Genomic DNA, 230,686 nt, shown 5'->3' with positions numbered 1-230,686 from the left:
GTCGGCAAAAGCCTTTAATGTTCGACAGTGGGCGTCGATCGCAACGATATTTGGATAAGCACTGAGATCTACCTTGAAGCGTTCGGCAGAAGAGACCTGCGGAATCAGATAGCAATCTGCAAAAGTAGGGCTGTCGCCATAGCAGAATTTACCGCGTGTTTTGTCTTGTGCCAAGCGTTTTTCGAGAGCGTCAAAACCTTCACTCATCCAGCGATGGCACCAAGCCATGACTTGATCCTCATCTACTGACAGCTCATTACGCAGATACTGCAAAATACGTCGGTTATTTAGCGGATGGATATCACAGCCAATCATAGCGCTCAAAGCCCGTACTTGCATGCGACCTGCTGCGTCTTTGGGCAACAGAGGATGCTCAGGATAGACCTCTTCTAACCACTCCAAAATAGCAGGACTTTGATACAACCATAAATCATTTATTTGTACGACGGGTACCAAGCCTTGAGGATTAATAGATTGAAAGACGGCTTCTAATTGTTCATCTTTTGCTAAATTAACCGCAATGTAATCGTAATCTAACTGCTTTAAATTCATTGCGATACGTGTACGGTAAGAGGTACTACTGCGAAAGTAGCCATAAAGTGTCATCATAGTGCATTCCTTTTATTATGCTGTGTTGTGAGTAAGATAAAGGGTTATAATTACTGAGCTTATTAATGTCTTAAAGAGTAAAAGATACCTATTATGACATTAAGTCTTTATTTCAATTTTCTAATATTGTATTGATAACGCATTCAGTTAATCATTCACAGAGTAAACCATGCCAGCAGCTGAAAACCTGATAGAAAATATTCCTACGATGAATAAAAACCAAGGCGGCGTACAATCGCTTGAGATTGGGCTGTCGATATTAGACGTGCTCATCGATTGTAACGAGCCAATGATGCTAAAAGATATTGCACAAGCCATGCAAATGCATCCAGCAAAGTGCCACCGTTATTTGGTCAGTCTTATTCGTAAACACTATGCTCGCCAGCTCAGTGATGGACGTTATGGACTTGGTGATAGAGTTCATGCAATGGGTGCGCTAGGAGCAGTAGGTCATAATGGGTTTAATCAAAATAATATATTGGATCGTCTGACGTATATTGCTAATGAGATTAAAGACACGCTGAATTGCGGTGTACAAATCGCTAAATGGTTTAGCGAAGGTCCTATTATCATTCAATCTGTTGAACCAGATAGCGCTATTAGTATTATTACTCGTATCGGATCGCGTATGCCCTTGACCACGTCGGCGACAGGTCATTTGTTCGCAAGCTATCAGCCAGATACCATTATCAAACCCTTGGTCATCGCAGAATGGCAGGCGAAGCAAGAGCAAGCAATAACAGAGAAATGGCAGCACTTTAACCAGTTGCGAGCGAAAGTTCGAACCCAAGGCTATGCGACTGTTACTGGTGATATGTTAATGGGGATTAATGCGATTACTATTCCCGTTATCATACCGCAGCTATCAACCACTGCGAATCTATATGACAAAGACAAACTATCTGTTGAAAGTTTGTCTTTGGAGTATGCCATTACTATCATTGGTACCACAGAGCAGTTGCCCATGAGTGAGCAGCATAATGTGGTCGAGCAAATATTAGCAATTGCACAGCGTTATCAAATAGTGTAGCTCGTAAAATAGCTAAAAATTATCTTAGCCATTTTATAAAGAATAATCTAAACGCTAAAAAATATTACTCACCAGCAGGCGCGACTTCTCGTGCTTCAGCCAGCTCCTCTGCATGTAGAAACTGGGTATGAGCGGGTGCGCGTTTGGTACGTGACCATTCGTCCAGCATCTCATACTTCATCTCTTCAGTAATCATTGAAACTTTTTCTTCTGAGGTAATATCATCGTAAGTAAGCTCCATACGATGTCCATTTGGATCAAAGAAATAGATAGAATGGAAGATACCATGATTCGTCACACCAACCACGTCGATGCCGTTTTCTTCCAAATGCTTTTTAGCTGCCATTAAGGCATCACGGTTTTTTACCTTCATCGCTAGATGTTGTACCCAGCTTGGCGTATTAGGGTCAAAGCCCATTTCAGGCTGATTAGGCACTTCAAAAAATGCCAATACATTGCCATTGCCCGCATCTAAAAACACATGCATATAAGGGTCAAAGGCTTTGGTCGAAGGTACATGATCCTCAGCGAATGCTAGGATGAAATCCATATTCAGATATTTTTTATACCATTCCACGGTTTCTTTAGCGTCTTTGCAGCGATAGGCCACATGATGGATTTTTTCAATTTTAAAACTCATATCAAACTCCTTTTGATAGGGCGTACAATTTGTATCAATCGGTTGGCTGTTAGTAATTATGAATATAAATCATTACTAACAGCGTAACTCTATCGTTTGCACGCCTTTTTATACATAAACGTTTACTATATACAGGTCGACAAATAAGTACTATTTGTCAAAATCGAAGGTAAGTGCAGGCAATACTTTGCCGCGTACTTCACCAAAGCCAACACGAATACCGTCTTTTTCGCTATAACCTTTCATGATGACCGTGTCACCATCTTCAATAAAGCTGCGTGTCTCACCGCCTTGGAGGGTGACAGGTTTGGTTGCATTCCACGCAATCTCTAACATCGAGCCATAAGAATCAGGCGTCGGTCCTGAGATAGTCCCTGAACCCATCATATCGCCCACTTCTACTTTACAGCCAGTAATAGTATGGTGAGTCAACTGCTGTGCCATTGACCAGTACATATATTTAAAATTGGTTTCGCAAACCACCGTTGCTTCTTCAGCATTTTCTGGCAATAGTTCTACTGATAAATGGATATCGTAACTATTATTGCTATCTTTTTCGTTCAGATAAGCAAGCGGCTTTGGTTCTTGCGTTGGGCATGGCATCTTGAACGGTGCTAAGGCTTCCATCGTCACAATCCAAGGAGACACTTCAGAGGCAAAAGTTTTGGCGTTAAATGGACCTAACGGCACGTATTCCCATTTTTGAATATCACGAGCTGACCAATCGTTGAGCAAAACCATACCGAAAATATGATCAATAGCATTATCTACGGCAATTGGTTGACCAATATTATTACCTTTGCCAACGACAAACGCCGTTTCAAGCTCAAAGTCCAGACGCTTACAAGGTGAGAAAATAGGGCGGTCATCGGCATTGGGTTTTAGCTGACCCGATGGACGTATCACATCTGTACCACTGACGATGACGGTGCTGGCGCGTCCGTTATAACCTACTGGCATCTCAGTCCAGTTAGGCAGTAAGGCATTACTTGGGTCACGGAACATAGTACCGACGTTGGTTGCGTGTTCTTTAGACGAATAGAAATCGGTAAAGCCGGGCACTTGAACCGGCAGATGCATGGTGACGTCTGATTGTTGAAATAGGGCTTTTTGCTGCAAATCTGTGTTGTCACGTAAAGTATCGCAATCACTAGAGAGTAGCGTTTGAATCGTTTTACGCGCTTTGCTCCAATTGTCTCGACCAGAATCAATAAAGGCATTTAACGTGTTTTGACCGAAATATGAACCACCGTCTAAACTCAATAACCCTTCGGCTTCAAGTACTGATAAGTCTAATACTTGCTCGCCGATAGCGATACCAGCGCGACGTTTGCCGTCGGTGCTGTCACTAAAAATGCCATAAGGCAGGTTATGAATAGAGAAGTCAGAATCGGTTGCGATATCGAGGAAAGATGAGAGGTTTTTGTCAATCGTTGACATGATCGGCTCCTTGCTAAAGCGAATATTAAATTACGTTATAATTAACTACTTACGTATAATGTAATTTATAGCGTAATCGATTGCAAGTTTTTTTATGTGCTCGTCCTATAAATTGATTGAGTTTTGACCGAGACTAAAAGCTATAGTCAGTGAAAAGTCATATCAACACATTAGGTACTGCTGGTATCAATTTTTCTTGCTTGCTGTGCCTATGCAGACAGAGGCTGTAAAAAATTTGTACCAGCAGTACCGTAGCGTTTTGACTATATTTGCCTTTTTTGCTAAAAATATCACCACTACGAAATCCAACGCATGAAAAAAGGCTAAGTAACGATACTTAGCCTTTGTTTATATTTTAATAAAAGCGATGAGGGAATTAATCTTTTAAAACGTCAACCATCGCATTGGCAACATAGTCGATATTGGTACTGTTTAAGCCGGCAACACACATACGTGAGTTCGATACCATATAGATACCATACTTGCTTTGTAGCTGAGCAACTTGTTCAGGCGTTAGACCTGTAAAGCTAAACATACCGTTTTGTGCGGTCAAGTAATCAAAGCTACGACCTGGGATTTTTTCTTCTAATACTGATTTGAGTTTGGTACGCATAGATTTGATACGGTCACGCATCGCATATACTTCGCCAACCCATTGCTCATGTAGCGCTTCGTCGTTCATAACGATATCAACCACACGACCACCATGTGATGGCGGGCTTGAGTAGATACGACGTACCGTAGAGTTCAGCTGACCAAAGACGCGATCAGTTTCATCTACCGTTGGGCAAACAACTGATAGACCACCGACACGCTCGCCATATAGCGATAAGTTTTTAGAGAATGAGTTGCTGACAAACAATGGCAGACCCATATCGACGGCTTTACGAATCGCGTAAGCATCGCTGTCCATATCTTCGCCAAAGCCTTGATAAGCGATGTCCATAAACGGAATCAGCTCGCGCGCTTGAATGACGTTTAGTACTTGATCCCATTGCTCACGAGTCAAATCAACGCCCGTTGGGTTATGACAGCAAGGATGAAGAAGCAGAACGTCATCTTTATTCAATGTCTCAAAAAACGCGATCATCTCATCAAATTTGATGCCACCAGTAGCAGTATCGTAGTACGGGTATTTACCGACTTCGACGTCAGACCCTTCAAAAATAGCAATGTGATTGCCCCATGTAGGGTCGCTCACGTAACACTTAGACTGCGGGAACCATTCGTGGATGAATTCTGCGCCGACTTTTAGTGCACCAGAACCACCGATGGTCGCGATAGTAGCCACTAAACCATCTTGTAAAATCTGAGCGTCTTTACCGAACAGCAATTCTTGACAGCCTTTGCGATGTCCTGGTAAACCTGCCATTGGTAAGTACGGACGCGGCGAGATAGGGTCAGCAATACGTTGTTCAGCGGTTTTTACACACTCAAGTACTGGCATTTTGCCATCTTCGTCATAATAGACACCGACACCCAAATTGACTTTATCTGGGTTGTTATCGGCTGCAAATTTGTCCATCAATCCTAAGATTGGGTCGCCGGCATAGTAATCGATACGTTCAAACATGTGTTTTCCTTACAAGGGATATAAGTACAAAGGTATAAGTTGAGGCGCTAAAAAGCATAAACCAGTTTGGGCATTAACTCAATGTTAGATTCCATTATCCTCACCAATTCATGCATTTTTTTGCCTAGTGATGCCATTTTCTTGAATCATGGTTTAAATTGCTTTGATAAAGGGTATAAAGTTGCCTGTTAAATATTTTGCAAATCATCAAAATGGCTCGCAAAGTAGCCCTGCAAAAAATGCTTAAAAGCGATACTCGCCGGCGATAAAGCTCGCGATGAACGTTGGTAAATAAAGAATCGGCGCATTTTGACAGGTTGCGTCAAAGGTCGCATCTGCAAACCATTAGCGCTAACCCAGTCTATCACCTCCGGCATATAAGGCAGACACAAGGTAATGCCAAAGCCTTGACGGGTCATCTCGAGCGCCGTCGACATAAAATTTACTTTATAGCGTGCTTGTTGTATGTGGTTTGCGATGCGCTCATCAAGCTCTGCGGTCACTTGCTCAATAAATGGACCTTGCAGGGTAATGAGCGGCGTATCAATCAAATCTTGCCAAATAATCTCAGATTTACGTGCCAGCGCATGACTATCAGGCATGACCACACAGAATGGCAGCTGATATAACAAATCGGCGCTGATGTCATCTTCAGCGTCCATAAATTCAAGCTCAGTGCCCACGCCCAAATCTACCTCAATGTTTTGAATGTGTTCTAAGACATTTTCTGCTGAGCAATCGAGCAAAGACACGCTAATCTCAGGATATTCTTTGGCAAACTGAGCGATAACCGCTGGCATAGAGGAGGCCGCAAACTGTGATACAGCGAGCCTGACCTGACCTTGCGCTAAGCTCGTTAAGCTACTGGCTTCATTCTCAAACAGCTGCATCTCATTTAAGATGCGCCGAGCTTGCGGCAATAGATGTCGTCCAACTGCGGATAAAGACAGCTGGCGTGTGGTGCGATCAAACAACACAATGCCAAGGCTAGATTCAAGCTCTTTTATCAATCCACTAACGGCAGATTGGGTCAAATGCATCTGGTCGCTGGCACGAGTAAAGCTGCCGTTGTCAGCGACTTTGATAAAAGCGGTAAGTTGGCGAATGCTGATATTCATAAGTAAACCTGATAAATAAATCAAAAAATACGATTAGTCTTATAAATCAAGCTAATCTAATATAAATGAATCGTCAATAGGAATGATTGATGAAACTTATTTTTTGCTAATTTTTAGCGCTTTATACCACCAATTGCAATTAAGGATGATGACAATGGCAGATTTATTTGACAACCCTATGGGTCTACAAGGCTTCGATTTTGTTGAGTTCGTCTCACAAGAGCCTGAGCTTGTCGAAGAGCTGTTTCGCAACCTTGGCTTTACTCATGTCGCCAATCACCGCTCAAAAGATGTTGCCTTGTTTCGCCAAGGAGACATCAATCTCATCTTAAACCGTGAGCCAAAAAGCCATGGTAGCTATTTTTTAGGTGAGCACGGTGCCGGTGCCTGTAGCATGGGTTTCCGTGTAAAAAATGCCCAGCAAGCTTATGATTTAGCGATCGAAAACGGTGCTGAGCCAGTCGATGTCAAAACAGGGGTGATGGAGTTACGTCTGCCAGCGATCAAAGGTATCGGCGGCTCGCTCATTTATCTTATCGACCGCTTTACCGCTGGTAACTCTATCTATGACATCGACTTTGAATATCTGCCTGATGTTGATAAGCATCCAAAAGGCTTTGGCTTCAAAGTCATCGATCATCTAACGCATAACGTCTACCGTGGGCGCATGGCTTACTGGGCTGACTTCTACGAGCGTATCTTTAACTTCCGTGAAATCCGCTACTTCGATATCAAAGGTGAATATACTGGCTTGACCAGTAAAGCGATGACTGCACCTGATGGCAAAATTCGTATCCCATTGAACGAAGAGTCAAAGCAGGGCGGCGGTCAGATCGAAGAGTACTTGATGCAATTTAATGGCGAAGGTATCCAGCATATCGCGCTATTGAGTGATGACTTATTGTCTAGCATCGACAAGCTAAGAGAGATGGGTATTCCACTCATGACGGCACCAAATGATACTTATTATAAGATGCTTGATGAGCGTCTACCAGGTCATGGCGAGAATATCTCTGAACTACAGATGCGCGGTATCTTGTTAGATGGTACAACTGAAGGCGATGTTCCGCGTCTGCTACTACAGATTTTCTCTGAAACCATCTTAGGCAGCCCAGTATTCTTTGAGTTTATCCAGCGTAAAGGTGATTACGAAGAAGGCTTCGGCGAAGGTAACTTTAAAGCATTGTTTGAATCTATCGAGCGCGACCAAGTACGCCGCGGCATGGTTGGTCAGATAGAGACAGAAGCGCCATAATTTTCAGAGATGTTTTAAAAGTGCCTTTAAAAAAGCACTTTTAAACAAGTATCAAAAGGGCAAGATGAAAGGGGTTTATCTTGTCCTTATTACCTTTGTTACTCTGCTATTAATAATAAACGTTAAAAGCGAGGCAGATAAAGTGAATAAAGCAAATGACTGATACCAAGGTATTGGACTCATTGCAATATTAAGGAAACTAGGCATGGAAAGCCGTCACCAGACAACTGCGTACATAAAGCCTCTCAGTAGCAATTCGTTAAGCACTGAAGCTTCTACTCATCATTTAACTCAGAAGAAGCAACCTTACGTATCGCGCCAGCCAGATAATCATGGTCATATTCATTATAGTGACGATGAAAACGCGATGTGGCAAGCACTGCTTGAACGTCAAGCCAAGCAAATACCCAATCGTGCCAGTTCAGCCTATCTTGAGGGTTTAGAGAAACTCAAGCTACCAGCAACGCATATTCCGCAACTACAAGATATTGATGAAGTATTGCAAGCCAGTACTGGTTGGCAAACCGCTGCTGTACCGGCGTTAATCAGCTTCGGTAAATTCTTCAAACTCTTAGCTGATAAACGCTTTCCGGTTGCGACCTTTATCCGCCGCTTTGATGATATGGACTATATAGAAGAGCCAGATATTTTCCACGAAATCGTCGGGCACTGTCCGCTGCTGACCCATCCTGCGTTTGCAACTTTTAATGAGACTTATGGCAAGCTTGGTCTCAATGCGACTAAGCAAGAGCGTCTTTATTTAGCGCGCTTGTATTGGTTCACCATCGAATTTGGTCTAATGGGCGCGACCAAAGAAACCCGCAAGATTTATGGTGGCGGCATTTTAAGCTCACCGTCTGAAACCATCTATGCCCTAAGCGATGAACCGGACTGTCGTGCGTTTGATTTGATTGACGCATTGCGCACGCCTTACCGTATTGATCAAATTCAGCCTATCTATTATGCAATTGACGATTTGGATACGTTATTTGATATCGTGAATAGCGACATTATGGGCGCTGTAAAAAAGGCGATGAGCTTAGGACTGTTTGAGCCAACATATGCTATCAAAACCGCTTAATAGATAGTGCATTTTTTATAAGTAATAAAAGAACCAACGTCAACACGGACGTACATTCATTAAAAAACTAATAGTTAATATAAAAGGATATTATCATGACGACATTATCACAAGCCAGCTGTGAAGCCTGCCGTATTGGCGCACCGACAGTCAGCGACAGCGAAGCAACAGAGTTATTACAACAAATTCCAGAGTGGACGTTGATTGAAATCGATGGCATCAAGCAATTACAGCGTCAATATAAATTTAAGAATTTCGTTTTAGCAATGGCATTTGCCAATGAGCTTGCTGAGATTTCTGAAGCAGAAGGGCATCATCCGGGCATATTGGTAGAGTGGGGCAAGGTGACGGTCACTTGGTGGTCGCACAGTATTAAAGGTTTGCATCGCAATGATTTTGTCATGGCAGCCAAGACCGACAGCTTACTCACCAAATAATCAGAGTAGCAATACTGCTAGCAACTGATTAAACTTGTCACCCTAAAATCAAACCCTGTTGCCAGACTCTACTGGCACTCTAAGGATGTGTGATGCCTCCAAAAATTCTAACCCAAATTTCACCGCAACTGGCATTTATGATTTCAGCCATTGTCATTGCTATCATGGGCGTTACCATGATTGGCTTTGGCTGGGTACCGCATTTATCATTAATCCTCGCTATCTGTGTCCTGCTAGGCATTGGTATATTTAAAGGATTAAGTTTTGATGACATGCAAGCGCAAATGGCATCCGGCGTTATGCGCGGTATTGGTGCGATCTATTTATTCTTCTTTATCGGTTTGATGGTCGCCGCTTTGATGATGTCTGGTGCCATCCCAACGCTGATGTATTTTGGTTTTGAGCTGATATCTCCGCAGTATTATTATATCTCCGCCTTTGTATTGACCTCTATTATCGGTATTGCTTTGGGCAGTAGTTTGACGACTGCTGCGACGCTTGGCGTGGCTTTCATTGGTATGAGTGATGCCTTTGATGCTAACGTTGCGATAGCGGCAGGCGCTGTGGTATCAGGGGCGTTTTTTGGTGATAAAATGTCGCCATTATCGGATACTTGTACCATTGCTTCAGCCGTTGTAGGCATCGATTTGTTCGAGCATATACGCAATATGATGTATACCACAGTGCCGGCATGGATATTGACTGTCATACTATTTTGGTTTTTCTCTGGACAGACGGCTGGCTCAGATTTAAGTCAAGTAACGGTGCTAAAAGGACAATTGATTGACAGTGGTTTGGTACATGGTTATGCGGTATTGCCATTTGTGGTCTTGATTGCGCTGGCGCTATTTCGAGTTAATGCCATTTACACCATTATTTGTACCATTGCTGTGGCAATTATTATTACTTATATGCATAGCACGCCAAACGTTGGGCAGTTGGGCGGTTATTTCTTTGCAGGTTATACACCCGCAGAGTCATTGGAGCTTGGTGAAGTGGGCGGTATGCTGTCGCGTGGCGGTGTGCAAAGTATGTTCTTTACTCAAGCCATCGTGATATTGGCGCTGAGTTTAGGCGGATTGCTGACGGCGTTGGGTATCTTGCCAGCATTGTTATCTGGTATTAAAGACAGTTTAACGACAGCAGGACGTGCTATTTTTGCTGCCGCCATGTCAGCACTCAGTATCAATGTCCTTATCGGTGAGCAGTATTTGAGTATTCTTTTATCGGGTACGGCATTTCGTCCGACGTTTGAGCGCTTGAACTTGCATCCAAAAAATCTATCACGCACCATTGAAGATGCTGGTACAGTTATCAATCCACTTGTACCATGGAGTGTGTGCGGTGTGTTTATCAGTCAAGCGTTAGGCGTGCCAGTGCTTGATTATCTACCTTATGCGTTCTTCTGCTATTTATCATTGCTATTGACGATATTGTTTGGCTTTACAGGGATAACGATTACGCGTAAAGATGGGTCTAGCGTCCGTAAGCATCAAAAAGTACAAGCAGTTAATTAAACAACGGCTACATAAACCCCTTTAAAGAATATTCATTCTTTAAAGGGGTTTTTTCGTAATAGGCTAATCATCTGCTCTAAAAAATCAGCGACGTGCTTATGTAAGTTTTCTCGATAAGCCCAATGATGCTTGACCTCATAACTTGCCTCATTGGGCAACAGTATTTTCATCATCCCCATCTCTTCATAACGCTTTGCCAAATCATTGGGCAAGTAGCCGACATGATGACCCGCTAAAATTAATTGCGCGGTTGCCTCCATATGATAAGTGGTGGCGCTTAAAGTTTTTGGGCGGACATGATTGATACTCAAATCAGTAATATAGCCTCGTTTTATCCATGGATAGTTTTGTTCCAAACCCTCAAAGGTTAAACCTTCTGCCTTATAAAATAGCTGATGCTCACGTCCACAGCAAACCACTTGCTTTTCGATAAATGCTGGCTGGAAAGTTAATAGGGGCGGGAAGCTGCCAAAATATCCCACGCCAATATCACTTTCATTACTTAAAAGCTTATCAAGCATACTCTCAGGGCTTTGCACATCGATAGAAAAATGTATCAATGGATTATTACGATAGCTCGCAGCCAAGCACTGACGTAACGCATCATAAAAAACCGTTGGCATCTGATCGATCAAACATAATCGAATATGACCGCCACGCACCGAATCCAGTTGCCGAATATAATGCAATTGATGCTGAAAGCTGGCCACTGCTTCATTAAAGCTTAAGCAAGCCTCGTAAACCGCTGCCCCATCTTCTGTCAGCTTAAAACCCGCGCGCCCACGATGACACAGTGTCATTCCCAAGCGATCTTCTAAATGGGTCAAATGACCGCTGATGACAGACAGCGTGACATTTAAGCGTGACTGCGCGGCGGTCACGCCTTGGCACTCCACGATGGCCATAAAGCTCCGCAGGGTTTTGATGTCAATTTTTATCAATTCATCTAGCATCGAAAGTCATGTCCCTGTATTCATTGTCTTAACCGATTTTTTTATAAAACTTCTATAAATAACGAATAAATCAAAGTTACTACGAAAAATCAGAAGTTTACTTCTAAATTTTACCATGGTCTCGCCTCTGATATTTAGGTATTGTCAGAGCCATAGAAAAAGTGACATAGACAAAAAGTAATATAGACAAATTGTCTGTTTTGACGAATCAATACAAGGATGTGAGTGATGAAATTCAATCAACCATTAAGTGGCAACGACATGCCAAGATTTGGCGGCTTTGCGTCTATGATGCGCCTGCCAACTCAGGCGGATGCTGAAGGACTGGATGTGGCGTTTGTGGGTGTGCCTTTAGATATTGGTGCGTCAAACCGTAGTGGTGCGCGATTGGGTCCACGACAAATTCGTGATGAATCACGCATGATTCGTCCCTATAATGTCGCCACTCGTGCTGCGCCTTTTGAGTCTTTACAAGTTGCTGATATCGGCGACGTGCCTATCAATACTTTCAACTTGCTAAAAAGTATTGATATCATCGAAAAATTCTATACCGATAAAATCGTCAGTCATGGCGCTATTCCTTTAACGTTAGGCGGTGATCATACGATTGCACTGCCTATTTTGCGTGCGCTCGCCAAAAAACATGGCCCTGTCGGTATGGTGCATATCGATGCGCATGCTGATATCAATGATGAGATGTTTGGCGAAAAAATTGCCCATGGTACGCCGTTCCGCCGCGCAGTTGAAGAGAACCTCATCGATGGTAATCGTGTGGTACAAATTGGTTTACGTGGTACGGGTTATAGTGCTGAAGAGTTTGATTGGTCAACCGAGCAAGGTTTTCGCGTAGTGCCTGCTGAGGAATGCTGGTACAAGTCGCTGACACCATTAATGGCAGAAGTGCGCGAAAAATTAGGCGATGGCCCAGTATATTTAAGTTTCGATATTGATGGGATTGATCCTGCGTTTGCACCGGGTACGGGAACCGCTGAAATCGGTGGTCTGACATCCACTCAAGGTATTGAAATCATTCGCGGTATGCGCGGCCTTGATGTAGTTGGTGGCGATTTGGTCGAAGTATCACCGCCGTATGACCCGTTTGGTAACACCTCGGTACTAGCCGCGAACCTGCTATTTGAGATGCTATGTATCCTACCGGGTGTGCGCTATGACGATAAGGTTAAAGCCATTTATTGAAAATAATTTATAAACCCAAACTGCTCTTTACAAGGAATTAAGGGCAGTTTGGGTTTAGCTTGGATTTGATACTGAACGACTTATTTAATTGCTATTGAATTTTTTAGGATGATTAACTCATGACGCATTCTCTACAAACGCCTTCTTCATTGCCAAATTCCGCGCCAACTGCCTCATCTCTAACTTGCGGTGAGCTACTCGTACAGTGGCTAGAATATTACGGGGTGGAGACGGTATTTGGTATTCCGGGCGTACATACGGTCGAGCTATATCGTGGCCTGCCCAATACCGATATCCGCCACGTGACACCGCGTCATGAGCAAGGCGCAGGCTTTATGGCCGATGGTTATTACCGCGCGTCTGGCAAAGTCGGGGTTTGTTTTATCATTACCGGTCCCGGCATGACCAACATCATGACGGCAATGGCGCAAGCATTGGCAGATTCTATACCGATGCTGGTGATATCTAGTGTCAATAAAGTGCAGCATACCGGTAGCGGTGAAGGGCACTTGCATGAGCTGCATGATCAGCAAGGTATGGTCAGTAAGGTTGCGCTTACGAGCAAAACTATTTGGCAGCCTGAGTCGCTACCCAAAGTCATCGCAGAAGCTTTTGCCTTATTCAATGGTGCACGTCCGGGGCCAGTGCATATCCAGCTACCAATCGATGTGATCACCGCTGATGCCAGTCATGTCGCCAAGCCGCCTGATTTAACGCCTTACTTGAATAGTCCGGCAACCAGCCAAACTGATGCGAATAGCTCAACGCTGCCTCGAGTAATGAGACCGCTACCTCATCCTGCGCAATTGGATTTGATTATTGAGCAGCTAAAAAGCGCAAAAAATCCAGTATTGCTCTATGGCGGTGGCTGCGTTGATGTTAATCATGACGCACAAAAATTGGCAGAACTTATCGATGCGCCCACCTTTTTGACCATTAATGCCAAAGGTTTACTGCCACCTGCTCATCCGTTGAGTTTGGGTAGCAATCAGTCATTGGCTGTTGGTCGCGCCGTCATTAGCGAGGCCGACTTAGTATTGGCGATTGGTACTGAGCTTGGCGAGACTGATTATGACGTCTTCTTTAACGGTGGCTTCCAAATCAATGGCACGTTGATTCGCATTGACTGCGATGCCCAGCAATTACAGCGTCCTTTTCGAGCAGATATTGCGCTATTGTCTGATGCGCAAATGGCTATCAGCGGTTTATGTACGCGCTTAGAAAATCAACCGCTGAATCATCAAGCCCTCGTGAGAGTAGCAAAAGTAAAGCAAGCATTAATAGAGGAAATGACACCAGACTTTGCTGGTCAAAATGCGCTGCTACAGCTGATTCGAGATGAAGTAAAAGACGTCATATTCGTTGGCGATTCAACCCAGCCTGTTTATAGTGGCAACCTTGGTTTTGAGGCTTTAGCCACGCGCCGATGGTTTAACTCATCGACTGGCTTTGGCACTTTGGGTTATGGTTTGCCTGCTGCGATTGGTGCCATGATTGGCTCAAAATCGCCGGTTGTGAGCCTGATTGGCGATGGTGGCATTCAGTTTACTATCGCAGAACTAATCTGCGCCGCCGAGCTTGAGCTGCCATTGATTGTGCTGTTATGGAACAACCAAGGTTATGGTGAGATTCGCCGCTATATGGAAGAGGGTGGCCTGCCACTGATTGGGGTCAATATTAAAACCCCGAACTTTGAGCCATTAGCAGCAGGATTTGGCGCAGGTTATCGCAGAATTACAGCCAAACAGCAACTGCTCGACGCATTGCAAAAAGACATTAAAGGCACACAACCCATCATTTATGAAATTGATGAAGCTGATGAATTTCTTCTTGAAATGGGTAAGACGTTTACCTGCTTTAGCTGAATATTGATTTGTACTAAAAAAAATTAATAAAATTAGATCCGACCAATTCGCTCAATCCGAGCATTGGTCAGACCACCAAAGGGAAAAATTGGTGATCGTCGCTTATCAAGGAGGAATCAGATGTCAAATGTTATTGATCAATCGCAGCAGCCCATATTGAGCAATCATGTTAGTGTGTCAGAGACCCCGCAAGGCGCACAGTGGCGCGCCGCAATGTGGAAGTTCTTGCTGTTTTCAGCATTGGGTATTGCCTTATTTATCATCCCGTTTCAATGGGACGGCAAGGTTACTATTTTATTGGGCGTACTGACCGATACCTTGCAAGCATTGATTGGAGGTTATGTTGTTTATGCAGTATTGGCAATTGTTACGACATCCTTTATTGGAGCGCTGGCAGTTAAGGTATTAAGACCCAATTTGCATGAAGGCTCTATGCGCGCAAAGTTGTTTGATGTTGATTGGTTTTGGCTTGCTGCGCGGTTTTTAGGGGCGCTATTTGTTTGGATGATTTACCTACAAATCGGTCCTGAGTTTATTATCAACCGCAATACCGGCGGCGTGATTTTTGAAGATCTGATTCCGATTTTGATTCCTTTGTTCTTCTTTGCCATTTTATCATTGCCGTTTTTGACCGATTTTGGTTTGATGGAATTTTTGGGTACCTTGTCGAGTAAGGTGTTTGTCAAACTGTTCCGGTTGCCGGGTCGCTCAGCCGTCGATGCTATGTCTTCTTGGTTTGGCGCCGCATCTATCGGTTTGCTTGTGACCATGCAAGAGTATGATAAAAGCTACTACAGTCAGCGCGAAGCAGCCATTATCGCGACGACTTTTTCAGTTACCTCCATTGCTTTTACCTATGTGGTTGCCAAAACCATCGGCGTCGACAATAACTTTGTATATTTTTATCTGACCATTGCTTTAACGGGCTTTATCGCCGCCATTATTATGCCACGCATACCGCCACTATCTTTAAAGCCTGACACTTATCACTCAGGTAAGAGCATGCTTGATGAAGAGATTCCGACTGAGTACACCACCTATCAATGGGCGCTCAACCGTGCCATCACGCGCGCGCACTCTATGCCAAGCCTAGGTAAAGTTTTTAAACACAGACTAAAGAACTTGTTTGATATCTATTTTGGCTTGATTCCAGTGGTTTTTGCTATCGGTACCATCGGTCTTGGCTTAGCTGAGTATACACCTGTGTTTAACTGGTTGTCGGCACCGCTAGTACCACTGCTTGAGTTGCTAAAAATTCCAGAAGCAGCAGAAGCTGCTCCAGCGATGATTATGGGCTTTGCCGATATGTATTTGCCTGCTTTGGTCGGTAAAAGTATTGAGAGTGAAATGACAAGGTTTATCGTCGGTGCTGCTTCTATCACCTAGATTATCTATATGTCTGAGGTAGGCGCGCTGATTCTAAAATCAAATATTAAGCTGAATGTGCTAGAGCTATTTATGATTTTTATTCTGCGCACGCTGATCAGTTTAGTGGTTATTACTACCGTGGCGCATCTGTTGTATTAAAAAATGTGCTTGTGCGTAATGCTATGCCAGCAGTCGGTTGTGCCTGATTAAAGGTAGCTATTGAAGCGGTAGACCGAGATGATGAGAAAGATACTGATGCATTATATGACCCAAATTTAGGAGAGGTGATTACTAAGACCAGACTGAGCACAAAAGCCCACGTAGATATGGCAGTGGATGTCGCTACTCAAGCCTATCAGTCTTACACCCGTTAATATCTGTGCGCTTATTGTCCCGTGGAATTTTGCAATGGTAACCATTCTTGGAAATTAGCCCCTGCATTGGCTGCAGGCTATACCGTACTGTTTAAACCAATAAAGAATGTCAAAACAATAAAACCGCTAAGATATTTCGATAGCGGTTTTATTGTCTATATTGTGAGCAGCTTAGTATTGAAAACTATGCGATATTAACCGAATACTTTCATGCGCTCTTCAACAGGCTTAAACGTTTTGTCGCCTGCAGGCTGTTCGATAGCACCAAATACCATTTGAGCGTTTAGCGTCCAGTCTTTGTCAATATTCCATGCTTCAGCAACTTTGTCATCGATAATAGGATTATAGTGTTGCAGATTTGCGCCAACGTCGATACTGGCCAAAGCCGTCCAAATAACATACTGATGCATCGCGTTGGTTTGATGTGCCCAAATGGGGAACTTATCCGCATATAACGGCGCGTTTTCTTGCATGCTTTTCACGACACTTTGATCTTCAAAGAACATGATTGTACCTGCACCCGCCTTAAAGCCCGCGATTTTGTCTTTTGTTGACTTAAACTTCTCTTCATCACCAACGATTGCATGTAGCGTTTCTTCAGTGATATTCCACAGTTTCTGATGCTCTTCACCAAACAATACGACAACACGCGTCGATTGTGAGTTAAACGACGACGGCGTATGCAAGATTGCATGCTCAACCAACTTAACGACTTCGTCATTCGATACGGGCAATTGATTGCTCAACGCATAGATAGAACGGCGTTTTTCGGCAAGTTGTTGTAAGGTATTTAGGTCTGACATAGTATTTCTCCACATGGTTAATATAAATTGATTCGAACTAATAAATGATCGGTACTATTAATGGTTATATTCAGTATCTGCACTTCCAATAATTATCCTTTAGTATAGATAAATTAAAATGCGTTGAAGCGTCCATTAGCTCATTGGTACTTCCATTAGCAATACTTTAGCATCATCGATGACGTCCATCGTAAAGTTCTTAGTATCCCAAACACCAAGGCCATCGCGGGTATCCAAAGTGTTACCGTTTACCACGGCTTTACCGCTAATGACAAAGACATAAACACCATTGTTAGGATCTTTTAGCTGATAGGTATGGGTAACACCTTTATCAAAATCGCCCATGCTAAACCAAGCATCTTGATGAATCCATACCCCTGCGTCGTCCGCATTGGGTGACAATACTTGATTGAACTCGTTTGGCTTTAGGATATCGTCCATACGGATTTGCTGATAACGAGGCTCAACGTTCATTTTATTTGGGATAACCCAAATCTGTAGGAACTTCACCTCTTCCTTGTCATCGCCATTCATTTCACTGTGCGTGATACCAGTACCTGCTGACATTACTTGGATTTCACCGGTTTCAATGATGCCATTATTACCGATGTTATCGCCGTGACCGAGCTTACCTGATAAAGGAATACTGATAATTTCCATATCGCGGTGTGAGTGCTTACCAAAGCCTTGACCACCAATGACGAAGTCATCATTGATGACGCGTAGCGCACCAAAACCCATACGTTCTGGATTATGATAGTTAGCAAAGCTAAAAGTGTGCTTGCTTTTTAGCCAGCCATGATTGGCATTGCCACGAGAGTCTGCTGCATGATAGATCGTTTTCATAATTTATCCTTAGATATTAATAGGTTAAATGTCTATAAATTTATTATTAATTAACTTATTTAAACAATGGGTCTATTATAATTGTTGTCCTATAATAGATAAACAACGTTAAATGCAATTAACTATTCTTTTTTTTAGCACAATTGGATGGCAGAGATAGCGCCACATATTCATAGTGGAACCATGGATTCTATAACAGGGTCAGTTGCATAAACGGTTGCTATAAGCCCAAAAATCCATTACGCAATATGTTGTAAAAAGTCTCTATCACGCGCCCTAACTGATAGATACAGCACGGGCAAAACAAATAAGCCTACTGCCCAAAAACTTAGCTGCATATATAATAACGCACCCACTAATGCACCTACTAAAAAGCTAGATACCAATACTGAGCTGTGTGCCAGTTTTTTGCGATTGTCGGCTGTGCGATTGACCAAGTAATCGGTCAGATTGATACCCAGTTGCGTAGTATTACCCGTCATCAATACTGTCGGACTCATATGCTTAATCACCGTTTTACTAGCGGTATTACGAATCGCCAGCGCAATTAAGCCTAATCCACCCGTTATCGCCACGGTTATATCACCAGCATCGACAAAAGGCTGATAGTACAAACCGGCAATCATAAAAGTGGTCAGAAAAAATGCTTCCGCTAAGAATAAATGGCTCAGCGTTAGCTGTTTATTTTTACTATGGTCAATAAATATCTTGGTCACCATGACCGTCAAAATAAATAACGGTAAGGCGGCAAGTTTAATCCATAGACCGGCTTCACCTTTCACCAAGCCACTGCCCGCCATCACCAAGTTACCCGTGACATGTGCGGTGAAGAAACCAAACAAGGTGATAAAACCAATGGTATCAATGGCACCGCCAACCACTGTCAATAACACAGGCGTTTGATGACGCTGCCAAAAACTTGGTAAGTTATCATTAGATGGGCTATGAGCGTTAGTTGTCATGATAAGGAGCTGTCATAAGTATAAGTGAGTATAAATACACGTTTAACCATTGTTTTCTTATTTTTAGTTATAGGCAATTATCTACGCGTGTTGCTGTGATCAATCGAATAAGCGCCTGCACCATGAACAAAAATCATCAAGAACCCACCTGCTATCGCGATGTTTTTCATAAACGGGTTCATTTGTGATTCATCAATCCAGAACTGATGAAAAAGCAGTGCTGATATGATGTTAAAACCCACGAACAATAACGCAATCAGGCGTGCTTTGAAACCAAGCAAAATAGCAATGCCACCAAATAACTCAAGGGCAATCACCAACGGTAATAGCATACCAGGTACGCCCATCGACTCCATGTAACCTTGAGTAGCAGCGTAGCCTGTGATTTTGGTAAAGCCTGAAAAGATAAAAATCATTGATAAAAATAGGCGACCAATTGGGGCGCTAAGCTCTTGTAATTTATCCATAGTAATTCTCCAAAATGCCACAATGTGGATCTAAATCGTTTGTATGTCGCTAAGTAATGATTATATTTTAATTGTTGACCACGTATAGATAAACCGTGATAATCGCAAATAACAGTTCTTATTTAGAGAACAGTCAAGGAGCATCTTATATGGGACAATTAGAAGACATGGCAATGTTTGTACGCATTGTTGAAGCCGGCAGCATCACAAAAGCCGCTGAGCAATTAAATATTGCCAAATCAGCCGTTAGCCGTCGTCTCAAGGATTTAGAGACGCGCTTGGGTAGTCAACTTATTAGCCGCACCACGCGCCAATCCAACTTAACCCAAGCCGGTGAGCAGTATTACCAAAAGGTGAACAATATACTGAGCGAAGTTGACGCCCTAAACGAAGAAACTAGTGGTGCGCCCACGCGTATCGAGGGCACCTTAAAAATGACCGCGCCATTGTCATTTGGCTTGATGCATCTAAATGATGTCATTGATGAATATGCCAATCAGCATCCCAATTTGAACTTTGAGCTCGATTTCTCTGACCGGCATACAGATTTGGTTGAAGAAGGATTTGAATTGGGGATTCGTATTAGAGAACTGCAGGACTCGAGCTATCAAGCCAAACGTCTGGCGCTGATTCGCTATACCTTATGTGCCAGCCCTGAATATTTGAGTAAAATGGGCACACCAACCACCCTAGAAGATTTTGCCAAGCATGAGTTTTTACAATACGGTTTAAACAAATCCAGCACGATAGAGCTCATAGATGAGCAAGGTAAAAAGTACCAAGTCGCTATCAACTCAAAGATAAAGGTCAATAATGGCGACTTTTTACGAGAAATGGCGGTAAAAGGTCATGGAATCGCTTTTTTGCCCAATTTTATTACTTACAAAACCTTAGCCAGTGGTGCACTTGTGCCCATCATGCAGCAGTATCAATTGCCGACTTTAAATGCTTATGCTGTTTATCCTAAAAACCGTTTCTTATCGCAGCGCTGCCGTTATCTAATCGATTTTATCGCTGAGCGTTTTGGCGATGATCCGTATTGGGATCGTTTTTAACTTTGTTTATGCGTTGGTGTTTGTTTTGGCTAAGTTTGTAATGCCTGTATAGATTCGCTTAGAGCACCTTAATAGGTGTTAAATACCAGCGCGCAATGCACCGATGACGATAGGCAAATACTGATTGACATTGGGTATAATAATGTCAATCACTGAGCCTTGTGTGAGACCAAGCCCTTGAATCCAAGCCGCAATAAGCTTTTAGGATAATTTTCTACCCAAATCTTTTCCAGCATAAACCTTCTTTAGTTTTTGACGATTAACTTTAACATAGCGTCCTGACTATGTCATTTTACTGCCAGCCTAATGTTGCACCATGCTCATCTTGGTGCGCAAATAAAGGGTGCGCGCGCGCTTCCTCTAGTGTAAGGACTGGCGTAACGCACACATCTGCCGATTCAAAAACCTGCTGCCAGTGAGCAAGACCATAGCTGGCAAAGGTATCAGCGACCAATTGCGCCGCTTCTTGGCTGTCTCTGGTATTAGGCATGACACCCATTTGCCAATGTTTAGTTTTGAGCTCAGGTAATTCTAATACGTCACATAACCCTTGCCAAAACTTTAGCTCTAAAGAGCCGACTGCCATATGACGATCATCTGCTGTTTTGTACAAACGATAGCAGGGTAGTAGACCACCTAAAAAATCATGCTCCGGCTTTGGGTTTTTACCAGAAAAGCTTGCAACCAACTTACCAGTTGCTTTTGGCATGACCAGATGCTGATACAAGCTGTGGGTCATACTGACCGCAACGTGACGACCTTTACCCGTGCGCTGTGCTGACAACACGGCAGCCAAAAGGGTAATGACTGCCGTATCACTGCCGCCTGCCAAATCTGCAAACTGGATATTAGGCATTGCTTGATCACCATCTGCGGTTTTGAGCTGATCAAGCACGCCGCTCATCGCCATAAAGTTGATGTCATGACCAGCTTTATTAGCCCAATCATGGGTAATGCTCTCGCCATCAACAACGCCATAACCCGTAATCGATACCATGACTAGCTTTGGATTAATAGCATGCAGGGTCTTAGCGTCCAGCCCCATACCTTCAAGCACTTCTGGGCGAAAACTATCAAGCATCACATCGGCATCTTTAAGATGCGTTTTGATTGTTTCAATACCTGCTGGATCACGAAAATCAACTTTTTGAGTCTCTTTACCATGGTTTAACGCGGTGAAAAGCTCGCCAAAGGCACGGGCAGGATCACCATTAAGCGGTTCAATCTTAATAACATCCGCGCCTAAATCTGCAAGTAGTCTAGTCGCAAAAGGCCCTGGGAGGTTGCGCGTCAAATCAACAACGCGCAGCCCCTCTAGGCAGTTTTTCATAGTATCAGCTTGATTAGCCATCTAGAAACTCCTCACCACTTGAAGCCATATCCACTAATATTTGAGCCGGTTCAAACCGTTTACCATATTTGCTAGCAAGCTCGCGGCTACGTTCAACAAATTTATCAACGCCTACTGAGTTAATAAACTGAAGCGTACCACCTTGGTTCGGTGCAAAGCCCCAACCGAAGATTGAACCTACGTTTGCATCAGCTACCGTACGTACGACGTTTTCCTCGAAACACTTCGCGGTCTCATTGGCTTGCACGTAAAGTAGGCGGTCTACCAAGTCTTGCTGAGTCGGCTGCTCATCTGTTATTGGGTACATTTCAGTGAGCTCAGGCCATAGATGCTTTTCACCATTTTCCGGATAGTCATAGAAACCTTTAGCAACCTTTTTACCTTCACGGCCAAGTTCTTTGACCATTTTTTCTACCACTGGCATGGCTGGATGCGGTGTAAAGGTTTTGCCTTGCGCTTCTAAGGCACGCTTGGTTTGCTGCATGACATGTAATGATAGGCTTAGTGACACCTCATCTTGCAGTGCGAGTGGCGGCATCGGCATACCTGACTTCATACCAGCCACTTCGATGCTGCGTGGGTGAATACCTTCACTTAACATGGCAATACCTTCTGAGACATAAGTACCAAAGACGCGAGAAGTGTAGAAGCCGCGACTGTCATTGACAACGATCGGTGTCTTACCGATTTGACCGACATAATCAAAACCTTTAGCCAAAGTGGCATCATCGGTTTCTTCGCCCACGATAATCTCAACCAATGGCATCTTATCTACTGGCGAGAAGAAATGTAGACCGATGAACTGGTTTGGACGCTTGCTGGCTTTGGCAAGTTCAGTGATAGGCAATGTAGACGTGTTAGAAGCATAAACTGCAGTTTCTGGAATAATGGCTTCAGCATTACGCGTGCATTCAGCTTTGATATCTACATCTTCGAATACCGCTTCGATAATTAAATCACAGCCTTCTAAATCGTCGTAAGACGTTGTGGTTTTAATAAGGTCTAACAGTGCTTGTTTTTTCTCTTCCGTTGAACGACCATGGCTGATCGCCTTGTCTAGCAACTTAGTAGAATAGTTTTTGCCTTTTTCAGCACCTTCGATAGACTTATCTAACAGTACCACTTCCATACCCGCTTTAGCTGAGACGTAAGCGATACCAGCACCCATCATGCCAGCACCAAGTATGCCGACTTTGCTTACTTTAGAACGCTCAAACCCTTCTGGGCGTGACTGACCTTTTTTAATACTATTTAACTGTGTCCAAAGCGTATTTATCATATTTTTGGACACGTCTGATAATACACAAGCGACAAAAAAGCGTGATTCGATTTTAAGACCGTTATCAATATCAGTTAGGCAGCCCTCAAACACACTAGATAAGATATGGGTAATAGCTGGATAGTTACCGTGTGATTTCTGATATGCCATCGCTGGCGCAATTGAAAATACTTGTACCACTTTAGGATGCTTGCTGTCACCACCCGGGATTTTAAAGCCTTTTTTGTCCCAAGGTTGCTGAGCTTTTGGATTGTCATTAATCCACGCTTTAGCCTTACTGATAAGCTCATCATTATCATGAGCCACGTCATCGATAAGACCAATGTCAATCGCTTGCTGCGGGCTAAGCGCTTTGCCTTGCGTCATCAGCTCAAGTGCTTTTTGAATACCAATCAAACGTGGCAGACGCTGAGTACCGCCACCACCAGGTAATAGACCAAGCTTGACTTCAGGTAAACCCAGCTTGGTTTTAGACGCGGTCTTTGGAGAGTCAATAGCGATGCGATAATGACAGGCTAACGCCAGCTCTAAACCACCACCTAGTGCCGTACCAGTAATGGCAGCAACCACTGGCTTACCTGACGTTTCAAGTTTACGCAGGCTAGCTTTTAAGTCCTCAACCAAGTCAAACGCTTGCTCAGCAGTTTCAATAGTGGCCAGTTGGTCAATATCTGCGCCAACTACAAAGGTTGATTTACCAGACGTTAAAATCAAACCTTTTGCTTCTTGGTCGTTGACAAAAGCATCAGTCAATGTGGCAAAGGCGTCATTAAAGCCATCACCGATGACATTCATTTTACGATCTACTTGATCGATAGTAACCGTAATAATACCGTTGTCTGATTCTGCTGAAAAACTGTTTAATTCATTAATGGCATTTACGCTGTTTGTGTTCATTCGATATCCTTATTTTCTATGCGTAGGTTTGTCCATATATAGGTAATATTTGAGGCTTAAACACGCTCAATAATGGTAGCAATACCCATACCACCGCCGACACACAGTGTGATCATTGCTGTTTTTAGATCGCGGCGCTCAAGCTCATCAAGCACCGTGGTCAGCAGCATCGCGCCTGTCGCACCCAGTGGGTGACCCATAGCGATAGCACCACCATTAACGTTGACAACATCAAGCGAGAGACCAAAGTCATCCGCAGTATTAAGAGGTACAGCAGCAAATGCTTCGTTGATTTCCCAAAGGTCAATATCAGCAGCAGTCATACCGGCTTTAGCCAGTGCTTTTTTGCAGGCAGGGGTAGGGCCAGTCAACATGATGGTTGGCTCTGAACCAATCACAGATGCCATCGTTATTTTAGCGCGTGGTTTTAGACCTGCTTTTTTGCCAGCAGCTTTACTACCCACAAGACACAATGCTGAACCATCAACGATACCCGATGAGTTCCCCGCATGATGAACATGATTGACGTTTTCAATCGTCGTATATTTATCAAGAATAACACCATCGAAGCCCATTTTACCTGGCATTATAAATGAAGGTTTTAAGCCAGCCAAAGTTTCTACTGACGTGTTTGGGCGAATGGTTTCATCCTGGTCTAATAGCAACAAACCGTTTAAATCTTTGACTGGAACCACTGATTTATCGTAGTAGCCTTTTTCCCAAGCAGCCGCTGCTCTTTTGTGTGATTCTGATGCAAACTCGTCAACGTCTTTACGACTAAAGCCTTTTAGCGTTGCAATGGTATCAGCGCCAACGCCTTGAGGTACGAACTGAACCGCATCGTTTACTCGTGGATCCATATACCAAGCGCCACCGTCCATACCCATTGGTACACGGCTCATTGACTCAACACCACCGGCAACGACTAAGTCCTCCATGCCAGACATGACTTTGGTTGCCGCAAGGTTAATGGATTCTAAACCAGACGCACAAAAGCGTGACAGCGTTAACCCTGCCACGCTCTCATGCCAATCGGCGTCGATAACGGCGATACGTGCGATATCAGAACCCTGCTCACCGACTGGTGTCACACAGCCTAAAATGACGTCGTCTACCAAACTGGTATCTAAATTATGGCGTTGTTGCATCTCTTTTAATAGCGTACGCACCAGCCAAATAGGTGACGCCTGATGGAGGGAGCCATCTTTTTTACCTTTGCCACGTGGAGTGCGGATGGCATCATAGATATAAGCGGTCTCAGTCATAATAAATCCCTTTAATATTTCATTGGATATTTGTTAGATAATGAAGTTTTGAGGAGAACGTACTCTCCTCAATTCAATACTTAAGAACATTTGGCTTAATAACATTCGTATATTGGCTGGCATGTATTTATTTGCATGTAGCGGTTTTCATAAAGCGGCTTGGTTTCACACAATGCTATTACATAAAGCGTGAAGCCAATTCCTTCATAATCTCATTAGTGCCGCCGTAGATTTTTTGGACGCGAGCATCAGCATACATACGAGCGATTGGATACTCTGTCATATAGCCGTAACCACCGAATAACTGTAAGCATTCATCCATGACATTGCACTGTTTTTCTGTCACCCAATACTTGATTAATGACGCTTGCGGTGCGGTTAAGGTGCCATTAATCATCGCTTCAACAGCAGAGTCACACAAAGCTTTTACGGCGAGGTAATCGGCCTGAACTTCAGCCAGCTTAAAGCGCGTGTTTTGGAACTTCCAAATTGACTTTCCAAAAGCTTCACGCTCTTTTACGTACTCAAGCGTCAACTCTAAAGCTAACTTGATAGCACCGCAACCACTTAGCGCAATAATCAGGCGCTCTTGCGGCAACTCTTGCATCATTTGGATAAAGCCAAGGCCTTCTATACCGCCCAATAGGTTTTTCTGTGGGACACGGACGTTACTGAAGAATAGCTCTGAGGTATCTTGAGCGGACATCCCAGTCTTTTTAAGATTGCGACCACGCTCGAAGCCTTCTAAACCATCCGTTTCGACGACAATCAGAGACACCCCCTGAGCGCCCTGCTCACGGTCAGTTTTGCAAGCTAAAACGATAAGGTTTGCGTGTTGCCCGTTAGTAATAAACGTTTTTGAACCATTGATAATGTAGTCATTACCATCTTTCACCGCGTAGGTTTTGATTGCCTGTAAGTCAGAGCCTGTCGTTGGTTCTGTCATTGCGATAGCGCCAACAGATTCGCCAGTAGCCAGTTTAGGTAGCCATGCTTTTTTCTGCTCTTCAGTACCGTGCTTTAAAATATATGGCGCTACAATACCTGAGTGAACCATACCACCAAAACCAGCTTGGTTAGCCTGTGCCTGAGCCAAAAGAATCGCGGCTTCATGACCAAAATCACCACCGCCACCGCCATATTCTTCAGGCATTGACGCACATAAAAATCCCATATCGCCAGCCTCGTGCCAAGCTTTACGGTCAATCATGCCGTTTTCACGCCACTGCTCATCTTTATCCTTCCAACTTTGAAACATCTTCAAAGCACTGTCATACACCATGCTATGTTCTTCGGTCATCCAGTTTGAGGCAAAAGCTTCAATACTCATGTTGTCCATCCTTGACATTGATTATATAGAAATTGAATAAAGGGTAATTTATATTACCCTTTAGTTCAGTATCAAAAATTCTTTAAAATAAAAACTTGTAGAAGATATACTAGATGACGAAAATGCTTTATTCAACACGTTTAAAATAAATGGTAATACATCTTACCTTATATAAAATTGGCTTATTGAGTAAAGTGATTGACTCTAGTCTAAGTAGATTATAAGGGAGTAAACAGTAATGACAATGAAGGCGGTCAAGCAAAAGGATGGTATTGAGACCTCTCAACATTTAGCGCCCTTATCAGATATGCGACCTGCCACCTTGGATAAGATTGAACAAGCGGTTCGTAAAGTGTTTGCAGGCTTCGACCCTAGTGAAGTAACGATGGCGCAAATCGCTAAGTCTGCCAACGTTTCATTGCAAACGCTTTATAAATATTTTGGAGACAAGCAAACCCTGTTTAATACCATTATGGATATCGTACTTGGTAGGTTGGCGACGCGGATCATGGACCATTTACAAGGGATTGATAGCGTAAAAGATCGATTGCGCAAGACACTCTGGGTATGTTTTGATTTTGTCGACAGCCATCCAGATGCAGTGATGGTGCTGTCCTCGATATCGGTATCCCGCATTCGCAGTATTGCCATTTATGAGAATAAAGAACTGATTGGTGCATTTTTGGATGTATTAGAAGATGGTCAAAAACGGGGTGTATTGAATGACAGTGTGCCGCTATATATTCTGTTTGATGTTTTTATGGGTTTTATCAGTCGTTTAGGCTTTATGCATATTATGCGGCAGAGCAATACGCCGATAAACGCAGAGTTTGACGCGCTATTTGTGATTTTATGGCGAGCTATCTCTAAGCCTGAGACAGAAAAAGTGTAATGGTTTATCGCCTAGACCATAATAGAACCTGACTTTCTAACAGCGTCTTCAATCTTAACTTTGATCGTTAGACAGTAATTCCATTTTGATTAAACAGTAAAAGGTGTAATTACTATCTAGTTTACTGTTATTAATCTCAGTTTGCTATAGGCCTGCTCGGACTACTACAGACACAAAAAAGCCCTTATGCTATTGAACATAAGGGCTAATCAGTCATTCTCGGACTTGCTTGTACTACTAATTGGTACCGGTGGTCGGACTCGAACCGACACGCTTTTAAAGGCAACGGATTTTGAATACGCAGGTAATCGCATAACGTAGTTTACGGCAGTGTACTGTAGAATACAGAATAATGATAACTATCATCATCTTAGCTGCCATTACTGAATATTAGTGTACCGTATGTTATGGTAGTTTACGGCAGAATAGATTACTATTTGATTACTTTTTAACTTTTGGTAGATAGTAATCAGATGGAAGATAAGCTCACAACAAGTAAAATTGATCGTTATCCTGTTGAGGATAGTGATTACTTTATATGGGACACTAAGTTTACAGGATTGGGCCTTAAAGTAAACAAGGGCGGCACCAAAGTATTTGTATTTCAAGCGCGTTTGGGCGGTGTGGGTAATGCTAAGCGACGTACTATTGGCAAGCATCCAATCACCACGCTTCAACGTGCTATCGATGTGGCACAAGAGTGGGCTCAGTTATTTGCATCTGGTATTGATCCAAAAGATAAACGTGACGATCAGATCAAGCAAAATGAAATGCGAGCACAAGATAAGTTTAAAGCGGGCATTACCTTTGGTGACGCTTTTACGGATTACTTTGAGCGCAAGAAAGGCGGATGGTCGAATCGATATATTCAGGACCATAAGGACGCAGCTAAGCCGCATTTATCTGATAAAGACTACAATCCTGGTTGCTACGACTATATCTGGGATAAGCCTTTAACTGAATTAACGCCAGAGCTGATCGAGCAATGGACCCACTACGAGAATGAAACGCGCGCGTCTCGTATGGCACAAGCGCACAGAATGTATAAAGCATTTGTAAACTGGTCCGGCGAGATTGGAGAATATAAAGGACTAATACCGGACAAGTCTGCAACAGCCAAGATTGTCTCATCGTCTATCAAAAAGGCGGGTAGGCATAAAGATACGCTGCAGCGTCAGCAGTTAAAACCGTGGTTTGACTTGGTGACGAGTGATGCTATTAGTGACTCTCATGCTGCAGCACTAATCTGCATGTTGATGAATGGCTCACGGCCGAATGAAATGCTGTCATTGAAATGGTCCGATGTGGATTTTAGGTGGAAGACTATTAAGATTACAGACAAGGTTGACCAGTGGGAACGGATAATACCGCTCACACCTTATACTGAAAAGATGATGCTATCTCTACCAAGGATCAATGACTATATATTTGGTAGTCAGCGAAACAAGGTCAGTTATATAAAAATCGGTGACACTTACCGGAATGCAGTGCTGGAATCAGGATTGCCATCACTGCCACCGAAAGCTATGCGTAAGTCATTCAGTAATCTAAGCGAGTGGGTAAGTGTGCCCTATGGCATCGTAAAGCAAATAATGGGTCATAGACCAAGCGCTACAGACGAAAAGCATTACAAGGATAGGGCGATTGATTTATTGAGATTCTGGCACATTAAGATTGAGCAATTTATTTTAGCGGAAGCAGGTGTTGATATTTCTGATGTATATCCAGACGTAAAAAAAGACGACATATATAAATATGTCGTCTCTTATGATAGGTCACAGGTCGATCAGTGATCGGATATCTTTCATACGCCAGCAGCATGTTTTATTTACTAGTTTTGGATGAATGGGTCCGTCACCTTGACTGGCCCAATTTCTGAGAGTTGAGACACTACGATCCAACATGCTAGCAGCGTAAATATGATTAACATGTGGGGTGCCAACGTGGATGGCCACATGTGCCAGTTTTTCACCATCATAACCAAGTACATTAAAGGCATAGTCTAGTAGCTTGCTGCCACGTAAGCCGCTAGACTTTAATGCACTGATATCAATTTCAGTTTCAATCGTTGCCATTAGTAGTCACCTCATAATCCACCAAAACATACTCATGGTCTTCAATACGCTTAGCTTCAACCTCAAAAAGTAGGGTATCGCCTTGCATCACATAAAGCATATTTTCGTTTTGATTAAAATTTTGATAAAGAGCAATGCCATTTTTAGTACCGCTGATACATTCCGCTTCGCCACCTTTTATCGTTTTAATTTCACCTAACTCACTCACAATCGCTCTCCTTATGCAGTAACGGGATTTCGTTCAAGAGCGTCAATTAAATAAACAAAACGCCAAATTTCACCATGCACGTCCATATATCCATCGTTGTCATAGTCAGTAATGACCGTTCGAGCAAAATCAGCAGACCTTTTTGCCTCATCTGGTGACTTATTGCTGAATCCGCATATTGCCCCATAACCATCATCAAGCCATTGCTGAACTTCAGGTTTCGGTACTGGATGTTGATCCATTAAAACCGCGTGATGCTCTTCATCTGTAGTTCCTGCAGACTTGCAACTAGTCACGATATACATCAGGCTTTTGTTGCCATTGAAAGTAAATATATTAGTAATGCCATCAATTGGTTTTGAGCTATAAAGACGCACTGGCACATCTTTAATCTTGTAATGTTTCCCGATAATTTTACCTATCTTGCCTAGGTTCTTTAGATAATTGCCATTTAGCAACACGTTCTTATCTTTTGCTTGTTTAATATCTTCAACGTAGCCCGTAACAGCGCGCTTAACATCTGGATATTTACCATCAATCAAGCCTTTAAATCTTCTAAAGTCCTCGTTTTTAGCGCAAACAATGTCACCAGTTGAGGCTTCCAAGTGAATGTGATACTTGGTCTTGATGGCGTCTTTTATTGATCTACGGTTAAGGATGTAAGAGAAGTCATCACCTTGGTAGTTTTCACACACAATCCAGCGCAATAGTTGATGTCCATCAGCAGAGTAGGCCAACACTTTATTGTCGCCACCGACGAAGTAAACGCCTTCTAAGTAATATCTGACATCTTCTTTAGCAGCGGCACATAGCATAGCTTTTAGGTAAGCTGTTTTTAATTCAATTAGGTCCATGATGCATTCCTTTTTTTACGTTCATTTACCACACGTCGGGCAGACAGTAGGCAATTCCAAATCAACTTCTAGCAGTTCAGCGGCTAGGGCTTCCATTTCTTCTTCTGTAGGTGTTTTCATAATATCTATCCTTGCGCCATTGCGAATAAGTCAGGTTGATTATTGAAATAAACTTTAGCCTTGTTTTTGACTCTCACTGACTTTGGCTTGATACACTTAGCAGGTTTTTTTTGCAGCTCTGGTGGTAACCAGAACATATCTGCTAACGCGTTTTTCAGATAACTAATATCAGTTTTAGCGAGTGCATCAATTACAGTATCAAGCTCCAACTGTGTGATCTTGCGATTGCAACTCAATTGCACTTTTGGCATCTGTGGATGATCGCTTGATACATGAAAGCCCAGCAATGCGACATGCTCACCCTTACCGATACTTTCAGTAATCACGCAACTAAAACCTAGTCCGGTGGTAATTGGCACACAAATCATTCGCTCATCAGGGTATTTCTTGTATCGTTTAATAGAGGCATGTTCTGCATAAGCGGCGCTTATTTTTATTTTTCGCATAATCAAATCCTTCTCGAATTAGGGTGTTTAGGACAGTGGGCATCGTCGCCTTGGTACGCCTGAACTCAGACACGTATTTTATGAGCCGTCACCTCACCAACTAGCTAATACCTACTGTCCTAAACGATTGACGTTATTTCTCAGTTAACCTTGTGCGCCAATATCTTCAGCAACAACATCAAGTGTGTCGCTAAGCATCTTGATATCACCGGCATCAAAGTCTTGCTTCTTATCAGCAATCAGGCCGCGCATACGCTCGACATCTTCAAGAGTCTCGGCAGCTTTGACGTGCTTCATGATGCTGTTGTATTCATCAGATAAGACAATGGATTGCTTTTGATCAGCAAGTGCTTGGCGTAGCTCATTAACATCTTCATCTCTGATGTTGATGGCGTCATTCTCGACCATTGCCTTAATCTCTTTGCCAATAGGACCAATTTGCTTAACATCAGTAATTTGCTCAATCGTTCCTAGCAATTCGCTGGTGTCGTAATATTCAATCACTGGTGCTTCAGCGGTTGGTTGCTGTTTAACACGATTAAGTAGGGCAGATGCACCGGCATTTTGAGCTTTAGGTGTGACATTACGAGGGGCTTCGTTATCACGGTCAGCCAACTCATCAGGTGTATAAACACCCATGATTACGTCAGGGAAGTGCAAGCGAGAAAAGCGTTTGGCAGCCAAGTAAGCAAGCTGTTGGCGCGGGTCAGCAGCCCATAGCGGTGAGTTTCGGACAGTACCAACTTGCGCCATGGTTAAGCTAAGTTCGGTCGGCTCATCATCACCAATCACTGTTGCACGACATATCACACCAACGTCATCAGACTTATCCTCTTTGGTCTTGACCTTCGACCAATCACCGAAGTATTCAAACTTCATGCGGTCACTGATAGGCGCACGATTATTGATAACTGCGATAACCAGTTGAGCTTCATAACCTAACGTACCACTGACTAGGTGAGTCTTTTGTGCTACTGCAAATGGATCCATGCCCCAGCGTAACGCTTGACCGATAACTGCAAAGCAATCACCTTCACTGCCTTGCAGATGTTTTGGGATAGTGCACTTACCACTAGCCATAACTTGCGCTAGGCGATAGCATTTATTAAACAGCGAGTCATCAAGCGTGATTTGCTGTGGTGAGTATTGCTGATCTTCCATTACTGCGATTTCTTGATTGTCCATGGTGTTATTCCTTATTTTTAGTGTCACTGGTTAAGTCGAGTTTTAGTTGCTGGATGTTGCTTTCGATTTTAGATTCCAATTTTTGGATTGCATGATCGTAAACATGATCAATAATCCAAGGTAATTTATGTTCTAAAGCTGCATCAACCAGGCCGCTTGAGTCTTGAGGGTTGTCAAAAAGGTAACTGCTATCTAGGCTGTTATCTATTTTGACGATGATATCTCTGATATCTGCAGTCTTAATTAGAGCCTGATCAGCTCTCATTTTTTCTATTATCTTTTCCTTAGTAGCAATCAGTTCAGCTATACCAACGATAGTAGTCTCATGAATTTTCATCACTTAAACCTCATGACACGGCTTTCACTTTGCTTGTTGTACTTCTCAGCAAGCTCTGGCATATCCTTTTTAAATTGACTGCTATTAAAGCGGTTACTGACTTGGACCTTGTAAGTAGCGACCACTTCACCATCGATTGCCAATGCTTCATTATCTTGAATCTGACAAATCAAGTCGGTCTGGGCGAGCTCAAGCGCAGTTTTAACTTCTTTTTCCTGCGCCTTAAGTGCTTCATAATGCTCAAACACTTTGGCAGCTTCACTATCCGGCTCGACATCAAGCGTCGTATCAGGATTGTGGCGTGGGTACTTATCCTTAGCGTTCTGCAGCGTGGTAGCGTCAGGCTCAACACCTGCTAATACGTTATTGGTCCAGAAGCTTTCTGCAGCTTCAAACAAGTAATCAATGAAGTCCTGGTGACGTTCAATCTTGTATTGGCGGTACTTGTTACCACCAATCAGTACAGCCATGTGACAGACTTGCGTATCAGTCACACCCATATACCACTGAGCTTGGCACTGATACTGGTCCGGCACTTCGTCGCTTTCTTCTGAACCCCAATTTTTGCCAACGTATTCAGATGCGGTCTTAATCTCGACAATCTGATCAGTGGTCAGCTTGCCGTCTTTGAATCGCACGTTGCCTTTAATAGCTGGATTGATAATGGCACGGTCAATGTTAGCGATGGCCCAACGATGTTCAGGGTGACGCATGAGAAAGTTAACATTCTGAATCTTAAGACCACTGCGTTTAGAAAATTCGCGCGCTACCGTGTCCTCGAGTACGGTGCCCCAATAAGCAAACTCACTGGTCTCTTCATTCACCGGCTGCGTTTTAGACTGGTAGATATCGTAAGCAGTAGCGTAGGGCGATACACCTATAATGGCTGCTATGTCACTGCCACCGATGCCAGACTGACGTAATGTGAGCCAATCCTGGCGGCTTAGGTTGCTGGTCTTGATAGCGTTATCATCTTGCTGTTCAAATTTGATTGCGGTTCCCATGATTATTCTCTCCCTTCAATTTTTCTAAACTCAATTGGTATGCCGTATGGCTTCAACGTTTGACTGAGAGGAGGTTTCATATTCAAAGTCCCACCTTCATCAAACGCAATCTCAAAAGACCCATCGCTATCTAAGTGACAGACCGTTGCTATAGCTCCACGTTCGCGTCGATAACAGCTATGGCTTTTCGTTAACTGCAATTTATCGCCAAGGGCTACCGCAAAACTTGGGTCAAGCTTGTGAGCGTCTATTGACTCCACAAGCAATCCTTTAATAGACATAATCACTCCCTCCCGTATGCTGTTGCGATAAATTGGTTGGCATGTTTAGCCGTTTGGTATTCTTCAGAGGCGTAGTAAGCGTCGTCTTTGTATTGCTTATCAGTAGCGAGCGACACTTCTAATTTGTGTAATGCAATAGCGTTCTTATCGTTTTGTAGATCAACGTCTAACGCACAACCAGTTACTAGCATTGGCGCTAAGAGGGTAATGATTGCAGTCTTAAACATTGGCCACCTCCAACACAGACTTAAAATCGATTTGACGCTTATAGCGCTGAACAATCACACTTCGTGCTGCCATTTTGGTCGCGCCTTGAATGCGCTCGCTGATATAAGAGCCGTCTACAACGTAGAGTAATTCCCAAGTTTTCATATTAAGCACCTCCCCACATTGCGGCTTCGTTTCGCATGTCGTTTTCCCAGTCATTGCTCAGCCATGCTTGATACTTTGCTTTATCAATAACTGAATCAAGATAGGGTTTAGGTTCTTGCGCTGGTTGGCTCTGAGTACGTCGCCAGTAAGACTGATTAACCAACTCAACAAAGGCGCTCATAATCAGTTCATTGTGATGTGGCTCGTACTGGTAATTAACTTCATTGCCGTTTGCATCTAATGCCAAAACAGGCGAGGCGCTTTTTAAATTCTCTGACATGGTTGCTTCAACCTGAAAGTGAACTTGATTACCGTCTAGCTCTACAATCAAGTAACCGTCTTTTCTGCCTAAATCGAAATATTGCTTTTTCTCTTTTACCTGTGCCATAATCCGTTCACTCCTTGTTGAGTTAAAAGCCCTGTTTGTCTTTGGTCGGATTGCAGGGCTTTTTATTGTCAAAAATTTGGTATTGCTAGATAGTTTCGGCTAACTCGTTATTAGCTAATAAATTAATTATGAACCAATGGTTCTTATATGTCAACCTTAATATGAACCATTAAGAACTATAATAAGAACCAATAATACTTACAAGCACAAAAAAACCCGCTCAAAGGCGGGTTAGGGGTTCTTTATATACTGAATTTAGGTATTCGTAAACATTAGTTAGATAGTGATTGATAAAGGTAGGATGTGGTGCTATGGTCGAATTTCTATTATTTGATTATTAAGGTAGCAGCCTATGAAAACTTGGTCAGCACTTCTTATCTCTATATTCATGATGGCGCCAGTCGTACAGGCGAATGCTCAGAACTATCCTTGTTCTAAAAGCATGGGTGGCGTATCGCATTGCAAAGATGGTAAGTTCGTCTGTAATAATGGCAAGATTAGTCAGTCTAAGAAGGTTTGTACTGGTTAAGGAGGGTTTTAGCATTATGCTAGATAAAATATATTGGTTCATGTTGTATGGCTTCCGCGGTCTTATTCGCGCAGTGCCTTTCTTTTTATTATCGATGGTGCTAACTTTCATTAAAAGTAGATTGCACCTAATTACAGATGCAGGGTTATTGGCATCATTGCTTATTTATATATCAAAAGGTCTCACTATACTTGCATTAGTCTCATTAGCTGCTTCAGCTATTGTATGGCTAGTGACCTGGGCAGGCGACTATCGATCTGGTTATCTACCTAATTGGATTAGAAGAGAGTTGTACTAAGTTATTGGTATTTTAAGTTAGGCAGTAAAAAACCGCCTTGATTGGCGGTTTTTTTATCGTGCTTAATTCTAGCTATAATATGCGTAAACGTGGTTTAGCGATTGCCTTTTCGGTATCAAAAAATCCTTTTGGTAAGGAGCAAAGCTTCTCTAAATCTGTTTCACTATAAAAAGTTCTTTCAATAATATCTTCTTTATCAAAGCCTCCTTCATTAAGAAGTAGCTCGATAGTATTCTTCATTAATTTAGGATATTCCACTGGGGTTGTATCGTCATAAGGTTCGCTCTTTCGCCACTTACGGTAACTATAATTTTTAAACAATCTCACTTTATAATCATCTGAAATTATACCTAAATTATGATACTGCATAATTAATGCTGCAACTGACATACCCCAGCGTTTTTTCTCAAGCAATAGATTATCCAATGTTATGCTTCTAAAAGATAATGAGAGAGCACGTCTTGGGGCTAGGAAGTGCGTAGCAAATAAATGTGCTTGTCTCTCAACTTCTTTATAGCGATTGGTAGTTTTTAAACAGTCATCTTTAGTAAGATTCTTGTGTAGTATGATATGACCTAGCTCATGAGCGATATCAAATCGACCACGAAAGAAATTACTCTTATCTTCTGCTACCCAGATGAATGGACGATCAATCCATGTTGAAACACCATCCATACCATCATGGCCAATGCGCTCTTTAGCAACAATAATGCCATTAGATTCGATAGTTGCAATTAAATTCTTAATAGGCCTATCTCCGAGCTTCCATAGTAGGCGCAATTTATTTGCATACTGTTCAATATCATCATCACTTAAAGCCAGTGCTTGATTTCTAGTAGGTGATGGAATAACATTAACTTCTGGATAATCAACCCATTCTTCAAGTGAAAAGCTGATTTCTTTAAGCCAGTTCAGCCGTGTTTCTACAACCCCTCTCAGAGTTTTAGTAGCAGTAGCATTAGAACGAAATTGATATACTTTATTTTCTGTCTGTAAGGTTTTTAATGCAAACCACTTCACTGGTAAACGTAGTACCTCTGATATTTTAATAATTGTTTCTGCATCAGGATTGCTACTTCCAATCTCCCATTTACATATAGTGCTTTTAGATTTATCAATAATTTCACCTAATCCTTCTTGAGTCAAACCTCGTGCCTTTCTTGCCTCAATTAAGCGATCTGGATTAAATTGCTGTATCATGTTTGCCCCCGTTTTACTGCTTGTTGCATTACGTGTTCTTGACTATCTTGTCGAGCTCAAGTAGCGATTTTTTAAGTTTTGATGTTGGATTAAGCTCTGCATCTTTAGTATCAGATACTGTTTCGATATCACTTATAACGTCTTCCAGAGATACCGTTAAGTGAATGTCTTTCAAGTCACTGCTAGGAACAACGAATTTGATATACACCTTATCTAAAAAACAGATATCTACAATTACTAGAATTTTATTCGTTATATAATTACTATAGTTATCCGTAGTCGCTGTGGTAGTAGGTGTGAATAAATCATCTTGCTTGAAATTCAAATTTTCATTTTGATTCTGCTTAGCAAGCTCCCGCATGTATTTTGCTTTATTCCATTCTTGACGGGTTACTGAACGTCTTGGGAGTAGAGCAATCCCTTCTAACTCAATTAATGGGAAAAATGCACCCTTAGCTTCAGTCTCCACTAGGTTGTACTTAATATTAGTGTTATCGAATACATCGCAAGTAGCTTGCTGGATAGCAAAGTGTTCATTCTGACCTGCTGCAGGTCCTTTGATGTTAGGGTGAGATAGCTCTTGGAGCACATAGCGACTTACAGCATCGAGCTTTGCATATAAAGTATCGTGATAATCTAATATCATCTCTATAGGCATCTCATGATGAATGGATTTTATAAGTTGTTTTTTGACACGTTCTAAATCAATCATAAGACAAATCCCAATAAAGTTTCATTTATCGGAATAATATCTAAAAAAGTTTCTTATAGCAATAGGCTATATTGGTATTTTTGTTCTTATGGAATTTATTTCCTTATTTTTCAATGATTTATAAGGAATTTATATTTATTATGGCGTCGCAATAATTACTCCCAATACATGAGCGCTTATCTATCTATATATTTCATTATTCGGAATAATAGCTAAAAAAGTTTCTTTTATGAATATTGGTATTTATTGGAGTTATAAGAAGGATAGGTGATAGATAATAAAACCCACCGTGAGGTGGGTTTCAAGGTATAGCTTAGCTTTACAGTTATTCGCTAACTAGCGCTTTATAACCAAGATAATTAATCCCTACAAGAGTTAGAATTACTATCTGAACAATGGCAGAGAAAACAAAAGTATTGAAAAGTAATAATAATACTGCAGGCGCGATACTATTAATACCAATGTCAAAATAGTTATATATGTAATCTGTTGAGAATACAAATCTAATAATAGTCAGTAGAAGTGTGAGTAAAAGGGTAAATGCAGCCAAATAAGCGAAAAGCATGGTTAGAAATACTCTACGAGTAAGTAGCTGCTTATAAGGTTCACTTCTATTTCTCTCTTTCTTCCAAATAAAAGGAGGGTTTTCATGATTAATGTAATTATCTATAGCGTCTCGGTTAATAGCTGAAACCGCAGAAAGAGAAGCAATGAAAAACCCAGGTAGTATAGCTAATAAAGTAAAGAGATCATTAAACTTATCACTGAATAAGAAATTATCGCCATAACCATTAGTTGCTAATAAGGTACAGAAAATTCCCGCAAAGGTTCCTATCAATAAAGGTATATAATATAATGCTTTATGTTGTGCGTTCTTTGGGTATTTGATTTTTAGAAAGTCAAATACTTTTAAGGCTTGATTAAGCATATGACCTCCTGTCTTCAGCAAGCAAATTAAAAGCTCTCAATCATTTTAGCGTAAAATTGAGCAATAGGTGTAGGGTGTTCTTTCTTTATTTTCTCATGAGTATCAGGCTCTCTATCTACCCAATTCAGGTAAGCCTTTTTTGAAAAACCTGTAATAATATCGTTATAAAATTCGTGTTGTACCTCTGAAGATGATTGCGGGTCTTTGATAAGAAGATAAGTCGTTGGGTTCTCAAAATCATCAGCTTTTGCTCTAGCTACTCGTTTGATCCAGGCAAAAATATCATCTTTTTTGGCTTTTTGAAAAAAACTATCGTTTTTAGAAACCTTAATAGTTAATCTTAAGTCTTCTTCAGTTAAATGGTTTGCTACATCGAAATTATCCTGGTCAGTAGTACGCTCCCTTAAAATTAAGCCTCTTAAATAACCATTGTTGATAGCTGAAATAATACTATCATCAGTAACATGGCTTACTTCAACGTATGGCGTAGTAGCTATTTCTTTTTGTGTCATCGGGTCCTTATCTTTCCAAAACCCTTCATCACTTTTAATTAACTTTATAAGTTGAGTGATGAGTCTAATAATATAGTTTTTAGTAAACCCATTAACAACCTGTATGGAAACGTTAGCTTGAGATGGATCGATTTGATCAGGTTTAAACACAAGATGAAGCAATGTTCTCTGCCCATACTCATTTGGTATCTCTTGAGTCAACACACTATCAGATATGTTTGCTAATAACCTAGGATCAACTTCCGTATCATTGAAAGTGCATAGCATTTTATAGACATTATTTTTCTTATCATGATCAACTTTGACCCATCTTATCCACTTTTTACCTTCTTTGTATTGTAGGATGTGTTTGCCATGGTCTTTAAATTCATTAGTATTGGACTGTTGATAGTTTTCTAGCCATTGGCAAAAGTCATCAACTGTAATATTTCCAAAGAATTGCTGTCCCTGCTCTGATGCTCTTGCTCTTTTCTTATCAATTCTAAGGTTATAATAATTAAACTTAATATCTACTGCCATTATCAGGTCTCCATTATCTCAAATATAGGTTTCGTTTGATAGAATTTAAGAACTCTGCACGTCATCCAGTGTCGCAGGTTCTATGTGTTATATATTTCCCAATTAAATCTCTTTAACTACCGCACCACCAATCACAACCCAACGCCTCATACACCTTCAGGCTTATCCCATCTGCTCATCACACACCTTCAGCCCAATCTCTCTAGCTTCACTCAAATCCATCCCAGGTTTAATTCTGTAAGGCACATTTGGCGTTATACGTGACAGTTTAATAATATCGGCAGCAGCTTTATTAAGCGGTGTGCCAACATAAGACTCATCAGTAAATCCTACGGGATTAAAAAATACTCCACGACCAAGCTCTACATGGTCACTACAAGTAATTTCTCCGCTAGTCGTGAATGGGTAGGGCGTATCATGCTCAGCTCCCCAAAACGCTTCATGCACCACAACATAGCCATAGCCGTAGTTTTCATCTTGGACTGGTGTACATGCAGTTAACGATAAAACGGCTGCGCTAATTAGCCACCTGGACAAATTGATTCGCATAACTACATCCTTGTGTTAATCCCAATCCAGCGCCTCACAATACACACACCATCCCAATGGCAGCGTGTCGACTGGCTTGGCGAACTTTAAGAAGTGAAGGATCCAGTAGTATTCAAATGGTTTCATAGCGATCTCATCTATACCTAGTTACTTTACTGTCAACGATACCAACAAGCATACATTCGCCCATAGGCACTATCTTCTGGTCAGGCCAGTCTGGATTAAGTGGTTTTAAGTACATGTCTTCAGGGTTATCGCCCATTATCAATTGTTTAAACGTGGCTTGCTTATCGTCATTGCAGTGTATAACCACTAGATCCCCATCTTTCAAATCCCAAGGCGCTATCTCAGGCTCTACATAAATAATCTCATCGGGTTTAAATTCAGGCCACATGCTGCGTCCTTGAATAATCAATCCAAATGCGCGCTTAGAAAGGTGCTGTGGTCGTGGTATCCAATCGATCACATCATCTATCGTTACTGGCATCACATCAGAAAAACTACCCGCCGCCACCCAACTAATTACAGGTACGTAACCATCCATTCCGTAATCAACCGGAACTCTTAGTGTGCCTTCAGGGTCATTAGAGTTTGAGGTGTTCTCATCTATATTATTTCTCTCTATCGCTCTTATCTTTTGCATCAAATCGTCACGGTTTGGCTTTGTAGTCTTTTCGCCTTGCCCAGCAGCTAACCAGTTGAAGTTAACGCCAAGGAATTTAGCTAATGCCTCTATATTGTGGTGATCAGGAAGCGTTTCAGCTTTCAGCCACTTATTTATAGCTCTATCAGAAATTCCAAATTTAGCTTCTCTTTTAAGACGTTGAGCACTACCTCTTTGGGTATAACCCATCTCAGTCAAAGTATCGTTCAGCCTTTTTGCAAATGCTACTTTCGCGTCATCTGAACTATTCATCTTTTATTCCTTATGAACCGTTTGTTCAATTGTATTTCCTATTGAATGAAATGTCAGTACCTGTTAATATGAACCAATTGTTCTTAAAATAGGAATCACTGACATGCAAGAAACTCAATTAAAAGTATTTATTGATAAAAATTGTGGCGGCGTTAAAGCCGTCGCTGATAAAACGAATCTTACTAGTCGAGCTGTTTATAAGTGGGCAACAAAGGGTTCTTTGCCACGCACTGAGTTTTCAGATGAAACCAAATATGCAGAAGATTTATCTGACTTATCAGGATTCTCAGCGAGTGAGATTAAAGAAATGTTCAAGCCGCAACCACAACTAGAGGAAGCCTAATCATGACTACCAAATCTACAACGCAATTATCGCCTGAGCAAGCCGCATGGTCACGCAACATGCAAGCACAGATATTGCAGGCCATTGATACTACTGGGCAGCTCGTTGTAGCTGATTGCATCGGCGTTGATAGCAGCACTATTACAAAGATGAAGCAGCCACACGGCACTGCCAAGCACAGTGATATAGAAAGACTTTGCCATCTATTAGCAGCTACCGGCTTAAAAGTCGTTGATAAAGATATGAAGTGCTATGACCAAAATCATGTTAGCTGGCTTTACGGACTCGCAAAGCTTGGAATGAATCGGTCATTAGACGTTGATGATTTTTTACATGCAGATGCAGCATTGCAGATAGCTGAAGGTACTTACCAGCCAAGAGGTGCTTTATGAAATCAACAGACGATATATCGAACGATGTAGCAGACCGTCATGCTGAAATGATACAGAAGCACCGTAAATCAAACAGCGTGACAAATGGCGATCCAGTGATCAATTGGACAACAGCGGATTTCGCCTTAAAACAAAGTGCAGCACAGACCAGACAAAAAGGCCTAAAAGCTGTAAACCATAAAATGATTGATGATGAAGATAGTCGCAAAGAGCAAGTGAATGGTGTTTTTTGGCACCGAGCCAGACAAGTATTAACACTCATTGCGATAGCTATAGTCGCTTACACATTATTCCATTTTGCATGAGGTTGATATGTCAATCAGTGAATCAGCAATCAGAAGGTTTGATAAAGAGCATGGCATTAAGCAACTCACAGCCATGGATAATACAGGTCTTTACTGTCACAGCAATCATTACAGCAAAAAGACCAAGAAGAGCCTATTGGCGCAACAAGCAAAGGTCGTGAGAAAGGCAAAATCTAAGCAATAAAAAACCCTAATCAGCTGGAACTGATCAGGGTTTTAACAAACTAAACTAGTAATTGGAGTATAGCATATGAACGCTTTAATTCAAGAAAATCTAAAGACGATGAGTAGCCGCGAACTAGCCGAGTTGTGCAAAAAAGAGCATCGTCATGTATTGCGCGATATTGATGATTTGAACGCAACGTATGAAGTGATGGCACTGCCCAAAGTTGGGCAGTCAAATTATACCGCTGACAACGGCCAAAGCTATCGCCAATATCAGCTTAGTAAAGAACAGACGATTGATCTGATCACAGGATATCGTGCCGACATTCGTATTCGTATAAATCGTCGCTGGTCGGAGCTAGAAGAACAATTCAGCCAATCATCGCCGGTAGTAGCACTACCAGACTTTACTAATCCAGTCGAAGCAGCACGTGCTTTTGCTGATCAGTATGAAGCCAAGCAGATTGCACAAGAGCAGTTAGCGATTGCACAACCTAAAGCTGACGCATTAGATTTTATCAGCACGGCCGTTAATAGTCTTAATGCGCGTGATACGGCTAAAACACTTGGCATACAGCCGCAGAAATTTAATAAATGGTGCATTGCTCATAACTGGATGTATAGAGACAGCAAAGACAAGCTACAGATGTGCAGTAATCGACTACAACAGGGCTTTATGGAGCAGCGCAGCGTTACTTACTTTGATAGCAATAACAACGTTAAGGCGACTACACAGCCGCTATTCATAGCTAAGGGATTAACTCGCTTGGCTAGCATATTCTCAATAGTTCACGAGGTGGCGTAATGCACTTTTACCAACATCACATAGGCGACTTTAATAATGCCACACGTCATCTGTCTATCATTGAGCGCGCTATCTATCGTGACTTGCTTGATATGTATTACGAGCAAGAGAGCGCTATTGACGCCACAGATTTGAACAAACTCGAACGTCGGTTGCTTATCCGTTCAACGGATGAGAAACAAGCGCTTGAATTTGTACTAGATGAATTCTTTGAAAAGCAAGATGACTTCTATTTTAATAATAGATGTGAGTCTGAAATCAAACAATACCAAGACAAACTAGAAACTGCTATCAAAGCTGGTAAAGCAAGTGGTGAAGCTCGACGCAAAAAGGCAAATAAAAAACAGCGTAAAGACGTTGATGACAAAGGCTTAGAAGATGAAACGAACGACCGTTCAACGGACGTTGAGCAAACGTTGAACGAAAACATGCAAAACGTTGAACCAACCAATAACCATGAACCAAGAACCATAAACCAAGAACCAAAGATTAATAATAATAGCGCGAGTGATTTTTCGGTAATTGATTCGATTGCAGATTGGATTTATCCAGAGCTTACTGAAATTAACGCCATGCTCATGCTAGGTGCACCACCAGTACCAGCAATCAGTCAGACAGAATACGATTATCAATTGACTAAGTTCAAAAATTATTACGCTGAGGAGGAGCAAAAGGGTTCATACATCAGGACTGAGGGTAGACGCAAGGATGTGCTGACGGATTGGATCAAACGTGATTATATCCGTCAGCAGAAAATCAAAGCTCAGTCACAGCCAGCTAGATTTAGCATCGACAATGAGGATTGGAGCGGTACCACTGCTAGCAAATCAGCAAGCCATGATAGTGACTTACCACCTGTATTTCATCCAAGCCACAGCAAACCGGTAACTCAAGCTAAGCCAAACCCCAATACAGCGGTCATGGTTAACGGTTTATGGAAAGAGCCGTTACCAAATATGAGCGTTCAGCAAACCTACGATCATATCAAGCAACAGCAAATGCCTGGTGAAATGCAAGATGAGACTTACGACAGGTTGTTAAATCAGATGCAGGAGGCGGTATGAATAAAAATATACAAGCATTAGGCCGCATGAAGACAGGGAAGATGAACAACACTGAGAAAGCGTATGCCCAGTATTTAGAAATGCAGCGCCGTGAAGGTGAAATCTCTTACTACTCTTTTGATGGCATCAACCTACGGCTAGCAGACAACACATTTTACAAACCAGACTTCTTGGTGATGCGCTCAGATGGTCAGTTAGAAATACATGAAGTGAAAGGCCAGTGGACTGACGATGCTTTGGTGAAGATTAAAGTAGCTGCTGACAAGTTCCCGTTTAAGTTCATTGCAATCATGAAGCAGACAAAAAGAAATGGCGGCGGTTGGGATGTTCGAGAGTTTTAAAACGTATAAAAAAGTATATCGATAAATTAAATTGAGGGCTCAAAATGACCAACTTACTAGCTAAAAGATTCGGTACCAGTCCACGCTTAGAATTACTCAGCGGTGAATGGTTAAAGCAAGGCATGGGCGTTAAGACAGGTAAGTTTGATATTGGCGCTGGTGGTTTGCCTCCTGAAGTGAACTGGGAAGACAAAGCTGCTGCTATCACATTGATCAAGAGTAAGACAGGCAAAGCTTTAGCTTCGCTCTTAGTATGGGGCGATAACGAACGGTACGACTGGTCAGAGTCGTTTGATGATGTGGTTAACCACTTAGCAGCTAACATGATTAAATACTGCTTAGAGGACGATAGAGGAGCGCCTAAGAGCAAATACACACTTAATGAATTAGCATTCAAGATGGCACGCATGACGTTGCACTTCGAGCTATACAATTTATGGCCCTTATATTCAGTTGAGGGTCGCTTATTGTTTAGTGGTATTGATATGTCACCTAATAGTTATCGTCAAATATGGTCGAAATATCAAGAGAAGATGCTAGATGATATTGACTACTTGATGAGTTTTATCAACCAAGATGTGGCTAGTTATCGATATGAGTTAAGCAATGTTTAGATTTATCATTTTACTAAAAAAACTACCAATGGTAGTATAGTCATAATTATAGTTTATAAAAAAATAAATATATGACCGCATATCAAGCACAGTCTAAGCTTAATGAAGTCTATGACTTTCTAAGATCTTTTGAAGGGATGATCAATCCTGACAATATTAGATTGGGACGTTGGTTAAGAGATGCTCAGGCATTGCGTAAAAGCAGTCCAGCGGAAGGCTTTCTCATGGAAGCTTTAGTATATCGTGTGCAGGGTAAGCTTGATCAAGCTATTGAATATGCTGAAAAATCTTATCGATTGGATAAAGCGCTTGCATGCAATAATTATACTACTATTTTATCAGATGCTGGACATTTTAAAGAAGCTGTAGAGCTAGCTTTAATAACTTTGCAAAAAGATAATTTGAATACCTATGCATTAAATAGATTAATTATAGACGCTTCTATAACAATAGATAAAGATTCTTTATCGCAAGGTTTGGCATTATTTAAAGATCCTAATGGTAAGTTTAAAGATTTGTTAAATTTGGCTCATCGTAGATTAAAAAAGTGTGATGAAACAATATCGACCTTGGAAAAAGCAGGTATTACAATTGATAGCTATGCGGCAGTTTCATCTATAGCATCTAGAGCTTTGAACTCTTATTATCTAGGTAATAGTCGTTTTGAGATGGCTATTCAGCATAATGAAGCAGGTGTTTTTCTTATTATAAATGAGGAAATACCAAATATTGATATCAATGACTGTTTTATTATCCATGATAAATACATTAACGACTTAATTGATAGCGATTTGTCTTTTAAGGACTATAAGCGCATAGTTTATAGCTTTTTACCGCTTGAAAATAACGACTTGTTAGAAGGAAGTGTTTGTCAACAACAAGAGACTTTAATGTGAGTGTAACTATAGATGAATTAAAGCAAGCTATAACTAGCATGTTTCCTGATCCCAAAGCAATTAAAGAAGAGGCGATTCAAAGAGCCTGTATTAATCGCCATTACTATTTAATTTACTATACTATGTTAATAGTCATTAAAGATAACTTTCCACAATACGATATGAGTAGAGAAGGATCATTTAATAATACCGGATCCCATAATCGAGTTTTTTGTGTCTTCGAAGAGATAGCAGAACAGACAGGGAGTAAAGAAGCTGAAATGTTATCTATGCAGTTTTCTGATTTTTTAACTAAACGTCACAAAGCGGATTATAAGCTTAACGAGAGCTTCAGCAGTGGTGAGTATTCACAGTGTTTAAGGTATGCAGAGAGAATACCAGAGCTAGCGCAAGAACTAATTGAGGTTCACACACAGAAAGCAGTATAAAGCTTGACCCTCACTGACAGTTGATGCTATATTTCTCATACTGGCAATTGTAAGTGAAGCCAACTGATTTATGAGGTCTTGATGATCCAACGTATAGTTGAGCGCTATTGCTTAAAGCAAGCTGACATTATTAATAAGCTAAAAAAAGAAAATATCGATGCATGTTTAGCTGATAACAGCTACAAAGATAGTTTGGCTCACCACAGACGCAAGCAACGAATAGTGATAGCGACGACGAAATATAATACCGCTATCGACTTGTTTTTAAGAGACTCGAAATTTAAGAAAATAGAAGTAGAGTTATAGTTAAAAGCCTTATCTAACGATAGGGCTTTTTTGATATCCGCATATTGAAATATTGTTATGCATCAAAACTTAGGTTATGCTGATTTTGGCACAATATAATCCTAGGAATAAAAATAAATGACAAAAAGATTTGATCAGGCGGATGTTGAAAAGCTTTCCCTAGAATTTGCTAAAGAGATGATCGACTTTAGCGATGGTGGTAGTAATGCAAGTGTTGATGATCATTTGATCAGACGTGCTACAAACATGGCTATTGCTTGGTTTGAAGGAGCGGATTTACGTTCGAGAATGTTCCAGCAGCAATGCGCTAACTGGATTGATTTGGCTGAGGTAGAGCTTTCTGCTCTTAACTTAGTGCCATATGAAAAGTATTGGTTTATAGCGCGCGAGCATGGTTCTACCAATCCTCTTGAGTTAATTCATGGTAAATTCATAAAGCCAGTTCAAAGCGAAGTGGATGCTGGAAAATATAATAAATACTATGCCTCGTTTGCTGATATTCAAGATGACAAAGGCACTAATTATATAGCTCAGTATGTCATCCCTGCAGAAGACGGGGCGATATTTGATCAAGACTTTAAGCCACTAGCCCCCAAAGGTGTAGTGATTAAAAATAACAGCCTTTTTTCTACTATACATATAAAGCCGAAACACTAATGTTCGCGTAAGCGAGATTAGCAAATAAAATATTAACAAGTCATCTTGGTAACAAGGTGGCTTTTTTTATGCTCGCAATTACGCGGGCTTTTTTACGTCTACGATTTAGCAGGGATTGCTATGTGTGAGCTGACCAACCAACAAGCCTATGATTATTATCAAGAGGCGACCAAGCTAAGCGGTAAAAATTATTGGCTGAACTTCTTGCGAGATAGGGCGAATAGAGGTGTGGTCGGAGCCCAGGGCTTTGTAGATAAGATTGAGCTTTGTGAGATTAAATAAATGCTTATAGCTCAGATGGTAGCGCACTACACTGGGGGTGTAGTGGTAAGAGGACAGGACTCATAATTCTAAAGTCACAGGTTCAAATCCTGCCGTCTTCACTATAAAGGTTGGAGCGCTACCTTGACATGGTATAGGTCTATATTTTAACCAGTTTGCCTCCCTTGATTGGACGAGGCGTTTTTTATATCTGCGGTGAGCCTTTAACGAGGGAGCAAGCACCCAAGCCAGAGCGGGCAGAGTGAAGTAACTAAGACTGGCAGTGAGACACACTGTCGCTAATCGTAGAGGTTTGTATGTAGCAAAGCACAGGTTTTGACATGCGCCTAAATTAAAGCAACCACGTAATACCTGCCAGATTTAGTCACTGGTAGCACATGCCAATGAGACACCCGCTAGCAGATGACGACTGCGACATACTATGAGTTATCAATCGCCATCTTATTTGCATGTGATGAGGATGCTAGTTGATAACAATGCTTGGCTCACTTCGGTGAGCTTTTTTATGCACGCTGATAGGAGGTGAGCATGTTAGTAAGACCAGTACCGCCCAATGATATGCCATCGTTCCTAGCAGCACCAGAAATACATGAATGGCTGAAAGACACGATACTTAATCCTGATCATGAATGGTTTAATCATGACCATCAGCATCTATTTGATTATGAGTTTCATGAGATATCTTTTTTATGGGCCCAAGGCGAATACATCAAACAAGGCAAACAAATATTAGGGCAATGCGAAAAGGTCATGATGATGGCTGGCGGTTGGAAAAAAGCACGTCAAGAAATGTGGTTTGAAGATACGCTGGGCGCGGTACCGGATTATCTAATCACTTTAGATGCTAATTATTGCCGTGATTGCACAGACGCTGAGTTTTCCGCATTGGTTGAGCATGAGCTGTATCACATCGTACATAAGACGGATATGTTTGGGGATCCTGCATTTAGAGCAGACGGTAAGCCGGCACTTGAGATAACTAGCCACGACGTTGAGGAGTTCTTTGGAGTCGTCAGACGATACGGCGGCGATGAAGCGGTTAGACGAATGGCTGAGTTGCAAGATAGTGATCCGCAAATAAAATACTAATTAGGTATACCTAGGGATACGAAAGGACAGATATGGCGACTCTTAACAATGGGGTTAAGACCTTTATTGTACAAGGGCTTGCTACCTATATGACCCCCTCAGAAGTAGCAGAGGCTGTAAACCAAGAATTTGGCATTACTATTACACGTCAGCAAGTGGCGAAATACGATCCGCACAAAGCAGCAGGTGTAAATCTTGCTCAAAAATGGCAGGACCTATTCAAGCAATTCCGTGATGACTTTAACAACGATATTCAGGCAATACCGATTGCTAATAAAGCTTATCGGTTGAATATGCTTGACCGCATGGCGCGTGATGCTGAGAAGTCAAAGAATAGACCGTTAGCAGCAGCTTTGGCAGAACAGGCGGCTAAAGAGATGGGCGAGGTGTTTACCAATAAGCAAAAACTTGACCATCAGTCGAGTGACAAAAGCATGACGCCAACAGTCAATAACTTCAACGGTGACGCTCAAGCAGCAAGCCAAGCTTATCAGGATATTATGGGTGGTAAATAATGCCTATCCCTTTTGCATTCGATTTTAAAAATCCTGATTATGCACAGGTGTTTGAATGGCGCATTGAGCGACTACAGCGCATTAGACAAAACCCTGAATCACTACCTGCACTCAAGGCATTTTATAAAGACAATCCAGCGCAATTTATTATCGATTGGGGTGTGACTTATGATCCGCGAAACATTGAGCGTGGCTTACCGTCATACATACCGTTTTTGTTATTCCCTAAGCAAGAGGAATGGATTCATTGGCTGATGGACGGTTGGAAGTTGCAAAAACCGTCCATTACGGAGAAGACACGCGATATGGGTATGTCGTGGCTCATGATGGGCTTTTCATGCTCGCTAGGGCTGCATAACAACGGCTTATCGGTAGGTGTTGGTAGTCGTAAAGAAGAATACGTTGATCTGATTGGCAGTCCTAAGGCACTGTTTGAAAAAGGTCGTATGTTTTTAAGTGGTCTACCGCCTGAGTTTAGAGGCGGCTGGATTCGTGAAAAGCACAGCCCCTTTAAGCGCATTATATTGCCTGAGACTGGCAGTGTGATTACTGGTGAGGCGGGTGACGGTATCGGTCGCGGTGATAGGGCGTCATTATACTTTGTTGACGAGGCTGCTTTTTTAGAGCGTCCGCATTTAGTTGATGCTTCGCTATCTGCTACTACCAACAGTCGAAATGATATATCTACACCTAACGGTATGAGTAATTCATTTGCTATACGTCGCCATGCTGGGCGTATTCGCGTTTTTACATTTCATTGGCGTGATGATCCACGCAAAGATGATGCGTGGTATGACAAGCAAGTAGATGAGCTTGATGAGGTAACAGTGGCTCAAGAGATTGATATTGACTACTCCGCATCGGTTGAGGGCGTGTTGATACCGTCAGCATGGGTCCAGTCTGCTATTGATGCCCATAAGAAGCTGGGCATTACTATCAGCGGCAGTAAGATTATGGCGCTTGATGTAGCGGATGAGGGTATCGATAAAAACTCTATCGCTGGTCGTCATGGCGTATTGCTCAACTACTTAGAAACGTGGAGCGGTAAGGGTTCAGATATTTTTGAAACTTCTAAAAAAGCAGTCGAGGCAACCGCTGATAGCCATTCGGAATACTTTTTGTATGATGCTGATGGACTGGGCGCTGGTGCTAGAGGTGATGCTAGGGTGGTGAACGAGCAACGCAAAGGCTTAAGAGATGTTGTTAACTATCCGTTCAGAGGTTCTGCTGGTATTTATAAGCCTGAAGCTGAGGATATTCTAGGTAAGAAAAATAGTGACGCCTTTGATAACTTTAAAGCACAAGCGGGATGGGCGTTACGCAAGCGATTCTTGTTGACACACAGGGCGGTAAAAGACGGCATGGCTTTTCATCCTGACGATATTATCAGCATTGATAGTACGCTGATCGAACTCGCCACCCTAACAACTGAGCTGTCACAGCCAACCTACGCAAAAACAAATGCGGGGAAAATATTGATCAATAAAAAACCAAAGGGTACACCATCACCAAATCGATTTGATGCGGTAATGATGGTGTTTGCTGACAATATGGTTAAAAAGCCAAAATCTGTATTCGACGTAATCGGCTAAGAGATAACTTTATGCTAAATAAACTAATGAACATTGCTGATAGCACACTGGTTAATCTAGTGAGCAAACTCGGCACCAGTAGAGATAAAGCAAGTCATGACACGTTTGCCTGGCATGTGCCAAAGTCAGTTTTTGAGCTTGATAATTTATATGATTCAAACGGTACCGCATCAAAGATTATTGATAAGCCTGTTCAAGATATGTTCCGTCAGGGTTATTACTTTGGTGGTATTGCCGGTAAAGAGCTGCAAAAGCTGACTGATGAGCTAGACAGACTCAAGCTTGATGTGCATTTAAGTAAAGCCATGCGCTTATCACGGTTGCATGGTAAGTCTTACATCTTATTAGCCACTGCTGATAACAAGGCGCTTAGTGAGCCAATGCGTGACGCCAGTGATTTAAGTTATATAACCACATTATCTATATCTCAATTGGTAGCGGGTAACGATATGCGACCAGCGTCAGAGGCAGGCGGTTGTTATGATAAGCCTATCTATTACAAGCTGCAAAAAAGCGTAGGCGATACAAGCGCAGGCATTATTCATTACAGTCGCATTATTGAGATTGTGTGGAGTGATGGCAAGAGCATCATCGAAAAGATACATGCTGAATTATTACGCTTTGCTAGTGTCAATGCTAATGCTGCATCACTGGTGCATGAGGCTAAGATTGACATTATTAAAACGCCTGAATTAGCAACGCAAATTGAACAGAATTCAGATTCAATCTTAAAGCGGTTCGCGTTGGTCGGTATGCTAAAAGGTAATAACGGTACGATGCTACTTGATTCCAATGAAGAGTTCCAAAGCAAGTCTTATAACTTCTCAGGATTACCTGATTTGATGCAAGAGTTTGCTATTCAATTAGCAAGTGTTGCTGACATTCCCTACACGATACTGTTTGGGCGTTCACCGTCTGGGCTTAGTGCTACTGGTGAGCATGACTTAAAAAACTACTACGACACAGTAGGTAGTTATCAGCGCGATTATCTGCGACCAGTATTGCAAAAGCTACTCAATATGATTAGCGGTTATCTACTGCCCAATGAAGATATTACTTTGATATTTAGCCCACTGTGGCAGATTGACGAGAAAACACTTAGCGAGATTGAGAAGAACAACGCTGAGCGTGATATTAGGTATCTTGAGAATGGCATTATCACCGAGGCTCATGTAGCAAAACAGCTAGTCGAGCAAGATACTTACACGGTTATTGATGACGAGCATATCACGCTTCTAAGCGGTCTTAATTTTAATGCGGAGCTAGACGATGTTAAACCAGTTAAAGCCGCTAATACAGCAACAGAGTAAGCGTAAACGAGGACGTAAGGCTAAAGCGCGTCCTGTTTATGTCTCACGTAAGCTAGAGCTTGACTATACAAGGGCTTTGCTCGTAATCGTTGATGATATACACACTGAAACAGTCAAGGCGCTCATGCCGTTAATTGACACGCCTAATATCGGTGATAGCAGACGACAAGTCATTGATAGCTTATTCAGTGACTTTAAGACCGCATTTAGCAAGACAGCTAATACGGTCAAAGCTAAAGTGTCAGGCATTGCTAGCGCACTGGCTCAAACAGTGGTGAGCAAGCAAGGTCAACAGTCAGACGGTCAATTAAGCGCAATGATACTTAGTAAAACAGGTATCGACTTTAGCGGCTTAATGAGTGATGAGGTACTGCAAGAGGCTGTTGATGAGGCGGTAGCGGCTAACATAGCGCTGATTAACTCTATACCACAGCAGTATCTTGATAGGGTTGAACAGGCTGTCATGGCAAGTCTGCAAGCTGGTACGCTTAACACCACTCTAGCTGATGAGCTGCTTAAAATTGAGGGCGTGACAAAGAATAGGGCTAAGCTGATAGCGCGTGACCAGTTAGGCAAGATTAATAGTCGACTGTCACAAATTAGACAGCAATCGCTAGGTATTACTCATTACTTTTGGTCAACGAGCCATGATGAGCGCGTGAGAGACAGACATAATCGGTGGGATGGTGACAGAATCGCATGGGATACACCAACGATGGACGGACACCCTGGACAACCTATTCAATGCCGATGTACTGCTATTCCTGATTTGGATTTCTTGATGGAGTAAGTTATGGAAGATAAATCAAAAGTAGTGGGCTTAACTAAAGTTTCTATTTCTAACAGCCTAAGATTGGTTTTTGAGAGTCCAGTAGATGAGTATGATAACTTTTCCATAGATATTGACGAATGGGACGAGATAAAAGCCACTGTCGATAAGATGATTTCTGAGGTACAAGCCAATGAGGTTAATTCTGCTACTACTCGCTGAGCGTCTGCTACTGCACATGGATAGAAAAATCAAAGCTAGTGACGAGAAGTTAGCTAGCGAAAACGATAACGAGCCGCCTTAATGGGCGGCTTTTTTATGGGCGTTAATTATGAAAATACGCATTAATCAAGTCATCGACTTAAAGCCAACAAGCCGCATACGCACGCCGCAAGGGTTTTTAATCTGTAAAGACGTAACGCTCGCAAAGCCAATGGTTAAAGAGTATTACGCAGGTGAGCTTGGCATTGTTGATGGTTTTGAGCCGACCGATATTATCAATATCTACACGCCGCCTGATGTGCTGTTTGGTCAGCCGGTCATTGATGGCTTTACCGCATCCGATGTGGTCATGATGCACCCAAAAGGCAATCAGCTAAACAGTGACAACTACAAAGACCATGTAATCGGTACGGCTAAAAACGTGCGAGCTGATAACGGCTATCTTATAGCGGATTTAACCATCAAGGATAAGTGGGCGATTGAGTCCATCGAATATGAGGACGTTAAACAAATATCTTTAGGGTATGCCGCTGAATTAGATATGACAGCCGGCACTACTGAGACAGGACAGGCATATCACGGGCAATGGGTAGGCATGGTCGCAGATCATGTTGCTGTTGTCCGTGAGGGCAGATGCGGCGATGACTGCAAAATAGGCGATAAAAAAACTGTAAATGATTCAACGGAGAAAGGTATGAAGGTAAAAATCGGTAACTTAGAGTTTGATGTGGGCGATAACACTACGCTTGCTCAAGCAATTACAGCGCAAAGCCAAGAGCTTGATGCGCTAAAAGGTAGTGAACTGAAAGTGGGCGACCAAGCATTTAGCTTATCTGAGCTGACAGCTACTCAAGCGACTATTGATAAATTGGTAGGCGATAACAAAGCATTAGCTGATACCAACGTCGAGTTGACAGCTAAGCAGACCACACCTGAACAGGTCGAAGCATTGGTCGCTGACCGCGTTGCTACTATCGACAACGCTAAAAAGCTAAACGATAAGATTGTCACTGATGGCAAGTCAAGCGAACAGATCCGCCGTGATGTTATCACCGCTAAAGCTGATGACAATCTGGTTAAAGCTATTGTTGGTGACAGCGTAGCCGATGCTGAGCAATCAGCCATTGATACCGCATTTAAGGCACTGTTAGCCACTGCTGACACTAAGCAAGTCATTGCTGCTGATAGCGCGCTTAACGGCTTAAACAATACAAACGTAGGCGATGCTGACAAAGAAAAGCCATTCGATAAATCAAATATGTGGAAAGGGGATAAATAATGACACCATTACTAAAAGGCGATGACGCTATTGCAGTAGCCGGTATGCGCGTTAAATCAATGCCTGAAGAGGTATTGAGTTTGCCATTGTTGGTTGACCCATCTTATACGGTCAAAGACGGCTCAGTGGTTTACCTAACGGCTGACAAAAAAGGCTGCACCACGGTACAAAACGTAGGCGCTGGTTATGTCGGCATTGTCGTATTAAACGGCATGATTGACAGCTATAAGAAAGGCGATGTTGTGCCAGTTATGGTGCGCGGTAAAATTTGGTCGCCATCTGTTGTCAAGATTACTGACCTAACAACCGTTGTCGGTGCAGATGCTACCGGACAGATTACCGCCACAACTACCGCTATCGGCGGCGTCCGCTTTGGTGGTCTATCGGTAGGCAGCCAAAACTTAACCGTTATTGAAATCTTGGGAGCTTAAAGAATGGATAAATTACAACAAATGATGCTGCGATTAACACCAGTAGCAGATCATATTCGTGCCAAGGTTGGTGACGCTTTTAATCTTGAATCATTCGCACGTTTGATGGTGCAGGTTGAGCAGATCAACGGCATGACCCCGCAAATGTCTGAATTGATGGAGTATGCGAAATATATTCCAGTTAATAACAATATTAATGCTGTGGTTGGTACATCGCACAGCTTAGCGCGCAAGCAAGGTGTGGGTGAAGGTAAGGCGTTTAGCGGCACAGGCATGGATATTCCGCTTGCTGAAGTCTTGTATGATGAAGTATCCCTGCCTACCAAAATTGGTACTATCGGTTATCAATACTCTATCCACGAGATTGCTACCGCTATGGCAATGGGTATCTCGCTACAAGCTGATAAGATTGCAGCAGCACAAATGGCGTTTGAACGCCACATGAGTAAGGTTGCTTGGGTTGGTGAAGCATCAACAGGTGTTAAAGGCTTTTTTAATCAAGATGGTGTTGCTGTTGATACTCGCACTATCGACTTTGCTACTGCACCCGTTGCTACTATCTTAGATTTGTTTAACACCATTATCTATGATGACGCTGATGCTGCGGCGTTTGATAACGATGTATCTATCAATACATTGGTATTGCCAACGTCTGTCGCTCGCACACTAGCTGGTCGTACTGTATCAAGCACCAATGAGACACCATTGATCAAGTACATTCGTGAGAATAATGAAGCAGCGCTTGAAGGTCGTACTATTGAAATCACAGCTAATCGTCGTGGTAAAGGTATGGGTGCCGCCGGTGCTGACCGTATCGTTTCATATAATCGTGATCCGAACTGCATTGAGATGCGCATTCCGCAAGAGCTATCGTTTGAGCCAGCGCAACCAAAAGGCTTAGATGTATTCGTACCAGGCTCATACATCTATCAGGGTGTATGGCTAAAACGTGTCGACTCTATGCGTTATTACGATACCAAGAGCGTCTAACTAAAACGATATTTAAGCGTCTATTAGGCGCTTTTTTATTGTCCAAAATTTGAGGATAGAGCAATGAGTAAATTTACATATCAAGGCAGTAACAGCTCAATGAAAGTAACGGGTGTTCTATTAGTTAAAGGCGTTGAGACTGAATTGACCGATGAGCAAGTTAAAGCATTAAAAGATGATTACTTTGGAAAAGCTTTTTTAGATGATGGCTCAATTGTTGAAAGTAAGTCTGAAAATGACGATAACACTAAACCATTATCAAAAATGAAAGTTGAAGAACTTGAAGCATACATAATTGAGAACGGCGGTGAGTTCGCCGAGTCTGACAATAAGCCCGAGCTTTTGGTTATCGCTCAAGCAATAGAGGATGCTAAAAATGATAAAGATTAAATACGTGGGCGCGCATGACAGTTACACGGTAGCAGACATTGCCTTTAAAAAAGGCGTAGCTATCGAGCTTGCAGATGACCAAGTGGCTAAAATCAAAGCAAACGGCGTTGGCGCTAAACTATTCGCAAACGGCGCCCTTGTGGTTGATAAAGCTGCAACTAAAACCGTGGTTAATCCTGATTTGACGCCAGCACCTAAAGCTAATGACAAGGTGGCAAAGCCTGAAAACAAGGCTGATGCCAAAGCAATCAAATGATTAGCACATCGGTAACGCAGCGTGATAATGGCTTGCTTGACCGCATACGCTCAACGGCTAGAAATTTTACCAGTAAAGTTGAGGTTGGTTATCTTGATGGCGCTATGCACAGGCCATCAATCACAAGTAGGGCAGCAAGACCGATTGCACTAAAAGACTTGGCTGCTATTCATGAGCTAGGGTTAGGTGTGCCAAAACGTCCGTTTATCGAGCCATCATTGAAAGCCAATCGCAAAAAGTATCTTGCGTATGCTGGCAGACAGATAACGCCCATTATCAGGCGTAGGCAATCGCTCAATAATACGTGGCAAACAATCGGTGTTATGGCTGTGGCTGATATACAGAAATATATGGTCACGGCTCAATTCACGGCATTGGCTGCATCTACTATCGCTCGCAAGGGTTCAAGTAAGCCGCTAATTGATACCGGTCAAATGCGTCAGGCAATAACATATAGGGTGAAATAATGATTACTAGAGACGATTTAGTAAATAGATACGGCGAAGACGACATCGCAGGTCTTGAACGTAACATTAAAGACCCTGATGCGACTGCTACGCGCATAGCTGATGCCACGCGATACATCAACAGCTATGTGTCCGACTACTTGCCACTAGCGGCTATTCCAAGCTCGTTAAAAGATGCTACGGCTTTAGTTGCTCGCTACAAGCTATTTAAAAACAAGCGTCCTGATGATGTGAATGAGGACTACAAAAACCTTGTTTTATGGCTCGATAAAATAGCAGCGGGCAAATTAGCTTTAATCGACGATGACGGTAATAAGATTGACAGAACGGGTGATTTTTACGACACCAGTTTCAGATCAGGAGCTATGGTCGTATGAGCACCTTAGAGTATTTTGCTGTTGAGCCGGTACTGGTCGATAACATAAAAAACAATGTCACGGGGCTGATCGATGTTGATACACCTTTTAGCATTGAGTCCATGCTTGATAATCGCAACAATGCGCCGTCTGTCAGTATCATTTGGTATGGCGAACGCTTTAGCGAGCAAGTAGGGCGTGATAACAGGGTTAAATCAATCCAGTATGACCAGTGGCTTGTGGTTTTAAAGGTTAATGATACTGAGTCGCAATCTACCGACACTCAGAGTATTAGAGCTTTGGCTGACCCATTCCTTGTGCAGCTACACGATTGCATGATGGGCTTTAACCCAGAATTAAAAGGCTATACCCGATTTACTAAGACAGCGTGTCCAGTCACCAATGGCAGCGATAGCAGCTTTGCTTACTTCCCATTCATGTTTGAAATTTTACGTACAATCTAATTAAGAGGTATATCTCATGGCTGCAAAAAGAAATGAACATTTTAAATCGCTGCAAGGCTCGCTAATGATTGCGCGTATTGTAGATGGTAAACGCACTACTATCCGCGAATTGGGCAACCAAACCTCAGTGGAGCTAAGTGTATCTACTGAAAGTATTAAAATCAAAGAAACTAAGTCTGGTAAAAAGGCAGATGTTAAAACATTAACCACTGGTCGCACTGTTGAAATGAGCGCAACCACTAACGAACTTGTCCCTGCCGATGTCGCACTGGCATTTGGTGCCGAGCTAATTACTAAGGGCACTAATACCGTTGTAGATGAAGTAATCGCCACAGCTTTAGCAGGTGAATCGATTAAGCTAAATGGTGTCAATGTATCGGCGCTAATCATCACTGATAGCACAGGCGTTCCCGCCACTCTAGTTGAGGGTACTAACTACACGCTAGATGCTGACTATGGTGTGATTACCTTTAAAGACGTTACATCATTTACAACACCTCTTAAGGCTAGCTATACAGAAGGTGAAATCACCGTATCTGAGTTCTTTTCAATGCCCGATAATGCTGAATACTATGTATTTTTCAAAGGTGTTGATGCGTTTGGTGGCGACCCAATGTCGTTTGAATTGTATAGTTACAGCCCAACAGTTGATAACTCAATGCAGTTTATCAACGAAGAAATTGGTGAGTTATCGTTCGGTGGCACAGCGCATATCGTACAAGACCAAGAGCAGTCAGATGGCAGCCTGCTAGATGGTTATGGCCGAATTATCAATATAATTAAATCCCCTAAACCTTAAGGATAACTCATGGAAACCAAGCTTACTAATGTAGCAACTAATGCGGTTATTGAGCTTGACGATGAGCTATACCCCACTGATGAGCACGAGTGGTCATCAGTGGCATCAAGCACTAAGTACGCATTAGACGGTACTATGATTGTTGAGCAATCAATACGTAAGGCTGGCAGACCGTACACTATGCAAGCGCCTAGTGATATGGGATTTCTCACACGTAGCACGGTCAATGCGCTCAAAGCTGAACGTGACAAGTTAGGCGCGACCTTTTGGTTAGACTATCGAGCTGATGGCATGGTTAAGCGCGTAAAAGTCATGTTTGACACGACAGGCGAGGCTATCAATGCAAAGCCCGTCAAAGAGTTTATTAGTCCGTCACTGGACGACCTATTTATTGTGACACTTAAGTTTTTAGAGATACCCAGAACATAACAATAATCAGCGCAAACACAGCCCACTCATCGTAGTGGGTTTTTTAATGCCTAAAATTTGACGGATGACACCATGGGAACGATTACTCAAAACGATTTAGAGATACTAAAGTCCGAGATTATGGCTGACACGCCTGACGGCGGCGGATTGCCTACTGGCATTGCCGTCATTGATGGTGTATCAAATAACTTATTCCCTGATGTATCGGATATTGACCGCTTAATTGGTCGTGTGCGCTTGCGTAAAGTATCGCTAGGCGTAAAGACGGCTAATGCTGAATTGTTGCAAGCAGTGCGAATGCTGTTTACTGAGCTTCCAGAGAACCCAAATATTAGCGTATTTGCATTTAAAGCGAGCAGTTTTGCGGATAGACGAGTGGATGCTCAGAACAAAATTGAATCATATCTAGCGTTTGGCTCAAAGTGGGCAGGGCATTTGCTAGAAACGCAGCTTACAGGGCAGCGCGTTATCCAAGTCTCGCTTGATAAAGGCGATCAGATACCAGCAGTCGGACAACCACTTGTGATTGTGCAAAACGAAGGGCAGTCCGATGAATATTATCAGTATATCCGTCCGCTTAAGGTTGACACAATCGAGCGCCGTTTTCAACGAACTGTTAGCGAGACAGTGACACGCATCATAGCGACTATTGAATTTGGCGACACGCTGACAAAAACTTTTAACGGATTAACTGTACCTGAGTTTTATCAAAATGCTAGTACAAACAGGCGCGCAATCTTACGTGAAGCTCGTATTGCTGATGCTGCTAAGTATTACAGCGCGTCAAGATTGGCTGAGCCAGTAGTGGCTATGCAATCGCGTCAGGTTCGCTTAAATTCTATCTATACGCAAGTTGTGCCAAGTACACAGGTTGAGACGCCAATTTTGCAGCGTGACCCGGCTAATCAAGTGGCAACACAAGCGCGTGGTGATGGGGTGATTGCTATCAATCAGTCGGTTAATGTCACAACTAACACAGCCTTTAGCTTACCAAGTGGTATCGCAGTCGGTACGCTTAGTATTGCAGTAGGCGGTCGCTCGCTAACTGATCGTGATGGACAGCTAATCGATAGCACTGGCTTGGCGTATGCGTCTATAAAATATGGCGTTGGTCAGATCACATGGTATAGCGTCTTAAATCTTGGGCAAACAACGGTAACAGGCAGCTATAAACCTGCAAGTGAGTTTACCCGTGTGGCACAAACTGATTATCAAATCGTTGGTGACAACGCAGGTTATAACTATGTTCGCGAGCTGGGTGCTGAGCCGGTGCCTAACAGCCTTAAAATCACATACACAGTAGATGGTAACAACTATCTCGTACACGATGACGGGCGCGGCAATCTGATTGATGATGACGGCAATGGTCGCGGTACAGTGCAAGGTAAAACGGTACTACTTACGACTGCCGCAATACCTGATGCTGCTAGCTATATCATTTACTCATTCGGCGTGGATTTAGACACGGTTAAGTATGGCGCTCAAGCATTATTGCCAGCTTATCACTCGGCAATTCTTACTGATAAAGTGGTTGGCAATATAACCATTACATGGGCAACCGGCAAAACAGCGACTATGAATAACGGCGTTATCACTGGTGATGCAACGGGCACGTTTGATGCCAATGAATTACGTATTGCACCAAAAGAGACGGTCGCGAAAGATACGGTATTTACTGTGACTTATAACAAAGTGCTGGATTCAATGACTACAGCGATAAATGCCAATTATTCACCGCAAAATGCCAACGGTGTTTTCACAGGTAGTATTGATCTTGCAAGCGCTATTGAGAGTTTGGATTTTAGAGTTACGCTTAGTGATAAGCAAAGCCCTCAAGTTATGATTAGTTTTGGAGTAGAGCAAAGTGGCACCAAGCTGGTTGTAGAACGTGTTTATTATCCAAGTTATCAAAGCTCGCCACAGTATGCAGGTAACACAGTTATTGATGCTACCGCAATGTCTTGGTTTCCTTACGCAAGTAGCTCAGGCGATGACTGGCAACCAACGCTAGTAAGCAGTAGTGTCAATAAAGCAACAGGTAAAGTAGATTTTTCTATCAAAGTTGCTCGCAAGAAAACAGTTACTGACGTGGTTATGGTTGGCGGTATAAATAAAAGCCCGTTGTTTTCTACCAAAACTATCGACGAGTTGTTATTTATCGAAACAGCAAACGTCAGTGGTATTGCAACGGTTGGCGGTACGACCGAATCAGCGACAGTAGGTATAAAGGCTGATAAGTTGCTTATAGCGCCGCCGCAAGCGTCAGACACGCCAGTAGTAAATGGTTCGGTGTTTATTGATGTGCTTAGTCAGAGCTTACGTGATAATAATGGCAGCGTAAAAAATGGCGCAACCGTAGTCGGTACGATTGACATTAATTCAGGAGTTATCGCGCTGACAACATGGCAAGCAGGGGTTGCAAATACAGCTAGCCTTAAATCAATGTTGCGCGAAAATGATCCTGTTCCACTCGCTAACATTATTTTCAGAACACCTGTTGCGCCGCTTAAAAAAGCGTCATTACAAATCAGTGCTGAGCTTGCAGACGGTACGATATTGTCATTATCGACTGATGCACAAGGCGGCATTACTGGCAGTAAGTACGCTCATGGTACGGTTGATTTTAAAGCGGGTGTTGTAGCGCTATATTTTTACGAGAAGCTAGGCGTTACAGCTAATCCTGGCATCGTAAATGAGAGTTGGTATGACGCGGCAAATATTTATATGGATGGCAGCACAAACTATATCAATAAACCGATATACGTTAAGCCAGACTCAATTCGCTATAACGCGATTGCTTACAGCTACTTACCGCTTGATAAAGAGCTTATCGGACTTGATCCAGTGCGCTTGCCGACGGATGGTCGTGTGCCATTTGTGCGTAAAGGTGACAGTATTGCGATTACTGAGCTTAAGACGATGCAACTACCGACTAATGCGCCTAATGACACGTTTGATTTAGGCTTTGAGCGACTGAGTGATGTAAACGTGGTTGATGCTAATGGGTTGAAAGTTAGCTTTGATTATCTTGATATCGACCTTGATGCAGGTACATTGACGCTCAACGGCATGTTTGATATGTCGTTTTACACAGCGCCATTGACTGCTAAATATCGCATCATGGATATTGCGCTAGTGATTGAGGCAGATATATCAGGTCGTGTCACGCTATCAACGCCTATCACGCATGACTACAGCACAGCAGCGGTCTTTAGCTCAATGCTGTTAGCTGGAGATATGCAAGCAAGGGCGTTTAACGTGTTTGGTCAAAAATCATGGAGTAGTGTGTGGAGCGACACGCTAATCGGTGATGCTACAACATCGCAGCTACAAATTACCAATAACCCGATTGTCGTGACTAATCGTGATGCGATTGAAGAACGTTGGGCGCTAGTGTTTACCAGTGCAACAGCGTTTAACATTATCGGTCAAACAGTCGGTCAAATTGGCACAGGCTCAACCACATCATTTACAGCGCCTATTAACCCAATGACCTCACAGCCCTACTTTACAATACCAGTTGGCGCGTGGGGTACGGGTTGGTCGGCTAATAATGTGGTGCGTATCAACACCGCAGCGGCTAAATATCCAGTTTGGATTGGTAACGCTATCCAGCAGCATCAAGGTAGCAGCTCAGACAACTACGACTTTACGATTGGTTATCATGCCAACATTGATAGAGAGAGGGTTTAATCGTGATATTAGGTGATGATGCTAAAAACGCTATGCTGCAAGGCTTAGCAAACAAGCTAAATGTAGGTGCTAATGCAAAGCTCGATATTTATGTCGGTGTTGATGTTGCAGTTGAGCTTATCATGACAAATCCTATCGAGCTTGGTATAACGGCAGGGGTTATGACATTTAAAACACCGCCCGAAGTGTTAGCGGCTGTGTCAGGCATACCAACGTCCGCAAAGCTATTGGATAGCACAGGCGCAGTCGTAGCTACTTATGCTGCTAGTGAGATTACACTTACCAAAGATAAGATTTATCAAGGCGGCTATGTCGGCATACAGTCATTGAAAGTGAGGATTTAGCATGGCACAGATTAGCGGAAAGGCTAAGCGATTTAATGGTGAGCCTGTTGACTATGTTTTACTGTTTGATTGGGCGAGCGGCAACTGTATTGGCAAGGCGATACCAAACGCGCTTGGCGAGTGGGAATATAATCATACCTCAAACCTAAATTGCGGCATTACTTATGTCGCAGATGGCTGCGAACCAATAACGCATGGTGTTTATAGTTACAATGTCGTTATACCAACGGACACAATACTACATTACGACTTTAACGGCGATGTTTTAGATAAGTCGGCCAAAGGATTGGATGGCGTAAGGACTGGCAGCACAGCATTTGTCACTGGGCGTAAAGCTGGCACTCAAGCGATAGATTTTACTGATGGCTGCGTCAGAACCCCTAGTTTTCTACCTATCGGCACTAACAAGCTAACAGTAAGTTTTTGGATTAAAACCAGTCAAAGTGCGCTTGGGGTTATTTATGAGTCATCACCTGACTTTAACGGCGCTAATAACACCTTTGCCGCATTTACCAACGTCAATAAATCTGGCGAATTATACGCAACTCAATTAGGCTCTGGATATAACACAGTCATAAGTCCTTTAAGTATAAACGATGTATGGCAGCACGTAATTATTACAGTAGACCGAGATAAACTTGCATCAGAGGAGCAAAAGATATATATCAACAATCAGTTAGTATCTAGTTTTTCGACTACAGAAAATGCAGATAGCACAGGTGATTTTTCAAATCAAATTTTATATATTGGTCAGCGGGGTGCTACGTCTGCGGCGTTTGTAGGGGTTTTGCAAGATATGCGGTTTTACAATCGTGTGTTGATCGCTGATGAGAGAGCTGCCTTATTTAACGAGTGATAAACATGACTTATACACCGCCTGATTTATCGCTTGATGTCATCTTATCGCAACAGTTGGCGCTGACAACTGAGCCGATCGATGTGGTTCTTTGTGCGCCAAATGCTGAAAATGCACTTGTGACGATTGATAGCAGTATTACTGTCTATAGCGATATAGCTTTAGCTGTTGCAATACCAGATACAGCGTTACTGTCAATAGATACTACAGTAGTTGTTGATAGCAGCGTAGCTTTGAGTGTTATAGATTATACACCAGAGCGGTATGAGCCGCCGCCTCTCACTACGACAATAACGCTGCTAGAGCAATTAGCGTTACCACAGCCGCCGCTTGATGTTGTTTTATGCCGACCTAGTGGCGATGACAGCAAGCGCGTATTATTAAGTATTGATGCGGCGGTCATTGTTAGCGGTGAGCTGTCTTTATCTAGTGCTATTCCCGAAACTGAATACTTAACGATTGATAGTGTTGTCAGTGTCGAATCCGCAATATCGCTTGATATTGAGCGATTTGTGGTTGAAATTGGCATTGATTCAACTATCAGCGTAACGTCAGATATGGCCCTATCCTATGACCCTAACGTGTTTAGGGGCGCGATGTATAGCGTATCAAGTGACTTACAGCAATCAAGATTACAAGGTATAGATAAGCAAGGGCAGTTTGAGAGCAACAAAAAGTTAACGCAAGAAACTGATTTTGAGTTTCAGCAATCAAAACTGATTGGTACAGATAACCAGTCACAGTTTGAAGCTAATGTAAAACTGGTTGCTGATGCTCAACTACTTTTTGAAGATGCAACGCTTATCGGTGATAGCAGTGCTCATAAAAGCGAGTATAGTGAGCTAATAGGTCATCAAAAATCACTACTAAGTGAATCAGCTAGTCTTGTTGGTCATAGCAACTATTACAGCTTTGAGGCAATGCTTGCGCGTCAAACTGAGCGTAAGATTCAAGGTGAATACAGCTATCTTGATGCAATCATGCGCCGCAATAGCAGCGACTATGGCAAGCTTGCAGGGTATCGTTATTCGGTATTGATTGAAACGGCAAAGATACCGCCGTGGAGAACAAAGAAGACTGATTATAAACCGCCACCACTATCATTTACTATCATACTGCAAGAGCAATTATTAGCGCCGCCGTTACCGCTTGATGTGGTTTTATGCTCACCTAAAAACACCGCTAATGATGTACAGATAACAATCGATAGCAATCCGATTGCTGTTTATTCAAGCATTAAACTATCAACCAAAAAGCACGGCGAGCCGCCTAATACCGATTATAGTCAAGGAGTTATATTTGTGACAAACAGTGTGTCATTAGTGCGCTCAGATGATGGGCGTGATATTAAGCTACTAGGCTTTAGCGTGGGTATTGATAGCAATAGTTACGCATGGTCATTTAGTGCGACTGTACCACTGTCAGAGCTATCAAAAGTCGATACTGCGCGTGAGCAGCAGATAGGTGTTGAATTTACGTGTAACGGCAATCTATGGCGATTTATCTTAGACTCATGCGACGACAGCATCTCGTTCGGTGAAAGCTCACTGACTATCAAAGGTAAGTCACGCGCTATATTGCTTGCACATCCTTATGCAGTACAAAGAGGGTTTAAGTACGACACAGGTATGAGTGCAAGACAGATCGCCGAAGATGAATTAAATAGAAATGGCATCCCTTCAGGCTTTACACTTGATTGGCAATTAGTAGGGGTCAACGGTTGGAACGTACCAGCAAACACTTACAGCTATACAGGCAAAACACCTATCAATAGCTTGCAATGGATAGCAGAGGCAGCAGGTGGATTTATCAATGCTGATATGAGTGCTGATATATTGCACGTACTCGCACATTATCCAATACCAAGTTGGGAGTGGGCAGCGCAAACGCCTAGCATTAACTTGACGCAATCATTAATCACAAGTCGCAGCCGTGGACGTGTCAATAAGCCCGCTTATAATGGTGTGTTATTGTACGGTGAGCATGATACTAGCTTTGGCGGTCTAATTAAGCGCAGAGGCACAAGCGGAGGTTATCAGCCGCCAATGGTCACAAGCGACTTAATGACCGACCAATTAGCTGCTATTAGTCGTGGGAATATGATATTAAGCGACACAGGCGATATTGGTAACATCGGTATCTCAATGCCGCTAGTTGCTGATATTGGCGTGTTAAAACCATCTACCCTAATCGGTGTTAATGATGGAGAACAATGGGTTGGCATGGTTAGAGGCACGACTATCACTGGTCGTCTATCAAGCAATCGAGCATTAGAGATTGACCAGTCTATCGACGTTGAAAGGCACTTTGACAAGGAGGTCGTCTAATGGCTAGTGGCAACTTATGGCAGCTATTCAAAAACGTCACTGAGCAGGGCGCTAAGCAGTTAGCGACTGTCATTGATAGACAAGGCTCAAACTATACCGTCACCATGCAAGGTGGCGGTAATACGATTGTGCAATCAAATGCGGCTTACGAGCTGCAATCAAAAGTCTTTATTCGTGATGGGCAGATTGTAGCGCAAGCACCTAATTTAACTTATGTAGAGATTGATGTTTGATTGTATTGCTCAAACCGCACCAATCGGTTAAAGTTGAACAAATAAAACTTTATCGAGTATTTAGTAATGAAAAAACTGGTGGCGGTTTGCTTGGCATTAGCGCTAAGTAGTTGCGGTGAATTTGATAGTTTGCCGCCAAAGGTAGATAACGGTAATGGCGGGACAATTGGCGCAGGCAGTACCTTCCCTCAACAAGGCGATGGTAACTGGAAGTATGGTAGTGTAAATAATGAAAGTGGTGTTTTTTTATTATCCGCTAGAATAGATGCCACTAACACATATACTGTTCCGAAATATCCAAACCTTAAACAGCGATCATGGATTAATTTAGAAAAACAAAAAATGGCAGCGGGCACTGTATCTAAAAGATTTACCATCTTTGCGCCCGAGCAGGTTAAATGCACGCCTAGTTGCGACATAAAAATTAAGTTTAATAGCCAGATAGCAACCTATAGTTTTACGCAAAGAGTGGATGGTGTGTTAAATCCAGCAAATGACCAGTTATCAGCTGAATTATTTGATAAAACCACGCAATCTAATAACGCTACTATTTATCTACCTATACTAGGGTTGTCAGATGTTGTTGAATCAGAATTTAACCTTAAAGGTTATGATAAGACTAAAATGACGTTTGATACTGAGCGGTAAGCAATCTTTAAATCCTCCATGTTGGCTAGGCTCACTACCGAAAGTGACTCACGCTGGGTAATTGGCAGCACCTTATAGCGATTGTAAAGCGAGCAATAATATGGCTAAAGTTATTGAGCAAAGTTTGGTGTTTTGTCCAAACTGTCAAAAGAAAACAATGCACTACAAAGAAACTAAAAAATTAAGTTGGTTGATGTACTTAGTGTTGATAATTATCACAGGCTTTTTATGGCTTATATTCTTAGTGATTACTATGATTTGGCACATGTTTACCAAAAAGATAGGCGGTAAGCGTACTTGCTCGCAATGCGGTCTTGACCATTAAATAAGTAATTCCGATCTAAACAAACCCTCTTAATTGAGGGTTTTTTATTGCCTAAAATAAGAGACGACTATGGCTGACCTAGATTACCTCATTAATTTTGATTCAAACACCACAGGCATTGATAAATCAAAGTTTGCCATTAGCAAGTTAGGCGCTGCAATGGCGGCTTTGGGTGTCGGCTTTGGTGCTAAAGAGCTTGCAAATATCGCTGATGAATATAGCAACATGGCAGGGCGTATCAATATTGCCGTTGGTGAAACTGGCAATTTTGAAGGGGCGATGCAAGGCGTTAAGGATGTTGCATTAGCCACCAACTCAAATCTATTAGCGACCACTCAACTATTTACCAAAATCAATGATGCTGGTAAAGAATTGGGCATGACGCAAGAGCAGAGCCTTGATTTAACTAAGACCATTACTCAGGCTATTCAGTTAGGCGGCGGTGCGGCTGCATCAAACGAAGCGGCAATCATCCAACTCACGCAGAGCCTTTCGGCCGGCGTTCTCAGAGGGGACGAGTTCAATAGCATCATGGAGCAAGCGCCAGGTATCAGTAAGGCGCTCGCTGCATCATTAGGTGTTACCACTGGTGAATTGCGAGGCATGGCAGCAGAGGGCAAGCTATCCGCTAATACGGTCATATCTGCACTACAAGAACAATCTGCCGCTATTGAAGCTGATTATGAAAAACTACCATTAACTATCGGTAAGGCACTGCAAAAGATACAGACGCAATGGGCGATATTGATTGGTGAGTTTGACCAAGATAGCGGTGCGTCCAGTAAAGTTGCTGAGTGGCTAAGCGCACTTGGCGATAGCATGGGCATGCTCGATGAAGTCCTTGCTGATGTGGGCGAGGGTATTTCATGGGTAGGCGACCAGATAGATAATATCGACACTGGTACTATTGTTGCAATGAAACAGGCGTTTGAGGCTGCCTACACTACGCTGAAAAATTTGGTGTCAGCAGCAGGTGAAATGATCGGCGATATAGGCGATAACTTAGACTTTACGCTAGGCATGCTGTTTGATTTTAATAGCGGCTTGACTGACGCCGAATCAAACACTGCTGGATTTACCAAAGCTATTCAAGCGGTTAGTGTTGCGTTAGGGTTTATCAGCGACGGTTTTGCAGGGGTCACGATTGCCTCAAAGTTAATATCAGGCGCATTTTATGATATGGCGGCGGCATGGTATCAGCTTAAATCTAACTTTGTCACAGGATCATGGAAAGACGAAGCCATCGCGAACATGCAAGCTATGGGTGTTAAAGCACAGCAAATGTATAGCGAGGCGAGTGAGGCTGCGCTTGAATTTAAGTCAAAAGGGCTTGCAGCCATCGAGGATCTGAGCAAGACCGAGGCGCAAGTTAATGCTGAAACTCTAGCCAATTTAAAAGATACTTTTGACGATAAAACACAAGCCTATCAAGACTTTGTTTTAAATGAGCAGGATTATGCGGCGCAGCGAATAGCACTTGAACAGCAGGTCGAGGAAGCACGTAAGAACGGTTCAACAGCTCGCATTGCTGGACTGTTAAAACAAATAGATGAAGTTACAATAAAAGAGACTGAATCTGCCAAAAACCAAATAGCGCTTGAGCAGTCAAAGTTAGAGGCAGCGCAAGAATTTGCACAAAAAGCGGCTGATGCCAATGGCGGTGTATTAAGTAGTACGGCGCTACTTAAGTTAGCCACTCAAAATTATATAGCAACCGTTGACGAAGCAGGGCAAGTATCGGTTGAGGCGTTTGGCGGTATTAAGGGCGCTACAGACGAATCCAGTCGTTCACTAAAAGACTTTGCGTTAACAGCGGCTAAAGGCTTAGGGATTGATGTAAACGAGGCGCTTAATAAAGTATCGAGCGCTTTTGACCGTAATGCTGAGGCTGTAAAACGTGTTGCTGATGGTTATGGCGAGCTGACAGCTGAGGGTTTAAATGCTGGTGACTTGCTATCTGCAAGCCTTGCAAAACTACTTGAAGGCGCTAAAAGTCAGGCGGAGATTGACGAAGTTAGGCGATTATACGTCCAGTTTGGTCAAGACGGTAAACTGGCAACGCACCAAGTCGAGATGGGTATTGATGCCATTAATGGCAAGTTAGAAAAATCCCCTGCTTTGCTAGATGAAACAGCGAGAGCATTTAAAGAGCTGGGTATCATTAGTCAAGTGGAGGCTGATAAACAAGCCAAAGCTGCTATTGCTAACTATGAGTTAGTTAAAAAAAGCGGTCAGGCAAATGCTGGGCAGTTAAGCGAGGCGCTAGATGGTATTTATAGCAAGATTAAAACTAGCGGTGATTCAACTTTGCAGACTTGGTATAACAATCAAGACGCAGCACTTGGTTTTAGCGGATCACTAAATGCAGTTGAGCAGTCAGCTACTAGAGCAACGTCTGCTATCAGAGAAAACACAGCCGCCAGACAAGAGCAATCAACATCGACGTGGAACGCTAAGTTTGCTAATGATGCCAACACTAAGAGTGAAAGCTCTAGTTTAGCAGTCATGCAGCGAGCAACAGAAGTTATTAAAGGCAAGATTAGCGCCTTAAATCAGTTGAGTGGCACAGCAGAAACCACCGATGAATCATATCAAAAGCTCATGAGAAGCATGGGATTTGTCGATGGTTATAAATGGGCAAGCATGGCGGATTACGCTCGCGATATGAATCGTGTCCAAGCTGCTGTTGATAGACAGGCTGAGAGTTATTCGGCTAACAACATGAAGTATAGACGAAGTAAAGGCGACTCTAATAGCAACACAGTGCCGGACACTAGACAGCAAGCACCTACCAGTGCAAGCGCACCACCAAAAACCATAGTAGTAGAGCTAAGATCAAACACTGGCACAGTCAATGCAACCATACCGGAATCACAAGAAGCAATGTTTGATGCGTTCATTAAGCAGCTGCAAGAAAGCAAAGCATTAGCAGGTCAATAGCCACTCACTCGAGTGGTTTTTTATTATCTAAAATTTGAGGAAAGGCGTATGCAAATTAAACAAACAAAGGTGGGTGGACTATGCTCAAAACATTATGGGCGCTAACTTGGCGGTTATTTATCTTACTTAGTTATCCGCTATTAATCGCTATGCGTAACGCTAATGCAGCCGAAGCGCAAGCGGCAGATCAACCGGTCATCGTTACAGATTTTATCGAAAAGCTGGCGCAAACACACCAAACGTCATTGATTATCGGTGCTTGCATTGCGTGTTGGTGGCTTGGCTCTATTATTGGCGCTTTATATCCAACGCCTGATGATTTGAAAAGTGCTGAGATTAGACCGTGGTTAAGATTACTTATCTGCTTAACAGGCGGCTTTGCAGCATTTTTATGGGTGCTGCATGACGAAGGTGCTCTTAATCTATTAACGCCGCTATGGGTGGGCGGTGTCGCATTTGTTGCGCCGCACTTGATTCAGATCATACCCACTATCGTAAAAGCTCGCTTTGGGCTAGGGGGTAAAACATGATTATCTGGGCGGTTATCGGGATACTAATGGTCATAATCAACTTTGTATCAAACAAAGTGATTAACACTAACTGTCGCTATGTTTATAGCGGCACGATGGTTGTTATCGTTGGCTGCCTAGTCGGAATGTCAGGCAGACCAGTGATGGCAGCGTCAATTCTGTTTTTTGGTTGTGTGGTGACGGTATACGGTTCATTAATGCTAATAAAAAAACACTATCGACAGAATTGCAAAAACAATTGAAATACAGCCCCTGTTTGGGGCTTTTTTACGGCTATAAAAAGGTGAAATGTATGGGTATCTACGACATGATTTTTAATAGATTGATGGATCATGAGGGTGGTTACGTCAATCACCCAAACGATCCGGGTGGTGAGACAATGTACGGCGTCACTAAGCGAGTAGCGCAAGCGCACGGTTATTTTGGTGACATGCGCAAGCTACCAAAATCCCTTGCCAAAGAAATCACTGAAAAGTCATACTATAAAGCAGTAAAAGGCGATCAGTTAGACCGCTTGATTGCATGGCAACTGACTGACGCAGCCTACAATCATGGTAACAGACAAGCCGTTAAGTTTTTACAACGCGCAGTGGGTGCCAGCGCAGATGGTTTGATTGGACCTCGTACTTTATCTACAGTCGCAGCAATGGATAAAAATGATGTGGTGTTTTTATTTAATGCAGAGCGTATTGAGTTTTATACAGGTCTTCGCGGTTGGTTAAGCTTTGGGAAAGGGTGGGCACGGCGAGTTGCTGGTAACTTGCGATACGCAGCGTCCGATAACTAATCAATTATTAAGAGTGTAAGGTAAATTTAATGCATCAAATGAGTGAGTGGGTACTGGCAATAATGGCAAAGTTTGGCTACCTAGGTATTATTTTTGCTATGTTTGCCGAAAATGTTTTTCCGCCTATACCGTCTGAGCTTATTATGCCAGCGGCGGGTTTTGCAGCAGCAAGAGGCGATTTAAATATATTTTTAGTTATACTAACGGGTACGTTTGGCAGCGTTCTTGGTGCACTGCCTCTCTATTATTTGGGAGCTTTATTTAATAAAGAACGCCTAGTAATATTTACTGAAAAGTACGGTAAATACGCGTTTATTAAGTCTGAAGATGTTTTATCATCCAATGCTTGGTTCGATAAGCATGGAAAAAAAGCTGTCTTCTTTGGACGAATGGTGCCTGGTATTCGCTCACTGATCTCCATTCCTGCAGGGATGAATAAAATGTCGATTGTTTCTTTCTTAGTGTTAACAGCTTTAGGTTCTAGCATTTGGACGACAATATTGACTCTAGCAGGATTTTACTTGGGCAAAAACTACGAAGTTATTGAGACTATGTTAGCGCCTTATTCTAAAATTTTCTTACTGCTTGCCGCAATTATTATCATTAGTGTATTTATTAAACATCGATTGTCTAAGCAGCATACGCAATAGTAAATACGCTTGATTGACCATATCTAAAAAAGAGAGCCCTACCACTCGGTGGAGCTCTTTTTATTTGCCTAATTTTTGAAGTGCTGAGTATTGCTCGGTAGCAGATTTGGCTTAGTAGTTCGGAAGAGGATTACTATTTGATTACTTTTTTATAGAGAACAATAAATTGCAGGCAATAAAAAAGGCTTACAATCGCTGTAAGCCTTACTTTATATGGTACCGGTGGTCGGACTCGAACCGACACGCTTTTAAAGGCAACGGATTTTGAATCCGTCATGTCTACCAATTCCATCACACCGGCGTGTTAGGCGATAATGTTTATATACTGCAAACATTATCGAATTGGGCTACAGGGTTATCTCTGTATAGGCTGCGTATTATAGCAGCCTATTTTTGAGCGTCAAGAATTATTTATTGTATTTTGAATAAAAGTTTAGATTTTAACCAACGAAAGCGCGTTCAACCGCATAATCTGCCTGCACACCCATACGTGGTGAGACTGTTAGACCAAAATCATTCAAAATAGCTGAGACTTCAGCGTTAAATGGCATACTACCGCAGATTAGGACGCGATCATCTTCCTTGTTCATCGGAGGCAGTCCGATATCTTCAAAAAATTTGCCAGATTTCATCAAGTCGGTAATACGACCAGTGTTTCTAAATTCTTCGCGAGTGACCGTTGGGTAGTAGATGAATTTCTTACGGAAATCTTCACCAAAAATTTCATCATTCGGCAGCTCGTTTTCGAACATGTCACGATAAGCCAAGTCACTAATACCGCGCACACCATGCACTAATATGACCTTTTCGAAACGCTCGTAGACTTCAGGGTCACGTGCCAATGCTAAAAATGGGGCAACACCTGTACCGGTTGAGAGCATATAAAGGTTTTTACCCGGTAATAGATCATCTAATACCAAAGTGCCCGTTGGTTTTTTACTGACCAATAGCTCATCACCAACTTTGATATGTTGCAAACGCGACGTTAAAGGACCGTCTTGCACTTTAATGGAGAAAAACTCCAAATGCTCTTCATAGTTAGGACTGGCAATCGAGTAAGCGCGCAGCAACGGCTTGCCATCAACGACCAAACCAATCATCGCAAACTCGCCATTGCGAAAGCGCAAGCCGTCGTCGCGTGTGGTTTTGATGCTAAATAGTGCATCATTCCAATGATGAACCTCTGTAACCGTTTCGGTGCGAAGTTTTGACATAAATTCCTCGTTAGTAAGTGGTAATCTGTATCAATCTAAATAAATGCTGAATACCCATTTTTCATGATAAAGTCAAAATGGTGCAAAATTTTAATAGAAGATGAATGCTATCAATGCTAATGAAGCCATCACTCTGTTATTTTAACATTATTATTCGGCGTTATAAGGTGATGCGGCGCGCATGACCGCGATTTTTAAGCCATTAATGATGAATGCAAGCCATTCTCAATAAATTTCTCGCTCATCATAACAAACTTTAAAATAAAAATCCGTCAAGCGGCTTTGGTATAGCATGATAAAATGGAATATCGTTAGTGAGTTATTATCTATAATTAGTCACAGATGGCTTGTATAGCACTTATGTGGAACTATAAAACCCTGTTTTTTGGATTTGATTTATGTCTTGTCAGACTGCTTCTTCATTGAGTAATCATATAGCACCAATTATCGGCTACCATCGTGCGCCGCTTTCACAGAAGTTTGGCGCGCCAAGACAGCCAAATCTGGTTGCATTGACCAGCGTGATTGAGATGATTGCGCCTTATGATACGCCAGCTGCGTTTGTTGGTTTGGAAGATTTTAGCCATATCTGGGTCAGCTGGCAGTTTCATCACAACTATTTGTATAAAGATAAACAGGCTAATAAAGCGGATAGCAGCTTTCGTGCGCAAGTGCGACCGCCGCGTTTGGGCGGCAATCAAAAGATAGGCGTGTTTGCCAGTCGCAGTATGTATCGACCCTCAGCGCTTGGATTGTCTGTGGTTAAGCTTGAAGCTATTGAGATTGTAGAAGGACGGGTGCTACTTATCATTAGCGGTGCTGATATGATAGATGGTACGCCAATCATCGATATCAAGCCTTATGTGGCTTATAGTGATGCGTTACCTGATGCACAAAGCGGTTTTGCGCCCTCTGCGCCGCATTTGTTGGAGGTGACTGTCACTAAAGTTGCCTATGAGCAGTTTGTGCAAATTATAGACAAGCAACATATTCACAATGAAGCAGAAAAAATAGCTCACAATGAAAAAGCAACGGTAAAATCGGTCATTCATAAAATGCAAAAACAATTGCTTATGCCTGATCTTGATAATATTAAAGCGTTGATAGCACAAGACCCACGCCCTGCTTATCGCCAGAAAGAGGTTAATACTTCATTTATCATGCGCTATAAATCTATTGATGTGAGTTTTCAATTGATAGGTTCAGGTGAATTACAGATAACGGATATCGACACAATATAGTCTAATAGGTAAGATGAATATCGACATTGCGCAAATGCTTTAAACCATAAAAGAAGAAAAAATATGCCTGCTCAACAGTATTCGATAGTAATTGATTTGCGTTGGTGCCTTGATGAGTTGCTGTCAGATCGAGTGATAGACCAACGGGGTTATAATCTCGTCATTACCAGCCGCCGCAGTAAGGGTCAGCATCCGCTATTGACTATAAGTGAGTTTGGTCTGCCTAATAGTCATGCACTTGATAATAATACTGAAAATAAATTAACTTTGGCATGGCTCAATCAATGGTTGGCTGCCAAAGCAGATATGCCGCTGGTGCGTATTGACCCGTTAAAGGTCGATGTACCGGCGGTGACGCAGCTGATGTCGTTTGAGTATGCGCGCTCGCAGCATATTTTACCGATTGAAGTGACGCTTGATGAGGTGGTTATCGGTACTGATCAACCGTTTTATACCGATTGGCATAGCAATATTGAAAAGCTCATTAAGTCAAAAAGCTATCGTACAGTCTTTATTAATCCTGAACAAATCAATCGCTATCGGCAAGAATTTTACCAAGTCACGCAAGCGATTGCAGGGGCGAACTCACTACATAAACGTGCCGCATCTGATATCACTAATGTTGAAGCACTATTACAGCTAGGGGACAATACCAACCCCGATGCCAATGACCAACATATTGTCAAAGTCGTCGATTGGTTGTTGCAATATGCCTTTGAGCAGCGCGCCAGTGATATCCATTTAGAGCCACGTCGTGAGACGGGCAAGGTGCGTTTTCGCATTGATGGGGTGCTGCATAGTGTTTATGAGATGCCACTCGCTATTATAGTGGCGGTAACGGCACGTATTAAAATCTTGGGACGGCTCAATGTTGCAGAAAAACGCAAACCACAAGACGGGCGACTAAAAACACGTACACCAAAAGGCTTAGAGACGGAGCTGCGTTTATCCACGATGCCGACTGCCTTTGGTGAAAAGTTGGTTATGCGGGTATTTGACCCTGAGGTACTAGTACGCTCCTTTGCTCAGCTTGGTTTGTCAGGTAAGCAGCTGGAGACTTGGCACGAGCTGACAGCGCATCCAAATGGCATTATATTGGTTACCGGTCCGACGGGTTCGGGTAAAACGACCACTTTATATAGTACGCTCAAGCAGCTCGCCACTGAGCAAGTCAATGTCTGTACTATTGAAGATCCGATTGAAATGATTGAACCTGCCTTTAATCAAATGCAGGTCAATCCAGGGGTTGATTTACATTTCGCTGATGGTATTCGCTCTTTGATGCGCCAAGACCCTGATATTATTATGGTTGGTGAGATTCGTGATGCTGAAACGGCTAATATGGCAGTACAAGCGTCTTTGACAGGACATTTGGTGCTCTCAACCTTGCATACCAATGATGCACCAAGCTCAATTACTCGACTGCACGATTTGGGTATTCAGCCTTTTTTGACGTCAGCGACTATCTTGGGCATCATGGCACAACGTTTATTACGGACATTATGTCCACATTGTAAGCAAGCCGTGGACGTGACCTTAGATAGCGAGATTGCCATTCAATGGCAAGAATTAGTACAGCCGTGGCGCGCGTCCGTGCCAGCGCAGATTTATAAGGCACAGGGTTGCGAGCATTGCCGCCATACTGGTTATCAAGGTCGTATTGGTCTTTATGAGATTATGCCATTATCAAATGAGTTGAAAAAACTGGTCGCTGCTGATGCCAATCTGGATGTATTAAAGCAGCAAGCATACCGTGAAGGGGTACAGCCATTACGCCTATCGGGTGCGAAGCGTATTAGTGAAGGGGTAACGACCATGGAAGAGGTGATGCGCGTGGTACCTTTGCATTAGTAGAGAGCCGCTATATTAAAAGATGCCATTGCATTAAAAGTAAGTTTGTTAAGCAGTGCTTGAAAAGTGCCCGCTTCAAAACAATAAATACCATACAAATTGAAATTTTTATCCCAATAATTTTTAAAAATGACTATAACGAGATTGTTTATGTTTACCGATAGCCACTGCCATCTTAACCGTTTAGATTTGACCAAATACGATGGTCAATTGTCTGGCGCAATTGCCGCGATGAAAGAAGCCAATGTCACTCGCGCGATGGCAATTATGTGTGATTTTGCTGAATATGATGAGATTGCCAATATCGTCAAGATTTATGGCGATGAAATGCTCAATCTTGGCATGAGCGTTGGTATACATCCTTGTGAAGATATCAGCGTTTTACAATCTGCAACCGTTGAACGTTTGATAGAAACGGCTAGCGCTGACCATGTGTGGGCAATAGGGGAGACGGGACTTGATTATTACTGGTCGACAGAAAATAAAAAAGCGCAACAAGCCAGCCTTGCCCGTCATATTCATGCTAGCCAAAGCCTAAAAAAACCGCTTGTCATCCATATGCGTGATGCTAAAGAAGATACGATTGATATTCTAAAAGCAGAAGGTGCTGAGCATGGCATTATTCATTGTTTCACCGAAGATTGGGAAACCGCAAAACATGCCTTAGACTTAGGGTTTTACATCTCATTTTCAGGCATTGTCAGCTTTAAAAGCGCCCAAAATATCAAAGATGCGGCAAAAAATATGCCAAGAGACAGGATATTGATCGAAACAGATAGCCCTTATCTAGCGCCTGTCCCCAAACGTGGTCGCCCGAATGAACCAGCTTACGTGCCTTATGTCGCCAGTTGTATTGCAGAGATGTATGGCTGCAGTAGCGAAGAGGTCGGTACACTGACTGCAAAAAACTTTGAGAATTTACTAGCACAGTATCATTAAAATGGTTATGCTATGACCACTCAGTCATTTCTTGCAAGTGGCAGCTGTTTTATGCATGCAGCGTTAAATATAAGCACATGATTATAAATGATTATTTAGTAAACATACGCATATTTCTTTATTGTGTTCGTCGCGCAGTCTTTGTAGTATTTGATACTCCGAATGCCGATATGCCAATACGAACTGTGGTCATATGCATGATATTGTCAAGTTTTAGGAGAAGTTATGAGTCGTCAGCATCAATTCAAGGTACGAGAAGAGAATATCTTAGCAATGGCAGAGCAATTGCTACTTGAGTCAGGCGATGGCGACATCACTTTAGACAGCTTGGCAGACCAGCTTGATTTGGCTAAAGGCACATTGTATAAGCATTTCTCTAGTAAAGATGAGCTCTATCTGCGTATTATCATTCGTTATGAAGAGCAGCTGTTTGAGATTAATCGTATTGACGATTGCCCATCAGCAGGCGTCGCTCGTATGATTTTCCAGCAATTATTTAATCCACAAAAAGCCATGCTACTCAATCAAATCGAAGAGCGTTTGGCGGCATCAGTGACAGGTCTTAACCGCTTATTTGGTGAGCTGTATGATATTCGCCGTCAGCGCATGAAGCGCTTGATTGATATCATCAGTGCTTATCTAAAGGATGAGCACAGTAGCTTAAGCACGCGTGATTATCTATCGTCTATCTGGGCAATGGGTCAGGGCGGTGCAGGGCTGTTGAACTCAAGTTTTTATCAGCGTTATTTGGGACGCCGCGACACCTTGCGCTATGCCTTTGTCCAACAAATGCTAGAGCTGCCAAGCCATTACCCGGCGGCTGAGGATGAAGTGATGGATGAGGATATGCAGGAATTGGTCGAACAGATTGATACTGAGTCAGAAGAGCATCGCAATACCAACTATTAAGTTTTTACTGTAACGTGAAAACCATGAGTCGTTATTTTATAAAAATCTGTGTTGTTATATGCTATATAGCAGCACATTAACCTTTACTTGATACGATCAATCCTCTCTCCCGTTTTATATCTCACCCAATATAACGTCATTTTTAAAAGAATGACGCCATCCTAGATGACCTCTGTATGTCAAAACTCTCATCATCAATGACACATCATCACACCCAAGCTGGCTTTACGTTGGTTGAAATTGTTGTCGTCGTCGTTATTTTGTCTATATTCGCTGGCATGATGAGCTTATCAGTAGGTAGTAGTGAATCGCGTAAAAATCGTGCTTTTTATGAGCATCTGACGGATTCATTGAGTTATGTTAGGCTGTTATCGGCTGAACGTATGCAGCCGATGGGTTTGAGTCTGCAAGCCAATAAGCAAGGTCAAGTAACTCCGGTTATAGTCACTCTATCTAATCCTTATGTGGCTTATCAAACTGATACCTCGGCGTCTTCTAGTGGAGACAGTACGCCTAAGAATTCAATGGAGCTATCTGCCGATTTATCCAGTATGTCTAGTGGGATTAAAGATAAATTACCAACACCAAGCTGGGAAATTGAGTCCGAAGTTCCTTTGCCTGAGCTGCCTGCTGGGGTGAGCTTAGCCATACAAAGCCTAGATGCTGGTAATATGTCAAATAGAGGACAAATCCAAGCACTGCAACCTTGGTTTACAGATCAAACAGTGCCGCAAGTATTATGGTTTGGCACAGGGCAAGCAACACCGGTGACCATTGAAGTGCGCCATAATTCGCGTCTGGTAGGTGAGGTCATTACGATTATGCCAGATGGCAGTATGTCGATAGGTCAAGGGCAATAACCGATGATAAATAACGACAGAGCCAAACCTAACCATGTAAACCGAAAGCCAAACCTAACAAAGCATGAGAGCGGATTTACCTTGATTGAGGTGATGGTTGCCTTAGCGATTTTGGCGGTTGTGGCAGTGGCTGCGAGCCGTGCCAGTAGTGCTTATTTAAGCTCGGTCGATGTATTACGGACACGTACGCTTGCACATTTTGTTGCCCAAAATGCTGCTGCTGACTTACGTATTCAAGACACCTGGCTAACTGCTAATAGTACCCAAACAATCAATGCCCAAGGTCGCGACTGGCAAATTACGATGGCTGTGAGTCAGGATATAACGCCAGCATTAAAAAAAGTGAATATCGCCGTTGCGCCTATCATAGATGGTCAGACGCGTACCGCAGTCAATGATATCAACGTGATACTGAGCAACTCAAAGCAAGATATAGGTAGTTTGGACTTGACTGGCTCAAACCCAAATGGAGGTAGTCTGTGAAATCGCAGCATGGATTTACCTTACTTGAGCTGATGGTCGCCATGGCAATATTTGCGATGCTAGCAGTGGCAGGCTGGCAGGTGTTTGATAGCGTCAACCGTGCTCGAGAACGTGCCCAGTTCCATGCAGATAATTTAGCCGTTTTGCAATATGCTTATCTGCAGCTACAGCAAGATATGGGGCAAATCGTTCCTTATCAAGCAGTAAATACTCAAAGTGCCAGTGCTTCAAATGTTGATAATGCAAATAATAGCAATCAAGAAAATGTACTACAGCCGATGCCTAAACCTTTTATGAGTTTGGATAGTGCGCGTATCAGCTTTGTCCGTTTTGCTGATTTTGATCCTCGATATCAAAGCAGTCCTAGTATGCAGCATGTCGAATATATTTTTGCTGATGAGCGTTTGATTCGCCGTCAATATGCCAGTATAGGCGGAGGTAGTGATAGCATCAGCTTGGACAGTGTCTTGCTTGAAGGGGTGACAGCAGGGCAATGGCAAGCGTATCTGCCAGAAATGAGTACAAAGTTTCCCAATGAAGACAGTAATAGTAACAATGCCAGCTTGAATAGCCAATTTGGACAAGGGGCGGCGTCAACCACTGCTCAGCCTGAGAGTGTGCTGCTACCGAAAGGAGTTGCTATCACTTTCACTTATCAAGATATGCCGATTACCTGGCAGTGGGCGCTTGCTCCGCAGCCAATACCAAATAATAGTGCCAATAAAAATAATACTCCTGATAATTCTAACGGCAACGGCAACGGCAACGGCAACGGCAATAGTAATGGCGCAAGTAACAATGATGCAGCCAATGGCAATGTAGATAATAATTCAGGGAATGGAATTTAATATATGCCAAGCATGCCAGTTATGCCCATGAAAGTCGACTCTCAGCGTGGTGTCGCGCTACTTACCATTTTATTACTAGTGGTTAGTATTACGGTGGTTGCAGGGGCGATGCTTGCCAGCCAAAAAATTGCGATTAGACGCAGCGGTTTGTTGTTTGATCAAAACCAGCTCTTACAAGATATCGATGCCGGTCAGCAACTAGCGGTTACGATGATTCGTGCCGATGCTAATCTAAATGACACTGATAGTACGCAAGATATCTGGGCAAAGCCTGTACCCCCTTATACCTTGGGCACACATAGTATTGGCATTGAAATACGTGATGAAGCCAGTCGCTTTAATATCAATAATTTATATCAAAACGGCGCAGTTGATAGTAATGCTTTGGCAGTGTTTCAACGGCTATTAACCCAATTGAATTTGGCACCAGATATTGCTATTGCTGTTCTTGATTATCAAGATACAGACAGTGAGATTTATCAAGATGGCGGCGATGAAAGTACGGTTTATAACCAGCAGTCTAATAGCTCAGCGGATAGCGATTTACCCAATCAACGATTGGTCAATATCGATCAGCTACAAAATGTGAAAGGCATCAATGCGGAAGTATTGGCAGTGCTACGACCTTATATCACAGTGGTGCCACATTATTTACCTATTAATATGAATACAGCCAGTCCGGTGATACTTGCTGCTCTGATCGACGGCGCGACTAGCCAGCAAATGCAAACCATCGTTGATCTACGGGAAAAGCAAGTATTCGAATCTATTGATGAGATATGGCAGCTGCCAATATTAAGCAGTTTGGATAATAAGCAACGAAAAGTACTAGCGCCACTCTTGGCGGTTGATAGCCAAGCTTTTACGGCACTTATCACTGCTACGGATAATGCAACTGTTGGTCAGGTGAGACAACGCTATGCAACCATAATGATTAGCAAGACTGCTACTGATGTTACGGAAAATAGCAATAATAGCGATGATACCAATATCAATAATAAAAACTCTGATAACAAAAAGCCCAAAGAGGTTCGCGTGGTGACGCAACGACTTTGGGCATTTCGACCGAATTTTTGATGATTATCACTAAACGATAATCATCAAAAACAACCAAATATATGTCTTATTAATCACTTAAATGAGTTTCTTCAGTAGATTTCCAATTATAAGCGCCATAAAACAACATCTGTGCTTGGCGCGTACAATTATGTAGCATCAGCTGCTTTCGTTGTTCAATTTCAGCCAAGTCGACTTCATCATCATGATCTTCAGTATAAGTCAGCTCTAGCCAATCAATAATCCAAGAGAAGAACATATTGACCCCAGCCTCAGCCAGCAGTCTACGATCATAAGTATTAATGTGGGTAAAAGCAGGCTGTAACGCCAAATCGTCTGCCAAGCTTCCCCCATGCTGTTTGATAAGCTCATTGATGGCTTTACGGACGGCGTCTGAGCCACCATAGCGCTCACTGACCAAAAACTGCCAATAGTAGGGTTGCTCACTGACCATATGCAAGAATAGCTGGATACTTTTGGCGATTTGACGCTCAAAGCTGCGTTTACGTCCAATATGCAAACTCTCACTCAAAGTGGCTAATGTACCACCTAGCTCTTCAATCACCAAAGCGCGACCGAGCGATTCCATATCATCAAAATGGCGATAAAATGCGGTCGGCACGACACCAACCTCGCGCGTGACTTGTCTGAGGCTAATAGAGCTAAAAGATTGTCCTGTCATACATAAATCGAGCACTGCATTAAAAAAAGCGTGCCGAGTTTGAAGTTTTTTTTGTTCGCGACTGCTCATAATATTTCAAAATTAACTGATAGATGTCTATCATACTCATTTCATTGCAAAAATACGAATGAAATACACTTAAATGTCGCTTTTAAACGACAGTCCCCCAATGTCCTTGTAGCTCTTGAGCCAATCGATAAGCTTCATGGTCGTTCATGCCCGTTATAAAGTCTAAGACATTGAGCATATTTTGATAAATATTATCTGTTAAAACACGGTGATGCTCATCAAGATGTGGTTTTAGCAACATGAGCAAACGCTGTTGTTCAAAAGACATCGGTGTGCTTGTCTCATTTGTCCAAGTTAACGGCATAAAAGCATCTAACAGGCGATGCAGACATTGATTGGCCATTAGCTCCATGCGCACTTTACTTGGGTGGTTGAAGATTTTTTCACGTGCTAACTCTTTGGCTTGGGTAATACCGTGCTGAACGGTCGCATCACAATGGGTAAATAGACTGCCTTGCAGTGTACCCGCTAGCATCGCATCACTATTATCAACAAATGCATCGGTGACGGTGTTGACCAATCGCATCATTGCCCTTGCACGTAGTGATGCCAGATGCTGCCTGACGGACATATGTGTAGGCAGGCTGATAGTGCTAGGACGCTCGCCAATCAGCTCATAGAAGATAGCAGCCACCTCATTGTAGGTAAGCATATTTAGATTGATACCATCTTCTAAGTCTATCAGCGCATAACAAATATCGTCAGCAGCTTCCAACAAATAGGCGAGGGGATGGCGAGCATAACCGTCATGCTGCTCTGAGCGAGGTAGATTCAAGCATGCTGCTAACTCTTCTAACTGTACGGCTTCACTATAAAAGCAGCCAAATTTCTGTGCCTTAGCTGATATCCTGCTGTGCGGAGTACTTTGATGACTGCTTTGAGTGTCATTATTACTATGCGTCGCAAGCCAAGGATATTTCATAAACGCGCCTAGCGTGGCACAAGTCAAGCGCATACCACCTGCATCAGGGTGATGCTCATTACAAATAAGTATACGAAATCCTTGAGCATTACCTTCATAAGCCAGCAAGTCTAATTGCTCATTGCTGCTCATATTTTGCAGAATGGTTTGACGTTCAGAATGCATAAACCAGTCACGAATAGCGTACTCTCCCGCATGCCCAAAAGGTGGATTGCCGATATCATGGGCGAGGCACGCCGCTTGTATAATCACACCCACATCAGCTGGCGTGACACCATCAGGTAAACCACCGTCTAGTTTGTCATGTAGCTTCTCGGCTGCCATGATGCCTAAAGAGCGCCCAATGCAAGAAACCTCTAGTGAATGTGTAAGTCGGGTATGAATGCCCAATTGATTGGTCAATGGATGGACTTGGGTCTTTTGATTAAGTTGACGAAAGGAATGCGAAAACACCAATCTGTCATAGTCTTTATGAAAAGAAGAACGCGCAGTATCTTGAGCAGGGGCTTTTTTATGACTACCTAAACGCTGGGCACTAAATAGTTTTGCCCAATGTCTACGGCTATTAAGTGGTTTATTGATAGGAGCGATCATAGTGCATAATCCTTTATTCTTATTATTTAACGGTTGTCGCTCCCAGTATAATAAAAAAAGCCAGCATCAAGGCTGGCTTTTGGTTGTTCTATGCTAAGACTGTGTAAACATGCTGTCTAGTATTAAAGATTAAGCATTAAGCATTAAACATTAAAACGGAAATGCATCACATCGCCATCTTGTACGATATAAGTCTTGCCTTCTAAGCGTGATTTACCGGCAGCAGCAGCACCTTTTTCGCCGTTATGTTCGATAAAGTCGTCATAAGCAATGACTTCAGCGCGAATAAAGCCACGCTCAAAATCCGTATGAATCACACCAGCTGCCTGAGGTGCGGTTGCGCCAACAGCGACTGTCCATGCACGCACTTCTTTTACACCAGCGGTAAAGTAAGTCTGCATATCAAGCAAATCATAACCACCGCGAATCACTTGGTCAAGACCGGCCTCGAGCATGTCCATTTCAGCCAAGAAGTCTTTTTTATCATCTTCATCAAGCTGGGCAATTTCAGATTCGATTTGGTTACACAATGCGATAACGATAGAATCTTCGCCAGTCGCATAGTTACGTACGGCATCTAAGTAAGGATTATTCTCAAAGCCGTCCTCAGAGACGTTAGCGATATACATGGTAGGCTTTAGCGTGATTAAACCATAACTTCTGATTAATTTTTTCTCATCAGCATCAAGATTGGCGGCGCGTGCGGCTTGACCTTCTGCTAATAGCGGCTCGATTTTTTTAAAGATATCAAGCATGGCGCCAGCGTCTTTATCACCGCCTTTGGCTTTTTTAGTCAAGTTAAAGATCGCGCGCTCAACCGCTTCTAAATCGGCTAATGCCAATTCAGTATTGATGGTCTCGATGTCGTCGATAGGGCTAACGCGACCATCAACGTGTACGACGTTGTCGTCATCAAAACAGCGTACCACGTGCGCAATCGCATCGGTCTCACGAATATTGGCTAAGAATTGGTTGCCCATGCCTTCGCCTTTTGACGCACCAGCGACCAAACCTGCGATATCAACAAATTCCATCGTCGTTGGTAGTACGCGCTCAGGGTTAACGATATCCGCCAGTTTCTTTAGGCGTGGGTCAGGTACAGGAACGATACCCGTATTGGGATCTTTGGTACAAAATGGAAAGTTTTCAGCGGCGATACCCGCTTTGGTCAAGGCGTTAAACAGGGTGGATTTACCCACGTTTGGTAGACCGACGATGCCGCAATTAAAACCCATAACATGCTCTCAATATATTGATAAAATCAGTTGATGTAAAACTTAGTAAAATAGTAAATCAAAATTGGGCGTATTGTAGCAAATTTAACCGAATATGGGTGAGGTTGTTATACTGGTTAATTGGAATTTCATCGAGCAGTATTAGCTGCCTTTTTGGTGCTCATTATTATGCTAAGCTACTGTAGTTGAAGCACTTCAAAATAAACATCGATAGGATGCTTTTGTTGACAGAATAGCATTCATTAACTTCTATTTCTCTCTTTAGACATCTAGAATCCTGATGGTTTTTATACATGAATAGTCTAAGTCGATAAAAGCAGTGGATTTCTACTGTTTTTGTGAGAGCGGATAATAACTGATTCTATAAGCTTAGGGCGTTATTCCACATTCAATCCATTTCTTTTTATAAAGCGGTTTTAAATCACTTTACTTATCTAGCACAGCCCTTAGAATAAATGAATAAACCATTAAAAATAGGAGCACTTTAAGGTGCGATTGACCAATTACAGTGATTATGCACTGCGCTCGTTAATATATTTGGCGACTAAGCCCGAGCCGACGTTATTGGCAAATATCAGTGATATTGCCAATAGCTATCATATATCTAAAAGTCATTTGACCAAGATTATCCAGCAGCTCGGACAGCTTGGTTATATCGATAGTGTGCGCGGTAAGAATGGCGGTATTCGCTTAGCGCACGCGCCAAAAGACATTAATTTGGGTGAATTGATTAAAAAGATAGAGCCGGATTTTGCTTTGGTTGAGTGCTTTTCTACAAACTCATTGGACAGCTCGATCGCTGATATTAATAGTGCTGTAATAAATGATGAAAAGAACGCTAGCGTTAACGATATGTCATTAAAACTGATTGATGAAACTGTAAGTCACATAGCTTCAGGCTGTATTATCAGTCCGGTCTGTCAGCTAAAACAGGTGCTTGCTGAAGCGTTGACAGCATTTATTGCCGTGCTTGAACGCTATACATTGGCAGACATTATCGAGAATAAGGATGAGCTTGCAGCATTATTATCATAATTGTCATAATTGTCATAACATATTCTCTCTATTTTGAAAGACAATTTAAATAAGACAGGATGTTGTGATCTACTTAGCATCATTGTTAATTTACGATTAATATTATGCCATTATAGTGAAAATTATTTAAATTAACTTCAAAATTATTAAAGAGTCATATTATAAAATGCGTTTGCAAAATGAGCGCATCAGCTGTTATGGCAGTTATGTTATTAACAGGTTGCTCAAGTTTAGATATGGTTAGCAACGCCACTCAAGACAGTACCATACAAGTTACCCCGACGTTGCAAACAGGGTTTCGCGCTAAAAAAGGCTACCCATTTTGGTAGCCTTTTTTTAGCGTCTATACAATCAACCATTACGCGTTTTCAAGTTTAGGTCGTGCTTTTGCAATCGCTTTTAATAATGCTTTCTCAAACTCGCCATCTTTAAATTTAACTAAATAAGAATGTGCTGCGCAAAAGTTGCGTACATCGCGCCAGTCATCTGCCAAGTTACTTGCCCAATCACAATACTCTTTACCAGCGTTCGGCTCATTCTTTAGTGCTTTTTTGGTAGTAGGATGTAGCAATAATTCAGATAACACTGCTTCTAGCAATTTGGTTGGTGGACTCATAAAAGTATCATCGACGTGTAGGCTTTTACTGGCAGGATGGAATGCCAGCAGCGAACCTGCATGAATCATCTCATTAGGTGCGATATAGTGAACCCCTTGTGACAATGAGAACTTAAGCTCAGGATAACGCTCAGCGACCGCATCACTTTCGACCAAATCGTCTGCCCACTGTACTTCAAGTACTTTTTTCTGATGCCGACTACTGCCATAAAAAGTAGCTTGCGGAAAGTCTTTTGCCATTTGCGCGCAATGGACAGTATGAAAGGGGTGCAAATTAAGTACCGCTTCGACATCTTGTCCATTATTAGTCAGTGCCATCACTTGCGCTCGCACGTCATCAGTCAAGGTGTAGCTGTCTAAAAAAACAAATCGTCCAGAGGCAAGTTTAACCAATGAGCATTGTGTACCGATATTCAGCACACCGCCTAAACGAAACGTACCACGAATGTTCCAAAATCCTGCACCCAAATCTATGATTTTATCGCTCATTAATACTCGTCCTTATGGTTTATTTTTTTAACTATTTTAGTGGTTATACGGTTGCTGATATATAAACGCTTATGCCTATTTATAGATATACAAAGTTTGCCATAAAAAAGATAGCAGGATGTGTATCAATATACGAATGTAGAAATGTATTGATTTGATGTTGTGTTGGCACCGGATTGAAAGTTTGAGTTGTTTATTCTTCTAACAATTTGGTAAGTAATTCATCTATTTCCGCTTTAAACTCTTTATCTTCGATTTTATTGGCGGTAATTTTTGCGTTCTGCAGGCTGGTAATTGCAGCTTCTTTTTGCCCCAATTCAACTTGGATAACTGCCATAGAAAACGCAATGGATGACAGATGGTCTTTTGAGTTGATGGCTTTGGCTTTTTCAAGCGCCTTATCATAAATGACCAACGCTTCATCTAACTCTGCAGTGAAGTCGGCTAGCGTTTCCCATTGCTCTGGATGGTCTTTATCGGTATTTTCATTATCGACACAAATCGCTTTTAACTCGCTATATAGCCAATTAAAGGCTTCTTGATGTCCTTTTCTATCGGCTTCTAGTAGCTTTTCAGCCAAGGTATAAACGGACTTGTATATTTTGGTGTTAATCATGACTTACATCCTTTTTAAAATTAAGCATAGCGTTTTAGGCAACATATGGCTGAAATTACGGGCAACACTGTAGGTAAAATACGGACAAATCGTTATTTTAACATCATTTGTGTTACTGCTGAACGCCATACATTGGAAGGGACTGTAAAATAGCACCCTACCTGCGCTGACTCAAGAGACGATTGAGTTTATCCACGGTTTATTATTGAGCGCTTTATAAGCCCTTTTTATAGTTATAGGCTTATATTTGCAGGCTACTGCCATTATGGTGCTGAATGCTGTTTTGTAACATAGCGCAACCTGTGTTTGTTATGTGCTGTGATAAAATGCCACTTAACTTCTTTGAGAATTATTGGCTTTGGAACTCAGCTGTTTTAGTGAATAAGACTTTAATGGAAAATACCTTGATTAAAATTGCCTTCATTAAATTTTTTTGATGTTAAGTCATGATTTTTACAGTTATTAGATTAGATATTTTGTGTGCTATTGCCGTATTTCTATCACCCACGCCCAATTAGCCTAAGCTAAATGAGCCTTTTTATAGTCAGTACTCTTTTGAATAATCATATAAATAATAACACTACAAAGATACCCTTTGATTCGCCTTCATGGGTGCTGAAGTTAACTATCGGTCTAATTGGGATGTTCGCCTTTTTGCAGGTGTATTCTATTCAAGCGGTATTGCCAGTATTGATGGTAGATTTTTCAGCGACTGAAGTGCAGGCAGGGATGGTTGTTGGCGCAACAGTGATGGCGATTGCCATTATGTCACCGTTTTTAGGGATGCTATCTGATGCGGTCGGGCGCAAATCTTTTATCGTTGGGGCATTGTTGTTTTTAGCGATACCTACTGCTTTAATCGCCCAAAGTCCTAGTATTGGCTGGCTCGGTATGTGGCGCTTTATGCAAGGATTGTCTGTCCCAGGCATTACGGTTGTGACCATTGCCTATATCGGTGAGGAGTTCGAGGGGCGAGCTGTCACAGAGCTGATGTCATTCTATGTCTCAGGCTCGGTACTTGGCGGCTTTATGGGGCGGTTCTTACTGGGGCATTTGCATGAATATATTGGCTGGCGTGCAGGCTATTATGTGATGGCAGCGATGACGCTTATCGGTGCACTATGGGTTGGCAAGATGTTGCCATCGTCGCGGCATTTTGTAGCCAATCCAAATTTTCGCTCAGCGATGCAGACGCTTGGTGAGCATTTGACCAATCGTTATGTGGTAACCGCATGTTTGCTCGGTGCTTGTGTGCTTTTTTCGCTCGTTGGTTGCTTTACCTTTATCAATCTACATCTTGCTGGCACGCCTTATGAGCTTAGCACTGGCGCGCTTGCCAATATTTTTGCGGTGTATTTAATCGGAGTGATTATCACGCCATTGTCGACGACATTGTTACGTCGATTTGGGGCAGCACGCACCGTTCGAGTGGCAGTGATTTTTTCGATGCTTGGTGCGTTATTAACGCTGGTCACGCCATTATGGGGCATTATTATTGGGCTTGCCATTATGTCGTCAGGCGTTTTTGTTACCCAAGCGGCAACCATTAGCTATATCGCCGTCAATGTCAAAAACGGACGTTCATTAGCCTCAGGTTTATATTACATGGCTTATTATGCGGGCGGCACGATGGGCGCATGGCTGTGCGGTATCATTTATGCACGTGGACAATGGTCATTAACCGTTTGGCTATTATTATTTGTACAAGTATTGGCACTTTTGGTCGCAAGTTTTGGCATGATAAAAACAAAACCGCGTCCTGCTTAATGCCAGACAAGCTAACACCAGACAAACCAACATAAGAGATAAAATAAGCTATCACAAGCTAAGCAATTGAAAAACGATTATTTTCGAACAATGAGTATTGTGCCACTTACGTGTCATGCCTTTACATGAGGCTGGTTTTTTCTTACTATCAAGAGGTTATTGATAAAAACATCACCATGTAATCACGACTGATATCCAATCAATTGGTTTTTATCTGCACTCAAAAATACTATAAACAAGGACGTCAAACTTATGTCAAATATCTATCACAGTGCGCCATCCGCCTATGATTTTCCGCTATTGGTTAAGCAGTTATTAAACCGAGCCAAAACCGTATCACAAGATCAAGAAATCGTTTATGCAGATAAAAAACGTTTTACTTATAAAGACTTATTTAACCGTATCAATCGTTTGGCGAATGTTTTAGACGGCTTAAACCTTGATGCTGGTGATGTGGTCGCTGTGATGGATTGGGACAGTCATCGCTATCTTGAGTCTTACTTTGCCGTACCAATGTCAGAGTATATTTTGCAAACGGTCAATATTCGTCTATCACCTGACAAAATCCTTTACACCATTAATCATGCGAAACCAAAGGTGCTGCTACTCAACTCTGAATTTGCGCCGTTGGTCAAAGATTATCAATTTGAAAACTCCAGCATTGAGCACATCATCTGGTTAGATGATAATGGCGTGACCTCTGAGGGCGTATTTGGGGGTAACCAGAACCGTGTCAAAGGTGAATATGAGGCGCTACTTGATGCTGCTAATGACCATTTTGACTTTCCAGATTTTGATGAAAACACCATTGCTACAACTTTTTATACCTCAGGTACGACAGGTGATCCGAAAGGCGTGTTCTTTAGCCATCGTCAGTTAGTACTGCATACTCTGACGGAAGCAGCGTCGATTGGTATGTTGCCAAATAAACAAGGCGTCAGCTATGGTGATGTCTATATGCCAATGACCCCGATGTTCCATGTCCATGCGTGGGGCTTTCCGTTTACAGCTACTATGACAGGTCTAAAGCAAGTATATCCTGGTCGTTATGCACCCGATTTGTTGATGGATTTGATTATCAATGAAAAAGTCAGTATCACTCACTGTGTACCGACAATTTTGCAAATGGTACTCAAAGAAGCGCAAGACCGCGGTGCCAGCTTTAATGGTCTAAAAATGATTATTGGTGGTTCACGATTGACAGAAGGCTTGGCAAAAGCGGCGATGGATCAGGGTATTGAAGTTTATACCGGTTATGGGATGTCGGAGACCGCACCTCTAATCAGTCTGACTGACTTTAGCCTCAATGAGCCGCAGCTGAGTGAAGAAGAGGATATTGCTCGCCGCTGTATGACGGGTAAGCCTGTACTTATGGTTGATGCTCAAGTATGGGGAGAGAACAATCAGCCAGTTGGTACAGGTCAGGACAATACTGGCGAGCTGGTATTACGCGCACCGTGGTTGACACAAAGCTATTTAAAAAATGATGACGCTGGCAAAGAGCTGTGGGAAAACGGCTACATGCATACCCAAGACATCGCTTATATACGACCTGATGGCTATATCAAAATCACCGATCGCTTAAAAGATGTGATTAAGTCAGGTGGCGAGTGGATATCTTCACTAGAGATTGAGACGATTCTATCGCTACATCCTTCGGTAGCGGATGTGTCTGTGATTGGGGTACGTGATAAGCAATGGGGCGAACGTCCATTAGCATTGGTAGTACTCAAACCAAATTGCCAAGATACCAAAGTCGATGACATCAAAGCGCTGGCAGAGCAGGCAGTGGCCCGTGGTATCATTCCAAAATACGGTATACCTAGTCAGTTTAAGTTTGTAGATGAACTACCAAAGACCTCTGTTGGTAAACACGATAAAAAAGTGATGCGTGAGATGTATGCCAATCAGAGCGAGGTATAGTTTTTTTAAACTAACTCAACTATTAAGGAGATAACAGGCTTAATAGTTGACCTTTATGATTGGCTCTGCTACATTTTAAACCGATACACACTAAATCGATACGTAGTGTATCGGTTTTTTTGATTTAGTAAGGATAGATGGCCGGGATAGCCAGTCTTATATTATGATATTATCGGACAAATCACATCGCATTACCCATCATTTATGCTAAGGACAGCTATTATGAGCGCGCAAACCGCCACTGCAGTAACCGATCAAACGTCAGCACCAACATTTCAAGCACTAAATACGACTCAAACCTTTGCTGAGATTTATCAGTCTTCTATTGAAAATAAAGAAGAGTTTTGGGCTGAGCAAGCCAAGCGTATCTATTGGCATAAAGAGCCTGAGCAAATCCTTGATGACAGTAATTTGCCATTTGCTAAGTGGTACGTCGGTGGTGAGACCAATCTTTGCTATAACTGTGTCGATCGTCATCTTGCAGAACGTGCAGAACAGGATGCTTTTATTTGGCTGTCATCAGAGATTAATCAAGAACTCGTAGAAACCTATCCTGCTGTAGTCGATGCTTTTAAAGACTTGGGTAATAATGTTGAGTTTTATACCGACTACACCAAGCGCCGCTTGACTTATAACGACCTTTATAAAGAAGTGAATTATTTTGCCGATGTATTAAAGCGTTACGGTATTGAGAAGGGCGATCGTGTCATCATTTATATGCCGATGATTTTAGAGGCCGCTTATGCAATGCTCGCCTGTGCGCGTATCGGTGCAGTGCATTCGGTGGTATTTGGTGGCTTTGCCGCCCATAATTTAGCCATTCGTATGGATGATGCTGAAGCAAAAATGGTCATCACAGTGGATGCAGGTTTGCGTGGTGGTAAAGTCGTCAACTATAAAAATCTTGTCAATCAAGGTATCGAGCAGGCAACCACTAAGCCTGAGCATGTAGTAGTGGTCAATCGTGGTATTTTGCCGTTTGACGTAAAAGAACTTGATGTGGATTATGCCACTGAACGCCGTATCAGCTGTGAAGCCAATGCTATCGTCGAGCCTGTATGGCTTGAGTCTAATACGCCATCGTATCTGCTTTATACCTCTGGTACGACGGGCACACCAAAAGGCGTGCAACGTGATACCGGTGGTCATGCAGTAGCACTGACCACATCGATGGACTATATCTACGACGGTAAGGCAGGCGAGACGTTTTGGGCGATATCTGATATCGGTTGGGCCGTTGGGCATTCTTATACCATCTATGCGCCATTGCTTGCTGGCATGACCAGTGTTATGTATGAAGGCTTACCGCATCTGCCAAACCCTGGTATCTGGTGGCGAATTGTGGAGGCCAACAAGGTCAATATCTTATTCACCGCACCAACTGGTGTACGTATGCTGAAAAAGCAAGATGAGACATGGATGACGCGCTATGATGTCTCAAGCGTCAAATCCTTCTTTTTGGCAGGTGAGCCACTAGATGAGTCTACTGCCAGCTGGCTGACCAAGCATTTGGGCGTACCGATTTTAGACCATTATTGGCAGACAGAATCGGGTTGGCCTATTCTGAGTAATACTCCTAGGTTCGCTGATAAACCGCACAAGCAAGGCTCACCTGGCTATCCTATGTATGGCTACGATGTGCAGGTCATCAATGAAGAAACTGGCGAGCCGTGTAAAGCAGGCGAAAAAGGTTTACTCGCGATTCGCGCGCCCTTACCACCGGGTTGTTTGACCACGGTTTGGGGTAATGATAAGCGCTTTATTGACAGCTACTTTAGCTTAGCGGATAGCAATCAATATTCGACATCGGACTATGCAGTCGTTGACGAAGACGGCTATTTTCATATTCTCGGTCGTACCGATGATGTCATTAACGTCGCCGGTCATAGACTGGGCACCCAAGAGATTGAAGAGGCGATTAGTATGCATGCAGAGGTCGCAGAGTGTGCGGTCGTGGGTATTCAAGATGAGCTAAAAGGCGAGCTGCCAATTGCCTTTTGTGTGTTAAAAGACCATGAACTGGTGTCCACAACTGAAAATCGCTTCCGCCTTGAGCAGCAAGTGATAGGCGCGGTGGTAAAATCTTTGGGCGGTATCGCACGACCTGCTGCGATCTATTTCCCGCAAGCATTACCAAAGACGCGCTCTGGTAAGATATTGCGCCGTGCTATTCGGGCGTTAGCAGAGGATAAACCCACTGGTGATATGTCTACCCTTGATAATCCAACGGCTATTGATGCGGTCAAGCAATCTATGAAAGATTACTAGGCGCATTTTCAGGCACGTTTTAAAATTACCTTTATCTAAAAAAGCTCATGAATGCTCATGGGCTTTTTTATTGTCGTTAATAGCTTATGGGTTATGGTAGATAAATCGGACATTAACGTTAACTTTACTAAAAGCAGCATAAAGGGCTTGACCCTAAAATTGTTTTATTGTTATAGTCAATAACGATACGAAATAAATCATTTTAAAATTATATAACAAAATGATACATTCTAAGTTTTTAAATTTAAAGTTTTCAAACTCAAAACTTTCAATATTCTAAGACGTCAGCTAATGACAGTCTTGCAAACAAGATAAGGATATCTTATGCACCACGTTCAGCAGCTTATCAATGGTCAATTTGTTGATTCCAATACTAGCGAATGGATTGATATTACAGACCCTGCCACTCAAGAAGTCATTGCCAAAGTCCCACAAACCACTGATGATGAAATCAATCAAGCGGTCGCTGCTGCTCAAGCAGCATTTCAAACGTGGCGTAAAACACCGATCACTACACGTGCTCGTATCTTTTTAAAGTATCAGCAATTGATTCGTGACCATATGGATGAGCTAGCAGAAATCTTGACCGCAGAGCAGGGCAAGACGATTGCTGATGCACGCGGTGATGTGTTCCGTGGTTTAGAAGTGGTTGAGCATGCAGCAGGCATTGCCAACTTGCAAATTGGTGACTTTGTTGAAAACGTTGCCTCAGGCGTTGATACCTATAGTATTTGGCAGCCACTGGGTGTTTGTGCAGGCATCACACCGTTTAACTTCCCAGCGATGATTCCACTGTGGATGTTCCCAATGGCGATTGCCACGGGCAATACTTTCATCTTAAAACCTTCTGAGCAAGACCCAATGGTGACCATGCGTTTGGTTGAGCTTGCGGTTGAAGCGGGTGTACCTGAAGGGGTGCTAAATGTGGTACATGGCGGCAAAGCCACCGTTGATGCGATTTGTGATCATCCTGATATCAAAGCAGTCTCTTTTGTCGGTTCGACCAACGTCGGCAAGCATGTCTATGAGCGTGCCAGTCAATCAGGCAAACGCGCACAGTGTATGATGGGTGCAAAAAACCATGGCGTTATCTTGCCGGATGCTAATAAAGAGCAAACCCTTAATCAGCTAGCAGGTGCTGCATTTGGTGCTGCTGGCCAACGTTGTATGGCGCTGTCTGTCGTTGTCCTTGTCGGTGCCGCTGGTGAGTGGATTGATGATATCAAAGCCAAAGCAGAAGGTTTAATCGTCTCAGCTGGTAAGCATGATAAAGATTTGGGTCCACTGATTTCTCCTGCGGCAAAAGCGCGTGTTGAGCATTTGATTGGCACAGGGGTAGAAGAAGGGGCAAGCTTGATACTTGATGGTCGTGGCATTACGGTTGAAGGTTATGAAAAGGGTAACTTTGTTGGTCCAACTATCTTTGATAATGTCACAAGCGATATGCAAATTTATAAAGAAGAAATTTTTGGACCTGTGCTGTGTATCATGCGCGCTAACAGCTTAGATGAAGCGATAGAGATGCTAAATGCCAATCCGCATGGTAATGGTACGGCTATCTTTACTCAGTCAGGGGCTGCCGCGCATAAATTCCAGCAAGATATCCAAGTCGGTCAAATCGGTATTAACTTGCCGATTCCTGTGCCACTACCTATGTTCTCATTCTCAGGCTCACGTGCTAGTAAGCTTGGTGATTTGGGTCCTTATGGTAAGCAAGCAGTGCAATTTTATACCCAAACCAAGACCGTTACGGCGCGCTGGTTTGATGATGAAGCAAGTCGCGGTGTCAATACGACTATTTCAATTTAAAGCTGAATCACCTATATTTGCACTGACGACTTAATATACCCTATTCAGCACAAGGATGACCCCCATGGATTTTTCATTAACCGATGACCAAATTGCCTTTCGCCAAACTGCCAGACAGTTTGCCCAAAAAGAGCTTAAGCCCAATGCCGCTGTATGGGATCGCACCTCGCACTTCCCAATTGATGTGATTAAAAAATCAGGCGAGCTTGGCTTTCTAGGGTTATATACCAACCCTGATTACGATGGCTTGGGCTTGCCGCGTTTAGATTCTGCCATGGTTTTTGAAGAGCTAGCATGGGGTGATACCGCGGTAGCTGCTTATATGAGTATTCATAATATGGCAGGCTGGATGATTGGTGAGTTTGGCAGTGATGCCTTGTGTAAAAAGTATTTGCCAAATATGGTCAGCGGTGAATGGCTTGGCAGCTACTGTTTGACGGAGCCTAATGCCGGTTCTGATGCCGCATCACTGCGCACCAAAGCCGATAAGCAAGGCGAGCATTATATACTGACCGGCGAAAAAACCTTTATTTCAGGCGCAGGCTCAACCGATGTGTTAGTGGTTATGGCTCGTACGGGCGCTGCAGGACCCAAAGGTATCTCAGCATTCGTTGTCGATGCCGATAGCGCTGGTATCGAATACGGAAAAAACGAGCATAAAATGGGCTGGAAAGCACAGCCGACACGGACGATTAGCTTTAAAGATGTCAAAGTTCCAGTAGAGAATCTCATAGGCGAGGAAGGTCAAGGCTTTCGTATCGCCATGAAGGGGCTTGATGGCGGCCGGATTAATATTGGTATCTGTGCAGTAGGGACAGCGCAAGCGGCGCTTGAGACAGCGACCAATTATGTGCAAGAGCGCAGTCAGTTTGGCAGCCCGATTGCCAGCTTACAGTCAGTACAGTTTAAGCTTGCCGATATGCTGACTCAAACCATCACTGCACGGCAGATGCTCTATTTAGCGGCGAATAAAGTCGATAATAACGATGCGCAAGCCTCTACTTATTGCGCGATGGCAAAGCGCTTATCGACTGATCTTTGCTTTGATGTCGCCAACGAAGCTCTGCAACTACACGGTGGTTACGGCTATCTCAATGAATATCCGCTTGAGCGTCATGTGCGAGATTTGCGCGTGCATCAGATTTTGGAAGGCACCAATGAGATTATGCGCGTGATTGTCTCGCGTCAGCTATTACAAGACGAGGCATTGAGCCAACTGCGCTAACCTATTTATATGAATAAAATGATTTTATGATAAGGATGTTTGATCATGACGGATTATACCAACTTAAAACTATCGATTGATGGTCATACTGCAACGCTAACCCTAAACAACCCATCTGCTCATACGTGGACGATGGACAGTCTCAATGCGCTTAAGCAATTGGTCTCTGATCTCAATGCTAATGATGAGGTGTATGCGTTAATCGTCCATGGTGATGGCGAGAAGTTCTTTTCAGCAGGTGCCGATTTAAATAATTTTGCAGATGGTGATAAAGGTCGCGCGATCAGTATGGCGATAGCCTTTGGTGAAGCATTTGAAGCGTTGTCAGCCTATCGCGGCGTTAGTATCGCGGTTATCAATGGCTATGCGATGGGCGGTGGTCTTGAGTGTGCGCTCGCTTGTGATATCCGTATTGCGGAAGGCCATGCCCAAATGGCATTACCTGAGACAGGCGTTGGCTTGTTGCCGTGTGCCGGTGGCACCCAAAATCTAACGGCTTTGGTAGGCGAGGGCTGGGCAAAGCGCATGATATTGTGCGGCGAGCGCGTCGATGCCGAGACTGCACTACGCATTGGCTTAGTTGAAGAGGTTGCTGTGAAAGGTGAAGGGTTACAAACAGCACAAGCATTGGCGCAAAAAGTTGCTAAGCAATCACCGGTTGCGGTCAGTTATTCTAAAACGCTTATTCAAGCAGCAAGACATACACCCCCTGCGCAAAACCTTATCCATGAGCGTGAGGCCTTTGTTAAATTGTTCGATACTGAAGATCAGCGCGAAGGTGTACAAGCATTTTTAGAAAAGCGTAAGCCCATTTGGCAAAATAAATAGCCTTAGCGTAAATATAATAATATTATTTCACTTTTCATTTTGTAGGTCACATTTATGACAGCAGCTATAGAAGGCACATCAGACGCGCCGGTATTATTCAGCACTGAGGCGACAGATTGTGGTCACCTTATTGGAATAATGTCGTTAAATATGCCAAAGTCTCTTAATGCCTTGAGCGTTGAGATGTGTCAATTGTTATCGCAGCAACTAGAGCAGTGGCAAGGTGATGAGCAAGTAGTGGCATTGCTATTAAAGGGCGCAGGCGACAAAGCGTTTTGTGCAGGCGGTGATATTCGCAAGCTTTATGACAGTATGTCAGCAACAGCGCCTATGCCAAACCCTTATGCGACAGACTTTTTTGGTCATGAATATAGTCTTTATCGACAAATGCATTTTTACCCTAAACCATTAATTTTATGGGGTGACGGCATCATTATGGGCGGCGGTATGGGTTTGATGGCAGGCTGTAGCCATCGTCTAGTCACTGAGCGTACACGTTTTGCCATGCCTGAAATTACCATTGGCTTATTCCCCGATGCTTCCGGCAGTTGGTTCTTACAGCGTATGCCGGCCAAAACTGGTTTATTCTTAGGGCTGACAGGTGCAATGTGTAATGGTAGCGATGCATTATTGACCAACTTAGCAGAATATGGGGTTGAAAGTCAGGATTATGATGCCATCATGCAGCGCTTAACACAGAGCGACTGGCAAACGGCAGCTGATAATAATAAAGAGAATAAGCACAATAAAGAAAGTAACAACAGCGCCCATAGTATCGTGAGTCGGGCATTGGGGGCGCAGCCTGTTGTTGAATTGCCTGCTAGTAAGCTTGCGCAGCATTGGTGTGCTATTCAGCAACTAATGAACAGAGGCGGTTTGGGTGATATCGATGCGCTATTACAAAGTGATGAGGCGCTCACACAACTTGATACAGATTTTGCTGCCGACAGTTGGGCACAGCGAGCCGTAGCAACCTATCGACATGGCTGTCCGGTGACTGCGGCATTGACCTATGCGCTATATCATAAGGTGACGGATTTATCGCTAGAGCAAGTCTTGTACCTAGAGACCAATGTCGCTGTACATTGTGCGGCTAACCCTGATTTCAAAGAAGGTGTGCGGGCACTATTGATTGATAAAGATCGGACGCCAAACTGGTCTCGTACGTTAGCTGAGTGTTTGAGCGCAGAGGGACAAGATTATATCCAGCAGCATTTTACCAATCCGTATGCCAAAGGCGAGCATCCTTTAGACGATTGGCTTAGCGCTGCTGCATTGGGTAATGAGGCTGTTCGCTAACCAGATATTTAGCATCTGATTTAAGCCAAATTAACTGGATTAAGTGACTAGATTAAGTGAAATTTGAAAAATTAAAACTAATTGCATAATCAATCATCAAGGAGCGATGAGATGGCTATAAAGGATATAGGTTCAAGCAGTACAACTACGACTGATAATAATGGTAATACAGCAAAGCCAAATATCGCCTTTATTGGACTAGGTAACATGGGCGGTCCAATGGCAGAAAACTTGTTAAAGGCAGGTTATACGCTTTCGGTTTATGATTTATCTGTAGAGGCGACCGCGCGCTTGCAACAAGCGGGTGCCAATATAGCAGAGAGTCCGAAAGATGCTGCTCAAAATGCCCAAGTGATTATCAGTATGTTACCTGCTGGCAAGCACGTGCATTCTGTCTATCTAGGAGAAGGTAGCTCTGACGGTCTACTTATAGACTTACCAAAAGGTACTTTGGTTATCGATAGCAGTACCATAGCAGCAGCTGATGCTAGGAAAGTAGCAGAAGCTGCAAGTAAGCTTGGTATTGATTTTTTAGATGCGCCAGTCTCTGGCGGTACAGGGGGCGCTATCGCTGGCACATTGACCTTTATCGTTGGTGGAGACGATGCAGCCTTCGCCAAAGCTGAACCGATACTGGCTGTAATGGGAAAAAATATCTTCCACGCAGGCGAGCATGGTGCAGGACAAGTGGCAAAAATCTGTAATAACATGCTGCTTGGAATTCTAATGGCAGGCACGGCAGAGGCGATTAATCTAGGTGTCAAAAATGGTCTCGACCCAAAAGTGCTATCAGATATCATGCTACAAAGCTCCGGTCGTAACTGGACGCTAGAGGTCTACAACCCTTATCCGCAAGTGATGGAAAATGTCCCATCGAGCAATGGCTATCAAGGCGGCTTTATGAGTAAGCTGATGCAAAAGGATCTTAACCTTGCCATGCAAACCGCTCAAGATACGCATGTAGAGACACCAATGGGTGCTAAAGCAACTGAGCTTTATGCCGCGCATACCATCGAGAATGGTGATAGAGATTTTTCTAGCATTATGGCGCGTCACGACAGCTCTGTATTATCTTAAACTATCTAATCTAACAATCAAAAAGGTCTGCATTATCATAATAGTGCAGACCTTTTTTGACTTATTTCTAGTTTATATCAAGGCATTTAACTTGGCAGCTCATAGACCAGAGACTGAATATCTTGCGCCGCTTTTTGCAGTCGTGGCACATAGGTTAAGAGGTCATCTAAAGACACCCGTATGGTCGGTGCATGCAGATATAGCGAAGCAAGGTAGCGTGATTTCCTATCCCTTATCGGTACGGCGATTGCCACCATCTCAGAGATAAACTCTTCGTTATCGATACCTATGCCTGTTTCAGCGATACGATCAAGCTCAGCGTTTAATTTGTCGATATCAGTGATGGTGTTTTTGGTGAACTTATCTAGTGATAAATTTTGTAGTATTTTTTCGCGGCTTGAACTCGGCAACTGACTTAAATACAGCTTCCCAGTCGCTGTACACCACATTGGCGACTTTGCGCCTACTGGTAAATAAATCTGTATCGGCAAGGTCGTTTGTGCGCGGTTGGTATAGATCATATTCATATGATAAGGAACACCGATACCGCAGGTTTCTTTTAACTCATCGACCAGTTTTTGCAAAATCATTTGACGTTCATTAAAGAACAGTCGCTGCTGCCAAAGCTCAACACCCAAATTGCGTACGCGTTTACCCGGTATAATACCGCCGCCAATATCAATTGTCACAAACCCTTCATCAACCAGATTTTGAATCAATCGATGAATGGTTGGCTTCGGAATATCAAGCTCCTGCGATAGCTCTAGTGGCGAAATCGGTTTTGAGGCATAAGATACCGCCTCAATAATCTCTAGCACACGGGTAATCGACGATACTTTAGGCATATAAATGACTCAGTAATAATAAAAAAACAAAGCAAGTAGCTATATCATAACGGATATAATCGCATCTAAAAATAGAGTAGAACAGTCAAGGCGATAAGGCTAAAAATGGATAAGTATAAAAGCATACAGTAATTGGCTTACTGACTCTAATTTAGCACAATATAACCCTTAGACAAGCCTACCTCTCATTATATAGTAACGTATTTACATTGCGTGAATTTATAACAAAATTATCTGAGAATTTTTTGGTTTTCGTAGCAATATTAGATACGTTCAGTCACAAAGTACAACAATCTGTAGTAATTAACTCTATAACTGTTATTGCGTTATTTCACAAGATGCTTCATCATGCAGACATATTTTGTAATACCTTTACATGAGCGTTAAGCATTCCAATAATCATGTGTAGGCTGCGCGGTGGCTTTAATAGCATTGTGTAACAAAAGGGCGAAGTATTGCGGGCTGGTATAGTAATTATTACAATATCTATGCAATCTTTACATAATGGTAAATAAAAAGTGCATCTTTAGGGGTGACTTTTTGAGCCAAAATTGTTTTAATCCTCGCATCAAAATGATTGTTTAAAAAAGTTAGATTTTCATTTTTTTATGGGCGTGTTATTTCATACTTTAGGAGAGTAATTATGAAACTTATTCAATTAACAGCAATCACTGCTGCCGTTTTAGCCTCAACTGCTGCTCTTGCAGCTGATCCAGTTATCGTTATTGATGGCAATGACGCTGTTGTATACGAAGCTGAGCCAGTAGCAGTTGCTTATCAAGCAGACGCTGGTTATGCCTATAATGCAGATGCTGGTGTGTTACGTAACACCACTGGTGCAGTTGTTGGCGGTACTAAGACTTTCTTCCAAACTGTTACTCATCCAGCAGCGATCAGTGCTGAAGTTGGTACTTTAGGTTATGGTGCTAACATCGCTTGGGGCTTAAACGACAAAACTGAAATTCAAGCTGGTTGGGCAGGTGGCGATGTTGCTGATTTATTCGGCGGCGATTTTGATGCAAACGACGTAAACTACGAAGTCGATTCTGACTTCAGCAACCCGTACTTAGGCGTACAAGTACGTCCTATGGCGAACTGGTTCACTATGGGTGCTGGTATTATCGTTCCTGATAACGATTTTGATGTACGTGCAAATGCTAATGGTCCTAACTTTAGAATCAATAATGTTGACTACGATGCGAATCAAACTGGTACTTTAGAAGGTACTATGGAACATCGTAACAAACTAGCTCCTTATGCTACTATCGGTTTCCGTCCTAACATTACCAATAATTTTGGTCTGTTTGGCGAGCTAGGCGCTGCATATATGGGTCAAACTGATGCTACTGTCACTTCAAGTAATGCAAATGGTCCTGTTACAGCTAAGGACTCAGATGGCAATATTACTGTAGTTCAAGGTAAAGATGTTGCAGCTGCAGCAGAAAGAGAGCTAGAAAATAAAGACTGGTTAGAGTGGATGCCAATTGTTAAAGTTGGTGCAACTTATCGCTTCTAATTTAACAACCGTTTAAATACTGTTGTTAACAGAAGAATAAGTATAAAAAAACGATCCTTTTGAGGGTCGTTTTTTTATGTCTAAAATAAAGTAATAAATATCACTTATTATCAGGTATTTGAGATTTATCAATAAACAATAACAGTTTGCTGTGAGGAAATAACAGAAATTCGATAGTTAGTCTTATCGTCAGTCAGAGTAAGCAAAGGTAGGATTTCTATAGGCTGATTGAGTAAATCGTAAATGATGGCGGAATAATCCATGCCTAAACCTTGGGCAAGCGTATATTGATCTATCTTGATAAAGCTTTCTTTTATTTGCCAAAGACATTTTATGGCAGAGCTACGCTGTATCATTGGCAATGCTTGCAAGATAGCCAGCTCTTTTGGATGATAGAATCGCTTTGCTACCTGCCATTTCACGGCATTGACTTCGATATCAATACCCGAGGCACGATGGCGACTGATAACGACAGCGACCTTGACGTATGGTATGTCTGATTTTTCTATATCATTTTGCATTCGAGTAGTATTTTTATTATTACCATTGGTATGGCTGAAACACACATAATATTGGCTATGAGTGAGTCGATAAGGAAAATTTGATTCATCTAAACGATCGACGATATCCAGTCTTTTGAGCAATACCTGCAATAATAACCTTACGCCTGCACGTTGCTGCTGGCGTTGGTTATAAGCAATTTGAGGGGCAGCTAAGCAAGTATTGGTTTTTTTAATATCACAATGTGAAGCACTCACTTTAGCAGTCGCACACCATGTCATTGTCATGGGGTCGAGCTGAGTATAGAGAATATCGTGTAGCATTAAGTTTTGCATAGTCTGTATACTTTAGAAACTTATGGTTTATATAGCGATTTATCTTAGCCTAACAAAAAGCCCAACAATAGGCTTGTTGGGCTTTTGAATGCTTATAATGTCTTATGCTATGTGCTTAGTAAGACAGTTCAGCACGGCGGTTTTGGGCATAGGCATCTTCGTTCGTACCGGCAGCAGCAGGACGCTCTTCGCCATAGCTGATGACACGGATATTATTTGCTGCAACGCCTTGTGCTGCAAGGTAATCACGTGCTGCTTGGGCACGGCGCTCACCCAATGCGATGTTATATTCACGGCTACCGCGCTCATCGGTGTGACCCGCGATAACTACGCCTGCATTTGGGTTAGATTTTAACAGACCTGCGTGTTGGTTTAAGACACCTGCAGATTGTGAAGTGATCGCACTGCTGTCAAAGGCAAAGTATACAACGGCTTGGATGTTCTCAGCACCGGTGATAACTGCGTTTGAGTTGTCTACGATAACTGCACCATTGTAGCCAACTTGACCACCTGGTATACCTAGAGGGGCAACGACGACTTCAGAAGTGGCGCGCTTGGTGGCACAACCTGATGCTAGGACAACAGCGCTTGATAATACAGCGAGGGCAGCGATTTTTGAAAAACTGGTTGACATAATAAGCTCCAAAAATTTTAATGAATTACATTTGTTGTTGTAAACTGCTTACGATAAAACTTAGGCAATTGCTATCTATAATATACTAAATGTTACTTTATGTAAGTACTATTACTGTAAATAATGCTAGAGTTTACAAATAGATATAATGCGCATTACGCCAAAATTTACGTCATTATATAAGGATTCTTACCATCGTTACCTTTCTTATTTTAATTTATCAGTAACCTTGAAATTTGGCGCTTTAAGTCAATGTACTTAGGTATCTTACATAGGTATTGCGACAGTATCGAAGTGTCGCTTAAGTCTTGCTATAAAGGCCGTTATAAATATAACCATCATAAAAACCAATAGGAATCTATATGTCTACCGCTGAAAACGATGCGCAAATCATCAATGCTGAAATGCCTGATGTGCCTCTCCATGCGCCCAGTAAAGTCAATTTAAAAGACTATCAAAAGCCAAGCTTCGATGTTGAAACTGTCAGCTTAGATATCAAGTTATTTGAAGATCATGCACAGGTAGACAGTACTCTAAAGATGGTACGTCAAAGCGCAGGCGATATCGTTTTATTTGGTGAAGATTTAGAGCTGTTGACTCTGTCCATGAATGGTAAGGCATTGAGTGCTGAGCGTTATGAGCTGTCAGCAGGTAAGCTTACGATTAGTGATGCTCCTGATGAGGTGACATTGGCGCTACAAGTGCGTATCTGTCCACAGACCAATACTGCCCTTGAAGGGTTTTATATGGCGGGCAGTGGTGATGAGACGATGTTTGTCACCCAGTGCGAGCCGGAAGGTTTCCGTAAAATTACCTTTTATCCAGACCGTCCTGACGTACTCGCGATATTTACCACTCGCCTTGAAGCAGACAAGCGCTATCCAACACTATTAGCCAATGGTAATTTGGTTGAAGCGGGGGAGATGATCGATGCGCCAAACCGCCATTATGCGATTTGGCATGATCCGACCAATAAGCCAAGCTATCTATTTGCTTGTGTGGTCGCTGACTTGGATGTATTAGCGGATAGCTATACGACCAGTGAAGGTCGAGAAGTCTTGCTTGAAGTGTATGCAAAGTCTGCCGATATCGATAAGTGTGATGTCGGTATGCAAGCACTCAAAGATTCGATGCAATGGGATGAAGTCAATTACGGTCGTGCTTATGACTTAGACCGTTATATGATCGTTGCGGTCAGTCAATTTAATATGGGTGCGATGGAAAACAAAGGGCTAAATATCTTTAATACTGCCTGTGTATTATCAAGCCCTGAAACCACGACTGATACTCGTAGCTTTAGCGTAAAAGCTATTATCGCCCATGAGTATTTCCATAATTGGACAGGCAATCGGATTACTTGTCGTGATTGGTTTCAGTTATGTTTAAAAGAAGGCTTTACCGTCTACCGCGATCAATCGTTTTCAGCGGATCAGCAATCAAGCGCGGTACAACGTATCGATGACGTCGCGACTTTGCGTGCCCATCAGTTTGCAGAGGATGCAGGACCACTTGCCCATCCTGTACGTCCTGAGAGTTTTGTTGAGATTAATAACTTTTATACCACCACCGTCTATGAAAAAGGCGCTGAAATTGTCCGTATGATAGCCAATACCTTGGGCGCTGATGATTTCCGAAAAGGGACGGACGAGTATTTCCGTCGCTACGATGGTCAAGCGGTCACGGTTGAAGACTTTTTATCTGCGCTTAGTATTACTAACGGTAAAGTAGAAGAATTTATCGATTGGTATCGCCAGCCAGGTACGCCAGTGGTGTCCGGTCATCAAAGCTATGACAGTGCTGCGCAAACGTTAACTATTACATTAAATCAGAAAACTCGCCATGTCAGCGGCTTTGATGCGCCAAAACCGTTGCCCATTCCAGTTGCAACGGCATTATTTGATAAAGAAAGCGGCAAAATTATTGCTGAGCGTATGTTGCTATTAGACCAAGCCAAACAAACTTTTACTTTTGAAGGCGTAAGTGCTGAGCCTGTGGTGTCTTTGCTACGTGATTTTAGTGCGCCTGTACAGCTGAATTATGATTATCAAGATGAAGATTTGGCATTTTTACTCAAACATGAAACCAATGGCTTTAATCGCTGGCAAGTGACACAAATGCTGGTCAACCGTATTTTATTGCCCACCCAAGGCACAAAAAGCGATCCTGATGTCTATCTAGAGGCATTGGCGCAGACATTGCCAGTGCTCGCAGGTGAAGATGCAATGCTAGCAGCGCGTTTACTTGATATTCCATCAGCTCAAGAGTTGGCGGCTGCTATTCCTGAAGATTATGATCCAGAAGTGGTCAAATCGCAGCGTGAAGGTTTGTATCAGCAGCTAGCAGAGGCGTTAAAAGATCAATGGGAAATGCTTTACAAGCAACTGCCATTGCACTCCTATGAAGACAGTGCAGAAGCCCGTGGTGAACGGGCACTACGTAATGTGGTACTCGATATGGCATTGACGTCAAATGTTGAAGGCGCTGGAGAGTGGGCACAGCAGCAGTATGATAATGCCAGCTGTATGACAGAACGTTTTGGGGCACTAAAGGCCATGGTCAATCATCAAGTGGCAAATGCTGATGCGTCTTTAGCAGATTTTTATCAGCGTTTTCAAGCCGATGATTTGGTGATTGATTTATGGTTTAGTGTCCAAGCATCTGCTGACAACGTCAATGCTGATGTTATTAAATCACTATTAGCACATGAAGATTTCGATTGGAATACGCCCAATCGCGTACGTTCAGTCATCAGCGCTTTTACCTCGCAGCCAACTGCATTATGGACGCAACAAGGTTTGGATATCTATACAGACGTGATTAAGAAACTAGATGATTCTAACCCGATGATAGCCTCGCGCCTACTACAAGTATTGGCACGTTGGAATACGTTAGCTGAGCCACGCCGTCAAATGGCTCATTCGCAGCTGCTCGATGTGCAGCAGCAAGTATCCTCTAAGCATGTGCATGAGAGTCTAAGCAGTGTACTGGGTACAGCGACTGCATAGAGCTGTCTTAGAAAACTAAAGTCATAATCTTAAACATGAAAAAAGCCCGTCTGACAATATAGTGTCAAACGGGCTTTTTTAATAAGCAGCTATTATTGGATAAGCAGTTATTAACGGTTAGGTAGGATGTCTTTGACCATATCACGTAAGTTATGTAGTGCTGTGACCGTGCTGTCCCAATCTAGGCAACCATCAGTAATTGACATGCCGTATTCGAGCGCATCCAAATCAGCAGTCAGCTCTTGGCGACCGCCTTTTAAGTGACTCTCAATCATCATACCGATGATGGACTTGTTGCCGTTTCTGATTTGCTCCGCGACGTTTTGGATCACCATCGGTTGCAAGTAAGGGTCTTTACCTGAGTTGGCATGACTTGAGTCAATCATAATCTTGCTACTGGTTTTACCTTTAGCGAGTGCGTCTTCTACTTGAGCGACTGCTGTTTCATCGTAGTTAGGCTTACCATTGCCACCGCGCAATACCACGTGAGCATAAGGGTTGCCTTTAGATTTGATGATAGACACTTTGCCATCTGAGGACAGACCCAAGAAGCTATGACCCGCTTTTACCGCTTGCATGGCGTTGACCGCAACAGTCATGCCACCATCAGTACCATTTTTAAAGCCGACTGGGCATGATAAGCCTGAGCTCATCTCACGGTGCGTTTGGCTCTCGGTCGTACGTGCGCCAATCGCTGACCAGCTGATCAAGTCCTGCATGTACTGCGGTGTATTCGGGTCAAGCGCTTCAGTAGCACAAGGTAGGCCTTTTTCATTGAGATCAAGCAGTAGCTTACGGGCTGTACGCAAACCTTTTTCGATATCAAAGCTGTCATTCATATCGGGGTCATTAATCATGCCTTTCCAGCCAACGGTCGTGCGCGGCTTCTCAAAATAGACACGCATCACAACGAATACGCTGTCTTCAATCTCTTTCGCCAATATGGCTAAGCGATCAGCATATTCATGAGCGGCTTTGATGTCATGAATAGAGCATGGACCAATCACCACAAACAAACGCTTGTCTTTGCCATCCAAGATGTTTTGGATAGTGTGACGACCATTTAAAACGGTTTTATAGGCTTCGTTTGATAAAGGAAGTTCGGTTTTTAGCTCATTGGGTGTGATTAATGGAATAAATTTTTCAATATTCACGTCGTCAATTTCTGCATTATGGGTAGCGGTTGTTATCATGATTATATATCGTCTAGCTGATTTATAGGGACTTTCATTATGCGGACAAAAGTACCGGTTGACAAGGGCAGTCGAGCAGTTAATTGACTGATAACTGGAATGCTGATGTGAAAACTTGGTTATACTTGATGATTATAGGTAGGATAAAGAGACGTTTATGCCACTGTATTTCTTCGGGCAGCTTCGCTATTTTTATCATCGTCACGTATGATGGCAGTATAAATAGCTGAATTTTAGCACCACAAACGCCGCTGATTATGATGGTGCGTATCCTATAATAGATACCCCATGTTATATTTTATAATATCCATGTTTTCTCCCTTGTACGACTTTCACTGTTACACTTTATTATTAAGAGCTTGTCATGACCGATAACCATACGCTTCAACCTGATTTAACTGTACCATTTGATACTTACGAGATCGCTAATGTAGCGCGTGAGCCGCTCGTTATCGGTATCGTCGCTGGTGAAGTATCAGGAGACAGTCTGGGTGCAGACTTCATGCAGCAGATGAACAATCTACGTGATGACATCGTTTGGGTTGGAGTAGGCGGTACCAAAATGCAGGCACAAGGGCTTAATAGTATTTTTCCATTGTCTCGTTTGGCAGTGATGGGTCTGGTAGAAGTCATAGGACAGTTGTCTGATTTGCTTAGGGCGCGTCGTGAGTTGCTGGCTGCTTTTAAAAAGGCGGATATTGATTGGTTTATTGGCATAGATGCCCCTGATTTTAATCTACGAGTGTCTAAAAAATTAAAGCCTAAAGGCGTGTTTTGCGTGCAGTATGTTAGTCCCTCTATCTGGGCTTGGCGCGAGTCACGTATTCATAATATTAAAGCGGCAACCCACTTGGTATTGTGCCTGTTTCCGTTTGAGCTGCCTGTTTACCAGCGTTATAAGCATCCGGCGATATGCGTTGGGCATCCACTGATGCATACCATTGACCAGTCACTGCTCGAGATCCCAATCAATCAGCGCCGTAGTGAGCTGGTCTGGCATAACGATGGCTTACAGCAGTTTTTTATCGAACGCTTTGATGAGGTTAGTCAGCTTATTTGTGTGATGCCGGGCTCACGCCGCGGTGAAATAACGGCTATTTTACCCTTGATGCTAGACGGTATCCAAAAGCTGCTTTTATTGGACCCAAAGCTTTGCTTTATCATCCCAACTGTCGATCAAAACCATCAATATATCGTCCAAGACGTGATTGATCAGCGCTCAGAGCAGCTGCGTGCCGCCATCGTGGTGGTCTATGATGATAGCCAGCCAACCTTTAGTCAGCAGGCGATGGCGGCATCAGATATTGTGATGTTAGCATCAGGTACCGCAACGCTTGAGGCGATGCTACTTGAGCGTCCGATGGTCGTCGTCTATCAGCTGAATCAGCTAACCTATCAGATTGCTAAACGTCTAGTCAAAGTGCCCTACGTGGGCTTGCCAAATATTTTGGCAGCTACCGCGATCGTACCGGAGCTTATTCAAGAGCAGGCAAGTGGTGACAATATCTGCCGTACCGTTATGCGCCTTTTGCAGCCACGTGCTTATGCAGAGCAATTGAATGCGCTGATTCAGACCAAGCATCTTTTGCAACAGCAAAGCAATCATCAACCTGCCAATAGCGTGATTGAACAATGGTATCTGCAAAATTATCCGTCGAAAACGCCGCAGATCTAGTAAAAAAATTCATTACATACCTTTTCATTTCATAAAATAAGACAATAAAATTAATGAATAGCATGCTACATATAGAGAGTAATCTTTTAAAAATTGAACACAGTATCGAACAGATTGATATAAAAGGACAATATATTAATTTGGCTTCTCCCATTTATTTATCTGGTCAACTTAATATCGACGAATTACTTGCGCAATATTCGAACACTATTGCACAGAGTGATACGAGCTCAGTGCTTCAGATTGGTGTCGATGAAGCAGGGCGTGGACCATTGTTGGGCAGCGTGAATGTTGCGTCGGCAATATTACCACGTGCTTGGTCAGGACTGATTGAAGGGCAGCCTCTCAAAGATACGCCCTTATCTATACTGACGGATTCCAAGCAGTTGAGCGAAAAAAAGCGCGATATGCTGTATCCATTGGTTCAGCAACATGCCATTGGTTATGTCATTGCTGAAATACCAGCGGCAGTGATTGACCAAGTGAATATCTTACAAGCTACCATGCTTGGGATGCGTTTATGTACTGAGATAATGTTAGAGGTCATTGCTTATCATTTGAATGACATGGCACAAGACGTACACCAGCTGCATGCTGAAGTTTTATTCGATGGGAATCGCTGTCCAGATTTAGATTATGCAAGGCTCGTAGAACTTGGTGTCGAAGAAGAAGTAGTTGACTGTCAAGCATGGATCAAGGGTGATGCTCGTCATACCAGTATTGCCGCTGCCAGTATTTTGGCAAAAGTTAGCCGTGACAAAACCATGTACGCGCTTGACGCTAAGCATCCTGAATATGGCATTGCCAAGCATAAAGGCTATCCAACCAAAGCGCACCTCGAAGCGATTGAAACGTATGGTGTGTTGCCCGCTCATAGACGTAGCTTTGCACCAGTGAGAAAGGCGTTAGAGCGTACGTGCTAAAGATTTGTTAATAAAGTAAGAACATGAAAGAGATAGCGTGAACATATAGGGAGTAAGTAAACTTATAAATAGCCTAAGCAATATTTAAGCTGATGAAAAGCTTACTGGCAACCAGCAAACCTTTCTTATTGGACATTATTCTAGAGAGTAGATGACTAAAAAGAAGAGTCAGGCTGTTGTAAGAATTTTAGCTCTGCTGCAGTTGACTCGCGATCTAACGTGTTATTGCGATGTGGGTAACGCCCAAACTGCTCGATAATCTCTTTGTGCTGCTGCTCAAAATCTAAAGTAATGGCATCATCGAGCTGCTCAAATAATGGCAGATAGCGACTATGAATCCTTAAAGACTCTGAATGCATAAACGGCATAATAGCAAATTTGCGCCATGTCATTGGTAAGGTAGAAAAATGTGGCTGCAATACGATTTCTTGAGCCAACACCAGTGCCATACCATCCTGCGCAAAGGCCTCCGCTTTATTGCGGCATAAATTGCGTGAAAATTGATCTAAAACGATGATCTCTGCCAGACGCCCAGCTAAAGCGGTAATGGAGCTGTTGCAGTCGGTTGCTGCTTCTGAAATGCGCCAAGTGACGCATTCCCCTTGCTTTGCTGCTTGCCAAATTTTACCAAACCGCTCTTTTATTTGCTGATCAAATTCATGGCTTTGCTCGAACCAATACTGTTCATTGTCCTTATCAAACCAAAAATCCAATACAGCACACGCCTCTGAATCGAGATACTCTAAACTTATGTTTTTTGGATCAAGTGACGATAAATTGACATGGCTTTTTGAGGTGGAATAATCGGTTGAGAGAGACATAAGCTATTCTAATTATGATAGATTTAGTCTACTATATCGCAAATATTTATGTCTGTCATGATACGAGCAGCAGCTATTAGGTAAACCTTATGAATACAAAAAATTCGCTACAAAACACTCAGTCATCATTACCATCAACGCCATATTACTTGCTTGATGAAGCCGCAATCGTCGCCAATATGCAGATTATCGCTCGCCTATGCGAGTTGTCTGGCGCAAAAGCACTGCTTGCGCTCAAATGTTTTGCGACTTGGGGCGTTTTTGATATCATGCAGCCTTATCTGCATGGTACGACGTCATCTTCGCTCAATGAAGTCAGATTGGGTTATGAGACTTTTGGTAAAAATAGCGATGCTAGTAGCAAAGATAAAAAAGAAACTCACGCCTATAGCGTGGCTTACAGCGCGGATGAGATGCCTGAAGTGCTCAGCTACGCCGATAAGATTATCTTCAACTCAATCTCCCAGTTAAATGTGTTTAAAGATCAAGCAGCAGCGCAAAACATACCGGTTGGGCTGCGCTTAAATCCAAAGACCAGCAACTCGTCATTCATTATTGCCGATCCTGCGCGTCCGTTTAGTCGTCTTGGCGAGCATGATAAAGATAAAATTGCAGCCGTGTTGAGTGATATTAGCGGTGTCATGATTCATAACAACTGTGAAAATGACAGTTTTGAGGCATTTAGTGACAGCTTAGCTGATATTGAAACCAGATTTGGTGATGTTTTGCAGCAGCTTGAATGGGTCAGTTTGGGCGGTGGCATTCATTTTATTGCCCCTGATTATCCACTAGAGAAACTGGCTGACAGGTTAAAAGGCTTTAGTGAAAAATATGGCGTACAAGTCTACCTTGAGCCGGGTGAGGCAAGTATTCATGGTGCTGGCACGCTAGTCACAAGCGTTTTAGATACGATGCACAATGAAAAAAACCTAGCAGTAGTAGATTCATCCATTGAAGCACATATGCTTGATTTGCTGATTTACCGTGAGTCAGCGCCGATAGCAGCTGTGAATAGTGATGTAATTAATATCGCCTCTCTTGATATCGATCCTACCAACATTGCACCCATAAGCGAGAATGCTAAATCAGCTGATAATACGATTATCTATGGTCGTTCTTGTTTGGCAGGCGATATCTTTGGTGAATATGCCTTGCCAAACAAGCTAAAAGTAGGTGACACCGTTACTTTTGGCAACGCAGCAGGCTATACCATGGTGAAGAAAAACTGGTTTAATGGCGTGAATATGCCAGCGATTGTCATTCGCCGCTTAGATGGCAGCATTGATATCCAACGCGAGTTTGATTATCAAGATTATAAGGCGAGCTTGTCATAACGCCATTAGATGCATATTTGGCATGACCAAATGGTAATGCCAAACAACTATCTATAAATATTTATTCGCTTTGACGTTTTTAAGTTATGTTGTAATTTTTGCCGAAAAGCCAGTAAAAATTGTTATAATTGCTACTGGCAAACACAGTAGGATTTGTCTAACGGGTGCGTGGGTTTTCCTCGGTCTTCCTTTTTAATTCACGCATATCATTCACTCGTTTCTGTTTTGCATAGCCAATATCAATGGTATCGACAGGGACACAAAGGAGGATTGTTCTTTGAACACAAACCAACAAGTTAAGCCTAGTAAAAAAGATGTACTTATTATCGGTGCTGGCGGCGTCGCTCAAGTAGTCGCGCATAAATGTGCGATGCATAATGACGTACTTGGCGAGATTCATATCGCTTCACGTACCCAAGATAAATGCGATGCCATCGCTCAGAGCGTTATAGAAAAGAACAGCTTCAAGCAGCCAGCGGTATTGCACACGCATGAAGTCGATGCCATGGATACCCAAGCGCTGATACAGCTGATTGAAGATACGGGTATTCAAATCCTTATCAATGTCGGTTCGGCATTTGTGAATATGACCGTATTGGAAGCTTGTATTGAGACTGGCGTAGCATATATTGATACCGCTATTCATGAAGATCCTCGCAAGATTTGCGAGACGCCGCCATGGTATGACAACTATGAATGGAAGCGCAAACAGCGTTGTGCCGATAATAATGTCACTGCGATCTTAGGTGCAGGTTTTGATCCTGGTATGGTCAATGCCTATGCACGTCTTGGCTATGACATGATGGATGCAGGTTCAGTGACTGATATTGATATTATTGATATTAATGCTGGTAGTCATGGTAAATACTTCGCCACCAACTTTGATCCTGAGATTAATTTCCGTGAATTTACTGGTACGGTTTATTCTTGGCAGGACAGTAAGTGGCAGTCTAATAAGATGTTTGAAGTAAAGCGTACAGATGACTTGCCTGTTGTTGGTGTGCAAAACAGTTACTTAAGTGGTCATGACGAAGTGCATTCTTTATCAGCCAACTTAGATGTGCCCAATATTCGTTTTTGGATGGGCTTTGGTGAGCATTATATCAATGTCTTTACCGTTCTACAAAACTTGGGCTTATTGTCTGAGCAGCCAGTGATGACTGCTGAAGGACAAGAAGTTATTCCATTAAAAGTAGTGAAAGCGGTCCTACCAGATCCAAGTTCACTTGCGCCAAATTACACCGGTAAAACCTGTATCGGTGACAAGGTCAAAGGCAAGATTAATGGCGTCGATAGTGAGGTATTTATCTATAATATCGCAGATCATAAAGATGCCTATAATGAAGTTGGTAGTCAAGGTATCTCTTATACCGCAGGCGTGCCACCAGTCGCCGCAGCGATGCTAGTTGCTACAGGCGAGTGGGATGCAGGAAAAATGGTAAACGTTGAAGAGCTTGATGCCAAGCCATTTATCAATCTATTGAATAAAATTGGTCTGCCTACGCGCATCAAAGACAGCGAGGGCGATAGAGCGCTTGAGTTTGATATCTAAATTGTCGTGTTGGTTTTTATTGTTCGTTAAATAAAAAGCACCCTATTGAGGCAGACTCGATAGGGTGCTTTTTTACGTATCTGCTTCTATAATAAGAACGAGTATCATAAAACTGATAGCTATAGATGGCATAAGGAGAATTGCTATGTCTTTAGAAAAATATAAAGTATTTAACTTGATTGAGGATGTGAAAAAGTTAAAAGTGTTATTTATTCTAGAATCTCCCTATATGAATGAATATATCCATCAACATCCAGCGGCAGGCGAGTCGGCGCTTGAGCTCACTCAGTTTTTGATGACTCAAGGGTATTTAAAGGATTTTGATGCCCAATTGCCATTAGGCTGTAATATCAAAGCATCAAACTATCAGCCACTGGGTATTTTGAACTGCTCTACGTTGCCACTGAATAAAGCGTTTTACCCTTGCGCTTTAAATAGTGAAGACTTAGCAAAAGTAAATGAATTGGCAGCTATCAAACAAAATTTAAATCAAAGTAATCCGAATAAAGTACCTGTAGATTTGAAGAAAAACAGTGTTTTTAAAGACTTTGTTAGCCGATTAACTGAAGTGCTTGAGCAAGCGCCAGCTGATATTATTATCGTACCTTGCGGCGATACTGCAATTGGGTTTATGGATGCTTTTAAAACAATTTATCAGAAGCCTTTGACGGTTTTAGATAGTTTACCGCATCCAACTGAGCCAAATTGGGCTGATAAGATAGCCACCATTAATTTGAAAGATTATATCGCGCCCCAGCTATTGCCTTAGCTATGATTGTACTCTGTCTATAATCGCCAAATAGTAAATGCAAATCTTTCAAAGATGTATACTGATTTGCAAAAGGTAAGCTCGAGAGTCTGTAGGAAAATACAGGGGATGATAGATACTGAGTTATAGTCTACAAATAAGCTATTCAAACCGATGCGACAATCCTTTAGATAGAGCCTGATAAAGGCTGCAAAATTTTGACCTATTTTTTATCAGCAACAGGGTATTTTTTACCGTAAATCAGCGATATCCCTATCATAAAAATAAGAGCGTAATATGCAATTAGAAATCAATGTTATCGATGCCTTTACTGATACTGTGTTTAAAGGCAATTCAGCGGCAGTGATCATTACAGAAAGCTGGTTGTCTGAGAAACTTATGCAATCTATTGCTTTTGAAAACAACTTATCAGAGACAGCTTTTATAGTCTTGGATAATAAAGGCACTTATCACATTCGATGGTTTTCACCGCTTACGGAGATTGATTTTTGTGGTCATGCGACCTTGGCTTCTGCCTTTGTACTGTTTAAGAAAAACCCTACTTTGACGTCTATTAAGTTTTCAGCTGAAGCAGTTGGGGTTTTAGCGGTCAAGCAAACCGCTCATGATAAAATACAGATGGATTTTCCCAATACTAAGCCTGAGAAAGTCAGTAATATCCCTGATAGTTTGCTGGCAGGATTGTCTATTGTCCCTATTGAAGTCTATAAAAACTCACAGGCATATTTTGTGATTTATGACTCGGAATCTGACGTGTTAAATGTAGAGCGTGATAATGACGCGCTAAAACAACTTGCGCCTCTAGATGTAGTTGTCACTTGTCAGGCTAAATCTGCCCACTACAAAGACTACGATTTCATTTCACGTTACTTCTGGCCTGCCAATGGTGGTGATGAAGACCCAGTTACGGGTTCGGCTCATACTGGATTAGCGCCATTATGGGCACAGCGACTGGGTAAAAATACATTGGTTGCTTATCAAGCGTCAAAACGTGGCGGGGTGCTAGATTGTGTGGTTACAGGAGATAGAGTGCTTATCTCTGGTCATGCTGTGCATTATTTGACGGGATTTATCACGGTCGAGGAGTAAGTTTTGTCTGAATTAAAAACAGTAGGGCTTTTTGCTCTTACTGCACTGGCTGAAATCGCAGGTTGTTATCTGCCTTATCTGTGGCTACGAGAAGGCAAGTCAATTTGGCTACTCATACCTGGTGCCCTGAGTTTGATAGCTTTTGTATGGCTGCTGTCATTACATCCCAGTGCTGCCGGTAGGGTCTATGCCGCTTATGGCGGTGTTTATATTTCGATGGCGATTTTATGGTTGTGGACGGTGAATGGTATACGCCCAACGACGTGGGATATAGTGGGTTCTGCTATCGCTTTATTGGGCATGGCTATTATTATGTTTGCGCCGCGCAGTGCCTAAATTATGAGTCAAAGTGCGCAAATTAAAGCTTATTAATTCAAGATTTAGTAAATCCAATATACAGTCAAAATACCCTAAAAACGCTACGGCAATGCTGGTATAAATTTTTTTTAGCCTCTGTCTGCGTAGGCACAGCAAGCAAGAAAAATGAATACCAGCAGTACAATAAGGTATCGATATTGTTTTTCACTGATTATATAAATAAAAAAATGCCAATCAAACCATTAGGTTCGATTGGCATATTGAGGCACTTACTATTAATGCTTTCCTAAGATGCTACCATTATCATCTTTCTTTGATTGTTTAGCCGCTTTTTTCTCTTTTGCCGTTAACAGCGGCTTCTTTTTGACGTTCTTCTTACTATCTTGACCTTTACTCATGATATTGTCCTTTTATGTGACCGATTAATACTTATTAAAATCAGTATAGCCCTAAGGGTGATTAATAGCTAGCTTCACGCAAATGGACGCTGGCGTTAATAAGTGCTTACTTACGAATACATCACGATTTGCTATAATGAGCCGCAAGCCGATAAATCGCGGCAAACCTTTATCCTATTATTATTTAGCACAATGATGCTTACTGTTTTGGTTGATTATTATGCGTATCCGTAAACTGTTTAAATTTGAAAACGCCCATATTGTGCGTAATTGTAGCTCTGAGCGCTGCAAACACTCGATTCATGGTCATAGCTATCAGATTGAGCTGATACTTGAGGCCAAGCGTTTAGATCATGGGCAGATGGTCTATGATTTTGGCTTATTAAAATCCTCTATTAAAGACATTATCGACAGCTTTGATCATGCGATTTGTTTTTGGAGTAAAGACGATCATGAGTACATCGCTGCATGTAAGAAATTCAGTGCACGCTGGATCAGCTTGCCGGTATCGCCATCAGCAGAGCAGTTCTCGCGGGTGATATTCTTTTGGGCACAAGAGATTTTGCAACAGACGCAAATGCAAAATGGCGAAGCGGATGTCAGCGTGTATTCGGTGATTGCCCATGAAACGGCAACTGGTTACGCGCAGTGTTTTGCTGATGATGTGAGCAATGAGCAAATGGGCAAGCTAACACTAGAAGAGTTTGAATTTAGCGAGCAAGTATGTGCAGAGTGGCATGACCCTGAGCTATATGCCAAACTGATACGTGGTGAGAGTTTCGTTAATCCAGCAGTCACAATGCAAGTACAGGTAGATTGAGTTTAATGAATAATAATCAAACGATTGAAGACACAGCTATAAGTGGTGGTAAGAACTTGCAGACTTTGACGCTGCATTCAGAAAAAGATACCCAGCGTTTGGCTGAGCAATTGGCAGCTTTGCCGCTGGCAGGTAGTGTATGGCTGGCAGGAGATTTGGGTGCAGGTAAAACCACATTAACTCGCTATTGGTTGCAGGCGCTAGGGCATAAAGGAGCGGTGAAAAGTCCGACTTATACCTTGGTTGAGCCTTATAGTATTATCCAAAATGACGGCGCAATTACACCTGTTTATCATGCTGATTTATATCGTTTGCAAGATCCAGAAGAGCTGTCTTTTATTGGCTTTGATGAGTATTTGGATGAGCCAAATGCGTTGGTTATCATTGAATGGGCGAGCCGTGCGGACAGCTATTTGCCGCTGCCTAATATGTTTATTGATATGACTCAAAGTAATAGCAATGATGATAAAGAATCTCGCCAAGTTGCAATACGATTGTCAAAGGCAGGACAAGCACAAGGTTTTGACTTATCCAGTCTAAATCTTTAGTCCAAATCGTGCTACAGATGTTTAAAGCCTTAAAGTCTGCCTCTATTATTTTCAATATATGATACCCATCAATGCTACATAGCCACACCAATACACGCATTAAAAAACTATCGCCGCTGCTTATTAATCAATTAGCAGCGGGTGAAGTCGTGACGCGTCCAGCAGCGGTGGTCAAAGAGCTCCTCGAGAATGCAATTGATGCTCATGCCACAGATATCGAGGTCCGCATTACCCAAGGTGGCATGGGTATGATTGAGGTGATTGATAATGGCGTTGGGATTCATCCTGATGATATGGTCATGGCAGTCACGCGTCATGCCACTAGCAAAGTCGCTGATGTGGCACACTTGCATGGTATTACAACGTTGGGTTTTCGCGGGGAAGCACTGGCAGCGACGGCTGCTGTTTCCCGTTTGACCTTAACCAGTAGCCATGATAGCAGCGGGATTGGGCGTCAGTTGCAAGTTGCCGGTATATTGGGCAATACGCCAAAACTGATACCGGTTGTGCATCATCGCGGTACTACTATTACAGTCAAAGATTTATATTTCAACGTACCAGCACGCCGCGGTAATTTGAAATCCATCGCGACTGAGTTCAGTCATATTGAAACGATTGTCCGTGAAGTGGCTTTAGCACGCGCTGATGTGGCGCTGACGCTTTTTCATGATAATAAAAAACGGCTATCACTATCGGTTAACACCATAAATAAAGATACTGAAAATTATCTGCCGTTATCACGTTTGGAGCAAGCGACTGGATTGGCACTTACAGAGCAGGCAATTGAAGTCGCGGTTGATTTATCTAGCCTAACGCAGCAATTTGGAAGTTCTTCTGCTACTCATGTTGATGGTAGATATGCTGATAATGTAAGCACTATGCAAGCGGCGAGTATTGGCGGTTGGTTGTGGGCAAGTCATGATGCCAACCATAATTTACCAAAGCTTATTTATGTAAATGGCAGATTGGTAAAAGAGGCATTAATTAGCAATCAGCTTCGTCAAATGGCTCAAAGTGTACAGCTAGCAGGTATGGGTTATGCGCTTTATTTTGAATTACCAACTCAGTGGATCAATGTTAATGTTCATCCTTCCAAGCAGCGTATCAAGATTAGCCCACTGAACAATATCATGGCACATTTAAGTCATGCGGTTCGTGCGAAGCTAAGAGGGCTTAATACCGCGAAAATTGCTCGCTCTAAAGAGCGAGCACCAAATGATAATATCTCCACAAAACAGTCGTTTAATGCGTTAGACGCAATAACATCATCTACCAACAATGCAACGGCAAGTCAGAAAGTTCAAGCTCCTAAGCAACCATATCAGCTGTCAGAAAATGAGTCGTTATCCGAAAGTATTAGAGACTTACATATTGATGAGCCTATAGAAGACAGTCGTCATGCTGTTAATAGTCACTCTGTAAAAACACCATCTTTACCAGTTTGCTTAGAAGTTATAGATAGTGTTACTGGTCTGGTAGCTTCTTCAGTTATATATAGCAATGACGATAAAGCGCTGCCTTGGCTACTATTTTATTATCAAGGACAGTGTGCGCTAATTAGCGCTGAGAGATGGCAGTCAAGATTAAAAGTATTGTTTGAGTCAACTATCTTTAGCAGCACTATGTATGACAAAGCCAAAGTATTAAATAGCACTACTATTAATCAGCAATTGGCGAAGATAATTAAGCAGATGTCATCACAAGATGCACAAGCTTTTGTAGCAGATATGGAAGCTATACTGAGCAAATATGCTATCCACTCTATAGATAGTCATCAATTAGTCACATTGATGTTATCATCTGCGCTTAAATAGCGCTATTGGGAAAATAGCGTATTTTCTATAGTTAAGACATATCGCTGAGTTATCAATAATTTACCTTATTGTTCTTAAAACCATGACCATCAAAGGCAAGTATATGCGACTTTCGTCTGATAGCCTATCTTCTTACTTAAGTCCCAATTTGGCGGACAATAGCGTGGTGTGCTTGATGGCACCAACCGCGAGTGGTAAGACCGCTTTGGCTTATGAGCTTTATGATAGCGGTCGTTATGAGCTGATTTCGGTAGATTCAGCATTGGTGTATCGTGACATGACGGTCGGTACCGCAAAACCAAATGCTGCTGAGCTGGCACGATACCCCCATCATTTGGTCGATATCATTGATCCTATGCAAAGCTATAGTGTCGCTGAGTTTGTCAATGATGTGGCAAGATTGATTGATAGCTGTCATCAGAATGGCAAAATACCCTTATTGGTCGGCGGTACGATGATGTATTACATGGCATTACTTGATGGACTCTCACCAGTGCCTGATAGTGATGACAGCGTTCGCGCGCGCGTTGAGCAGTGGCGACAAGATGAAGGCATCAGTGCACTATATGATTATCTTGATAAAGTCGATGCTGTTAGTCATGAGCGCCTTAATGCCACCGATACTCAGCGTATTACCCGTGCTGTTGAAGTATATTTGCAAACTGATATTCCTATTAGTGACTGGCAGCGTCAGCCCAAGCAAGCATTGGCACATAATCCCAATCAGCAGTGGCATGCATTGGCGGTTATGCCAGACCGTCCATGGTTGCATACGCGTATTGAGCAGCGATTAGATATCATGTGGCGTGAGGGATTGGTAGCAGAGGTTATCAGTTTGCTTGAGCATTATCCTCTGACCCCAAGCTTACCTTCGATGCGCTGTGTTGGTTATCGACAAGTATTAGAGTATCTGGTACAGATTAATCACCCTGTATTTGAACAGCCCCATTTGGATAAAGCGCAGTTTTATGATGCTTTTGCTCAATCGGAACCATCAAGTAACGAAAGTAAAGAGCAAGATACTACGATTCAAAGTAGCATAACTCAGACGCATCTACCAATGGCAACTGCCCAAACCGAAGCGCTTGCTTGTCAGCAAATGCAAAATAAGGCATTATATGCTACAAGGCAGTTAGCAAAGCGCCAATACACGTGGCTGCGAAAAGTGATACAACTGTCTAATACGGCAGCAGTGCCTGCAATAGGATCAATAACAGCGTCGTCGACATCCATTGTTGGCTCTGATGATCTGACAGATTTTCAAAAAAATAAGTTAATATTGCACTCATTTAGCACTATGGAGCAGGCGAGAGCGTATTTGGTTTAATAAGTGATATCAGTCGTTTGCCTATATCTAGATTTGTCAGACTATTATTGTTCTGTAATATTAATGGTCGAGCTGTAGTAATAAAAACACAGCATGACCGTATAACATCATACAAAGATACCAAAGTAATGACAATTAGTTTCAAAGTATAATGTATATAACTGTTATAATTTGATTATATGAAAGTGTTAACTGTTGCAAGCGTTAACTGCTTTTTAGTGATTATTCATCAACATTTGGTGATAGAGGTGACCCATGCAACACTTGGTTACTTAATTTATGAAAATAATGACATATTCACGATAAAGTAGAATGACTTAACAAGCTTTAGCACTTATTTTTTAGATACGTTTTATAAATAAAACTTATTATTGTATCTACCCTTAGCCATTATAATTGCAGTAACCCTTAAAATAATTGGCGCTAACAATAATTATATAATATTTAGGAGAGATTTCATGTCAAAAGGACAAACTTTACAAGATCCGTTCTTGAACTCACTACGCAAAGATCGCATTCCTGTTTCTATTTTTTTAGTGAACGGTATTAAGCTGCAAGGTCAAATAGAATCATTCGATCAGTATGTGGTTTTGCTGAAAAATACCGTCAGTCAGATGGTATATAAGCATGCTATCTCAACAGTCGTCCCAGCACGTAATCCTCGTAGCAGCACAACGCCAAGCGCGACTACTCAAAGCCAAGGCGCAGCACCAATGGGCTATCCGAGTCAAAGTGGCGGTGTGAGCGGTGGTTTTGAGCGTGGCGGTAGCGCAAATCCAGCTACTGGTGGCGGCTTTGAAGAACGGGGTTTTGCCAATCGTAGTGGCTTTAATCGTGGTGGCTTTAGTCAAGGCCAAGAGCGCGGCTTTGAGCGCGGTAGCTTTGGTCAAGGTCAAGATCGCGGTTTTGAGCGTGGTGGTTTTGGTCAAGATCGTGGTTTTGAAGCGCCGTCAGAGAATGTGGGTTATGACAACAAACCTAATGACGAGTCTGATGATAGCAACTCTTAGACCCTCCTACTAAGACATGAGATATCATATTGAGACCTACTATTATAGTGGGTTTTTTTGTATTGATACTCTTATAAGTAATAACATTTTAATGCACCCACGATAGCCTTATGGCTGTATTCCTACAGCATCATATTAATATTGACCATAATTATTAATATGGTTCATAGTATTATAAAATGTATAGTAAAATGATTCATCAAATTATAAGAATATAGCCAAAAATATAGAGTCATTGAAAACAAAAAAATTAATAAAATATAGAGCCACTGTATGAATAGTCCTGAACGCAATCTAACCCATGAGCAATTTATTAGTACCGCTATTGATGCCATCAATACTGAAAAGGCGGCACTAGCATTACTGACCGAGCAAATAGATGATAGATTCGCTCAGGCTTGTGACATCATTTTGGCATGTCAAGGTCGTGTGGTTGTGACAGGGATGGGTAAGTCGGGATTGATTGGTCGTAAGATAGCGGCGACATTTGCGTCCACTGGTACGCCATCGTTCTTTATGCATCCTGGTGAAGCAGGGCATGGTGACCTCGGAATGTTGGTCAAAGGGGATGTGTTGCTTGCCATCTCTAACTCTGGCGAGTCAGATGAGATAAAAATGCTCTTGCCTGTGGTCAAGCACTTAGATATTCCGCTGATTAGTATCAGTCGAGATAAACGAGGTATGCTGCCACATGCTGCGGATATTATCTTGACTCTTGGTAAGTCGCAAGAAGCTTGCCCGCTCAATCTGGCTCCTACCTCAAGTACCACAGCAACTCTAGCACTCGGTGACGCATTGGCAGTTGCCTTAGTGCATGCCCGCAATTTTACCTCAGAAGATTTTGCGTTATCACATCCTGCAGGTGCATTGGGTCGTCAATTACTGACCCGCGTAGAAGATTTGATGCATACTAAGACAGAGGAATTGCCACTCATTAATCAGCAGGCACCGTTACAAGAAGCACTATTTATCATGTCAGCTGGGCGATTGGGCATGACGGTGGTCACAGATGCTGAGAAAAAAGTAGTGGGTATATTTACCGATGGTGATTTAAGGCGAGGATTGGAAAAAGGCATTGATTTGCAGACCCCGATGCGTGAGCTGATGGTGAGTAGCCCTCGTCGTATCAGTAAATCCATGCGAGCATCAGATGCGCTTAGCGTGATGAATGAGAATGCTATCAGTCAATTGCTTATTATCGATGATGACCAGCGCCTAGAAGCAATTATTACGGTACATGATTTACTACAAGCTGGTGTAAAATAAACGTTATATTAGAATATCTATTAATAAAAGAGATGACTGATGCAAGACTTAATCAAGAAAGCCGGACAAGTGAAGTTATTGGTCATGGACGTTGATGGTATTTTATCAAATGGTCAAATTATCTATGATGCCAATGGTGTTGAGACCAAAGCGTTTTCTGTCTATGATGGTGTAGGCATCAAGTCATTAGCCCGTTATGGTATTTTGACTGCGATTATTACCGGTCGTAGCAGTTCTATGGTCGATAAACGCGCCACTGAAATTGGTGTAGATTATATTGTCCAAGGACGTGATGATAAGTTAGTAGCATTAAACGAGCTGCTTGCAAGCCTTGATCCGGCACTTAATATCACGGCTGCTGATTGCGCTTATATGGGTGATGATTTGCCAGATATCAAAGCCATGCAAACAGTAGGATTTGCTGCTACTGTGCCAAATGCCCAAGCAGAGGTTATCAATCGCAGTGATATGGTAACCACGCGAGCCGGCGGTACAGGTGCCGTACGTGAAGTATGTGATCTCATTTTAAAGGGTCATGGACATTACCAAGACTTTATCGCGCACTATACGCTTGATGAAGTAAAAAATCAGGATGACTTATCGTGAATACTCGTGTTTTAATAGTCATTACCTTGATCATCGCTGGTCTTGCTGGTTGGTTTTTTAAGCAGCAAGGGGAAATCACGCCGGCAGTCAATATTGAAACCTCTGATGTCGATTATGAAGCAACAGATATTAAAGCGGTACAAACCAATGAGCAAGGCGAGACCGAATATGAGCTGAGCGCTGAGTCATTGACGCACAATCCGGTGACCAATAAAGATGAGATGAAAGGCATTACCATGAACTGGGAACCGTCAGATGAGCAGCGTTATCGTATTGAAGCGGGTACAGCGGCTATCAGTCAGCAGACGGGCGAGCTGAGCTTATCGGGCGGTTTCTCTTTAATCAGTGAAGGTAAAACAGCTAAGCCTGAAGTTGAACCTATTAAGGTCACTGGTGCCACATTGAAAGGCAATACCAAGTCAGGTCAAGTGTATAGTAATGAGCCAGTTAAGGTTGAACAAGGTATGAACCGTTTTGAGGCATCGAGTATGAAAGCCAATCTTGAAACGGGCGACTATGAATTTGGTCAAGTGGCTGTCTCTTTTACGCCCGCTGATCGTCAAGACAAAGCCCTGTTTTAATTAGCATATTATTCAGTGAAGCATCTAGCAGGAAGTTTGCAAACTCTACTACCCATTATAAAACGAGTAATTTTCATGAAATCTAATTCTTTGCCTACTTTACGCTTGCTATCGACACGCTCTATTCAAGTGTCGCATAGATTGCGTGCACTGCCAGTGGTTATGCTGTTGGCGCTGCCACTATACAGCCATGCTTTGCCATCAGATGCCAATCAGCCTATTAAATTATTGGCAGACAAAGCCACTTATAGTGAGCGTAGCGGTATTACAAGTTATTCTGGTACAGTAGTTATTACTCAAGGTACGTTTAAGATGACCGCTGATAATATCACTGTCAATTTATCACAAGGTCGAAGTATCAATTCTGCAGTAGCAACAGGGCGTCCAGCGACGATGCAGCAAGTTGTGACGCAAGAAAAAGGTCTGGCAAAAGGTCAGGCAAATAAGATTGACTATAATGCTGTGACGGGTATCGTGACGCTAACGGGCAATGCGAAATTGGTACAAAATGGTGCAAGCTTCGCAGGTAATGTCATTCGTTATAGCCTAAAAGCTGGTGATGTGGAAGCGACTGCTGGCGGCAATCAGCGCGTCGAATTGGTATTCCCGCCTAACAATAGTACCAGCCAGAGTGGTATACGTTAGGCTATATGACGACTTAAGTCATAACACCTGCGATAAATATAAACAAAAGACTAAACATTTCAGTGGTTGCTATCCATTTAAATGCGACCACCTTATGAGTAAGTTATGAATGATAATAAAAATAATGCCATTTTAGCAGCAAACCAAACCATAACAGCGAATGATGCTGTTGAGCCGGTCGCTCGTTTGTCGATGCAAAACTTGGGTAAGCGCTATGGTAAGCGCTGGGTCGTCAAAGATGTCTCATTCTCTGTTGAGCAAGGGCAAGTCGTTGGATTGCTAGGTCCAAATGGAGCCGGTAAAACGACCAGTTTTTATATGGTAGTCGGTCTGGTCAATATGGATAAAGGCCGTGTCACCTTGGGAAATATGGACTTATCTAAATATGCTATGCATGAGCGTGCGCGTGCCGGTATTGGTTATTTACCGCAAGAAGCCTCTATTTTTCGTAAGCTATCCATTGAAGACAATATTTTAGCCATTTTACAAACTCGTAAAGATTTGAATGGTAACCAGCAGCGTCAAGAGCTTGAAAAGCTCATTGGTGATTTTCACTTAGAACATGTACGAAAATCTCTAGGTATGAGCGTATCAGGCGGTGAGCGTCGTCGTTGTGAGATTGCTCGCGCTCTAGCAGCTGACCCCAAGTTTATCTTATTAGATGAGCCTTTTGCCGGTGTAGATCCTATCTCTGTCGGTGATATCAAAGATGTCATTTTAGCGCTCAAACGACGTGGTATCGGTGTGTTAATCACTGATCACAATGTTCGTGAGACTTTAGCGATTTGTGAAAAAGCCTATATCGTCTCAGAAGGCGCTATCATTGCTGAGGGTACCTCAGAAGAAGTTCTGGAAAATGAGCTGGTGAAATCTGTGTATCTTGGTAAAGACTTTCAGGTATAGACTAATTGATTGATTACTGAATTATGCTGACATAAGATTTGTTACTTTGCATTTTTAGTCAGCAATCTCTATATTGTGCCGTTCGCAAAAATCCTTCTATAAAACATTGCTTCTTACAGCAACTGCTTGTTTATCTTAATATTTATACTTTAGTTCTTATCTTCAAAAATACGCTTATAAGCGTCATTCCCTTTCATATACTCTCTATTTTAAACTTGAACACCTGCATAAGGCTTCTATATTATGGCAAAAAATAAAACCAGTTATGTCTGTCAAGCTTGCGGTGCTCATTTTGGCAAGTGGGCAGGGCAATGCAGTGATTGCGGCGAATGGAATACCTTGTCTGAAGCGCCTAACGTCAGTATGCCACATCATAATAAAAACGTAGCAAAGCCCAATGCTGGTCGCGCCATACCTCGTAATGCAAGTGGTGCGGGTGCACCAGCGGGCAATTATGCAGGAACGCATAGTGCTGTGATGCCGCTCAATGCGGTGAGCGTAGGTTTAGATACTAGGTTGCCGACGGGTATTAGTGAATTTGATCGTGTGTTGGGTGGTGGATTGGTTGCAGGTTCTGTGGTACTGATTGGTGGTGATCCCGGTATCGGAAAATCGACCATTCTATTGCAAACTGCGACCAATATGGCAAAAGCGGATTCACTGGCAGGAAGCGCTCTGTATGTGACTGGTGAGGAATCATTGGCACAGGTTGCTATGCGGGCAAAGCGCTTGGATTTGCCTGCGGACAGACTTCGTGTGCTTGCTGAAACCAATGTCGAGACTATTTGTGCCGCCTTGACTCAAGAGCAGCCAGCGATTGCTATTATTGATTCCATTCAGACTATTTATACTGATGCGATTAACTCTGCACCAGGCGGGGTCAGTCAAATTCGAGAGTCAGCGGCGATTTTGACACGTTATGCTAAGCAAACAGGTACAGCGCTGTTTCTAGTGGGACATGTCACCAAAGAAGGCACGCTTGCTGGTCCCCGCGTTCTTGAGCATATGGTTGATACGGTATTGTACTTTGAGGGTCAGTCTGATTCGCGTTTTCGGATGATTCGTGCCGTCAAAAACCGTTTTGGCGCGGTCAATGAGCTAGGTATTTTTGGCATGACGGATATGGGACTAAAGGAGGTTGCCAATCCATCAGCGATATTTTTGAGTCGCTATGACAAGCCCGTGGCGGGTTCTGTGGTTATGGTTAGCCGAGAAGGCACAAGACCATTATTGGTAGAGGTACAAGCCTTAGTTGATGACTCGCAAGGCTCACCAAGACGTATGGCATTAGGATTAGACTTTCAGCGCTTGTCTATGCTGTTAGCAGTGATGCATCGCCATGGCGGTATCCATACCAGCGGGCAAGATGTCTATGTCAATGTCGTTGGCGGTGTCAAAGTCATAGAAACAGGGTCGGACTTGGCAGTATTATTAGCCTGTGCATCCAGCATTAGAGAAAAAGCCTTGCCATCGTCATTGGCGGTCTTTGGTGAAGTGGGGTTATCAGGAGAAATTCGTCCTGTACCCAATGGACAAGAGCGTTTAAAGGAAGCGATGAAGCATGGTTTTAAACATGCCATTATTCCTAAAGCTAATGCGCCTGCCAAAGATGCGCCGCAGTTTAAAGGCATTAATGTCATTGCAGTCGAACGTCTTGATGATGCGATTGCCAGTGCATTCGAGTTATAGTTTGTTGATCTAACATTTATAACTATAAACCTTGTAAATTTAAGACACGAAAAAGCGCCTAACTATCAATTAGTTAGGCGCTTTTATTTAAATCTAAAAATATTTGTACAAAACCGTTAAAGGCTTAAACCGCGAATGGTCTAAAACGTTAATGGTTTAAGAAGAAGGTCCTGAAACACGCTCAATAGCGACGTTGCCGACACCTTTAGCAGTAATACCAAGTTTTTTGGCAGCACCATAAGATAAATCCATCACACGATTACCATGGAACGGACCACGATCATTTACTTTAACGATGACGCTTTTACCATTGGTTTTGTTGGTCACTCTAACATAGCAGTTTAATGGCAATGAGCGATGTGCAGCCGTTAAACCATTCATATCAAAAGTTTCGCCACTGGCGGTTTTGCGACCATGAAACTGGCGACCATACCAAGAAGCTAAACCGGTTTGCTTGAATTTGCTGACAGAGTTAGAGGCAACAGCTGTTAAGCGCTCTAACACATCTTCATCGTTACTGACTTGGGCGGTATCACTGGCTAACAGTGAGCTGCTAAGCGCTAATGAAGCAGGTTGGCGTGCAGACTTGACTAAGCTTGATGCGCCGTCATGTTGACGACTAAGTTCACCAAGTACACGGTCGATATGGGAGGCGTTATCTTGCGAGATCATAGCAAGGGAGGTTCTTGATTCTACAGCATTTGCATTAGAAGCGATTGCAGAGCCAGCAAATAGTACCGCTGACATTGTAAGTAAACCAGATAAACGCTTATTCATAAATACCTCTATGACTTATACCTTAGAACCTAACTCTAAAAACATCTTAGATTGAGCGAGATAGTGTTAGACCAATCTAACAATACCGCAAACTCCAAAACCGATATCAATCTATCTTCTTTATAATGACTGATTTTATCGTTCGGCTTTTATAAGTTCTAACGTATGGTAATTTTTAATTCATGATCATAACTAGATTGATGATTGTAAATAATCCACTTATGACACGCTCAAATGATAGTTAACAATCTTAATTAAAATATTCATCAACAACTAAAATCAGATACTAATATTCGATAAACAGCCTTTTTAACATTGCTAAGTTAATAAAGGGTTTCGAGAGTTTTACGTATGAGTTTGTTATTAAACCGTTAATTAAGTAGTGACTTTGAAAGTCTAAAATCTACAAGTTGCTAACTATACGGATGAGCTACAACGACAATATAATTAAATGCTAACTTTCTTAGTAGGTCTGTACGGGTTATGTATAAATGACACTAAGACGAGATTAACGCAAATAATTGTAAAAGACAAGGAATAAAACAGACTGGTATTCAATCCTAAATACTGAATATTAGGTATAATCTGTAAGGGTGGTATTTGAAAATATTAGTAATTAAATCATAATCTTATGATTGAATAAGGAGTAATAAAATTATAGTTTTTATAATAGTTCATGTATAATTGATTACAAATAAAATGGGCAAAAATTAACTTATTTACTAAGATTTTTGCACATTCTATCTTTACGTATAGTTACTTAGTAACTAGATTTTAAGTCAAATTTGTGCGGTTATTTGTTAATCGATTCAATTTTTAAACATGCTATGTTATGTTTTCTTTATGTATTCAGCCATCTATGTATCATCGCCATTTTCACTATTTTAGATACTGACACAAGCTATTGAATACTTAATTTCTGAAAAATTCATTGCACCTTGATAGGACTTATAAAGGGTATAAAAAAAGAGACCGTATTATTAAAATATTGTCTCTTTAGGTATAAAAACGGAGATACTTAGTCTGACTTGTGCGTATGAATGGACATCAGTAAACCAAAACCTGCCATTAAAGTAACAATGGCAGTACCACCATAACTGATAAAAGGCAGAGGTACACCAACGACAGGTAAAATACCGCCGACCATACCAACATTGACAAAGACATACACAAAAAACGACATCGCAATCGCGCCTGCTAATAGTCGGCTATAAGTATCAGGATGAGAAAAGGCAATATATAAGGCGCGGGTCAATAAGCATGCATAAATAAACATCAATAGTATGACGCCAAGCAAGCCAAACTCTTCAGAGAAGGCTGCGATAATAAAGTCGGTATGACCTTCTGGTAAGAAATGCAAATGCGACTGCGTACCCTCTAAATAGCCTTTACCCGTTAGACCGCCGGAGCCGATAGCAGTTTTGGACTGAATGATATTCCAGCCAGCACCTTGCACATCTGCCTCAGGATTGAATAGTGTGAGTACACGGGTACGCTGATAGTCGTGTAACAAAAAATTCCAAGCAAAGGCAACAAGCGGGATCGACAAAGCAACCGCACCAGCTATCAGTTGCCACGATAGCCCTGCCAAAAACAGCACAAAGATACCGCTAGCAGCGACTAATAATGAAGTGCCAAGATCTGGCTCTTTAGCGATTAATAAAACTGGCACCACAATTAACGCCAAGGTAATGCCAATACTGGGTAGTGAAGGGGGCAGATCACGCTTAGACAAAAACCACGCGCACATCATAGGCATGCCAAGCTTCATAAACTCTGACGGCTGCACACTGCCAAATCCTGGTAGATTAATCCAGCGCTGCGCCCCCATACGTACTTCACCGATAATATCAACCAACACCAGTAGTATCAGACCTAATACATAAAAGATGGGCGTAAAAGTACGATAAAGGCTTGGTGGTATCTGCGCCATGATAAACATAACGGTAAAAGCGACACCATAGCTGACCATTTGTCGTAGCACCATACTCGTATCTTGAGCGGCTGCACTATATAAAATCGTTAGCCCAATACAACAAACGGTCAATAATAAAAGGGTCAACCAAGGGTCAATATGACTACGTTGCCAAAAGGTCGGTGTCTGACCTTGACCGAAATGGTGGCTCTGTCGGGAAAAACGATATTGCGGGTTAGAAGACATAGGCAAAGTGTGACTGGCAGTTGGCGTGGAAGAAGGGCTATATTTAGCAGAAGACTTAAGAAAATCGATAATTATAGGGCATTTAACCGATTAGATGATAAAAAAAGTAACTTGTCGGTAATAAAGTAACGTCAATATAAAAATAATGAGGATAAGTGTTAATAACGAATAAGTCGCTGCCAATTGGTGACGATAGTTTAGCTTGCTTGCTTAAAATTTGATAGTATCGATAAAACGTTTTTAGCGGTGTTTGTTGCAATGATCGAAATAACAAAACAAGTTTACAGGCAAATCCACAAGCCTATTATTGCACTCTGTATTTGTGCCAGCATTATGAGTGCCCATGCCGCTATTATTAGTGATAATAGTGAGCGCCGTATCCAAGTACGTCAGGGTAGCAGTGTGAACAACAGCAATGCCAATACCTATATCACGCCATCTGCACAAAGAGTGCCTTATAATGCAGGGGTGACTATTTTAAGCGGATCAAGTGGCGATAGTATGCAAGGACTGATTCAGCAAAAGCAGCGTGAGTTTGAATTTGATGCCAGCTTATCAATAGAAGAGAATAAACGTGTCATTACCAATAGAAGTACGCCGCGTTATAACACCACCTATAGCACGGGTAATAACAATTACAATGATTTTATCAGCATGGATTTTAATACTTGGCTCAACAGTAATAGCTATCGCGCAAGCCAAGTAGCAAACTATCAGCGCTATTTAAGCGCGCGTGTCGGCGATCGAAACGTACCGCCTTTGTCACAGCTACTGACCACCGCTCGCAGTTGGGACAAATGTGGCTATGAGCCGTATCAGCTGCCTCCTCAGGAGCTGTGGTCAAACATTGTACCGACATTGCAGCTATATAGTCAGCTGAAAAGCCAAGGGATTCTGCCAGCAAACAGTGAGATACGCTCGGTATATCGTAGTCCCGGATTAAATGACTGCGCGGGCGGCGCGAGTAGTAGTAAGCATATGACAGCTGGCGCGATTGATATTTGGGTGCCAGATTATGAAAGTAGTCCATGGCAGCTGAGCCGAATGCAAGACAGCTTATGTGAGTTTTGGCAATATCAGGGTCAGTCGCACAATTTTGGTCTAGGATTATATTTCACTGGTGCTATACATTTAGATACCGATGGTTATCGTAAATGGGGCTTTAATCATGCCAGTAGCAGCTCTGCCTGCCGCTACTAACGGTAATTCTAAGATAGAAAAAAAGCTCAGCCCGTATATATAATGGGCTGAGCTTTTTTATAGCACTATGAAAGATAAATTAACTATTTAGCCGCCTTCTTATCCCAAGGATTGATCTCACCAACGGTCACAATTAAGAAGTCATCAGGCTTTAAAGTATCACGCAGGGTCTGATTCACCTCTGCTAATTTGACTTGTTCGATACGATTGACATAGTTGCTAAGATAGCTTGTTGGTAGCTGATAAAAATTCATCATACCAAGCAAACCATTAATACCAGCGTTACTGGCAAAACCCATTGGGAAGCTGTTTTTTAAATTGTCCGTGGTCAGCTTCATCTCAGTACTAGTAATACCATTTTTTAACGTGTCATTAATAACGTCTAAGCTAGCATCAATCGCAGCACGAGCCTTGTCATTGCGAGTCGAAAAACCTATCTGATAAGGTCCACGTGTCAGCATCGGACTCATTGAGCCTGAAATACCATAAGTATAGCCAAGGTTTTGTCTGATTTCCGTCATCAGTCGTGCATTAAAATCGCCCCCTGCGAGCACTTCATTACCGACAGCAAAATTGGTTTGCTTCTGCTGCGCTTGCGGATCCGTTGCACGCTTATCACCCAGTTGTCCCATCAGTACTGTCGTTTGAGTGCTAGGAAAGGGAATATGAATATGCTGAGACTTCGTCAATAGTTTTGGTTCAGGCAGAATAGGCGCTGCTTGACCAGTAGGTAAACCCGCCGTGATGTTTTCTGCCAGTTTTTTGGCTTGCGCTAAAGTGAGATTACCTGTCATAGAAAGGCTAGCGTTGGCGGCAACCAGATAGCGATTTTTAAAATCTATCAGCTGTTGTCTTGTGATATTAGGTACTGTTTCAAGGGTGCCAACAGAAGGATGAGCATAAGGATGGCTGCCATAGAGTGCTTTATCAAAAGCAAGGCTGGCAAGGCTGTTTGGGTCTTGTTTTTGTTGCTGTAAGCCGACCAATAAACGGGCTTTATTGCGGGCTAAAATTTGTTCATTAAAACTTGGTTCGATGAGCATTTGGGTCATCAAATCGATGGCAGGTAATAGATGTTTATCGTCAGATAAACTGCGTAATGAGACCGTAAACATATCTTTATAGGCACTGCTGCCTAGATTGATGCCTAAGGTTTCAACCGCGCGAGTAAATTCGTTTTCATCTAAACGTTTTGAGCCTTGTTCAAGCATAGTCGCTGTCATATTGGCGATACCAAAACCTGTGCTACTGATACTGCCATCGCGCGCGCTACCAGCATTAAAACGTAAATCGATGTCGACAATGGGTAATGCCGTCGTCGGTACAAAAAGTACTGGCACACCCGCTTTGGTCTTAAACTGTTGAATCTTTGGGACGGTGACTTTTAAAGGCTTGGCATTATCAAGGCTAGTCAACTTAGACAAGGCAGCAATAGGTGCATTGACATCGACTGCAGATGCCTGAGTACGATAATCCTCACCAGTAATGCCATCAGCCTGCGCAGTCATGGTCAAAGTAGTCAGCCCCAAAAATAAGCCCATACTCAAATAGGGTAGTCGCTTAAATGTTGGCTTTATTGATGACACCAGAACAGTATTCTTTTTAGCATGGAGAGTAGGATTTTGAGTCATATCTTTCTTCTTATTAATAGCGTTTTAGTCATTGGTATTTTGAGTCATGATATTTGATAACATTATCCAATATTACAGTACCCTTATTTTTTCTTAACGACCTTTTTGACTGGTTCTTTAGGTGGGATAATATGCATGACCGTCAAATTGTCTTTGACCAAATACTTTTTACTAGCTGCTTGTATGTCTTCAACCGTTACGGTATTCATTTTGGTGGGTAGCTGAGCAAGTAACCTATCATCGAGACCGATAGATTGTAGTGAGCCAATTATACGCGCTTGACCTTCCATGCTGTCTTGCGCGTATACCAGACCAGTGACCGTATTGGTTTTGGCGCGCTCAATTTCATCGGTGGCAATTGGATCGGTTTTAAGCTTTTCTATTTCAGAGATGATGGCTTGCTGCGCTTGCGCTAAGCTGACGCCTTCACGCGGAGTCGCTTGTATCAAAAATAGCCCATCGCCTCGATCTAATAGATCATAAGACGTACCCACTGTGGTCAGGAGCCCTTGCTCGCGTACCAATCGGCTCTCAAGTCGCGCCGATAAACCGCCATCCAATACGTCTTGCGCAAGCGATAGTGCATAGGCTTGTTTTTCATTGCTGGCATCTGTTGTCACAAGGCTTGGTACGTTATAGCCCATCAGCAATACAGGCACTTGTACTGCTTGCTCAGACTCTACTTGCTGATAACCGCGAAAGCCTTTTTGACTCACTTCAGGACGTTTTGGCAGCTTACTCGGTTTTAGCTCATCAAAATAACGCTTTACTTGGGTTAAAACCTCAGCGGGCTCAACGTCGCCAACGATAACCAAGGTGGCATTATTTGGTGCATACCATATTTTATACCAGTCTTTTAGGTCTGAGAGCGTAATCGATTCAAGCTCACTCATAGGTCCGATGACTGACTCGCCTTTGGGGCTATTTGGCAAGGCCAGCAAACGAAATGACTCATAAGCCTTGGCAAGTGGATTATCATCAGTCCGCTGACGACGCTCCTCCATGACAACTTGATGCTCTTTAGCAAACTCTTTTTCGTTAAATACCAAGTTCTTCATCCGATCTGCTTCAAGCTCAAGTGCTAAAGGAAAACGGTTGGCAGGGAACAGCTCGTAATAACCCGTATAATCATAGCTAGTAAAGGCATTATTAACGCCGCCAAACTTAGCAATTAAGCGTTCATAATCAGCGCTTGAAACGTTACTAGTGCCTTTAAACATCATATGCTCAAGCACATGCGAGATACCACCTTTATCGAGTGGCTCATCTGCTGAGCCTACCCGATACCAAATCTGTGTCATCACCACAGGCGCACGATGATCTTCTTTTACCACTATTTTTAAACCGTTTTCCAGCTGATATTCATGGCGACCAGAGATATCCATAGTCAGCGCTGATGATGGCTGAGCGTCCTTGGTAACTATGTTTTCAGGCACTGGATTCTTGACCGCAGTCACGGGATTGGCGTTAATGGTACTGGTTTGACAAGCGGCAAGTGTGGTCGCCATGGCTAAGGCAGATGCAAGACGTAAAGAGAGTGTGGTTCGAGGTAAAGGGACAGACATGGTATGTTCTACTTATATAAAAGGGAGACTTTTAAACGGGCAGCTTATAAATGGATGAGAGCGTATAGTAAGTTCAATGTAAAAGAGTTACGTTCAGAATAGCAGTACTGTGTTCTTTTTAAATTGAATTGACTACATATCTATTTTCATCATGGCACTGATACTTATACCATCATAAAGATTTGTGCGCCCCAACCATGACACTGGCAGTCGGCTTGAATTCTTGAGTCGTATTACAACCTGTCGCTGATAGTGCCATCGTCGCCAGTAATAAAGCAGCAGTGATATGGGTGATGTTTTTATAATGATTGGATAAAGACAACATAAGAGATTCCTAATATAAGTAAGAAGCATGGAGATAAAGGGTATAAACAGGTATTTAATTAGCTTTGCTAAGAGTAGGCGAAGTTTGCCATCGCAAAGGTCAGATTTATGTGTCTAAACCTTAAGCGAAACTTGCTCAATGATTGATCTTATTTATCATCTTTTTTATGTGAGAGGTTTAATATCACTCTTGCATCATTGGATGATTTTTACCGTTTACAAGCAATCTAGGATGCGAAAGGCTGAGCTCAACTTGAATTATGCTAAACTAGGCTAAAAATAATCTCTGCATTGAATCATAGAAAACGGACAATACAACGATATACAGATCCGGTTTTACCATAAACACATTACTGATACTGATGAACTTTAGGGCAAACTTATGAATAACCCCAATAATAGCAATCGTGTGGTCATTAATCTTGACAGCGGACTTGATGAATTAGATGACGATGATATTACCTTACCCAGTCTGCCAGTGCAATCTGTCCCTATTATCGATGCCCCTGAAAGAAATGAGGTAAGTAATAGCGATGAGCCATTAACGCCTACAGTCAATAAGCAAGTATCAAGCACCGATGCAGCCGAGAGCATTGCCCTAGGCGCGCCTATCCTTATGACGCAAAAGCAGAGTCATACAGACAATACCTCAGAGAGCTTTGCAAATACCAATGAAACAGAGAAGACAACACCAGCTGTCTCTGGATCAAAAATCCCTACTATGCCCTTACAAGCACAATTAGGAGATCTGCCAAGCGTTAATCCTAGCAGTGCAAGTAGCATTAATAGTAGTAATCAAGCGTCTTCTGAGCCACAGCAAACGATGCCAGTAGAGTCGCAAGCAAATAAAGCGTTGCAAGAAGAACAAGAAAGCAGCAAAAAAGGCAGCTGGTTTAACCGGATGAAAACCGGTTTAAGTAAGTCGCGTAAGAACTTAGCCGAAGGGATGGTCAGTATCCTTATTGGTGGCAAAGAGATTGATGATGAGCTATTAGAAGAGGTTGAAGACCAACTGTTGGTGGCTGATATCGGTGTCAATGCGACCGATCGTATTATCAAAAGCCTTACTGAGCAGACAGATCGCGGTGATTTAATCTACGCGCATTCACTATACAAGGCATTGCAGACTGAATTGGTCGATATCTTAACGCCGAAAGTTGCGCCGCTTATTATTGATAGCAGCAAAAAACCATTTGTTATCTTGGTCGTAGGCGTGAATGGCGTAGGTAAAACGACGACTATCGGTAAACTTGCCAAACGTTTGCAAGGCGAGGGTAAATCAGTGATGTTGGCAGCAGGGGACACTTTCCGCGCAGCAGCGACTGAACAGCTGCAAATCTGGGGTGAGCGTAATCATATTCCAGTTGTGGCGCAAGGTCATGGCTCTGATAGTGCATCAGTTATCTTTGATGCCATGCAATCTGCTAAAGCAAAAAATATTGATGTGTTAATTGCCGATACTGCTGGACGTTTACAGAATAAAACCCATCTAATGGCAGAGCTCGAAAAAGTCGTACGTGTGATGCGCAAAGCGGATCCAAGCGCGCCACATGAAGGTATGATTGTGCTTGATGCTGGCACGGGTCAAAATGCCATTAATCAAGTGGAATTATTTAATAAAGTGGTGCCATTAACCGGAATCACGATTACTAAACTAGACGGAACTGCAAAAGGCGGTGTGGTCTTTAATATTGCCGAAACGACAGATGTGCCTATTCGTTATATTGGCGTAGGTGAGTCGATTGATGATCTGCGTGCCTTTAGTCCAAAACAATTTGTCGCCGCGTTGTTTGAAACTGATGACAAAGAATAGTGCTCAACAGTTTATTTTAGCCAATACTCAAGTCTTGAAAATACAACGATTTGAAAGGAGTAGTCATGATAGTCACCACAGCCGCTTTTGGATCTAATCAGTTAACATTAATTGCGAGTGTCAATGAGCATAGTAGTCCTAAGCTGGTTGAAGTCAATTGGCTGCTGGCAGGTGACTCTTGGCACAGATCGAAATCTATTCCCAAGCTTAAAAAGCATTATGGTATTGACGATCAAAGCTTCACATTCATAGATAAAGACAGCCTAAGCAAAAATGAACCTGCTCAAGCATTATTAATAGAGGCTATAGCACAATTAACGGAGTATTTTAACGGTGAGCGTCAAGCGTTCGATTTGCCACTAGATGTAAGCTTAGGAACTAAGTTTCAGCAGCGAGTTTGGCAAGCACTACAAGATATTGCTTATGGTGAGACGATTAGCTATGCAACGCTGGCACAAAATGTCGATAGTCCCAAAGGCTTTCGTGCGGTTGCGAATGCCAATAGTAAAAACCCTTTTAGTATTATCGTTCCGTGTCATCGTGTTATTGCAAGCGACGGCAAACTTGGTGGTTATACAGGCGGCTTAGATAAGAAAACGCATTTGTTAGCGCTTGAAGGCATCACGTGCAAAGCTTAGTTTGAAGTAATTGCTCGTCACATATTGCTGAACAAAAAAGCCAAACGCTAAAAACGTTTGGCTTTTTTAATACAAAGCACAAAAATTACTGCTCAAGCTGTGCCATGACTTCGTCTGAAAAATTGACGTTGCTATAAACTTCTTGCACATCATCAATATCTTCTAACATATCAATCATCTTCATGACTTTTTCGGCATCTGCAACGTTGTCTATTTCAGCACTGGTTGATGGCGACATGGTTACTTCAGCATTGTCAGAGACTAAACCAGCAGCATTAAGCGCGTCTTTAACATGACCGAAATTTTCCCACTCAGTGATGACAAGCAAGCTTTCGCCATCATTTTCGATATCAAGCGCGCCTGCATCTAATGCCACTAGCATAACTTCATCTTCTAAACTTGTGTCATTAAAGCTTATTTCACCGCGTTTATTGAATAGGTAAGCCACAGAGCCAGTAGTACCCAGATTGCCATCATTTTTGGTAAAAGCATGGCGTACTTCACTGACTGTCCGATTGAGATTGTCAGTCATGGTTTCGACTAATACTGCGACGCCGCCGATGCCATAACCTTCATAGCTGACTTCGTCCATATTGTCATTGTCATCACCGCCTGTACCACGAGCTACCGCACGATTGATGGTGTCTCTTGTCATATTGACGGACAGGGCTTTTTCAATGACCGCACGTAGGCGCGGATTCTTATCAGGGTCAGGATCACCTTGCTTGGCAGCAGAAACAATTTCACGAATAATTTTGGTAAATACTTTACCTTTTACCGCATCCTGACGGGCTTTACGGTGTTTGATATTTGCCCATTTTGAATGGCCTGCCATATGACGTCCTTAAGTATTACGAGTGATGTATTGTACAGCTAAAACATTTATTGGTAAAAATTTTTTATAGCTACAGCAGTTTTATTACCTGATTGCGCTGTTAAGCTCAGGTAAGTGATCTGTCGCTAAGTTAACGATTTGTATGTTGTTAATAGCGCTTTTTTGCTACACTGCTATGTTCTGGCTTTTGACCCGCTATCGATTATTCTCGTAGTGACGGATAGCAGCCGATAGCCACATTACTTTCAATATTATAAACCACTTTCACGTATTTTGACCAATCTTAGCTTATGCATATACGCCTAAGTTGTCCGGTTTTAGATATCCATTGATCCTATGATTTGATTGACTTTATGAAGCAGCCGAATACCGAAGCCGTTACTCATTTGCGTAACCGCATTCATATTATTATTGAAGGTACAGATACTCGTTTGGGTAAGCTGTTTGATATTGTATTGTTGATCGCGATTTTGGCCAGTGTGGCGGTCGTGATGCTCGATAGTGTGCTCTATATGCGCTTGCAGTATGGCACGCTGTTTTTATATGCAGAATGGTTTTTTACTATTTTGTTTACGATTGAGTATATGCTCAGGTTGTTCTCAGCGCCCAATCGCTTTCGTTACGTGTTTAGTTTTTTTGGGATAGTGGATTTATTGTCCGTACTACCGAGCTACTTAAGCTTAATGTTTGTGGGCGTACAGTACTTACTTGTCATTCGTATCTTACGTATTTTGCGTATCTTTCGGGTACTTAAGCTTGAAGCCTATATGCAACAAGCAGGGTTTTTGGCGTCTGCGCTTAGAACCAGTCAGCAAAAAATCACGGTATTTTTCTTATCACTGGTGCTACTGGTCACCATTTTTGGCTCGATTATCTATGTCGTAGAAGGACCAGAAAACGGCTTTACCAGTATTCCGCTATCTATCTACTGGGCAGTTGTTACCATGACGACGGTTGGTTACGGCGACATGTCACCAAAAACACCATTGGGGCAAGCCATTGCAACCATGGTCATGATTACAGGTTACTCAATCATTGCTGTACCGACAGGGATTTTCACCTCAGAGCTTGCACGTAATATGCGCCCGCAGCTCAATCCTGTCACGTGTCCAAACTGTGGTAAATTTGGTCACGCAGTAGGTGCGGATTTTTGTGACCGCTGTGGACATGCCTTGCATGTATAACCAATACTAAAACTTGTCCTATATATTTATAGCCATTTAACGCTCTAAAAACCTATATATTCATGTACCAGTGGCGACAAATCTATCGTCACTCCTAGATTGACTAGGTTCCAGTATTGTCCTGATATAGTACGGTCGAGCATCATCGTAGAGGCTGATGGTTGAAACTGTCCAAAGTATTTCAAAGAAGTGCGCATTTGGTCGATGGCTTCATGATGGGTTTGACTGCTTGCAAAATCAAAATCACCGTCTTGATAGGGTTTGATAGATAAGGGTTTCAGCCCAATCTCTAACCATTTTCCATAAAACTCGCCCGGTACGATTTTATCGTCTTCACGGCGTATATCCAGAGCAACCAAATCTTGCTCAAGGGCAGTGACATCACCTTTTAAGGCATGCTTGGCAAATCGGCGAAATAATTGAACTTCGCTGTCGCTATAGCTACGAATCCCGCCAAAATCATAGGCAACCACACTGCCATCAGCACGGAACGCAAAGTTGCCCGGATGAGGGTCGCAGTGCATTCGATATAACCCAAACAGCTGCCCTGCGGTAAAATGAAACAAGCGCACTGCGATTTTCTGCTTAATATCATTATCCCACGTTGCTGCCACTGTCAAGGTTTCGCCGCTCTCTTCTGTCAAGGTCAAGATTCTTTTAGAAGAGTGACTGCTAATCACTTTTGGGATAATGAGACCCGTATCTTCGGCATGAAAAGCGCCAAATACCCGCAGATTATGCGCCTCTTTAATATAATCAAGCTCATCATGTAAGCTTTGGCGAATTTCGTGAAATAACTGCTCTTGCAATTGCTTACTCATATTGAGCACGCCAGCGATTTTTAGTGCCATACGCACTTGTTTTAGGTCGCTATCACAATTTTTGTCGACATCAGGGTATTGCACCTTAACCACAACCCTTTGTCCAGATGGCAAAATTGCGCGATGTACCTGTCCGATGGAAGCTGCAGCAAATGGCATTTCTTCGAATTCAGTAAACAATTCATGAATAGGTGCTTTGAGCTCACGTTCAACTTGTGTGCGTATCTGCGCATAGGGCATCGCCGGTGCATCTTTTTGCAGTTTCTCTAATGCGGTTGCAACTTCAGGTGGGAACACATCTTTATATTGCGAGGCAATTTGACCTACCTTCATGACCGCACCTTTCATCTCACCTAAAGTTTCAGCGATTTGAATACCGACATCTTGCATCAATTCTGAGCGCGCTTGTAGGCGTTTTTCTTCGTCACTTGAGAGATGCTTTAGGGAGTTTTTAGCTGCTTTTCCAGCAATACTTGCTGTCATACCAGCAAGTTTCATAAAGCGCGTTCCGGACGATTTTGCCATGCCTATCACCATATAGTGGGGTATTTAGTGGGTTATTATTTAACCCCTAATATTATTATTTTAATCGAATGAATGCTGTTTAACTACTGTGCTAAAAGTATCGCAATAACGGTTTGTGTAGTACTTGTCGCAGTAATTTTTGTCATGTGTTCGGCAGTATTATTTAGATAAAAACCTTAACGCCATTAAACTACTTATTCAGTGTTATTGCATAAGTATGGGTCAGCCAATAATCCAATGCCATATCATAGCCCAAATGCCCCAAACCACAAATCACGCCAACCGCTACATCACATAAATAAGAATGCTCGCGAAACGACTCGCGTGCGTGGACGTTAGATAAATGTACTTCTATAAATGGCTTTTGGGTAGCAAGTAGCGCATCGCGTATCGCAACAGACGTATGAGTAAAAGCAGCAGGATTGATGATTATGGCATCGATCTGTGCGCTTGGCTCTGCCAATAGACCGTAATACTGAATATCATCGACCAGTTTGCCTTCGTGATTCGACTGACTACAAATTAGCTCAATACCATATGCCGCGGCGCGCTTGATTAAAGCACTCTCAATATCAGCAAGCGTCATATGACCATAAATATCAGGCTCACGTTTGCCGAGTAGATTTAGATTGACACCATTAATCAATAATAGCTTATGAGTAAGGGTTTTATTGGCTTTTTTATGGGAAGCAGTGCTGGTCGTTGCTGATTGAGATGAGGCGGTCATAATGGTCTCTATGAGTAGCAATGAATATGTCTAGATAAATTATTGGTGAGTATAAGCGTACTACAATAACAGGTGTTAGGAAACATAGCGCTCTCTATCCTTTTATATTAACAGCTTGCAAGCTAACTTATAAAAAAATAATTTTAAAAAATAGATCGAGGTATAAAAATCATCTTAAAAGCCTTTGTGTTGCTAAAAACCCGTGTTATGATATTTTTTACACAACAAACATTACCTGTTTGTTGCTAACTCTAGTTTGTTAGATAATTAACGCTTTTTTGATAAAGTAGTTTTAGTTTCTATCAAAGACTAGAGGCAGTAAAATGACTAAATACTAAAAGTAAGTATAAGGCTTTCATATTTCGCTAATACTGTATTAGATAGTCACTTTTAAGTTTTGATTTCATTATCTTGGTACCCGTTTATATGCAATGATGCAAAGGAATTTGGGACTAAGTAAACTTTTTAGGAAGTAATATTATGTCAGCTCGCGAGCAAGGTATCGTTAAGTGGTTTAATGACTCAAAAGGCTTTGGTTTCATTCAACGTGATAGCGGAGAAGATATTTTTGTGCATTTCCGCGCGATCCAAGGTGATGGTTATCGCTCTCTAAAAGACGGCGAAAAAGTTGAGTTCAGTATAGTAGAAGGTGATAAAGGCCTACAAGCTGAAGAAGTCAGAAAAGTAGAAGAGTAATCGTAACAGTCATTCGTGCAGTTTAGCTATAATGTCTGTACAAACTACTGATATACTACTGAGTCAAGCTCGTCCTGTCTTACTTATGTTGATTTTAACGCAGCATATTTGGTAAGTATCGACATGGGGCTTGGCTTTTTTATGCTTATCTGTTTTATAGGGCTTGCCTGTTGGCTAATGGTTGATATAAATCGTTAAGCCTTATAGCCTCTCATTTATTTATGATACACAAGCGATTTATATAAAAGGATATTTTTTTGAGTAACTTTACGACGTTTACGGATTTGCCACTTTCAGCAGCGACCTTGCGTGCAGTAAGTGACTTAGGTTTTACTGAATTGACGCCGATTCAAGCAAAAATACTGCCGCATACGCTGGCAAATCAAGATGCGATCGGACAGGCGCAGACGGGTACGGGCAAGACGGCTACATTTTTATTGACGATTATGGAGGCGTTACTTAAGCGTCCGTTTGCCGCTGATGAAGAACGTCATTTAGGTGAGCCACGTGCTGTCGTTATGGCACCTACCCGTGAGCTTGCTCAGCAAATATTCGATGACTGTATCGCTTTGACCAAATATACTTCTTTGCATAGCGTTTGTATTATGGGTGGTACCAATTATGAAACCCAGCAGCATGAGCTTGAGCGTCAATACGTCGATATCTTGATTGCCACACCTGGTCGTTTGATTGATTTGATGCATAAAGGTATGGTCTATTTAGACCGCGTAGAGGTGCTAGTATTAGACGAAGCAGACCGCATGCTCGATATGGGGTTTATACCCGATATCAAACGCTTAGTCGGTCGCATGCCGCCTAATACCGACCGTCAAAGTTTATTGTTTTCTGCTACCTTTAACCAAGATGTGATGGGTTTGGCTTATCGCTGGTTACATGAGCCAGAGTTTGTTGAGATTGAGCCTGAGCATAAAACCAGTGAGCTGGTAGACCAACATTTTTATCTCTTAACCGAAGATCAGAAGCTAGAAGCGGTTGAGCGTATTATCACGGATAGTACGGTAGAAAAGGTCATTATTTTTGCCAATCGTAAAGACCAAGTAAAGCGCCTATATCATAAGCTGCGTCAGGGACATAAAATTGTCATGTTGTCAGGCGATGTCATTCAACAAAAACGCGAAAAATATTTACAGCGCTTTAAAGACGGGCATGCCTCTGTTTTGGTCGCGACCGATGTAGCAGGGCGCGGTATTCATGTTGATGATGTCAGTCATGTGATTAATTATACCTTGCCAGACCAGCCAGATGACTATGTACACCGTATCGGTCGTACTGGGCGCGCTGGGCAAACCGGTATTAGTATTAGCTTTGTCAGCGAAGATGATGCCTTTAATATACCGGCATTAGAGAAGCATTTGGATACGAAGTTTAAGCTTGAGCAGTGGCAGCCTTAATCAGATTTTTTTAATTAAGCTCTAAAGTTTTTAAACAGCAAAAAGCCCTTGATAAATCATTAAGGGCTTTTTTATGCATGTAATATTGGTTATAACATTAAGCAATTATCATTGATTAGTAATGCTATTCCATCGTCACCGAGTCATTATTCATATTGTGCATACTGTGATCCATTTGGCTCATATCATGGTGAGTCGTATTATCCGTATCAGTCATCATCATAGTATCACCATGCGCCATGCCCATGCTATGACCGCCGCCATGGTCACCATGCATACTGGACATGGCGATAGGAACGAAGACCACAGCCAAACCTGATAATACCATCACAGCACCATTAAGCTGTCTTAAGCGAAAACGTCCAATCTTATCCCGTAACCAACCAACGGTCTCATGAGTAGCGACTAACATCGGTACGGTTCCTAAGCCAAAGATGAACATCAAGGCAGCACCACTGAGAGGGTTGTGCGCGACCACAGCGATAAGTAGGGCGCCATAGACTAAGCCACAAGGTAAGAATCCCCATAGAAGACCAGCAGACAATGCTCGCGGAAAAGTGTTGAGTGGAAATACTTTTTGACGAATAGGGCTTAGGTATTGCCAAAATCGCATACCAAAACGCTCAAGTCTCTTTAAAAATGGTGCACCAAGCATGGTCATGCCGACGAACACCAATACCAAACCAAGCAAAATACGTGGTGCACTATTGCCTTGCATCAACGGTTGTAATACGGCAGTACCTAACAGTCCTGCGATCAAACCCAAAAATGCGTAGCTAGTTAAGCGACCGAAATGATAGGTCGCCACCAATGCACGGCGCTTGGCGGGGCTGACATCCTTCATCGACAGACCAAAGGCAGTTACTAAGCCGCCACACATACCTAAGCAATGCGGTGAACCAAAAAAACCCATTAGTAATGCCGCAACGAGTAAAGCTGTGGTCATGGGAAGGTACTCCTAAAAATGGTAAAAGGCGTACCGACTTATCACTCTCTTATGCAGATAGAATAAGTGGGTAACGCATTAGTAAAATAGCCCAAGGCTATGTTTTTGAGTTCTTGTCTGTATCAGAGAGAGGAGTTGCAGCAATATCCGCATTATTTAGCTTATTAGATTCTTTTTCAATCGAAGTAGTAGCGCTCACTTCTTTTACTTCTTGAATAGGTGTTACATTTTCTTGAGCTTGTATGACTTGTCGACGTTCTTGACGATCATCTAAAATAATGCGCTGGGAGGCGTTATCCAAATCCTCGAATTGATTGGATTTGACCGCATAACGTACTGCCCAAATCGCGACCACAAACAGCATGAGACTTAATGGAATTAGTAAAAATATACTGAGCATGTCACATCTCTTTAATCGCAGTTTCTTTTACTATTATACACCTGTTGCCAGTGAGATGGTTGACCTGTAAGGATAAAGGGAAAAAGGTAGATAATTATGAGGGTATGTTTCTAAAATTGAGGTATAGACTCTAGTCGTCAGCAGTTTTGGCAACTTTACCTCTTGGAGTCAACAGCTGCTGCGACGTCACTTCTTTAGCTTGGCGACAATTTGCTTGAGGTCGTATCACATCGCGTAGATAGGCGGCAACTTCATAAACCGCCCGCCTAGAATGGCTTAAGTTTTGTGCTGGCTCCATCCAGTCACGTATAACGGGTAAGGGGGCATTAATCGCTGTGCTATTGATGCCGTTTAAGGCAAATTGTCTGCGAGCACGTGCCATATGGTAGCTGTCGGTGATGAGATAGACATGATGCAGAGGGATACGTTTTGCCGTAAATCGCGCATTCTCGCAAGTATTCATACTGGCATTTTCGCTGATTAACCCATCAATACCATGCTCAATCAGCCATTGACCAAGCCAAGGCGCTTCAGCACCACTGAGTACAATGGGCAGAGGAAGGTCGTGATAGGCTGTAGCGGCAGCACGGGCACGATTAAGGCTATAGCGATTGAGGATAATTTGGTTGTTATTATCATTGGTCAGACCGCCACCCAATACCACATAAGCGGTAGGCGGCGAGCTCATAGCAGCAGATGGCATTTTTGGTAATGGCAGATGAGCCAATATATAGACTACTGCTTGAGAAAATAGCGGCGTGAATAAACTGATGAGGACTAAAATAACTGTCGTTGCACCCAGCAAAAACGTGGCATTGATAATACGAAACAGCTTGATCATACGCTCAGCTGAACGTAAATAATGTCGCCATAGGCGATTAGACCATGACTGCTTAGACCACATGCTCATCGTATCCAATGGAGCCATCGGCATTTACCCATACTGGCTCACGCGACAGTTGAATCGCAAATTTCTTATAGACAGTATCTATAATATATTTTTGAGCAGCGGCGACATCTTGTTTGGTAGCAATATACGGCGCGTGATTGGTCAATACTAGCGCTTGATGCTGATGGGTAAAAATAGGCTCTATACCGCCGCCTTTTAGACCCGCTTGTTCGATAAGCCAGCCGGCTGCCACTTTAGTCATTGCGTCAGGCATTGGGTAGCCAACGATAGCCGGATAAGATGATTGCAGCGTAGCAAATTGATCTTGAGGGACAATAGGATTTTGAAAAAAGCTGCCGCAATTTGGTAATTGCTTCGGGTCAGGCAGCTTTTGCTGACGAATCTCAATGATGGCATGCATTACGTCAGCGGGCGTCGGTTTGGTGCGACCTTGCTGTATCGCATAGTTCTGTGCGACGGTCTGTACATCACCATAGCTTGCCAATATTTTTGTCGCATCAGTATGCAATCTAAAACCCACACGGCTGATTAGCCACGTATTCGGCTGACGTTTAAACATACTGTCACGATAGCCGAAATCGCAGTCGACTGTGGTCAAATCATGCCACGTTTGACTTGGCAGATGGTAAGCACGTACAGACTGTAAACAGTCCTCTAGCTGAACACCATAAGCGCCAATATTTTGTATGGGAGCAGCGCCAGTCAGACCAGGTATGAGGGCAAGGTTTTCGAGTCCATACCAGCCTTGAGCGACTGTATGTACCACCAAGTCGTGCCAGTTTTCACCTGCCATTACCTCGATATCGACATGAGAGTCTGTTTGCGCTGTCACCTTTATACCACGCATTTGTGGTCGTAAGACAATCGCATTGAGCTTTGCTGGTAGTAGCACATTGCTACCACCGGACAAGACAAATAATGGCTTTCTATGCTGAGTATCTTGCTCATAATACGCCATAAACTCATCAAGTTGCACCTCATCCGTTAAGGTAACTACAGAGTCAGCCATACATGCCAAAGCCATGGTATTGCTATGAGACAAATCAGCTACGTCATCAGATAGAGTATGTGGTGCACTGGGTTTAGAGCATAAAGCTGAAGTCATAACATAGCCTATGGGGCAAGTAAACAAAAAGTCATATGGTATTTATTATAAAGGATGCTAGGTATAAAGGTAGCAAAAATATAGCGCCTTATGATTACTATATCTTCCAGCTTTCAATCCAAGCTTGTGCACTTGATTCGATACGCTCGATTACCTCTTCAAAAGCATCGCCATCACCAGTGTATGGGTCTGGCACATCATCACCGCCGTAAGTGGGATCTTCCTCACTAAATAAAGCCAATTTGGCTAATTTTTTATCGGTATTTGTTATACCGTTTTTAATACTCTGCAAGTCTGCTAAATTTTGTGCATCCATCGCTAAGATTAAATCAAAATCGCGAAAGTCATCAGCACTGACTTGGCGCGCGACCAATTTATTGATGTTGTAACCATGAGCTTTAGCGTGACGCTGCGCGCGCTCATCAGGTGCATGCCCAATATGCCAATCCCCAGTGCCTGCCGAATCTACCTTCATCGACAACCCTGCAATCGCTGCTTGCTGACGAAAAATCTCTTCAGCAGTTGGTGAACGGCAGATATTCCCCAAACAGACCAATAATACAGATGACGGAGTAGACGCTTTGATGGGCATATGATGACCTTTTGTCGCAATAAAAAAACATGCTATCAAAATCAACACTAAAAATGTGATTTATAAGCATGCTATAGAGTGTAAGTTAATGAGTGATAGCGTAACGGTTAATACCTTGAATGGCAAGGGCGGAGAGTAAACAATAGGGTCAGCGGTTCATGCATACCCGCTAGCCGTATTATTATTTAAGATGAGGCGATATTATTACTGATCTTACCAAGAGAGCTAATCTTGATTGCTCTTAAAACGATGTAAATCACGGCGCTCTTTTTTATTGGGTTTGTTGTCTGGACGGGCAAGGTTGGCAAGTTTACGCTGCTCAGCATAATAGTCACGGCGAGCGATGCTTTCTTCGGTTTCTGAATACAATACTTCAGCTGCTGTTGCGTTACCGCGTTGCGCCGTTAGTGCTTCAACAACGACTGTCTTTTCAGTCATGGCAGTGGCTGATCCTTGACGAATCTGCAATTCATCGCCAACGGTAATCTCTTTACTGGTCTTTGCGCGGCTACCTGCATAATGTACGCGCCCGCTTTCGATGGCTTCTTTGGCAAGAGTGCGAGTGCGGTAAAAGCGTGCAGCCCATAACCATTTATCAAGACGCATACGAACAGCATCAGGATTGCTATGACTGGGCTGATTGTGGTTTTTATTATGTTTACTCATCAAAACCTCATAGATATCAATAACGTAAGATTATAATGGTGGTATTTTTAATAATTAAAAGAGCATTAAGCGATTAACATCGTTTTTGTCATTGAAGTTATTGACAACACTGCTGTTCACAGGGGATGCCGTCATGGTTATTATCCATTTTTGTATTAGGACAGTGCTATAAGATTTAAGTGGCTTCTGTGCATTATGTCATTTGGGATTAATGCTTTCGGCCACTGATAAATTGATAGTCTACGTTTATTTTTATTTCAAAAACAAATGATAACCAACATTATCATTAAGCATGGTGCAGTCGTAACCGATATCGAGCAGCGCATCTTGTAGCTGGCGAGAGTTACCCTCAGAAGCTTGTAAACCGACCAATACTCGACCTTCAGCAGCGCCATGATTGCGATAATGAAACAAGGTAATATTAAAATCGTCACCCAATTTTTCTAAAAAGGTCAATAAAGCGCCTGGACGTTCTGGGAAAGTGACTTGTAATAACTGCTCATTTTCAACATGAGCATGACCACCAATCAGATGACGGATATGGGATTTGGCGACATCGTCATCGGTCAAGTCGTGTGCTGTATAGCCATCAGCTACCAATTGCGTACGGATGGTTTGACGCTCTTTGTCACCTTCTTTTAATGCAATCCCGACGAATATCGCCGCAGGTTCCATAGAATCAGGTGATTTCTTACTATCAGCACGGTAATTAAACTCAGTAATATTACGACCGTGTAGGCTACGACAGAAGTTTAAGAAAGCGCCAGTCTGCTCAGGGATCGTTACGCCAAAGATGGCTTCTTTTTTCTCACCAATCTCAGTACGCTCAGCGATGTAGCGCAAGCGATCAAAATTCATATTGGCACCGCAAATGATGGCGACGCAGTTTTTGCCTTGTAGGTTATGAGCCTCGATGTATTTTTTCATACCAGCAACTGGCAGCGCGCCAGCAGGCTCAACGATACTACGGTTCTCTTCAAAGATATCTTTGACAGCAGCGCAAACTTCATCGTTGGTACAAGTGACGACTTCAGGATCGACGACAGGACCGGACTTATCGCTCTTCTGCATACGAACAATATCAAACGGTAATTCGCCGATTTGGGCAACTGCCACACCATCGACGAACAGTCCCACTTGTTCAAGTTTGACTCGCTCATTAGCTTCAAGCGCCGCTTTTAGTGAAGCTGATTGGTCGGCTTCTACAGCAATGACTTTGACATGCGGGGCAACTTCGCCCAAAAACGCAGCGACGCCAGAAATCAGACCACCACCACCAACTGCTACAAAAACGTAATCCATATTGCGCCATTGCTGGGTGAGCTCAAGCCCGATAGTGCCTTGTCCAGCAATCACCAGCTCATCATCATATGGTGGGATAAAAGTCAGACCTTCACGCTCAGCGCGATCAATGGCATAGCGATTGGCTTCATCAAAGCTATCACCGTACAAGTCGACATTACCGCCAAGTGCTCTGACGGCATCTACTTTGATATCAGGAGTAGTGGTTGGCATAACGATAATGTTATTAAGAGCAAGTTTACGAGCAGAATAGGCAACCCCTTGGGCATGGTTGCCCGCCGATGCGCAAATCACGCCACGTGCTTTTTGCTCATCATTTAATTGGCTAATGCGATTATAAGCGCCGCGCAGTTTAAAGGATTTTACCGGTTGCAGGTCTTCACGTTTAAAACGAATGTCATTAGCAAAACGTTGGGTCAGCTTGGGTGCCGCTTCAAGTGGTGTTTGAATAGCAACGTCATAGACGGTGGCTTGCAAGATGGCTCGTACCCAATGTGACAGCATAATGATTCCTAAACTTGTGAATGTATGAATGAAAAAGTGCGATTAATTATAATTAAATAAGCAAGTCGCCAGCAGCGACAAAAAACGCAGAGAATGATAAAAATCAAATGGATTAGCCTATGCTGATTTTAAACATGTTGCAAGACACAATTACAGTTTTTGCGGTGGTTTGGTAGTCGATACTCATCAAATAAAGATAAATTATAACGAGTACGGCTTTTTTTGCTTATTTAGCCAAAAAAAACTTGAGTCATTTCCATATGTCTGTATTATTAGACATATGGAAATGACTCAAGCTATCATAAGTTTTGCCGCCCTCTCACAAGAAACCCGTTTAAAGGCATTTCGACTGCTGGTCAGTCACGAGCCTAAAGGATTACCTGCGGGTGAAATTGCGCGCCAATTGTCTGTGCCGCACAATACAATGTCAACGCACTTAGCTGTGCTGGCACGAGCAGGATGGGTGATATCAGAGCGCCAAAGTCGCCAGATTATCTATCGTGCTTCTTTATCACATATGCAGACCGTCATTGAGTTTTTATTACAAGATTGCTGCTCTGGACATCCAGAGCTGTGTGCGGCTCTTGTTAATAATTTAAATGGCTGTTCAACCGATAGTCGCGGTGGCATTAATGAGCTGGATGATAGTGTTAATAAACAGCGCAAGTGTTAAGTCACTACAAATCAAAACCCGCCCCCATTATACATTCATAAAAAATAGGTGAGATTACTATGACATCGTTGATTTTTCACAACCCAAAATGCGGTACTTCTCGTAATACCCTAGCCATTATGCAAGCGTCAGGGGATAATCCAGAGGTGATTGAATACCTTAAAACACCGCCGAGTCGCGAGTATTTGGTTGAGCTGTTGGAAAAAATGGCTCTCTCACCACGAGAGCTGTTACGCAGTAAAGAATCGATTAATGATGAGCTGGGTCTAGACAACCCTTCGGTATCTGATGACGAAATTATCGATGCTATGATTGACCATCCTATCTTAATCAACCGTCCTATCGTGGTCACAGATAAGGGCGCGGCATTGTGCCGACCATCGGAGCGAGTGTTTGAGTTACTAGAGAACCCCGTGAGTAGCTTCACTAAGGAAGATGGAGAGACTGTTTATGACGTTAAAGGTTGATAAAAAAAGCGCCGCAACAGTTTCGGAGACTATTGATTTGGATGAAAGGGGTCTTGACAAGGTAAATATGGATGATTTGCCTAATATTGATTCAAGTCTTATTCATCCTATCGATATTGAGTCTTTAATAGGCGCAAATGACTCACGCCATGCGCCAAAAATACTGGTGTTATACGGCTCATTGCGTACGCGTTCATTCTCTAAATTAGCAGCCGAGGAGGCGAGTCGTCTATTGCGCTGGTACGGCTGTGAGGTAAAGATGTTTGACCCATCTGGTTTGCCATTGCCGGATGATGCCGATATAGACCATCCTAAAGTGCAAGAGCTGCGTGAGCTTGCGCAGTGGTCAGAGGGTATGCTGTGGGTCAGTCCCGAACGTCACGGAAGTATGACCAGTATCATGAAAGCGCAAATCGATTGGATCCCGCTGTCATTGGGCGGCGTCCGACCAACCCAAGGCAAGACTTTAGCGATAATGCAAGTCAGCGGAGGTAGTCAAAGCTTTAATACGGTCAATCAGCTGCGTATTCTTGGGCGCTGGATGCGCATGATTACTATCCCAAATCAGTCGTCTATTCCAAAAGCCTTTTTGGAATTTAACGATGATAATCGCATGGATAAGTCGCCTTTATATCTGCGCCTTGTTGATGTTTGTGAGGAGCTGGTAAAGTTTACCTGGCTTACTCGTGGACGCTCAGCCTATCTGACTGATCGCTATTCTGAACGGGTAGAAAGTGCTGAGGAAGTATCAAAACGCGTTAATCAAAAATCGATTTAATTTTTAATTCTAAATTGACCTAATATCGATTCGATACTTATTCAATAAAATAGGCTAAATCAAGTAGGCTTCATGAAGCGCGTGCTTGAATAAGTGTCACTAAGTTTTCTTAAGTAAGTCTGTTTAAGTAAGGTTGTTCATGCTCGCATTGATTATTTTTATCGTTACTTTAGGGCTAGTAATATGGCAACCTAAAGGTTTGGGCATTGGTTGGAGTGCGATGGGCGGGGCGTTGGTCGCCCTAGCTTTTGGTGTGGTGCAATTATCTGATGTCGATGTCGTGTGGGACATAGTGTGGGATGCTACTTTTACCTTTGTCGCCCTGATTATCATCTCTCTTATCTTAGATAAGGCTGGGTTTTTTGCTTGGGCAGCACTGCATGTAGCGAGATTGGGTAATGGACAAGGGCGTCTATTGTTCCCTATGATTGTGATGCTAGGTGCTTTTATTTCTGCGTTTTTTGCCAATGATGGGGCGGCATTATTACTGACCCCGATTGTGATTGCGATTTTATTACGGTTAAATTTTTCGCCGCCATCTGCATTGGCATTTATCATAGCGACTGGTTTTATTGCTGATACTGCAAGTTTGCCATTGGTCACATCTAACCTCGTTAATATCGTTAGTGCTAACTACTTTGATATTGGTTTTGGACGTTATGCTGCAGTTATGGTACCGGTCAATATTGTCTCTGTACTAGCGACGCTAGTGGTGCTATGGATATTTTATGCACGCCACATTCCAACACACTACTCGATGGCGGACCTTAGTGCACCTGAGTCAGCGATCGAAGACACCTTGGTTTTTAAAGCTGCCTTTCCGCTACTGGCTTTGTTGCTTGTCGCTTATTTTGCGACAGAGTCGCTTGGTATTCCTATCTCGCTCGTTACTGGCGCAGCTGCATTACTGCTCATGGCGATTGCAGGGCGATTTTGGCAAGGCGGTCGTGGGGCGGTGATGTCCGTGCCTGAAATTGTCCGTAAAGCACCTTGGCAGATTGTTTTATTTTCTATCGGCATGTACTTGGTTGTTTACGGTTTGGGCAATGCAGGGTTGACTGCCTACGGTGCTCAAATCTTGAATTGGTTAGGGCAACAAGGCGCCCTAATCGCAACCTTGGGTACTGGGTTTCTCTCTGCTATTGTGGCATCCATTATGAATAACATGCCCTCTACCTTGATAGGCGCGCTGGCGATTGATAGCGCCCAAGTACCGACCGCCACTCGTGAGTTGATGATTTATGCCAATGTTATTGGCAATGATTTAGGACCCAAATTTACGCCTATGGGCAGTCTTGCGACTTTACTATGGCTGCATGTATTGGCAGAAAAAGATTATAAAATCAGCTGGGGGCAGTATATGAAAATTGGTTTGATTATTACCCCGCCAGTGTTATTAGTCACCTTATTAGCTTTAGTATTTTGGTTGCCCTATTTGTCTTAGTCGTAAAAATTAACGTCATATCTTATTATTAGAGGTGCTATTACGCTGACATCTATCAAAGTCATCGGTTATAATAGCGGCGCATTTTACCTCTTTTACCCTTTACTTTTTTTAAAGCGATACGTTTATTTTGCCAAGGACTTATGATGAGTGATCAGCAAGCACAAAAGCAAGCCGCCGCCCGCGCCGCCCTACGCTATATCGAAGATGATATGATACTTGGCGTAGGGACAGGAAGTACAGTGAACTGTCTGATTGAGTTATTACCAACAGTAAAGCTGGCTGGCGCAGTTGCAAGCTCGCAGGTGACAGAAGATAGATTGCGCGCACTTGGTATCGAGATTATTGACTTAAATTTTGCCGGTCAGCTCGATGTATATATTGATGGTGCTGATGAAGTAAACGCGCATTTGCAACTGATTAAAGGTGGCGGCGGTGCGCTCACGCGTGAAAAAATCGTTGCTGCTGCATCGAACAAATTTGTTTGTATGGTTGACGCTAGTAAATGTGTTGAGATACTAGGACGTGAGTTCCCGGTGCCGATAGAGGTGTTGCCACAAGCCCGTTCATATGTGGCGCGCGAGTTGGCCAAAATGGGCGGTGAGCCTGTTTATCGTGAAGACTTTGTCACCGATTATGGCAATGTGATTTTGGATACTTATGATTTAGATGTCAGTAATCCAATAGCACTTGAACAGCAGCTTAATAATATCGTCGGTGTGGTCTGTAATGGTATCTTTGCTGCCAATCAAGCCGATGTGTTGTTAAAAGCCAGCAGTAATGGGGTTGAAGTGCTGACTCGATAATCAATAAGCGCTTGTCTATTAGACACTAACTTGGTTATCACATATTAAAAAAGGCAGAGCACAAGTTATGTGCTCTGCCTTTTTGATATTTATGACTGTATAAATAGCTTTTGAAAAATGGTACCTATATTTTGATTTTGTCTTTTAGCAAAAACTCCATCAAGGCTTTTTGCGCATGTAAGCGGTTTTCAGCTTCATCCCATACCACTGAGCGTGGGTCATCTAACATATCATGAGAGATCTCCTCACCACGATGCGCTGGCAAACAGTGCATAAAGACCACTTCAGAATCGGCTTTATCTAGCAGTGATGGTGTCACTTGATAAGAGGAAAAACGACGCGCACGCGTGTTTTGTTCAGACTCTTGTCCCATGCTTGCCCACACATCAGTGACAATTAAGTGAGAGTCTTTTGCCGCTTCTTGTACGTTTTCAACGATACTCACGCAATGTGAGAAGCGTTTCATCAGCTCAGGGTCAGGCTCAAAGCCATAAGGCGCGGCTACTCGTAGCTCAAAGCCAAACTGATTGGCAGCTTGCATGTAGGATGCACACATATTGTTGCCATCACCGACCCAAGTGACGATTTTATTTTCGATACTACCGCGATGCTCGTAGTAAGTTTGCATATCAGCCAACAACTGGCAGGGATGAAATTCATCCGTTAAGGCATTAATGATTGGTACGCTTGAGTATTTTGCAAAGGTTTCGACTTTTTCGTGACCAAAGGTACGAATCATAATGATATCGACCATGCTAGAGATAACGCGCGCGGAATCCTCAATTGGCTCACCGCGTCCAAGTTGGGTATCATTTGGCGATAAGAAGATAGCGCTACCACCAAACTGTCCCATGCCGGTTTCGAATGAGATGCGTGTACGGGTGGATGACTTCTCAAATATCATACCGAGCGTACGACCAACAAAGGGCTGGTATATCTCGCCTGCATGTTGCATATGACGCAATTCGCTGGCGCGTTTGATGAGATTTTCTAGTTCTTGTTTGGTTAAATCAGATAAGGTCAAAAAATGGCGCAAACTCATAGCAATCCTAGCAGTCGAACAAAGTCAATGAAAATGATACGTTATCAGCCGGCAATTATATCGCGTCAATGCGTATACTGGAATGACAACAAACTTTTAGTATAGCGCAATTACTCTCAATGTAAATGTCCAATTTGCCATGATTTATCAGTCATGCAAACCTGCATTCGATGAGACATTATCTGACATGGCGATTACATCTGTATACGATTTGGGCGTACGCTTAGACGACATAGTAGCTCATAGCCAATCGTATTGGCATGGGTGGCAACTTCATCAACATGCGGCGCATCACCCCATAGTATGACCTTGCTATTTAAAGCGTTACTCTCTGGTACAGCGCTCACATCGATGACAATCATATCCATTGCGACGCGCCCAATCACTGCACATGAGTAGCGTTGCTGATTTACAGCGTCAATGACTGAAACATAAGCATCCCCATTGACAACGCGGGGATATCCATCACCATAACCAATACTAACGAGAGCCGTTTTAACGTCTTGCTGGGCTATCCAGCGGCTGCCATAACCGATGGCGTCGCCAGCTTGTACGGTCTGCAAGGCAATAATTTGTGCGCTAAATTCCATGGCTGGCTGCAAATTTAGCGTATACGCGCTTTGGTCGATAACAGGCGCACTGCCATACAGCATAATGCCCGGACGTACCCAATCATGATGATGCTCTGGGAAATTAACGATACCAGCAGAGTTGCACAACGATCCTTTAATATTAGTACTGACTGTTTGTCGTAAAGTAATTAGCATGTCATTAAAACGCTGGATTTGTATGGCATTCAATGGGTGATCTTGATTGTCAGCATTGGCAAAATGGGTGGTCAAAATCAGCTGATAGCCAGCATCATGCAGAGATTTTGCGGCTGAAATAAGCGTTTGGGTATTAAAACCTAAACGATTCATACCCGTGTTGTACTTTATCCAAACCACTCTAGTGGCGCTATCAACAGGTGGTATTTGCTCTAATGCCCAGTCCAATTGCGGTGCATGATGAATCACGCAACTGATATCATGGTTAATGGCTTGCTGCCACTCATCAACAGTAAAGGCCCCTTCAATAAGCCCAATGGTTTTATCCCAGCCCAATTGCCGTGCTTCTAACGCTTCTCTTAAAGTAGCGACACCGATACCATCTGCTTGCTGTAACGCTGGTAGGACGGCGGCGACGCCATGTCCATAGGCATTGGCTTTTACCATCGCAAGGACGTTAGATTTTGGTGCTAACGCTTTTACTTGATTAAGATTATGAGTAATGGCGGCAGGCTTGATAGTGATTGTACGCATAATCGTCTTCTTTTTTAGCAAAGTGATGAAGGGATAAATTTATAAAGCCAGTAATTCATCAATTGAGTTGATGAGTCACTGGCCATTTTTACGAGCAATTTTGATGCGTAATTATTTGTCAGTTTTATTATTCGTCGTTCTCAAAACTGACATTTTGATAGTATTCTGGCGTCAAATTGATAAAGCGGGTAAATTGTCCTTCAAAACCCAAACGTATGGTGCCGATAGGGCCGTTACGCTGCTTACCAATAATGATTTCAGCCACACCTTTGTGATCTGAGTTTTCATTATAAACCTCATCACGATAGATGAACATAATCAAATCGGCATCCTGCTCAATCGCACCAGATTCACGCAGATCCGACATAATAGGACGTTTGTTAGGACGATTTTCTAGACTACGGTTAAGCTGCGACAAGGCGATAACTGGACATTCAAGCTCACGTGCTAGTGCTTTTAAACTTCGAGAAATCTCAGAGATTTCCCCAACACGGTTGCCATCTAGACCGGGTACTTTCATTAATTGTAGATAATCGACAATGATAGCGCCAAGCTTGCCATCATGATTTTTGGCAATACGGCGGCAGCGTGAACGCAGCTCAGACGGTGGCAGGGCGGTACTGTCATCAATATATAGATGCTTTGACTGCAAATGCTGAATGGCGTTCATCATTTTTGCCCATTCATCTTCATTCATTTGACCTGACCGCAGATGTGTTTGGTTGATTGCGCCCCAAGATGATAGCAAACGCATCACGATAGATTCTGCGGGCATCTCCATCGAAAATACCACTACAGGCAAATCTTCATTAAATAAAATCCCTTCTGCTAAGTTCATCGCAAAGGTGGTTTTACCCATTGATGGACGCGCAGCCACAATGACTAAATCGCCTGCTTGCAAGCCTTGGGTTTTATTATTGAGCTCAACAAATGGGGTTTGTAGTCCAATCATGCCATCTGGATTTGATTTGAGCTCTTGGATTTTATCAATAACATTGGTCAATACGGCAGTAATACCGACAGGTCCACGCTGCTCTGCACGTTTATTATGCTGCTCATTGATGCTAAATATCTTCGCTTCTACGTTATCCAAAATATCGCTGACGGTTTGGTCTTTGGGATTATAGGCTAGGGTCAACATATCATTGCCGGTAGTAATCAGCTGACGTAGTGTAGATAGCTCGCGTACACGCTGGGCGTAAGCCGTCAGGTTAAACAAAGTTGCTGGACTTTGGCTCAAGATATCCGCCAAATAGCTGTCGCCGCCTGCGCTTTTTAGCAGCTTTTGTGCCTCTAACCAATCATGTACCATAACCGTGTCATAAGGCTCATTGACTGCAGCTAAATGCGCAATAGCATCAAAAATATACTGATGTCGCCCAGCATAAAAATCGTCTTTGGTAACGATATCTGCAATCTTATCGTATGCCTCTTCGATACTCATCAAAGACGCCAGCAGCGCCTTTTCAATATCGATATTGTGCGGTGGTGTTTGATTGAGTAAGTCGTCGGTTTTTTCAGTATCTGCCATGAGTGCCTAATATTTCAAAAGTCGGTATAGATGGGTATTGTTGTAAGTATTTATTTTAGTCATGATACAGCAAAGCAAGCGCAATGCATTTCGATGAGAGAAGTACCAAAACGTCATCTCACGCGTGCCAGTAAATGCTACAATCAAAAGCGAAAGTTTAACACATTATGTGATTTTTTCAGCCCAGATAAGTAATTATCTATAAAAATGCCTGCTTCTATGAAATGAAGTTCATGGCATATAACACAGCTTCAAATACGCTCATTTATCATAAAAAATACAATAGAATCAGCTTCTTAATATAATAATAGGATGTTAGTGCTATGCAAGAAAAATTGCCATTATTAATCACGACTGGTGAACCTGCGGGTATTGGTATGGATATCGTACTGCTGCTAGCGGCTGAGGGTAAGTTACAGGATTTTGATCGTCCAGTTTGGGTCACAGCAGATAGCACGGCAATGCAAAAACGTGCCGATGAGCTCATTGCTGCGGGCATACTAAAAAGCTGCCCACCTTGGAAAACGATTAATACAAATGAGGCAATTATAGAAGACGATGATTTTTTAAATCAAATGTCACAGCAGAGTATTAACAGTGGCGCTATTAATAATGATAATGCTTTTATCTTATTAAATATTCCCTGTGCTGCGCCCGTCGCTTGTGGGAAAATTGATATCAATAACTCCGCAATGGTGGTTACGCAGTTGGAAATAGCGCATAAACTGGCAGCCAACAAAACAGTCGCCGCTATCGTCACCGGACCACTACAAAAATCTGCATTGATAGAGGCTGATATTAAACTGTTAGATGGCACGATGTTTAGTGGGCATACGGAATTTTTTATGCAGCAAAGTGGCTGTGATAAAGTCGTCATGATGCTTGCTAATGAAGCCATGAAAGTGGCACTTGTTACAACGCACTTGGCGTTAAAAGATATCCCTGCAGCCATCACTGCCGATAACGTACGCCAAACAGTGCAAATTGTTATCGATGATATGTGTGAGAAATTTGGCTTGACGCAGCCGCGTATCTTAGTTTGCGGTCTAAATCCACATGCGGGCGAGGGCGGGCATTTGGGCGTTGAAGAGATTGAGATTATCAATCCAGTACTACAAGAATTTATCAATATTGGGATAGATATATCAGAGGCGATGCCGGCGGATACTTTATTCACGCCGAGACATTTAGCCAACTGCGATGCAGTGATTGCCATGTATCACGACCAAGGGTTGCCTGTACTTAAGTCGCACGGCTTTGGTGATACGGTCAATTTGACCTTGGGGCTGCCCTATATTCGCACTTCTGTCGATCACGGTACTGCGCTTGATTTAGCAGGACGCGGCGGTGCCAGTGCCACAAGTCTATATCAGGCACTCCTCATGGCAAATGAGATGGCGGATAAATCGCTTATAAATAGACCTCTTGCATAAGTCGATGCCTTAGCGACATTTGTCACGCAGTATTGGGTAATTTTAGTTTGAGCAATACCTATTTATAAATTGCCAAATAGGCTCTACTTAATGTTAGCTAACTAATACTCACTACTTATTGTGCAGTTATATCTTATTGATAATTTATATTGACTAAGGAGAGGTATGAGAAATCTGGGATTAGAAGAATGGAAAAATATTTTTAATATTGGCTTCTTTTTAGTTGTAAGTACAATTGGGATATTGTCTTATCTACAAGCTCGTAAAACACTATTCTCTCCAATAAAAACTGAGATATTCAAGTTGCAGATAGAGGAATTTAAGAAAATCCTAGAGGCATTTAATTATAAGAATCAAAAACAATTTGATGAAGAAACAGGTATTCAAGAAGTATTCAATATAAACGCTTGTAAAATGCACTTGAATTACATCGACTGCTTTTTTAAAGATCAAGTTCAACTATCAGAGGAGTTTAGTCAGAAACTAGAATCTGCTGCTTATGGAACAATTATGAGTAAAGAGAACTTTTTAAAAAATTTCAGGCATATATCTGTTGGTGAGGACGTGGAGGAAGTACCTCGCATAAGTGATCGCAATCCAGTAGAGCCTACCTTGAAATTAGCAAAATGGCATGAATATGAGCAAGTGGATATAAATTATACTAAAAAGTATAACGATGCCACAGAAGAGCTGTCTAATCTAGCTTCGTCTCCTTTACTTGCAAAGGAGTTAGTAGAGAAAATCCATAAAATAATAGAGATAAACAGAAGTAATTTAACTCTTATAGGTGACGTTCTTACTGAAGCTGCGAAAAAAATGCCCACTCAATATACAACAATTGATCAGACTGTTAAATTTGATCCAACTTGGATTTGGAACGAATATAATTCTTCTCGTGAAAGTTTAGACCAAAGTGTTAGTGATGTTCTGAGCTACATCAATAAACACCTAAAAATAAACGAAATAATGAAGTAGTCATATAATAAGAGTAGAGGACTTTATCAATGGTGAAGTAATTGTTGAAGCTTAATTACCATCAACTAAATACGCCATAAATAAATTTTCATAATGAGGGTTTATCAGGCAATTGTTTTACCCAAAAGTCAGCTTACTATAAGCTGGCTTCTTTGTTTTTTGCTACCACTTTCGTAGCAAGCACATCATGAAGTACACTCCGAATATTTCAAGTAATCAAACCGCTGATATCATCAGCTTACAGCCGGAGGTTCAAGTCCTCACTAGGGAACCATGCTTATTCCCATAATAGTCGTTATAATAAACGATTTCAGAACAAAATAAGGCACTGTGTCGATTGCGCTAAGGTATGAGTGGTTTATCGATAAAATATCTCAAAAAGACAGTGCATTTATGAGCTGTGTTATAATTCATTGATATATAATCAGCATATTGCTGCCATAGCGCTATAGCCCATTTATCTTTTACCCATTAAGAATTTTCTATGTCAAAAACTACATTTGATGCTCAATCTATTACCAACAGCCTACGTGCTGCCAAACACCAACCGCGTAAACGCTTTGGTCAAAACTTCTTACATGACCGTAGTGTTATCCGTGAGATTGTTGAGAGCATTCGCTTAGAGCGTGATGACAATTTGATTGAGATTGGGCCAGGGATGGGCGCATTAACTGAACCGTTATTGGCAGAAGTAGATGCGATGACTGTAGTCGAGCTAGATCGTGATTTAGCAGATAGCTTGCGTATCCGTATTGGGGCTAATAGTCATCCAAATTTTGAGATTATCAAAAACAATGCCATGCATGTGGATTATCGGGAGCTTTATAGCGATGAGCGCGGCAAATTACGCGTGGTAGGTAATCTACCGTATAACATCTCAACGCCCATACTTTTTCACTTACTCAGCTATGCCGATGTGATTGAAGACATGCACTTTATGCTGCAAAAAGAAGTGGTTGAACGTATCACCGCTGACGTCGGTAGCAAAACCTATGGTCGCCTATCGGTCATTATGCAGTATCACTGCCATACGGATTATTTGCTCACCGTACCACGTGGTGCTTTTAATCCGCCGCCAAAAGTGACCAGTGCCGTATTTCGTCTGACGCCGCACATTATTAAGCCAGTCGTGGCAGAAGATGAAGAATATTTTGCATTGGTAGTGCGCGAAACCTTTAATCATCGCCGTAAAACGTTGCGCGCTATATTCAAAAAATCAACGTTATTGCCAACGTTGAGCGAAGACGATTTTGCAGCTTGCGCCATTGATCCACAAGCCCGTCCTGAAACCTTAAGCGTGAAAGATTTTGTCAATTTGAGCAATCAAGCGCGTAAAGTAGAAGGCTGATTTATCAGTGCTATTCATACCGCAGATATCATTGATCGCTAAGTAGTATCTACAATATCCACAAGAAAGATTGAGAGCTTATGAGTTATCGTCATCAGTATGTCATCGGTGATTTGCAAGGCTGCTATGCTGCGTATCTTCAGCTACTTGAAACGTTGGATTTTGATCCTGAGCAAGATAAATTATGGTTTGCCGGCGACTTAGTGGCACGCGGCGAGGACTCTTTAAATACCTTGCGTCATGTCAAAGATTTGTGTGAGCAAGGGGCAGCCGCGACCGTACTTGGCAATCATGATATCAATTTGCTAGCCGTATGGCGTGGGGCGACGAAAATTAAGAAAAAAGATAAGACAGCACCGATTTTTGCAGCCGATGATTGTGATGAGTTGCTAGAGTGGCTACGTCATCAGCCATTATTGGTTTATCCTGATAAGCATACGGTGCTGGTGCATGCCGGTATTCCGCCGCACTGGAGTATTGAAGACGCCGAAAAGTATGCACATCAGTTAGAGTCGCAGTTGCGCAGTCATTTAAAACAGCTTGATAGATTGTTGCCAAATCTCTATAGCAAGACGGCAGATAATTGGCATGCAGACATTCATGGATTTACGAAAATGCGAGCGATTGCCAATTATTTTACTCGCATGCGCTTATGTCAGCAGGATGGGCTGCTTGAATTTAGCTTTACCTCAGGGCTAGATGAGCGCATGCCAGAGGATTTTTTGCCTTGGTTTGAATGGCAAGTGCCGCGCACTCGTAAGGTGTTATTTGGGCATTGGGCCGCGCTCAAAGGTGAAGTTGATCTGCCTTATGCTCGTGCACTAGATGGTGGCTGTGTTTGGGGTAATCATTTGCTAGCCTATCGCTTAAGTGATGGCAAGACCATCACGTCAAGTGCGCAGTGCTTGCAGATATCTTCTTAATTTTTTAGTGATTCCAAAAACCAATCAAGCCATCAAATTAACCCATTAACTGGGTAGATTTGGTGGCTTTTTTGGTTTAGGTAGTGGCGTTTTGGCGTCGCCTGCAACTTTGTTATCAGCAGTGCTGTCTTGACTAATCGCATCAGATACCGTCTGATTATTCTCATCAAACGCAGCATGCGTTTTACCATATTGAATATCCTGACTATAAGGGACGCTGCTAAGTGCTTCCTCTGTCAGACCATCATCAAGCTCAATGGTTTTATTTATGGCTGGTTTATTGACGGTAATATGAGCTTCGCGGTTGTTTAGTTCAGGACTCAGCTGATGCTCTGCTGATGGATTAGTATAATGTATATCAGTGACCGCCTGCTGTCCTTCTATTTTCTTCTGCAAGGCTTTTGGGAGCACTTTGACATCAGATAAGCGCCTTACCACATAGTTTTTGGGAAGTGGCTGATTGCTATTTTGTGATGCGGTATCATCGAAAATCATCTGACCTTGGCTATCAATACGGGCATACTTCATCGGTTTGTCGCGTGGCCAGAAAAAGTCAGAAGGATGCGTCATTAAGTGGCTGAAGAGTTGCTTAGTTAAGCGACTCCAATCAACGAATTTCACCTCTTTTGAGCGTAAAGCGACAAGAAGTGCCAGTGAGAAACTGACGATCAAGTTGACCATACCGATAAGTAAGACGCCAAAGACAGAAAGCAGCACCACTTGCCACTCTAGCTGATTGGACGACATATTAAATAAGCCATGAGCCAAGTTCGCTGAAGCAAAGGCAATATGGCGAATATCAATTGGTAAGCCAAATAAGAAACCAATCGTTGCAGTACTTCCTAGGAAAACCCCAAAGATAAAGTTGCCCATGATGGCACCAAGATTGGCTTCTATAAAGCCGCCTAAACGTTGTAGCCATGCTTTGGGCAATAAATACTGTAATAGCTTATGACGCTGAATACGGGCGCCTATCTGGTTGTAGACCGCCAAATTATCATAATAGCCAGCAATCAGACCCGATAAGAATAAATATACCCCAGCAATGGCAGCATGTGGCAAAGCTAGTGAGCGAAAAGGGTCGAGATCATGAAGTAGGTGAGCCGCCTTATCGGTATCAATCATCGGCGCGCCAGTATATTGCAACCAAGCAAAAGAGATGATCAAGGCGACTGGTATAGCCATCATAATATTACCCATGATGGCAATGAACTGGGTGCGTAAAATATCGACCACCAATTCAGACAGCTTATTTAACTGATGGGACTTTTTACCCGAGCTGTCTGATATGGTTGAGGCGATAGCTGCCGCTGTCATGGCAGGCTGTTTGGTAGCGACTGTACCATGGACGATGTGGATGAAAACAAAGCCCAAACCATAAATCATACTATTGACAAAGGCGCGACCCATTGGTGCGAGAGCTAAGTGATATGCCAATATCTTAGTCGTCGCCATAAAAGCAATGATAAAGCCACCGATAGAGGCTTTTTTAAACATCTTCTGATAACCGGATTTATCAGTACTAATATAGTGTTCGCCAACGCGGCTGGCGTTTTCAGTGACTTTTCGCGATAGCAGCTTAGTATTATTGTCAATCAAATAGCCAATACTATAACGATGACTGGCAGTCGTAATCAGCGCTTGAATCAACTCAATTATTGCCCGATCGCGCTTATCGTAGTTGTTTGCTACCAGCTCAGTCAATATACGCATGCGCTGTAAGCTTTGATCTAAGCGTAGCATCATGTTGGTTAGGCGAATAGAGATACCGGTTTTGTAAATGCGCTTGCGTATGGTGGCAACGATGTCTTCGCATTGCTCAATCATGACCAATAGAGGCGCTGGATCCACAGCTTTTTCGGGAATGATATCAGTTAAGGTGTCGAGCTCATGTGCTTCTCGGTACTGATTGACGTACAAGACTGCTTCTTGATTTTGTGCCACAAACGACGCTGAATAATTCAGCATTTGCGGGTAAGATTCCATCAAATCTGGATGCAAGCCAATACCGCTGATACGATACGATAAAATGATAATCGCGTTCAAAATACTGTTTTTTGCCGTCGCAACTAAGTTTAGATGCTGCTCATGGACTTTGAGTAGCCCGACCAGCTCATCCCATTTTTCTTTTTCGATATGGGCAAGCCAGCGCTCATCAGAGCGTTTATCAAATAAATAACCGACCAATTCTACGACAGAATCTTCTTGTGGCAGTAGTGGCAAAAAACGATGACCAATCAAACGGCGCAAACTGTAAAAGAAACCCTGATCTGACATAATGCCAGTATCGGTATAAAGAGCGATCTGGCGGTATTCGATAATAAGTTTTAGGACGAAACTCGACAGCCCATCGCCATATTCTGGATGCTGACGTAAAACTTCAATAAGATTTTGAATATTCTGATTGGCTAAAGTAGGCTCTTTATCACTTACTCGTAGCTCATCGATTAAGCGCTTAAGTACCGCGGGATCTGGTACATCACTTAAGGCAGTAATCTGTTGTAAAATGTGTTTTATCTCTGACACATCGTATCCCTTATGGTAGTTATTTCAATCATCGTTATTATGTAGTATGTGAAATAAGACATCTTCTTCTTTTAGTGACTGGCTGTAATTATCACTGTTGCGATACATATCTTTATTAATTTACCGCTTGTTAATTTACTGCGCCCTCATTTATAAGTTTTAGTATATTTTTATTAAGTTTAAGGCATCTGGTTTTGCGTTATTTTAATCGTAACGGCTCATCAATAGTCAACTATTTTGTTAGCAGGTATTTTGATGACTATTGTGTCAATTTTATGAAGATATTTTTGGCAAAAAAAGGGACAGTAGCGTGACTGTCCCCTTTATCATAGTGCGGCAGGGCTTACTTTATTATAAAAGTAACCAATTAGCTAGCAGGTACGTCAAAGTAATTCAGGTCAAAGTTCATCATCGGATCACTACCAGCTTCAACCATCTGAGCATGGGCATCGATACGTGGTAAGATACGACCAACGAAATAATCAGCAAGCTTGGCTTTATTGGTGTAAAAATCACCTTCTTTGCCATTGGCCGCCTCAACCATCAACGCAAACATATACGAGTAGGCTAGGTAACCAAAGGCATGCATATAATCAACCGCACAACCGTTAATTTCATTCTTACGCTCACCAATATTATTGAGCACCGTTGTGGTTAGTGCTTCAATTGTATCAGCAGCATCTAGCGTCGCTTGCTTGATACCGTGCTCTGCTTGCATATTATTGACAAAATCACGAATTTCACCTAAGAAATGGGTAACGTATTTGCCGTTATTTTTCGCCACTTTACGACCTAGTAAATCAAGCGCTTGAATACCATTAGTACCTTCATAGATCTGGGCGATACGCGTATCACGAACGATTTGCTCCATACCCCATTCACGTATATAGCCATGACCGCCAAATACTTGCTGGCAATCAATAGTGGCTTCTAGTGCTTTGTCGGTCAAGAATGCTTTAGCCACGGGCGTCAATAGTGCAACACGTGCGGCAGCAGCTTGAGCGGCCTGTGGATCGGTACTAAACTTCTCTTCATCAAGGTTTTTGGCAACATACATCGCAAAGCAGCGTGACGCTTCAGTGTTGGCTTTGGCATTTAATAGCATACGGCGTACATCGGCATGATGAATGATGGCATCAGCTGGTTTTTCTGGGCTTTGCAGTTGGGTATCGCTACGACCTTGACCACGGTCATTGGCGTATAGTGCTGCGTTTTGATAAGCAAGCTCAGAACCACCAAGCCCTTGTAGACCCATGGTGACACGCTCATAGTTCATCATAATGAACATTGATGACAGACCAGTATTTTCTGCACCAACCATCCAGCCTTTGGCGCTGTCAAAGTTCATCACACAAGTGGCAGAGGCTTTGATACCCATTTTATGCTCGATAGAGCCGACTGCTAGGGTATTGCGCTCGCCTAAGCTGCCATCTGCATTGACCAAGAATTTTGGCACAACAAATAATGAGATGCCTTTTGAGCCTTCTGGCGCATTCGGGGTTTTTGCCAGTACCAGATGAATGATATTGTCAGTTAGGTCATGCTCACCGCCAGTGATAAAGATTTTGGTACCAGAGATATCATAGCTACCGTCATCATTAGGAATAGCTTTGGTTTTGATGATACCCAAGTCAGTACCAGCATGTGGCTCTGTCAAGCACATGGTGCCAGCCCATTCGCCGTTGTACATTTTCTCTAAGTAAGTTTGCTTTTGCTCTTCAGAGGCAGCCGCGTTTAGGCACAGTGTTGCACCAACGGTCAGGTTAGGGTAGAGAGCGAATGATTGGTTGGCGGTAAAAACCATTTCTTCAGTCAGCATAGTCACCATTTTTGGGAAACCTTGACCACCGTATTCAGAATTACCACTTAAGCCAACCCAGCCAGATTCAGCATACTGCTTATAAGCTTCTTTAAAGCCAGTTGGAGTCGTAACGACGCCATCACCTTGGAAGGTTGCGCCTTCTTCATCACCGCTACGGTTGATAGGTAACAAAACGTTTTTTGTCAGTTTTGCCATTTCTTCCAAAATCATATCGACCGTTTCCATATCGACATGAGCAAGATTCTCGTTATTTTGCCAAAATTTAGGCGCGTTAAACACATCATTTAAGATAAAGCGCATGTCATTAAGAGGGGCATTATAAACAGCCATAAACATTCCTTTGGTTCAAATAAATAAAAGTGAGTTGAACAAATTTATAAGAGATCTTTTGAGTTGGGCTTAATATTCATTATTAAAGTTTAGCAAATTAGCTTGCGCACGGGTGTATTTGTTCGTGAATTATGCGTACACCAAAAGTATGGATTATTTTATTTAAAAAATGACTATGGCAGATTTTAAGTGGTAGTAAATAAAATCGGCAACACACCTTGGTATGTTGCCGATAGAAAATACATTATTTAGCGCTACAAAAAATGATCGATCAATATTTTTTGGTGTTAATTAAAACGCAAATTGATCAACATCCATGCTCATATACGGCTCAACACCAGTGCTGATACGCTGTACGTGAGTGGTGGTACGTGGCAACAGTTTGGCAAAGTAGAATTGTGCGGTTTTGACTTTTGCATCGTAGAATGCTTGTTCGCTACTACCGTTAGCAAGTTCAGTTTGTGCCACTAATGCCATGCGTGCCCATAAGTAGGCTAGCGTCACATAGCCGCTAAAATACATATAATCGACCGCCGCGCCGCCAACTGCATCTGGATTTTCAGTGGCTTGCATACTGATACGTGCAGTCAAATCGCCCCATTCTTTAAGATGTTTGGCAAGTGGGCGAATAAACTGACCCATCTCATCGTTTTCTTTGTTTTCTTCACAGAATGTCTGGATAATTTTGATGAAGTTTGCAAGCAGTTTGCCTTGTGAGCCCAATACTTTACGACCTAGTAGATCGAGTGCTTGGATTTCAGTAGTACCTTCGTAAAGACATGCAATACGTGTATCACGCACGTTTTGCTCCATACCCCATTCGCTGATAAAGCCATGACCACCATAAACCTGTACGCCATGGTTAGCCGCTTCTAGACCAGTTTCAGTCAAGAATGCTTTGGCAATAGGCGTCAATAATGACAGCATTTGGTCAGCAAATTTAAGCGCATCGCCTTCGCCTTTTGCGACAGTATCGGCAAAATGTGAGAGGTAATAGACTAAAGCACGGCCACCTTCAGCAAAAGCTTTTTCAGTCAACAGCATGTTACGAACCGCTGGATGTACAATGATAGGGTCAGCTACTTTTTCAGGGGCTTTGACACCAGATAATGAACGCATCGCTAGACGATCTTTGGCATAAGTTAATGAGCCTTGGAACGCATATTCTGCTGCTGTCAAACCTTGAACTGCGGTACCAATACGCGCCACGTTCATAAAGGTAAACATGCACTGTAGACCACGGTTTTCTGGGCCAATTAGATAACCTGTTGCGCCATCAAAATTCATCACGCAAGTGGCTGAAGCTTTGATGCCCATTTTGTGTTCGATAGAGCCACAAACGACGTTATTGTTTTCACCTAGGCTGCCATCTTCGTTGACTGTTACCTTAGGAACGATAAACAGTGAGATGCCTTTTGTACCAGCAGGCGCGCCTGGTAGACGAGCCAATACAATGTGAATGATATTATCCGTTAAGTCATGCTCACCAGCTGAAATAAAGATTTTTTGACCAGTAATGCTATAACTGCCATCTTCTTTAGGCTCGGCTTTGGTGCGGATAATACCCAAATCAGAACCTGCATGAGCTTCAGTTAAGCACATGGTACCTGACCATTCGCCGCTGACCATTTTTTCTAGGTAAGTTTGCTTTTGCTCATCTGTACCGTGATGCTCGATGGTTTGAATGGCACCATGAGATAAACCAGGGTACATAGAGAATGACCAGTTAGCCGTACCAACCATTTCATTAATGACGGTCGATAATGAAAACGGCATGTTTTGACCACCGAAGTCTTCTTCAGCAGATAAGGCTGGGAAGCCAAGCTCACAATACGCTTTGTATGCTTCTTTAAAACCCTTTGGCGTGGTGACTTGACCATTGTCAAACTGGCAGCCTTCCGCATCACCACTTTGATTCAATGGTGATAGCTCATTTTCAGCAAAGCTTGCGGCCATCTCAAACAGACTGTCCATTAGCTCACGATCTGCTTCTTGGAACGCTGGTAAGGTTTTATAATGGCTTTCGCTGTCAAGTAACTCATGCATCACGAATTGAATATCACGTAAGGGTGCTTTGTATTGCATAACTTCCTGTCCTTTTTTGGTGTATGACCGACAGCGATGGGACGACTGTTGTTGTAAGTCTGAGTTGCTAGTATCTTGCTGGCATGGAGTGTGTCTGCATTATTAACAAACAACGATACCGATCATATGAAATAACATTGAGAAAAGAATTAAGACCGTATCTGTAAATTCTTGGTAAAAGATAGGCGTTCACTGGAAAATATACAAGTTTGGAGACAATACTGATAAGTCATCAACCTATCTTGCATCCTATGTACAATATAGCCTACACGCTAAGCGCGTTTATCGATATGGTAGAGGAACGGTATGAGGATGTTTTATACTCGCTCTCTAGTCATTGTTATTTTTGGACAAATGTTGTTTCATTAACATGTTGGTTGTAACTTCAGCAGACATGGGTTTGCCAAACCAATAGCCTTGACCATACTGGCAACCCATAGCCAAGAGCAAATCGCGCTGTTGCTCGTTTTCGATACCTTCTGCGATGACCTGCATATCCAGTGCTTCTGCTAATGCTAAAATAGCGTTAACAATGGCATGTTGAGTTTTGTCTGCGGTAATTTTAGAGATAAAACTTTTATCGATTTTAATGAAGTCAAAGGGATATTCTTGCAGATAACTCAAAGAAGCATAGCCGGTACCAAAGTCATCTAAAGCCAAGCAAACCCCTAGCGCTTTTAACGAATTTAGCTGTTCTTTAACATTAGAGTGGCGCTTCATCAAAGAAGATTCTGTCACCTCAATATGTAATTGGTGCGCTGCAATTTGATGCTGTGCCAGTAAATTACTGACCACATCAAAAAATTCTGGATTGCTGAATTCAGCGGCATCTGCATTGATACAAATATGTTGGTCAAAGCCAAGTTTTTGCCAAATGGTTAATTGTTCAGCGATTTGGGTTGCCACTTGAGAGAACAACTCAAGCGATAACTTGTGAGATATAATGGCATCAATAAAATCAATAGGTTGCAGCAATCCGCGAATGGGATGCTGCCAGCGTACCAAAGCTTCAAAGCCTGAAATATCACCTGTATCTAGGGCGAATTTGGGTTGATAATAGGCGACAAACTGACCTTCGTTAGTGGCTCTTTTAAGCTCATATTCTAATTGTAAATGATCAGCATTGAGCTCAAGAAGGGAGTTGTTATACCAAAAGACATCGTCGCCACCTTGCTGCTTGACATAATTTAATGCTCTTTCAGCTTTGGTTAATAAGCCGATAAACTCATTATCATTTTCAGGATAGTAACTGACCCCGACAGAGACATGACAATACACCTCGGTATTTGTGGCTCCATTATCACTAATAAAGAAAGGACGCTCACACATTTGCATTAAAATATCTAGTTGATGGCGCACCATATTGGCATCACTACACTCAAACAGTAAAGCAAAATCATCACCGCCAAAATGAGAGAAACAGCGCAAACAACCAAGTTTCAGGTCTTTGATGCGTGTCACAAATTTTTTTATTAAGCTATTGATACCATCGGGACCTAGTAAGCTTGCAAGGCTGCGATAGCGATCAATATTTAAACGTACAATGATAACTTCTTGATAGCTATCCAGTAACAAATCGCTAGTTTGGCTCAAAAATACTTTGCGGTTAGGCAGTTCAGTTAATTGGTCGTAGTTTAACAAGTGTGCGACTTGTTTTTTATTTTTTACCACGGCAGACATATCTCTAACCATACCAACGTAATAAGTAGTATGACCTATTTTTATTTTTCGATAGGTCATATAACAATCTAGAAGCTCTCCGTAGCGATTTGGCATTGAAAAGTCGTTTTCATAAAAACCTTGACTGTCTAAGTGTTCAGCAATATCTACTAGAATAGATCTTTCTTCTTCTGATAAAAATTCAGCCGCGTATATACCAAGTGGACGCCCAAGTAAAAAATCTTCCGTATAACCGATCATGCGCTCATAAGTTGCATTGACCGATAAATAATACAAATTTGCATCCAATATAAAGATAGCATCTTCATATTGTTCACAAAGTTTGACCAATAATTGCTGTTTATCCGCCAGTGGCATTGGTGTAAAAGCAGTCATAAATGAACTCATAAAATAGAGGTAAATCGATAAAGAGAGCTTTTCGTATTGGCAATTAGCGCTGTTTTAATGTAATCAGTGCAGTTTAGAAAGATGCAGTGCTACTAGGACAAATTTTTGAAGAATCTGGTGCTCATACGCGTAGTGCACAGCAAGCGAAATTTGTCTCAGTAAAACGCTATTTCATTTGTATCTTTTATTGTGAACTGACTATATGACGCTTTGCACTGCTACTAAGGATTGACACATGGCAACAGTGCTTGCAATGTTGCCAAGGCGACTACTGGGGCAGTTTCTGTTCGTAATACCCTTGTGCCAATTTGCCAAGGCTCAAAACCAACGTCTGCTGCTTGAGCGCATTCGTCAGTACTTAGGCCACCTTCAGGACCAATCAACAATTCAATATAAGGCACTGGTTGCTGTAATACCGATAGTAGCGAATCAGGCATAGCAGGTTGTCCTGCCGCTGGTACACTAAGCTGTAGACGCAAATCAGCGGGTTGTTGTAATACTTGATAATAAGCATCCTGACTAAGGGTGGTAACCATAGAGCTGATAGTCGCTTCTATCTTTACAAGCGTGGTCGTTGTGATAGGCTTAAGCCAATCGTTAATGGGAATAGGCGCAATAATAAGCGGTGGACGGTTAAGACCGCATTGCTCACACGCGGCAATGGCAACCTGCTGCCAATGAGCAAGCTTTTTTTCGACTTGGGCAGGCTTCAGATTGACCTCGCCATGATGACTGCTTAGCAATTGGATGGCAGTGACGCCAAGCTCGGTAGATTTTTGAATGGCGTAATCCATCCGTTCGCCACGACTCATTACCAGCCCGATTTTGGTAAATATGGGTGCACTATTATCATTATTTGTGTGAGAAAGCAGGGTCACAGTCGCGTTTTTTTTACTGATGGTATCGAGCTGTACCTGATATTCACCGCCAAAGCCATCAAACAAAACACCTTGGTCACCAATAGTTGCTCGTAATACACGGCACCAATGATGGACGATACTTTCAGTTAATTCGACGCTGGCACCGATAGGCAAGGTGCTAAGCTGAGGGTAGGTCGCAGCCTTTTCATTGGTAACGTCATTACTAATGTTGCTATTAGTGGCATAAAAGAAACGTCGCAAAATTACTTATTCCTATAATGGGGGTCATGATATTTTTCAATATCTTAGCAGAATATCATTTGAGTGGGTAAAGGGATTGTCAATAATGGAATTCGCATAACTGCAATTCCCATACCAAAAAAGACTGGCGCTCCTAGGAACGCCAGTCATTAAGCAATACATTCGGTAAATATTTAAGCAATCAAGCCTAAGGCTTCAATTAAGCGCTTGTTTGGCTCAACCTTATTCATGCTATAAAAATGCATGGCAGGTACGCCCTCGCTAATTAAACGCTCACACAGACGATAGACCACTTCAAAGCCAAACTCGCGAATCGCCTTACTATCATCACCAAAGTCAGCCAATTGCTTACGCACATAACGTGGGATATCGGCGCCACAGCTGTCAGCAAAACGCATCAGATTGCTAGAGTTGGTGATTGGCATAATGCCAGCAACCAATGGCTGTGCTACGGTATCAATACCGCGTTTTTCTAAGCTCTCACGAAGATACAAGTAGCTATCAGCGTTGTAGAAAAACTGGGTAATCGAAGCATTGGCGCCAGCTTGATATTTATTGACCAAGTTGTCGATATCAAGCTTAAAGCTACGCGCTTGTGGATGCATTTCAGGATAGGCGGCTACTTCGATATGGAAATGATCGCCCGAATGCTCACGGATGAACTTGACCAAATCTAATGCAAACGGCAGCTCACCCATGCCTACTTGACCTGAAGGCAAATCGCCACGTAATGCGACCAAACGTTTGATGCCCAAGCTTTTGTAATGCTCAAGTAACTCGGCAATTTCACTTTTATCATCGCCAATACAAGACATATGGGGTGCAATATCAGTCTCACCGCGCGCGCATAAGGCTTGGACGATATCTAAAGTGCGGCTACGAGTTGAACCACCAGCACCATAGGTCACCGAAAAGTACGCAGGTGACAGCTTATTCAGCTCATCATAAGTGCTGAGGAGCTTTTCGTGTCCTTGCTCGGTTTTGGCTGGGAAAAACTCAAAGGAGAAAGCAGGCTTAGTCACAGTCTGGCTCCTTTTAGTATTTATAAGCGTCAGGCTTAAATGGACCTTCAACAGGTACGCCTAAATACTCAGCTTGCTTGCTAGTTAGCTTAGTTAGCGTACCATTAAAGCCAGCAACCATCGCAGCGGCAACTTCTTCGTCTAGCTTTTTCGGTAAAACTTTGACGTATAAGTTGTCAGTACGTGTATCAGCTGGCAAGTCAGCAAATTTTTCTTCATACAGATACATTTGCGCCAATACTTGGTTAGCAAAAGAGCCGTCCATTACACGCGATGGGTGACCAGTTGCGTTACCCAAATTCACCAAACGACCTTCAGCAAGCAAAATCAAGTAATCATTTTCGTCGTCTGAGCGGAAGATTTGATGCACTTGTGGCTTAATCTCAACCCAGCGCCAGTTGTCACGCATAAATTGGGTGTCAATTTCGGTGTCAAAATGACCGATGTTACAAACGACTGCACCAGGCTTCAATGCTGCAAGCATATGTCTGTCACAAACATGGTAGTTACCAGTAGTGGTAACAATCATGTCGGTATCTTCTAACAGACGCGTGTTGATGTTTTCTGCGCCGCCGGTGTTATCGCCGTTGATATAAGGTGACAATACTTCAAAGCCATCCATACAAGCCTGCATGGCACAGATAGGATCGACTTCTGACACACGTACAATCATACCTTCTTGACGTAAGCTTTGCGTAGAGCCTTTACCAACATCGCCATAACCGATAACTAAGGCGCGGCGACCGGCAAGGAACATATCGGTTGCACGTTTGATAGCGTCATTTAAGCTGTGACGGCAGCCGTATTTGTTGTCATTTTTAGACTTAGTAACCGCGTCATTGACGTTAATAGCGGGTACTTTAAGCGTGCCTTTATTTAGCATTTCAACCAAACGATGGACACCAGTAGTCGTTTCTTCTGAGATACCATGAATATTATCCAGCAATTCAGCATAATCATTATGAATCAATGCGGTCAAATCACCGCCGTCATCTAAGATTAAGTTAGCATCCCAAAGCTGACCTGATTCTTCACCACCAACGTGGATTTGTTGACGTAAGCACCACTCGTACTCTTCTTCAGTTTCGCCTTTCCAGGCATAAACAGAGATACCAGCAGCAGCAATCGCAGCAGCAGCATGGTCTTGGGTTGAGAAGATATTACATGAAGTCCAGCGTACTTCAGCACCTAGCGCGACTAGTGTCTCGATAAGTACCGCAGTTTGGATGGTCATGTGGATACAGCCAGCGATTTTTGCGCCTTTAAGCGGTTGATCGGCTTCGTAGCGACGACGCAAACCCATAAGGGCAGGCATTTCAGCTTCGGCAAGCGTGATTTCACGGCGGCCGTAATCAGCAAGGCTGATGTCGGCGACTTTGTAGTCAGTGAACGAGGGATTGATCGTATGGGCAGATGGGGTGTTAGACACTGCGTCCATAATATGCTCCTATCAGTGGTTAATGTATGATAAAAAGAATAATAACGCAGGTGCCGTTATTTGCGCTGTTAACGACCAAAGTATGGGAGTTAACAGTTACCGAGCCTAACATGACGAATTAATCAGCTTAGTTTGTTTATAGAGCGTAAACGTAACCATCAATTCATATGGTGCAACACCTCTCGGAGGTCGTTATTGTAATTGATGATAGATAATTTGTCACCTATTGGCTGATATAAATAGTAAGCACTTGTGGTATTTATTAGCATAAAAAAAGGCTGTCGATTGACAGCCTTAATTATTTATAATCTAATTTTTAATTAGTGCTAAATGAACTTAGAACCAGTTATAAGTTAGTGAGGTGAAATAACTTGTACCGTCTGTGGCATATTCATTACCGAACTGGCTAGCAAGGGTGTAATCTTCATCAGTGATATTATCTACACGCACGTTAGCACGAAGATTGGGAGTGATATAGGCGCTGCCGCTTAAGTTAAGTAGCGTATAGCTATCAAGTTCCTTGTTTTCGGTAGTCAGTCTATCATCACTATGTTTTGCTTCGAGGCGAACATCGAACATAGGTTGCTGATAACCGATATAAACTAAACCACTATTTTTAGGACGGTAGGGAAGTTGTTGATCAAAGTTAGCATCAGTTCTGGTTTTGTTCTTCGCATCTAAATAGTCATAACCTAAACCAAATATAAAGGAGCTTACATTCCAGTCTGAGGTTAAACTTACGCCTTTGATTTTTGCTTCAGCAGTGTTAGTGTTGCCACCAATCAAATCTTCAACATCAGTGTGATAGCCAGTTAAACGTGAAGTTTGCATATTATTAGCATATTCAACGAACACTTCAGTGTTTTTACTGGTTTCAGGTTTTAAGTCTGGATTATTATAGCCTGGGAAGTATAAGTCATTAAAGGTCGGTGCACGAAACCCAGTGGCATAGTTTGCACCGATACGCATGCCAGCCAATGGACGTATAGCTGCTCCTAGATTATAAGTGCTTTCATTACCATACTGCGAGTTGTCATCTACACGATAGTTGGCTTGCAGGTCATAATAAGACTCTGATAACTGATAACCAACGAAAGCACTTTTCACTGTTCTATCGTCAGGAGTATAAGCGGTTTGAACAGGAGGGGCAGGAAAACCTGAAAAATCTAAAACATCTGATGCCTTTAGTTTTTGCGATAACCATTCTGCACCAACGATCACTATACCAGGTTGGGCGTTAATACTGGTCTCTAAGCGTGCTTGCTCTTGCGTAGTATCGAACTGACTGCCTTCTTGATAGTTAATAGAGTTGTTATCATGGGAGGTCGATTTATCAATACTTTGACCATAACTTAGTTTAGTCAGCGTCATTGGGGTTTGATATTGCAAATATGCGTTAGCGCTACCGTTTTTTTGATCAGAGTAAGCATTAGGGATAATAGTGCCAGCTGAGTCGAATTCAGTCGTAGAGTCTGAATATAAGCCGCTAATTCCTGCACTTAGCTCGTTAGTGAACTTGTGACGTAATGCCATGCTCGCATTGGTAGACTTAAAACCATCATCGTCCGCATTGTAATCATTAGGAGTAGAATTAGAACTAGCTTTAGCAATCGCATTAAAACCGTCTGTTTTATTACGACTGACACCTAAGCTCAATGACGAAGTATCATTTTTAAGCTGACCTGTTACGCCAACTTGATAATGATCATTACTGCCGTAACCAACGGTCGTGGAAACATTGGACTGTTCTACGCTATTGCCCTTAGTGAAGATTTGGATAACCCCGCCCATGGCATCAGAACCATAAATACTTGAGCCTGAAGCACCGTATAGAATTTCGATGCGATCAATTTGATCGGCTGATAATAAATTCAGAGATGGACTGCCTAAAGATATAGAGCCATATCTTATGCCGTCGATAAGCACCAATACCTGCTTGCTATCAAAACCACGCATATAAAAATTACTGGCTGTGCCCATGCCGCCACTTTGCGTAATATTAATGCCAGGCTGATTCTTTAATATATCGGTGACGGTTTGACCTTGATAACGTTGCAATTCTTCGCTATCGATCACACGAGTCTGGGAGATGACATTGCTGGTTTTAGTCGGTGTACGAGTGGCGGTGACTACAATTTTATCAAGCTCAACTTGTGGTAGCTCGCTATCACTGATGACATTGACGTCAGTAGCGGCGTTAGCGCTCATAGCAAATGCGCCAAATGCGCTTAAAATACACAACCGCAGATAAGTGGTTGAAGATGAACGTGATAAAACCATGTTGAATTCCAAATTAATCAAATAAAGAAGTTACAGAAGTGAAATCTGAGCAGCTAAAAATTACAAAAAGTAATAAATAAAATACATGGCGTTATTATCTATAAAAGCACCTCATTTATAAACCACTTTCACCTAATGTTTATTCATCATAGGGTGAATATTATTCACTATTAGCTATCTTTGAGTGTTTTAAGCAAGGGACAAGCTATTTATCATTTTTTTGTTCACTAGTGATATTTTTGACCATCATAATTGTTATTATAGGGCAGATTTTCCCCGTTTTTCGTTATGCCATTCATAAAGCCATGAGGTTTGTTTTGTTTATTAAACATCGTCTGAATACCACTGCCGTGCCATCTTTATCGATGTCATTGATGAAGTTACCATTAATCGTGATAACACTACTCGTTGCTATGGCACTTAGTATCCTCTCGCAGCCTAGTGCGTTGGCAGCTGAGACGAGCATACTGGGTGTGGGTGGGACTAAGACTGAGGAAGGGGATGGCACATCGATACCTGATTCATTCGGACGCGATACGCCTCGGCATACGGTGCAAGGATTTATTGCAGCATTGGGTGAAAATGATTATTTGCTGGCGAGTAATTACTTAAATCTATCTAAATCTGATAATCCCACAACCATTGTACGACAGTTCAAGCAAGCCCTCGATGCAGGTGGTCGTTTTCAGGCTGATCTACAGATTAATAATACGCCTGAAGGCAATTTGACCGATCAGCTACCGCCAAGCCAAGAAAATGTAGGTGTCATCAAAGTCAGTGATGCCAGCATTCCTCTATTACTTGAAAGAGTGGTGTCAAAAGAAGGTGAGCAATATTGGCAGTTTTCTACCGATACACTCAGCTCAATACCAGAGGCGATAGAGAACTATGAGCCGACTTTGGTTTCTCGTTATACCATTGACTCGTTGGAAGGCAAAAAGCTTTTTGGTTATCAGTTGGCTGATTTGGTAGCCGCTTTAATGATGACTATCAGTAGTTTTTTGTTCACGTACATCGCAGTATGGCTACTGTATCATTTATTAGAAATCACTTACCCTCGTGTCCGTGATGTACCGCTACCATTGCCAGATAAAGTGATATTGCCGCTAGCGGTGGTGATTATGGCGCTGATTTTATCTGAGGTGATGGTTTATGCGGGCGTGTCAGTGACCCTGCGCGAGCCTGTCAACCGTTTCGCCGAGATTGCTTCGTGGGTGGCGATAACGTGGTTGTTATTACGCATTATCGATGCATTATTTACCCGTGCAGTGAACTTAAGCTATAAGAAAAACTATACTGAACGGGTCTCAATTTTGGGGCTACTACGCAAAGTCGTCAAAGCACTGTTATTGATATTTGCAGTCATCGTCACTTTTGGTAACTTGGGCTTTGACTTAACGACGGGTATTGCGGCATTAGGTGTCGGTGGTTTAGCGTTAGCATTAGGTGCGCAAAAGACCATCGAAAACTTAGTCGGTAGTGTGGTAGTAGTGGCAGATTCGCCCGTACGTATCGGTGATTATTGCAAGTTTGGTACCTATGAAGGCACCGTCATCGATATTGGTATTCGCTCATCGCGCGTGCGTACTTTGACTCGCACTATCGTCACAGTACCTAATGGCGATTTTTCATCGATGCAAATTGAAAACTTTACCTCGCGTGATATGTTTCGCTTTTTGCATCAGCTATATATCAAGCGTACCGCTGATATTGATGTTGTGTTTAAGATGGTCAAGCACTTGGATACGTTTTTGGATGAGCATGAATTAACCAATCAAGAATGGAACCAAGTCAATATCTTAGAGCTGCGTCAAGATTGTTATATTATTCAATTGCAAGCCTATATCAATGCCACTGGTATCATCGAATTCTATGAAAAACAAGATGTGTTATTTGTTGATCTATTAATGCAAGTTAGAAAGTATGATGTAGAGCATGCCCTGCCAACACAGCAGCTTATTGTTAAGCAGCCAGAGCTTCAGGCTGAATTAGATCATGAAAGTAAAGAAGGCGAGACGGTTGACAAGAAAAATGCTGCTGATGATAAGCCTGAAGCCGTTAGTTTAAGCAAGGATGTGGATACTATTGATGATGAGCAGACCGCAGATAAACCCAAAGATGGCTTAAAAAAGGATATGATCGACAATAGATACAAACGCATTCATAAAAATCGTGGTTATAATTTAGCAAAACTAAAGTTCAAGCAGGTTAAAAAGAGCTTTAGATTCCCTAAAGTATGAAGCATTTAGTAAGATAGCCTATTATAAAGGCACTGCTTTTCTATTATTTAGCCAGCCGTAGTGTGACCATAGTAGTAAGCTAGCAGCACTCCGATGTGGCGACCAATCTTTGGTCGCCATTTTTAATTGTTTTGGTGTTGGACGTTCTGCTAGACCTAGCAAATCCATCGCTGCGACTTTAATCGCCAAGTCATCGACCGCCAGTACATCAGCTCGTCCTAAAGAGAATAATAAGTACATTTCAGCCGTCCAACAGCCAATACCAATGACGGCAGTGAGTATCTCAAGCACTTCTTTATCACTTATGGTGGTTAATGCTTCAAAGTCGATATCATGTTCAACCAATGAGCGCGTATAACGAATTTTTTGCTTAGATAACCCTTGTGTTCGCAATATATCATCTTCTACCTGAATAATCGTTTGCGGTGAGGTGAGGTTAGCATCAAGCAGTTTTTTCCAAATGCTGGAAGCCGCCACTACAGATAGCTGTTGACCAACTATCGCTCTCACTAGCTGCTCAAAGCCGCCAGTATTACGTCTTAAGTCTGGAGCACCTACTTGCTCATAGATAGGAGCAAATTTTGGTTCAATAGCAATAAGTGCATCGATGTGAAGTTTGAGCTGTTCATTATTTTCAATTGTTTTAACGGTTTTTATTATTTCAGTATTTTGTACGTCCATGAGAGACTTGTCCTAAATAATTAAATTTACCTACTGAATATAGGTTAAATACAGCTATAAAAAAAGACTGCTTATTTGCAGTCCTTTTTTGTTCCTAAACCAAAGAGCTTACTCGCTATCAGGCTTATTCTTTTTTAATAATACCAATACAGCGCCATTGCCACCATCTTTTGGCGGGGCTGAGCAAAATGCCAACACTTCTGGTAATTGACGTAACCAACCGTTGACGCAAGTTTTTAGAATCGCTTCACTACCTTTACCATGGACGATTTTTACCGATGTTTCATTGTTTTGCTTTGCTTGGCTGAGTAGTTGGGTCATCGCTACACGTGCTTCTTCAATAGTGCAGCCATGAATATCTACAGCATCGTACCAACGTAATTTACCTTGTTTTAGCTGGGTAAAAATTTTGTTTTGTAAGGTAGGGTTTTTATAAGATAAGTAGGCTTCACCAGCAACAGGGTTCAATAAAGCCTGCATATCTGATAAACCAGCGCCCAAGTCGCTTGCTTCGCCACCTTGAGCGGCTGCACGCTTAGACAGTGTCGCTGCATCAGGCTTTTTGGCTTTTGCTGCATTGGCAGGTGAACGTACGTTTTTATCGTCGAGTTGATTGACACCATTCATTGCTTGCATGAACAAGACTTTATCATCATCGATATGTTCGCTATCCATCTGTTTGACGGTTTTTTTAACTTGCTTTTGAGTCAATAGCGAGACAGGCTCAGTGGGCTTACCGTCGTCGCCATCAGGTGACACGGTATCACGACCTTTACTCAATTGACCTTTAAGCTCTTTAAGTTGGTCTTGCATTTCTTTTGAAAATAGAGAGTTTGACATAATAATTAATGTATCGTTGGTTAGTGAATAAATGATTAATTGAGTAAGTAATAAAGATAATGACTATTTTCATATTGGCTTTATCTAAACTATCTCACTTACTTTACGCCTGTGCTGCGACGCTCGCAAGTAAGGATTGTAATGCTTGTCCAGGATGATCGGTTTTCATAAATTGCTCCCCGATTAAAAAGTGCTGAATATTATGGCTTAGCATCATGCGGATATCGTTACTGCTGTGAATGCCACTTTCGGTTACGATGAGCGGTCGTAGCAAGCTATCATTAGGGTTAGCAGAAAATGCATCATCAATAGCAAGCTCGCGTAATAGGGCGTTCTTTAAATCAAGTGTCGTCTGCAAATCCACATCAAAGGTATTTAAGTCACGGTTATTGATACCGTAGATATTGTGCTCTGAATGTGGCAGTTGTAGGGCACGTTCAAGCTCTTCTGCCGTATGCACTTCTATCAACACATCCATACCAAGCTCGATGCTAAGCGCATGTAGCTCTTTCGCCTGTACGTCATCAAGGCACGCCATAATCAGTAATATACAATCTGCACCAAGTAAATATGACTGATAAATCTGATAGACATCAATCATAAAATCTTTACGTAATATCGGCAGATCACAAGCTTCACGTGCTTGGACCAAGTAGCTATCATCACCTTGGAAGTAATCGCGATCTGTCAATACAGACAGACAGCTTGCGCCTGATTGCTCATACTGCTTAGCAAATAAAGCTGGCGCAAAGTTGTGATTGATAATACCTTTAGAAGGTGAGGCTTTTTTTATCTCAGCAATAATACCGATATTAGCGGCGCGCAAGGCACTGGCAAAACCGCGACGAGGTTGTTTATCTGCCGCGACTTTCGCTTGTAAGTCCTCAAGTGATAACAGATTACGAGCAGCAGCAACCTCTTCATGTTTGGTAGCAACAATACGTTGTAATACTGAAGGAATATGTGAGCCAACTGTTTTGTTAGTAGTCATGGCGGTATCCAAATATGGTTAAAGATAAATAGTCTATGATGGCTAGGTTTATGTACTTATAAGTTAAGCATTGGCTGCCAATTGCTGCGTATATTGTGCCAAAGACTCAAGCTTCACTAAAGCCTCGCCATTTTGGATAATTTTTTGTGCTCGGCTCACACCGTTTGGATAGTTGCTTGCAAGTCCTGCAGTATATATCGCTGCGCCTGCATTTAACGCAATCATATCGCGCGCTTTAAGCACTGATCGTTCATGTGTCTCTGTGCCTGACAAAGCGGCACGTATTAGCTCAAGGCTTTGCGCTGGTGAGTCAACATCAAGCCCAATCAAGGTTTGTGAATCAATACCTGCATCCTCTGGCATCATATCATAGACAGAAATTTCACCATCTTTTAATTCAGCCACCGTAGTCGAGGTTGCGAGACTTATTTCATCCAAACCATCTTTTGCACCGACGACCATCACATGGCGCGCGCCTAGATTTTTCATGACCTTTGCTAAAGGTTCACATAATTGCGCGGTAAAAACGCCAATCACCAAATTGGGCGTACCAGCAGGGTTGGTGAGTGGACCTAAAATATTAAAAATCGTTCTAGATTTTAGCTCACGGCGTACTGGATTGGCATAACGCATGGCACTATGGTGGTTTGGCGCAAATAAAAAGCCAATACCTTGGTCTTCGATACAGGCTTGCGCTTGCTCAGGCGTCAGCGATAGACTGATACCAGCTTGCTCAAGCAAGTCCGAGCTACCAGATTTGCTTGAAACACCGCGGTTACCATGTTTGGCAACTTGTGCACCTGCTGCTGCTGCTACCAACGCTGCCGCTGTAGAGACATTAAATAAGTTGGCACCATCACCACCTGTACCAACGATATCGACCATATAGTCACAGTCTTTTGGGGCGATATTTGACGCTAATGCACGCATAGCACTTGCTGAGGCGGTAATCTCATCGATTGATTCGCCTTTCATACGCAGACCGGTCAAAATAGCACCCATCATGGCATCACTACATCTGCCTTGCATGATGATTAGCATCACTTGATACATCTCATCAAAGGTCAGATCAATGTGTTGAAAAATCCTACCTAATGCGGTGGTTAGTAGCTCATGGATACTGTCATCTGACAGCTGATGGATATCTTCTGGCGTACGGGTTACGTTTGAAAGTACATTCTGCAAAGGAGCAGTGGTCATCATATTCTCACTTATTATTATTTTAAATTTTTAGATAATTTCTAGCGGCTAGCCCACCTGTGGCAAGTTATCGGTGTCTATAACAGCCAAATTATGCGCTCGTAAAAAGTTATTAAGCAGCTGATAGCCAGCCTCACTTAAAATAGATTCAGGATGAAACTGTACCCCTTCAATGGCAAAGTCACGGTGACGAATACCCATGATTTCTTCTATGCTGCCATCGATATGTTGGGTCCAAGCAGTGACCTCAAAGCCATCAGGTAAGCTTGATTTATCAATAACCAGTGAATGATAGCGGGTAAACTGTGCAGGATTGGGTAAATCCATAAACACACCCTCTCCATTATGGTAAATACCAGATAAGCGTCCGTGCATCACTTCGCTTGCTTTGACTATGTTACCGCCAAACGCCTGTCCAATAGCTTGGTGACCCAAGCAGATACCCAGTATTGGTATCATGCCTTTAAAAGTATCAATCAATTCAAGTGAGATGCCGGCGCTATCAGGGGTGCAAGGTCCAGGACCGATAACGATGACGTCAGGCGCAAGCGCTTTTATTTGCTCAATGCTAATCTCATCATTACGACAAACGGTGATGTCCTGCTGCAATTCACCGAAGTACTGTACAATATTATATGTAAAGCTGTCGTAGTTATCGATCATCAGAATCATGAGGGCTTCAACTTATTGAGATGTTTACTGTTGGTGTTGATTAATAAATTTGTATGGCAGTTTGCTATGTCACTTAATGTTAAAGATTTTATGGCATCATTATATTAACATTATTTTGTCGTCTATCAAATGTGATGATTCTATAGATTGAATGTCGCTAGATAAAAGTATGTTTAATCGTTAATGGAACGGCAACTTGGCACCATTACCGCTGCTAAAAAAAGTATATTTTCAAAAAATATTTGTAAATGTTCCAATATGGTGCACGTGCACTAAATATATTCTTATCTATGCACTATTATGATGCTAATATTATGATATTGAATCGTCGATATTCATTGTTAGAAGCAAATGTGAGACAATATTTTTTCTGGAAGATTAGACTGTATTTTATTTAACTAACTGTATTTATTAGTAATAAATTAAAAATATGATGACCTAGAGTAATGAAACTAGCTAGGTTGGCATGGCTGTTGCATCTTCCTAGCATACAAGTATCTTGTATTGCCTTGCAGCACAAACTATTTATCAATCGGCGTCTGAAGAGTGCAACATTATTAGCGAGATATTGCTAATATAGCAATTGCATTTGTCTGATTGATAAAAATGTGTCATTAATAATAAAGACAGATACTGGCTATTAGTATGAATAACGAGTAAAAACCGTTATCTTCAACCTCAGCACTGTTTAGTAATACAAAGCCATTACTATAATTTCAGTACCATGATAATCACTAGGGAAACTATCTATGTCAAATAAACTACTTGATCTGATCAAATCATCCAACGCTAAATGGGTTGATTTCCGCTTCACTGATACCCGCGGTAAAGAGCATCATATGAGCTTTCCAGCTCATAGCGTTGATGAAGAATCGATGGAAGATGGCAAAATGTTTGATGGCTCATCGATTGCTGGTTGGAAAGGGATTGAAGCATCAGACATGATTTTGCGTCCTGATCCTGATACGGCGTTTATTGACCCATTCTTTGATGCGGTTACGGTTGTTGTGACTTGTGACATCATTGAGCCATCAACCCTACAAGGTTATGACCGTGATCCACGCTCTATCGCGCGCCGTGCTGAAGAGTATTTAAAATCTACCGGTATTGGTGACACTGCCTATTTTGGTCCTGAGCCTGAATTCTTTGTGTTTGATGAAGTAAAATGGTCTGTGGGCATGTCTGGTGTCAGTCATGAAATCGTCGCTGAAGAAGCCGCTTGGTCAACTAACAAAGACTACGAGTGGGGCAACATGGGTCATCGCCCACGTGTCAAAGGCGGTTATGTACCAGTGCCACCGGTTGATAGCGCACAAGATATGCGTACCGTCATGTGTGATCGCATTGAAGATATGATTGGTGAAGGTTGTATCGAAGTCCATCACCATGAAGTTGCGCCTTGTCAGTTAGAGATTGGCGTTGCTTTTAACACTCTAGTACGCAAAGCAGATGAAGTGCAAAAACTCAAATATGCTGTACATAACGTTGCTCATCAGTTTGGAAAAACAGCAACTTTTATGCCAAAGCCTATCGTTGGTGACAATGGCTCTGGTATGCACGTCCATATCTCAATCTCAAAAGATGGTGTCAATACTTTCTCTGGTGATGAATATGCGGGCTTGTCTGAAACGGCATTGTATTTTGTCGGTGGTATCATTAAACACGCTCGTGCACTTAATGCGATTACCAATCCATCAACCAACAGCTATAAGCGCCTTGTGCCACATTATGAAGCGCCTATCAAGCTTGCGTACTCAGCATCTAACCGTTCAGCGTCTATCCGTATTCCGCACGTTAGTAGCCCAAAAGCAGTGCGTGTTGAAGCACGTTTCCCTGATCCAGCAGCCAACCCATACCTAGCGTTTGCGGCGTTGTTAATGGCTGGTATTGACGGTATTCAAAATAAAATGCATCCAGGTGAAGCAGCTGACAAAAATTTATATGATTTGCCACCAGAAGAAGAAGCACTGATCCCAACGGTCGCTGAAAACTTAGAAGTGGCGCTACAAGCACTAAAAGATGATCATGAGTTCTTATTAAAAGGCGATGTATTTACCAAAGAGATGTTAGAGGCTTATATTGCTCTAAAACAAGAAGAAGCACAGCGCGTCAACATTACTGTTCATCCAGTTGAGTTTGACTTGTATTACAGCTGCTAATTTATAGCTAATACGCTCAATGATTTTAATAAAAAACCAGTTAAGTAGATCTTAGCTGGTTTTTTTTGCTCTTGAATATTTGTGTTGACTGAGCTGACAAAATTTCTGTGCAGACGATACTGCTTTAATATGAAAAGTAACGCATAATAGTTTCATCTGTATATTAATAATAAGTATCTATTAGGCTGACTGACTATGACTCTATTATCAAAAAGTAATCTTTTGAATAAAAGTGTGACTTTAAGCCTGCTGACGGGTTTTATAGTTAGCACGGCTAGTCTTTGGATGCCTGTTGCAAATGCCGCTGCTATTTATAAAGTCATTGATGAAAAAACGGGTCAAGTCACCTTTACCGATCGCCCGCAGAACTACGAAAATAAACCGGGCAAGCAAATTAGTGAAACTTCTGTTATAACGGACACTCGCTCTACGTCCAATAATGCTACTAATAACAGCACCGCAGTAGATAGTAATCCTATTGCACCTGCTAAGCCAATGGTCACTAGCAATGCAACACCGCCAGCGATGGCAAGTGCTTCAAGCGCAATTCAAGCACCACGCGTTAGTTATCAATTAACGATGATTGAGCCTAGCGAAGAGCGCGCCTATCGTCGTCCGGCGCAAAGTATCGTGGTCACTCTACAAACTAAACCTGCACTACAAGTAGGAGATAGTGTGAGTATTACGCTTGATGGTAATGAGGTAACCCAAGGTTTAAGTGCCTCAATTTCTACGGTTAATATCCTACCGGGCTCTCATGTTATTCATGCTGTGATTAAAAACGCGAAAGGGCAGACGTTAAAGCAAATATCACGAACTATTTATGTGATTCAAAATACGCAGACATTGCAAAATAATAAAAAAATTGCTGAGCAGCTTTTGGCTTATCAGCGCTTGCCTTGGCATCAAAAGGTGTTGTTAAAACTGCGTCAAGATGGCAAACAGCCTAATATGCAAACCTTTAATAAACCACAAGTAAACACACCTATGACTCTTGAGCAACCAGCTATAAAGTAGCCTATGATGAATAATGTTATCTAAAAAATAAAGGCAATCACTGATATTAGCGATTGCCTTTATTCATACTCATCTTTTCATATAACTTTGACGGTATTTTATTTAGTCAACTCAATCGTACCATTGGCAGTGACTGAGATGGTGCTGTTACCAGATTCAAAGTTTTGGCTTGGTACAGACGCATCAGCACTCTCAGCTTTCATACTCATTGCATTATACATCGGGCGCGGATAATTGCTGCCAGTGTTTAGATTGACATTGACGACACGATAGCCACGAGCATCCCAAGCACGGGTCATATTTTTAGCTTGCTGCTGAAAGGCGCGAGAAGCTTCGGTCATTAGCTTTTGCTCTAGCGCATTCTTTTTGATATCTGAAACACCAAAGCTGAGATTTTCCATCACTAAGGTTTCTTGTAAATCAGCAATCAGCTGGCTAGTTGCGGTAAAATCCGTACTTTTTAGATCTATATTTGCCTGTCCTGTCCAGCCAATGATTTTATTATTTTTATCATAGCGTGGGTAGGTACGCTGTTGCCCTGTACTGACGGTGACAGTTGGGTAGCGTTTAGCGATTTTTAAAGCATTGTTAATCGAATTGTTTAATGTGGTTGCTAATGCTTTTGCATCAGTTGCCTGTGCTTTTTTATATAAGCTGGCAGTGACCTCATCGTTTTGAATCTCTTCTTTTACTTCTGCCTGAAAAGTAAGTTGGTCGTAGCCAGTTGGTGCTGCATGAGCGCTTCCCATCATCGCTGTTAATAAAAGCGCTGTACCAGTGCTGAGAGCAGCTTTACTAGTTAATATGTTTTTCATCATAATCTCCTGAATGACGTAATTGTGTTTGAAGAAGTTAATTTGAAGGCCATAAAAATGCATTTTATTTATTTGGCATTTTTTATAGCATTTAAGCTTCTTAGCTAAAATAGCAAAATTTAAAAGTATCGCTGTGAGAATTTTGTCACTTAAGTTACAGGCGCATGTAGTATAAAAAGCGAACAGTTTTACGATTGGGGTTGTAATAATGAAAAATTCTTGTATAATCTGCAGCTGGTGGCCCCATTGGTAGCCTCGCAACATTGTTCTATGAATCCCGCCAGGACCGGAAGGTAGCAACGGTAATAGTTATAATGTGTGCCGAGGATGTGCTGATGGGGTCGCTTTTTTTTGTCCAAAATTTGATAATAAAATATAAATAAGCCAAAATATTTAATCCTGATAATAAGCCCTTCATTATAAAGGGCTTTTTTTTCGCCTGCCTTTTGTCTTATTTTGAACTTTTGGTAAACTTATAGCAAAAGGACAGTTTATTGGACTTCAAAACAGCCTTGCTGTTGATCGACAAGCACCGCGTAATATCTGGACATTACTAATACATGGGTTGAGCTTCTCTAGCATGGCAAGTGCTCAACTAATCAAGCACAGCTTTAACCGCGAGCGTGAATTGCTAGCCGATGCGACCAGTATACAGCTCACACGCTCGCCAGCAATTATGGAAACCTTGCAAGCCATTCATCAAGATTCTTTGGGTTCGCGCTTGACAGGTATCGCCGGTATTAATGGACTTAGTCATTTTTTCTTTGCCAGTAGCGGCGCCGACCTAGGTGATGTTTCATGGTTTGCCACTCATCCAAGTTTGAGTGAGCGTATGAGCGCCATTAATGCCAATACTTATCACAAATTTGCCATACAAGTTGCCAAAGAAAAACATATTAATCAGAAGAAAGTACAAGAAGTTTATGAGCAGCGCCGGCTGGGTGATTGGGGAGCAATAACAGCAAATAGCCTAAAAAGAAAAAATAATAGCCTAAATACAGAATCGCCAGAAAAAATCATACTTCAATCTCAGTCATCACCTAGTATTTATAAGAACAATGATACAGAAATAAGTAGTGAACTAGACACGGATTCAGGTCTTGAGTTTGCTGTAGAGAAGGATGTGATAGTTGATGGGCGTTTACAAGTAAAAGCAAAGTCGATTGATAAACATCAGCTGATAAGGCCATGGCAAGCAAAGCATGATAGCGACCTGCTGGCAAAAAAATTAATCAGTACTGCTGATATAAACAAGGTGTCATTGCCACAATATGTGCTTAATCACAGTTACCATCCGCGGGGTGCGCAGGCTTTGATTGAGGCGGTGATGTTATGCCATCAAGGTTGCATATTGTCTACAATTGCCACTTATGATTTATCAGATATCTGGAGTGGTATTCCTAAAGATAGGGTAGTGACTACGACTGATAGTAGCTCTACTAGTAGCTCTACGTCTAATGTAAAACCTCGAATTGATACAATGAGTGATCAGAAAATATTGCCGCATACCATAGACCAGCAGTTACTAGAGATGGTTGCTGGTATTGATCGGCGGTTAGATAGTGCTTTGATAATATTGGCTATAAAGCAACTATCCCAGCATGATTTATCCGAAAGCGTGATAAATGAATTACGCTTAAAAAGTGAAAGTAGCCATAGCCACCAAAGCCATCTATATTATAAACAGAAAACAAAATCTCGTACCATGCTGATGCGTTATCAGCACGGCATCATTGAGCTGTTTAAAAGTCAGTTAATCGTCGATTTGAGCAGAAATTTTGCTGATGAAATAGCCAATGATGACGTTTACATGGGTGAGCCTAAACCAGTATTCACGCGCTCAGAGAATACAATCTCTCGATCACCATCAATTTTGTCATTATGGCAGGCGCTGCACTTACAGCAACTACTGCCTATATTGTCTGGTGTTTTAAACCATAATTTATCAAGCGCCAATGAATCATGGCAACTGGAGTTACGAGCTGGTTTAGATGATATTTATGCCCAGCTTGATCCATCAGGTCAGGTTTTTAACAGCCTTGGCAACGCTGAAAAAACAATATTAACGCTACTAGCCTACCGATTATCAAAAGATGTCAAAGGTCAGGTAGCATCAGCTCTGAGGGATAGAAGTTTTAATGTGTCCAATTATGTTGTATATGTACGCCGTCATGCACGCCTGATTGATATTGATTTAACAGCAGTGAGCGATGCAAATTTGCAATGGCTACTATTGACTGCACAAAATTTAAATAGTGTGCAATTATTGGCATTGATAGAAGCAGTGCCTGTTTTTATATCATCAAGCATAGACAGTGAAGAGGCTGGTGATAATTATCAAGACAGGCAGCAGAGTGATGGTCAAATAGAGTATAATAGCGCTATAAAAAACAGCCATATTGATGATGTCATTACTGATAATCTATATATACTTAGCCATTATCGTCAATGGCTAAGTACATTGCATACAGTGATGTTACACGATACGATAGTCAGCCAAGATGAATATGATTGCTTAACGATACTGGCAGAGCACTGGCTTGGTGTTAGACAGCTTTTTTAGGTAGATTAGACGATTTTATAGTTAATGCGTCAAGTAATGGTTAGCATCGTTTCTGACAGTAAAAGTCTGTAAACCCATTTTAGATAAGTAGGATAGTAGAGTCGCATGAGTGATATCCAAGACCCGCAGCTGGTATTACAGCACCGTGTACAGCAGCGTCAGATTTTAGCGATGATGGGTATCAATCAGTGGGTGCAGCCAAGCTCAGAAACTCTTAATATCAGTGATATTGCAGCATCTACTGTCATGCCCAGTATGACTCAGTCTGATTCTACTACTAGCAACGTCAAGACACAGCCAAATAATGAACAGCCAGTTGTCAGCATCGTAAATCCAGATGAAAAAAACGTTGAAATATTAGATAGCAGTGCTGACCATAATGTCTCTGCTTATCCATATAATGAAGCGGGAACTGACGACCTCCAAGATATAAGCGCGCATATCTTTAACAAACAAAGCCCAGTTACTTATAGTTTTGATGCAGTCAGCCCTGATACCGCAGTTGGTTCTAAGATAGATACGGTCGTTCAACAAGACGTTGCTCTGTTTGATGAGCAGGTATTTTCTAATGACAGTCATTATGACCATACCCTTAAGGTAGCACCGTTCCACTTACAAGGTGGTCGTTATGGCGATTGGGTAATCATTGCTGATATTCAAGCGCTTAATAATGACAGCCAAAAACTGTGGCAAAATATCACACAAGCGCTATCAATCTCTTGTGAGACAACATCATTCCCTATCTGTGAAGGCATGGATACGGCTGAGCTTGCCAATGCCAGTTTTGCTGGACATGTCTTTAAAATTGGACGCTGCGAAGAAGAAATAAAGGTGTTGGCGTTGACTGCGTTACCTGAAGGGCTTGAGCATCCCGATTTGACTGCTGCACCAACGTTAGATGAAATGCTTACTGATAGTCGCTTAAAGCGCACGCTTTGGGAGATGATTTCTGGTTCGGCTGATTAACAGTGAAAGTTTTAATTATTTTTTATAAGCAACATAGTCGTTAGCCAATAAAATAAAAACGTAAGAAGTATTTCAATGGTTAACTTTTAAATCCCATAAGTTTTAAATCCCAACTAACAACGATGATTTTATCATATTTAGGATAATGATTATGACTACCAAAGCCGCTCCTAACCGTGTACCTAATTTTTCAGCAGGACCTGCTACTATACCGACCGCCGTGTTATCACGTGCTCAAGAAGAGTTGCTAGACTGGCAAGGACGCGGCGTATCGGTGATGGAAATCAGCCATCGTAGTAAAGAGTACATCGCGATTACTGAAAAAGCTGAAGCCAAACTGCGCTCGTTGATGGATATTCCAGACAATTATAAAGTGCTATTTTTGCAAGGTGGTGCCAGCTTACAGTTTTCAGCCATTCCATTAAATCTGTTAAATGGTGGACGCGGTGACTACCTCACTACTGGTGCTTGGTCAGGAAAAGCCATTAAAGAAGCGCAACGTTATGCTAATTTAGGTCTTGGTGAAGTTAATCTGGTGGCAACAGGCAAAGACAGTAACTTTACCGACGTGCCAGACCAAAGTGACTGGAACCTGAGCGAAGATGCGGCGTATTTCCACTACTGTGCCAATGAGACCATTCATGGTTTGCAAGTATTTGAGCCACCGAAAGTTGATACGCCTATTATCGTTGATATGTCATCTTGCATTTTGTCACAACCGATTGATGTGTCTAAATTTGGGATGATTTATGCTGGTGCGCAAAAGAATATTGGTCCAGCCGGGCTAATCATTGTCATCATTCGCGAAGATTTATTAGGGCAGGCAAGTGAATGGTGCCCACTACTCATGAACTATGAACACCAAGCCGAAAAAGAATCTATGTCAAACACGCCAGCGACGTACTCTTGGTACTTGGCAGGGCTGGTCTTTGATTGGTTAGAAGAGCAAGGCGGCGTTGCTGCTATCGGGAAAATCAATCAACAAAAAGCGGATTTGCTCTATAAAACGATTGACGATAGTCGCTTTTATAGCAATCCAGTCGACCCTAAGTATCGTTCTATCATGAACGTCCCATTTACGTTGGCTGACAGCAGTCTTGATAAAGTGTTTTTAGAAGAGTCAGAAGCCGCAGGTTTACTGCATCTAAAAGGTCACCGCGATGTTGGCGGTATGCGTGCTAGCATCTACAATGCGGTGTCGCTAGACTGGGTACAGCAATTGGTCGACTTTATGATTGCGTTTGAAAAGAAGCACGCTTAAGTCAGTACAGTTTTTGGAAAAAAGACGCACTTTTATGAGTTGCGTCTTTTTTTATGAGCATTGATGCTTATTATTGGTGAATAATGTGTCATAGAGTCACTTTCACGCTGCAAACCATTAGGTTAAAAAATCTAAGTTTGTTATGATAAAATTTTGCGGCACTTACTGCTTTCAATTATAGGGCAGCACTTTAGTCAATTATCACCATATTCATTGGGCTAGCACAGGGGTTTGTTATAACTTTATTATGCTAAAAAATACCATGCTAAAAACTGTCCTATTAGTGATCATGGCGAGCTGGATACCAGCCAGTATCGCGGTGCCGATCACTACTACTGCGCTTGGTCATAATAGTCCTACTGAATATATCAACGCCCCATTTATGCCGTATGCCAATCCAAATGCGCCCACCGGTGGCACGTTGTCGCTTGATGCGCGTGGTACTTTTAATGCGGCTAATAAATGGATGACGACGGGGGTAGCAATGGCTGGCACCGACTATCTATATGATACCTTGATGACAGGCTCACTAAATGAAGCTTTTACCATGTATCCGCAGCTGGCAAGTAAGGTCACTTATGATCCTGATGATACCAGCTGGATTATTTATCATATCAATCCTGCCGCACGCTTTTGGGATGGATCACCGGTGACCAGTCACGATGTAAAAGCCACTTACGACGCGATACTGAACAAAGGACCGATGCATATTCGCAGCTATTTGGGGGATATTAAAGACATTCAGATTATTAATAAACAACAAGTAAAGTTTGTTTTTGCCTCTGATAAAAATAAAGAGATTTTATTAACGGTTGGTCAATTTCCTATTTTTGCCAAGTCTTCTATCGAGGCTGATTTTGAAAAAATTAGCCTAACGCCATTGATGGGTAGCGGTCCTTACAAATTAGGGCGTGTTGATGCGGGACGGGCGGTCATTTATGTGCGTGATCCCAATTATTGGGGTCGTGATTTGATGGTCAATCGTGGTCGTTATAATTTTGATATGATTAAGTTTGTCTACTATCAGAGTGATGAGATTGCTTTTGAAGGTTTTAAATCGGGTCAATATCGTTTTCGCCCAGAGAATAAAGCGTCTAACTGGGCAACGGGTTATAATTTCCCCGCAGTAAAAGCAGGTCTTATTAGTAAAGAATCAATAAGCAGTCAAAATCCAGTGCCGATGCAAGCACTTATCATGAATATGCGTCGGCCCATCTTTCAAGATATTCGTGTCCGTCAAGCCTTAACCGCAGCTTATGATTTCGAATGGATGAATAAAACCTTATTTCATGGGCAGTATGAGCGTTTGCAAAGCTTTTTTCATGGATCAGAGCTTGCCGCCACTGGCACGCCGACAGATGCAGAGATGCAGGTGCTAATTCCATTATTATCTAAACTTGAACCAATGCAGCGCAAAGCAGTATTAATGGAGTGGCAGCTGCCAACCAGTGATGGTAGTGGCTTTAATCGCGAAGGGTTGTTAAAAGCGCGGCAGCTGTTGCTAGATGCTGGATTTTATTATGAAGATATGAAGCTGTATCAGCCGGATGGCAAGCTTGCTCAGATTGAAATTTTAATGACAGGCGAAACCATGGGTCGAGTGTTGTTGCCTTATATTCGTAATCTAAAGCGTTTAGGCTTTGATGTGACGCTACGCCAAGTGGATGGTGCACAATATTATGAGCGTGTGCGTCGTTTCGATTATGACATGGTAGTCGATGTATTCGCCCAGAGCTTATCGCCTGGTGCTGAGCAAGCGGCATTTTGGGGCAGTGCGGCGGCTGATGAGCCTGGTAATCATAATACGGCTGGCATAAAAAATACTGCTATCGATACAGTGACAGCGTTGCTTGCCAATGCTAAAAACCGTGATGAGATTGTACTCTATACTCAAGTGCTCGATCGCCTGCTGCGTGCAGGTCACTATTTGGTGCCATTATATGGTAAGTCTAATACCAATGTCGCGTATTGGAATCAATACCGTCATACTGAAAAGCTGCCATCTAATGCCATCGGTATTGATTACTGGTGGACGGATAAAAAAGCAGAAGCACGCGTTAATCAATATTTAAAACAGTAATCGACAATGACAGTAAGTGACAGTGACATTAAAAGTAATTTGAAAGAATTTAATAGACATTAGCAATAAAGATAACCACTGGTAAGGATTTAGTATGAGTATTCGTATTCACCCAATTAAAGCGTTCAATGACAATTATATTTGGACATTAATCAATGAGAGTAACAAGCAAGCCATTGTTATTGATCCGGGTCAAGCGGCACCAGTCGTTGCTTATTTAGAGGAAAATGGATTAGAGCTGACGTCTATCTGGACGAGTCATCATCATCATGACCATATCGGCGGCGTTGCAGAGTTACAAGAATCGTATCCGATGACGCATCTGGTTGCGCATACTGAGCATAATGTCGATGAAGATCAGACCATAAAGGATGGTAGTACAGTAAGCGCGTGGGGCTGCTCTGCGCAGGTATGGGATGTGTCCGGTCATACCGCTAGCCATATGGCTTATATATTAGATATCGATGGCCTTAAGCATTGCTTTTGTGGCGATACCTTATTTAGTGCTGGATGCGGACGTGTGTTTACAGGAACGATTGAGCAGTTGCATGACAGCTTTAAGCGTCTAAATGGACTGCCAGCTGAGACGCTGTTATATCCTGCACATGAATATACTGCTAGCAATCTACGTTTTGGGTTGTCGATTGAGCCTGATAATGAAGCGATGCAGCAAGCTTTGGCACAAGCAGAAGACAAAACCGCACAAGGCATTCCGACGCTCCCCGTTACTTTAGGACATGAACGTGCGATCAATGTATTTTTACGGACGCAAGAGCCGAGTGTGATTGCAGGTGTAAAGGCTCAGTTTAATATCGATGATGATAAATCTTTGACTGTATTTGCAGCTCTACGTGAGCTTAAAAATAACTTTTAAATTCTAATCAATGCTTCGACTGACGCTTTGAGAGTTATTAGCTGCGCATTCTTTCTATTGCCATATTTCTTACTATTAGGAAGCCGCCATTATGGGTCGTTATATCTTAAAAAGGTTGTTATTGATATTACCGACGCTATTTTTGATATTGCTGGCGAATTTTGTCATTGTACAAGCAGCGCCCGGCGGTCCTGTTGAGCAGCAATTCGCCATGATTGAGCAAGGTGCAAAAGACAATGCCTTGGGCGGTAATATTGGTGCGGGTAGTTCAGGTAATAATAGTACGTATCAAGGCACGCGCGGCCTATCAGAAGAGATGGTGGCGGCGATTAATGCACAATATGGCTTCGACAAATCCGCGCCTGAGCGCTTTTGGCTAATGCTAAAAAATTATGCCCAGCTGGATTTTGGGGAGTCGTTTTTTAAAGGGCAATCGGTCACTGATTTGATTATCGAGAAGCTACCCGTTTCAATCTCGCTTGGGCTTTGGAGCACGCTGCTGATTTATATGATAGCGATTCCACTAGGGGTCTATAAAGCCATGCATCATGGCTCAGGGATTGATAAAGTCACAGCCATGCTACTAGCTATCGGCCATGCAATACCCGTTTTCGTATTTGCCGTTATATTACTGGTGTTTTTTGCAGGTGGCAGCTACTGGAATATCTTTCCACTGCAAGGCTTGACCTCTGAGAATTTTGATCAATTGAGCGTGCTGGGTAAAATCAAAGATTACTTTTGGCATTTGGCGCTACCGCTGCTAGCAAGTACGGTTGGTGGTTTCGCTGGCTTGACCTATTTGACCAAGTTTAGCTTTTTAGAAGAGTTGGGCAAGCAATACGTACTTACTGCACGTGCCAAAGGTTTAGGAGAGAGGCAAGTGCTATACGGACATGTGTTTCGTAATGCCATGCTGATTATTATCGCCGGTATTCCAGCGGCTATCGTTGGCATTTTCTTTGCCGGTAATTTCCTTATTGAGATTATTTTTAAACTTGATGGTTTGGGCTTGTTAGGTTTCGAAGCCATTCAGCAGCGTGATTATCCCGTGATATTTGGCACGCTGTTTATTTTTACCTTGGTAGGATTATTATTACAGTTAATCAGTGATTTAAGTTATCACTTAATTGATCCCCGTATCGATTTTGAGGGGCGCTAATGTCAAGTCATCCATTACCTTCAACGCACTCAAGCGCATCTGCTATTGCTATAGAAAAAAAACGTCGCCTAAATCCTATCTGGCAGGCGCGACTTAATCGCTTTCGTCAAAATCGTCTTGGTGTCATATCGCTGTTCATTTTTGCCTTGATATTTGTCATCTGTATGGCAGCCAATGTGATTGCCAATGACAAGCCGCTACTTGTACAGTATCAAGGCGATTACTACTTCCCCGTACTAAAAGCCTATCCTGAGACGACTTTTGGCGGAGTGTTTGAGACCGAGACCAATTACAAAGACCCTGCGGTACAAACACTGATTAATGATCAGGGTTATTATGTGATGCCGATCATTCCGTTTGCTGATCAGACACCAAACGTTGAGCTGGGCATTCCATATCCAGCGGCACCCAATAGCCAGAATTGGCTTGGTACGGATGACTTGGGTCGCGATGTGCTGGCGCGTATACTGTATGGCATGCGAGTGTCATTATTATTTGGTCTGGCATTGACACTAGCAGGAGCAGTGATTGGTATTATCGTCGGTGCGATACAAGGTTATTACGGTGGCTGGATAGATTTGGCAGGGCAGCGCTTCATGGAGGTTTGGGGCGGGATGCCGCAGCTGTTTATGATTATTATCTTGGTCAGCCTGTTTAGCCCCAGTATCTTTATGCTGTTTGCAATGATGTTATTGTTCGGTTGGATGGGGCTGGTTGGCTTGGTACGAGCAGAGTTTTTACGCGCGCGCAACTTTGACTATGTGCGTGCGGCGCGTAATCTGGGGGCTTCCGACAGCCAAATCATGCTAAGGCATATCTTGCCCAATGCGCTAGCGTCAAGCTTGTCACAGCTGCCGTTCATTTTAACGGCCAATATTATTGCGTTAACAGCGCTAGATTTCTTAGGTTATGGTTTACCGCCTGGGTCACCGTCTCTGGGTGAGCTGATGGTACAAGGGAAAAACAACCTTGATGCACCATGGCTGGCCTTATCGGGATTTTTTAGTTTGACCTTTATTTTGTCGTTGCTCATCTTCGTTGGCGAAGCACTGCGTGATGCCTTTGATCCGAGGCGCTCTTAATATGACAACTGAGAATATGACAACTGCTACTGAGCAAAATAGTCTTTTAAATGACAATCATAGCAATATATCAAATAAGCTCATGCTGACAGTGGATAAGCTTAACATCGCAACTACTTCAGGTACTGTTTTAGTCGATAAGCTAACGTATGAGCTCAGGCAAGGTCAGACGCTAGCCATCGTTGGTGAATCAGGCTCTGGTAAATCGATCGCAAGTCTTGCGCTATTAGGCCTGCTCCCAGATAGCTTGACCGTTACTGGTAAAGTGCAGTTAGCAGATACATTAGGAATGATTACATTACCGATAGCCAACGATAGAATACGTAATGCAGCTCTACGTGATGTACGTGGGCGGCGCATAGGTATGGTGTTCCAAGAGCCGATGACAGCGCTTAATCCATTGCATACAGTTGCCAAACAAATTGCAGAATCGCTCCGTCTAATCGGAGTATCCAAAAATCAATGGCATGAAAAAAGTATCGTCTTGTTAAATGATGTCAATATCACCGATCCTACTGATAAGCTAAATCGCTATCCGCATGAGTTATCGGGTGGTCAGCGTCAGCGGGTGATGATTGCCATGGCATTAGCGCAGCAACCTGACATCTTAATCGCTGATGAGCCAACCACCGCGCTTGATGTAACCTTGCAACATGAGATTCTCGCTCTATTAGACAATCTTAAACGTCAGCATAATATGGCAATGATATTGATTAGCCATGACCTCAATCTGGTCAGGCGCTACAGTGATGAAGTCATCGTTATGCGTCAAGGGCAGACTATTGAGCAGGGTAGAACGGCAGCGGTATTTAGTCAGCCTAAAGCAGAATATACCCGCTCGCTTATCAAACAAGAATTTGGACAAGCATTAGATTTATTTGATACTGAGAATCAGCAACCAACTGTATTGAAAGTAAATAACTTGCAAGTACAGTTTCCAATTGAAAAAAGTCTGTTTGGCGGTACCAAACGCTGGTTCGAGGCTGTTAAAGATGTCGATATGAGCCTGCAAAAAGGTCAGGCATTGGGCATCGTTGGTGAGTCAGGCTCGGGTAAAACAACAATTGCCCTTGCGTTAAGTCAGTTACTTAGCAATCAAGCGCGTGTCAGTGGTCAGGTAGTGGTGAATAATCAAGATATTGCGGCGTTATCAAAACGTGATTTGCGCACCTTCCGCTCACAGATTCAAATGGTTTTTCAAGATCCATTTGCCAGTATCAACCCTCGTATGACTGTCATGGAAATCGTCGAAGAAGGGCTGTTAGTACAAGGCGTTGTTAAAGTAGCACGTCAGCAGGCAGTAATGAACAGTCTTGCTACCGTGCATTTACCGTTAGAGTTTGTGCAGCGTTATCCGCACGAGCTATCAGGTGGTCAGCGTCAACGGGTGGCTCTGGCTCGTGCCCTTATTATGCAGCCAAGTCTCTTAATATTGGATGAGCCAACGTCTGCGCTTGATAGCACTACGCAAGTCACTGTAGTGAATTTGCTACGTGAAATTCAAGAGAAACTGCAAATCAGCTATGTGTTTATCAGTCATGATTTAAAAGTAGTCCGTGCTTTGTGTCAGCAAATTATAGTGTTAAAAGAAAGCAAGTGCATTGAGTTTGGGCGTACCGAAGACGTGTTCAATAATCCACAACATCCGTATGTAAAGCAATTATTTCAGGCGAGTGTGATATAGCCTAAGTAAATGATACTAAATATTCAGAACATAGCAGTTCATACTAATAGCGACATACCAAAAATCGCAATGGTACAATAAGTTTGGACAGTAGTTTACTTTATATAGAACCTGGTCCTATGTATATTATTTGAACCTTGATTTATTCGGTTAGTTGAAACGGTCATTATTACCATTAAAAGCATCATTAAAAAAGGATTTTTATACCCATGAAAAAACAAAATAGTATTGCTAAATTAGTAAGTAATAAGTTGGTAAGTAGTAAGTTAGTAAGTACCGATGGATTACAGCATGCTGGCTATTTAGCCGTTGCCAAGACACGCGCCAAAGTACTAAAAGCCTTCGCTTATGTTATCCCGATTAGAAGACCGATGTTATTCGTCGGCGAAAGCTCTTGTGATGAGCTATGCGACATGTTGATTAATGAAGGTAGCACCAATGTCTTTATCGTCACTGATGCGGTATTGAATAAGCTTGGTATACCTGCAAAAGTCACTGATTATCTAGATAGCAAAAATATCCGCTATAAAGTCTATGACGGTATTACGCCAGACCCTACTTTTAAAGTGGTTGAAGAAGGGCTACGCATCTCCATTGATGCTAAATGCGATTCTATTATTGCTATCGGCGGCGGCTCTGTGATTGATGCAGCTAAAATGATTGCTATGTCACAAGGCAACAACTGCAAGCCGCAGCAACTTATTGGCATTCTTAAAGCACGAAAGCCTTCTGTACCGCTGTACTGTGTGCCTACAACTGCGGGTACTGGTTCGGAAGCGACACTTGGTGCAGTTGTATCAGATGATAAAACCCATCAAAAAGCACTATCTATCGACCCAAGAATGGTGCCATTAGCCGCCGCTATTGACCCAGTTATTATGAAAGGGATGCCGGCTCATATCACAGCGGATACGGGTATCGATGTGTTGACCCACGCCTTAGAAGCTTGGATGAGTGCTAATGCGAGCGTCGAGACCGACTATTATGCGGCTTCTGCGGTGAAGTCAGTTATGCAGAATCTGCCAGTAGTATATAAAGACGGCGGCAATCTCAAAGCCAGAGAAGCAATGGGTATTGCCGCTCATTACGGCGGTATTGCCTTTAATAAAGCGGGCCTTGGCTATGTCCATGCCATCGCTCATCAGCTTGGTGCGTATTATAGTATTCCTCATGGTCGCGCCAATGCCATCGTGTTACCTTATGTACTTGATGTCAATCGTCAAGCAAGCAAAAAAAGACTAGCAGATCTGGCTAGAAAAACGGGTATGGTTAAGGATGGTCAAGCCGGCAAGAGTGATGCTGTGATTGCAGATCATCTGATTGCGCAAGTTCGCGAATTGATTGCTACTTTAAATATCGATCCAACGGTTAAAGGTATGAAAACCACTGACTTTGATAGCATTGCTAAAGCCGCAGCTAAAGAAGTCAGCGATACTTATGCGGTGCCAACGTATCTGTCAGCATCTGAAATCAAGAGCATTTTAACGAAGATTCAGCAAGCCAGTGATGAGCATGCCGATACTGATGTTAAGAGCGATAAAGTTGCATAGATGATTTGCTAAATAAATAACCTAGTGATGAATTAATAAAAAGCTTATTATCGAAGGGTAGTAAGCTTTTTCTATGGCCATTCATTAAATATGGTGTATATAAACAACACTTTAGGAATATTTCTGTGAGACCTAAGGGTTACGATGGTTACATGATATTACCCTTAGGAGCCTTTCATGACACACCGATTATTAGTGAATTATAAATTACAAGCTAAAGTCGTGGGCATGGCGATAGTAGCGAGCAGTGTCTTTTATGTCGGTTGCGCCTCCACTGAAAAACCGCCTACCATAAAAGATGTTTCCATTGACAATCCTTATGCGCCTACTGACCCTAATTTAGCAGTAGCGACGGTCGCTGGTGGCTGCTTTTGGTGTGTCGAGGCGGGTTATGAAAAGATTCCTGGTGTGGTAGAGGTGGTGTCAGGTTATACAGGTGGCGAATCTAAAAACCCAACTTATAAACAAGTATCAGCAGGTGGTACAGGGCATACTGAAGCGGCTCAAGTTTATTATGATCCGACCAAGATTACCTACAATGGTATCGTTCAAGCACTATGGCGAATCGCTGATCCTACTGATGATAAAGGTCAGTTTGTAGATAGAGGCACCCAGTATCGCCCAGCTATTTTTTATAATAGTGAGCAAGAAAAACAGATAGCCGAAGCTGCCAAGCAATCGCTGCAAGCCTCTGGCGTCTATAAAAAGCCAGTCGTAATCGAGATTGTGCCTGTTAGCGAATTTTATCCAGCAGAAGAGTATCATCAGGATTATTACAAAAAGAATCCACTACGTTATAAGGCCTATACGTTTAACTCTGGTCGCTACCAGTTCATTGAAAGTGTCTATGGCAAAAAATATGAGTTAGATTTCAACCAATTCAAACCGACTGTAACCAGTGCAAAGTCAGCAATGTCGAATACCTCGTCAGCTGCAGTAAAGCCGTCGACAGTTAAGACAAGTGCAGGCTTTGACCCAGATACCTTTGTAAAACCGACAAAAGCTGATCTTAAAAAATCACTAAGTGACATTCAATATAAAGTCTCTCAGGAAGATAGTACTGAGCGCGCTTTTGATAACGAATATTGGGATAATAAAGAACCTGGACTGTATGTCGATGTAGTATCAGGTGAACCATTATATTCGTCTCGTGATCAATACAAGTCCGGTACAGGTTGGCCGAGCTTTACTCGTCCACTGAATGCTAGCTTTGTCGTGGAAAAGGCAGATCGAGGAATATTTGGCACCCGTACCGAGATTCGTAGCCGTTATGCAGATTCACACGTCGGTCATGTATTTGACGATGGTCCGGCACCGACGGGTAAACGCTATTGCATGAACTCAGCAGCAATGCGTTTTATTCCACTGGCGCAGATGGAAGCGGCTGGTTATGGTAAATGGATTAATGACGTAAAATCAGCTAGCTAGGGATTGTTTGACAACCTTTAATAGCTTTTCAACATTGTTTAATGACTGAAAATCGTGAATAGCTTGCATTAAAAAAGGATACCTAATTAGGTATCCTTTTTTTAAATTTAACGTTTTTAGTCTATTAAAAAGCAGGTTTACGCTTCGGTACAGCATCTAAAAACTCATTGCGCGCTTGATTGTCATGTACATACTCACCTAACATCGACATTGTGCGCGTAGTAGAGTGTTGCTTATTGACGCCGCGCATCATCATACACATGTGAGCAGCATCCATTACTACTGCCACACCGCGGCAGCCCGTCACATCCATAATCGTTTGCGCTATTTGTTCGCTTAAATTTTCTTGAACTTGCAAGCGACGAGAAAACATATCGACGATACGAGCAAATTTAGACAACCCTAACACTTGACCGTTTGGTAAATAACCAATGTGTGCTACACCGTGAAAAGGCAACATATGGTGCTCGCACAATGAATAAAACTCAATATTCTGTACCAATACTAGCTCACGGTTGGTCGATGGAAACAAAGCGTCATTAACGACTTCATCTAAGCTTTGATGATAGCCTTTGGTCAAATGCGCAAAGGCTTTAGCGGCACGTGTTGGGGTGTCTTCAAGTCCTGGACGATGCAAGTCCTCACCCGTTGAGGCGATGAGCTGGCGATAGGATTCGATGCTTTCTTGGTAGTCTGATGCTATTGTTGCGGTATTGCTCATAAGTTTGGCAGCCATCCAAAATGTGGGTGTAGCTTAACGCTAAATCCTTAGTTACAAACAATGGTTGTAAAGGATTATTATAAAAATTGTGCAAGCTGGGAGGGCTGTGATTATACTCGAAATCTACTTAACTTCATACTGCTGTAGCCGGTAGTTCACCGTTTTATCAATATTAAATGGTATTATTGAGCGGGATTAGGCATTAATACAGTGTAAGCAAATACAGTTTACGACTGTTTACTTAAATCAATTCGTGTATAATAACTCATCTTTCAATTGGTACTTCCACTCGCTATTTGTTAGCCAACTATTAAAAATAATCGATCATTTAAATCACCTAAATTGACTTAAAAGGAAATATTATGCTATTACAAGGACAGCGTTTTGTCGTTACAGGCATCGCTAGCAAACTATCTATCGCTTGGGCAATCGCTGAAGCACTACATCGTGAAGGCGCGTCGTTAATTTTGACTTATCCTAATGATAAAATCAAAAAACGGGTAGATATGGCGGCTGAAGCATTTGAGGCGGACTTGGTCCTTGAGTGTGACGTGGCATCAGATGCGTCTATTGCGGCTTGTTTTGAGCAAGTCACTGCCCATTGGGGCGATGGCATTAATGGCGTAGTACATGCGATTGGCTTTGCACCGATGGATCAGCTTGATGGTGATTTTGTCAATGCGACAACCCGTGAAGGCAGTCATATCGCCCATGATATCTCAAGCTATAGCTTTGTGGCATTGGCAAAAGCATCGCGTGAGCTACTTGCTATGCGCCACGGCTCAATGTTGACGTTGACTTATGAAGGCAGTATTTCAGTATTGCCAAACTACAACGTCATGGGTATGGCAAAGGCGAGTCTTGAAGCCAGTGTTCGCTACCTTGCCACTTCTATGGGCGGTGAGGGCATTCGCGTCAACGCGATCTCGGCAGGTCCTATTCGTACGCTTGCCGCCAGTGGCATCAAGTCATTCCGTAAAATGCTCGATATCAGTGAAAAAATCGCCCCGTTACAGCGTAATATTACTCAAGCTGAAGTCGGTAATGCCGCGCTATTTTTATTGTCGCCTTGGGCATCTGGTATCACTGGCGAGATTATGTTTGTTGATGCAGGCTTCAATACGGTTGCGATCAGCGAGCAGCTAATGATGCTTGATGAGCCGAAATAGTTAAAAGGCAATTCTCAACGATATATAATGAGAAGTAAGGAAGGCAGCCAATCGGCTGTCTTTTTTGATTATACTATGGGTTTTTTGCTGATAAGCCATTAAGCGACGAATATGATAACCAAATTACCAAGATGGATATTGTGGGGTGGCGCCGTATTGGCATTCAGTGCAGGCTGTGTCAATACGGCAGCATTAATGGGTTTTACCAATTTATCTGTCTCGCATGTGACAGGTAACGTAAGCTTGTTTGCCGCTGCTATCGCTTATTTAGACATTCGAAGCCTTTTATTTATCGGCGCGTTACTGCTGTCTTTTTTGGCAGGGGCTGTATTAAGTGGTTTTGTTATCGGTCAGACGTCATTGAAGCTTGGTCGACGTTATGGCAATGCGCTTTATATTGAAGCGGCATTATTGTTAATAAGCTATTGGTTATATCAGCAGCATGATTATCTAGGACAGCTTGCCGCTGCTATGGCATGTGGCTTACAGAATGCGATGGTTGCAACTTATAGCGGTGCAGTGATTCGTACCACGCATTTAACAGGACTAACCTCAGATATGGGCGCTGCCATCGGTAATTGGCTGGCGGGTCGTCGCATCAGTAAGCCAACATTAGGCTTTCAGGCGATTATTTGGTACTGTTTTTGCGCTGGCAGTGCTGTAGGTGCTTTTTTATATGCCAGAGTGGGCTATGGTGCGTTGTTTTTGCCTATTACTATTGTTTTGAGCGCAGCCTTCGTATACAACTATGTATCAGACAATCTACCAGAGAAAAGACAGCCAAGAAAAAAGCGCCCATCAGTTTGATAAGCGCTTTTTCATTTTTAAATTTTATTTCAATAGAATCCAAACAGACTACTGATCGTCTTCTTTATGGTCTTCATGTTCGTGCAACCCTTGCATCATATCTAACGCAGAATCGTCAGTACGCTGCTGATCTTCTTTAGCCAATCCATCTTGGTTGATGTCTTTTGGTGCCATTTTCGTCGTTGAGTCAGTTTTGTTGTCATCTGCCATGAGAATCTCCTATTTGTTTTTATTAACTTTCTTCACCAACTCAGTATGTGATACAGCTTATGAGTTGTACAGGGAAGATATGAACATATTTAGTGACGGTATGTAACTTTGTCTCAGACAAACTTCTGGTTTTTCAAAATAGACTTAAATCCATACCTATAAAGCCAATTAGTTTTGGGTAGATGAAATAAAGAGTATATTTCTGACAAGGTTTTCAATATGTCTATATTGATAATAATTTGGTGGATAATATTTCTGCTATGATGGCACCTTGTTTTTGTCAGTACTGTTATTAAGTACGATTATAAAGGTATGGTTAACGGCTGAAATACGTCTTTATATTTATAATTTTTAACACCGTCTTTGGGTACAATAAGGACATTATATGTCAGAGAAAAAACTAGATAGCCATCTTCCTAACGATGGCAATGAGTATTTATTTACAGATACCTTCCCAAAAGGTACCGGTAAAGGATTGATAGTGGTCGCTATCGCGGCGGTTATCAGTCTGTTTATCTATAATGTATTGCCGTATGATATCAGTGCCAATAAAGGCCTCGCCATGTTGTTCTTTATCGGCGTTTTATGGTTAACTGAAGCGGTACATGTGACGATTACAGCGATATTGGTGGTGGTCATAGGAGCGCTAATTGGTTTACCGGATTTCGATGCTGAAATTGGCTTACAAAGCTTTGCTAATCCAATTATTTATTTGTTCTTTGGTGGCTTTGCACTAGCGGCGGCATTGCATGTGCAGCAATTAGACAGGAAAATAGCGCTCAAGATTCTGTCCATGTCAGGTGGTAATCTGAGGAATGCGGTATTCCTAATATTTGGGGTCACCGCATTTTTATCGATGTGGATATCAAATACCGCGACCGCTGCGATGATGCTGCCACTGGCGCTTGGTATTCTAACGCAGGTTGACCGCGAAAAAGACCGTGGCACTTTTGTGTTCGTACTATTAGGTATTGCCTATTCTGCGAGCCTTGGTGGTTTGGGTACGATCGTTGGTTCACCACCCAATGCTATTGCTGCAAAAGCACTGGATATCGCGTTTGTCGATTGGATGAAGTTTGGTATTCCGATGATGTTGGTGCTGTTGCCATTATTGCTCGGTGCGATGTATTTATTCCTCAAGCCCAATCTTAATCGTCAGGTCACGCTGAACGAAGATGATGAGGCTATTGCATGGAATAAGCCGCGTGTACTGACGATTATTGTTTTTATCGTCACAGCGCTAAGCTGGATACTCTCGAAACAAATTGGTGCTGCACTTAATATTGATGATGTTGATTCTATTGTGGCATTGTTAGCAGCATCAGCAGTGGTGAGCTTAGGGTTGGTTTCGTGGAAGCAAGTTTCTGACAATACCGACTGGGGCGTACTCATGTTGTTCGGTGGTGGTATTGCGCTATCAACGGTGTTAAAAGTGTCAGGCGCATCGTTGGTTCTTGGTCAAGCAGTTGCTAATGGACTGTCCTCTGCACCGCTTATCGTCGTGGTACTGGCAGTTGCGGCATTCATTATATTCTTGACAGAATTTGCTTCTAATACGGCTTCTGCTGCCTTGTTAGTCCCTGTGTTTGCGGCTATTGCTGAGCAAATGGGTCTGCCACCTGCAGTATTAGTCATGATTATTGGTATCGGTGCTTCTTGCGCATTTATGCTACCAGTTGCCACGCCACCAAACGCTATTGTCTTTGGAACGGGTCTTATTAAGCAGACAGAGATGATACGTGTTGGTGTCATACTGAATGTTATTTCTACCTTTATCATAGGTTTGTGGGCATATTTTTTCTTACTATAACCTATGAGTGAAGACAGTTATAACCGAACAAACCCAATGTTTAAGTGATTCTTAAACATTGGGTTTTTCATTTACTAGTAGTCATAATGTCGGTATAAAATACTTATCGTTTCTTTCTTGCTATCATTGATTTATTAGCTGCTCAAAGCAGATTGGGATGACTATTGACTGACTAGGTTTATCTAACAAGGAACGTATAAGATGTCTAAGGAATCTCTAAAATGCCAACCCTATATATGATTCAATTAGGCGGTCGCCCCAAAGGGCGGTTGATTGAACAACATGATATATTTTTTGGCGTGGCCAATCAGGTTAATGAATTAATAGCAGATATCAATAACCATTGGCCTGAAGTGAAAAATAAGTGGCATATTGATTCATACCGCGCTATTAGCAAAGTTGATAATTATGCAATTAAATTATTGGAATCCAATATTCAAGCAGAGTGCGCCAACGACTTAAAGCTATTCTTTATCAATTTAGGCGGCTATCAGCAGGGCAGTTTTGAAGAATTTCATTATAAGCTACTTATCGTGGCTGATAGTCAAGCAGATGCAGTTAAGCAAGCAAAACAGAGCGAATTTTATAGACAATTTACTTTTAAAGATAAAGCATCGCCTTTTAACGCTGCCTCACATATTGATGACAAGTTTGAGGTAGATATAGACGACATATATAACGTCAATGATCTTATCTCAAATGTTAAAATCATTATCGAGCCTTTTGCCAGAGCGCTTGCTAAAAGTATAAATGTCATAGAAGATAAAAAATACGTAGGATATTTAAGTATTAAAAATCTTAAAAAATTAGCACTGTGATAATATTAATTGTCGATTATGTGTTTATGAGTTTTAAGAAATACGTCTAATCACTCCTGATCTCTGTGAGATTTTTGGTTGTTTTATAAATTTGATACGTTCTATAAGCAACAACTCAAGTCTAGGCCATACACGAGTAACTTGAATCGCAGCTCAATTATCCCCATAATCTAACTACTCCTAAATAATAAATAGCCTAAGTAAATATGCCTGATACTTCAACAGAAAATCAAGAAAAAAGCCAGCCTGTACAAGCGGAAAATCTGAACATAGAGACAAAAAATACGCAGAAAGAAAGTGTGGATACTCAACAGGTTATTTCTGTTGCTAATTTACCTGTGCTCGCGAAGGATGAGTATTATCTCAGTCGCCTTGAGCGTGAGCTGGCACGTGCAAAATCATCTGCTAATAAAAATAGCAATAAGGATGACAAACACAACGTTAAAAATAGCAATGATTTGGATAAAAAACGCGCCCAATATGAGCAATTAAAAGCTCGCTCGCAACAAGCGGTACAAGCGCGTATAGAGAGCATTCCAGATAGGCTGGCAGAAAAATTGAATCAGGATCTCCCTGTTAGCCAACGTGGTGATGATTTGATTCAGGCAATCATCGATAACCAAGTGATTATCGTTGCAGGTGAGACAGGCTCCGGTAAAACTACGCAGCTGCCTAAGTTAGCAATGTTAGCAGGGCGCGGTATACGTGGGCAAATAGGGCATACACAGCCTCGACGACTGGCGGCACGCAGTGTGGCAAACCGTATCGCTGAAGAATTGGGCGAGCAGCTTGGTAATACGGTCAGCTTCAAGATTCGCTTTAATGAGCAAGGCACAGCGCAATCAGTCGTGAAGCTCATGACTGATGGTATTTTGCTGGCGGAATTGGGCCATGATCGGTTTTTGAGTAAATACGATACTATTATTATTGATGAAGCCCATGAGCGTAGTTTAAACATTGACTTTATTATGGGTTATTTAAAAAAACTGCTGCCCAAGCGCCCTGATTTAAAAGTCATTATTACCTCAGCGACACTGGACACTAAACGCTTTAGTGAATATTTTAGTCGCTACGATAATAAGCTTAAACGGCAAATTCCTGCGCCTATTTTTAATGTCGAAGGACGAAGCTTCCCTGTCGAAGTGCGTTATCGTCCGTTAACAGATGAGCCAGTAACCAGTTCAGACGATGATAGCTACGATGACTTTGAAGAAAATCTGCCACGTGCGGTGGTTGCTGCAGTGGAAGAATGCTTTAGCGATGCACAAAACAAAGGTCATGCTGATCAAGCAGATCTCTTGATATTTGCAGCCACTGAAGCTGAGATTCGTGAGCTACAGGAAGTACTTGAGCGTCATGGACCTAAACATACAGAAGTGTTGCCACTATTTGCACGGCAGACCTATGAAGAGCAGCAGCGCATCTTTCAGCCATCAGGTCGTGGCCGACGTATTGTTATCGCGACTAACGTCGCTGAGACGGCATTGACCGTACCGGGTATTCGCTATGTGATTGATTTGGGTTTTGCACGTATATCACGCTATTCTTATCGTTCGCGCGTACAGCGTTTACCAATTGAAGCCATCTCGCAAGCTGCTGCCAATCAGCGTAAAGGGCGTTGTGGTCGTGTTGCGCCGGGTGTTTGTATTCGTTTATATAGCGAAGAGGACTTTACTGGTCGTCCTGAATTTACGGAACCTGAGATTTTACGGACCAATCTTGCATCCGTTATTTTACAAATGGCAAATCTGCGCCTAGGAAGCGTCGATGATTTCGCCTTCATTGAGCCACCTGACAGTCGCTTGGTTACTGATGGACATAAATTGCTTGATGAGTTAGGCGCGATTACTGCTAAAAACGACGTACCTTCAGCTAAACAAACTAACAAGCCAAAATCAAAACAGGGTCTGGATCATCTGGTTCTGACACCGACTGGTCAAAAGATGGCACGTATGCCAATCGATCCAAGGCTGGCACGTATGCTGGTAGCTGGTAGCGATTTTGATTGTATCCGAGAAATGCTCATTGTCGTTGCGGCGCTTGCTGTCCAAGATCCACGCGAGCGGCCAGTAAATAAGCGCCAGCAAGCGGATCAGAAGCATGCTGAATTTCGCCAAGATGACTCTGATTTTTTATTCTATTTAAGTCTGTGGAAAGCCCTGTTTGAGAAAGACGAAGACGGTAACAAGTTGTCTGGCAATCAGCGCAAACAGTTTACGAAGAAAAACTATCTAAGCTTCCCGCGTGTACGTGAGTGGAGTCAAACCCATCGTCAGTTAGTACAAATGGTCACTGAGCTTAAGCTGACTGATGCTAATGAGGCAAAAACTGCTGACAAGAATGCCTCGAAAGAAGTGACTCACAGTGACCCTACCGCGATTGAAGATGAAGCACTCAAAGCGGTTAAATACGCCAATTTACATCGCGCATTATTAACAGGTCTATTGTCTACGATTGCTCACAAAACTGAAAATCGCGGTGAATACTTAGCCGCTCGCCAGCAGAAAGCCAAAATATTCCCAGCCAGTACGGTTTTTAAGCAAATACCACCTTGGGTCATGGCTTTTGAAGTGGTCGAAACCTCGCAAGTCTTTATGCGTACCGTTGCCAAGATTGAACCAGAATGGATTATCTCAGCCGCCGGTAACTTATTAAAATATCACTACTTTGAGCCACATTGGTCGAAAAAAACTGGCCGCGTTAAAGCTTATGCCCAAATCAGTTTGTTTGGTCTGATTATTATCAGCAAGCAACTGACCAACTATGAGCAAGTTAATCTAAGCGAGTCGCGTGAGATATTTATCCGTGACGGTCTGGTTACTGGAAATTTAGGTAGACAAGCACCGTTCTTACAGCATAATATGGATAAAATTGCTGACATTGAACGCATCGAGGATAAATTACGCCGCCGTGATTTATTGGTCGATGAAGAGTCCTTATATCAGTTTTATGATAAAAAAATCCCCGATCATATTGCGAGCCGCAAAACGTTTGAAGACTGGCGTGCCGAAGTTGAAAAAACCGATACTAAGTATCTGTTCTTTACCGATGAAGACGTGCTTAATAGCCAAGCGCCAACGACAGGCGATTTCCCAGAAGTGTGGAAACTTGGCGATTTAAAGTTGCCACTACGCTATATTTTTGATCCAGCGAGCGATGATGATGGGGTGACCATCCGTGTGCCACTTGTCGCGCTACCGCAGCTTGATGCGATTGAGCTGTTATGGGGTGTACCCGGTTGGCGTTATGAGCTGGTATTACAGTTATTAAAATCATTACCAAAAGACATTCGTCGTCAGATTGTACCTATTCCTGATACTGCCGATAGCTTGTTTGATGAATTGCAGCCTGCGGGTGGACAGGGGTTATTAAAACAGCTTTGCCAAGCACTTAACCGCCGTGGCATTATGTCAGTTACTACAGAGCATTTTAATCCGTCTAGTATTGATCGTTATTTGCAGCCACAAATCTGCGTGGTCGATGATAAGAACCGTATCATCGAAAAAGGACGCGATCTGCAAACGCTACAGATTCGCCATGCTTCTCAGACGCGCCAAGCGGTGAATGAGCAGCAAGGCGCGCATACAGAATTTCCTGAGCACTTCGCCTTTAGTAAAAACCATCATAGCGCAGGTGTGGTTATGAAGCAGTTTGCTGCTTTGGTTGCTGACGAGGCAGGTGAAGCGGTATCTATCCATCAATATACCGATGTTAATGCAGCACTGCAGGCGCACCGTATCGGGGTGTTAACGCTAATCAAAAGCAGACTTGGCTCAAAGAAAAAACAGCTGACCAGTCAAGTCGACAACATATTTAAACTGGCATTCGCACCGCTTGGTGATATGGAAAAGCTTAAAACTATCATCATTGATGCGACTTTAGATGCAACACTCGAAGAGCACTATGTATTGTTTGATCATACGGCAGACCTACCTGAGAGTGCTAATGATGTTGCGGTTGGACTCAGTGAGGAGCTACCCTTTACTCCTGAAGAGTATAGCCAAACGCTCGATGTGATACTAAGTAACTTTTTGCTGATTGGTCAAACGATCATAAAAACCCTCAAAAACGTTTATACCCGCTGGCAACGTATTCGCCAAAGCATGCTAATGCTTGATCGAGAGATATTTGGCGAGTCTATTGAAGATATTGAAGATCAGTTAGCAGATTTGCATTTGGCTGATTTTGTTTATCGTATGGATTATAGCCACTGGCAGCAGTATCCACGCTATCTGGAAGCGCTAGAGATTCGTATCGACCGCCTTGAGCACAATGTTGAAGCTGACCTCGATGGCGTCTATGCCCTTGACTTACATATGGAAAGACTTGCAGGACGTGCTAATGATAAAGCCATCAGCGATTACCGCTGGATGGTCGAGGAGTACCGCATTCAACTGTTTGCTCAGCCGATGAAAACCCGTATGGCGGTATCGCCCAAGCGTCTCAGTAAGATATGGGATAAAATAAGTTAGCATGAAAGTAAGTACTTCAGTAACCGTTCGCAAATTTTTATGGTCATGCTTTTAGTTGCCATTTGCTAAAAGCATGACACTCTTGCCCGTATTATCAAAAAGCTTATTCAACCGCTTATATAGATATCTTAGACATTATCATGACACTTGCTGCTAAGCTCATAACTTACAAGCCTTTCTAGAGAAATAAATATTCAAGCAGTCGCCATGCACCGATTGCTAACCTCTAGAGTGTTTCAGTTATCATTTTTACAAAATTAATGCATCTCTTTCACGTTAACAGTCGTATGTAAATCTCTGTCATCTCCTACATTGGCTGGTGCTGTGACCGCATTTGTACAAGGTATTAGTTTGTTATTACCGCGATTATTCCGTACTTTGCCGGATTTTTGCGTGAGTGGTCAGGTAGCTTTCAAGCCGTTTGGCTGATGCTACTTATCACATTGGTGAGCATGCTGATTATTACTATGAAGCTTGCGCCTGAGAGTTATGCAAAGACAATGAATTATTCATAAAATCAAATCAAGGATTGAAGATGGGAATTACAGCTATGGATAGCGTCTCTTGTACTGAGACACAAGATACAAAAATCTCGTTACTTACAGGCGAGATGGCACAAGATATGGTGAATGCTGCATTTATAGAGTCTAAAAGGCATGGTCTAATGGTATCGGTGACGGTGGTTGATCGTTCTGGGCAAATACTGGCCTTTTTAAAGGATCACCGAGCGGGTGTGCACACTATTCGCTCAAGTTATAAAAAAGCCTATACAGCCAATTCGCAAAAAAGAGAAACAGCGGTTATCGCTAGAGGCGTTGCGGACGGTAGTATTGCTGCCGACATCAGGTACCTTGATGAAAACATACTGATCATGCCGGGCGGTATTCCTGTCTATATTGATGGTATTGTGGCTGGTGGTATTGGTGTGGGCGGCGCACATGGCAATGAAGATGTAAGTATTGCTCTCGCAGGCTTAAGCGTTTTAGAGTAAATATATAGGGCGAGTTCCACGCACTAATTTTTAATTTTCACAATCTTTAGACAGTGCGTAGATATAGCTTATAGGCTTTCCCCAAATAATGCAGGTATGAATAAAATAAAAAAAGGCTGGATTAGCAATTGCTAACCCAGCCTTTTTACGTTAAAAAAGAAAAACTAAGGGGTTAGTTTGACCTTTGGATATACCATGTTAGCAGGAGAGAGTAGATTGTCTAACGTCTCTTTATCCATCAGGTTCTCTTCTAGAACGATGTCATAAACACGACCACCGGTTTCTTGGGCTTTTCTTGCCACATAGGTAGACGACTCATAACCCAAATGTGGGTTTAATGCGGTTACCAGACCAATATTGTTGAATACTTCAGTATTACACGCTTCATTATTCATCATTACGCCATCGATGCAGCGCGTGGCAAATATCTCACAGATATTTGCCATCATGCTCATACCAGTAAATAAGTTGAAAGCAATGACTGGCTCAAAGACATTGAGTTGTAGCTGAGCGTTCTCTGATGCCATGACGATAGCGGTATCAATACCCATTACATGAAAACACGCTTGATTGACCACCTCAGGTATAACAGGGTTTACTTTACCCGGCATGATTGAGCTACCAGGCTGCATCTCAGGCAGGCGATATTGTGCCAAGCCTGCACGAGGACCCGAGGATTGCAAGCGTAAGTCATGAGCAATCTTTGATAGACGAGCAGCAAATAGACGCAGATTGCCAGACAAAGCAACATAAGCACTGGTATCTTGTGTGGCTTCAATCAAATCTTCAGCGATATAATAAGGTCTGCCAGTTAGCTCTTGTAATGTCTCAGCACACAGCTCTGAATACCCAGCAGGTGCATTCAAGCCAGTACCGATAGCGGTACCGCCCATATTAATCTCATGAAAAAGTGCGCGAGTTGACTCGATACGTGCCATCTCTTTTTTGACCATCGTTGCAAAAGCGTTGAATTCTTGACCTGCTGTCATCGGCACTGCATCTTGTAGATGGGTACGTCCCATTTTTAATTGATCGGCAAATTCGATGCTTTTGTTAATTAGACTTTGGTGCAGCACCGTCATCTTATCCAATAGACGCGTGCAATAGTCATCCAATGCGACATTGAGCGCCGTTGGATAAGCATCATTGGTCGACTGCGAAAGGTTGACATGATTATTTGGATGCACATGCTGATATTGCCCTTTTTCATAGCCTAATATCTCTAAAGCACGATTGGCAATGACCTCATTGACATTCATATTGGTTGAGGTGCCTGCGCCGCCTTGAAACATATCGACGATAAATTGGTCATGATATTTATCAGCGATTAAGTCATCACACGCTGCGACAATCGCTTTTCTAACCGTATCATTGAGTACACCAACTTTGTTATTGGCAATAGCCGCTGCTTTCTTGACGGTAGCAAAGGCACGGATAAAGGTAGAGAACTGATGTAAGCGCACACCGCTCACAGTGAAGTTTTCAAAAGCACGTAAGGTTTGGATGCCGTAGTACGCGTCAGCCGGCACATCGCGATGACCAAGTAAGTCGTATTCTTGGCGAGTAGTGGTTGTCATTTAATAAAATTCCTTCAATAAAAAGTCCTGATAAAAACGTCCATCGCCTGCGATATTTATAAAAAACCTGTTATCACTATGGCGATGCCGCCTCAAATGAGCATTATAGACAACATTTCAGCATAAGCGCCTTATATTGTGACTAATATGGCTGTTTATTTAAAATAAAGACCAATACTGCGCTCAAGATGACAGTACTTGCTATCATAAAAGTTAAAGTGATCGGCTCAGACAAAATCACCACGCCCAGTAAAGCTGCAAGCACGGGCACACAAAGCTGTATAACGGCAGCCTGTGTGTTTTTTAATAAAGGCATTGCTATATACCAGATGCTGTAGCCAATACCAGAGGCAATTGTCCCTGATGCACACGCCAACCATATCCCTGCCATGGTGATACTGTCGATATGAATGAGTTGCACATCCATAATGTTTTGATATATAAAACCAGCGACTAATAATATCGGTATCGCTAGCAAACTTCTGATGAAATTAAAACCTGTGGCTCGCAGCGGTGAGAGACAGGTCTTGCCGCGTATGCTATAGATACCCCATGCCACACCGCTGATTGCCATGAGCATGGCAGCGAGTAATGAAGGCATTGAGGCCGATGGTAGCATCAAATATACAAACCCTGTGATGGCAATAACAAAGGCAATCCATTGCAAATGACTCAATGTCTCTTTTTTATAAATCCCCCAACCAATCATAGTGAGCTGAACCGCTGAAAATAAAATCAGCGCCCCAGTGCCAGTCTCAAGCTCTACATAGGCAATCGAAAAACACAGCGCATAAATAACTAAGCTTATGCTACTCAGCCAATTCCCTCTTTCACTTAATATCTCTTCATTGAAAGAATGACTAAGTCTCAATTTGCGATGTCTTAAGTAGTAGGACTGAGCTGCCATGATCATACTCAAGCAGACAGCAGCGCTTAATAGGCGAACAATGGTAAAGCTCCAAGCGTCTATATAACCCTCTGCTAAGGCCATCCTACAAAACAGAGAGTTTGCAGCAAAGGCTATTAACGCAATCAGCGTATACAATGTGACTTTCAAAAATAATTCCTACAATTAATAAGTGAGTTTTTGCATAAAATAGATCAGCTTTAAATAGATCAGCTTTAAATAGAGTGGTTTTGATGCCATCATTAAAAATAATAACAAGGGAAGCATTATGGATTGGGCAAGTATTTTTATTTATGATACAACGTGGGCGTTTGCTGCTGAGATACTGATACGTGTCATTGTCATGTTTGTGCTCATCATTTCATTTTTGCGCTTTACCGGCAAGCGCGGCGTTCGACAGCTCTCCATCTTTGAGCTTACTATCATCTTGTCACTCGGTTCTATCGCAGGTGACCCGATGTTTACCGAGGATTTACCGATTATCCAAGCAGTACTAATTATGAGTACGGTAATACTGCTTTACCGGCTCTGTACATGGGGCATGATGAAATATCAGCCTTTTGAAGATTTGTTAGAAGGTAAGTCCTTATATATCGTCGAAGATGGCATGCTGGTACACGACAAAATAGCAGAAGGGAAAATGTCACATGATGAGTTTTTTGCGGAAATGCGCCAACAGGGGGTCGAGCATTTAGGTCAGGTTCGTACCGGTTTGCTTGAAACCGATGGCAATTTTAGTCTTTTATTATACCCACCTGATGACACTGGCTATGGTCTGCCACTTTTCCCGAAACAGTATCAGGCGGTTGAGCAGGTAGAATCAGGAACATATTACGCTTGTATGTACTGCGGATATTTGGACTTTATCTCTGATGCCAATCAGCCTTGCGAGCGCTGTGAAGATAACTGCCGGAATTGGGCAAAAGCCTTAAACACTAAGCTCGTAAGATAGTAATGGGTGCAAGATTTGACAGTGTTTATTAAATAGCCTAAGCATTATTATTTAATTTAAATGCATCTAGCAATTTTACCACTTGTTGAACCCGCACCTCTTGAGCGCCGCCAATTGATTGAAATGGTTTGTTATAAGCTGTTAGCTGATCAGCAAAATAAGCGCTTATTTCATCGCGCTGATGCGGGCTATCACGCAAGTCATCAGCAATCCAAGGTGTATCAACGTCGGTTAATAGTATTAAGTCATAATGATGCACCAATGCTGCTTGGGTGAGCACTTCAGGGCAATCGCCATAATACCAATTAGAATAAACCATCAGTTCAAACAAGCTGGTATCACAAAATAAATAATGATGGTCGTTTGACGTTTGTGATACTTGCTTTGCCAACTTATTCTCAAGCAGTATCTGACCTTCTGCAATAGGCAGCAAGTCCTCCCACGTACAGGTCAGCTGCTCTTTATCCCATTTTTCTTGCAGATAGGTGCGCATATACTCTGGCACCCAAGGACAGCCAAAATGGGTAGCTAAATCACGGCACAGTGTGGTTTTCCCCGTACTTTCTGCGCCTAAAACTGCGACCTTAATAACGGATTTAGGCGTATGCTGCGTGAGATTGAAGGCGATAGCGTCGTTGCCATTCATAATAAGCCCAAATTGCGATAAGAGTGAAGACTACGTATTGTAATGCTGTAAAGGTTAGACCTTTATAAAAATAGAGAGGTACTGAGATAGCATCAGCGACAATCCAGAGTATCCAATGCTCAATCTTGCGCCGTGCCATCAGCCACATCGCCATCAAAAACAGGGCAGTGGTCAACATATCAGTATAGTCAACCCACGTAAATAGATGCATGCCAAGCTCAGCGCCATCGAAGCTGAAATTGTTATTGATCACTGGTCTAAAATAATAAACCAGACCAACAAAAGCTATAGTTGCCGCGGCTAATAATGCCAATATAGGGACGTCATTTTTATCTAAACGTTCTACTTGGATAAGGTTTGGCGCATCAGTGTTTTTAAGCTCTTGGTTATGTTGTTGAGCGGTGGGGTTTATATGGTTTCGATGCTGTGTAAGTTCTTTATTTTTTGACCAGTTTATCCAGCCATAAATACTCATAATGGTATAATAAGCATTGATAAACATATCACCAAATAATTGCCATTTCCATAACAGATAGACAAATATAGCGGTGCTGACCAAGCCAATAGGGAATACCAAAATATTGGTTTTACTGGCGAGTAGTACACTGGCTACCCCAAAGATAACCGCAATCAATTCCAACCCGATAAACAAGGTCGGATAGTCGGCATACTGACCAAACAACCAATTCAAAAGTTCCACCATTGTCATTCCAAAATAGATAATAAGTTTGATATTTCTTAATAGAGATGTAGACAATCAAAATGCAGATCAATTATTTATACAAATAACGTGAGTAAGCAAGGCTGATTATAACGCAGCTACCGCAAAATGAAGCCAATCTTTGCTTATTCTTGGCAAGAAGCTGATTATTTGTAACAAAGTATTAGAAAAATAATAATATTCAGGCATAATAAAGGCACTTATTTTAAGTTTACAGTCATTCACCCAAAATTAGACGACTGTTGTTTTACTTCACCTTATGCTTATTTCAAGCACCATAGTAGTAGACAAGGAAGCGTATCATGACGACTTGTATCACAGGCACCGGCCTGTATATCCCGCCTTTTAGCATCAGTAATGAAGAACTGGTAGAGTCCTTTAATCAGTATGTTGAAAACTATAATGCAAAACACGCGGCTGACATTGAAGCAGGCACCCTCACGGCTCTTCAGCCTTCATCAGCGGCCTTTATCGAAAAAGTATCTGGTATCAAATCACGCTATGTGATGGAAAAAGACGGCATCTTAAATCCTGACATCATGGCACCTGTTATCGCTTATCGTAACTTGGGCGAAGAACTGTCTATCATGGCAGAAATGGGTGTGGCCGCGTTAAATGATGCCTTGGCTGATGCAGGACTTGAAGCCAATGATTTAGATGGTATCATCCTTGCCTGCTCAAACTTTCAGCGTACTTATCCAGCCGTCTCTATCGAGATTCAAAATGCGATCGGTATGGTAGGTGGCTTTGCTTATGATATGAATGTAGCTTGTAGTGCCGCAACTTTTGGTCTATCACAAGCACATGGTTCTATCGCATCAGGTCTTGCTAAGCGCGTCGCTGTGGTCAACGTTGAAATTACTTCAGCGCATTTAAACTGGCGTAACCGTGACAGTCACTTTATCTTTGGTGATGTCGCAACTGCTTGCATCGTCGAAGAGCTGGATACACCTAAAGGCTATGAGATTCTAAACTCTAAGCTATTTACTCAGTTCTCGACCAATATCAAAAACGAATACGGTTTTATGGATCGCTCAGAGTTTTTAGCAGCGCAAACAGAGATGTATCCGGATCTTAAAGAGCCAGTAACCGATAAATTATTCTTACAAAATGGTCGTAAAGTCTTCCGTGAAGTCTGTCCAAAAGTGTCAGAAGTCATTACTGAGCATCTACAAGAAAACAATATCCCAACCTCTGATGTAAAAATGATGTGGCTCCATCAAGCCAATGCCAATATGCTAGATTTAATCTTGCGTACGGTCATCGGTAAAGAAGCAGACAAAGCCATTGTACCGAGTGTCATTGCTGAATTCGCCAATACCAGCTCAGCCAGCCCAATGATTGTTTTCCATCGCTATAAAGATGATCTTGCATCCGGTGATTTGGGCGTTATTTGCTCGTTTGGTGCTGGTTACTCTATTGGGTCGGTAATCGTCCGCAAGGTGTAATTTTTTAAGCCTTGAGTTTTAGTTATTATCAAAATAGCCAAGAATATTCTTGGCTATTTTTTTATTTAAATTTTAAGCAAAGTTGATGCTGCATTCAAATTATCAGAAAAAAGCGGCGATATTATGGAAGCAGTAAAAAAGTTTGTCCATATATTGACAAGATTGCTGAGAGGTTTTAATTTAAGCGCAAAAATTTGCTATAATCACCGTCTTATTTCAATTATTCAATTAAAAGTCCTTTTATGAAAGAATCCTTACGCCTGCGTTTAGACCAAATGGTAGACCGTTATGAAGAGGTCACTGCCTTATTATCAGACCCGAGTGTCATCAGTGATAACAATACATTCCGTGAATTGTCCGTCGAACACAGCGACTTGATGGATATCACCACTTTATGGCAGAACTATGTTGGTGCAGAAACGGATCAGGCTGATGCAGAAGCGATGCTAAAAGAAGCATCAGATCCTGACATGAAAGAGATGATGCAAGAAGAGATTGACAGTGCTCGCGATACTATCGTAGAGATGGAAGAAGCACTTAATCTCATGATGCTGCCAAAAGATCCTAACGACAAAGTGCCCGCATTCCTTGAGATTCGTGCAGGGACAGGTGGTGATGAAGCAGCGATTTTCTCTGGTGACTTATTCCGTATGTACCAAAAATTCGCCCAGAACCAAGGCTGGACTTTAGAGATTTTGTCAGCCAATGAGGGTGAGCATGGGGGTTATAAAGAAATCATTACTCGTGTGTCTGGTAATAGCGTTTATGGTCGCCTAAAGTTTGAGTCTGGTGTACATCGTGTTCAGCGTGTACCTGATACAGAAAGCCAAGGTCGCGTGCATACGTCAGCCTGTACTGTCGCTGTGATGCCTGAAGTTGAAATTGATGATACGGTTGATTTGAATCCAGCTGATATTCGCTTTGATACTTTCCGCTCAAGCGGTGCTGGTGGTCAGCACGTGAATACTACCGACTCTGCTGTACGTTTGACGCATATACCAACGGGTACCGTGGTAGAGTGTCAACAAGAACGCAGTCAACATAAAAACCGTGCGCAAGCGATGAAAATGCTGATTTCAAAAATTCAGCAAGTCAAAGTCCAAGCACAGGTAGATGCCGCTGATACGATACGTCGTGATTTGGTCGGTAGCGGTGATCGTTCAGAGCGTATCCGTACCTATAATTTCCCGCAAGGACGTATGACGGATCATCGTATTAACCTGACTTTATATAAGCTTGACTCGATTATGGAAGGTGACTTGGATGAAATCCTTGATGCGCTGTTACGTGAGCATCAAGCGGACTTGATGGCAAGTATTGGTGGTGCTTAATAAGCACTTCATCAGCCAACAATATAAGAGGCATATGCCATGCATATGATAACTAATTTATCGCTACTATTACCGTTTAACAAAATCGCGATGACTATTGTCGCTATTTTGATGGCGTTTTGGTTATCTGCTTGTAGCGTCACGCCTTCATCAACGTCAGTCGTAAAGCCAGACCAGACCGATGATACTGCAATGAATGATAAAAATGACCCTTTTTCTTATCAAGCGTGCATCTATCCGCCTAACGATATGGTACGAGCGTGCACGGCAAAGGGTGGCGCATTTTCACAGCAAGGTCGGCTTGGTTGTTATCAATGTGTGGTAAATTATACCGATGCAGGAAAAGCTTGCCAAGACAGTACCGACTGCCAAGGTAAGTGCAAAAATACCGGTGAGTTCATTAAGGGTGGTACTAAAAACCAGTCTGGGCAATGCGCTAGTGACAGCAGCGGTTTTGGCTGTTATCAAACCATAGAAAAAGGTGTGGCACAACCTGCTATCTGTGTTGATTAATTTACTATTTATTTTTAATACTAAAGCCACATAACTGTTATGTAGCTGCCTAATTTGAATTTTTTGTTTTAATCCCTTAATTTAAGTTTATCGTTTTCGTTTATTCCTTTAATTATCTAATAATTTTGAGAGTGTTATGTCAAAGCCTAATAATCAAAATCAGCAAAACAATCAAGAGCAAGCTCCAGAAGACGCTAATGAGCTGATTGCCCAATTGCAAGCCAAGCTGGATGATATCGTCGCTTCAGGTAAACAGCCTTATCCGAATACGTTTAAGCGCACAGATTATGCTCAAGACTTGCAGGCAGCTTTTGAGGGTATCTCAAAACAAGAAATTGCTGACAATGATGCTAAAGGCGAAAAAACACAGGTGAATGTCGCTGGTCGCGTCATGCTGAACCGTGGGGCGTTTATTGTTATCCAAGATATGACAGGTCGTATCCAGTTATATGTGGCACGCAAAGAGTTAGATGAAAAGACGTTAGCAGACATCAAATCGCTAGATTTGGGTGATATCGTTGGTGTATCAGGTTATATCGGTCGTTCAGGCAAAGGCGATTTGTACGTACATATTGAAGAGATTGAGTTATTGACCAAAGCATTACGCCCAATGCCAAATAAATTTCATGGACTAGCTGATGTGGAAGCACGCTATCGCAATCGTCATCTTGATTTGATGACTAATGAGACGACCCGTGATACCTTTATGGTGCGCAGTCAAGTCATTAGCGGTATTCGCAAATTTATGCTAAATGAGCGTTTTATGGAAGTTGAAACGCCTATGATGCATCCGATCCCAGGTGGTGCAGTGGCACGTCCGTTTGTGACCCATCATAATGCGTTAGACATGCCATTATATCTGCGTATTGCTCCTGAGCTTTATCTTAAGCGCTTGGTCGTTGGTGGCTTTGAGAAAGTCTTTGAGATTAACCGTAGCTTCCGTAATGAAGGCGTTTCAACCCGTCATAATCCTGAATTTACCATGATTGAGTTTTATCAAGCGTATGCAGATTATCATGATTTGATGGATTTGACTGAGCGCTTATTTAACGAATTGGCGATCGATATCTTAGGTACCACCGAGATTACTTACCAAGAAGAAGCCATTAGCCTAAAAGCGCCATTTATACGTCTATCTATGTCTGATGCGATTGCCAAATATGCAGAAAACTTTGATATGAATCGTATTAACGATCGTGAGTATCTTGCAGAGTACGCATCGACAACGCTAAAGCAACAGGTAAAGGATGTCTTTGGTGTGGGTAAGTTGCAGACCATCATCTTTGAAGAAACCGCTGAGCACCAATTGCGTCAGCCGACGTTTATCACTGAATACCCTGCTGAAACCTCACCGCTAGCACGCCGTAGTGATGATAACCCTGAGATTACGGATCGTTTTGAGCTGTTTGTCGGTGGTCGTGAGTTGGCTAATGGCTTTAGTGAGCTTAATGATCCTGCAGATCAGGCTGAGCGTTTCCTTGGTCAGGTGGCTGAAAAAGATGCTGGCGATGATGAAGCGATGCATTTCGATGCAGAGTATATCGAAGCTTTGTCTTATGGTTTACCGCCAACAGCAGGTGAAGGTATTGGTATCGACCGTTTAGTGATGTTATTGACAGACTCTGCCAGTATTCGTGATGTGATTTTATTCCCACATATGCGCCGTAAGCTTGAGGGTTAAAGATAGTTTGCTTGCCATAAGTCTATGCTAGCACTAAACTGAACATAAGATGGCTTTCTCCGCTTTGATGGAATAGCCTTCTATGGTTTTTTAGTACTTAATTAATAGGGACATTATGCATACTATGGACAATCAGCAAGTAACGCCCTCGATTTGGCAACAGATGATTCAACAGAGTTTTTTGTCTTTGTATGACTTATCAGAAAAGAAAATCACTAGCCCTGAATATTTTCAGGGTTATGATTTTGTTTTCAAGTTTTCTAATGCGACGGTTTATCTTATTGTCAATGATGTCGTGATGCAGGCAAGTAAGCAAGACATTGATACTACTCAAGTTCGTACATGGAGAAAAGAAGTTGTCAATCAGCTTATCAAGCAACATGCACATCTTTATCTCAAAAACGATAAAGCTATCACTCATAAAAATGAAGCGACATCTAATAAACCCGTATATTTTATTGGATTAACGTCACTTTCAGTCCAGCATCAAGATTGCGATCATAATGATCTACAAAACCAGTATTCATCATCGCCATCTTATGCGGTTGGTTATGAGTATGGCAGTCAGTTCTTTGCTGAAGATTGTGTGTTAGATTTGGACGATGAACACAGCGTTCTACAAGTGTTTAGCTACCAGAACTTTGCTGAGATATTAAACCAGTTGGTGACGCCAAGTGATTTGACCGCCTATCTAGCGTTTCATCGCAGTAAACTGACTGGGTTTGAGACGTTTGCAGATGAATCGACTTTGCTTGTGCAGTTCTTACAAGCGCCAGATTTTCATCATAGGGCGATTGAAGTTCAAGAGCAATTGGTTAGTCATGAATTGATAGCACAGATTGAACCACGATTGATAAAAGCAGCAGAGCCTAACCAAACTGAGTTTGCGGCAGCGCTGATGGCAGAGATTCAGAAGAATACTCGAATGTGGTACAAGCTCTTTAATAGTTTAATCAAAAGCTGTTATGAAGCGGGTAACCCATTGCCAAAAGAGCAGGTTGATATTTTGGTCGATGAATCCATGTACACCTATGCGTGTTTAATAGAAAAAATATTGGCCCATAGAACAATTGACCAAAAATCGCGCTGGACAGGTTATGTGCGCCATGAGCACTCTTACAATGTATTTGGTCGCCATTATTTAATGGTATTTTATGCGCAAGATAGCAATAGCTCGTTAAGTGCAGATAAAGTTCGTGCTGGTCATCAAGATTTGCTATTTGAGCTCAACGCCCAAATGCAGCAGCCCGTTATGCAAGAGCTGTTTTTAATTGGTGTCGATGTCAGACCTTGTGAAGATAGCGTGAATACCGAAGTACATCTTGATGCTTTCCATCAGCATGGATCGCTTATCGATGTGAATACGCAGCGTTTATATCAACAGTTGGCTCAATTGAGAGCTCAATCATAGCCTAGTTTTGAGACTTAAGTTTGATAGCTGTTTTTGATGCTTGGTTTGGATAGTTAGGTTCAATAGTTAGGTTCAATAGTTAGGTTCGACACTTATTTTTGACATTTAGCTTCGATAACTGATTTTAAGATAAATTGCTAATTTGATGCTTTACTTATATTTTTACGACTTACCTTGGCATTCATTATGACGCAGCAATATCAAGTTTTAGCCCGCAAATACCGCCCCAAAAACTTTCACGAGTTGATTGGGCAAACGCATGTCTCACAGGCATTGATTAATGCGATTGATTACAATCGTCTGCATCACGCTTATCTATTTACGGGTACGCGCGGCGTCGGTAAGACGACCATCGCCCGTATTTTGTCTAAATGTTTAAATTGTGATACTGGCATTACCAGTACCCCATGTGGCGTGTGTGATAATTGCGTGGCGATTGATCAAGGGCGTTTTATTGATCTGATTGAGATTGATGCAGCTTCTCGTACCAAAGTTGAAGATACGCGCGAGCTACTGGATAATGTGCCGTATGCGCCAAGCCAAGGCCGTTATAAAGTCTACCTGATTGACGAAGTGCATATGCTGTCGACACACAGTTTTAATGCGCTTCTTAAGACTTTGGAAGAGCCGCCTGAGCATGTCAAGTTCCTATTAGCCACTACGGATCCTCAAAAGCTGCCGATTACTATTATCTCGCGCTGTCTGCAGTTCGTATTGCGTCCTTTGTCGCAAAGCTTGCTCAGTGAGCATTTAGCCAATGTTCTAACCCAAGAACAAGTAGGCTATACACAGCCTGCACTTTGGCAATTGGCTAGTGCGGCAAAAGGTTCGGTACGTGACGCCTTATCGTTGACCGATCAAGCCATTGCTTTTGGCCAAGGTGCGCTGGATGATGTCACGGTCAATGCCATGCTTGGTCTCATTGATGCGGCCGATTTAGTGAGTTTAATTACAGATATCTATAATCATGATAAGCCTGCTGTCGCTGCCCATATCGAGCAGATGCGTGCGCAAATGGTTGATGCTAGCAGTATGTTTGACGGACTCGCTGAGCTATTGCATCAGTTGGCATTGTGTCAGCTGCTGCCCGAAGTCGCTCTCAATGTCAATGAAGCGCAAGCACAGCATATCAATCAGCTTGCCCAGCATATGAGCCCTGATGTATTACAGCTTTATTATGAAATTGTGGTACAAGCACGGGAAGGCGTCAAGCTTGCCAGTACGCCGATGCAAGCACTTGAGATGTGTATTTTACGTCTCTTAGCTTTTCGTCCCTTACCGGTTGATGAGATATTAGCCAATGTACCTGATAGTACAGTAACGGCTATAGAAAAACCTACTACCACTGTCTCTAGCGCTACGTTAATCACTGAGCCAGTGTCATCATCATTAGAATTACAAACTCAATCTGATAATATCGTTTATGAGAATATTGATATAAGTGTCAATGATAAACAGGATGTTGGCGCTGATAATAGTATTACTCAACATGAGCAATATTACTCAAATGACGAGGCTAGTCATTTAAGCCAGTATGACAATTCTAGCGTTTATGACACGCTAGAATTGTCCAATAATCAGCCTGAACCTGTTGTTGAACCCGTTGTTGAACCCGTTGTTGAACCCGTTGTTGAGCCCGTTGTTGAGCCCGTTGTTGAGCCCGTTGTTGAGCCCGTTGTTGAGCCCGTTGTTGAGCCCGTTGTTGAGCCCGTTGTTGAGCCCGTTGTTGAGCCCGTTGTTGAGCCCGTTGTTGAGCCCGTTGTTGAGCCCGTTGTTGAGCCCGTTGTTGAGCCCGTTGTTGAGCCCGTTGTTGAGCCCGAGGTAAATGATTCTCAATTATTCAGTCAATCTGAAGACCCTCGTGCGCTTCTGCGTTGTCCGCCGCAAGAATTGATAGGTGAGTGGACACCAGAAAAATGGGACTATTGGCTACAAACTGCTCGTGAAGCCGCTAGTTTGGCTCAAGATGAATTGGCGCTTGCCCGTCAAGGTATGATGACAGGCAGCTGTAATGCCGAAGCCATCTTTGTCACAGCAGTCGATAGTAAGCATTTGCAGGCAACCTTTGAGCAGCTAGCGACAAAGATGCAGGTACAATTCCCTGATGCCGCCATCAGTTTACGAATTGATAGCAGTATCGCGCAAGCCGATGATAAAACCCCAGAGCGTCGTCAACAAAAACGTCTCGTTGAGGCTAAAACAGTGGCAGAATCAAGATTGTTTAATACGCCAGTGATGCAATATTTAACCGAGCGTGGCGAAGGCAAAATGGGCAAGGTTCAGTTATATTAAACAGTCATACATTTATTAATTGATAGTTTATAAAGATTAGCACTTTATTAAAAATATTGTATCTATTAAAAAATCAAGTTGATATTGATCTATCATCTTGATTTTTTTGCTTTTATTGATTAAGGAACACTCACATCTTACTCTGAGTTTAATATTAAAAAACTGTAAGATTTATCATTATCCGCTATAATGGTTAAGTTATATTAACAACTAAAAAGCAGCTTGGATGAGAATATGTTAGATAATCTACGTGGTATGGCTGTGTTTGCTAGTGTGGTCGGACACGGCTCCTTTAGTGGTTCAGCCCGTGAGCTTGGTATCACCACCAGCGCCGTCAGTCAGCAAATACGTTCTTTAGAGAACGAGCTTGGTGTGGTGTTATTACATCGCTCAACCCGTAAGCTCAGCTTAACAGAAGCGGGTGCTAGCTTTTATGAAGCGGCAAAAGATGTGGTAAGTGCGGCAGAGCAAGGTCGAATTAAAGTCAATCAATTACGTGATGAATTGGCAGGTAGTTTGCGTATTGCAACGACCCCAGAGCTTGGTGTCAATCATATTTTGCCAGCACTATCGACTTGGATGTCAGCGCACGATGATCTTAGTATCACCTATTTTGCAGATAATAATTATATTGATATGATTGATGAGCGAATCGATATTGCGATACGTATGAGCCCCAATATCAACGACTCAACTGTGAGCAATCATCCGTTATCTGATGTACGTCAAATGTTGGTCGCTTCACCACAATATTTACGTCAGCATAAGAAAATCGAAACGCCGAAAGATTTGGCAGATCATCATCTTATCTGTATTGATATCATGAAGGATACAAATAATGTTGAGCTGACTCAGACTGAGACTGGTAAAAAAACACGTATCAAAATGACGTCGCGTATCCATACCAATAATGTCTTTATGGCAATGACCATCGCCAAAGAAGGTCATGGTATTCTTAGAATGATGGAAATGGATGTCAAAAAAGAGCTAGAATCGGGCAACTTGGTCGAAGTTTTGACCGGCTACCAGATGCCAAGTTTTGTACTATATGCTGTAACCTTAAACCGTGAGCAACAGCCTGCAAAAATCACGCGTTGCTTAGAGGTATTAAAAAAATACTTTCATGCAAACTAAGGTTTAGTTTATTTAAATGCTAACAAAGCTGAATGATTAATGTCTCGTCCTAAAATATATTGATAGTTTTTGCTAAGCCAGATACCCTGAATATCTGGCTTTTTTGTATTAAGCAGGAGATAAATAACCGTCATGTACCTCAGCAGGTGTTCTCATATTTAAACTTAAATGCGGTCTGATATGGTTATAGACATAAACAGACTCATCGATCAGCTGTTTAAGCTCACTCATCGTATTGCACTCATACAACAAGAACTCATTCTTTAAAATCCCATTAACGCGCTCAGCCAATGCATTTTGATAACAATCATAGCCATCGGTCATAGACGGTGTGATGTTATTTGCTCTAAGCACCTCTTGATACTCTGATGCACAGTACTGTAGACCTCTATCAGAGTGATGAATCGCTTTATGAGTATAACGCCGCCTTTGAGCTGCCATCTTAAGCGCTTTTACAACCTCAGTCGCTGGCATACTCTCACTTAAATGATATCCCATAATCTGTCTTGAATACCCATCCGTCACTAAAGATAGGTAGTGCGTCCCTTGTTTGGATGTGACATAAGTAATATCAGCCACCAAGGTTTGTTCAGGCTTGATAGGCGCAGGGGCATCTTTCGTTAGATTGGGATGCTTTTTCATCCAGTGCTTACTAAAGGTCGTCTTTGTATAGCTACGTTTGGGCTTAACCAACAAGCGGTGTGCTCTTAGATAATCAAAGAAGCCATCACGGCCAATCTTTATGCCATGAGCCATCAGCTTAGGCTTAATGAGCCAATATAACTTCCGACCTCCTATGCGAGGCATGAGCATTCGATACGCTTGCACCCAGTCTTTGATGACAGTAAACTTGCTTGCTTTGTCATGCTGCCGAATACGATGTTGATATACCGCTTGCGGACTAACACTAAGCAAACGACATCCTTGAGCTAAACTTATTTGTTTGTCTGTTTTGAGTTTCCAAAGGATGCCGTAGAAGACTTTTTTCTAGCATTTTCTCCATAGTCATTTTCAAATACTTCGACTACTTTACTTAAAATAAGGTTATGTGCTTTAGCATCAGCCAGTTCACGCTCTAAACGTTTGATGGTTTGGGCAGGGGTTTCTTTATGCGGCATAGTCTGGCTCTTAAGGGGATGGATCCAGTCTAATTTACCATGCTTTCGCAGCCACACCAAAACGGTACTGCGTCCTTGTATGCCATAAATTGCTTGCGCTTGTTTATAGGTCATGTCGCCTTTTTCTATACTGTCAACGACGGCTAATTTAAAGCCTAAGGTGTAATCTTTTTGAGTGCGCTTAACCTTTACAGTGTCTAACTTGTCCATGAATAAGCTCCTTTTTCGTAAACTTATTTCAGGACGGGACA

Annotated in this window: 212 protein-coding genes, 1 tRNA gene, 1 other RNA gene and 2 pseudogenes (1 of these 216 cut by a window edge); 132 read left to right on the top strand and 84 right to left on the bottom strand. The window is 42.4% G+C overall.

Going from position 1 to position 230,686, the window contains the following annotated elements:
• Positions 1 to 606, bottom strand: partial view of a maleylacetoacetate isomerase gene (gene maiA, locus H0262_RS05780; protein ID WP_198010350.1) — the 5' portion only. It extends 39 nt beyond the left edge of the window; 606 of the gene's 645 nt are visible here — the first part of the coding sequence; the start codon lies at positions 604 to 606; the stop codon falls past the left edge of the window.
• A gap of 172 nt (positions 607 to 778) precedes the next feature.
• Between maiA and H0262_RS05775 the strand changes: the two genes are divergently transcribed.
• Entirely contained in the window at positions 779 to 1,639 is an 861-nt protein-coding gene (locus H0262_RS05775; RefSeq protein ID WP_149409533.1) for an IclR family transcriptional regulator, read from the top strand.
• A gap of 64 nt (positions 1,640 to 1,703) precedes the next feature.
• Here H0262_RS05775 and H0262_RS05770 read toward each other — a convergent pair whose 3' ends face one another.
• The 4 genes from H0262_RS05770 to H0262_RS05755 all read right to left on the bottom strand — a co-directional run bounded on the left by H0262_RS05770 (position 1,704) and on the right by H0262_RS05755 (position 6,410).
• On the bottom strand, positions 1,704 to 2,279 hold the full coding sequence (locus tag H0262_RS05770) for a VOC family protein (protein ID WP_149409532.1): 576 nt from the start codon (positions 2,277 to 2,279) through the stop codon (positions 1,704 to 1,706).
• Between the two features lie 150 nt (positions 2,280 to 2,429).
• The gene (gene fahA / locus H0262_RS05765) at positions 2,430 to 3,719 is read right to left on the bottom strand and encodes a fumarylacetoacetase (protein ID WP_181210040.1); all 1,290 of its coding nucleotides are present in this window, start codon (positions 3,717 to 3,719) and stop codon (positions 2,430 to 2,432) included.
• Positions 3,720 to 4,095: 376 nt separating this feature from the next.
• Positions 4,096 to 5,292: an amino acid aminotransferase gene (locus tag H0262_RS05760; protein WP_011513886.1), complete on the bottom strand. Its 1,197-nt coding sequence runs from the start codon at positions 5,290 to 5,292 to the stop codon at positions 4,096 to 4,098.
• 188 nt (positions 5,293 to 5,480) lie between these two features.
• Complete coding sequence (locus tag H0262_RS05755) at positions 5,481 to 6,410, bottom strand: LysR family transcriptional regulator (RefSeq protein WP_181210039.1); 930 nt, start codon at positions 6,408 to 6,410, stop codon at positions 5,481 to 5,483.
• 154 nt (positions 6,411 to 6,564) lie between these two features.
• Here H0262_RS05755 and hppD point away from each other — a divergent pair, with 154 nt between their 5' ends.
• From hppD to nhaC, 4 genes are all read left to right on the top strand, one after another.
• Entirely contained in the window at positions 6,565 to 7,665 is a 1,101-nt protein-coding gene (hppD, locus tag H0262_RS05750) for a 4-hydroxyphenylpyruvate dioxygenase (RefSeq protein ID WP_181210038.1), read from the top strand.
• 205 nt (positions 7,666 to 7,870) lie between these two features.
• Complete coding sequence (gene phhA / locus H0262_RS05745) at positions 7,871 to 8,746, top strand: phenylalanine 4-monooxygenase (protein ID WP_181210037.1); 876 nt, start codon at positions 7,871 to 7,873, stop codon at positions 8,744 to 8,746.
• A gap of 95 nt (positions 8,747 to 8,841) precedes the next feature.
• The gene (locus tag H0262_RS05740) at positions 8,842 to 9,183 is read left to right on the top strand and encodes a 4a-hydroxytetrahydrobiopterin dehydratase (protein WP_020443697.1); all 342 of its coding nucleotides are present in this window, start codon (positions 8,842 to 8,844) and stop codon (positions 9,181 to 9,183) included.
• Positions 9,184 to 9,275: 92 nt separating this feature from the next.
• On the top strand, positions 9,276 to 10,700 hold the full coding sequence (gene nhaC / locus H0262_RS05735; protein ID WP_181210036.1) for a Na+/H+ antiporter NhaC: 1,425 nt from the start codon (positions 9,276 to 9,278) through the stop codon (positions 10,698 to 10,700).
• A gap of 32 nt (positions 10,701 to 10,732) precedes the next feature.
• On the opposite strand, the gene H0262_RS05730 is transcribed toward nhaC, so the two are convergent.
• Complete coding sequence (locus H0262_RS05730) at positions 10,733 to 11,653, bottom strand: LysR family transcriptional regulator (RefSeq protein ID WP_181210035.1); 921 nt, start codon at positions 11,651 to 11,653, stop codon at positions 10,733 to 10,735.
• A gap of 228 nt (positions 11,654 to 11,881) precedes the next feature.
• Between H0262_RS05730 and speB the strand changes: the two genes are divergently transcribed.
• The 3 genes from speB (at position 11,882) to H0262_RS05715 (ending at position 16,101) form a co-directional block, all read left to right on the top strand.
• The gene (gene speB / locus H0262_RS05725; RefSeq protein WP_181210034.1) at positions 11,882 to 12,850 is read left to right on the top strand and encodes an agmatinase; all 969 of its coding nucleotides are present in this window, start codon (positions 11,882 to 11,884) and stop codon (positions 12,848 to 12,850) included.
• 119 nt (positions 12,851 to 12,969) lie between these two features.
• Entirely contained in the window at positions 12,970 to 14,715 is a 1,746-nt protein-coding gene (locus H0262_RS05720; protein ID WP_181210033.1) for a 5-guanidino-2-oxopentanoate decarboxylase, read from the top strand.
• Between the two features lie 120 nt (positions 14,716 to 14,835).
• Positions 14,836 to 16,101, top strand: coding sequence for a YjiH family protein (locus H0262_RS05715; RefSeq protein ID WP_259275414.1), 1,266 nt, complete (start codon positions 14,836 to 14,838; stop codon positions 16,099 to 16,101).
• Positions 16,102 to 16,651: 550 nt separating this feature from the next.
• Here the strand turns inward: H0262_RS05715 and H0262_RS05710 are convergent.
• The 4 genes from H0262_RS05710 to H0262_RS05695 form a co-directional block, all read right to left on the bottom strand.
• Positions 16,652 to 17,260, bottom strand: a complete 609-nt coding sequence (locus H0262_RS05710; protein ID WP_149409524.1) for a nitroreductase family protein — start codon at positions 17,258 to 17,260, stop codon at positions 16,652 to 16,654.
• Positions 17,261 to 17,395: 135 nt separating this feature from the next.
• Positions 17,396 to 18,106, bottom strand: coding sequence for a pirin family protein (locus H0262_RS05705; RefSeq protein ID WP_181210032.1), 711 nt, complete (start codon positions 18,104 to 18,106; stop codon positions 17,396 to 17,398).
• A 239-nt stretch (positions 18,107 to 18,345) separates the two neighbouring features.
• On the bottom strand, positions 18,346 to 19,068 hold the full coding sequence (locus tag H0262_RS05700; RefSeq protein WP_133104535.1) for a YoaK family protein: 723 nt from the start codon (positions 19,066 to 19,068) through the stop codon (positions 18,346 to 18,348).
• A 77-nt stretch (positions 19,069 to 19,145) separates the two neighbouring features.
• Positions 19,146 to 19,535, bottom strand: coding sequence for a DoxX family protein (locus H0262_RS05695; RefSeq protein ID WP_181210031.1), 390 nt, complete (start codon positions 19,533 to 19,535; stop codon positions 19,146 to 19,148).
• Between the two features lie 149 nt (positions 19,536 to 19,684).
• On the opposite strand from H0262_RS05695, the gene H0262_RS05690 reads away from it, so the two are divergent.
• Complete coding sequence (locus tag H0262_RS05690; RefSeq protein WP_181210030.1) at positions 19,685 to 20,590, top strand: LysR family transcriptional regulator; 906 nt, start codon at positions 19,685 to 19,687, stop codon at positions 20,588 to 20,590.
• Between the two features lie 292 nt (positions 20,591 to 20,882).
• Here the strand turns inward: H0262_RS05690 and H0262_RS05685 are convergent, their stop codons facing one another.
• The 4 genes from H0262_RS05685 to H0262_RS05670 form a co-directional block, all read right to left on the bottom strand.
• Positions 20,883 to 21,941, bottom strand: a complete 1,059-nt coding sequence (locus H0262_RS05685; RefSeq protein ID WP_181210029.1) for a CaiB/BaiF CoA-transferase family protein — start codon at positions 21,939 to 21,941, stop codon at positions 20,883 to 20,885.
• Positions 21,934 to 24,117, bottom strand: a complete 2,184-nt coding sequence (locus tag H0262_RS05680; RefSeq protein WP_181210028.1) for a 3-hydroxyacyl-CoA dehydrogenase NAD-binding domain-containing protein — start codon at positions 24,115 to 24,117, stop codon at positions 21,934 to 21,936. The genes H0262_RS05685 and H0262_RS05680 overlap by 8 nt, the downstream gene beginning before the upstream one ends.
• A 56-nt stretch (positions 24,118 to 24,173) precedes the next feature.
• The gene (locus tag H0262_RS05675; RefSeq protein WP_181210027.1) at positions 24,174 to 25,382 is read right to left on the bottom strand and encodes an acetyl-CoA C-acetyltransferase; all 1,209 of its coding nucleotides are present in this window, start codon (positions 25,380 to 25,382) and stop codon (positions 24,174 to 24,176) included.
• Positions 25,383 to 25,560: 178 nt separating this feature from the next.
• Positions 25,561 to 26,712 (bottom strand): acyl-CoA dehydrogenase family protein, encoded by a 1,152-nt coding sequence (locus tag H0262_RS05670; protein WP_181210026.1) that lies wholly within the window; start codon positions 26,710 to 26,712, stop codon positions 25,561 to 25,563.
• Positions 26,713 to 26,950: 238 nt separating this feature from the next.
• On the opposite strand from H0262_RS05670, the gene H0262_RS05665 reads away from it, so the two are divergent.
• Together H0262_RS05665 and H0262_RS05660 are read left to right on the top strand one after the other, a co-directional pair.
• Positions 26,951 to 27,604 (top strand): TetR/AcrR family transcriptional regulator, encoded by a 654-nt coding sequence (locus H0262_RS05665; RefSeq protein ID WP_149409516.1) that lies wholly within the window; start codon positions 26,951 to 26,953, stop codon positions 27,602 to 27,604.
• 473 nt (positions 27,605 to 28,077) lie between these two features.
• Positions 28,078 to 29,397, top strand: a complete 1,320-nt coding sequence (locus H0262_RS05660; protein WP_181210025.1) for an integrase arm-type DNA-binding domain-containing protein — start codon at positions 28,078 to 28,080, stop codon at positions 29,395 to 29,397.
• Here H0262_RS05660 and H0262_RS05655 read toward each other — a convergent pair.
• From H0262_RS05655 to H0262_RS05605, 11 genes are all read right to left on the bottom strand, one after another.
• Positions 29,380 to 29,679: an AlpA family transcriptional regulator gene (locus H0262_RS05655; protein ID WP_181210024.1), complete on the bottom strand. Its 300-nt coding sequence runs from the start codon at positions 29,677 to 29,679 to the stop codon at positions 29,380 to 29,382. The genes H0262_RS05660 and H0262_RS05655 overlap by 18 nt on opposite strands.
• Positions 29,666 to 29,887, bottom strand: a complete 222-nt coding sequence (locus H0262_RS05650) for a hypothetical protein (protein WP_181210023.1) — start codon at positions 29,885 to 29,887, stop codon at positions 29,666 to 29,668. The genes H0262_RS05655 and H0262_RS05650 overlap by 14 nt, the downstream gene beginning before the upstream one ends.
• Before the next feature lie 11 nt (positions 29,888 to 29,898).
• A complete protein-coding gene (locus H0262_RS05645; RefSeq protein WP_181210022.1) occupies positions 29,899 to 30,741 on the bottom strand; it encodes a hypothetical protein in 843 nt (280 codons plus the stop codon).
• A 125-nt stretch (positions 30,742 to 30,866) separates the two neighbouring features.
• Complete coding sequence (locus H0262_RS05640) at positions 30,867 to 31,307, bottom strand: hypothetical protein (RefSeq protein WP_181210021.1); 441 nt, start codon at positions 31,305 to 31,307, stop codon at positions 30,867 to 30,869.
• A 144-nt stretch (positions 31,308 to 31,451) separates the two neighbouring features.
• On the bottom strand, positions 31,452 to 32,492 hold the full coding sequence (locus tag H0262_RS05635) for a RecT family recombinase (protein ID WP_181210020.1): 1,041 nt from the start codon (positions 32,490 to 32,492) through the stop codon (positions 31,452 to 31,454).
• A gap of 4 nt (positions 32,493 to 32,496) precedes the next feature.
• Positions 32,497 to 32,829: a hypothetical protein gene (locus tag H0262_RS05630; RefSeq protein WP_181210019.1), complete on the bottom strand. Its 333-nt coding sequence runs from the start codon at positions 32,827 to 32,829 to the stop codon at positions 32,497 to 32,499.
• Positions 32,829 to 33,833 carry a YqaJ viral recombinase family protein gene (locus H0262_RS05625; RefSeq protein ID WP_181210018.1) on the bottom strand — a complete coding sequence of 335 codons (1,005 nt, stop codon included), beginning with the start codon at positions 33,831 to 33,833 and terminating at the stop codon, positions 32,829 to 32,831. The genes H0262_RS05630 and H0262_RS05625 overlap by 1 nt, the downstream gene beginning before the upstream one ends.
• A 2-nt stretch (positions 33,834 to 33,835) precedes the next feature.
• Entirely contained in the window at positions 33,836 to 34,114 is a 279-nt protein-coding gene (locus H0262_RS05620) for a hypothetical protein (protein WP_181210017.1), read from the bottom strand.
• 2 nt (positions 34,115 to 34,116) lie between these two features.
• Positions 34,117 to 34,341: a hypothetical protein gene (locus H0262_RS05615; protein WP_181210016.1), complete on the bottom strand. Its 225-nt coding sequence runs from the start codon at positions 34,339 to 34,341 to the stop codon at positions 34,117 to 34,119.
• On the bottom strand, positions 34,334 to 34,486 hold the full coding sequence (locus H0262_RS05610) for a hypothetical protein (protein WP_181210015.1): 153 nt from the start codon (positions 34,484 to 34,486) through the stop codon (positions 34,334 to 34,336). Before H0262_RS05610 ends, H0262_RS05615 begins: the two co-directional genes overlap by 8 nt.
• A 1-nt stretch (position 34,487) precedes the next feature.
• A complete protein-coding gene (locus tag H0262_RS05605; protein WP_181210014.1) occupies positions 34,488 to 34,874 on the bottom strand; it encodes a hypothetical protein in 387 nt (128 codons plus the stop codon).
• 352 nt (positions 34,875 to 35,226) lie between these two features.
• Here H0262_RS05605 and H0262_RS05600 point away from each other — a divergent pair, with 352 nt between their 5' ends.
• On the top strand, positions 35,227 to 35,403 hold the full coding sequence (locus tag H0262_RS05600) for a hypothetical protein (RefSeq protein ID WP_181210013.1): 177 nt from the start codon (positions 35,227 to 35,229) through the stop codon (positions 35,401 to 35,403).
• A 370-nt stretch (positions 35,404 to 35,773) separates the two neighbouring features.
• Here H0262_RS05600 and H0262_RS05595 read toward each other — a convergent pair whose 3' ends face one another.
• From H0262_RS05595 to H0262_RS05570, 6 genes are all read right to left on the bottom strand, one after another.
• Positions 35,774 to 36,901 carry an ImmA/IrrE family metallo-endopeptidase gene (locus H0262_RS05595; protein WP_181210012.1) on the bottom strand — a complete coding sequence of 376 codons (1,128 nt, stop codon included), beginning with the start codon at positions 36,899 to 36,901 and terminating at the stop codon, positions 35,774 to 35,776.
• A gap of 28 nt (positions 36,902 to 36,929) precedes the next feature.
• Entirely contained in the window at positions 36,930 to 37,613 is a 684-nt protein-coding gene (locus H0262_RS05590; protein ID WP_181210011.1) for a hypothetical protein, read from the bottom strand.
• Positions 37,614 to 37,938: 325 nt separating this feature from the next.
• Positions 37,939 to 38,541 carry a hypothetical protein gene (locus tag H0262_RS05585; RefSeq protein WP_181210010.1) on the bottom strand — a complete coding sequence of 201 codons (603 nt, stop codon included), beginning with the start codon at positions 38,539 to 38,541 and terminating at the stop codon, positions 37,939 to 37,941.
• Positions 38,542 to 38,567: 26 nt separating this feature from the next.
• A complete protein-coding gene (locus tag H0262_RS05580) occupies positions 38,568 to 39,572 on the bottom strand; it encodes a ZinT/AdcA family metal-binding protein (RefSeq protein WP_181210009.1) in 1,005 nt (334 codons plus the stop codon).
• 162 nt (positions 39,573 to 39,734) lie between these two features.
• On the bottom strand, positions 39,735 to 40,121 hold the full coding sequence (locus H0262_RS05575) for a hypothetical protein (RefSeq protein WP_181210008.1): 387 nt from the start codon (positions 40,119 to 40,121) through the stop codon (positions 39,735 to 39,737).
• Between the two features lie 133 nt (positions 40,122 to 40,254).
• Entirely contained in the window at positions 40,255 to 41,037 is a 783-nt protein-coding gene (locus H0262_RS05570) for an XRE family transcriptional regulator (protein ID WP_181210007.1), read from the bottom strand.
• A gap of 103 nt (positions 41,038 to 41,140) precedes the next feature.
• Between H0262_RS05570 and H0262_RS05565 the strand changes: the two genes are divergently transcribed.
• The 39 genes from H0262_RS05565 to H0262_RS05375 all read left to right on the top strand — a co-directional run bounded on the left by H0262_RS05565 (position 41,141) and on the right by H0262_RS05375 (position 72,326).
• The gene (locus tag H0262_RS05565; RefSeq protein WP_181210006.1) at positions 41,141 to 41,380 is read left to right on the top strand and encodes a hypothetical protein; all 240 of its coding nucleotides are present in this window, start codon (positions 41,141 to 41,143) and stop codon (positions 41,378 to 41,380) included.
• A gap of 2 nt (positions 41,381 to 41,382) precedes the next feature.
• The gene (locus H0262_RS05560; protein ID WP_181210005.1) at positions 41,383 to 41,772 is read left to right on the top strand and encodes a hypothetical protein; all 390 of its coding nucleotides are present in this window, start codon (positions 41,383 to 41,385) and stop codon (positions 41,770 to 41,772) included.
• Positions 41,769 to 42,077: a hypothetical protein gene (locus tag H0262_RS05555; protein ID WP_181210004.1), complete on the top strand. Its 309-nt coding sequence runs from the start codon at positions 41,769 to 41,771 to the stop codon at positions 42,075 to 42,077. Before H0262_RS05560 ends, H0262_RS05555 begins: the two co-directional genes overlap by 4 nt.
• Before the next feature lie 7 nt (positions 42,078 to 42,084).
• Complete coding sequence (locus tag H0262_RS05550; protein ID WP_181210003.1) at positions 42,085 to 42,261, top strand: hypothetical protein; 177 nt, start codon at positions 42,085 to 42,087, stop codon at positions 42,259 to 42,261.
• 66 nt (positions 42,262 to 42,327) lie between these two features.
• Positions 42,328 to 43,047, top strand: a complete 720-nt coding sequence (locus tag H0262_RS05545) for a phage antirepressor KilAC domain-containing protein (protein ID WP_181210002.1) — start codon at positions 42,328 to 42,330, stop codon at positions 43,045 to 43,047.
• Entirely contained in the window at positions 43,047 to 44,111 is a 1,065-nt protein-coding gene (locus tag H0262_RS05540; protein ID WP_181210001.1) for a YdaU family protein, read from the top strand. The genes H0262_RS05545 and H0262_RS05540 overlap by 1 nt, the downstream gene beginning before the upstream one ends.
• On the top strand, positions 44,108 to 44,452 hold the full coding sequence (locus tag H0262_RS05535; protein WP_181210000.1) for a DUF1064 domain-containing protein: 345 nt from the start codon (positions 44,108 to 44,110) through the stop codon (positions 44,450 to 44,452). Before H0262_RS05540 ends, H0262_RS05535 begins: the two co-directional genes overlap by 4 nt.
• A gap of 44 nt (positions 44,453 to 44,496) precedes the next feature.
• Complete coding sequence (locus H0262_RS05530; protein WP_181209999.1) at positions 44,497 to 45,066, top strand: hypothetical protein; 570 nt, start codon at positions 44,497 to 44,499, stop codon at positions 45,064 to 45,066.
• A 71-nt stretch (positions 45,067 to 45,137) separates the two neighbouring features.
• The gene (locus H0262_RS05525; protein ID WP_181209998.1) at positions 45,138 to 45,962 is read left to right on the top strand and encodes a hypothetical protein; all 825 of its coding nucleotides are present in this window, start codon (positions 45,138 to 45,140) and stop codon (positions 45,960 to 45,962) included.
• Entirely contained in the window at positions 45,935 to 46,390 is a 456-nt protein-coding gene (locus tag H0262_RS05520) for a hypothetical protein (protein WP_181209997.1), read from the top strand. The genes H0262_RS05525 and H0262_RS05520 overlap by 28 nt, the downstream gene beginning before the upstream one ends.
• Positions 46,391 to 46,471: 81 nt before the next feature.
• Positions 46,472 to 46,696, top strand: a complete 225-nt coding sequence (locus H0262_RS05515) for a hypothetical protein (RefSeq protein ID WP_181209996.1) — start codon at positions 46,472 to 46,474, stop codon at positions 46,694 to 46,696.
• A gap of 117 nt (positions 46,697 to 46,813) precedes the next feature.
• Positions 46,814 to 47,353, top strand: coding sequence for a hypothetical protein (locus H0262_RS05510; protein WP_181209995.1), 540 nt, complete (start codon positions 46,814 to 46,816; stop codon positions 47,351 to 47,353).
• Between the two features lie 120 nt (positions 47,354 to 47,473).
• The gene (locus tag H0262_RS05505) at positions 47,474 to 47,635 is read left to right on the top strand and encodes a hypothetical protein (RefSeq protein WP_181209994.1); all 162 of its coding nucleotides are present in this window, start codon (positions 47,474 to 47,476) and stop codon (positions 47,633 to 47,635) included.
• A gap of 528 nt (positions 47,636 to 48,163) precedes the next feature.
• On the top strand, positions 48,164 to 48,724 hold the full coding sequence (locus tag H0262_RS05500) for a putative metallopeptidase (RefSeq protein ID WP_181209993.1): 561 nt from the start codon (positions 48,164 to 48,166) through the stop codon (positions 48,722 to 48,724).
• 32 nt (positions 48,725 to 48,756) lie between these two features.
• The gene (locus H0262_RS05495; RefSeq protein WP_181209992.1) at positions 48,757 to 49,239 is read left to right on the top strand and encodes a DUF2280 domain-containing protein; all 483 of its coding nucleotides are present in this window, start codon (positions 48,757 to 48,759) and stop codon (positions 49,237 to 49,239) included.
• The gene (locus H0262_RS05490) at positions 49,239 to 50,831 is read left to right on the top strand and encodes a TerL protein (RefSeq protein WP_181209991.1); all 1,593 of its coding nucleotides are present in this window, start codon (positions 49,239 to 49,241) and stop codon (positions 50,829 to 50,831) included. Before H0262_RS05495 ends, H0262_RS05490 begins: the two co-directional genes overlap by 1 nt.
• An 11-nt stretch (positions 50,832 to 50,842) precedes the next feature.
• Positions 50,843 to 52,141, top strand: coding sequence for a DUF1073 domain-containing protein (locus H0262_RS05485; protein WP_181209990.1), 1,299 nt, complete (start codon positions 50,843 to 50,845; stop codon positions 52,139 to 52,141).
• Positions 52,101 to 52,931, top strand: coding sequence for a phage minor head protein (locus tag H0262_RS05480; RefSeq protein ID WP_181209989.1), 831 nt, complete (start codon positions 52,101 to 52,103; stop codon positions 52,929 to 52,931). Before H0262_RS05485 ends, H0262_RS05480 begins: the two co-directional genes overlap by 41 nt.
• Before the next feature lie 3 nt (positions 52,932 to 52,934).
• Entirely contained in the window at positions 52,935 to 53,132 is a 198-nt protein-coding gene (locus H0262_RS05475; RefSeq protein WP_181209988.1) for a hypothetical protein, read from the top strand.
• A gap of 109 nt (positions 53,133 to 53,241) precedes the next feature.
• Positions 53,242 to 54,411, top strand: coding sequence for a DUF2213 domain-containing protein (locus H0262_RS05470; RefSeq protein ID WP_181209987.1), 1,170 nt, complete (start codon positions 53,242 to 53,244; stop codon positions 54,409 to 54,411).
• Positions 54,411 to 54,842 (top strand): hypothetical protein, encoded by a 432-nt coding sequence (locus tag H0262_RS05465; RefSeq protein WP_181209986.1) that lies wholly within the window; start codon positions 54,411 to 54,413, stop codon positions 54,840 to 54,842. Before H0262_RS05470 ends, H0262_RS05465 begins: the two co-directional genes overlap by 1 nt.
• Before the next feature lie 3 nt (positions 54,843 to 54,845).
• Positions 54,846 to 55,832: a major capsid family protein gene (locus tag H0262_RS05460; RefSeq protein WP_181209985.1), complete on the top strand. Its 987-nt coding sequence runs from the start codon at positions 54,846 to 54,848 to the stop codon at positions 55,830 to 55,832.
• A gap of 63 nt (positions 55,833 to 55,895) precedes the next feature.
• Positions 55,896 to 56,222 (top strand): hypothetical protein, encoded by a 327-nt coding sequence (locus H0262_RS05455; protein ID WP_181209984.1) that lies wholly within the window; start codon positions 55,896 to 55,898, stop codon positions 56,220 to 56,222.
• Entirely contained in the window at positions 56,209 to 56,478 is a 270-nt protein-coding gene (locus H0262_RS05450; protein WP_181209983.1) for a hypothetical protein, read from the top strand. Before H0262_RS05455 ends, H0262_RS05450 begins: the two co-directional genes overlap by 14 nt.
• The gene (locus tag H0262_RS05445) at positions 56,475 to 56,945 is read left to right on the top strand and encodes a hypothetical protein (protein ID WP_181209982.1); all 471 of its coding nucleotides are present in this window, start codon (positions 56,475 to 56,477) and stop codon (positions 56,943 to 56,945) included. Before H0262_RS05450 ends, H0262_RS05445 begins: the two co-directional genes overlap by 4 nt.
• The gene (locus tag H0262_RS05440) at positions 56,945 to 57,322 is read left to right on the top strand and encodes a phage protein Gp36 family protein (RefSeq protein ID WP_181209981.1); all 378 of its coding nucleotides are present in this window, start codon (positions 56,945 to 56,947) and stop codon (positions 57,320 to 57,322) included. Before H0262_RS05445 ends, H0262_RS05440 begins: the two co-directional genes overlap by 1 nt.
• A complete protein-coding gene (locus H0262_RS05435) occupies positions 57,319 to 57,765 on the top strand; it encodes a hypothetical protein (protein WP_181209980.1) in 447 nt (148 codons plus the stop codon). The genes H0262_RS05440 and H0262_RS05435 overlap by 4 nt, the downstream gene beginning before the upstream one ends.
• 16 nt (positions 57,766 to 57,781) lie before the next feature.
• Entirely contained in the window at positions 57,782 to 58,564 is a 783-nt protein-coding gene (locus tag H0262_RS05430) for a hypothetical protein (RefSeq protein ID WP_181209979.1), read from the top strand.
• Positions 58,565 to 58,573: 9 nt separating this feature from the next.
• Positions 58,574 to 58,993 (top strand): hypothetical protein, encoded by a 420-nt coding sequence (locus tag H0262_RS05425; protein WP_181209978.1) that lies wholly within the window; start codon positions 58,574 to 58,576, stop codon positions 58,991 to 58,993.
• A 72-nt stretch (positions 58,994 to 59,065) separates the two neighbouring features.
• Positions 59,066 to 62,686 (top strand): hypothetical protein, encoded by a 3,621-nt coding sequence (locus tag H0262_RS05420; protein WP_181209977.1) that lies wholly within the window; start codon positions 59,066 to 59,068, stop codon positions 62,684 to 62,686.
• 2 nt (positions 62,687 to 62,688) lie between these two features.
• Positions 62,689 to 63,030: a hypothetical protein gene (locus H0262_RS05415; protein ID WP_181209976.1), complete on the top strand. Its 342-nt coding sequence runs from the start codon at positions 62,689 to 62,691 to the stop codon at positions 63,028 to 63,030.
• A gap of 1 nt (position 63,031) precedes the next feature.
• A complete protein-coding gene (locus H0262_RS05410) occupies positions 63,032 to 63,886 on the top strand; it encodes a LamG domain-containing protein (protein WP_181209975.1) in 855 nt (284 codons plus the stop codon).
• Between the two features lie 5 nt (positions 63,887 to 63,891).
• Positions 63,892 to 66,213, top strand: a complete 2,322-nt coding sequence (locus tag H0262_RS05405) for a hypothetical protein (protein ID WP_181209974.1) — start codon at positions 63,892 to 63,894, stop codon at positions 66,211 to 66,213.
• A complete protein-coding gene (locus H0262_RS05400; protein ID WP_181209973.1) occupies positions 66,213 to 66,446 on the top strand; it encodes a hypothetical protein in 234 nt (77 codons plus the stop codon). Before H0262_RS05405 ends, H0262_RS05400 begins: the two co-directional genes overlap by 1 nt.
• A gap of 66 nt (positions 66,447 to 66,512) precedes the next feature.
• Entirely contained in the window at positions 66,513 to 67,094 is a 582-nt protein-coding gene (locus H0262_RS05395; RefSeq protein WP_181209972.1) for a hypothetical protein, read from the top strand.
• A 394-nt stretch (positions 67,095 to 67,488) separates the two neighbouring features.
• Positions 67,489 to 70,359 carry a tape measure protein gene (locus H0262_RS05390; protein WP_181209971.1) on the top strand — a complete coding sequence of 957 codons (2,871 nt, stop codon included), beginning with the start codon at positions 67,489 to 67,491 and terminating at the stop codon, positions 70,357 to 70,359.
• A gap of 80 nt (positions 70,360 to 70,439) precedes the next feature.
• Positions 70,440 to 70,889: a hypothetical protein gene (locus H0262_RS05385; protein WP_181209970.1), complete on the top strand. Its 450-nt coding sequence runs from the start codon at positions 70,440 to 70,442 to the stop codon at positions 70,887 to 70,889.
• A 292-nt stretch (positions 70,890 to 71,181) separates the two neighbouring features.
• Positions 71,182 to 71,676: a glycoside hydrolase family 108 protein gene (locus tag H0262_RS05380; RefSeq protein ID WP_181209969.1), complete on the top strand. Its 495-nt coding sequence runs from the start codon at positions 71,182 to 71,184 to the stop codon at positions 71,674 to 71,676.
• A 29-nt stretch (positions 71,677 to 71,705) separates the two neighbouring features.
• Positions 71,706 to 72,326, top strand: a complete 621-nt coding sequence (locus H0262_RS05375) for a DedA family protein (protein ID WP_181209968.1) — start codon at positions 71,706 to 71,708, stop codon at positions 72,324 to 72,326.
• A gap of 214 nt (positions 72,327 to 72,540) precedes the next feature.
• Here the strand turns inward: H0262_RS05375 and H0262_RS05370 are convergent.
• Together H0262_RS05370 and H0262_RS05365 are read right to left on the bottom strand one after the other, a co-directional pair.
• Positions 72,541 to 72,627: transfer RNA gene (locus tag H0262_RS05370), tRNA-Leu, on the bottom strand.
• A 139-nt stretch (positions 72,628 to 72,766) separates the two neighbouring features.
• Positions 72,767 to 73,540, bottom strand: coding sequence for a ferredoxin--NADP reductase (locus H0262_RS05365; RefSeq protein ID WP_011513866.1), 774 nt, complete (start codon positions 73,538 to 73,540; stop codon positions 72,767 to 72,769).
• Between the two features lie 398 nt (positions 73,541 to 73,938).
• Between H0262_RS05365 and tsaA the strand changes: the two genes are divergently transcribed.
• The 8 genes from tsaA (at position 73,939) to gspK (ending at position 81,748) form a co-directional block, all read left to right on the top strand.
• Positions 73,939 to 74,781: a tRNA (N6-threonylcarbamoyladenosine(37)-N6)-methyltransferase TrmO gene (tsaA, locus tag H0262_RS05360; RefSeq protein WP_181209967.1), complete on the top strand. Its 843-nt coding sequence runs from the start codon at positions 73,939 to 73,941 to the stop codon at positions 74,779 to 74,781.
• 63 nt (positions 74,782 to 74,844) lie between these two features.
• The gene (locus tag H0262_RS05355; RefSeq protein WP_181209966.1) at positions 74,845 to 76,632 is read left to right on the top strand and encodes a GspE/PulE family protein; all 1,788 of its coding nucleotides are present in this window, start codon (positions 74,845 to 74,847) and stop codon (positions 76,630 to 76,632) included.
• Positions 76,633 to 76,782: 150 nt separating this feature from the next.
• Positions 76,783 to 77,571, top strand: a complete 789-nt coding sequence (locus H0262_RS05350; RefSeq protein ID WP_181209965.1) for a TatD family hydrolase — start codon at positions 76,783 to 76,785, stop codon at positions 77,569 to 77,571.
• Positions 77,572 to 77,796: 225 nt separating this feature from the next.
• Positions 77,797 to 78,480: a TetR/AcrR family transcriptional regulator gene (locus H0262_RS05345; RefSeq protein WP_011513862.1), complete on the top strand. Its 684-nt coding sequence runs from the start codon at positions 77,797 to 77,799 to the stop codon at positions 78,478 to 78,480.
• Between the two features lie 176 nt (positions 78,481 to 78,656).
• Positions 78,657 to 79,340, top strand: a complete 684-nt coding sequence (locus H0262_RS05340; protein ID WP_181209964.1) for a prepilin-type N-terminal cleavage/methylation domain-containing protein — start codon at positions 78,657 to 78,659, stop codon at positions 79,338 to 79,340.
• Positions 79,341 to 79,343: 3 nt separating this feature from the next.
• Positions 79,344 to 79,823 carry a type II secretion system minor pseudopilin GspI gene (gspI, locus tag H0262_RS05335; protein WP_181209963.1) on the top strand — a complete coding sequence of 160 codons (480 nt, stop codon included), beginning with the start codon at positions 79,344 to 79,346 and terminating at the stop codon, positions 79,821 to 79,823.
• Positions 79,820 to 80,671, top strand: a complete 852-nt coding sequence (gspJ, locus tag H0262_RS05330; RefSeq protein ID WP_181209962.1) for a type II secretion system minor pseudopilin GspJ — start codon at positions 79,820 to 79,822, stop codon at positions 80,669 to 80,671. Before gspI ends, gspJ begins: the two co-directional genes overlap by 4 nt.
• Positions 80,672 to 80,674: 3 nt before the next feature.
• Complete coding sequence (gene gspK, locus H0262_RS05325) at positions 80,675 to 81,748, top strand: type II secretion system minor pseudopilin GspK (RefSeq protein ID WP_181209961.1); 1,074 nt, start codon at positions 80,675 to 80,677, stop codon at positions 81,746 to 81,748.
• Positions 81,749 to 81,797: 49 nt separating this feature from the next.
• On the opposite strand, the gene H0262_RS05320 is transcribed toward gspK, so the two are convergent.
• From H0262_RS05320 to ychF, 3 genes are all read right to left on the bottom strand, one after another.
• Positions 81,798 to 82,478 (bottom strand): TetR family transcriptional regulator, encoded by a 681-nt coding sequence (locus H0262_RS05320; RefSeq protein ID WP_011513857.1) that lies wholly within the window; start codon positions 82,476 to 82,478, stop codon positions 81,798 to 81,800.
• 82 nt (positions 82,479 to 82,560) lie between these two features.
• Entirely contained in the window at positions 82,561 to 83,994 is a 1,434-nt protein-coding gene (locus H0262_RS05315) for a deoxyguanosinetriphosphate triphosphohydrolase (RefSeq protein WP_181209960.1), read from the bottom strand.
• Positions 83,995 to 84,137: 143 nt separating this feature from the next.
• Positions 84,138 to 85,229 (bottom strand): redox-regulated ATPase YchF, encoded by a 1,092-nt coding sequence (ychF, locus tag H0262_RS05310; RefSeq protein ID WP_011513855.1) that lies wholly within the window; start codon positions 85,227 to 85,229, stop codon positions 84,138 to 84,140.
• A gap of 489 nt (positions 85,230 to 85,718) precedes the next feature.
• Here ychF and H0262_RS05305 point away from each other — a divergent pair, with 489 nt between their 5' ends.
• Together H0262_RS05305 and H0262_RS05300 are read left to right on the top strand one after the other, a co-directional pair.
• Positions 85,719 to 86,264, top strand: a complete 546-nt coding sequence (locus tag H0262_RS05305; protein WP_020443671.1) for an Rrf2 family transcriptional regulator — start codon at positions 85,719 to 85,721, stop codon at positions 86,262 to 86,264.
• A 179-nt stretch (positions 86,265 to 86,443) separates the two neighbouring features.
• Complete coding sequence (locus tag H0262_RS05300; protein WP_181209959.1) at positions 86,444 to 86,593, top strand: hypothetical protein; 150 nt, start codon at positions 86,444 to 86,446, stop codon at positions 86,591 to 86,593.
• Positions 86,594 to 86,622: 29 nt separating this feature from the next.
• Here the strand turns inward: H0262_RS05300 and H0262_RS05295 are convergent, their stop codons facing one another.
• Positions 86,623 to 87,369 carry a hypothetical protein gene (locus H0262_RS05295; protein WP_181209958.1) on the bottom strand — a complete coding sequence of 249 codons (747 nt, stop codon included), beginning with the start codon at positions 87,367 to 87,369 and terminating at the stop codon, positions 86,623 to 86,625.
• Positions 87,370 to 87,562: 193 nt separating this feature from the next.
• Positions 87,563 to 87,985 carry a tetratricopeptide repeat protein gene (locus H0262_RS05290; protein ID WP_149491744.1) on the bottom strand — a complete coding sequence of 141 codons (423 nt, stop codon included), beginning with the start codon at positions 87,983 to 87,985 and terminating at the stop codon, positions 87,563 to 87,565.
• A 528-nt stretch (positions 87,986 to 88,513) separates the two neighbouring features.
• Between H0262_RS05290 and H0262_RS05285 the strand changes: the two genes are divergently transcribed.
• The 8 genes from H0262_RS05285 to mmsB all read left to right on the top strand — a co-directional run bounded on the left by H0262_RS05285 (position 88,514) and on the right by mmsB (position 100,181).
• Positions 88,514 to 89,752, top strand: coding sequence for an MFS transporter (locus H0262_RS05285; RefSeq protein WP_259275413.1), 1,239 nt, complete (start codon positions 88,514 to 88,516; stop codon positions 89,750 to 89,752).
• Between the two features lie 252 nt (positions 89,753 to 90,004).
• The gene (locus tag H0262_RS05280) at positions 90,005 to 91,675 is read left to right on the top strand and encodes a fatty acid--CoA ligase (RefSeq protein ID WP_181209957.1); all 1,671 of its coding nucleotides are present in this window, start codon (positions 90,005 to 90,007) and stop codon (positions 91,673 to 91,675) included.
• Between the two features lie 222 nt (positions 91,676 to 91,897).
• The gene (locus tag H0262_RS05275; RefSeq protein ID WP_181209956.1) at positions 91,898 to 93,943 is read left to right on the top strand and encodes a propionate--CoA ligase; all 2,046 of its coding nucleotides are present in this window, start codon (positions 91,898 to 91,900) and stop codon (positions 93,941 to 93,943) included.
• A gap of 324 nt (positions 93,944 to 94,267) precedes the next feature.
• Positions 94,268 to 95,752 carry a CoA-acylating methylmalonate-semialdehyde dehydrogenase gene (locus H0262_RS05270; RefSeq protein ID WP_181209955.1) on the top strand — a complete coding sequence of 495 codons (1,485 nt, stop codon included), beginning with the start codon at positions 94,268 to 94,270 and terminating at the stop codon, positions 95,750 to 95,752.
• A 64-nt stretch (positions 95,753 to 95,816) separates the two neighbouring features.
• Positions 95,817 to 96,977, top strand: coding sequence for an acyl-CoA dehydrogenase family protein (locus H0262_RS05265; RefSeq protein ID WP_181209954.1), 1,161 nt, complete (start codon positions 95,817 to 95,819; stop codon positions 96,975 to 96,977).
• A 45-nt stretch (positions 96,978 to 97,022) separates the two neighbouring features.
• A complete protein-coding gene (locus H0262_RS05260; protein WP_181209953.1) occupies positions 97,023 to 97,805 on the top strand; it encodes an enoyl-CoA hydratase in 783 nt (260 codons plus the stop codon).
• Positions 97,806 to 97,859: 54 nt separating this feature from the next.
• A complete protein-coding gene (locus tag H0262_RS05255) occupies positions 97,860 to 99,104 on the top strand; it encodes an enoyl-CoA hydratase/isomerase family protein (protein WP_181209952.1) in 1,245 nt (414 codons plus the stop codon).
• A 111-nt stretch (positions 99,105 to 99,215) separates the two neighbouring features.
• On the top strand, positions 99,216 to 100,181 hold the full coding sequence (gene mmsB, locus H0262_RS05250) for a 3-hydroxyisobutyrate dehydrogenase (RefSeq protein WP_181209951.1): 966 nt from the start codon (positions 99,216 to 99,218) through the stop codon (positions 100,179 to 100,181).
• 86 nt (positions 100,182 to 100,267) lie between these two features.
• Here the strand turns inward: mmsB and H0262_RS05245 are convergent, their stop codons facing one another.
• A complete protein-coding gene (locus tag H0262_RS05245; RefSeq protein ID WP_181209950.1) occupies positions 100,268 to 101,026 on the bottom strand; it encodes an IclR family transcriptional regulator in 759 nt (252 codons plus the stop codon).
• A gap of 643 nt (positions 101,027 to 101,669) precedes the next feature.
• On the opposite strand from H0262_RS05245, the gene H0262_RS05240 reads away from it, so the two are divergent.
• The gene (locus H0262_RS05240; RefSeq protein ID WP_149491735.1) at positions 101,670 to 102,542 is read left to right on the top strand and encodes a hypothetical protein; all 873 of its coding nucleotides are present in this window, start codon (positions 101,670 to 101,672) and stop codon (positions 102,540 to 102,542) included.
• Positions 102,543 to 102,670: 128 nt separating this feature from the next.
• On the opposite strand, the gene H0262_RS05235 is transcribed toward H0262_RS05240, so the two are convergent.
• Both H0262_RS05235 and pal read right to left on the bottom strand, forming a co-directional pair.
• Positions 102,671 to 103,378 carry a 4'-phosphopantetheinyl transferase superfamily protein gene (locus H0262_RS05235; protein ID WP_181209949.1) on the bottom strand — a complete coding sequence of 236 codons (708 nt, stop codon included), beginning with the start codon at positions 103,376 to 103,378 and terminating at the stop codon, positions 102,671 to 102,673.
• Positions 103,379 to 103,493: 115 nt separating this feature from the next.
• Positions 103,494 to 104,012 (bottom strand): peptidoglycan-associated lipoprotein Pal, encoded by a 519-nt coding sequence (gene pal / locus H0262_RS05230; RefSeq protein ID WP_011513840.1) that lies wholly within the window; start codon positions 104,010 to 104,012, stop codon positions 103,494 to 103,496.
• 404 nt (positions 104,013 to 104,416) lie between these two features.
• On the opposite strand from pal, the gene pepN reads away from it, so the two are divergent.
• Positions 104,417 to 107,017 (top strand): aminopeptidase N, encoded by a 2,601-nt coding sequence (gene pepN, locus H0262_RS05225; RefSeq protein ID WP_220432388.1) that lies wholly within the window; start codon positions 104,417 to 104,419, stop codon positions 107,015 to 107,017.
• Positions 107,018 to 107,127: 110 nt separating this feature from the next.
• On the opposite strand, the gene H0262_RS05220 is transcribed toward pepN, so the two are convergent.
• Positions 107,128 to 108,210, bottom strand: a complete 1,083-nt coding sequence (locus H0262_RS05220) for a 3-deoxy-7-phosphoheptulonate synthase (protein ID WP_011513838.1) — start codon at positions 108,208 to 108,210, stop codon at positions 107,128 to 107,130.
• 364 nt (positions 108,211 to 108,574) lie between these two features.
• Here H0262_RS05220 and lpxB point away from each other — a divergent pair, with 364 nt between their 5' ends.
• Together lpxB and H0262_RS05210 are read left to right on the top strand one after the other, a co-directional pair.
• Positions 108,575 to 109,885: a lipid-A-disaccharide synthase gene (gene lpxB / locus H0262_RS05215; protein WP_181209947.1), complete on the top strand. Its 1,311-nt coding sequence runs from the start codon at positions 108,575 to 108,577 to the stop codon at positions 109,883 to 109,885.
• 53 nt (positions 109,886 to 109,938) lie between these two features.
• On the top strand, positions 109,939 to 110,808 hold the full coding sequence (locus H0262_RS05210) for a ribonuclease HII (RefSeq protein ID WP_181209946.1): 870 nt from the start codon (positions 109,939 to 109,941) through the stop codon (positions 110,806 to 110,808).
• Positions 110,809 to 110,963: 155 nt separating this feature from the next.
• On the opposite strand, the gene H0262_RS05205 is transcribed toward H0262_RS05210, so the two are convergent.
• Positions 110,964 to 111,629: a DUF924 family protein gene (locus H0262_RS05205; protein WP_181209945.1), complete on the bottom strand. Its 666-nt coding sequence runs from the start codon at positions 111,627 to 111,629 to the stop codon at positions 110,964 to 110,966.
• A gap of 89 nt (positions 111,630 to 111,718) precedes the next feature.
• Here H0262_RS05205 and H0262_RS05200 point away from each other — a divergent pair, with 89 nt between their 5' ends.
• From H0262_RS05200 to H0262_RS05180, 5 genes are all read left to right on the top strand, one after another.
• Positions 111,719 to 112,963, top strand: coding sequence for a carboxynorspermidine decarboxylase (locus H0262_RS05200; protein WP_181209944.1), 1,245 nt, complete (start codon positions 111,719 to 111,721; stop codon positions 112,961 to 112,963).
• Positions 112,964 to 113,240: 277 nt separating this feature from the next.
• On the top strand, positions 113,241 to 114,515 hold the full coding sequence (locus tag H0262_RS05195; RefSeq protein ID WP_011513832.1) for a saccharopine dehydrogenase family protein: 1,275 nt from the start codon (positions 113,241 to 113,243) through the stop codon (positions 114,513 to 114,515).
• Between the two features lie 145 nt (positions 114,516 to 114,660).
• Positions 114,661 to 115,284: a hypothetical protein gene (locus tag H0262_RS05190; RefSeq protein ID WP_181209943.1), complete on the top strand. Its 624-nt coding sequence runs from the start codon at positions 114,661 to 114,663 to the stop codon at positions 115,282 to 115,284.
• Between the two features lie 276 nt (positions 115,285 to 115,560).
• Positions 115,561 to 116,373, top strand: a complete 813-nt coding sequence (locus tag H0262_RS05185) for a PhzF family phenazine biosynthesis protein (RefSeq protein ID WP_181209942.1) — start codon at positions 115,561 to 115,563, stop codon at positions 116,371 to 116,373.
• 3 nt (positions 116,374 to 116,376) lie between these two features.
• Positions 116,377 to 116,709, top strand: coding sequence for a YnfA family protein (locus H0262_RS05180; RefSeq protein ID WP_181209941.1), 333 nt, complete (start codon positions 116,377 to 116,379; stop codon positions 116,707 to 116,709).
• Between the two features lie 257 nt (positions 116,710 to 116,966).
• On the opposite strand, the gene H0262_RS13135 is transcribed toward H0262_RS05180, so the two are convergent.
• On the bottom strand, positions 116,967 to 117,089 hold the full coding sequence (locus tag H0262_RS13135) for a hypothetical protein (RefSeq protein WP_020443648.1): 123 nt from the start codon (positions 117,087 to 117,089) through the stop codon (positions 116,967 to 116,969).
• 220 nt (positions 117,090 to 117,309) lie between these two features.
• Between H0262_RS13135 and H0262_RS05175 the strand changes: the two genes are divergently transcribed.
• The 11 genes from H0262_RS05175 (at position 117,310) to radA (ending at position 128,298) form a co-directional block, all read left to right on the top strand.
• Positions 117,310 to 117,909, top strand: a complete 600-nt coding sequence (locus tag H0262_RS05175; RefSeq protein WP_181209940.1) for a 6-carboxytetrahydropterin synthase — start codon at positions 117,310 to 117,312, stop codon at positions 117,907 to 117,909.
• Positions 117,910 to 117,914: 5 nt separating this feature from the next.
• Entirely contained in the window at positions 117,915 to 118,457 is a 543-nt protein-coding gene (gene tsaE / locus H0262_RS05170) for a tRNA (adenosine(37)-N6)-threonylcarbamoyltransferase complex ATPase subunit type 1 TsaE (protein ID WP_181209939.1), read from the top strand.
• A gap of 71 nt (positions 118,458 to 118,528) precedes the next feature.
• Positions 118,529 to 120,271 (top strand): DNA mismatch repair endonuclease MutL, encoded by a 1,743-nt coding sequence (gene mutL, locus H0262_RS05165; protein WP_181209938.1) that lies wholly within the window; start codon positions 118,529 to 118,531, stop codon positions 120,269 to 120,271.
• Between the two features lie 103 nt (positions 120,272 to 120,374).
• On the top strand, positions 120,375 to 121,598 hold the full coding sequence (gene miaA / locus H0262_RS05160) for a tRNA (adenosine(37)-N6)-dimethylallyltransferase MiaA (protein ID WP_259275411.1): 1,224 nt from the start codon (positions 120,375 to 120,377) through the stop codon (positions 121,596 to 121,598).
• Between the two features lie 458 nt (positions 121,599 to 122,056).
• On the top strand, positions 122,057 to 122,608 hold the full coding sequence (hfq, locus tag H0262_RS05155; protein ID WP_181209936.1) for an RNA chaperone Hfq: 552 nt from the start codon (positions 122,057 to 122,059) through the stop codon (positions 122,606 to 122,608).
• Positions 122,609 to 122,881: 273 nt separating this feature from the next.
• A complete protein-coding gene (locus tag H0262_RS05150) occupies positions 122,882 to 123,874 on the top strand; it encodes an SIS domain-containing protein (protein WP_133104578.1) in 993 nt (330 codons plus the stop codon).
• Positions 123,875 to 123,913: 39 nt separating this feature from the next.
• Positions 123,914 to 124,480 (top strand): HAD family hydrolase, encoded by a 567-nt coding sequence (locus H0262_RS05145; protein WP_149409482.1) that lies wholly within the window; start codon positions 123,914 to 123,916, stop codon positions 124,478 to 124,480.
• Positions 124,477 to 125,061, top strand: coding sequence for an LPS export ABC transporter periplasmic protein LptC (gene lptC / locus H0262_RS05140; RefSeq protein WP_133104580.1), 585 nt, complete (start codon positions 124,477 to 124,479; stop codon positions 125,059 to 125,061). Before H0262_RS05145 ends, lptC begins: the two co-directional genes overlap by 4 nt.
• A 75-nt stretch (positions 125,062 to 125,136) precedes the next feature.
• Positions 125,137 to 125,706: a lipopolysaccharide transport periplasmic protein LptA gene (gene lptA / locus H0262_RS05135; protein ID WP_011513820.1), complete on the top strand. Its 570-nt coding sequence runs from the start codon at positions 125,137 to 125,139 to the stop codon at positions 125,704 to 125,706.
• A 105-nt stretch (positions 125,707 to 125,811) separates the two neighbouring features.
• The gene (gene lptB, locus H0262_RS05130; protein WP_181209935.1) at positions 125,812 to 126,609 is read left to right on the top strand and encodes an LPS export ABC transporter ATP-binding protein; all 798 of its coding nucleotides are present in this window, start codon (positions 125,812 to 125,814) and stop codon (positions 126,607 to 126,609) included.
• Positions 126,610 to 126,852: 243 nt separating this feature from the next.
• Positions 126,853 to 128,298, top strand: coding sequence for a DNA repair protein RadA (gene radA / locus H0262_RS05125; protein WP_181209934.1), 1,446 nt, complete (start codon positions 126,853 to 126,855; stop codon positions 128,296 to 128,298).
• A 156-nt stretch (positions 128,299 to 128,454) separates the two neighbouring features.
• Here radA and H0262_RS13275 read toward each other — a convergent pair.
• Together H0262_RS13275 and rodA are read right to left on the bottom strand one after the other, a co-directional pair.
• Positions 128,455 to 128,802 (bottom strand): annotated as a pseudogene (locus tag H0262_RS13275) (septal ring lytic transglycosylase RlpA family protein); the annotation flags it as partial.
• A gap of 1,291 nt (positions 128,803 to 130,093) precedes the next feature.
• Positions 130,094 to 131,236 (bottom strand): rod shape-determining protein RodA, encoded by a 1,143-nt coding sequence (gene rodA, locus H0262_RS05115; RefSeq protein WP_011513816.1) that lies wholly within the window; start codon positions 131,234 to 131,236, stop codon positions 130,094 to 130,096.
• 333 nt (positions 131,237 to 131,569) lie between these two features.
• Between rodA and H0262_RS05110 the strand changes: the two genes are divergently transcribed.
• A complete protein-coding gene (locus H0262_RS05110; RefSeq protein WP_409033820.1) occupies positions 131,570 to 132,436 on the top strand; it encodes a D-Ala-D-Ala carboxypeptidase family metallohydrolase in 867 nt (288 codons plus the stop codon).
• 83 nt (positions 132,437 to 132,519) lie between these two features.
• Here H0262_RS05110 and H0262_RS05105 read toward each other — a convergent pair whose 3' ends face one another.
• The 3 genes from H0262_RS05105 to H0262_RS05095 all read right to left on the bottom strand — a co-directional run bounded on the left by H0262_RS05105 (position 132,520) and on the right by H0262_RS05095 (position 135,957).
• On the bottom strand, positions 132,520 to 134,067 hold the full coding sequence (locus H0262_RS05105) for a pitrilysin family protein (RefSeq protein WP_181209932.1): 1,548 nt from the start codon (positions 134,065 to 134,067) through the stop codon (positions 132,520 to 132,522).
• Positions 134,068 to 134,150: 83 nt separating this feature from the next.
• Complete coding sequence (locus tag H0262_RS05100; RefSeq protein ID WP_181209931.1) at positions 134,151 to 135,632, bottom strand: pitrilysin family protein; 1,482 nt, start codon at positions 135,630 to 135,632, stop codon at positions 134,151 to 134,153.
• A 172-nt stretch (positions 135,633 to 135,804) separates the two neighbouring features.
• Positions 135,805 to 135,957, bottom strand: a complete 153-nt coding sequence (locus H0262_RS05095) for a hypothetical protein (protein ID WP_156772646.1) — start codon at positions 135,955 to 135,957, stop codon at positions 135,805 to 135,807.
• Positions 135,958 to 136,338: 381 nt separating this feature from the next.
• Between H0262_RS05095 and ftsY the strand changes: the two genes are divergently transcribed.
• Positions 136,339 to 137,769, top strand: coding sequence for a signal recognition particle-docking protein FtsY (gene ftsY / locus H0262_RS13270; RefSeq protein ID WP_409033819.1), 1,431 nt, complete (start codon positions 136,339 to 136,341; stop codon positions 137,767 to 137,769).
• A gap of 65 nt (positions 137,770 to 137,834) precedes the next feature.
• Complete coding sequence (locus H0262_RS05085) at positions 137,835 to 138,407, top strand: methylated-DNA--[protein]-cysteine S-methyltransferase (RefSeq protein ID WP_181209930.1); 573 nt, start codon at positions 137,835 to 137,837, stop codon at positions 138,405 to 138,407.
• Between the two features lie 85 nt (positions 138,408 to 138,492).
• Here H0262_RS05085 and H0262_RS05080 read toward each other — a convergent pair whose 3' ends face one another.
• A complete protein-coding gene (locus H0262_RS05080) occupies positions 138,493 to 139,242 on the bottom strand; it encodes a YebC/PmpR family DNA-binding transcriptional regulator (RefSeq protein WP_011513810.1) in 750 nt (249 codons plus the stop codon).
• 353 nt (positions 139,243 to 139,595) lie between these two features.
• Between H0262_RS05080 and H0262_RS05075 the strand changes: the two genes are divergently transcribed.
• Entirely contained in the window at positions 139,596 to 140,426 is an 831-nt protein-coding gene (locus H0262_RS05075; RefSeq protein WP_011513809.1) for an ion transporter, read from the top strand.
• Between the two features lie 44 nt (positions 140,427 to 140,470).
• Here the strand turns inward: H0262_RS05075 and H0262_RS05070 are convergent, their stop codons facing one another.
• Together H0262_RS05070 and aroQ are read right to left on the bottom strand one after the other, a co-directional pair.
• Positions 140,471 to 141,772 carry an AarF/ABC1/UbiB kinase family protein gene (locus H0262_RS05070; RefSeq protein ID WP_181209929.1) on the bottom strand — a complete coding sequence of 434 codons (1,302 nt, stop codon included), beginning with the start codon at positions 141,770 to 141,772 and terminating at the stop codon, positions 140,471 to 140,473.
• Between the two features lie 190 nt (positions 141,773 to 141,962).
• Positions 141,963 to 142,499: a type II 3-dehydroquinate dehydratase gene (gene aroQ / locus H0262_RS05065; protein ID WP_181209928.1), complete on the bottom strand. Its 537-nt coding sequence runs from the start codon at positions 142,497 to 142,499 to the stop codon at positions 141,963 to 141,965.
• Positions 142,500 to 142,979: 480 nt separating this feature from the next.
• Here aroQ and H0262_RS05060 point away from each other — a divergent pair, with 480 nt between their 5' ends.
• On the top strand, positions 142,980 to 143,195 hold the full coding sequence (locus H0262_RS05060) for a cold shock domain-containing protein (protein WP_181209927.1): 216 nt from the start codon (positions 142,980 to 142,982) through the stop codon (positions 143,193 to 143,195).
• A gap of 257 nt (positions 143,196 to 143,452) precedes the next feature.
• The gene (locus H0262_RS05055) at positions 143,453 to 144,607 is read left to right on the top strand and encodes a DEAD/DEAH box helicase (protein ID WP_011513805.1); all 1,155 of its coding nucleotides are present in this window, start codon (positions 143,453 to 143,455) and stop codon (positions 144,605 to 144,607) included.
• Between the two features lie 124 nt (positions 144,608 to 144,731).
• On the opposite strand, the gene H0262_RS05050 is transcribed toward H0262_RS05055, so the two are convergent.
• From H0262_RS05050 to ilvA, 8 genes and pseudogenes are all read right to left on the bottom strand, one after another.
• On the bottom strand, positions 144,732 to 145,553 hold the full coding sequence (locus tag H0262_RS05050; protein ID WP_133104592.1) for a sulfite exporter TauE/SafE family protein: 822 nt from the start codon (positions 145,551 to 145,553) through the stop codon (positions 144,732 to 144,734).
• A 97-nt stretch (positions 145,554 to 145,650) separates the two neighbouring features.
• Entirely contained in the window at positions 145,651 to 145,953 is a 303-nt protein-coding gene (gene ccoS, locus H0262_RS05045; protein ID WP_181209926.1) for a cbb3-type cytochrome oxidase assembly protein CcoS, read from the bottom strand.
• Between the two features lie 130 nt (positions 145,954 to 146,083).
• On the bottom strand, positions 146,084 to 146,863 hold the full coding sequence (locus H0262_RS05040; protein ID WP_259275410.1) for a YdcF family protein: 780 nt from the start codon (positions 146,861 to 146,863) through the stop codon (positions 146,084 to 146,086).
• Positions 146,847 to 147,968, bottom strand: a complete 1,122-nt coding sequence (murB, locus tag H0262_RS05035) for a UDP-N-acetylmuramate dehydrogenase (protein WP_181209925.1) — start codon at positions 147,966 to 147,968, stop codon at positions 146,847 to 146,849. The genes H0262_RS05040 and murB overlap by 17 nt, the downstream gene beginning before the upstream one ends.
• A gap of 97 nt (positions 147,969 to 148,065) precedes the next feature.
• Complete coding sequence (locus H0262_RS05030) at positions 148,066 to 148,560, bottom strand: low molecular weight protein-tyrosine-phosphatase (protein ID WP_011513800.1); 495 nt, start codon at positions 148,558 to 148,560, stop codon at positions 148,066 to 148,068.
• Between the two features lie 225 nt (positions 148,561 to 148,785).
• Positions 148,786 to 149,226, bottom strand: a complete 441-nt coding sequence (locus H0262_RS05025; RefSeq protein ID WP_133104596.1) for an RNA-binding S4 domain-containing protein — start codon at positions 149,224 to 149,226, stop codon at positions 148,786 to 148,788.
• Positions 149,227 to 149,323: 97 nt separating this feature from the next.
• Positions 149,324 to 149,383: pseudogene (locus tag H0262_RS13130) on the bottom strand (excalibur calcium-binding domain-containing protein); the annotation flags it as partial.
• A 95-nt stretch (positions 149,384 to 149,478) separates the two neighbouring features.
• Positions 149,479 to 151,032, bottom strand: coding sequence for a threonine ammonia-lyase, biosynthetic (gene ilvA, locus H0262_RS05015; protein WP_181209924.1), 1,554 nt, complete (start codon positions 151,030 to 151,032; stop codon positions 149,479 to 149,481).
• 280 nt (positions 151,033 to 151,312) lie between these two features.
• On the opposite strand from ilvA, the gene H0262_RS05010 reads away from it, so the two are divergent.
• From H0262_RS05010 to rpiA, 5 genes are all read left to right on the top strand, one after another.
• A complete protein-coding gene (locus H0262_RS05010; RefSeq protein ID WP_181209923.1) occupies positions 151,313 to 151,705 on the top strand; it encodes a helix-turn-helix transcriptional regulator in 393 nt (130 codons plus the stop codon).
• Between the two features lie 59 nt (positions 151,706 to 151,764).
• Positions 151,765 to 152,172 carry an arsenate reductase (glutaredoxin) gene (gene arsC, locus H0262_RS05005; RefSeq protein WP_181209922.1) on the top strand — a complete coding sequence of 136 codons (408 nt, stop codon included), beginning with the start codon at positions 151,765 to 151,767 and terminating at the stop codon, positions 152,170 to 152,172.
• Between the two features lie 67 nt (positions 152,173 to 152,239).
• Positions 152,240 to 152,950, top strand: a complete 711-nt coding sequence (arsH, locus tag H0262_RS05000; protein ID WP_181210154.1) for an arsenical resistance protein ArsH — start codon at positions 152,240 to 152,242, stop codon at positions 152,948 to 152,950.
• Between the two features lie 139 nt (positions 152,951 to 153,089).
• Positions 153,090 to 154,394, top strand: a complete 1,305-nt coding sequence (locus H0262_RS04995; protein WP_181209921.1) for an arsenic transporter — start codon at positions 153,090 to 153,092, stop codon at positions 154,392 to 154,394.
• Positions 154,395 to 154,540: 146 nt separating this feature from the next.
• On the top strand, positions 154,541 to 155,200 hold the full coding sequence (rpiA, locus tag H0262_RS04990) for a ribose-5-phosphate isomerase RpiA (protein ID WP_181209920.1): 660 nt from the start codon (positions 154,541 to 154,543) through the stop codon (positions 155,198 to 155,200).
• 124 nt (positions 155,201 to 155,324) lie between these two features.
• Here rpiA and argF read toward each other — a convergent pair whose 3' ends face one another.
• From argF to dnaB, 3 genes are all read right to left on the bottom strand, one after another.
• Complete coding sequence (argF, locus tag H0262_RS04985; RefSeq protein ID WP_011513792.1) at positions 155,325 to 156,242, bottom strand: ornithine carbamoyltransferase; 918 nt, start codon at positions 156,240 to 156,242, stop codon at positions 155,325 to 155,327.
• A 194-nt stretch (positions 156,243 to 156,436) separates the two neighbouring features.
• Positions 156,437 to 157,543, bottom strand: coding sequence for an alanine racemase (alr, locus tag H0262_RS04980; protein WP_181209919.1), 1,107 nt, complete (start codon positions 157,541 to 157,543; stop codon positions 156,437 to 156,439).
• A gap of 127 nt (positions 157,544 to 157,670) precedes the next feature.
• On the bottom strand, positions 157,671 to 159,074 hold the full coding sequence (dnaB, locus tag H0262_RS04975) for a replicative DNA helicase (protein ID WP_011513790.1): 1,404 nt from the start codon (positions 159,072 to 159,074) through the stop codon (positions 157,671 to 157,673).
• Positions 159,075 to 159,397: 323 nt separating this feature from the next.
• Between dnaB and pdxA the strand changes: the two genes are divergently transcribed.
• The 4 genes from pdxA (at position 159,398) to H0262_RS04955 (ending at position 163,753) form a co-directional block, all read left to right on the top strand.
• Positions 159,398 to 160,507, top strand: a complete 1,110-nt coding sequence (gene pdxA / locus H0262_RS04970) for a 4-hydroxythreonine-4-phosphate dehydrogenase PdxA (RefSeq protein ID WP_181209918.1) — start codon at positions 159,398 to 159,400, stop codon at positions 160,505 to 160,507.
• A gap of 165 nt (positions 160,508 to 160,672) precedes the next feature.
• Positions 160,673 to 161,482 carry a hypothetical protein gene (locus H0262_RS04965; protein ID WP_181209917.1) on the top strand — a complete coding sequence of 270 codons (810 nt, stop codon included), beginning with the start codon at positions 160,673 to 160,675 and terminating at the stop codon, positions 161,480 to 161,482.
• A 484-nt stretch (positions 161,483 to 161,966) separates the two neighbouring features.
• Positions 161,967 to 162,830, top strand: coding sequence for a 16S rRNA (adenine(1518)-N(6)/adenine(1519)-N(6))-dimethyltransferase RsmA (gene rsmA, locus H0262_RS04960; protein WP_011513787.1), 864 nt, complete (start codon positions 161,967 to 161,969; stop codon positions 162,828 to 162,830).
• A gap of 80 nt (positions 162,831 to 162,910) precedes the next feature.
• Complete coding sequence (locus H0262_RS04955; RefSeq protein WP_181209916.1) at positions 162,911 to 163,753, top strand: symmetrical bis(5'-nucleosyl)-tetraphosphatase; 843 nt, start codon at positions 162,911 to 162,913, stop codon at positions 163,751 to 163,753.
• A gap of 45 nt (positions 163,754 to 163,798) precedes the next feature.
• On the opposite strand, the gene H0262_RS04950 is transcribed toward H0262_RS04955, so the two are convergent.
• From H0262_RS04950 to H0262_RS04915, 8 genes are all read right to left on the bottom strand, one after another.
• Positions 163,799 to 166,279 (bottom strand): site-specific recombinase, encoded by a 2,481-nt coding sequence (locus H0262_RS04950; protein ID WP_181209915.1) that lies wholly within the window; start codon positions 166,277 to 166,279, stop codon positions 163,799 to 163,801.
• A 367-nt stretch (positions 166,280 to 166,646) separates the two neighbouring features.
• Complete coding sequence (locus H0262_RS04945; protein WP_181209914.1) at positions 166,647 to 168,431, bottom strand: acyl-CoA dehydrogenase C-terminal domain-containing protein; 1,785 nt, start codon at positions 168,429 to 168,431, stop codon at positions 166,647 to 166,649.
• A gap of 291 nt (positions 168,432 to 168,722) precedes the next feature.
• The gene (locus H0262_RS04940) at positions 168,723 to 170,516 is read right to left on the bottom strand and encodes an acyl-CoA dehydrogenase C-terminal domain-containing protein (RefSeq protein ID WP_181209913.1); all 1,794 of its coding nucleotides are present in this window, start codon (positions 170,514 to 170,516) and stop codon (positions 168,723 to 168,725) included.
• 330 nt (positions 170,517 to 170,846) lie between these two features.
• Positions 170,847 to 172,571 carry a bifunctional diguanylate cyclase/phosphodiesterase gene (locus tag H0262_RS04935; protein ID WP_259275408.1) on the bottom strand — a complete coding sequence of 575 codons (1,725 nt, stop codon included), beginning with the start codon at positions 172,569 to 172,571 and terminating at the stop codon, positions 170,847 to 170,849.
• Between the two features lie 233 nt (positions 172,572 to 172,804).
• Entirely contained in the window at positions 172,805 to 173,704 is a 900-nt protein-coding gene (locus H0262_RS04930) for a 16S rRNA (uracil(1498)-N(3))-methyltransferase (protein WP_181209911.1), read from the bottom strand.
• Between the two features lie 173 nt (positions 173,705 to 173,877).
• Complete coding sequence (locus H0262_RS04925; RefSeq protein WP_181209910.1) at positions 173,878 to 174,726, bottom strand: methylenetetrahydrofolate reductase; 849 nt, start codon at positions 174,724 to 174,726, stop codon at positions 173,878 to 173,880.
• Positions 174,727 to 174,739: 13 nt separating this feature from the next.
• The gene (gene ahcY / locus H0262_RS04920) at positions 174,740 to 176,164 is read right to left on the bottom strand and encodes an adenosylhomocysteinase (protein WP_181209909.1); all 1,425 of its coding nucleotides are present in this window, start codon (positions 176,162 to 176,164) and stop codon (positions 174,740 to 174,742) included.
• Between the two features lie 336 nt (positions 176,165 to 176,500).
• Positions 176,501 to 178,444: a TonB-dependent siderophore receptor gene (locus H0262_RS04915; RefSeq protein ID WP_181209908.1), complete on the bottom strand. Its 1,944-nt coding sequence runs from the start codon at positions 178,442 to 178,444 to the stop codon at positions 176,501 to 176,503.
• Positions 178,445 to 178,749: 305 nt separating this feature from the next.
• On the opposite strand from H0262_RS04915, the gene H0262_RS04910 reads away from it, so the two are divergent.
• Positions 178,750 to 180,684 carry a mechanosensitive ion channel family protein gene (locus H0262_RS04910; RefSeq protein WP_181210153.1) on the top strand — a complete coding sequence of 645 codons (1,935 nt, stop codon included), beginning with the start codon at positions 178,750 to 178,752 and terminating at the stop codon, positions 180,682 to 180,684.
• Positions 180,685 to 180,705: 21 nt separating this feature from the next.
• Here the strand turns inward: H0262_RS04910 and H0262_RS04905 are convergent, their stop codons facing one another.
• From H0262_RS04905 to H0262_RS04885, 5 genes are all read right to left on the bottom strand, one after another.
• The gene (locus H0262_RS04905) at positions 180,706 to 181,365 is read right to left on the bottom strand and encodes a DNA-3-methyladenine glycosylase (RefSeq protein ID WP_181209907.1); all 660 of its coding nucleotides are present in this window, start codon (positions 181,363 to 181,365) and stop codon (positions 180,706 to 180,708) included.
• Positions 181,366 to 181,473: 108 nt separating this feature from the next.
• Positions 181,474 to 182,205 carry a Smr/MutS family protein gene (locus tag H0262_RS04900; protein WP_011513775.1) on the bottom strand — a complete coding sequence of 244 codons (732 nt, stop codon included), beginning with the start codon at positions 182,203 to 182,205 and terminating at the stop codon, positions 181,474 to 181,476.
• A 103-nt stretch (positions 182,206 to 182,308) separates the two neighbouring features.
• Positions 182,309 to 183,196, bottom strand: a complete 888-nt coding sequence (trpC, locus tag H0262_RS04895) for an indole-3-glycerol phosphate synthase TrpC (RefSeq protein ID WP_149409451.1) — start codon at positions 183,194 to 183,196, stop codon at positions 182,309 to 182,311.
• A gap of 63 nt (positions 183,197 to 183,259) precedes the next feature.
• A complete protein-coding gene (gene trpD / locus H0262_RS04890) occupies positions 183,260 to 184,399 on the bottom strand; it encodes an anthranilate phosphoribosyltransferase (protein WP_011513773.1) in 1,140 nt (379 codons plus the stop codon).
• A gap of 45 nt (positions 184,400 to 184,444) precedes the next feature.
• Complete coding sequence (locus H0262_RS04885; RefSeq protein ID WP_181209906.1) at positions 184,445 to 185,068, bottom strand: aminodeoxychorismate/anthranilate synthase component II; 624 nt, start codon at positions 185,066 to 185,068, stop codon at positions 184,445 to 184,447.
• A gap of 749 nt (positions 185,069 to 185,817) precedes the next feature.
• On the opposite strand from H0262_RS04885, the gene glnA reads away from it, so the two are divergent.
• Both glnA and H0262_RS04875 read left to right on the top strand, forming a co-directional pair.
• A complete protein-coding gene (gene glnA / locus H0262_RS04880) occupies positions 185,818 to 187,227 on the top strand; it encodes a type I glutamate--ammonia ligase (RefSeq protein WP_011513771.1) in 1,410 nt (469 codons plus the stop codon).
• Positions 187,228 to 187,422: 195 nt separating this feature from the next.
• Positions 187,423 to 188,244 (top strand): DUF4124 domain-containing protein, encoded by an 822-nt coding sequence (locus H0262_RS04875; RefSeq protein WP_181209905.1) that lies wholly within the window; start codon positions 187,423 to 187,425, stop codon positions 188,242 to 188,244.
• A 98-nt stretch (positions 188,245 to 188,342) separates the two neighbouring features.
• On the opposite strand, the gene H0262_RS04870 is transcribed toward H0262_RS04875, so the two are convergent.
• The gene (locus H0262_RS04870) at positions 188,343 to 189,059 is read right to left on the bottom strand and encodes an SIMPL domain-containing protein (protein WP_181209904.1); all 717 of its coding nucleotides are present in this window, start codon (positions 189,057 to 189,059) and stop codon (positions 188,343 to 188,345) included.
• Between the two features lie 244 nt (positions 189,060 to 189,303).
• Here H0262_RS04870 and ffs point away from each other — a divergent pair.
• The 11 genes from ffs to msrA all read left to right on the top strand — a co-directional run bounded on the left by ffs (position 189,304) and on the right by msrA (position 203,706).
• Positions 189,304 to 189,400: signal recognition particle sRNA small type (ffs, locus tag H0262_RS04865), an RNA gene on the top strand.
• 134 nt (positions 189,401 to 189,534) lie between these two features.
• Entirely contained in the window at positions 189,535 to 191,622 is a 2,088-nt protein-coding gene (locus tag H0262_RS04860; protein ID WP_310502982.1) for a M48 family metalloprotease, read from the top strand.
• A gap of 105 nt (positions 191,623 to 191,727) precedes the next feature.
• Positions 191,728 to 192,588: a hypothetical protein gene (locus H0262_RS04855; protein ID WP_181209903.1), complete on the top strand. Its 861-nt coding sequence runs from the start codon at positions 191,728 to 191,730 to the stop codon at positions 192,586 to 192,588.
• Positions 192,589 to 192,739: 151 nt separating this feature from the next.
• Positions 192,740 to 193,849 carry a 3-phosphoserine/phosphohydroxythreonine transaminase gene (gene serC / locus H0262_RS04850; RefSeq protein WP_181209902.1) on the top strand — a complete coding sequence of 370 codons (1,110 nt, stop codon included), beginning with the start codon at positions 192,740 to 192,742 and terminating at the stop codon, positions 193,847 to 193,849.
• Positions 193,850 to 194,096: 247 nt separating this feature from the next.
• Positions 194,097 to 195,929, top strand: a complete 1,833-nt coding sequence (locus tag H0262_RS04845; RefSeq protein WP_181209901.1) for an extracellular solute-binding protein — start codon at positions 194,097 to 194,099, stop codon at positions 195,927 to 195,929.
• A 94-nt stretch (positions 195,930 to 196,023) separates the two neighbouring features.
• Positions 196,024 to 196,803, top strand: a complete 780-nt coding sequence (gloB, locus tag H0262_RS04840) for a hydroxyacylglutathione hydrolase (protein ID WP_181209900.1) — start codon at positions 196,024 to 196,026, stop codon at positions 196,801 to 196,803.
• A gap of 91 nt (positions 196,804 to 196,894) precedes the next feature.
• Positions 196,895 to 197,962, top strand: a complete 1,068-nt coding sequence (yejB, locus tag H0262_RS04835; RefSeq protein ID WP_181209899.1) for a microcin C ABC transporter permease YejB — start codon at positions 196,895 to 196,897, stop codon at positions 197,960 to 197,962.
• Positions 197,962 to 199,044, top strand: coding sequence for an ABC transporter permease (locus H0262_RS04830; protein ID WP_181209898.1), 1,083 nt, complete (start codon positions 197,962 to 197,964; stop codon positions 199,042 to 199,044). The genes yejB and H0262_RS04830 overlap by 1 nt, the downstream gene beginning before the upstream one ends.
• A 1-nt stretch (position 199,045) precedes the next feature.
• Positions 199,046 to 200,728: an ABC transporter ATP-binding protein gene (locus H0262_RS04825; protein ID WP_181209897.1), complete on the top strand. Its 1,683-nt coding sequence runs from the start codon at positions 199,046 to 199,048 to the stop codon at positions 200,726 to 200,728.
• A gap of 209 nt (positions 200,729 to 200,937) precedes the next feature.
• Positions 200,938 to 202,278, top strand: a complete 1,341-nt coding sequence (locus tag H0262_RS04820) for an iron-containing alcohol dehydrogenase (RefSeq protein WP_181209896.1) — start codon at positions 200,938 to 200,940, stop codon at positions 202,276 to 202,278.
• A 177-nt stretch (positions 202,279 to 202,455) separates the two neighbouring features.
• Entirely contained in the window at positions 202,456 to 203,706 is a 1,251-nt protein-coding gene (gene msrA / locus H0262_RS04815; RefSeq protein WP_181209895.1) for a peptide-methionine (S)-S-oxide reductase MsrA, read from the top strand.
• A 124-nt stretch (positions 203,707 to 203,830) separates the two neighbouring features.
• Here the strand turns inward: msrA and folE are convergent, their stop codons facing one another.
• A complete protein-coding gene (gene folE, locus H0262_RS04810) occupies positions 203,831 to 204,427 on the bottom strand; it encodes a GTP cyclohydrolase I FolE (RefSeq protein WP_226939345.1) in 597 nt (198 codons plus the stop codon).
• 362 nt (positions 204,428 to 204,789) lie between these two features.
• On the opposite strand from folE, the gene H0262_RS04805 reads away from it, so the two are divergent.
• Together H0262_RS04805 and H0262_RS04800 are read left to right on the top strand one after the other, a co-directional pair.
• A complete protein-coding gene (locus H0262_RS04805; protein WP_011513755.1) occupies positions 204,790 to 205,596 on the top strand; it encodes an enoyl-ACP reductase in 807 nt (268 codons plus the stop codon).
• A 111-nt stretch (positions 205,597 to 205,707) separates the two neighbouring features.
• A complete protein-coding gene (locus H0262_RS04800; protein WP_149409437.1) occupies positions 205,708 to 206,403 on the top strand; it encodes a YoaK family protein in 696 nt (231 codons plus the stop codon).
• Between the two features lie 48 nt (positions 206,404 to 206,451).
• Here the strand turns inward: H0262_RS04800 and H0262_RS04795 are convergent, their stop codons facing one another.
• Positions 206,452 to 206,613: a hypothetical protein gene (locus H0262_RS04795; protein ID WP_011513753.1), complete on the bottom strand. Its 162-nt coding sequence runs from the start codon at positions 206,611 to 206,613 to the stop codon at positions 206,452 to 206,454.
• Positions 206,614 to 206,998: 385 nt separating this feature from the next.
• Between H0262_RS04795 and H0262_RS04790 the strand changes: the two genes are divergently transcribed.
• From H0262_RS04790 to H0262_RS04775, 4 genes are all read left to right on the top strand, one after another.
• Entirely contained in the window at positions 206,999 to 208,423 is a 1,425-nt protein-coding gene (locus H0262_RS04790; protein ID WP_149409436.1) for a DASS family sodium-coupled anion symporter, read from the top strand.
• Between the two features lie 221 nt (positions 208,424 to 208,644).
• Positions 208,645 to 209,241 (top strand): DUF1543 domain-containing protein, encoded by a 597-nt coding sequence (locus H0262_RS04785; RefSeq protein ID WP_181209894.1) that lies wholly within the window; start codon positions 208,645 to 208,647, stop codon positions 209,239 to 209,241.
• A 206-nt stretch (positions 209,242 to 209,447) separates the two neighbouring features.
• Positions 209,448 to 213,713 carry an ATP-dependent RNA helicase HrpA gene (gene hrpA / locus H0262_RS04780; protein WP_259275406.1) on the top strand — a complete coding sequence of 1,422 codons (4,266 nt, stop codon included), beginning with the start codon at positions 209,448 to 209,450 and terminating at the stop codon, positions 213,711 to 213,713.
• Positions 213,714 to 214,248: 535 nt separating this feature from the next.
• Positions 214,249 to 214,704 carry a heme-binding protein gene (locus tag H0262_RS04775; protein WP_049751811.1) on the top strand — a complete coding sequence of 152 codons (456 nt, stop codon included), beginning with the start codon at positions 214,249 to 214,251 and terminating at the stop codon, positions 214,702 to 214,704.
• A 164-nt stretch (positions 214,705 to 214,868) separates the two neighbouring features.
• Here the strand turns inward: H0262_RS04775 and H0262_RS04770 are convergent, their stop codons facing one another.
• Together H0262_RS04770 and H0262_RS04765 are read right to left on the bottom strand one after the other, a co-directional pair.
• Positions 214,869 to 216,281, bottom strand: a complete 1,413-nt coding sequence (locus H0262_RS04770; RefSeq protein WP_181209893.1) for an aspartate ammonia-lyase — start codon at positions 216,279 to 216,281, stop codon at positions 214,869 to 214,871.
• A 142-nt stretch (positions 216,282 to 216,423) separates the two neighbouring features.
• A complete protein-coding gene (locus tag H0262_RS04765; RefSeq protein WP_181209892.1) occupies positions 216,424 to 217,338 on the bottom strand; it encodes a DMT family transporter in 915 nt (304 codons plus the stop codon).
• A 118-nt stretch (positions 217,339 to 217,456) separates the two neighbouring features.
• Between H0262_RS04765 and H0262_RS04760 the strand changes: the two genes are divergently transcribed.
• Positions 217,457 to 218,140, top strand: a complete 684-nt coding sequence (locus tag H0262_RS04760; protein WP_181209891.1) for a DUF421 domain-containing protein — start codon at positions 217,457 to 217,459, stop codon at positions 218,138 to 218,140.
• Positions 218,141 to 218,177: 37 nt separating this feature from the next.
• On the opposite strand, the gene H0262_RS04755 is transcribed toward H0262_RS04760, so the two are convergent.
• Both H0262_RS04755 and pnuC read right to left on the bottom strand, forming a co-directional pair.
• Positions 218,178 to 218,786, bottom strand: a complete 609-nt coding sequence (locus tag H0262_RS04755) for an AAA family ATPase (RefSeq protein ID WP_181209890.1) — start codon at positions 218,784 to 218,786, stop codon at positions 218,178 to 218,180.
• On the bottom strand, positions 218,737 to 219,489 hold the full coding sequence (gene pnuC / locus H0262_RS04750) for a nicotinamide riboside transporter PnuC (protein ID WP_181209889.1): 753 nt from the start codon (positions 219,487 to 219,489) through the stop codon (positions 218,737 to 218,739). The genes H0262_RS04755 and pnuC overlap by 50 nt, the downstream gene beginning before the upstream one ends.
• A gap of 320 nt (positions 219,490 to 219,809) precedes the next feature.
• Here pnuC and H0262_RS04745 point away from each other — a divergent pair, with 320 nt between their 5' ends.
• From H0262_RS04745 to H0262_RS04715, 7 genes are all read left to right on the top strand, one after another.
• On the top strand, positions 219,810 to 220,955 hold the full coding sequence (locus H0262_RS04745) for a beta-ketoacyl-ACP synthase III (protein WP_181209888.1): 1,146 nt from the start codon (positions 219,810 to 219,812) through the stop codon (positions 220,953 to 220,955).
• 242 nt (positions 220,956 to 221,197) lie between these two features.
• Complete coding sequence (prfA, locus tag H0262_RS04740) at positions 221,198 to 222,286, top strand: peptide chain release factor 1 (RefSeq protein WP_181209887.1); 1,089 nt, start codon at positions 221,198 to 221,200, stop codon at positions 222,284 to 222,286.
• Between the two features lie 39 nt (positions 222,287 to 222,325).
• Positions 222,326 to 222,799: a hypothetical protein gene (locus H0262_RS04735; protein WP_181209886.1), complete on the top strand. Its 474-nt coding sequence runs from the start codon at positions 222,326 to 222,328 to the stop codon at positions 222,797 to 222,799.
• A gap of 136 nt (positions 222,800 to 222,935) precedes the next feature.
• Positions 222,936 to 224,480: a lysine--tRNA ligase gene (gene lysS / locus H0262_RS04730; protein WP_181209885.1), complete on the top strand. Its 1,545-nt coding sequence runs from the start codon at positions 222,936 to 222,938 to the stop codon at positions 224,478 to 224,480.
• Between the two features lie 115 nt (positions 224,481 to 224,595).
• Positions 224,596 to 225,891 carry a hypothetical protein gene (locus H0262_RS04725; RefSeq protein WP_259275405.1) on the top strand — a complete coding sequence of 432 codons (1,296 nt, stop codon included), beginning with the start codon at positions 224,596 to 224,598 and terminating at the stop codon, positions 225,889 to 225,891.
• Between the two features lie 186 nt (positions 225,892 to 226,077).
• Complete coding sequence (dnaX, locus tag H0262_RS04720) at positions 226,078 to 228,183, top strand: DNA polymerase III subunit gamma/tau (protein WP_181209884.1); 2,106 nt, start codon at positions 226,078 to 226,080, stop codon at positions 228,181 to 228,183.
• Between the two features lie 234 nt (positions 228,184 to 228,417).
• Positions 228,418 to 229,317, top strand: a complete 900-nt coding sequence (locus H0262_RS04715; protein ID WP_011513737.1) for a LysR family transcriptional regulator — start codon at positions 228,418 to 228,420, stop codon at positions 229,315 to 229,317.
• A gap of 108 nt (positions 229,318 to 229,425) precedes the next feature.
• Here the strand turns inward: H0262_RS04715 and H0262_RS04710 are convergent.
• Positions 229,426 to 230,645 (bottom strand): IS3 family transposase gene (locus H0262_RS04710; RefSeq protein ID WP_181209883.1). Its coding sequence is split into 2 segments (ribosomal slippage): positions 229,426 to 230,306 and positions 230,306 to 230,645, totalling 1,221 coding nucleotides; the frame shifts between segments, so codons are not numbered across the junction.
• Positions 230,646 to 230,686: the final 41 nt, after the last annotated feature.

The sequence above is a fragment of the Psychrobacter sp. D2 genome (genome assembly GCF_013608135.1).
Classification (GTDB): Bacteria; Pseudomonadota; Gammaproteobacteria; order Pseudomonadales; family Moraxellaceae; genus Psychrobacter; species Psychrobacter cryohalolentis.
Note: the sequence above shows the minus strand (reverse complement) of the source record. Positions and strands in the feature narration are given on the sequence as shown.

What these genes read in the sequence shown, in the direction of transcription:
- H0262_RS05220 (WP_011513838.1), bottom strand. Translation starts at nt 108,210, where the DNA reads ATGATAACAACCGCTACCCATAATGCAGAAATTGACGACGTGAATATT.
- hrpA (WP_259275406.1), top strand. Translation starts at nt 209,448, where the DNA reads ATGCCTGATACTTCAACAGAAAATCAAGAAAAAAGCCAGCCTGTACAA.
- H0262_RS05680 (WP_181210028.1), bottom strand. Translation starts at nt 24,117, where the DNA reads ATGAACACAAACAGCGTAAATGCCATTAATGAATTAAACAGTTTTTCA.
- H0262_RS05010 (WP_181209923.1), top strand. Translation starts at nt 151,313, where the DNA reads ATGGAAATGACTCAAGCTATCATAAGTTTTGCCGCCCTCTCACAAGAA.
- H0262_RS05525 (WP_181209998.1), top strand. Translation starts at nt 45,138, where the DNA reads ATGACCGCATATCAAGCACAGTCTAAGCTTAATGAAGTCTATGACTTT.
- rodA (WP_011513816.1), bottom strand. Translation starts at nt 131,236, where the DNA reads ATGTCTTCTAACCCGCAATATCGTTTTTCCCGACAGAGCCACCATTTC.
- speB (WP_181210034.1), top strand. Translation starts at nt 11,882, where the DNA reads ATGAAATTCAATCAACCATTAAGTGGCAACGACATGCCAAGATTTGGC.
- trpC (WP_149409451.1), bottom strand. Translation starts at nt 183,196, where the DNA reads ATGACTACTAACAAAACAGTTGGCTCACATATTCCTTCAGTATTACAA.
- pal (WP_011513840.1), bottom strand. Translation starts at nt 104,012, where the DNA reads ATGTCAACCAGTTTTTCAAAAATCGCTGCCCTCGCTGTATTATCAAGC.
- aroQ (WP_181209928.1), bottom strand. Translation starts at nt 142,499, where the DNA reads ATGACCGCCTCATCTCAATCAGCAACGACCAGCACTGCTTCCCATAAA.
- H0262_RS05695 (WP_181210031.1), bottom strand. Translation starts at nt 19,535, where the DNA reads ATGGATAAATTACAAGAGCTTAGCGCCCCAATTGGTCGCCTATTTTTA.
- H0262_RS05150 (WP_133104578.1), top strand. Translation starts at nt 122,882, where the DNA reads ATGAATAGTCCTGAACGCAATCTAACCCATGAGCAATTTATTAGTACC.
- hfq (WP_181209936.1), top strand. Translation starts at nt 122,057, where the DNA reads ATGTCAAAAGGACAAACTTTACAAGATCCGTTCTTGAACTCACTACGC.
- H0262_RS05100 (WP_181209931.1), bottom strand. Translation starts at nt 135,632, where the DNA reads ATGTCTGTCCCTTTACCTCGAACCACACTCTCTTTACGTCTTGCATCT.
- H0262_RS05255 (WP_181209952.1), top strand. Translation starts at nt 97,860, where the DNA reads ATGACAGCAGCTATAGAAGGCACATCAGACGCGCCGGTATTATTCAGC.
- H0262_RS05350 (WP_181209965.1), top strand. Translation starts at nt 76,783, where the DNA reads ATGTTTACCGATAGCCACTGCCATCTTAACCGTTTAGATTTGACCAAA.
- H0262_RS05775 (WP_149409533.1), top strand. Translation starts at nt 779, where the DNA reads ATGCCAGCAGCTGAAAACCTGATAGAAAATATTCCTACGATGAATAAA.
- H0262_RS05290 (WP_149491744.1), bottom strand. Translation starts at nt 87,985, where the DNA reads ATGATTAACACCAAAATATACAAGTCCGTTTATACCTTGGCTGAAAAG.
- H0262_RS05400 (WP_181209973.1), top strand. Translation starts at nt 66,213, where the DNA reads ATGGCTAGTGGCAACTTATGGCAGCTATTCAAAAACGTCACTGAGCAG.
- H0262_RS05585 (WP_181210010.1), bottom strand. Translation starts at nt 38,541, where the DNA reads ATGCTTAATCAAGCCTTAAAAGTATTTGACTTTCTAAAAATCAAATAC.
- H0262_RS05565 (WP_181210006.1), top strand. Translation starts at nt 41,141, where the DNA reads ATGCAAGAAACTCAATTAAAAGTATTTATTGATAAAAATTGTGGCGGC.
- H0262_RS04855 (WP_181209903.1), top strand. Translation starts at nt 191,728, where the DNA reads ATGAGTGATATCCAAGACCCGCAGCTGGTATTACAGCACCGTGTACAG.
- mutL (WP_181209938.1), top strand. Translation starts at nt 118,529, where the DNA reads ATGCTACATAGCCACACCAATACACGCATTAAAAAACTATCGCCGCTG.
- H0262_RS04795 (WP_011513753.1), bottom strand. Translation starts at nt 206,613, where the DNA reads ATGGCAGATGACAACAAAACTGACTCAACGACGAAAATGGCACCAAAA.
- prfA (WP_181209887.1), top strand. Translation starts at nt 221,198, where the DNA reads ATGAAAGAATCCTTACGCCTGCGTTTAGACCAAATGGTAGACCGTTAT.
- H0262_RS05320 (WP_011513857.1), bottom strand. Translation starts at nt 82,478, where the DNA reads ATGAGCAGTCGCGAACAAAAAAAACTTCAAACTCGGCACGCTTTTTTT.
- H0262_RS05605 (WP_181210014.1), bottom strand. Translation starts at nt 34,874, where the DNA reads ATGGCACAGGTAAAAGAGAAAAAGCAATATTTCGATTTAGGCAGAAAA.
- ftsY (WP_409033819.1), top strand. Translation starts at nt 136,339, where the DNA reads ATGAATAACCCCAATAATAGCAATCGTGTGGTCATTAATCTTGACAGC.
- H0262_RS04885 (WP_181209906.1), bottom strand. Translation starts at nt 185,068, where the DNA reads ATGATTCTGATGATCGATAACTACGACAGCTTTACATATAATATTGTA.
- H0262_RS04770 (WP_181209893.1), bottom strand. Translation starts at nt 216,281, where the DNA reads ATGACAACCACTACTCGCCAAGAATACGACTTACTTGGTCATCGCGAT.
- H0262_RS05550 (WP_181210003.1), top strand. Translation starts at nt 42,085, where the DNA reads ATGTCAATCAGTGAATCAGCAATCAGAAGGTTTGATAAAGAGCATGGC.
- H0262_RS04845 (WP_181209901.1), top strand. Translation starts at nt 194,097, where the DNA reads ATGCTAAAAAATACCATGCTAAAAACTGTCCTATTAGTGATCATGGCG.
- fahA (WP_181210040.1), bottom strand. Translation starts at nt 3,719, where the DNA reads ATGTCAACGATTGACAAAAACCTCTCATCTTTCCTCGATATCGCAACC.
- H0262_RS04755 (WP_181209890.1), bottom strand. Translation starts at nt 218,786, where the DNA reads ATGAATGGCAACGACGCTATCGCCTTCAATCTCACGCAGCATACGCCT.
- H0262_RS04940 (WP_181209913.1), bottom strand. Translation starts at nt 170,516, where the DNA reads ATGCAATACAAAGCACCCTTACGTGATATTCAATTCGTGATGCATGAG.
- H0262_RS05500 (WP_181209993.1), top strand. Translation starts at nt 48,164, where the DNA reads ATGTTAGTAAGACCAGTACCGCCCAATGATATGCCATCGTTCCTAGCA.
- msrA (WP_181209895.1), top strand. Translation starts at nt 202,456, where the DNA reads ATGACACACCGATTATTAGTGAATTATAAATTACAAGCTAAAGTCGTG.
- H0262_RS04965 (WP_181209917.1), top strand. Translation starts at nt 160,673, where the DNA reads ATGAGAAATCTGGGATTAGAAGAATGGAAAAATATTTTTAATATTGGC.
- H0262_RS04820 (WP_181209896.1), top strand. Translation starts at nt 200,938, where the DNA reads ATGAAAAAACAAAATAGTATTGCTAAATTAGTAAGTAATAAGTTGGTA.
- H0262_RS05430 (WP_181209979.1), top strand. Translation starts at nt 57,782, where the DNA reads ATGGCTGCAAAAAGAAATGAACATTTTAAATCGCTGCAAGGCTCGCTA.
- H0262_RS05635 (WP_181210020.1), bottom strand. Translation starts at nt 32,492, where the DNA reads ATGGACAATCAAGAAATCGCAGTAATGGAAGATCAGCAATACTCACCA.
- H0262_RS05240 (WP_149491735.1), top strand. Translation starts at nt 101,670, where the DNA reads ATGAAACTTATTCAATTAACAGCAATCACTGCTGCCGTTTTAGCCTCA.
- miaA (WP_259275411.1), top strand. Translation starts at nt 120,375, where the DNA reads ATGCGACTTTCGTCTGATAGCCTATCTTCTTACTTAAGTCCCAATTTG.
- H0262_RS05145 (WP_149409482.1), top strand. Translation starts at nt 123,914, where the DNA reads ATGCAAGACTTAATCAAGAAAGCCGGACAAGTGAAGTTATTGGTCATG.
- H0262_RS05275 (WP_181209956.1), top strand. Translation starts at nt 91,898, where the DNA reads ATGAGCGCGCAAACCGCCACTGCAGTAACCGATCAAACGTCAGCACCA.
- H0262_RS04910 (WP_181210153.1), top strand. Translation starts at nt 178,750, where the DNA reads ATGAGGTTTGTTTTGTTTATTAAACATCGTCTGAATACCACTGCCGTG.
- H0262_RS05710 (WP_149409524.1), bottom strand. Translation starts at nt 17,260, where the DNA reads ATGTCAGACCTAAATACCTTACAACAACTTGCCGAAAAACGCCGTTCT.
- H0262_RS05540 (WP_181210001.1), top strand. Translation starts at nt 43,047, where the DNA reads ATGCACTTTTACCAACATCACATAGGCGACTTTAATAATGCCACACGT.
- lptB (WP_181209935.1), top strand. Translation starts at nt 125,812, where the DNA reads ATGAATGATAATAAAAATAATGCCATTTTAGCAGCAAACCAAACCATA.
- folE (WP_226939345.1), bottom strand. Translation starts at nt 204,427, where the DNA reads ATGAGCAATACCGCAACAATAGCATCAGACTACCAAGAAAGCATCGAA.
- H0262_RS05465 (WP_181209986.1), top strand. Translation starts at nt 54,411, where the DNA reads ATGACACCATTACTAAAAGGCGATGACGCTATTGCAGTAGCCGGTATG.
- H0262_RS05420 (WP_181209977.1), top strand. Translation starts at nt 59,066, where the DNA reads ATGGGAACGATTACTCAAAACGATTTAGAGATACTAAAGTCCGAGATT.
- H0262_RS05060 (WP_181209927.1), top strand. Translation starts at nt 142,980, where the DNA reads ATGTCAGCTCGCGAGCAAGGTATCGTTAAGTGGTTTAATGACTCAAAA.
- H0262_RS05450 (WP_181209983.1), top strand. Translation starts at nt 56,209, where the DNA reads ATGATAAAGATTAAATACGTGGGCGCGCATGACAGTTACACGGTAGCA.
- gspI (WP_181209963.1), top strand. Translation starts at nt 79,344, where the DNA reads ATGATAAATAACGACAGAGCCAAACCTAACCATGTAAACCGAAAGCCA.
- H0262_RS05025 (WP_133104596.1), bottom strand. Translation starts at nt 149,226, where the DNA reads ATGAGTAAACATAATAAAAACCACAATCAGCCCAGTCATAGCAATCCT.
- phhA (WP_181210037.1), top strand. Translation starts at nt 7,871, where the DNA reads ATGGAAAGCCGTCACCAGACAACTGCGTACATAAAGCCTCTCAGTAGC.
- H0262_RS05535 (WP_181210000.1), top strand. Translation starts at nt 44,108, where the DNA reads ATGAATAAAAATATACAAGCATTAGGCCGCATGAAGACAGGGAAGATG.
- H0262_RS05595 (WP_181210012.1), bottom strand. Translation starts at nt 36,901, where the DNA reads ATGATACAGCAATTTAATCCAGATCGCTTAATTGAGGCAAGAAAGGCA.
- H0262_RS05245 (WP_181209950.1), bottom strand. Translation starts at nt 101,026, where the DNA reads ATGCCTAAAGTATCGTCGATTACCCGTGTGCTAGAGATTATTGAGGCG.
- H0262_RS05580 (WP_181210009.1), bottom strand. Translation starts at nt 39,572, where the DNA reads ATGGCAGTAGATATTAAGTTTAATTATTATAACCTTAGAATTGATAAG.
- H0262_RS05655 (WP_181210024.1), bottom strand. Translation starts at nt 29,679, where the DNA reads ATGGCAACGATTGAAACTGAAATTGATATCAGTGCATTAAAGTCTAGC.
- H0262_RS05390 (WP_181209971.1), top strand. Translation starts at nt 67,489, where the DNA reads ATGGCTGACCTAGATTACCTCATTAATTTTGATTCAAACACCACAGGC.
- H0262_RS05545 (WP_181210002.1), top strand. Translation starts at nt 42,328, where the DNA reads ATGAACGCTTTAATTCAAGAAAATCTAAAGACGATGAGTAGCCGCGAA.
- radA (WP_181209934.1), top strand. Translation starts at nt 126,853, where the DNA reads ATGGCAAAAAATAAAACCAGTTATGTCTGTCAAGCTTGCGGTGCTCAT.
- H0262_RS05235 (WP_181209949.1), bottom strand. Translation starts at nt 103,378, where the DNA reads ATGCAAAACTTAATGCTACACGATATTCTCTATACTCAGCTCGACCCC.
- H0262_RS05490 (WP_181209991.1), top strand. Translation starts at nt 49,239, where the DNA reads ATGCCTATCCCTTTTGCATTCGATTTTAAAAATCCTGATTATGCACAG.
- H0262_RS04875 (WP_181209905.1), top strand. Translation starts at nt 187,423, where the DNA reads ATGACTCTATTATCAAAAAGTAATCTTTTGAATAAAAGTGTGACTTTA.
- H0262_RS04800 (WP_149409437.1), top strand. Translation starts at nt 205,708, where the DNA reads ATGATAACCAAATTACCAAGATGGATATTGTGGGGTGGCGCCGTATTG.
- H0262_RS05625 (WP_181210018.1), bottom strand. Translation starts at nt 33,833, where the DNA reads ATGGGAACCGCAATCAAATTTGAACAGCAAGATGATAACGCTATCAAG.
- H0262_RS05200 (WP_181209944.1), top strand. Translation starts at nt 111,719, where the DNA reads ATGAATACAAAAAATTCGCTACAAAACACTCAGTCATCATTACCATCA.
- H0262_RS05610 (WP_181210015.1), bottom strand. Translation starts at nt 34,486, where the DNA reads ATGAAAACTTGGGAATTACTCTACGTTGTAGACGGCTCTTATATCAGC.
- H0262_RS05355 (WP_181209966.1), top strand. Translation starts at nt 74,845, where the DNA reads ATGCCTGCTCAACAGTATTCGATAGTAATTGATTTGCGTTGGTGCCTT.
- H0262_RS05760 (WP_011513886.1), bottom strand. Translation starts at nt 5,292, where the DNA reads ATGTTTGAACGTATCGATTACTATGCCGGCGACCCAATCTTAGGATTG.
- lysS (WP_181209885.1), top strand. Translation starts at nt 222,936, where the DNA reads ATGTCAAAGCCTAATAATCAAAATCAGCAAAACAATCAAGAGCAAGCT.
- rpiA (WP_181209920.1), top strand. Translation starts at nt 154,541, where the DNA reads ATGAGTGATCAGCAAGCACAAAAGCAAGCCGCCGCCCGCGCCGCCCTA.
- serC (WP_181209902.1), top strand. Translation starts at nt 192,740, where the DNA reads ATGACTACCAAAGCCGCTCCTAACCGTGTACCTAATTTTTCAGCAGGA.
- H0262_RS05365 (WP_011513866.1), bottom strand. Translation starts at nt 73,540, where the DNA reads ATGTCAAAACTTCGCACCGAAACGGTTACAGAGGTTCATCATTGGAAT.
- H0262_RS05660 (WP_181210025.1), top strand. Translation starts at nt 28,078, where the DNA reads ATGGAAGATAAGCTCACAACAAGTAAAATTGATCGTTATCCTGTTGAG.
- H0262_RS05555 (WP_181210004.1), top strand. Translation starts at nt 41,769, where the DNA reads ATGAAATCAACAGACGATATATCGAACGATGTAGCAGACCGTCATGCT.
- H0262_RS04995 (WP_181209921.1), top strand. Translation starts at nt 153,090, where the DNA reads ATGCTCGCATTGATTATTTTTATCGTTACTTTAGGGCTAGTAATATGG.
- H0262_RS05105 (WP_181209932.1), bottom strand. Translation starts at nt 134,067, where the DNA reads ATGACTCAAAATCCTACTCTCCATGCTAAAAAGAATACTGTTCTGGTG.
- H0262_RS05295 (WP_181209958.1), bottom strand. Translation starts at nt 87,369, where the DNA reads ATGAGCGATAAAATCATAGATTTGGGTGCAGGATTTTGGAACATTCGT.
- H0262_RS05690 (WP_181210030.1), top strand. Translation starts at nt 19,685, where the DNA reads ATGGGACAATTAGAAGACATGGCAATGTTTGTACGCATTGTTGAAGCC.
- H0262_RS05445 (WP_181209982.1), top strand. Translation starts at nt 56,475, where the DNA reads ATGATTAGCACATCGGTAACGCAGCGTGATAATGGCTTGCTTGACCGC.
- H0262_RS04900 (WP_011513775.1), bottom strand. Translation starts at nt 182,205, where the DNA reads ATGTCAAACTCTCTATTTTCAAAAGAAATGCAAGACCAACTTAAAGAG.
- H0262_RS05730 (WP_181210035.1), bottom strand. Translation starts at nt 11,653, where the DNA reads ATGCTAGATGAATTGATAAAAATTGACATCAAAACCCTGCGGAGCTTT.
- H0262_RS05700 (WP_133104535.1), bottom strand. Translation starts at nt 19,068, where the DNA reads ATGACAACTAACGCTCATAGCCCATCTAATGATAACTTACCAAGTTTT.
- H0262_RS05395 (WP_181209972.1), top strand. Translation starts at nt 66,513, where the DNA reads ATGAAAAAACTGGTGGCGGTTTGCTTGGCATTAGCGCTAAGTAGTTGC.
- H0262_RS05080 (WP_011513810.1), bottom strand. Translation starts at nt 139,242, where the DNA reads ATGGCAGGCCATTCAAAATGGGCAAATATCAAACACCGTAAAGCCCGT.
- H0262_RS05435 (WP_181209980.1), top strand. Translation starts at nt 57,319, where the DNA reads ATGAGCACCTTAGAGTATTTTGCTGTTGAGCCGGTACTGGTCGATAAC.
- H0262_RS05175 (WP_181209940.1), top strand. Translation starts at nt 117,310, where the DNA reads ATGCGTATCCGTAAACTGTTTAAATTTGAAAACGCCCATATTGTGCGT.
- H0262_RS04830 (WP_181209898.1), top strand. Translation starts at nt 197,962, where the DNA reads ATGTCAAGTCATCCATTACCTTCAACGCACTCAAGCGCATCTGCTATT.
- H0262_RS05460 (WP_181209985.1), top strand. Translation starts at nt 54,846, where the DNA reads ATGGATAAATTACAACAAATGATGCTGCGATTAACACCAGTAGCAGAT.
- H0262_RS04760 (WP_181209891.1), top strand. Translation starts at nt 217,457, where the DNA reads ATGGATTGGGCAAGTATTTTTATTTATGATACAACGTGGGCGTTTGCT.
- H0262_RS05665 (WP_149409516.1), top strand. Translation starts at nt 26,951, where the DNA reads ATGACAATGAAGGCGGTCAAGCAAAAGGATGGTATTGAGACCTCTCAA.
- H0262_RS04745 (WP_181209888.1), top strand. Translation starts at nt 219,810, where the DNA reads ATGACGACTTGTATCACAGGCACCGGCCTGTATATCCCGCCTTTTAGC.
- H0262_RS05190 (WP_181209943.1), top strand. Translation starts at nt 114,661, where the DNA reads ATGTCTTTAGAAAAATATAAAGTATTTAACTTGATTGAGGATGTGAAA.
- H0262_RS05050 (WP_133104592.1), bottom strand. Translation starts at nt 145,553, where the DNA reads ATGACCACAGCTTTACTCGTTGCGGCATTACTAATGGGTTTTTTTGGT.
- H0262_RS05630 (WP_181210019.1), bottom strand. Translation starts at nt 32,829, where the DNA reads ATGAAAATTCATGAGACTACTATCGTTGGTATAGCTGAACTGATTGCT.
- hppD (WP_181210038.1), top strand. Translation starts at nt 6,565, where the DNA reads ATGGCAGATTTATTTGACAACCCTATGGGTCTACAAGGCTTCGATTTT.
- H0262_RS05575 (WP_181210008.1), bottom strand. Translation starts at nt 40,121, where the DNA reads ATGCGAATCAATTTGTCCAGGTGGCTAATTAGCGCAGCCGTTTTATCG.
- H0262_RS04775 (WP_049751811.1), top strand. Translation starts at nt 214,249, where the DNA reads ATGGGAATTACAGCTATGGATAGCGTCTCTTGTACTGAGACACAAGAT.
- H0262_RS05380 (WP_181209969.1), top strand. Translation starts at nt 71,182, where the DNA reads ATGGGTATCTACGACATGATTTTTAATAGATTGATGGATCATGAGGGT.
- H0262_RS05510 (WP_181209995.1), top strand. Translation starts at nt 46,814, where the DNA reads ATGACAAAAAGATTTGATCAGGCGGATGTTGAAAAGCTTTCCCTAGAA.
- H0262_RS04945 (WP_181209914.1), bottom strand. Translation starts at nt 168,431, where the DNA reads ATGGCTGTTTATAATGCCCCTCTTAATGACATGCGCTTTATCTTAAAT.
- H0262_RS04805 (WP_011513755.1), top strand. Translation starts at nt 204,790, where the DNA reads ATGCTATTACAAGGACAGCGTTTTGTCGTTACAGGCATCGCTAGCAAA.
- H0262_RS04935 (WP_259275408.1), bottom strand. Translation starts at nt 172,571, where the DNA reads ATGACTGCTTTTACACCAATGCCACTGGCGGATAAACAGCAATTATTG.
- trpD (WP_011513773.1), bottom strand. Translation starts at nt 184,399, where the DNA reads ATGATGACCACTGCTCCTTTGCAGAATGTACTTTCAAACGTAACCCGT.
- H0262_RS05285 (WP_259275413.1), top strand. Translation starts at nt 88,514, where the DNA reads ATGAGCCTTTTTATAGTCAGTACTCTTTTGAATAATCATATAAATAAT.
- H0262_RS05570 (WP_181210007.1), bottom strand. Translation starts at nt 41,037, where the DNA reads ATGAATAGTTCAGATGACGCGAAAGTAGCATTTGCAAAAAGGCTGAAC.
- H0262_RS13135 (WP_020443648.1), bottom strand. Translation starts at nt 117,089, where the DNA reads ATGAGTAAAGGTCAAGATAGTAAGAAGAACGTCAAAAAGAAGCCGCTG.
- H0262_RS05425 (WP_181209978.1), top strand. Translation starts at nt 58,574, where the DNA reads ATGGAAACCAAGCTTACTAATGTAGCAACTAATGCGGTTATTGAGCTT.
- H0262_RS05270 (WP_181209955.1), top strand. Translation starts at nt 94,268, where the DNA reads ATGCACCACGTTCAGCAGCTTATCAATGGTCAATTTGTTGATTCCAAT.
- H0262_RS05560 (WP_181210005.1), top strand. Translation starts at nt 41,383, where the DNA reads ATGACTACCAAATCTACAACGCAATTATCGCCTGAGCAAGCCGCATGG.
- H0262_RS05405 (WP_181209974.1), top strand. Translation starts at nt 63,892, where the DNA reads ATGACTTATACACCGCCTGATTTATCGCTTGATGTCATCTTATCGCAA.
- H0262_RS05345 (WP_011513862.1), top strand. Translation starts at nt 77,797, where the DNA reads ATGAGTCGTCAGCATCAATTCAAGGTACGAGAAGAGAATATCTTAGCA.
- H0262_RS05470 (WP_181209987.1), top strand. Translation starts at nt 53,242, where the DNA reads ATGAAAATACGCATTAATCAAGTCATCGACTTAAAGCCAACAAGCCGC.
- H0262_RS05440 (WP_181209981.1), top strand. Translation starts at nt 56,945, where the DNA reads ATGATTACTAGAGACGATTTAGTAAATAGATACGGCGAAGACGACATC.
- H0262_RS04955 (WP_181209916.1), top strand. Translation starts at nt 162,911, where the DNA reads ATGAGTTATCGTCATCAGTATGTCATCGGTGATTTGCAAGGCTGCTAT.
- H0262_RS05720 (WP_181210033.1), top strand. Translation starts at nt 12,970, where the DNA reads ATGACGCATTCTCTACAAACGCCTTCTTCATTGCCAAATTCCGCGCCA.
- H0262_RS05590 (WP_181210011.1), bottom strand. Translation starts at nt 37,613, where the DNA reads ATGATTGATTTAGAACGTGTCAAAAAACAACTTATAAAATCCATTCAT.
- H0262_RS05705 (WP_181210032.1), bottom strand. Translation starts at nt 18,106, where the DNA reads ATGAAAACGATCTATCATGCAGCAGACTCTCGTGGCAATGCCAATCAT.
- H0262_RS05495 (WP_181209992.1), top strand. Translation starts at nt 48,757, where the DNA reads ATGGCGACTCTTAACAATGGGGTTAAGACCTTTATTGTACAAGGGCTT.
- ccoS (WP_181209926.1), bottom strand. Translation starts at nt 145,953, where the DNA reads ATGCTCAGTATATTTTTACTAATTCCATTAAGTCTCATGCTGTTTGTG.
- H0262_RS05640 (WP_181210021.1), bottom strand. Translation starts at nt 31,307, where the DNA reads ATGCGAAAAATAAAAATAAGCGCCGCTTATGCAGAACATGCCTCTATT.
- H0262_RS04790 (WP_149409436.1), top strand. Translation starts at nt 206,999, where the DNA reads ATGTCAGAGAAAAAACTAGATAGCCATCTTCCTAACGATGGCAATGAG.
- H0262_RS05095 (WP_156772646.1), bottom strand. Translation starts at nt 135,957, where the DNA reads ATGTTGTCTTTATCCAATCATTATAAAAACATCACCCATATCACTGCT.
- H0262_RS05455 (WP_181209984.1), top strand. Translation starts at nt 55,896, where the DNA reads ATGAGTAAATTTACATATCAAGGCAGTAACAGCTCAATGAAAGTAACG.
- H0262_RS05110 (WP_409033820.1), top strand. Translation starts at nt 131,570, where the DNA reads ATGAGTGCCCATGCCGCTATTATTAGTGATAATAGTGAGCGCCGTATC.
- H0262_RS05480 (WP_181209989.1), top strand. Translation starts at nt 52,101, where the DNA reads ATGTTAAACCAGTTAAAGCCGCTAATACAGCAACAGAGTAAGCGTAAA.
- H0262_RS05070 (WP_181209929.1), bottom strand. Translation starts at nt 141,772, where the DNA reads ATGGCAAAATCGTCCGGAACGCGCTTTATGAAACTTGCTGGTATGACA.
- H0262_RS05485 (WP_181209990.1), top strand. Translation starts at nt 50,843, where the DNA reads ATGCTAAATAAACTAATGAACATTGCTGATAGCACACTGGTTAATCTA.
- H0262_RS05040 (WP_259275410.1), bottom strand. Translation starts at nt 146,863, where the DNA reads ATGAGCATGTGGTCTAAGCAGTCATGGTCTAATCGCCTATGGCGACAT.
- H0262_RS05410 (WP_181209975.1), top strand. Translation starts at nt 63,032, where the DNA reads ATGGCACAGATTAGCGGAAAGGCTAAGCGATTTAATGGTGAGCCTGTT.
- H0262_RS05600 (WP_181210013.1), top strand. Translation starts at nt 35,227, where the DNA reads ATGAAAACTTGGTCAGCACTTCTTATCTCTATATTCATGATGGCGCCA.
- H0262_RS05670 (WP_181210026.1), bottom strand. Translation starts at nt 26,712, where the DNA reads ATGAGTATTGAAGCTTTTGCCTCAAACTGGATGACCGAAGAACATAGC.
- H0262_RS05340 (WP_181209964.1), top strand. Translation starts at nt 78,657, where the DNA reads ATGTCAAAACTCTCATCATCAATGACACATCATCACACCCAAGCTGGC.
- H0262_RS04785 (WP_181209894.1), top strand. Translation starts at nt 208,645, where the DNA reads ATGCCAACCCTATATATGATTCAATTAGGCGGTCGCCCCAAAGGGCGG.
- arsH (WP_181210154.1), top strand. Translation starts at nt 152,240, where the DNA reads ATGGATGATTTGCCTAATATTGATTCAAGTCTTATTCATCCTATCGAT.
- dnaB (WP_011513790.1), bottom strand. Translation starts at nt 159,074, where the DNA reads ATGGCAGATACTGAAAAAACCGACGACTTACTCAATCAAACACCACCG.
- H0262_RS05315 (WP_181209960.1), bottom strand. Translation starts at nt 83,994, where the DNA reads ATGATCGCTCCTATCAATAAACCACTTAATAGCCGTAGACATTGGGCA.
- H0262_RS05505 (WP_181209994.1), top strand. Translation starts at nt 47,474, where the DNA reads ATGTGTGAGCTGACCAACCAACAAGCCTATGATTATTATCAAGAGGCG.
- H0262_RS05280 (WP_181209957.1), top strand. Translation starts at nt 90,005, where the DNA reads ATGTCAAATATCTATCACAGTGCGCCATCCGCCTATGATTTTCCGCTA.
- lpxB (WP_181209947.1), top strand. Translation starts at nt 108,575, where the DNA reads ATGACCGATAACCATACGCTTCAACCTGATTTAACTGTACCATTTGAT.
- H0262_RS05645 (WP_181210022.1), bottom strand. Translation starts at nt 30,741, where the DNA reads ATGGACCTAATTGAATTAAAAACAGCTTACCTAAAAGCTATGCTATGT.
- H0262_RS05620 (WP_181210017.1), bottom strand. Translation starts at nt 34,114, where the DNA reads ATGTCTATTAAAGGATTGCTTGTGGAGTCAATAGACGCTCACAAGCTT.
- H0262_RS05300 (WP_181209959.1), top strand. Translation starts at nt 86,444, where the DNA reads ATGAGCGCATCAGCTGTTATGGCAGTTATGTTATTAACAGGTTGCTCA.
- pepN (WP_220432388.1), top strand. Translation starts at nt 104,417, where the DNA reads ATGCCTGATGTGCCTCTCCATGCGCCCAGTAAAGTCAATTTAAAAGAC.
- lptA (WP_011513820.1), top strand. Translation starts at nt 125,137, where the DNA reads ATGAAATCTAATTCTTTGCCTACTTTACGCTTGCTATCGACACGCTCT.
- H0262_RS05375 (WP_181209968.1), top strand. Translation starts at nt 71,706, where the DNA reads ATGCATCAAATGAGTGAGTGGGTACTGGCAATAATGGCAAAGTTTGGC.
- H0262_RS05615 (WP_181210016.1), bottom strand. Translation starts at nt 34,341, where the DNA reads ATGTTTAAGACTGCAATCATTACCCTCTTAGCGCCAATGCTAGTAACT.
- H0262_RS04825 (WP_181209897.1), top strand. Translation starts at nt 199,046, where the DNA reads ATGACAACTGAGAATATGACAACTGCTACTGAGCAAAATAGTCTTTTA.
- nhaC (WP_181210036.1), top strand. Translation starts at nt 9,276, where the DNA reads ATGCCTCCAAAAATTCTAACCCAAATTTCACCGCAACTGGCATTTATG.
- pnuC (WP_181209889.1), bottom strand. Translation starts at nt 219,489, where the DNA reads ATGGTGGAACTTTTGAATTGGTTGTTTGGTCAGTATGCCGACTATCCG.
- H0262_RS05770 (WP_149409532.1), bottom strand. Translation starts at nt 2,279, where the DNA reads ATGAGTTTTAAAATTGAAAAAATCCATCATGTGGCCTATCGCTGCAAA.
- H0262_RS05265 (WP_181209954.1), top strand. Translation starts at nt 95,817, where the DNA reads ATGGATTTTTCATTAACCGATGACCAAATTGCCTTTCGCCAAACTGCC.
- gspK (WP_181209961.1), top strand. Translation starts at nt 80,675, where the DNA reads ATGCCAAGCATGCCAGTTATGCCCATGAAAGTCGACTCTCAGCGTGGT.
- alr (WP_181209919.1), bottom strand. Translation starts at nt 157,543, where the DNA reads ATGCGTACAATCACTATCAAGCCTGCCGCCATTACTCATAATCTTAAT.
- pdxA (WP_181209918.1), top strand. Translation starts at nt 159,398, where the DNA reads ATGCAAGAAAAATTGCCATTATTAATCACGACTGGTGAACCTGCGGGT.
- H0262_RS05030 (WP_011513800.1), bottom strand. Translation starts at nt 148,560, where the DNA reads ATGCCCATCAAAGCGTCTACTCCGTCATCTGTATTATTGGTCTGTTTG.
- H0262_RS04715 (WP_011513737.1), top strand. Translation starts at nt 228,418, where the DNA reads ATGTTAGATAATCTACGTGGTATGGCTGTGTTTGCTAGTGTGGTCGGA.
- H0262_RS05085 (WP_181209930.1), top strand. Translation starts at nt 137,835, where the DNA reads ATGATAGTCACCACAGCCGCTTTTGGATCTAATCAGTTAACATTAATT.
- H0262_RS05210 (WP_181209946.1), top strand. Translation starts at nt 109,939, where the DNA reads ATGAATAGCATGCTACATATAGAGAGTAATCTTTTAAAAATTGAACAC.
- H0262_RS05675 (WP_181210027.1), bottom strand. Translation starts at nt 25,382, where the DNA reads ATGACTGAGACCGCTTATATCTATGATGCCATCCGCACTCCACGTGGC.
- H0262_RS04725 (WP_259275405.1), top strand. Translation starts at nt 224,596, where the DNA reads ATGCATACTATGGACAATCAGCAAGTAACGCCCTCGATTTGGCAACAG.
- H0262_RS05685 (WP_181210029.1), bottom strand. Translation starts at nt 21,941, where the DNA reads ATGGCTAATCAAGCTGATACTATGAAAAACTGCCTAGAGGGGCTGCGC.
- H0262_RS05715 (WP_259275414.1), top strand. Translation starts at nt 14,836, where the DNA reads ATGTCAAATGTTATTGATCAATCGCAGCAGCCCATATTGAGCAATCAT.
- glnA (WP_011513771.1), top strand. Translation starts at nt 185,818, where the DNA reads ATGTCAAATAAACTACTTGATCTGATCAAATCATCCAACGCTAAATGG.
- ahcY (WP_181209909.1), bottom strand. Translation starts at nt 176,164, where the DNA reads ATGGACGCAGTGTCTAACACCCCATCTGCCCATACGATCAATCCCTCG.
- yejB (WP_181209899.1), top strand. Translation starts at nt 196,895, where the DNA reads ATGGGTCGTTATATCTTAAAAAGGTTGTTATTGATATTACCGACGCTA.
- argF (WP_011513792.1), bottom strand. Translation starts at nt 156,242, where the DNA reads ATGAGTTTGCGCCATTTTTTGACCTTATCTGATTTAACCAAACAAGAA.
- H0262_RS05075 (WP_011513809.1), top strand. Translation starts at nt 139,596, where the DNA reads ATGAAGCAGCCGAATACCGAAGCCGTTACTCATTTGCGTAACCGCATT.
- H0262_RS05260 (WP_181209953.1), top strand. Translation starts at nt 97,023, where the DNA reads ATGACGGATTATACCAACTTAAAACTATCGATTGATGGTCATACTGCA.
- H0262_RS05740 (WP_020443697.1), top strand. Translation starts at nt 8,842, where the DNA reads ATGACGACATTATCACAAGCCAGCTGTGAAGCCTGCCGTATTGGCGCA.
- ychF (WP_011513855.1), bottom strand. Translation starts at nt 85,229, where the DNA reads ATGGGTTTTAATTGCGGCATCGTCGGTCTACCAAACGTGGGTAAATCC.
- dnaX (WP_181209884.1), top strand. Translation starts at nt 226,078, where the DNA reads ATGACGCAGCAATATCAAGTTTTAGCCCGCAAATACCGCCCCAAAAAC.
- H0262_RS05385 (WP_181209970.1), top strand. Translation starts at nt 70,440, where the DNA reads ATGCTCAAAACATTATGGGCGCTAACTTGGCGGTTATTTATCTTACTT.
- H0262_RS04905 (WP_181209907.1), bottom strand. Translation starts at nt 181,365, where the DNA reads ATGGACGTACAAAATACTGAAATAATAAAAACCGTTAAAACAATTGAA.
- H0262_RS05185 (WP_181209942.1), top strand. Translation starts at nt 115,561, where the DNA reads ATGCAATTAGAAATCAATGTTATCGATGCCTTTACTGATACTGTGTTT.
- murB (WP_181209925.1), bottom strand. Translation starts at nt 147,968, where the DNA reads ATGACTTCAGCTTTATGCTCTAAACCCAGTGCACCACATACTCTATCT.
- H0262_RS05205 (WP_181209945.1), bottom strand. Translation starts at nt 111,629, where the DNA reads ATGTCTCTCTCAACCGATTATTCCACCTCAAAAAGCCATGTCAATTTA.
- H0262_RS05475 (WP_181209988.1), top strand. Translation starts at nt 52,935, where the DNA reads ATGGAAGATAAATCAAAAGTAGTGGGCTTAACTAAAGTTTCTATTTCT.
- gloB (WP_181209900.1), top strand. Translation starts at nt 196,024, where the DNA reads ATGAGTATTCGTATTCACCCAATTAAAGCGTTCAATGACAATTATATT.
- arsC (WP_181209922.1), top strand. Translation starts at nt 151,765, where the DNA reads ATGACATCGTTGATTTTTCACAACCCAAAATGCGGTACTTCTCGTAAT.
- H0262_RS04870 (WP_181209904.1), bottom strand. Translation starts at nt 189,059, where the DNA reads ATGAAAAACATATTAACTAGTAAAGCTGCTCTCAGCACTGGTACAGCG.
- H0262_RS05755 (WP_181210039.1), bottom strand. Translation starts at nt 6,410, where the DNA reads ATGAATATCAGCATTCGCCAACTTACCGCTTTTATCAAAGTCGCTGAC.
- H0262_RS04735 (WP_181209886.1), top strand. Translation starts at nt 222,326, where the DNA reads ATGCATATGATAACTAATTTATCGCTACTATTACCGTTTAACAAAATC.
- tsaE (WP_181209939.1), top strand. Translation starts at nt 117,915, where the DNA reads ATGAATAATAATCAAACGATTGAAGACACAGCTATAAGTGGTGGTAAG.
- H0262_RS05515 (WP_181209996.1), top strand. Translation starts at nt 46,472, where the DNA reads ATGATCCAACGTATAGTTGAGCGCTATTGCTTAAAGCAAGCTGACATT.
- mmsB (WP_181209951.1), top strand. Translation starts at nt 99,216, where the DNA reads ATGGCTATAAAGGATATAGGTTCAAGCAGTACAACTACGACTGATAAT.
- tsaA (WP_181209967.1), top strand. Translation starts at nt 73,939, where the DNA reads ATGTCTTGTCAGACTGCTTCTTCATTGAGTAATCATATAGCACCAATT.
- rsmA (WP_011513787.1), top strand. Translation starts at nt 161,967, where the DNA reads ATGTCAAAAACTACATTTGATGCTCAATCTATTACCAACAGCCTACGT.
- H0262_RS05530 (WP_181209999.1), top strand. Translation starts at nt 44,497, where the DNA reads ATGACCAACTTACTAGCTAAAAGATTCGGTACCAGTCCACGCTTAGAA.
- ilvA (WP_181209924.1), bottom strand. Translation starts at nt 151,032, where the DNA reads ATGCTGTCACATTGGGTACGAGCCATCTTGCAAGCCACCGTCTATGAC.
- H0262_RS04915 (WP_181209908.1), bottom strand. Translation starts at nt 178,444, where the DNA reads ATGGTTTTATCACGTTCATCTTCAACCACTTATCTGCGGTTGTGTATT.